This window comes from Dyadobacter ginsengisoli DSM 21015 (genome assembly GCF_059568735.1).
Window position 1 is genome coordinate 346029 of sequence record NZ_JCANTY010000004.1, and the last position, 230686, is coordinate 576714.

Annotated in this window: 179 protein-coding genes, 1 tRNA gene, 1 pseudogene and 1 riboswitch (2 of these 182 only partly in view); of the genes and pseudogenes, 102 read left to right on the plus strand and 79 right to left on the minus strand. The window is 48.4% G+C overall.

All coding sequences use genetic code 11. The features are described from left to right. Nucleotides 1-1806 carry the 5' portion of a leucine--tRNA ligase gene (gene leuS, locus BP71_RS16575; RefSeq protein ID WP_496381123.1) on the minus strand. It extends 1038 nt beyond the left edge of the window, so only the first 1806 of its 2844 coding nucleotides appear in the window; it begins with the start codon at nucleotides 1804-1806; its stop codon lies off the left edge, out of view. 344 nt (nucleotides 1807-2150) lie between these two features. Between leuS and BP71_RS16580 the strand changes: the two genes are divergently transcribed. Together BP71_RS16580 and BP71_RS16585 are read left to right on the plus strand one after the other, a co-directional pair. Continuing rightward, nucleotides 2151-3641, plus strand: coding sequence for a helix-turn-helix domain-containing protein (locus BP71_RS16580; protein ID WP_496381125.1), 1491 nt, complete (start codon nucleotides 2151-2153; stop codon nucleotides 3639-3641). A 140-nt stretch (nucleotides 3642-3781) separates the two neighbouring features. Beyond that, the gene (locus tag BP71_RS16585) at nucleotides 3782-4807 is read left to right on the plus strand and encodes a sterol desaturase family protein (protein WP_496381127.1); all 1026 of its coding nucleotides are present in this window, start codon (nucleotides 3782-3784) and stop codon (nucleotides 4805-4807) included. 7 nt (nucleotides 4808-4814) lie between these two features. Here BP71_RS16585 and BP71_RS16590 read toward each other — a convergent pair whose 3' ends face one another. Next, nucleotides 4815-5978, minus strand: coding sequence for an acyl-CoA dehydrogenase family protein (locus BP71_RS16590; RefSeq protein WP_496381129.1), 1164 nt, complete (start codon nucleotides 5976-5978; stop codon nucleotides 4815-4817). Between the two features lie 198 nt (nucleotides 5979-6176). Beyond that, complete coding sequence (locus tag BP71_RS16595) at nucleotides 6177-7100, minus strand: sugar phosphate isomerase/epimerase family protein (RefSeq protein WP_496381853.1); 924 nt, start codon at nucleotides 7098-7100, stop codon at nucleotides 6177-6179. A 124-nt stretch (nucleotides 7101-7224) separates the two neighbouring features. On the opposite strand from BP71_RS16595, the gene BP71_RS16600 reads away from it, so the two are divergent. The 5 genes from BP71_RS16600 (at nucleotide 7225) to BP71_RS16620 (ending at nucleotide 15835) form a co-directional block, all read left to right on the plus strand. Next, nucleotides 7225-8799, plus strand: coding sequence for an NAD(P)/FAD-dependent oxidoreductase (locus BP71_RS16600; protein WP_496381130.1), 1575 nt, complete (start codon nucleotides 7225-7227; stop codon nucleotides 8797-8799). Between the two features lie 149 nt (nucleotides 8800-8948). After that, nucleotides 8949-9602, plus strand: a complete 654-nt coding sequence (locus BP71_RS16605; protein WP_496381132.1) for an NUDIX hydrolase — start codon at nucleotides 8949-8951, stop codon at nucleotides 9600-9602. A gap of 166 nt (nucleotides 9603-9768) precedes the next feature. After that, complete coding sequence (locus BP71_RS16610) at nucleotides 9769-12525, plus strand: DNA gyrase/topoisomerase IV subunit A (protein ID WP_496381134.1); 2757 nt, start codon at nucleotides 9769-9771, stop codon at nucleotides 12523-12525. 188 nt (nucleotides 12526-12713) lie between these two features. Further along, entirely contained in the window at nucleotides 12714-13319 is a 606-nt protein-coding gene (locus tag BP71_RS16615) for a SanA/YdcF family protein (protein WP_496381855.1), read from the plus strand. Next, entirely contained in the window at nucleotides 13316-15835 is a 2520-nt protein-coding gene (locus BP71_RS16620; protein WP_496381136.1) for a DUF5686 and carboxypeptidase-like regulatory domain-containing protein, read from the plus strand. The genes BP71_RS16615 and BP71_RS16620 overlap by 4 nt, the downstream gene beginning before the upstream one ends. Nucleotides 15836-15841: 6 nt before the next feature. On the opposite strand, the gene BP71_RS16625 is transcribed toward BP71_RS16620, so the two are convergent. Together BP71_RS16625 and BP71_RS16630 are read right to left on the minus strand one after the other, a co-directional pair. Further along, nucleotides 15842-16819 carry an ABC transporter ATP-binding protein gene (locus BP71_RS16625; protein WP_496381138.1) on the minus strand — a complete coding sequence of 326 codons (978 nt, stop codon included), beginning with the start codon at nucleotides 16817-16819 and terminating at the stop codon, nucleotides 15842-15844. 2 nt (nucleotides 16820-16821) lie between these two features. After that, nucleotides 16822-17397 carry a nitroreductase family protein gene (locus BP71_RS16630; RefSeq protein ID WP_496381140.1) on the minus strand — a complete coding sequence of 192 codons (576 nt, stop codon included), beginning with the start codon at nucleotides 17395-17397 and terminating at the stop codon, nucleotides 16822-16824. A 218-nt stretch (nucleotides 17398-17615) separates the two neighbouring features. Here BP71_RS16630 and BP71_RS16635 point away from each other — a divergent pair, with 218 nt between their 5' ends. After that, on the plus strand, nucleotides 17616-17936 hold the full coding sequence (locus BP71_RS16635; protein ID WP_295920921.1) for a heavy metal-binding domain-containing protein: 321 nt from the start codon (nucleotides 17616-17618) through the stop codon (nucleotides 17934-17936). Nucleotides 17937-17961: 25 nt separating this feature from the next. On the opposite strand, the gene metF is transcribed toward BP71_RS16635, so the two are convergent. Further along, complete coding sequence (gene metF / locus BP71_RS16640) at nucleotides 17962-18918, minus strand: methylenetetrahydrofolate reductase [NAD(P)H] (protein ID WP_496381142.1); 957 nt, start codon at nucleotides 18916-18918, stop codon at nucleotides 17962-17964. A gap of 418 nt (nucleotides 18919-19336) precedes the next feature. Next, complete coding sequence (locus tag BP71_RS16645) at nucleotides 19337-19795, minus strand: GNAT family N-acetyltransferase (protein WP_496381144.1); 459 nt, start codon at nucleotides 19793-19795, stop codon at nucleotides 19337-19339. A gap of 117 nt (nucleotides 19796-19912) precedes the next feature. On the opposite strand from BP71_RS16645, the gene BP71_RS16650 reads away from it, so the two are divergent. Further along, a complete protein-coding gene (locus BP71_RS16650; protein WP_496381146.1) occupies nucleotides 19913-20626 on the plus strand; it encodes a YebC/PmpR family DNA-binding transcriptional regulator in 714 nt (237 codons plus the stop codon). Here the strand turns inward: BP71_RS16650 and BP71_RS16655 are convergent. Further along, entirely contained in the window at nucleotides 20623-21069 is a 447-nt protein-coding gene (locus tag BP71_RS16655) for a transcription elongation factor (protein ID WP_496381148.1), read from the minus strand. The genes BP71_RS16650 and BP71_RS16655 overlap by 4 nt on opposite strands. Nucleotides 21070-21416: 347 nt before the next feature. After that, on the minus strand, nucleotides 21417-23135 hold the full coding sequence (locus tag BP71_RS16660; RefSeq protein WP_496381150.1) for a T9SS type A sorting domain-containing protein: 1719 nt from the start codon (nucleotides 23133-23135) through the stop codon (nucleotides 21417-21419). A gap of 543 nt (nucleotides 23136-23678) precedes the next feature. On the opposite strand from BP71_RS16660, the gene BP71_RS16665 reads away from it, so the two are divergent. Continuing rightward, nucleotides 23679-24599: an aspartate carbamoyltransferase catalytic subunit gene (locus tag BP71_RS16665; protein ID WP_496381152.1), complete on the plus strand. Its 921-nt coding sequence runs from the start codon at nucleotides 23679-23681 to the stop codon at nucleotides 24597-24599. Between the two features lie 6 nt (nucleotides 24600-24605). On the opposite strand, the gene BP71_RS16670 is transcribed toward BP71_RS16665, so the two are convergent. Next, entirely contained in the window at nucleotides 24606-25316 is a 711-nt protein-coding gene (locus BP71_RS16670) for a DNA alkylation repair protein (protein WP_496381154.1), read from the minus strand. An 83-nt stretch (nucleotides 25317-25399) separates the two neighbouring features. On the opposite strand from BP71_RS16670, the gene BP71_RS16675 reads away from it, so the two are divergent. The 3 genes from BP71_RS16675 to rlmB all read left to right on the plus strand — a co-directional run bounded on the left by BP71_RS16675 (nucleotide 25400) and on the right by rlmB (nucleotide 28404). Next, the gene (locus tag BP71_RS16675; RefSeq protein WP_496381156.1) at nucleotides 25400-26290 is read left to right on the plus strand and encodes an SDR family oxidoreductase; all 891 of its coding nucleotides are present in this window, start codon (nucleotides 25400-25402) and stop codon (nucleotides 26288-26290) included. A gap of 150 nt (nucleotides 26291-26440) precedes the next feature. Beyond that, nucleotides 26441-27658 (plus strand): GWxTD domain-containing protein, encoded by a 1218-nt coding sequence (locus BP71_RS16680; protein WP_496381857.1) that lies wholly within the window; start codon nucleotides 26441-26443, stop codon nucleotides 27656-27658. Further along, nucleotides 27634-28404, plus strand: a complete 771-nt coding sequence (rlmB, locus tag BP71_RS16685) for a 23S rRNA (guanosine(2251)-2'-O)-methyltransferase RlmB (RefSeq protein WP_496381158.1) — start codon at nucleotides 27634-27636, stop codon at nucleotides 28402-28404. The genes BP71_RS16680 and rlmB overlap by 25 nt, the downstream gene beginning before the upstream one ends. 78 nt (nucleotides 28405-28482) lie before the next feature. On the opposite strand, the gene mnmA is transcribed toward rlmB, so the two are convergent. After that, entirely contained in the window at nucleotides 28483-29589 is a 1107-nt protein-coding gene (gene mnmA, locus BP71_RS16690) for a tRNA 2-thiouridine(34) synthase MnmA (RefSeq protein ID WP_496381159.1), read from the minus strand. Nucleotides 29590-29719: 130 nt separating this feature from the next. Beyond that, nucleotides 29720-30763, minus strand: coding sequence for a hypothetical protein (locus BP71_RS16695; RefSeq protein ID WP_496381161.1), 1044 nt, complete (start codon nucleotides 30761-30763; stop codon nucleotides 29720-29722). Nucleotides 30764-30846: 83 nt separating this feature from the next. Between BP71_RS16695 and BP71_RS16700 the strand changes: the two genes are divergently transcribed. The 5 genes from BP71_RS16700 (at nucleotide 30847) to BP71_RS16720 (ending at nucleotide 35846) form a co-directional block, all read left to right on the plus strand. Further along, nucleotides 30847-31437, plus strand: coding sequence for a molybdenum cofactor guanylyltransferase (locus tag BP71_RS16700; protein ID WP_496381163.1), 591 nt, complete (start codon nucleotides 30847-30849; stop codon nucleotides 31435-31437). Nucleotides 31438-31441: 4 nt separating this feature from the next. Next, nucleotides 31442-32275 carry a formate dehydrogenase accessory sulfurtransferase FdhD gene (fdhD, locus tag BP71_RS16705; protein WP_496381165.1) on the plus strand — a complete coding sequence of 278 codons (834 nt, stop codon included), beginning with the start codon at nucleotides 31442-31444 and terminating at the stop codon, nucleotides 32273-32275. Next, nucleotides 32272-32637 (plus strand): DUF7009 family protein, encoded by a 366-nt coding sequence (locus BP71_RS16710; RefSeq protein WP_496381167.1) that lies wholly within the window; start codon nucleotides 32272-32274, stop codon nucleotides 32635-32637. Before fdhD ends, BP71_RS16710 begins: the two co-directional genes overlap by 4 nt. 2 nt (nucleotides 32638-32639) lie before the next feature. Further along, nucleotides 32640-34958: an FdhF/YdeP family oxidoreductase gene (locus BP71_RS16715; protein WP_496381169.1), complete on the plus strand. Its 2319-nt coding sequence runs from the start codon at nucleotides 32640-32642 to the stop codon at nucleotides 34956-34958. Between the two features lie 117 nt (nucleotides 34959-35075). Further along, nucleotides 35076-35846, plus strand: a complete 771-nt coding sequence (locus tag BP71_RS16720) for a glycerophosphodiester phosphodiesterase (protein WP_496381171.1) — start codon at nucleotides 35076-35078, stop codon at nucleotides 35844-35846. Between the two features lie 56 nt (nucleotides 35847-35902). Here the strand turns inward: BP71_RS16720 and BP71_RS16725 are convergent, their stop codons facing one another. After that, nucleotides 35903-36952, minus strand: coding sequence for a homoserine O-acetyltransferase family protein (locus BP71_RS16725; RefSeq protein WP_496381173.1), 1050 nt, complete (start codon nucleotides 36950-36952; stop codon nucleotides 35903-35905). Between the two features lie 167 nt (nucleotides 36953-37119). Next, a riboswitch (SAM riboswitch) is annotated at nucleotides 37120-37227 on the minus strand. A 147-nt stretch (nucleotides 37228-37374) separates the two neighbouring features. Between BP71_RS16725 and BP71_RS16730 the strand changes: the two genes are divergently transcribed. The 3 genes from BP71_RS16730 (at nucleotide 37375) to BP71_RS16740 (ending at nucleotide 40825) form a co-directional block, all read left to right on the plus strand. Next, the gene (locus tag BP71_RS16730; RefSeq protein WP_496381175.1) at nucleotides 37375-38316 is read left to right on the plus strand and encodes a M20/M25/M40 family metallo-hydrolase; all 942 of its coding nucleotides are present in this window, start codon (nucleotides 37375-37377) and stop codon (nucleotides 38314-38316) included. A 41-nt stretch (nucleotides 38317-38357) separates the two neighbouring features. Beyond that, nucleotides 38358-39908 carry an alpha,alpha-trehalase TreA gene (treA, locus tag BP71_RS16735; protein ID WP_496381176.1) on the plus strand — a complete coding sequence of 517 codons (1551 nt, stop codon included), beginning with the start codon at nucleotides 38358-38360 and terminating at the stop codon, nucleotides 39906-39908. Between the two features lie 128 nt (nucleotides 39909-40036). Beyond that, nucleotides 40037-40825: a PhzF family phenazine biosynthesis protein gene (locus BP71_RS16740; protein WP_496381178.1), complete on the plus strand. Its 789-nt coding sequence runs from the start codon at nucleotides 40037-40039 to the stop codon at nucleotides 40823-40825. Here the strand turns inward: BP71_RS16740 and BP71_RS16745 are convergent. Then, nucleotides 40822-41715, minus strand: a complete 894-nt coding sequence (locus BP71_RS16745; RefSeq protein ID WP_496381180.1) for a DMT family transporter — start codon at nucleotides 41713-41715, stop codon at nucleotides 40822-40824. The genes BP71_RS16740 and BP71_RS16745 overlap by 4 nt on opposite strands. A gap of 73 nt (nucleotides 41716-41788) precedes the next feature. Here BP71_RS16745 and BP71_RS16750 point away from each other — a divergent pair, with 73 nt between their 5' ends. Beyond that, nucleotides 41789-43183, plus strand: coding sequence for an OmpA family protein (locus tag BP71_RS16750; RefSeq protein WP_496381182.1), 1395 nt, complete (start codon nucleotides 41789-41791; stop codon nucleotides 43181-43183). Between the two features lie 75 nt (nucleotides 43184-43258). Here BP71_RS16750 and BP71_RS16755 read toward each other — a convergent pair whose 3' ends face one another. Further along, nucleotides 43259-43726, minus strand: a complete 468-nt coding sequence (locus tag BP71_RS16755) for a hypothetical protein (RefSeq protein ID WP_496381184.1) — start codon at nucleotides 43724-43726, stop codon at nucleotides 43259-43261. A gap of 241 nt (nucleotides 43727-43967) precedes the next feature. Continuing rightward, entirely contained in the window at nucleotides 43968-44528 is a 561-nt protein-coding gene (pth, locus tag BP71_RS16760) for an aminoacyl-tRNA hydrolase (protein WP_496381186.1), read from the minus strand. Between the two features lie 64 nt (nucleotides 44529-44592). Between pth and pyrR the strand changes: the two genes are divergently transcribed. Next, nucleotides 44593-45135 carry a bifunctional pyr operon transcriptional regulator/uracil phosphoribosyltransferase PyrR gene (gene pyrR / locus BP71_RS16765; protein ID WP_496381188.1) on the plus strand — a complete coding sequence of 181 codons (543 nt, stop codon included), beginning with the start codon at nucleotides 44593-44595 and terminating at the stop codon, nucleotides 45133-45135. Between the two features lie 10 nt (nucleotides 45136-45145). On the opposite strand, the gene BP71_RS16770 is transcribed toward pyrR, so the two are convergent. Beyond that, nucleotides 45146-46705 carry a hypothetical protein gene (locus BP71_RS16770; protein WP_496381190.1) on the minus strand — a complete coding sequence of 520 codons (1560 nt, stop codon included), beginning with the start codon at nucleotides 46703-46705 and terminating at the stop codon, nucleotides 45146-45148. Nucleotides 46706-46868: 163 nt separating this feature from the next. Between BP71_RS16770 and argS the strand changes: the two genes are divergently transcribed. The 4 genes from argS to BP71_RS16790 all read left to right on the plus strand — a co-directional run bounded on the left by argS (nucleotide 46869) and on the right by BP71_RS16790 (nucleotide 50708). After that, complete coding sequence (argS, locus tag BP71_RS16775) at nucleotides 46869-48647, plus strand: arginine--tRNA ligase (RefSeq protein WP_496381192.1); 1779 nt, start codon at nucleotides 46869-46871, stop codon at nucleotides 48645-48647. 139 nt (nucleotides 48648-48786) lie between these two features. Continuing rightward, on the plus strand, nucleotides 48787-49344 hold the full coding sequence (locus tag BP71_RS16780) for a glutathione peroxidase (RefSeq protein WP_496381194.1): 558 nt from the start codon (nucleotides 48787-48789) through the stop codon (nucleotides 49342-49344). A gap of 70 nt (nucleotides 49345-49414) precedes the next feature. Next, nucleotides 49415-49789: a DUF5618 family protein gene (locus BP71_RS16785; RefSeq protein WP_496381196.1), complete on the plus strand. Its 375-nt coding sequence runs from the start codon at nucleotides 49415-49417 to the stop codon at nucleotides 49787-49789. Nucleotides 49790-49814: 25 nt separating this feature from the next. After that, complete coding sequence (locus BP71_RS16790; RefSeq protein ID WP_496381198.1) at nucleotides 49815-50708, plus strand: 1,4-dihydroxy-2-naphthoate polyprenyltransferase; 894 nt, start codon at nucleotides 49815-49817, stop codon at nucleotides 50706-50708. A gap of 12 nt (nucleotides 50709-50720) precedes the next feature. On the opposite strand, the gene BP71_RS16795 is transcribed toward BP71_RS16790, so the two are convergent. The 8 genes and pseudogenes from BP71_RS16795 to BP71_RS16830 form a co-directional block, all read right to left on the minus strand. Continuing rightward, nucleotides 50721-52502 (minus strand): SGNH/GDSL hydrolase family protein, encoded by a 1782-nt coding sequence (locus tag BP71_RS16795; RefSeq protein WP_496381200.1) that lies wholly within the window; start codon nucleotides 52500-52502, stop codon nucleotides 50721-50723. 72 nt (nucleotides 52503-52574) lie between these two features. Continuing rightward, complete coding sequence (locus tag BP71_RS16800) at nucleotides 52575-53018, minus strand: DUF4920 domain-containing protein (protein WP_496381202.1); 444 nt, start codon at nucleotides 53016-53018, stop codon at nucleotides 52575-52577. A 13-nt stretch (nucleotides 53019-53031) separates the two neighbouring features. After that, nucleotides 53032-53172, minus strand: a pseudogene (locus BP71_RS16805) (putative toxin-antitoxin system toxin component, PIN family); the annotation flags it as partial. A 289-nt stretch (nucleotides 53173-53461) separates the two neighbouring features. Further along, nucleotides 53462-56920, minus strand: coding sequence for a DUF7948 domain-containing protein (locus tag BP71_RS16810; protein WP_496381204.1), 3459 nt, complete (start codon nucleotides 56918-56920; stop codon nucleotides 53462-53464). 21 nt (nucleotides 56921-56941) lie between these two features. After that, nucleotides 56942-57562 carry an ABC transporter ATP-binding protein gene (locus tag BP71_RS16815; RefSeq protein ID WP_496381206.1) on the minus strand — a complete coding sequence of 207 codons (621 nt, stop codon included), beginning with the start codon at nucleotides 57560-57562 and terminating at the stop codon, nucleotides 56942-56944. Nucleotides 57563-57584: 22 nt separating this feature from the next. Next, on the minus strand, nucleotides 57585-58490 hold the full coding sequence (gene bla / locus BP71_RS16820) for a class A beta-lactamase, subclass A2 (RefSeq protein ID WP_496381208.1): 906 nt from the start codon (nucleotides 58488-58490) through the stop codon (nucleotides 57585-57587). A 13-nt stretch (nucleotides 58491-58503) separates the two neighbouring features. Then, nucleotides 58504-59718, minus strand: coding sequence for a hemolysin family protein (locus BP71_RS16825; RefSeq protein ID WP_496381210.1), 1215 nt, complete (start codon nucleotides 59716-59718; stop codon nucleotides 58504-58506). After that, nucleotides 59715-59954, minus strand: a complete 240-nt coding sequence (locus tag BP71_RS16830; protein ID WP_496381212.1) for a hypothetical protein — start codon at nucleotides 59952-59954, stop codon at nucleotides 59715-59717. Before BP71_RS16830 ends, BP71_RS16825 begins: the two co-directional genes overlap by 4 nt. Nucleotides 59955-60193: 239 nt before the next feature. Here BP71_RS16830 and fbaA point away from each other — a divergent pair, with 239 nt between their 5' ends. After that, nucleotides 60194-61273: a class II fructose-bisphosphate aldolase gene (fbaA, locus tag BP71_RS16835; protein ID WP_496381214.1), complete on the plus strand. Its 1080-nt coding sequence runs from the start codon at nucleotides 60194-60196 to the stop codon at nucleotides 61271-61273. Between the two features lie 75 nt (nucleotides 61274-61348). On the opposite strand, the gene BP71_RS16840 is transcribed toward fbaA, so the two are convergent. Further along, entirely contained in the window at nucleotides 61349-63265 is a 1917-nt protein-coding gene (locus BP71_RS16840) for a T9SS type B sorting domain-containing protein (RefSeq protein WP_496381216.1), read from the minus strand. Nucleotides 63266-63383: 118 nt separating this feature from the next. Between BP71_RS16840 and BP71_RS16845 the strand changes: the two genes are divergently transcribed. After that, entirely contained in the window at nucleotides 63384-63749 is a 366-nt protein-coding gene (locus BP71_RS16845; protein WP_496381218.1) for a hypothetical protein, read from the plus strand. Here the strand turns inward: BP71_RS16845 and BP71_RS16850 are convergent, their stop codons facing one another. Further along, nucleotides 63750-64115 carry a winged helix-turn-helix transcriptional regulator gene (locus tag BP71_RS16850; RefSeq protein WP_496381220.1) on the minus strand — a complete coding sequence of 122 codons (366 nt, stop codon included), beginning with the start codon at nucleotides 64113-64115 and terminating at the stop codon, nucleotides 63750-63752. Nucleotides 64116-64216: 101 nt separating this feature from the next. Between BP71_RS16850 and BP71_RS16855 the strand changes: the two genes are divergently transcribed. From BP71_RS16855 to BP71_RS16865, 3 genes are all read left to right on the plus strand, one after another. Continuing rightward, a complete protein-coding gene (locus BP71_RS16855) occupies nucleotides 64217-64849 on the plus strand; it encodes an NAD(P)H-dependent oxidoreductase (protein ID WP_496381222.1) in 633 nt (210 codons plus the stop codon). A gap of 79 nt (nucleotides 64850-64928) precedes the next feature. After that, the gene (locus tag BP71_RS16860) at nucleotides 64929-65636 is read left to right on the plus strand and encodes a DsbA family oxidoreductase (protein ID WP_496381224.1); all 708 of its coding nucleotides are present in this window, start codon (nucleotides 64929-64931) and stop codon (nucleotides 65634-65636) included. Nucleotides 65637-65835: 199 nt separating this feature from the next. Then, nucleotides 65836-68400 (plus strand): DUF5686 and carboxypeptidase regulatory-like domain-containing protein, encoded by a 2565-nt coding sequence (locus BP71_RS16865; RefSeq protein WP_496381226.1) that lies wholly within the window; start codon nucleotides 65836-65838, stop codon nucleotides 68398-68400. Here the strand turns inward: BP71_RS16865 and BP71_RS16870 are convergent, their stop codons facing one another. Next, nucleotides 68401-70257, minus strand: a complete 1857-nt coding sequence (locus BP71_RS16870) for a M1 family metallopeptidase (RefSeq protein ID WP_496381228.1) — start codon at nucleotides 70255-70257, stop codon at nucleotides 68401-68403. A gap of 280 nt (nucleotides 70258-70537) precedes the next feature. On the opposite strand from BP71_RS16870, the gene BP71_RS16875 reads away from it, so the two are divergent. Continuing rightward, on the plus strand, nucleotides 70538-70702 hold the full coding sequence (locus BP71_RS16875; protein ID WP_019940565.1) for a DUF1328 family protein: 165 nt from the start codon (nucleotides 70538-70540) through the stop codon (nucleotides 70700-70702). Between the two features lie 67 nt (nucleotides 70703-70769). On the opposite strand, the gene guaA is transcribed toward BP71_RS16875, so the two are convergent. Continuing rightward, nucleotides 70770-72299 (minus strand): glutamine-hydrolyzing GMP synthase, encoded by a 1530-nt coding sequence (guaA, locus tag BP71_RS16880; protein ID WP_496381230.1) that lies wholly within the window; start codon nucleotides 72297-72299, stop codon nucleotides 70770-70772. A gap of 312 nt (nucleotides 72300-72611) precedes the next feature. On the opposite strand from guaA, the gene BP71_RS16885 reads away from it, so the two are divergent. Continuing rightward, nucleotides 72612-75047 carry a TonB-dependent receptor gene (locus BP71_RS16885; RefSeq protein ID WP_496381859.1) on the plus strand — a complete coding sequence of 812 codons (2436 nt, stop codon included), beginning with the start codon at nucleotides 72612-72614 and terminating at the stop codon, nucleotides 75045-75047. A gap of 122 nt (nucleotides 75048-75169) precedes the next feature. Here the strand turns inward: BP71_RS16885 and BP71_RS16890 are convergent, their stop codons facing one another. Then, the gene (locus BP71_RS16890; RefSeq protein ID WP_496381232.1) at nucleotides 75170-76360 is read right to left on the minus strand and encodes a phosphoglycerate kinase; all 1191 of its coding nucleotides are present in this window, start codon (nucleotides 76358-76360) and stop codon (nucleotides 75170-75172) included. Between the two features lie 285 nt (nucleotides 76361-76645). Here BP71_RS16890 and BP71_RS16895 point away from each other — a divergent pair, with 285 nt between their 5' ends. Further along, nucleotides 76646-78373: a VRR-NUC domain-containing protein gene (locus BP71_RS16895; RefSeq protein WP_496381234.1), complete on the plus strand. Its 1728-nt coding sequence runs from the start codon at nucleotides 76646-76648 to the stop codon at nucleotides 78371-78373. Here BP71_RS16895 and BP71_RS16900 read toward each other — a convergent pair. Further along, entirely contained in the window at nucleotides 78360-79157 is a 798-nt protein-coding gene (locus BP71_RS16900) for an endonuclease/exonuclease/phosphatase family protein (protein ID WP_496381236.1), read from the minus strand. The two genes, BP71_RS16895 and BP71_RS16900, sit on opposite strands and share 14 nt — an antisense overlap. A 158-nt stretch (nucleotides 79158-79315) precedes the next feature. On the opposite strand from BP71_RS16900, the gene BP71_RS16905 reads away from it, so the two are divergent. The 3 genes from BP71_RS16905 to BP71_RS16915 all read left to right on the plus strand — a co-directional run bounded on the left by BP71_RS16905 (nucleotide 79316) and on the right by BP71_RS16915 (nucleotide 82973). Beyond that, nucleotides 79316-80638, plus strand: coding sequence for a M16 family metallopeptidase (locus BP71_RS16905; RefSeq protein ID WP_496381238.1), 1323 nt, complete (start codon nucleotides 79316-79318; stop codon nucleotides 80636-80638). 38 nt (nucleotides 80639-80676) lie between these two features. Continuing rightward, the gene (locus tag BP71_RS16910) at nucleotides 80677-82053 is read left to right on the plus strand and encodes a M16 family metallopeptidase (RefSeq protein ID WP_496381240.1); all 1377 of its coding nucleotides are present in this window, start codon (nucleotides 80677-80679) and stop codon (nucleotides 82051-82053) included. A 62-nt stretch (nucleotides 82054-82115) separates the two neighbouring features. Then, entirely contained in the window at nucleotides 82116-82973 is an 858-nt protein-coding gene (locus tag BP71_RS16915) for a sugar phosphate isomerase/epimerase family protein (protein WP_496381242.1), read from the plus strand. 89 nt (nucleotides 82974-83062) lie between these two features. On the opposite strand, the gene BP71_RS16920 is transcribed toward BP71_RS16915, so the two are convergent. The 4 genes from BP71_RS16920 to BP71_RS16935 all read right to left on the minus strand — a co-directional run bounded on the left by BP71_RS16920 (nucleotide 83063) and on the right by BP71_RS16935 (nucleotide 90461). After that, nucleotides 83063-84961: a RagB/SusD family nutrient uptake outer membrane protein gene (locus BP71_RS16920; RefSeq protein ID WP_496381244.1), complete on the minus strand. Its 1899-nt coding sequence runs from the start codon at nucleotides 84959-84961 to the stop codon at nucleotides 83063-83065. 17 nt (nucleotides 84962-84978) lie between these two features. After that, entirely contained in the window at nucleotides 84979-88476 is a 3498-nt protein-coding gene (locus tag BP71_RS16925; RefSeq protein WP_496381246.1) for a TonB-dependent receptor, read from the minus strand. A 165-nt stretch (nucleotides 88477-88641) separates the two neighbouring features. Further along, the gene (locus BP71_RS16930) at nucleotides 88642-89781 is read right to left on the minus strand and encodes a FecR family protein (protein WP_496381248.1); all 1140 of its coding nucleotides are present in this window, start codon (nucleotides 89779-89781) and stop codon (nucleotides 88642-88644) included. Nucleotides 89782-89873: 92 nt separating this feature from the next. Beyond that, a complete protein-coding gene (locus BP71_RS16935; protein WP_496381250.1) occupies nucleotides 89874-90461 on the minus strand; it encodes an RNA polymerase sigma factor in 588 nt (195 codons plus the stop codon). 173 nt (nucleotides 90462-90634) lie between these two features. Between BP71_RS16935 and BP71_RS16940 the strand changes: the two genes are divergently transcribed. From BP71_RS16940 to BP71_RS16965, 6 genes are all read left to right on the plus strand, one after another. Continuing rightward, the gene (locus BP71_RS16940; RefSeq protein WP_496381252.1) at nucleotides 90635-91591 is read left to right on the plus strand and encodes an isopenicillin N synthase family dioxygenase; all 957 of its coding nucleotides are present in this window, start codon (nucleotides 90635-90637) and stop codon (nucleotides 91589-91591) included. A 58-nt stretch (nucleotides 91592-91649) separates the two neighbouring features. Beyond that, nucleotides 91650-92792 carry a chromate efflux transporter gene (gene chrA / locus BP71_RS16945; RefSeq protein ID WP_496381254.1) on the plus strand — a complete coding sequence of 381 codons (1143 nt, stop codon included), beginning with the start codon at nucleotides 91650-91652 and terminating at the stop codon, nucleotides 92790-92792. A 185-nt stretch (nucleotides 92793-92977) separates the two neighbouring features. Next, nucleotides 92978-95941, plus strand: coding sequence for a serine hydrolase domain-containing protein (locus BP71_RS16950; protein ID WP_496381256.1), 2964 nt, complete (start codon nucleotides 92978-92980; stop codon nucleotides 95939-95941). Nucleotides 95942-96002: 61 nt separating this feature from the next. Next, the gene (locus BP71_RS16955; RefSeq protein WP_496381258.1) at nucleotides 96003-96329 is read left to right on the plus strand and encodes a DciA family protein; all 327 of its coding nucleotides are present in this window, start codon (nucleotides 96003-96005) and stop codon (nucleotides 96327-96329) included. 18 nt (nucleotides 96330-96347) lie between these two features. After that, the gene (locus BP71_RS16960) at nucleotides 96348-97280 is read left to right on the plus strand and encodes a S66 peptidase family protein (RefSeq protein WP_496381260.1); all 933 of its coding nucleotides are present in this window, start codon (nucleotides 96348-96350) and stop codon (nucleotides 97278-97280) included. Nucleotides 97281-97289: 9 nt separating this feature from the next. Then, a complete protein-coding gene (locus BP71_RS16965) occupies nucleotides 97290-98090 on the plus strand; it encodes an SDR family oxidoreductase (protein WP_496381262.1) in 801 nt (266 codons plus the stop codon). On the opposite strand, the gene BP71_RS16970 is transcribed toward BP71_RS16965, so the two are convergent. The 5 genes from BP71_RS16970 to BP71_RS16990 form a co-directional block, all read right to left on the minus strand. Next, nucleotides 98091-99434: an amidohydrolase gene (locus tag BP71_RS16970; protein ID WP_496381264.1), complete on the minus strand. Its 1344-nt coding sequence runs from the start codon at nucleotides 99432-99434 to the stop codon at nucleotides 98091-98093. 171 nt (nucleotides 99435-99605) lie between these two features. Continuing rightward, a complete protein-coding gene (locus BP71_RS16975) occupies nucleotides 99606-100112 on the minus strand; it encodes a lipid-binding protein (RefSeq protein ID WP_496381266.1) in 507 nt (168 codons plus the stop codon). Nucleotides 100113-100123: 11 nt separating this feature from the next. Next, on the minus strand, nucleotides 100124-100867 hold the full coding sequence (locus tag BP71_RS16980) for a BT_2262 family domain-containing protein (protein ID WP_496381268.1): 744 nt from the start codon (nucleotides 100865-100867) through the stop codon (nucleotides 100124-100126). An 18-nt stretch (nucleotides 100868-100885) separates the two neighbouring features. Beyond that, the gene (locus tag BP71_RS16985) at nucleotides 100886-102367 is read right to left on the minus strand and encodes a SusD/RagB family nutrient-binding outer membrane lipoprotein (protein ID WP_496381270.1); all 1482 of its coding nucleotides are present in this window, start codon (nucleotides 102365-102367) and stop codon (nucleotides 100886-100888) included. A gap of 11 nt (nucleotides 102368-102378) precedes the next feature. Further along, nucleotides 102379-105582, minus strand: a complete 3204-nt coding sequence (locus BP71_RS16990) for a SusC/RagA family TonB-linked outer membrane protein (RefSeq protein WP_496381272.1) — start codon at nucleotides 105580-105582, stop codon at nucleotides 102379-102381. Between the two features lie 777 nt (nucleotides 105583-106359). Between BP71_RS16990 and BP71_RS16995 the strand changes: the two genes are divergently transcribed. The 7 genes from BP71_RS16995 to BP71_RS17025 all read left to right on the plus strand — a co-directional run bounded on the left by BP71_RS16995 (nucleotide 106360) and on the right by BP71_RS17025 (nucleotide 119286). Continuing rightward, complete coding sequence (locus tag BP71_RS16995; protein WP_496381274.1) at nucleotides 106360-109650, plus strand: SusC/RagA family TonB-linked outer membrane protein; 3291 nt, start codon at nucleotides 106360-106362, stop codon at nucleotides 109648-109650. A gap of 5 nt (nucleotides 109651-109655) precedes the next feature. Further along, the gene (locus BP71_RS17000) at nucleotides 109656-111092 is read left to right on the plus strand and encodes a SusD/RagB family nutrient-binding outer membrane lipoprotein (protein WP_496381276.1); all 1437 of its coding nucleotides are present in this window, start codon (nucleotides 109656-109658) and stop codon (nucleotides 111090-111092) included. A gap of 207 nt (nucleotides 111093-111299) precedes the next feature. After that, the gene (locus BP71_RS17005; protein WP_496381278.1) at nucleotides 111300-114431 is read left to right on the plus strand and encodes a SusC/RagA family TonB-linked outer membrane protein; all 3132 of its coding nucleotides are present in this window, start codon (nucleotides 111300-111302) and stop codon (nucleotides 114429-114431) included. Between the two features lie 10 nt (nucleotides 114432-114441). Further along, nucleotides 114442-116016: a SusD/RagB family nutrient-binding outer membrane lipoprotein gene (locus tag BP71_RS17010; RefSeq protein ID WP_496381280.1), complete on the plus strand. Its 1575-nt coding sequence runs from the start codon at nucleotides 114442-114444 to the stop codon at nucleotides 116014-116016. Between the two features lie 7 nt (nucleotides 116017-116023). Further along, nucleotides 116024-116995 carry a DUF1735 domain-containing protein gene (locus BP71_RS17015; RefSeq protein WP_496381282.1) on the plus strand — a complete coding sequence of 324 codons (972 nt, stop codon included), beginning with the start codon at nucleotides 116024-116026 and terminating at the stop codon, nucleotides 116993-116995. A gap of 209 nt (nucleotides 116996-117204) precedes the next feature. Then, entirely contained in the window at nucleotides 117205-118449 is a 1245-nt protein-coding gene (locus BP71_RS17020) for a pyridoxal phosphate-dependent aminotransferase (protein WP_496381284.1), read from the plus strand. Nucleotides 118450-118497: 48 nt separating this feature from the next. Then, on the plus strand, nucleotides 118498-119286 hold the full coding sequence (locus tag BP71_RS17025; protein ID WP_496381286.1) for a queuosine precursor transporter: 789 nt from the start codon (nucleotides 118498-118500) through the stop codon (nucleotides 119284-119286). 7 nt (nucleotides 119287-119293) lie between these two features. Here BP71_RS17025 and BP71_RS17030 read toward each other — a convergent pair whose 3' ends face one another. After that, nucleotides 119294-120052, minus strand: coding sequence for a TrmH family RNA methyltransferase (locus BP71_RS17030; protein WP_496381288.1), 759 nt, complete (start codon nucleotides 120050-120052; stop codon nucleotides 119294-119296). Between BP71_RS17030 and tamL the strand changes: the two genes are divergently transcribed. The 6 genes from tamL to secG all read left to right on the plus strand — a co-directional run bounded on the left by tamL (nucleotide 120052) and on the right by secG (nucleotide 127231). Continuing rightward, on the plus strand, nucleotides 120052-122517 hold the full coding sequence (tamL, locus tag BP71_RS17035) for a translocation and assembly module lipoprotein TamL (protein ID WP_496381290.1): 2466 nt from the start codon (nucleotides 120052-120054) through the stop codon (nucleotides 122515-122517). The two genes, BP71_RS17030 and tamL, sit on opposite strands and share 1 nt — an antisense overlap. Nucleotides 122518-122663: 146 nt before the next feature. Then, nucleotides 122664-124130, plus strand: a complete 1467-nt coding sequence (gene miaB / locus BP71_RS17040; RefSeq protein ID WP_496381292.1) for a tRNA (N6-isopentenyl adenosine(37)-C2)-methylthiotransferase MiaB — start codon at nucleotides 122664-122666, stop codon at nucleotides 124128-124130. A gap of 84 nt (nucleotides 124131-124214) precedes the next feature. Further along, nucleotides 124215-125510, plus strand: coding sequence for a sigma-54 interaction domain-containing protein (locus BP71_RS17045; RefSeq protein ID WP_496381294.1), 1296 nt, complete (start codon nucleotides 124215-124217; stop codon nucleotides 125508-125510). Continuing rightward, nucleotides 125500-126060, plus strand: a complete 561-nt coding sequence (locus tag BP71_RS17050; protein WP_496381296.1) for an LptE family protein — start codon at nucleotides 125500-125502, stop codon at nucleotides 126058-126060. The genes BP71_RS17045 and BP71_RS17050 overlap by 11 nt, the downstream gene beginning before the upstream one ends. A 58-nt stretch (nucleotides 126061-126118) precedes the next feature. Next, complete coding sequence (locus BP71_RS17055; protein WP_496381298.1) at nucleotides 126119-126772, plus strand: DUF8458 domain-containing protein; 654 nt, start codon at nucleotides 126119-126121, stop codon at nucleotides 126770-126772. A gap of 66 nt (nucleotides 126773-126838) precedes the next feature. Further along, complete coding sequence (secG, locus tag BP71_RS17060; RefSeq protein WP_496381300.1) at nucleotides 126839-127231, plus strand: preprotein translocase subunit SecG; 393 nt, start codon at nucleotides 126839-126841, stop codon at nucleotides 127229-127231. A gap of 67 nt (nucleotides 127232-127298) precedes the next feature. Here secG and BP71_RS17065 read toward each other — a convergent pair whose 3' ends face one another. Further along, nucleotides 127299-128006 (minus strand): hypothetical protein, encoded by a 708-nt coding sequence (locus BP71_RS17065; protein ID WP_496381302.1) that lies wholly within the window; start codon nucleotides 128004-128006, stop codon nucleotides 127299-127301. 228 nt (nucleotides 128007-128234) lie between these two features. Here BP71_RS17065 and BP71_RS17070 point away from each other — a divergent pair, with 228 nt between their 5' ends. Both BP71_RS17070 and groL read left to right on the plus strand, forming a co-directional pair. Further along, nucleotides 128235-128531, plus strand: coding sequence for a co-chaperone GroES (locus BP71_RS17070; RefSeq protein WP_234666823.1), 297 nt, complete (start codon nucleotides 128235-128237; stop codon nucleotides 128529-128531). Nucleotides 128532-128588: 57 nt separating this feature from the next. Beyond that, complete coding sequence (groL, locus tag BP71_RS17075; RefSeq protein WP_496381304.1) at nucleotides 128589-130220, plus strand: chaperonin GroEL; 1632 nt, start codon at nucleotides 128589-128591, stop codon at nucleotides 130218-130220. Nucleotides 130221-130438: 218 nt separating this feature from the next. On the opposite strand, the gene BP71_RS17080 is transcribed toward groL, so the two are convergent. Then, nucleotides 130439-131110, minus strand: a complete 672-nt coding sequence (locus tag BP71_RS17080) for an ABC transporter ATP-binding protein (protein WP_496381306.1) — start codon at nucleotides 131108-131110, stop codon at nucleotides 130439-130441. A gap of 85 nt (nucleotides 131111-131195) precedes the next feature. Here BP71_RS17080 and sucC point away from each other — a divergent pair, with 85 nt between their 5' ends. Then, nucleotides 131196-132419 carry an ADP-forming succinate--CoA ligase subunit beta gene (gene sucC / locus BP71_RS17085; protein WP_496381308.1) on the plus strand — a complete coding sequence of 408 codons (1224 nt, stop codon included), beginning with the start codon at nucleotides 131196-131198 and terminating at the stop codon, nucleotides 132417-132419. A gap of 170 nt (nucleotides 132420-132589) precedes the next feature. Here the strand turns inward: sucC and BP71_RS17090 are convergent, their stop codons facing one another. The 3 genes from BP71_RS17090 to BP71_RS17100 all read right to left on the minus strand — a co-directional run bounded on the left by BP71_RS17090 (nucleotide 132590) and on the right by BP71_RS17100 (nucleotide 136051). After that, nucleotides 132590-133924, minus strand: a complete 1335-nt coding sequence (locus tag BP71_RS17090; protein ID WP_496381310.1) for a GntP family permease — start codon at nucleotides 133922-133924, stop codon at nucleotides 132590-132592. 8 nt (nucleotides 133925-133932) lie between these two features. Further along, nucleotides 133933-135084: an alpha/beta hydrolase family protein gene (locus BP71_RS17095; RefSeq protein ID WP_496381312.1), complete on the minus strand. Its 1152-nt coding sequence runs from the start codon at nucleotides 135082-135084 to the stop codon at nucleotides 133933-133935. A 67-nt stretch (nucleotides 135085-135151) separates the two neighbouring features. Beyond that, nucleotides 135152-136051 carry a diacylglycerol/lipid kinase family protein gene (locus BP71_RS17100; protein WP_496381314.1) on the minus strand — a complete coding sequence of 300 codons (900 nt, stop codon included), beginning with the start codon at nucleotides 136049-136051 and terminating at the stop codon, nucleotides 135152-135154. Between the two features lie 45 nt (nucleotides 136052-136096). On the opposite strand from BP71_RS17100, the gene BP71_RS17105 reads away from it, so the two are divergent. The 6 genes from BP71_RS17105 (at nucleotide 136097) to BP71_RS17130 (ending at nucleotide 144961) form a co-directional block, all read left to right on the plus strand. Then, nucleotides 136097-137134 carry an App1 family protein phosphatidate phosphatase gene (locus tag BP71_RS17105; RefSeq protein WP_496381316.1) on the plus strand — a complete coding sequence of 346 codons (1038 nt, stop codon included), beginning with the start codon at nucleotides 136097-136099 and terminating at the stop codon, nucleotides 137132-137134. Between the two features lie 94 nt (nucleotides 137135-137228). Then, a complete protein-coding gene (locus BP71_RS17110) occupies nucleotides 137229-137915 on the plus strand; it encodes a response regulator transcription factor (RefSeq protein ID WP_496381318.1) in 687 nt (228 codons plus the stop codon). Between the two features lie 6 nt (nucleotides 137916-137921). Next, nucleotides 137922-139289, plus strand: coding sequence for a sensor histidine kinase (locus BP71_RS17115; RefSeq protein ID WP_496381320.1), 1368 nt, complete (start codon nucleotides 137922-137924; stop codon nucleotides 139287-139289). Between the two features lie 93 nt (nucleotides 139290-139382). Then, complete coding sequence (locus BP71_RS17120) at nucleotides 139383-140630, plus strand: TolC family protein (RefSeq protein WP_496381322.1); 1248 nt, start codon at nucleotides 139383-139385, stop codon at nucleotides 140628-140630. 52 nt (nucleotides 140631-140682) lie between these two features. Continuing rightward, nucleotides 140683-141771 carry an efflux RND transporter periplasmic adaptor subunit gene (locus BP71_RS17125; protein ID WP_496381324.1) on the plus strand — a complete coding sequence of 363 codons (1089 nt, stop codon included), beginning with the start codon at nucleotides 140683-140685 and terminating at the stop codon, nucleotides 141769-141771. A gap of 82 nt (nucleotides 141772-141853) precedes the next feature. Further along, nucleotides 141854-144961, plus strand: a complete 3108-nt coding sequence (locus BP71_RS17130; RefSeq protein WP_496381326.1) for an efflux RND transporter permease subunit — start codon at nucleotides 141854-141856, stop codon at nucleotides 144959-144961. Nucleotides 144962-145006: 45 nt separating this feature from the next. Here BP71_RS17130 and BP71_RS17135 read toward each other — a convergent pair whose 3' ends face one another. From BP71_RS17135 to BP71_RS17160, 6 genes are all read right to left on the minus strand, one after another. Continuing rightward, nucleotides 145007-145873: a hypothetical protein gene (locus BP71_RS17135; protein WP_496381328.1), complete on the minus strand. Its 867-nt coding sequence runs from the start codon at nucleotides 145871-145873 to the stop codon at nucleotides 145007-145009. An 83-nt stretch (nucleotides 145874-145956) separates the two neighbouring features. Continuing rightward, nucleotides 145957-147387 carry a two-component system sensor histidine kinase NtrB gene (locus tag BP71_RS17140; RefSeq protein ID WP_496381330.1) on the minus strand — a complete coding sequence of 477 codons (1431 nt, stop codon included), beginning with the start codon at nucleotides 147385-147387 and terminating at the stop codon, nucleotides 145957-145959. A gap of 21 nt (nucleotides 147388-147408) precedes the next feature. Continuing rightward, nucleotides 147409-148869 (minus strand): sigma-54-dependent transcriptional regulator, encoded by a 1461-nt coding sequence (locus BP71_RS17145; protein WP_496381332.1) that lies wholly within the window; start codon nucleotides 148867-148869, stop codon nucleotides 147409-147411. A 27-nt stretch (nucleotides 148870-148896) separates the two neighbouring features. Beyond that, nucleotides 148897-150339 (minus strand): RNA polymerase factor sigma-54, encoded by a 1443-nt coding sequence (rpoN, locus tag BP71_RS17150; RefSeq protein WP_496381334.1) that lies wholly within the window; start codon nucleotides 150337-150339, stop codon nucleotides 148897-148899. A gap of 470 nt (nucleotides 150340-150809) precedes the next feature. After that, nucleotides 150810-151121 carry a hypothetical protein gene (locus tag BP71_RS17155; protein WP_496381336.1) on the minus strand — a complete coding sequence of 104 codons (312 nt, stop codon included), beginning with the start codon at nucleotides 151119-151121 and terminating at the stop codon, nucleotides 150810-150812. A 38-nt stretch (nucleotides 151122-151159) separates the two neighbouring features. Continuing rightward, nucleotides 151160-151444, minus strand: coding sequence for a YtxH domain-containing protein (locus BP71_RS17160; RefSeq protein WP_496381338.1), 285 nt, complete (start codon nucleotides 151442-151444; stop codon nucleotides 151160-151162). 374 nt (nucleotides 151445-151818) lie between these two features. Between BP71_RS17160 and BP71_RS17165 the strand changes: the two genes are divergently transcribed. After that, complete coding sequence (locus BP71_RS17165) at nucleotides 151819-152208, plus strand: response regulator (protein ID WP_496381340.1); 390 nt, start codon at nucleotides 151819-151821, stop codon at nucleotides 152206-152208. 116 nt (nucleotides 152209-152324) lie between these two features. Here the strand turns inward: BP71_RS17165 and BP71_RS17170 are convergent, their stop codons facing one another. The 3 genes from BP71_RS17170 to pgmB form a co-directional block, all read right to left on the minus strand. After that, nucleotides 152325-154601 (minus strand): tetratricopeptide repeat protein, encoded by a 2277-nt coding sequence (locus tag BP71_RS17170; RefSeq protein ID WP_496381342.1) that lies wholly within the window; start codon nucleotides 154599-154601, stop codon nucleotides 152325-152327. Nucleotides 154602-154739: 138 nt separating this feature from the next. Further along, nucleotides 154740-157055, minus strand: a complete 2316-nt coding sequence (locus BP71_RS17175) for a glycoside hydrolase family 65 protein (RefSeq protein ID WP_496381344.1) — start codon at nucleotides 157053-157055, stop codon at nucleotides 154740-154742. Between the two features lie 72 nt (nucleotides 157056-157127). Beyond that, nucleotides 157128-157790 (minus strand): beta-phosphoglucomutase, encoded by a 663-nt coding sequence (gene pgmB / locus BP71_RS17180; RefSeq protein WP_496381346.1) that lies wholly within the window; start codon nucleotides 157788-157790, stop codon nucleotides 157128-157130. Between the two features lie 131 nt (nucleotides 157791-157921). Between pgmB and BP71_RS17185 the strand changes: the two genes are divergently transcribed. The 4 genes from BP71_RS17185 to BP71_RS17200 all read left to right on the plus strand — a co-directional run bounded on the left by BP71_RS17185 (nucleotide 157922) and on the right by BP71_RS17200 (nucleotide 163857). After that, nucleotides 157922-159661, plus strand: coding sequence for an alpha-amylase family protein (locus BP71_RS17185; RefSeq protein ID WP_496381348.1), 1740 nt, complete (start codon nucleotides 157922-157924; stop codon nucleotides 159659-159661). 179 nt (nucleotides 159662-159840) lie between these two features. Beyond that, nucleotides 159841-161838 (plus strand): transporter-like protein, encoded by a 1998-nt coding sequence (locus tag BP71_RS17190; RefSeq protein WP_496381350.1) that lies wholly within the window; start codon nucleotides 159841-159843, stop codon nucleotides 161836-161838. A gap of 113 nt (nucleotides 161839-161951) precedes the next feature. Continuing rightward, entirely contained in the window at nucleotides 161952-162770 is an 819-nt protein-coding gene (locus BP71_RS17195) for an N-acetylmuramoyl-L-alanine amidase-like domain-containing protein (protein ID WP_496381352.1), read from the plus strand. A 7-nt stretch (nucleotides 162771-162777) separates the two neighbouring features. Continuing rightward, on the plus strand, nucleotides 162778-163857 hold the full coding sequence (locus BP71_RS17200) for a mechanosensitive ion channel family protein (RefSeq protein WP_496381354.1): 1080 nt from the start codon (nucleotides 162778-162780) through the stop codon (nucleotides 163855-163857). Nucleotides 163858-164133: 276 nt separating this feature from the next. On the opposite strand, the gene BP71_RS17205 is transcribed toward BP71_RS17200, so the two are convergent. The 3 genes from BP71_RS17205 to BP71_RS17215 all read right to left on the minus strand — a co-directional run bounded on the left by BP71_RS17205 (nucleotide 164134) and on the right by BP71_RS17215 (nucleotide 166949). After that, nucleotides 164134-165504: a HAMP domain-containing sensor histidine kinase gene (locus BP71_RS17205; RefSeq protein ID WP_496381356.1), complete on the minus strand. Its 1371-nt coding sequence runs from the start codon at nucleotides 165502-165504 to the stop codon at nucleotides 164134-164136. After that, nucleotides 165501-166178 carry a response regulator gene (locus tag BP71_RS17210; protein WP_496381358.1) on the minus strand — a complete coding sequence of 226 codons (678 nt, stop codon included), beginning with the start codon at nucleotides 166176-166178 and terminating at the stop codon, nucleotides 165501-165503. Before BP71_RS17210 ends, BP71_RS17205 begins: the two co-directional genes overlap by 4 nt. Nucleotides 166179-166388: 210 nt before the next feature. Beyond that, the gene (locus BP71_RS17215; protein WP_496381360.1) at nucleotides 166389-166949 is read right to left on the minus strand and encodes a DinB family protein; all 561 of its coding nucleotides are present in this window, start codon (nucleotides 166947-166949) and stop codon (nucleotides 166389-166391) included. Between the two features lie 279 nt (nucleotides 166950-167228). Between BP71_RS17215 and BP71_RS17220 the strand changes: the two genes are divergently transcribed. The 3 genes from BP71_RS17220 to BP71_RS17230 are packed head-to-tail and all read left to right on the plus strand — an operon-like array spanning nucleotide 167229 to nucleotide 170671. Further along, nucleotides 167229-167831: a DUF4136 domain-containing protein gene (locus BP71_RS17220; protein ID WP_496381362.1), complete on the plus strand. Its 603-nt coding sequence runs from the start codon at nucleotides 167229-167231 to the stop codon at nucleotides 167829-167831. A gap of 1 nt (nucleotide 167832) precedes the next feature. Further along, nucleotides 167833-168492 carry a hypothetical protein gene (locus tag BP71_RS17225; RefSeq protein WP_496381364.1) on the plus strand — a complete coding sequence of 220 codons (660 nt, stop codon included), beginning with the start codon at nucleotides 167833-167835 and terminating at the stop codon, nucleotides 168490-168492. A 31-nt stretch (nucleotides 168493-168523) separates the two neighbouring features. Continuing rightward, nucleotides 168524-170671, plus strand: coding sequence for a hypothetical protein (locus BP71_RS17230; RefSeq protein WP_496381366.1), 2148 nt, complete (start codon nucleotides 168524-168526; stop codon nucleotides 170669-170671). Between the two features lie 41 nt (nucleotides 170672-170712). On the opposite strand, the gene pheA is transcribed toward BP71_RS17230, so the two are convergent. Further along, a complete protein-coding gene (pheA, locus tag BP71_RS17235; RefSeq protein ID WP_496381368.1) occupies nucleotides 170713-171786 on the minus strand; it encodes a prephenate dehydratase in 1074 nt (357 codons plus the stop codon). A gap of 108 nt (nucleotides 171787-171894) precedes the next feature. After that, complete coding sequence (locus BP71_RS17240; RefSeq protein ID WP_496381370.1) at nucleotides 171895-173766, minus strand: DNA topoisomerase IV subunit B; 1872 nt, start codon at nucleotides 173764-173766, stop codon at nucleotides 171895-171897. Nucleotides 173767-174040: 274 nt separating this feature from the next. On the opposite strand from BP71_RS17240, the gene BP71_RS17245 reads away from it, so the two are divergent. The 18 genes from BP71_RS17245 to nagA all read left to right on the plus strand — a co-directional run bounded on the left by BP71_RS17245 (nucleotide 174041) and on the right by nagA (nucleotide 193731). After that, nucleotides 174041-176578: an SLBB domain-containing protein gene (locus BP71_RS17245; protein WP_496381372.1), complete on the plus strand. Its 2538-nt coding sequence runs from the start codon at nucleotides 174041-174043 to the stop codon at nucleotides 176576-176578. Between the two features lie 2 nt (nucleotides 176579-176580). Beyond that, the gene (locus BP71_RS17250; protein ID WP_496381374.1) at nucleotides 176581-177663 is read left to right on the plus strand and encodes a GumC domain-containing protein; all 1083 of its coding nucleotides are present in this window, start codon (nucleotides 176581-176583) and stop codon (nucleotides 177661-177663) included. A 2-nt stretch (nucleotides 177664-177665) separates the two neighbouring features. Beyond that, nucleotides 177666-178499, plus strand: coding sequence for an ABC transporter permease (locus BP71_RS17255; RefSeq protein ID WP_496381376.1), 834 nt, complete (start codon nucleotides 177666-177668; stop codon nucleotides 178497-178499). Between the two features lie 17 nt (nucleotides 178500-178516). Then, on the plus strand, nucleotides 178517-179776 hold the full coding sequence (locus BP71_RS17260; RefSeq protein WP_496381378.1) for an ABC transporter ATP-binding protein: 1260 nt from the start codon (nucleotides 178517-178519) through the stop codon (nucleotides 179774-179776). Continuing rightward, nucleotides 179769-180851: a DegT/DnrJ/EryC1/StrS family aminotransferase gene (locus tag BP71_RS17265; protein WP_496381380.1), complete on the plus strand. Its 1083-nt coding sequence runs from the start codon at nucleotides 179769-179771 to the stop codon at nucleotides 180849-180851. Before BP71_RS17260 ends, BP71_RS17265 begins: the two co-directional genes overlap by 8 nt. Before the next feature lie 4 nt (nucleotides 180852-180855). Next, complete coding sequence (locus tag BP71_RS17270; RefSeq protein WP_496381382.1) at nucleotides 180856-182904, plus strand: ArnT family glycosyltransferase; 2049 nt, start codon at nucleotides 180856-180858, stop codon at nucleotides 182902-182904. An 8-nt stretch (nucleotides 182905-182912) separates the two neighbouring features. Beyond that, a complete protein-coding gene (locus BP71_RS17275; RefSeq protein ID WP_496381384.1) occupies nucleotides 182913-183611 on the plus strand; it encodes a WbqC family protein in 699 nt (232 codons plus the stop codon). A 2-nt stretch (nucleotides 183612-183613) separates the two neighbouring features. Beyond that, nucleotides 183614-184273, plus strand: a complete 660-nt coding sequence (locus tag BP71_RS17280) for an acetyltransferase (RefSeq protein ID WP_496381386.1) — start codon at nucleotides 183614-183616, stop codon at nucleotides 184271-184273. A 42-nt stretch (nucleotides 184274-184315) separates the two neighbouring features. Then, complete coding sequence (locus tag BP71_RS17285) at nucleotides 184316-185539, plus strand: glycosyltransferase family 4 protein (RefSeq protein ID WP_496381388.1); 1224 nt, start codon at nucleotides 184316-184318, stop codon at nucleotides 185537-185539. Beyond that, nucleotides 185536-186519: a glycosyl transferase gene (locus tag BP71_RS17290; protein ID WP_496381390.1), complete on the plus strand. Its 984-nt coding sequence runs from the start codon at nucleotides 185536-185538 to the stop codon at nucleotides 186517-186519. The genes BP71_RS17285 and BP71_RS17290 overlap by 4 nt, the downstream gene beginning before the upstream one ends. Beyond that, a complete protein-coding gene (locus BP71_RS17295) occupies nucleotides 186519-187262 on the plus strand; it encodes a DUF5672 family protein (protein WP_496381392.1) in 744 nt (247 codons plus the stop codon). The genes BP71_RS17290 and BP71_RS17295 overlap by 1 nt, the downstream gene beginning before the upstream one ends. A gap of 6 nt (nucleotides 187263-187268) precedes the next feature. Further along, complete coding sequence (locus BP71_RS17300) at nucleotides 187269-188222, plus strand: hypothetical protein (protein WP_496381394.1); 954 nt, start codon at nucleotides 187269-187271, stop codon at nucleotides 188220-188222. 19 nt (nucleotides 188223-188241) lie between these two features. Then, nucleotides 188242-189129, plus strand: coding sequence for a glycosyltransferase family 2 protein (locus BP71_RS17305; protein WP_496381396.1), 888 nt, complete (start codon nucleotides 188242-188244; stop codon nucleotides 189127-189129). Then, nucleotides 189126-190469 (plus strand): hypothetical protein, encoded by a 1344-nt coding sequence (locus BP71_RS17310; RefSeq protein WP_496381398.1) that lies wholly within the window; start codon nucleotides 189126-189128, stop codon nucleotides 190467-190469. Before BP71_RS17305 ends, BP71_RS17310 begins: the two co-directional genes overlap by 4 nt. A 51-nt stretch (nucleotides 190470-190520) precedes the next feature. After that, the gene (locus tag BP71_RS17315; RefSeq protein WP_496381400.1) at nucleotides 190521-191573 is read left to right on the plus strand and encodes an acyltransferase family protein; all 1053 of its coding nucleotides are present in this window, start codon (nucleotides 190521-190523) and stop codon (nucleotides 191571-191573) included. A 93-nt stretch (nucleotides 191574-191666) separates the two neighbouring features. Next, on the plus strand, nucleotides 191667-191963 hold the full coding sequence (gene trxA / locus BP71_RS17320; RefSeq protein ID WP_496381402.1) for a thioredoxin: 297 nt from the start codon (nucleotides 191667-191669) through the stop codon (nucleotides 191961-191963). Between the two features lie 34 nt (nucleotides 191964-191997). Continuing rightward, complete coding sequence (locus BP71_RS17325) at nucleotides 191998-192561, plus strand: pentapeptide repeat-containing protein (RefSeq protein ID WP_496381404.1); 564 nt, start codon at nucleotides 191998-192000, stop codon at nucleotides 192559-192561. Between the two features lie 60 nt (nucleotides 192562-192621). Beyond that, complete coding sequence (gene nagA / locus BP71_RS17330) at nucleotides 192622-193731, plus strand: N-acetylglucosamine-6-phosphate deacetylase (protein WP_496381406.1); 1110 nt, start codon at nucleotides 192622-192624, stop codon at nucleotides 193729-193731. Here nagA and BP71_RS17335 read toward each other — a convergent pair whose 3' ends face one another. Then, complete coding sequence (locus tag BP71_RS17335; RefSeq protein ID WP_496381408.1) at nucleotides 193732-195930, minus strand: B12-binding domain-containing radical SAM protein; 2199 nt, start codon at nucleotides 195928-195930, stop codon at nucleotides 193732-193734. A 261-nt stretch (nucleotides 195931-196191) separates the two neighbouring features. On the opposite strand from BP71_RS17335, the gene BP71_RS17340 reads away from it, so the two are divergent. Continuing rightward, nucleotides 196192-196938, plus strand: coding sequence for a Fic family protein (locus BP71_RS17340; protein WP_496381410.1), 747 nt, complete (start codon nucleotides 196192-196194; stop codon nucleotides 196936-196938). On the opposite strand, the gene BP71_RS17345 is transcribed toward BP71_RS17340, so the two are convergent. Further along, a complete protein-coding gene (locus BP71_RS17345) occupies nucleotides 196898-198145 on the minus strand; it encodes a serine hydrolase domain-containing protein (protein ID WP_496381412.1) in 1248 nt (415 codons plus the stop codon). The two genes, BP71_RS17340 and BP71_RS17345, sit on opposite strands and share 41 nt — an antisense overlap. A 96-nt stretch (nucleotides 198146-198241) precedes the next feature. On the opposite strand from BP71_RS17345, the gene BP71_RS17350 reads away from it, so the two are divergent. Beyond that, nucleotides 198242-199645 carry a purple acid phosphatase family protein gene (locus tag BP71_RS17350; RefSeq protein ID WP_496381414.1) on the plus strand — a complete coding sequence of 468 codons (1404 nt, stop codon included), beginning with the start codon at nucleotides 198242-198244 and terminating at the stop codon, nucleotides 199643-199645. A gap of 50 nt (nucleotides 199646-199695) precedes the next feature. Here the strand turns inward: BP71_RS17350 and BP71_RS17355 are convergent, their stop codons facing one another. The 3 genes from BP71_RS17355 to BP71_RS17365 are packed head-to-tail and all read right to left on the minus strand — an operon-like array spanning nucleotide 199696 to nucleotide 205378. Further along, complete coding sequence (locus BP71_RS17355) at nucleotides 199696-202686, minus strand: glycosyl hydrolase family 28-related protein (RefSeq protein WP_496381416.1); 2991 nt, start codon at nucleotides 202684-202686, stop codon at nucleotides 199696-199698. A gap of 6 nt (nucleotides 202687-202692) precedes the next feature. Beyond that, nucleotides 202693-203463 (minus strand): ThuA domain-containing protein, encoded by a 771-nt coding sequence (locus BP71_RS17360; protein WP_496381418.1) that lies wholly within the window; start codon nucleotides 203461-203463, stop codon nucleotides 202693-202695. Nucleotides 203464-203512: 49 nt separating this feature from the next. Then, entirely contained in the window at nucleotides 203513-205378 is a 1866-nt protein-coding gene (locus tag BP71_RS17365; RefSeq protein ID WP_496381420.1) for a CocE/NonD family hydrolase, read from the minus strand. A 237-nt stretch (nucleotides 205379-205615) separates the two neighbouring features. On the opposite strand from BP71_RS17365, the gene BP71_RS17370 reads away from it, so the two are divergent. Then, nucleotides 205616-206719 (plus strand): MBL fold metallo-hydrolase, encoded by a 1104-nt coding sequence (locus BP71_RS17370; protein ID WP_496381422.1) that lies wholly within the window; start codon nucleotides 205616-205618, stop codon nucleotides 206717-206719. A 144-nt stretch (nucleotides 206720-206863) separates the two neighbouring features. Here BP71_RS17370 and BP71_RS17375 read toward each other — a convergent pair whose 3' ends face one another. Both BP71_RS17375 and BP71_RS17380 read right to left on the minus strand, forming a co-directional pair. Beyond that, entirely contained in the window at nucleotides 206864-209041 is a 2178-nt protein-coding gene (locus BP71_RS17375) for a T9SS type A sorting domain-containing protein (RefSeq protein ID WP_496381424.1), read from the minus strand. 367 nt (nucleotides 209042-209408) lie between these two features. Next, a tRNA-Glu gene (locus BP71_RS17380) sits at nucleotides 209409-209480 on the minus strand. Between the two features lie 256 nt (nucleotides 209481-209736). On the opposite strand from BP71_RS17380, the gene BP71_RS17385 reads away from it, so the two are divergent. Further along, nucleotides 209737-212226 carry a M14 family zinc carboxypeptidase gene (locus BP71_RS17385; protein ID WP_496381426.1) on the plus strand — a complete coding sequence of 830 codons (2490 nt, stop codon included), beginning with the start codon at nucleotides 209737-209739 and terminating at the stop codon, nucleotides 212224-212226. Nucleotides 212227-212394: 168 nt separating this feature from the next. Here BP71_RS17385 and aroQ read toward each other — a convergent pair whose 3' ends face one another. Beyond that, entirely contained in the window at nucleotides 212395-212808 is a 414-nt protein-coding gene (gene aroQ, locus BP71_RS17390) for a type II 3-dehydroquinate dehydratase (protein ID WP_496381428.1), read from the minus strand. 35 nt (nucleotides 212809-212843) lie between these two features. Between aroQ and xerD the strand changes: the two genes are divergently transcribed. Continuing rightward, nucleotides 212844-213740, plus strand: coding sequence for a site-specific tyrosine recombinase XerD (gene xerD / locus BP71_RS17395; RefSeq protein ID WP_496381431.1), 897 nt, complete (start codon nucleotides 212844-212846; stop codon nucleotides 213738-213740). A gap of 28 nt (nucleotides 213741-213768) precedes the next feature. Here the strand turns inward: xerD and BP71_RS17400 are convergent, their stop codons facing one another. Next, on the minus strand, nucleotides 213769-213975 hold the full coding sequence (locus BP71_RS17400) for a hypothetical protein (RefSeq protein ID WP_496381433.1): 207 nt from the start codon (nucleotides 213973-213975) through the stop codon (nucleotides 213769-213771). Then, on the minus strand, nucleotides 213968-214477 hold the full coding sequence (locus tag BP71_RS17405; RefSeq protein ID WP_496381435.1) for a SixA phosphatase family protein: 510 nt from the start codon (nucleotides 214475-214477) through the stop codon (nucleotides 213968-213970). The genes BP71_RS17400 and BP71_RS17405 overlap by 8 nt, the downstream gene beginning before the upstream one ends. 200 nt (nucleotides 214478-214677) lie before the next feature. On the opposite strand from BP71_RS17405, the gene sppA reads away from it, so the two are divergent. After that, the gene (gene sppA / locus BP71_RS17410; RefSeq protein ID WP_496381437.1) at nucleotides 214678-216444 is read left to right on the plus strand and encodes a signal peptide peptidase SppA; all 1767 of its coding nucleotides are present in this window, start codon (nucleotides 214678-214680) and stop codon (nucleotides 216442-216444) included. A 54-nt stretch (nucleotides 216445-216498) separates the two neighbouring features. On the opposite strand, the gene BP71_RS17415 is transcribed toward sppA, so the two are convergent. From BP71_RS17415 to metH, 4 genes are all read right to left on the minus strand, one after another. Next, nucleotides 216499-217422, minus strand: coding sequence for a YihY/virulence factor BrkB family protein (locus tag BP71_RS17415; protein WP_496381439.1), 924 nt, complete (start codon nucleotides 217420-217422; stop codon nucleotides 216499-216501). Nucleotides 217423-217569: 147 nt separating this feature from the next. Beyond that, nucleotides 217570-218808, minus strand: coding sequence for a NupC/NupG family nucleoside CNT transporter (locus BP71_RS17420; protein WP_496381441.1), 1239 nt, complete (start codon nucleotides 218806-218808; stop codon nucleotides 217570-217572). 95 nt (nucleotides 218809-218903) lie between these two features. After that, the gene (locus BP71_RS17425; protein WP_496381443.1) at nucleotides 218904-219449 is read right to left on the minus strand and encodes a YybH family protein; all 546 of its coding nucleotides are present in this window, start codon (nucleotides 219447-219449) and stop codon (nucleotides 218904-218906) included. Between the two features lie 202 nt (nucleotides 219450-219651). Next, nucleotides 219652-223476: a methionine synthase gene (metH, locus tag BP71_RS17430; RefSeq protein ID WP_496381445.1), complete on the minus strand. Its 3825-nt coding sequence runs from the start codon at nucleotides 223474-223476 to the stop codon at nucleotides 219652-219654. 187 nt (nucleotides 223477-223663) lie between these two features. Between metH and BP71_RS17435 the strand changes: the two genes are divergently transcribed. Beyond that, entirely contained in the window at nucleotides 223664-224140 is a 477-nt protein-coding gene (locus BP71_RS17435) for an Lrp/AsnC family transcriptional regulator (protein ID WP_295931123.1), read from the plus strand. A gap of 55 nt (nucleotides 224141-224195) precedes the next feature. Here BP71_RS17435 and BP71_RS17440 read toward each other — a convergent pair whose 3' ends face one another. Further along, nucleotides 224196-224804: a hypothetical protein gene (locus BP71_RS17440; protein WP_496381448.1), complete on the minus strand. Its 609-nt coding sequence runs from the start codon at nucleotides 224802-224804 to the stop codon at nucleotides 224196-224198. 220 nt (nucleotides 224805-225024) lie between these two features. Between BP71_RS17440 and BP71_RS17445 the strand changes: the two genes are divergently transcribed. From BP71_RS17445 to BP71_RS17455, 3 genes are all read left to right on the plus strand, one after another. Continuing rightward, the gene (locus BP71_RS17445) at nucleotides 225025-225639 is read left to right on the plus strand and encodes an RNA polymerase sigma factor (protein ID WP_496381450.1); all 615 of its coding nucleotides are present in this window, start codon (nucleotides 225025-225027) and stop codon (nucleotides 225637-225639) included. Continuing rightward, the gene (locus tag BP71_RS17450; protein WP_496381452.1) at nucleotides 225629-227128 is read left to right on the plus strand and encodes a hypothetical protein; all 1500 of its coding nucleotides are present in this window, start codon (nucleotides 225629-225631) and stop codon (nucleotides 227126-227128) included. The genes BP71_RS17445 and BP71_RS17450 overlap by 11 nt, the downstream gene beginning before the upstream one ends. Nucleotides 227129-227219: 91 nt before the next feature. Continuing rightward, a complete protein-coding gene (locus BP71_RS17455) occupies nucleotides 227220-228104 on the plus strand; it encodes a Ppx/GppA phosphatase family protein (RefSeq protein WP_496381454.1) in 885 nt (294 codons plus the stop codon). Nucleotides 228105-228139: 35 nt separating this feature from the next. Here the strand turns inward: BP71_RS17455 and BP71_RS17460 are convergent, their stop codons facing one another. The 4 genes from BP71_RS17460 to BP71_RS17475 form a co-directional block, all read right to left on the minus strand. After that, complete coding sequence (locus tag BP71_RS17460; protein ID WP_496381455.1) at nucleotides 228140-228508, minus strand: SxtJ family membrane protein; 369 nt, start codon at nucleotides 228506-228508, stop codon at nucleotides 228140-228142. A gap of 102 nt (nucleotides 228509-228610) precedes the next feature. Next, complete coding sequence (locus BP71_RS17465) at nucleotides 228611-228760, minus strand: DUF5989 family protein (protein ID WP_015812275.1); 150 nt, start codon at nucleotides 228758-228760, stop codon at nucleotides 228611-228613. A 74-nt stretch (nucleotides 228761-228834) separates the two neighbouring features. Then, complete coding sequence (locus BP71_RS17470; protein WP_496381456.1) at nucleotides 228835-229956, minus strand: SGNH/GDSL hydrolase family protein; 1122 nt, start codon at nucleotides 229954-229956, stop codon at nucleotides 228835-228837. A 22-nt stretch (nucleotides 229957-229978) separates the two neighbouring features. Then, on the minus strand, nucleotides 229979-230686 hold the 3' end of the coding sequence (locus BP71_RS17475) for a carbamoyltransferase family protein (RefSeq protein ID WP_496381458.1). It continues 1158 nt past the right edge of the window; only the last 708 of its 1866 coding nucleotides appear in the window; its start codon lies off the right edge, out of view; it ends in the stop codon at nucleotides 229979-229981.

Below are 230686 nucleotides of genomic sequence, written 5' to 3' on the forward strand. Positions count from 1 at the left end.
GGTTCCGCCGATGTACAAATCCACGTCTTTCCAATAGCTGATAGCCTCTTTGGACGCGAAATCACCTTCATTTTTAGGATCCATATAACGGTACCAGTACCAGCTGCTGCCCGCCCATCCCGGCATGGTGCTCAGTTCATAGCCATTGCCTGATGCATGAGCCCAGTCCTGTGCACGTCCCAGCGGGGGTTCTCCGGTTTCGGTAGGCAGGTACTTGTCTACTTCCGGTAAGTTCAGAGGCAATTCATTCAAATCCAGCAAATAAGGTACCGGCTGACCTTCACTGTCATTTTTGTAATAAACAGGAACAGGCTCGCCCCAGTAACGCTGGCGACTGAAAACCGCATCGCGCAGACGATAATTGATTTTTCCTTTCCCGATCCCCTTCTCCTCAAGCCAATTGATCAGGACGTCAGTCGCTTCCTTGTAAGTAAGCCCGTTGATGATCCCCGAATTAATATATTTTCCTTCCTTGGTCGCATCGGCTTGCGTTTCAACGTCCTTCTGCGCGTCCAGTATCGGGATAATGGGCAGGTTGAAATGCGTGGCAAAATTCCAGTCGCGCTGGTCTCCGGACGGAACGGCCATAACCGCACCTGTTCCGTAACCTGCCAATACATAGTCGGCAATGTAAACCGGGACTTTCTCCCCATTGAATGGATTGGTCACATACGCACCCGTGAATGCGCCTGACACCGTTTTCACATCCGACATCCGGTCACGCTCTGATTTTTTCTGTGTCATTGCAATGTAGGCATCGATTTCCGGGCGCTGCTCAGAAGTGGTGATCACATCCACCAGCTCATGTTCCGGTGCAATGACCATGAACGTGACACCGTAAATCGTATCGACCCTGGTTGTGAACACTTCGATATAAGAGGAAGCTGAATTCGATTCTCCCTTTCCTCCATCCTGCCCTTCTTCCCATACCTGGAATTTGACCAGCGCTCCAACGGAACGCCCAATCCAGTTGCGTTGCTGTTCCTTCAATGATTCCGTCCAGTCCACCTGATCCAGCCCATCGATCAGACGCTGTGCGTAGGCCGTAATGCGCATCATCCACTGGCGCATCAGTTTCTGGATCACCGGGAAACCGCCACGCTCCGAAACACCGTCTTTTACCTCATCATTGGATAATACCGAACCCAGGCCAGGGCACCAGTTGACGGTAGCGTCGGCCACATAGGTCAGGCGGTATTTTAAAGTCATTTTATATTGCGTCTCCTCCGACCACGCATTCCACTCCGCTGCCGTGAATGCGGGCGTTTCCTCATCGCGGGGTGCATTGACGTCCGCATTACCGTTTTCCCGGAATTTGGCAGTCAATGTCTCTATCGGCTCTGCCTGGTCTGTATCGTTGTTGTACCAGCTGTTGAACAGTTCGGAGAAAATCCATTGGGTCCATTTATAGTAACCCGGGTCCGAAGTCCTCACTTCCCGGCTCCAGTCATAGCTCAAGCCCAGGTTTTTCAGCTGTTCGATATAGCGGGCAATGTTCTGCTCGGTGGTGATAGCAGGGTGCTGGCCGGTTTGGATCGCGTACTGCTCTGCAGGTAACCCGAAGCTGTCGAAACCCATCGGATGCAGCACATTGAACCCTTTCAGTCTTTTGTAGCGGGAATAGATATCCGAGGCGATGTACCCCAGCGGATGCCCTACATGCAGCCCCGCACCCGAAGGATAGGGAAACATGTCTAACACATAATATTTAGGCAATCCCGACGCATTGGATACATGGAAGGTCCCCTTCTCCTGCCAGTAAGCCTGCCATTTTTTTTCTATTTCCCGATGACTATACTCACTCATATTTTGCTAGATGTTATGCTTTTCCCGGAGCATTTGGTGTGCGCATTCGCCCAGAGTCCTGATTATCAGAAGATAAAGCTACTGTTGGTTTTGTTGTTTCTAAATAAACCGCAAAAATAGCTTTTTTTGACCGGATTCAGGTTGTCCCCTAAAATGATTAGATCCCGATAAGGTGATGGGTATGATATTGATAGTTCTGTAACGTCGGCCCGGCGTCTGTGTGAACGGTACCGTTTTTTTGTTCACCATGAATGCCGAATCCGGGGTGATTTCTACTTTTGTGTTTCTTTAAGTAAATTGCCTGTAAGCGAAATCGCACAAAATCAGGCTTATAAATCAACAAAGTGGCTATTAATACCGATAATGTAAGACTGGTTTTCGGACTCAAACTCAAACAGCTCCGGCTCGATAAGGGAATGTCGCTCAGCGATCTTTCCCAGAAATCGGGGTTGTCGATTTCCTATATCAATGAAATTGAAAAAGGAAAAAAATATCCCAAATCCGACAAGATCCTTGCATTGGCCGGTGCCATCGACGTCGATTACGACACACTGGTTTCGTTGAAACTCAGCAAACGGCTCGAACCGATCTCAGATCTTCTCAGTTCGAACGTATTGACGGAGCTACCACTGGAACTGTTCGGGATAGACCCTGCCAACCTGCTTGAAATCCTCTCCGACGCCCCCACCAAGATCAGTGCATTCGTGGGGACACTGATCGAGATCGCGCGGAATTACAATATGTCCATCGAGAAATTCTATTTCTCGGCGCTCCGTACCTACCAGGAAATGCACGACAACTACTTCGAAGACATCGAACTCGAAGCAGAGCGGTTCCTCGGCGAACATCATGTGGAGGCTACAAGGCTCCTGGACGAAGCCTCACTCGAAAACATTCTGAAAAACCATTACCAATACAGCATCGAGCTGATCAATGAACGCAACAACCCGGAATTTGCCACGGTCAGGTCGCTGACCATCAGCAATTCGGGCGGGACGCGCCTGCTGATCAACGCTCATTTATCATCGGTGCAGCGCGCGTTCATCTATGGGCGGGAGATCGGCTATCTGTATCTGAACCTGAAAAACCGGTTGCACACCACAGCGCTGGTGGAGGCAGAATCTTTTGAGCAGCTGCTTAATAATTTCAAGGCGTCATACTTTGCCAGCGCCATTATTATCAAACGGACCCTGCTCGTACCTGCCATCGCCGATTTTTTTGCACAAAAAACCTGGCAGCCGGAAAAGCTCATCCAACTGATCCACGATTTCAATACCACACCGGAATCTTTCTGCTACCGGCTAAGCAATGTGCTGCCACGGTATTTCGGCATCAACCAGATCTTCTTTTCCCGGTTCAACAACTTCGTCGGCCAGAACCTGTTCCATATGACGAAGGAAATGCACATATCCAGAAAGCACTATCCGCATACTGTACGGGACGAGCATTATTGCCGAAGATGGGTCGCGCTCACGATCCTGAACGACCTGGGGGATATTATCCTGGCCAAACAGCAACCCGGCATTCTTTGCAAGGCGCAGAAATCGACTTACATCGACACGCAGGATCAGTATCTGGTCATCAGCTTCGCGCAACCCATGTCACCCACTCCGAACCTGAACGTGAGTGTATCCATGGGCATTTACCTCGACGAGCAGACACGCGAAAAACTTGCTTTTCTCAATGATCCCACGCTTCCTTCCAGGGAGGTAAACCAGACCTGCGAGCGATGCTCGTTGTTCGACTGCCGTGAACGTATCGCGGCACCGGTGATTCTTCAGAAACGACACAAAAATGAAGAGTTGAGAAAGGCGCTCAAGAGGATGATTAACTAACCGTTCTCAGGGATTCTGAAACGGACGCAAAGTAAATCCGGGAAATTTTGAACCTCTTATGGGGGTTTCCTGTATCAAGAATGTCAGATAAGTAACCCGCCGGCTCCCATTAAAAAATTCTTAGAAATAGGCCGGTCAAATTGTACATTTCTCTTCTCAACTATCTTTGTTCACTATTTGAAGAAACTGCTATGCCCGGCACTTATGATTTTGAGGACCTCCTTTTAAAACTGTCGACGCCGTTTTATATATGCCTGATCGGCCTGGAGATTTTTTTGACGCACATCGTACCGCATAATGAACCAGCCGGACGTCCGACTTACTCCCTCAGGGATACGGTGATGAATGCGGTGCTCATGCTCCTGAACGGTGGGATCGACCTGCTTTTCCGTGCGGCTTACGTAGGTGTGCTGATCTGGTTTTACAATTTTTCGTTTATTGAGCCGATCGCCGCTCCTTATCTGTACTGGTTTGCGCTATTCCTTGCCGAGGATCTGGCTTTTTACACTTTGCATTATGTCGACCATCATTGCCGGCTGTTCTGGGCGGTACATGTGACACACCATTCATCTCAACATTTCAACCTGACTACCGGCTTCCGGTCATCGGTTTTTCAACCACTCTACCGGTTTGTATACTTCATACCGCTCACATTGGTCGGGTTCAATCCGGCGGATATCATCGTCATGTATTCCATTACCCAGATTTACGGCATTATCGTTCATACTGAGTATGTGGGCAAACTGGGCTGGCTCGAATACATCTTCGTAACGCCGTCGCATCACCGTGTGCATCACGCGAGCAATGTGCAATATCTCGATAAAAACATGGGCATGTGCCTGATCATCTGGGACCGCATTTTCGGCACTTTCCAGGAAGAGTTATCAACCGTTCCGCCTCACTATGGCCTCACCAAGCCGACAGCGCAGAATGGACTGGCACAAACTGTATTTCATGAATGGCAGGCGATTGGCGATGATTTCAGGCAACCGGTCAATTTCACAACAAAACTCCGATACCTTTTCAAGGCACCCGGCTGGTCGCCGGACGGATCAAGAGCAACCAGTAAGGATCTGCAAAGAAAGCTGGAAGCATCAGCAGCCGGCAGTCCGGAGCCGATAATCGAAAATACCTGCCCGGAAAATTCGACGGCCGGCAGTCTGTAAGCGAAAGTCATTTAAACGCGCTGAACCCCGTGATATCTGCTCCCAAAATAAGCAGATGAATATCATGTGTCCCCTCATACGTGATGACGGATTCGAGGTTCATCATGTGCCGCATGATAGGATACTCACCGCTAATACCCATGGCTCCGAGGATCTGCCTGGCCTCCCGGGCTACGTTTAGCGCCATTTCGACATTGTTCCGCTTAGCCATTGAAATCTGGACAGTCGTAGCCTCACCCGCATCCATCAATGTACCCAGACGCCAGGCGAGCAACTGTGCCTTTGTGATTTCCGTCAGCATTTCGGCCAGTTTCTTCTGCGTCAGCTGAAATGTCGCAATCGGTTTACCGAACTGGATACGCTCCCCGGCGTATTTTACGGCAGTCTCATAGCAATCCATCGCCGCTCCGATAGCTCCCCAGGCAATGCCGTACCGCGCTTTATCCAGGCATTGCAGTGCGGCTTTCAGTCCAATCGCCCCCGGAAGCATATTGGCCTCGGGAACAAATACCTGGTCAAAAACCAGTTCACCGGTCGCGCTCGCCCGTAATGACCACTTATGATGGATTTCAGGAGTAGCGAATCCCTTCATGCCACGCTCCACGATCAGGCCCTGGACCCGGCCCTCCTCATTTTTTGCCCATACCAACGCCAGATCTGCAAACGGCGCATTGGATATCCACATTTTCGACCCGTTGAGAATATATCCGCCATCTGTCTTTACGATATGGGTTTGCATGCCGCCCGGATTCGAACCATGATCGGGCTCGGTGAGCCCGAAGCATCCCAGCCATTCACCCGTCGCCAGTTTAGGAAGGTACTTCTGCTTCTGCGCTTCCGAGCCATAGGCATCAATGGGCCACATGACCAGCGAACTTTGCACCGAAATAGTCGATCGCATGCCGGAATCTCCTTTTTCGATCTCCTGGCACATCAGGCCATAGCTGATATAATCGAGCCCACCACCACCGTACTGCGCAGAAATAGTGGGTCCAAAAACACCCAGCTCCCCGAATTTCGGGATCAAATGCAGCGGAAAATCCGCCTTCTGGGCATATTCCTCAATAACAGGTCGAATCTCCCTGTCAGTAAAGTCCCCTACTGCCTGACGAACAAGGCGTTGCTCAGGGGACAACAGTGCTGAGATACTAAAAAAATCGGTGTTAGACATTTCTGAATATCAGGCGTACATCCATTTGCATTTCGCTTAGCTTGGCTTCTATCGGGCCGGGTATTTACAATTTCTGAAATATTCTCCTCATAAAAAATTCCTTGGGTCCCGTTGCACCAGACAACAGCTTAATCGTCTATTTCTCAAACTTGCCCATCAGTTTAGGTTCAAATTTTCATCGACCATGGCTGCCCATTTCTACACTCCGAAAACCTTCTTCATGTAAACCATATCCTCCTTATGCGCTTGAATGCCGTCCATTGTTTTGGGGGAGGTTTTTTCCAGACATTGTTCGAGGACCAGGTGCGGTTTCACATCGATCGCATTCAATTCCCTGACGAGCCTTGGATAATCGATATCCCCTTCTCCGAAAGTCTCCTGCCAGATCCCGCTGATTGACTGTCTGAGATGCAGCTCGGTAATGCGTTTGCCGTACAGCCTGACGATATCAAAAAGTGCCACCTGTGAATTACCTGAACCACGATAAACCCAATGCACATCCAGGCAGAGCGAAACATGTTTAGGGTCGGTTGCCAGCAGCATGTGATGAAACTCGCGCGCGGCCGCACGCAACTCGACGTCATGCGTATGATAGGCGAGCGTCATCCCCCGTTTTTTGAGTTCCGCTCCAAGCAGATCGAGGTTTCGCGCCTGCTCCCCCAGCTCGCCATCGAATTTATTCTTATCACTTCCCCATTGAATAGGGTTTGGATTGGTAACAATGATCTTGGTCCCTGCTGGTTGCAACGCATCGGCAATGGCCAGGACCGACCCGATGGATTTCCCGGCTTCCCCGGCGGTGTGCAACGACGTGTTCACATACACAGATGGCATCGCCAGACCGTGCTTTTTCAAAACCGGTAATAACTTCGGCACTTCATCGACATGATTGAATGCAGGCTCATAGGCCTTGATCCCCGTGGAGGCAAATTCAGCCAGGCAGGCATCAGGGTCTTTCCCCCATTCCTTTCCGTCGCGCGCATAAAAAGTAATCCATGAGTACTGGTTGCAGGAAACAGGAAATGGGGCTTTGTCGCTCTGAGCCACGGAGGTTCCGGGTAAAGCAGCAGTACCGGCTGCGGCTGCCAGCGAGCTGATAAACTGACGACGGTTTAGAGACATGATCAGGTTCGATAGTGAGATGTTGGAATAAAAGGTCATAATCCCCGAATGCTACCGTTCCGGTTTGAAGGACCAGGAAAGTCTCCGTACCTTTGCGCATTGAAGGATAAATCCCTTTCCCAGCATGCAACATACGCTTCAACTGACGCTGGCGCCGGAAATCGCGCTGGACGACGAAAACTTCCGTCGCTTTGTAATTCAAAAATTACGCCTCCGCAGCGGCGACGAGCCCTTTATCCGCAAAACACGCCAATCCATCGACGCACGGAGCCGTCAGGTGAAGGTCATTGTCCAGGCAGAAGTTTATGTGGGAGAAACTCCTCCCTCATTGATAGGCACTCCTATCGCATACCCCAACGTGAATGACCGGCCACAGGCATTGATTATCGGATGCGGACCAGCGGGAATGTTCGCCGCTTTGCGGTTGATCGAGCTGGGCATTAAACCGGTACTTTTCGAACGCGGAAAAGATGTGCGTACGCGGCGGCGCGACCTGGCTGCTATCAATAAGGACCATATCGTCAACCCTGAATCCAACTATTGTTTCGGCGAAGGGGGAGCCGGAACCTATTCGGACGGGAAACTTTACACCCGATCCAATAAAAGAGGGGATATCCGGCGGGTACTCGAAATTTTCGTAGCCCATGGTGCCAGTGAACAAATCCTGATCGACACACATCCGCATATCGGGACGAACAAATTGCCGGTGGTTGTTTCAGAAATGAGAGAAAGCATACTCCAATCCGGAGGCGAAATCTATTTCGACACAAAAGTGACAGATCTGATCATCAGAGACCAACGAATTAACGGAGTGGTGACTGACGGTCAGAAAGAACACACGGGCATTGGCGTTATTCTGGCAACGGGCCATTCTGCCCGTGATATCTACGAAATGCTTCATGTCAGAAACATCCTGATAGAAAGCAAATCATTTGCAATGGGAGTGCGCATTGAACACCCTCAGAATACCATCGACAAAATACAATATCATTGTGACGTCGACCGCGGACCCTATCTGCCTGCGGCGTCTTACAGCCTGGTAACCCAAACCCACTACAAGGGGGTACAGCGCGGTGTGTTCTCATTTTGCATGTGCCCCGGAGGCTTCATTGTACCGGCTGCCACGGCTTCCGGTGAGGTTGTAGTGAATGGAATGTCGCCATCCCGCAGGGACTCACCCTATGCCAACTCCGGCATGGTTGTTGCGATCGAAGAAGCCGATCTGACCCCTTACAAAGATTACGGCCCGATGGCCGGCCTGCAATTGCAGCGCGAACTGGAACAGGCTGCTTGCCGGCTTGCAGGCAATACACAAACCGCTCCGGCCCAGCTGGCTACGGATTTTGTTAAAAACAGGATATCCGCCAGTCTACGGGATACCTCCTACCAGCCCGGCCTTCAATCTGTTGATTTATATGAGGTCCTTCCTGCCCACATCGCCTTTCCGTTGCGGGATGCTTTTTCTGATTTTGGAAAAAAAATGAGGGGATACCTTTCGGGTGACGCGCAGCTTATCGGTGTCGAAAGCCGGACCTCCTCGCCCGTCAGAATCCCACGGAACCGGGAAACCTGCGAACATCCTGAAATCAAAGGCCTGTTCCCCTGCGGAGAAGGTGCCGGCTACGCGGGAGGAATTATGTCCGCAGCCATGGATGGAGAGCGGTGTGCGGAACAGCTTGCCCGGCATGTACACAGGTAAACAGCTTTATCAAAGGAACTCTGGAATTGTTATATTTGCGTACAAGGACAATCACACTATCCATTCACACGCTGCCGGAGATATTCAGGATGTTTGGTATGAAGTTTTTTTTTGAGACCTGACTATTTTAAAACCACATTCCGCCTGACATGGCCGCTTTGGGACCGTTTTTTGAATTTACTTCCAGACTAAAACAAAAACTGCGGTTCCCGCTTCCCGGTGAAACGGCCCACCAGGCAATGATGGCCTCCAGTAGGCTCAGGCTGACTTTCAAACCCAATGCACGAACACGTAAAAGTGCTGTCCTGATCCTATTTTATCCCTATCAGAATGACATTTACTTTCCGTTAATCCTCCGTCCGGCCTACGACGGTGTGCACAGCGGGCAGGTAGCATTCCCTGGCGGACGCTATGAACTCAGCGATGAAAACCTCATCCGCACTGCTCTCCGTGAAGCACAGGAGGAAATAGGGTTACGACTCACCGACGTGGAAATTCTGGGCGCACTGACAGAACTGTTTATCCCTGCCAGTAATTTTTATGTTCTGCCGGTGATTGGAGTGATGCCTTACCGCCCCGGGTTTTACCCCGATCCCCGGGAAGTGGAAGATATATTTGAAATCCGCCTGGAAGAAATCTCCGATGTGGACATCATCGGGTCCAGCGATATCCAAGTCCGTGGCGAACAGGTACATGCTCCGCACTATATGGTGCAAGGATACAAAATATGGGGGGCTACTGCCATGATGATCAGTGAACTGCTGGCCGTCCTCAATGCGCCTGACAACTCCCCCGAAAACTGATTTATCTCGCTTTATTTGCTATATTAGCAGTTAATTCAACCTAATCTTCCGGTAAAATTCACCCTGTTTTGTTCTTTTGGAATGAACCAGTCCCCCGGTGAAGACCGGCAAGCCTAGATAGCTGACAAATTTACTGAATACTTAAAACCTGGTTCTTCCTGCATTTATGGACGAAAACGGAGCTGCGCCCGACGTAGAAGATAGCGGATTACATGAAAAACTGCCCATTTCGGGCCTCTATGAAAACTGGTTTCTCGATTATGCCTCTTACGTAATTCTGGAGCGTGCCGTTCCAGCCATTGAAGATGGCTTGAAACCGGTGCAGCGGCGCATTATGCACGCATTGAACGAAATGGACGACGGCCGTTTCAATAAGGTAGCAAATGTCGTAGGCTCGTCGATGCAATATCACCCGCACGGGGATGCTTCCATTTATGATGCGATCGTCAATATCGGGCAAAAAGAGTTGCTTTTTGACACGCAGGGTAACTGGGGAGATATCCGCACCGGCGACGGCGCCGCAGCAGCCCGTTATATCGAAGTAAGGCTTTCCCGGTTTGCCAAGGAAATCGTTTTTAATGACGACACCACCGAATGGCAGCTATCCTATGACGGCAGAAAGCGGGAACCGGTGACACTCCCCGTAAAATTCCCGATCCTGCTTTCACTCGGTGTGGAAGGTATTGCCGTGGGATTGTCCACCAAAATCCTCCCACACAACTTTTGCGAACTGATCGAGGCGTCTATCAACATCCTGCAGGGCAAGGAAGTAATCATTTATCCGGATTTCCTGACCGGCGGACACGTCGACATTTCGAACTACAACGACGGTCACCGGGGAGGAAAAGTAAGGGTTCGCGCGAAAATCGAGGAAGAGGATAAAAAGATGCTGGTAATCCGGGACATCCCGTTCGGTACCACCACTACCTCGCTGATCGATTCCATCATTAAGGCCAACGACGCGGGTAAGATCAAGATCAAAAAGGTGGTGGATAACACCGCTGCGGATGTTGAAATACAGGTTCACCTGGCCCCCGGGGTTTCGCCGGACATCACGATGGACGCACTTTACGCATTCACCGAATGCGAAGTGTCCATTTCACCCAATGCGTGTATCATTATCGGTGATAAGCCGCACTTTGTCGGGGTAACCGAAATTTTAAAATACAATACCCAACAGACCGTCCATCTGTTACAGCGCGAACTGGAAATCAAAAGGCTCGCATTGCTGGAAAAGATTCTGTACGGTTCACTCGAAAAAATATTCATCGAAAACCGCATTTACCGCGATATCGAAGAATGCGAAACATTTGAAGCGGTTATCAGGACGATCGACAAAGGTTTAGAACCTTATAAACCGCAATTTTACCGCGAGATCACCGACGAAGATATCGTAGCACTGACGGAGATCAGGATCAAACGTATTTCGAAATACGACGGTTTCAAAGCCGAGGAGCAAATGCGCAAATGGGAGGAGGATCTTGCCGAAACCGAGGATAACCTCGCACACATCACCCGCTTTGCGATCGACTATTTCAAAGATCTCCTCAAAAAGTATGGGAAAGGACGCGGCAGAAGAACTGAAATCCGCGCTTTCAACCAGATCTCAGCGAATATCGTGGCCGCCAATAACCAGAAACTGTACGTTAACCGCGCCGAAGGTTTTGTAGGTTATGGCCTGAAAAAAGATGAGTATGTGATGGACTGCTCCGATATCGACGACGTCATCGTATTCAGGGGAGACGGGCGCTGCCTGGTCACTAAGGTCCAGGACAAAGTGTTTGTAGGTAAAGACATTATCCATTGCGCCGTGTTTGTCAAAAATGACGAGCGGCAGGTGTACAATCTGGTGTATGTTGATGGTAAAACCGGTGTTTCCTATGCCAAACGCTTCCAGGTAACGGCCGTAACGCGCGACCGCGAATACGACCTGACCCAGGGGACTCCAAAATCCAAAATCACCTACTTTACGCCTAATGAAAATGGCGAAGCGGAGATCATTACGGTAAGCCTTACCGCCCAGAGTAAAGCCAAGGTAAAACAGTTCGACTATAACTTTGCCGAGCTCCTGATCAAGAATCGCAGTGCCATGGGTAATATTCTGACCAAATATCCGGTCCGGAAAATTACGTTGAAACAGGCTGGCCGTTCCACGCTCGGCGGAGTGGATATGTGGTTCGATCCGATCATCGGGCGCCTCAACCGGGATGAAAGAGGTGAATACCTTGGTAATTTTGGCCCGTCGGATAACATTGTGGTGGTTTACAAGGAAGGCTCCTATGAGCTGACCAATTTTGACATGACCAATCACTATGAGCCGCACGAGGTGCTGCTCGTTAAAAAATTCGACTCCAAGCTTCCGATTACCGCCGTTTACTTTGATGGTGGTCAAAAGCAGCATTTTATCAAACGTTTCAATATCGAGACTTCCTCACTCGACAAGAAATTCCTCTTTATCAGTGATGCCAAAAACAGCAAGCTGATCCTGGCCAGTACGGACATCCGCCCCCGATTGGAAATCGTGTATCCGAAAACTGCACAGAAAGAGCAGACCGCAGAAGAATACGTGGTGGAAGAAATGGTGGATATCCGCGGATGGCGTGCACAGGGAAATAAGATCCCCAACGACAAATTTAAGGAAATCCGCTGGCTCGAATCACTTCCGGTGCCCGTTGAAGAGCCGGCCGCAACGGAAGCGGCAGATGATTTGCCTGACGACGAAATCGGAAACGAAGAAACTCAGGACAATCCAGCGAATGCTTTGACGGAAAATACTGTTACTCCGCTTGAGGGTGAAGAAACAAAGCCGGATGAAAATGCTCAGGAAGAATTAGGCGGCAACACCGAAGATGATACCAAGCCTAAAAAAGAGAGCAAAAAAGGACCCGATTCCTCAAAGAGTCAACTCGGCTTGTTCGAATAAGACTGCAACAGCCCGGACCGGTCTGACAATCAGCAACACAAAGGCCCTTAGATTGCGTATAGTTGATCAGAACAATGATCGACATGTACGCAATCCGGCAGAATTCCCAGGAGTTGAAGATTCACATGGCAACCCGTGTACAGGTGAAAAAATTGATCAAAATCATCCTAGCCCTATTATTTGCCTGCATGGTTTTTATCTTGCTTTGTAATTTCTGGGTAGTCTACTGTACACGGCAGTACAACTATTTTTCCATCGAAAACCTGCCACCCAATGATGTTGCGCTGGTACTTGGCACCAGCAAAAAGTCTGAGAAGGGAAAGGAAAATCTTTTTTTCAAATACCGGATGGAAGCGACCGCCAGGTTGTTCAAGGAAGGCAAAATCAAGTACATTATCCTGAGTGGCAATAACGATTCGCAGTATTACAACGAGCCGCTGGACATGCAGCGCGCACTCCTGAACCTGGGGATCCCGGAAAACGTCATGACGCTCGACTATGCCGGTTTTCGTACATTCGATTCGATCGTCCGATGCAAGGAGGTCTTCAACCAGGACAATTTCACGATCATTTCCCAGAATTTCCATAATGCCCGTGCATTGTACATCGCCCACAATGAGGGAATCAATGCTATTTCGTTCGCAGCCCAGGACGTACCCGACGGCTACTCATTCCGCACCCTTATTCGCGAATACCTCGCACGCCCGAAGGCCGTGCTTGATGTTCATATCCTGCGCCCCGCAGCGGACGTAACTTCCAATATCCAGATCGGGAAAAATGAGCGGGAAGAATGAAGGCCTTCCTGAACATCACCGCCATCCTGCTTTGCGTCACCGTTATTTGTGCGAGCAGCTTTTCCCAAACCGCATTTGTGATCAAAGGCAAAGTCACCGACGCCACTACCGGCGATCCCATTCCATTTGCGAACATCGCTATTAAGTCTCAGCTTACGGGCACAACCACGAACTTCGATGGTGTTTACCAGCTTACATTCTCGCCTCCTGCCGACTCTCTGCTTGTCACTTATGTTGGCTATACGACCAAAAGCAAAGCCATTGTCCCGAATCAGCACGAGCAAATCATAGACATCCAGCTCACGCCCGGTGCCATGCAGTTGCGGGAAGTCAAGATCCTGGCAGGGGAAAATCCCGCATATGCCATTATCCGCAAGGTGGTCGCCAACAGAAAGCACAACAATCCCGATGAGCTTAGTGCTTACGAGTATCAGAGCTATAATAAGATAGAAATCGATATCGACAACCTCTCGGATAAATTCAGAAACAGGAAGCCCGTTAAGAAAATGACCCATATCGTAGAACGGTTCGACGCGGTGAAGGGCGAAAACGGCGAGACGATCATTCCGATCTTCATTTCGGAATCGGTGTCCGATGTCTTCTATCGCCAGAATCCAAAAAAGAAAAAGGAGGTCATCAACAAAACCAAAGTATCGGGTGTGGGCCTCACCGACGGAAGCGTCGTCTCGCAACTGATCGGCTCCACATTTCAGCAGTATAATTTTTATAACAACTGGCTCAATATCCTGCAAAAGGATTTTGTGTCGCCGATTTCCGATAGCTGGAAACTTTACTATGAGTACTACCTCGCCGACAGCATTTCCAATGGAGCTGGTTACGACTATCACATTGAATTCGAGCCGCGTCAGAAGCAGGATCTCGCATTCACCGGTTCGTTCTGGATAGATGGCGGTACATTTGCATTGACCCAGATCGACGTCAGCGTAGGCAAAGAGGCTAACCTGAATTACATCGAGAAAATCAAGGTGCAACAGTCCTACGAGCTTTCTGACAATGAGAAGACCTGGCTGCCCGCAAAAACCCGTGTCCTCATCGACGTGAACGAACCTACACCGCAGACAGCAGGAATGCTCTTGAAATTCTATTCTGCCAACTCAAAATATAAGATTGAGGCTCCACGGGAAGCCCGGTTTTATGACACAACGATCGAACTCAAGGAAGACTACGGCGACCACGACTCTACATTCTGGGCGCAGAGCCGTCCGGAAAATCTGAGCCCGGCCGAAAAGCTGACTTTCGAGCTCGTCGACTCACTGAAAGCATTGCCGGTCGTGAAAACGTACAGCCAGGTCCTGAATATTTTTGTAAACGGGTACCAAAAGATCGACAAATGGAACATCGACGTCGGCCCGTATCTCTTCCTGTATGCTAACAATAAGGTGGAGGGGCACCGGTTCAGGTTGGGCTTCCGGACCGATCGCGGGTTCAGCAGGAAATGGATTTTCAGCGGATACGGCGCATACGGTACCCGCGACCATGCCTTCAAATATGGTGCAGGAATGGACTACATTATCAGCCGCAAACCCTGGACCATGGCCGGCATCTCCTATTCGAAAGACCTGGAACGACTGGGTGTTTCGGCGGAAACCATTGGACCCAATACCATTTTCGGAGCTTTTTCAAGATTTGGTGCATTCCGGAGACCTTACTGGCAGGAAGACATCTCGGCGTATTTTAAAAGGGAACTGGTGAAAGGGCTTACAGGGAGTATCCAGATCCGCCACCGCAATTTCGACCCGCTTTTCCCGTTCAGTTACCGTGTTGACCCAAAAGCCGGTGATGATTCTCCCGTCAAAAGCGCCTTCGATATCACGGAAATCAATCTGGAAACCCGGCTGGCCGTCAAAGAGACATTTCTTCAGAATGAGAATGAGCGAATTAGTATGGGTAACGGCAATTCACCTGCGCTCACCTTGCGTTACACCTGGGGGATCAAACATTTATTAGGAGGAGATTTCAACTATAACAAACTCTCTTTCAATATCAAGCAGAGTTTTCGCGCAGGCGTCGCCGGCAGGACCTACTATAATGTAACATTTGGATATATTCCCTCCACGCTCCCCTATCCGCTCCTTTATACGCCACTGGGCAACGAGTCGCTTTTCTACGTCGATAATGCCTATAACCTGATGCGCTATTTCGAGTTTATCAGCGACCGGTACATTGCCTTGCGCATGGAGCACAATTTTGAAGGATTTATACTCAACCGCATCCCTGCCATCCGAAGGTTGAAACTACGGATGCTTGCAACCGGGAGGCTATTTTACGGAAGCATCAGCGATGCAAACTTGTCACTGACGACAACAACCGACGAAAGCGGACAAAAAACATTGGCTTTCAATCCGTTGAATGGAAAACCTTATCTGGAGGTGGGCTACGGAATTGATAATATTTTCAAAACAGGAAGGGTAGATTTCCTGCACCGGCTCACCTATCTCGACAACCCAAATGTAACGCCGTTCGCGGTGAAGATTTCCTTCTGGTTTAAACTGTAACAGTGTTCAGATGCTTTTGAGATCTTTGGAAGCATATGTCAAAAGTACTTCCTGCCCTATTTCCAGATCGGCCTTACTTCGGTAGAACGACAAATGTTCATTTCCTTTCACGCACCGTACCTGCCAGTGATTTCCGTGAAAGCGGATAGCCTCCACTTTTCCACGCCATTTGCCTTTCTCAGGATTTCTGGTCGGTTTTATTTTTTCCGGCCGGATATAGAACTGCTTTTTATCCTTGTCTCCCGCAAGCCAGTTGATATCGCCGGTGAGCTCTGCCACATAGCTATCGACAGGCTGGCTATACACTTCCTGTGGCGTACCGACTTGAATGATCTTTCCATCCCGCAACACTGCGATCCGGTCCGACCAGGCGAGCGCGTCAGCCGCTTCGTGCGTCACGAAAACGCAACTCATTTTTTGTTGCTTCCGCAGCCGCTCGATCGCATCCGCGAGCACGCGCCTGTTATGATTGTCCAGGTGTGCAAACGGCTCATCGAGCAACAATACATCCGGTAGTTCAGCAATGGCCTTGGCAATGGCGGTACGCTGCTTTTCGCCACCCGAAAGCAATTTAGCCTTCCGGTCCTTCACACTTTTCAATGCCGTCATTTCCAGCAGCTCCGCCACTTTTTCGAGACGGTAATCTTCCTCATAAAACCGCAGTGAATACGCGATGTTCTCGGCCACCGTCTGGTTCGGAAACAATTCGAACTCCTGGTGTATCAGCTTAATGGCTTCGTGTCCGGGGATCAGTTCACCACTTACCGGCCTAAGCATATTACCCTTAAAAAAAACTTGCCCCTGCTCCCCATCCAGGAATCGTCCCAGAATGCGTAGCAGGGTGCTTTTGCCCGACCCACTTTCGCCCAGGATACCCAACCACTCACCGGGTAACAACTCGAGGTCGATGCCGGAAAGTACAGTGTCGGAGCCAAAACGTTTGGTGATCTGATGCGCTCGCAGGGTCGGTCGGGCCTGTTTCATGATCAGGCCCAGGTCACTTTCTCTTCAATGGATGAATTACGTCGTGCGGCCACCTCGGGCGCATTGTGGTAGCCCATATAATACAGCCCCAGGCATTTACGGTCCGCCTCCAGTCCCAGGTAATCGCCCAGTTCTTTCAACACGCCGGGGCTGCTCCAGTAAGAGCCGATACCGTAGGCAGTTGCTGTTAGCCACATATTCTGAACCGCACAAGCCACCGCTGCCGTTTCTTCCCATTCAGGAAGGTCGTTCGGGTGTAGCTGCGCATTCACCACAATCACACAGGCCGATTTCAGGATCTTTTCACCGGCAGCCTCATAGCGTGCCTGCGAGAAAGATTCTGCCGGAGTGATCGAGCGGTAGCGCTCCATGAAAAAGCTGGCCAGGTGTTGCAGTTTTTCGCCTCTGAACACGATAAAACGCCATGGCTCCGTGCGCTTGTGAGTAGGTGCGTAATTCGCATTTTCCAGGATATTCTTGATTACTTCTTCCGGGATATCCTTTTCAATGTAGTTGGGCGGGAAAATACTCCGTCTGGTGCGGATAATATGGTTAACGAGTTCTACCGATTGTTCCATTACAAAAAATTTACTGCTTATGTTATTCAAGCGGCAAAACTAACGATTATTCGGCCTTTTCCCCTCAAAACTGCCCACAGGAACATCATTTTTCAGATCATAAGGGAATTTTACCCCGAACTAGTGCTACTTTGCCACTAAACATTTATTTTCAACGTCTCTTTTTTCAAAAAGCTTAATTTGCCCCGCAATTAACACCTATTCAAACCTCAAAACGCATGCTTGTTACAACTACCCCGAATATCGAAGGTAAAAAAATCGTAAAGTACATCGGACTGGTGAATGGTGAGGCTATTATAGGCGCCAACTTCGTCAAAGACTTTCTGGCTGGCATCCGCGATGTGGTAGGCGGTCGTTCGGGCTCATACGAACAAGGACTGCGCGAAGCCAAAAGTATCGCGATCCGCGAAATGATGGAGCAGGCCCAGCGATTGGGTGCCAATGCGGTAATCGGGGTGGATATCGACCTGGAAACGATCGGCAACGGCAGTTCGATGCTCATGGTGAGCGCCAATGGCACTGCGGTGTGCTACGAGTAGTGCCGAGCACCGCAGTGCCCGGTTTTCAAAACACGCCTCTTGCGATCTGCGCCACGTTGTCGGACTTGCCCATGGTGTAGAAATGCAGTACGGGTACGCCAAAGGACATCAGCTCCTTGCATTGCTGTATACCCCATTCGATCCCTACCTGCCGGACTTCCTTATCCGAAGCGCATTTTTCAACTTCTTTCACAAGGTCTGCCGGAAACTCCAGGTGAAAAATATCCGCTAACACGGTCAATTGTTTCTTCGTAGACAGTGGCTTTAAACCGGGAATAATAGGCACGGTGATACCTTCTGCACGGCAACGCTCCACAAACCGGAAATATTTCTGGTTATCGAAAAACATCTGGGTCACAATATAGTTAGCTCCAAGATCGATTTTCTTCTTCAGATGGGCAAAATCCGAATCAAAGGACGCTGCATCAAAGTGCTTTTCGGGATAGCCTGCGATGCCGATACAAAAGTTGGTAGGCGACATCTCGGTTTCCGCATTAAGCAGAATGCCCTTGTTCATATTATCCACTTGCGTCACGAGCTCCGACGCGTAGGTATGACCACCCGGTTTCGGCCGGAAGACACCTGCCGATTTCTCGGGATCACCCCGCAATACCAGCACATTATCGATACCGAGGTAATGCAAATCGATCAGCACATCCTCCGTTTCGTCCTTAGTAAATCCTCCGCAAATCACATGAGGCACCGCATCGACGTGGAAGCGCTCCATCAGGCGGGCGCAGATCCCCACAGTACCGGGCCGCTTACGGATTGGAATACGTTCGATGGTACCGTCCGGACCAACCCGGTCGATCAGCTCTTCGCGGTGATAGGTAACATCTACAAAGGGAGGGCTGAACTCCATCAATGGTTCGATGGAATTGAGCAAATCGTTGATATTCTGTCCTTTCAGTGGGGGAATTATCTCAATTGAAAATAATGTCTTGCCTTCCGCGCCGCGAATGTACTCGGTAACTTTGGTCATGTATGAAATGGTGTGGTGTGTTGCAAAAGATTACAAATGAACGCCATTTCAGTATCCAAACCAATTCAACGAGCACAAAAAAATGGCCTACCGCATTACAGTAGGCCATTCCACGTAAACCCTCCTCTATCAGTGTTCGTCAAAAATGTGAATTGGGTTTCTGACAGGGCGTCAGTCCCAAAGCAACAATTTGCTTGACTGAATACTAATAACTAAAATTCTGTGCCAAATTATTAAAGAAAGCATTAGCGAACAATTTATATCAAACTTTTTTTATTCAAATGTAGATTAGTTACTACATTTTTCTAAAAAGATCCTGTTTTTACACGTTTTTGACACATTTTTCAATTATGTCGTGTGTTTACTATTTCACCACTTTTGGGAAATCATTCCCCAAAACGTAACATTCCCGGCCGTTTCATTGGCCGGGACGGGTCATTTCGATATGTTCGATGCCGTCTTCCAGGTACACTTCCCCGGATTGCCTGAATCCGAACGATTCGTAGAATGCTTTAAGATAGCGTTGCGCACCGATCCTGATCGGCACATCGCCGTAGAGCGAAGTTAACCTGGCAATTGAAACATGCAGCAGTTCAACGCCCAGGCCACTGCCTCTGCCCAATCCCGAAACCACGATTCGCCCTATCGAAGGATATTCATACGAAAGTCCATGCTTCAAGATTCTGGAATAGGCCACGAGCCTGCCATCCAGATAGCCCGACAAGTGATGGCATTCCTGATCTTTGTTATCCATATCTGTGAAACAGCACTGCTGCTCCACTACGAACACTTCGCTTCTCAGGCGCAGAATGCTATAAAGCTCATCGTTGGTGAGCTCCCCGAAGGTTTGAAAGCGCCAGTCCAGCTGCAAATCCATAAACGTGTAGCTTGAAAGAATTTATTTTTATCTGATATTGACCGTTTTTATAAATTTGCGGCACAATTACGAATACCAAGGTACCAACATTAAAATAACCAATTATACATTATCAATATGGGAAGGGCTTTTGAATACAGAAAGGCGCGGATGTTCAAGCGGTGGGATAAGATGGCAAAGACTTTCACCCGCATCGGGAAAGATATCGTCCTTGCAGTGAAAAACGGCACCGCCGACCCTGCCACCAACTCCAAACTCCGGGTGCTACTGCAAAATGCAAAGGCAGTGAACATGCCCAAGGAGACTGTCGAAAGGGCTATCAAACGTGCGAGCTCCAAAGATCAGGACGATTACAAGGAAATGGTATATGAAGGATACGGCCCGCACGGCATCGCGATCCTCGTGGAAAGCACGACCGATAACCCTACCCGCACGGTAGCCAACGTAAGAAGTTATTTCAACAAACTCGGCGGAAGCCTCGGCACCATGGGAATGCTCGACTTTATTTTCGACCGGAAATGTATCTTCAAGATCAAAAACACGGGTAAAGATCTTGAAGAACTGGAATTCGAGCTGATCGACGTGGGTGGTGAAGAAGTATTTCTGGATGAGGAGACCAACCTCATCAATATCTACGGAGAATTTTCGACATTCGGCGCATTGCAGCATTATTTTGAAGAAAATGGCTACGAGATCGTCGAAGCAGACTTCGACCGCATTCCGAACGACACCAAAACATTGTCGGATGAGCAGGTTGCAGAAGTAGAAAAGCTGATCGAGAAGATCGAGGACGACGACGATGTCCAGCGCGTTTACCACAACATGGCTTAATGCAGCGCCAATACTTTGTGCTGCTTTTTCATAAATTCAAAATAAGCGCCAGCCTCCTTACCCAAAAGCGAAGCACCTACCGGCGACGAAGATGAGACTGCCAAAACGGTCTCATTTTCTATTTTTACGGCCCCCAGACTTACCGCGATAAAGAACCATCCTGCGGTCGTTTCCAGCAGCGTCCCCACCGCGCTTCTCAGGGGGATATCGCTTTCATTGATTTTTTCGAGGATCAGCCTTTCCTGCCTGGCCTGTTCATATTGCCGGGCGTGCATATTCCTGTCGAGCTGCCCCATGGAACGGGACGTTTCATATTTATCACCCATCGAACTCTTGCCCTGGTCATTCGCCGATGCCTGGGCAGCCTCCATAGCATCCCACGCCACTTGCATGCGCTCGCCTAAAAGTGATTTCAAATGCATGATCAATGCGGCTTTATCCATACAAAAGAGGATTGGTGATTTGTCCTGAAAAGGTGCAAAGATAAGCATGCCATACTACACACATGCCTTGGCGACAAGATTCCTGAAAACATCAAACGAATGGCATGCGGTAGCAAATACCTGGCGCTGGCTATCTGCCCTTGCACCCGGAAAAAAGTATTATCAGGTCAAACAAGTCAACCTTGATCACACCTATGCCTGCCCCCCACCTTGTTACAGTGGGTAGGGTTGTTCAGGCATTTCCCCTGATCGGGTGAATGATGCAGAAAGAAAGGGGCATTTACTTCCCTGAAGTTTATTAGGAAGTAAATACCCCGTCGGCAAACCCGCCGAACGAGATGACTTCGTTACAGCTTGGTTACTTTTTTCCTTACAAGGACACCGGTACTGGTTTTGAACTCCACAAAATAGTCGCCTGGATTCAGATCCGAAACGTCCAATTCGTTGCTTTGCTGTTTTTGAAGCAGGACTTTGCCATTCAAATCAAATAGTCTCAAACTGTTCACGATCGATCCGTTCTCGGTTGCAATTTCTATGACATGCTGGGAAGGGTTCGGAAAAACGAATTCACCAGCATTCTTCTCGCCGGTTTGAACCGCTACGATCCTCGAAAGTGTGGCCGTGCCATCGTAGTCCACCTGATTGAGGCGATAGTAGGTAATGCGCGATCCCGGCATCTCGTCCGTGAAGTGGTAACTGTTCGTCACTTTACTGTCGCCGACCCCCTTTACCGTACCGACGGGCTCAAACCGGATTGCATCACTGCTTTTCTGAACTTCGAAATAATCATTGCTGGTTTCCGAGCTCGTGACCCATTCCAGCTCATTGAACCCATTCATCGCTTTCTTCGCATTAAAGCTCACGAGCGTCACCGGCAATGGCGGCGGAGGCAACGGGGGAGGCGTGGCCATCAGCGACTTGGCATTACCCAGCACGTTGACGGAAGGATCCATGATCGCGTCCCGCCAGAGTTGTGCCGCCTGCATCTGGCCCGCTTCATTGAAATGTAAACCGTCGTATCTGCCGGAATTGTCGATAGCATTCAGGTTCGCGCCACGAAACGTGTTAGGAACGGTATTGATAAGATTATTTTGAGCATCGGTAAAATCCTGCCTGATGCCATTGTTATAGCACGACGTCGCCACCAGCCAGGCCAGATCCTGGTAATTTGCTTCGTTGCGAGACTTTTCCATAACCTTCAGGCTTCTGAAATAGAATCCGGCCGCGGTTGTATCCCCATCATTAATACCATGTGCAGAAAGAACCGCGCGCAACCCGGTTCTCGGCACATATTTGTTCATCGCATTCCGGAGGTTCACATATGGCATACGGATATTGTATTTGATAAAACCATGATCGAACGGGATATCATAGGCAGCTTTATAAAAATATCCCATGTTGCTCCCGCCGAAAGCTGCGCTGTAAAAGAGGACCGGTACATTCATGGCGCTGACCAGCAAATCCCCCAGTTTCGACCAGAACCATGGATACTCGCCCATGGGCGCAATCCCGCAGGTTTGACAGAGAGGAGTAGGTTGGAGAGCGGGCAGGTTGTCCGGGTTACCGCTCTGAAAGTATTGTAATTTCAATGCAGGATTTGCATTGAGATCGATGGTATTTACGAGATCGCTGTTGGAACCGGTCATCGCACTGTTTGCAGCGGCAGCATTGGAATGGCCTACAATCAAAAACACCTCTCCGACCCCTACTTTCTCGATGGTCGCCGAAGCCCCGAGTTGCTGCCCGCCGCTGTTGACTGCTCTGACTTCCAGATCGAAGCGCCCTCCGTTGGAACTGAGTGAGCCCGAAAATACATTATTGCTTAGGTTCGAAGCGATCGTTGTCCAGTTCGTGGAAGTACCTGGCTCCCCCGCCCGTGTTGTCAGCCGGGCTTCGATACGGGCTGTCTGAGCGGACACATAAGTTCCGGTCACAAACACATTTGCACTACCGCCCTGATTGCGCTGAAACACCATTCGAGCTGGGGGGAAATTGACGTTAACCTGCCCACAGACAGTCTGGTAAGTTGTAAGAAAAATAAAAAGCAGATAGAACTTTATGCGCATAGCAAGGTTGTTAAGAAATTAAACACTGAAACGAAAGAATATGAAAAGATTCAAAAGGGGGTGCTTTGCCATCCAAACGGACGGAACCGGTGTATTTTCGGCAAAAAACTGACAGCCACGACCATACTTTTCCCTCAAACCTTCGTCACGCCATTGCGCAGCCCGGCCACCAATCGTTTTTTGCAGATAATTGTTTATTTACTTTTAGAAACAGGAGAACTACGCTAACCGGAAGGACTCATTAAATCCAGCGGTATGAACAAAAATACTAAAGAGGTAACAAGTATAATTGTGATTTTCCAAATAAATTCTTCTTTTACTCAATAACTTATTCTACGGAAAATAAGGGCATCAATTCAAATTATTCTACCTGCGGAAAAGTAGTCACGGGCGGGCGAAAATGTTCCATACTTTGGAAATACTTATAACTCACATCCAGTTTCTTATCCACACCCGACACGATTAGATGACCGAAAAACCGCATTTGATTTTCACGTTGACGGCTTCCTTATTATCTTTGCCAAACTTTCTTGAATACCAGCAATGACACAACTTTCGGTCCGGCACTTACTTGGAATCAAAAACCTGAACGAGAACGACATTCAAACTATACTGGATACTGCGACTCAATTTAAAGAAGTTATTAACCGCCCTATCAAGAAAGTTCCATCCCTCCGGGATATTACGATTGCCAACGTTTTCTTCGAGAATTCTACCCGTACCAGGTTGTCATTCGAGTTGGCCGAAAAGCGGCTTTCGGCAGATGTAGTTAATTTTTCCGCCTCGGGAAGTTCTGTCAAAAAAGGAGAAACGCTGCTGGATACCGTCAACAACATTCTGGCCATGAAGGTGGATATGATCGTGATGCGTCACAGCAGTCCCGGCGCTCCACACTATCTTTCGACCCGTATTCCGGCCAACGTCGTCAATGCCGGTGACGGCACCCACGAGCACCCTACACAAGCATTGCTGGACGCTTTTTCAATGCGCGAAAAACTGGGAGACCTGGCCGGCAAGAAAATCGCGATCATCGGCGATATCACCCATTCCCGCGTTGCATTGTCCAACATATTCTGCTTGCAAAAGCTGGGTGCCGAAGTGATGGTTTGCGGCCCGTCCACGCTGATCCCCAAACATTTGGGCGAATTGGGCGTCAGGATTGGCCATAATGTAAAGGAAGCATTGCAATGGTGCGATGTAGCCAACGTCCTGCGTATACAACTGGAACGGCAGCAAATCAAATATTTCCCTTCACTCCGGGAATATTCACTGTATTACGGGATCAACAAAGCCATGCTGGACGAACTGAACAAGGAGATCGTACTGATGCACCCGGGTCCTATCAACCGCGGCGTGGAGCTTTCGTCCGATGCGGCCGACTCCCAGCATTCCATTATCCTCAACCAGGTCGAAAATGGCGTAGCTGTGAGAATGGCGGTACTTTATCTGCTGGCCCAGCAATAATAGGTTTCAGCACCTGACCTCTTTTCGTTTCTGTCCCAATTTTCCCATATCCCAAACCTTGCGGATATAGTCGGGGGCGAAAGGCACCTTACATTCCGTATTCCCGACGTTGACATACACCTTCCCTATCCGCAGCGCTACTTCCATGGCCTTTTGGGAAAGCGGAGCATAATAGGAACCCACCGCGATTACAAAACCATTCATGACATACCGGACCCGGTTTGGTGCCGAGTGCACCTCTCTTTCCACCCGGTCCAGCAATTGATCTATTTCTGCCTTGTCTAGATGCTCGTCCTGCGTGATTGCCATGATGCAACCCCATGTAGCCCAGCCGGCATCGGCCGTCAATTCATCGTCCGACTCGATCCATTTTCTGGCCATTTCGAATTTGTACGGACTTTCGGCAGCATTCCAGGCGACGGTAAACTCGCTAATCATATGCCACGATGCGCCACTTATCCACTCATCCAGGACTTCAGGGGTCATAAATGCAGGCCTGGACATCAGTCCCGCTAAATACATCGCGTCCGAATTCCCTGTCTTAAAAAGATCCAGCGCCAGCTGGTGATCATTCTTATGCTTTTTCAGGATCTGCTTCATATCACCGACCTTGACCCCATACAGTGGCTCCACAGCACCGTGATTCCTGAAAGTTTTCAGCGTCTGTTCAGTACCCAGTGCAGCTAACTGGTTCATAATTTCCCTCACCTGCTCCATATCCGGAAGATTTGTTTTACATTGAAAATATAACGGTTTCAGATAAAAATTAACTTTTCAACTGTGATCTAAATTCATCAACCATGACCTATGCAGAAGGAATGCTCCGGGAAGGTTCATTAGCGAACAAAACAATCATCGTTACCGGCGGCGGAACGGGGTTAGGGAAATCGATGGCCACCTATTTCCTGAGGCTCGGTGCTAATGTCGTCATTTGCAGCAGGAAACAGGATATATTAGAACAAACGGCCAACGAACTGGCCGCTGCTACGGGCGGGAACATCATCTATATCGCATGCGATGTACGGAAGACCGAACAGATTGAGCAGGTCATCGCGCAGGCGGTTGAACGCTTCGGACAAATTGATGGCCTTGTCAACAACTCGGCGGGTAACTTCATCAGTCCTACCGAACGGCTGTCGTACAAGGCTGTGGACACGATCGTGGATATCGTCCTCCGGGGAACCTATTATTTCACATTGGCCCTCGGTAAGTACTGGATCGAAAAACGTATCAGCGGAACCGTCCTGAATATCGCCACTACTTACGCGTGGACAGGTTCGGGCTGGGTGGTGCCTTCGGCAATGGCCAAGGCTGGCGTGCTGGCCATGACGAAATCACTGGCGTTTGAGTGGGCCAGATACGGCATACGTCTCAATGCCATTGCACCGGGGCCGTTTCCTACCAAAGGCGCCTGGGACAGGCTATTCCCAGAGGAACTTGCGGGTAAGTTTGCATTCGAAAACAGGATTCCCCTCGCCCGCACCGGGGACCATCAGGAACTCGCAAACCTCGCAGCATATCTCATTTCCGATTTTTCCGCGTATATGACCGGCGAGGTGGTCACGCTGGATGGGGGTGAAATACTGGCGGGAGGACAGTTCAACTTTCTGAAAGAAGTAACTGACGATCAATGGGATGACATCGAGGACCAGATCAAAAATGCGACCCGTGGCGGACAACGTTCAGAATAAAAATTTTATTCCCGTTTTATTGGGTAATTTTGCCCGTTCCTTCGTTATTTGACAAATGATGAAAACACGTACATGAGAACAGATTTTCGCTTTTGCATCTCCATAATGGCCATTTTTGCGATGGCCGGCTGCGCGTCTTCGAACAAATCGATGAAGCAGTTGCCGGAAGCCCAGGTGCGTCCGACGGAACAGCAGCAGCAGGCATATGCGCCGGTAAATGAGGAACTTTCGCTGGTTGCCATTCAAAGCAAATACCTTTTGAAAGACACTACACAAACCAAAGTATTCCTTTATGTAGATGTTTTCAAGGGCAAAAATGCAGTTACTCCTGCCGACTTCGTCAAGCTTTACAATCTCAACTACGTCATCTACTCGGATTACGGAACAAGAGAAAGGCTTGGCTATGGCAATGTAAAACTCGATTCCTCCAATGTTTCGCGGATCGGGGATAAGATCGTCATTTCCTACGACCTGAAAAGCCCTAACCGTGATTACGGCGTACTTCTGAGCGAGATCAGTCAGACCGGCACGCTCAAAAAAGTGCTCAATGACCTGACTATCCACTTCAAAAAGATGTCGGTAAACCAGATGTACGGCGTATACACCAGCAATGCAACACAACCATTGCAGCGGCACTATATCAATACAAACGAACAGTTTACACTGAAAAAGGCGGGTGACGGAAATGACCAGCTGCATGTGTACTATTACAGCCACGATTTTGAACCGGCTGGTTCGCCGATGAACATTGCGCCGAAAAACGTAAGCAAGTCGCTTGAAGTTGACAGCTCATTTACCATCAATGCCAACCAACCTTTGCAATTCAGCAAGGAAGGCCTTTACAACATCTTCGCAGACACAACCCAGTCGGAAGGGCTAGGCATCCTGGTCGTTAACGAACGGTTTCCAAAGGTGACACGCCCGCAATTCCTGCTGGGCCCGCTGCTCTACATGAGCACCAATAACGAGATCAACGAAATCAAGAAAGCCGAAGACTTTAAGAAAGCGCTGGACAAGTACTGGCTGACGCTGATGAATGGCAATGCGCCATTGGCTCAGCAATCTATCCGCTCTTTTTATGGACGTGTGGAAGAAGCCAATCAACTTTTTACAACTTACAAAGAAGGCTGGAAAACCGATAAAGGCATGATCTATATCGTCCTGGGCCCGCCTGACAAAGTACAGCGGAGCAAAGACCGGGAGGTATGGACCTACGATCACAAGGGCAATGCCCAGAATGTCAATTTTACTTTTAACAGAAGAAACAATCAATTTGTGGATGATCATTATGAACTGGTTCGCTACGCCGAATACCAGCCGATTTGGTATCCAGTAGTAGAAGCATGGAGAAACGGAAGTATACGGTAAGAAAACCAGCCCCCAAACAATCACAGGCCGACATGGTTTTTGGTACACAATCAGTACTGGAAACCCTTCGTTCAGGAAAAGAAATCGAACGGTTGTTTATCCAGAGAGAACTCGGACTCTCGGAGATCGAAAAACTCGCCAAAGAACTTGGCGTCCCCTATCAGCGTGTGCCGGTTGAAAAACTGAACCGCGTAACCCGCAAAAACCACCAGGGTGTCATCGCATTTGTGTCGCCGATTCAGTATATGCCTTTGCATAATGTGCTGACGCAGGTGTATGAAGATGGCAAAACACCTTTGCTGTTATTGCTCGACAGAATCACGGACGTCCGCAACTTCGGCGCTATCGCCCGTACAGCGGAATGTGCTGGCGTGCAGGCATTGATCGTTCCGACCAAAGGAGGAGCGCAGATCAATGCGGATGCGATGAAGACGTCCTCGGGTGCATTGAACTTCCTGCCTGTATGCCGGGAGCCTAATCTGTACGAAACGCTTACCTATCTCAGGAACAGTGGCCTGCAAATCATTGCCTGTACGGAAAAGACGGAAAAATCATTATATGATATCGATTTTTCTATTCCAACCGTAATCATTATGGGATCGGAAGAAGATGGTATTTCCAAAGAATTTATAGATCTGGCTGATAGCGGGGCAAGAATTCCCTTAAACGGACAGGTGGAGTCGCTCAACGTCTCCGTGGCGAGCTCGATTGTACTCTATGAAGCTGTAAGACAACGCATTAAATAATTAATTTTCCAACAAAAAACACCTGACAACATTGGATTGAACTCCTCTGTGTCAGGTGTTTTTTTATAAGCGGCTTAGCTACTCCTGGCGAAAACTCTTCATAATCCAGCCACCACCTACTACATCATCACCTTCGTAGAAAACTGCGGCCTGGCCGGGCGCGATGCCATTGACCCCGTCATGGAAACGGGCAATAATACGATCGGGCTCGGTTTGCTCGATCACGGCCGGCGTTCCGTCGTGTTTGTAGCGTACTTTGGTCACTGTTTCCAGGGGTTGGTCAATTGAAGCATATTTCTGCAAATTCAGCTTACTCACGAGCATTCCATCCCGGAAAAGATCGGGCATGTCGCCGAGTACCACCTCGTTGGTCTCCTTTCGGATTTCTGTCACGAAAACAGGACGTCCCAATGCTATCCCCAGGCCTTTGCGCTGACCGACGGTGTAAAATGGATAACCTTCATGCTTGCCCACGACTGTTCCGTCTTCATAAACAAAATTCCCGCCGGCTACCTCAGCTTCGAGGCCAGGAATGCGCCTTTTCAAAAACCCGCGGTAGTCATTGTCCGGTACGAAGCATATTTCATAGCTCTCCGACTTATTGACCAGATCTATAAAACCTCTTTCACGCGCCATTTCACGAATTTCCGTTTTGTGCAGGTAGCCCAGCGGCAACTTAGTCCGCGCAAGGCTTTCCTGTGATACGCCCCAAAGCACATAACTCTGGTCTTTCCATGCATCGATACCTTTTGAAACATAGTGACGACCATTATGGAATTGCATATTGGCATAATGGCCCGTAGCGATAAACTCGCAATCGAGCCTGTCGGCACGACGGAGCAACGCGTCCCATTTAATGTGCGTATTACAAAGCACACAAGGATTGGGAGTACGGCCTTCGAGGTACTCGCCTGTGAAATGATCGATCACATAATCACCGAATTCAGCGCGTATATCGAGGATATAATGGGGGAAACCCAGCTCTACTGCAATGTTCCGGGCATCGTTGATGGAATCCAGTGAACAGCAGCCGGTCTCTTTTTTGGTACCACCGCTGCTCGCGTAGTCCCAGGTCTTCATGGTCATTCCGATGACCTCATAACCTTGTTCGTGTAACATTACAGCCGCGAGAGAGCTGTCGATGCCGCCACTCATGGCGACGAGAATGCGTCCGTGTTTACTCATTGTAGTAATCTGCCGAAGGTTGAATGCCTTCCGATTTGTTTGAATTGAAAATCGTTAGCTGCGGGCAATCGCCATACAGTTCCGCAAAGGTATGGATTAATTGCCATAAAACGGCAGCATTGGAGGAAGTTCAGGATATCACCTGACGTATTACATTCTTGATATTCAGCTCAATAATCTCCGTCATCGTCTCGCATTTATAGTAATGCATGTCGGAATAATGCTTCGCTAAGCCTTCTCTGAGTTGATGGATATTATCGATGGTGGAGATTTTATCCTTGATACACACATCCCTCAGCTCCCGCAGCCGGTGCCTTTCGCTTCTGGCCTGATACATGATCGATGATTGCTCTTCCTGTTGATACTGCAGGACGGTTTTATCTGTGAGATATTCCATCGCAAGCTCTACGTAGGGCCTGTTTTCCTTAAAAAACTGCGGCATATAAACCTTCAAATTCCCTTCATAGAACTGCTGGTCGAAATCGATCGCACGCAGCCGGAACTGGAAATCGTCAAAGTCGGGGGTTATCTGCATGACGAAGTTGTAGGAGCGCATATCACCCAATAAAGTGATCATACACCGCTCATTGAACTTTACGAATTCCTTGGCAATCCGGATCGGGTTATAGTCCGTGTGTCCCAGCCTCGTCTTGGCGAATTCATCTCCGGGAATACCGGCAATGTGTTCTTCTATCAGCGTTTCACCGTCCACCAGGTAATTGACCTGGTTCGGGGAAAAGATCTCTTCCAGTTCCAGGCCATAAATGCGGGAAGAATCGGCCTTTTTTACATAGAAGTAATCATAAATATCATTGAGCCGGTTTACGATCCTGACCCGGAACGGATTAGAGTTTCCGAATTTACAGTAGTCGATGCGATCGATGTACTTGTGCTCGACGATCCGTAAATTACCGGAGGCTTTCAACATCGCATAGACTTTTTTTAGTCCGGAATGCAAGCGTTCGAGCTCATGCGGCGGATAAAGCGGGCTTTCCCAGAGCGTATCCTTCCCATTCTTGTCGGTTACAGGAAAAGATTCGTAAAAATTCAGGAGATCGTGGTAGGCAACAGGCAACCTGGCATCTCTTTGATAAAAACGCAGGTATTTCCTCAGTTCCGGGCTGACCGGATAGATGGGTTTTTTCTTTAAAATTTTAACATCGCCCTGTTCCATACGAGGAAGTTACGGATATTTGACCGATTGTTCGAGGTTCGGGAACGAATAATAACGGCTAACAGGCCTTTAATGCCTCACTTATGAGCTTGTACGGATTGGTGATATGCGGAGGGCAGAGTTCGCGGATGGGAGCCGACAAAAGCCGGTTGATTTACTATCAGAAACCCCAGCACGACCACGTTGCCGACTTACTCGCACCGCTTTGCAAAAAAGTGATTATCTGTTGCAATGTAAACCAGCTCAGCACCCTGGAAAGCGATTATGAAAAATTATCCGACCTTCCCGCATTCGTAAATTCCGGTCCGGCAGCCGCGTTGCTGACGGCCTTCGCAAAATTTCCGGGAAATGACTTTCTTGTCGCCGGATGTGATTACCCCTATCTCAGCACCTCCGAACTTGCCAATTTTCTTCGTTTTGCCGAGAAGGATTTGACTGCCGCCGCCTTTTATAATCAAGAAGGTTGGTATGAACCACTATTGGGCTGGTATTCCCGGTTAGCGGCGCCTGCATTGACAGAAATGTTTCAGAGTGGCTCTTGCTCACTGCAAAGGTTTCTGAAAGAGCAGGAGGCAGGAAAATATCAGCCCATTTCTGAAAAAACCATGATGAGTGCGGATACGCTGGAAGATTTCCATGCCGTAATGCAGGAACTCGCCAGCCAAAACAAGTAATAAAATGGAGATCAGTCCCGTAAGAACCCATCCTGTCATCCGGATGAGCCATACCGAAAGGGAGGAATTCGACGACCAGCTCGCCGTCGAAGAGCCGCTCGAAATACGCATTGCCTACCGGCCGGGTCGACAAAAATTTACCAAAAGCATATCGGTAACAATGCGTACGCCCGGCAATGATGCCGAGCTCGCCGCCGGTTTCCTGTTCACCGAAGGCATTATCCATTCAAAAGATCAGATCGCAGACATTAATACTTCGGTGCTGGGTGAAAACCGGATCGTTGTAACCTGCCCCGATGATTTCGAACCACAGCTAGGCTCACTGGAAAGAAATTTTTACACCACATCCAGTTGTGGCGTATGCGGCAAAGCCAGTATAGATGCTATTCAAACCCGGTCGATTTATGAGACAAGTACGGAGCCACTAGCATTGCAAAGGAAAGTGTTATTCCACTTGATGGAGCAGCTTACCCACCACCAGGACGTGTTCGGCAGTACCGGCGGCCTGCATGCGTCCGCATTGTTTGACTTTGAGGGCAACTTTGAGGCCCTGCGCGAAGACGTGGGAAGGCATAATGCATTGGACAAACTGATCGGCTCCAGATTACTGCTCCATGGCCTTCCGCTGAAAGACCGTATACTACTGCTCAGCGGAAGGGCCAGCTTTGAGTTGATCCAGAAGGCCGCAATGGCTGGCATCCGGGTTGTGGCAGCCATCGGCGCCCCATCCAGCCTGGCGGTGCAGCTGGCGGAGGACAGCCGGATTATTCTGATCGGGTTTCTGAAAAAAGACAGATTCAACATTTACACCGGCAGCGACCGGCTTCAATTGTTATGAAAATACGCATCCACGGAAATTCAGTCCGTTACAGATTATCCAAATCGGAGGTCCACACGCTTGAACAAGAAGGATATCTGGAAGAAACTACTTCCTTTGGAGCCTCCCGACTTGCATATGTCGTTCAGAAGTCTGAGGATAACGACCTCACCGCCCGGTTCGACGGCGGGAAAATAACACTCTTCGTACCTGGCGGTTTGCTGAAAAACTGGACGGTCAATGACCGGATCGGCTTCGAGACAAACATGCCATTGGATGACGGTCGTTCGTTATATCTTTTGATCGAAAAAGATTTCAAATGTCTGGACAATGTATCCGAGGACCAGTCCGACAACTATGAAAACCCAAACAAAACCTGCTGACCATGGCCGACCATCCGCTATCTGTTCCCGGTTCTGAAAACCCCGAAAAATTGACGGGCCTCAAGAAAGGCAATATTAAGAAGGTTGCTGCCGGCATTCCGGCCGTTGTTTCCAGCTTCGAAAAGGTTATCGGCGAGGCAGGTTTGCAGCGGGGCATGAAAGCACTGTTCAGCCTGAACCAGAAAGGCGGCTTCGACTGCCCGAGCTGTGCATGGCCGGATCCGGACGACGAACGCTCGGGTATTGCCGAGTACTGCGAGAACGGGGCCAGGGCCGTAGCCGAAGAAGCAACCACCAAAAAGCTCACCGCCGATTTCTTTTCACAAAACGCCGTGCGGGATCTGGGCAAGCTGACGGATTATGAGATCGGGGGAAAAGGCCGGATAGCACAGCCCATGTTCCTTCCGGCGGGCGGCACACATTACCAGCCTATTACCTGGCAGGCTGCTTTTGAAAAAATCGGAACGGAACTGAACCGGCTGAATTCGCCGGACGAAGCCATCTTTTACACCTCTGGACGAACCAGTAATGAAGCGGCTTTCCTGTACCAGCTTTTTGTAAGGGAATTTGGCACCAACAACCTTCCTGATTGCAGCAATATGTGCCATGAAAGCAGCGGAACGGCATTGGGCGAATCGCTCGGGATTGGCAAAGGGTCGGTAACGCTGAACGACTTCTATGAGGCCGAAGTGATCCTGATCCTGGGACAAAACCCCGGCACCAATCATCCGAGAATGCTCAGCGCGTTACAAAAGGCCAAGGCAAACGGAGCAAAGATTATCTCCATTAATCCGCTGCCCGAAACAGGTTTGATGGGTTTTGATAATCCGCAAAGTGTTGCGGGTGTACTTGGCATAAACCCCGGGCTCACCGACATTTTCCTGCAGGTAAAAATTAACGGCGACCTGGCATTGATTAAGGCCATCGAATTATTGCTGCTTGCCGAAGAGGATCAAAACCCCGGTACGGTGTTCGATCATCCGTTCATCGAGGCACATACCCAGGGCTTTGCAGAGCTGGTCGGCGACCTCAGACGATACGATGCAGAACAACTGGCCCTACAAGCAGGCATTCCATTCCCGCAGGTGCTGGAAGCGGCACGCGTCATCGCAGGTAAGGGTAAGATCATCGCCTGTTGGGCAATGGGCCTCACCCAGCACAAAAATGCCGTGGATACGATCAAGGAACTCGTGAATCTGCTGTTACTCAAAGGTAGTATCGGCAAACCGGGGGCCGGGACCTGCCCTGTCAGGGGACACAGCAATGTTCAGGGTGACCGCACGATGGGCATATTCGAAAGGCCTCCCAGGAAATTGCTCGACACGATCGAGAAAAACTTCGGCTTCACACCTCCTGCCACTCACGGCTTCGATGTCGTGGAATGCATTAAAGCCATGCATGACGGACGTGGAAAGGTATTTTTTGCAATGGGCGGGAATTTTCTTTCCGCCACACCCGATACGCGGTTTACCGCAGAAGCGCTGCAAAAATGCCGACTGACAGTCCATGTCTCGACCAAGCTAAACAGAAGCCACCTCGTACACGGCGAAGAAGCGCTCATACTCCCCTGCCTGGGCAGGAGCGACAAAGACATGCACGACGGAGAAAATCGTTTTGTGTCATGCGAAAACTCGATGGGTGTGGTACAGCTCTCCAGAGGCGTGCTCACACCCATATCGGACCAGTTGCTCAGCGAGCCGGACATTGTCTGCCGACTGGCAAAAGCGACATTAGGAACAAGAAGCTGGGTTAACTGGGATCGGTATGAAGACAATTATGACAATATCCGGTCCGATATCGAAAGGACTATTCCCGGCTTCGATGCCTACAATGAGCGTGTCAGGCAGCCGGGCGGCTTTTATCTGCCTAACTGCAACCGCGCAGGAACATTCGATACGGCTTCCGGGAAGGCGCACTTTCATGTGGCGGCCCCACAGTCCCCGAAGCTCCGCGACGATGAGCTGATGATGATGACTATTCGCAGCCACGACCAGTTCAATACCACCGTGTATGGCCTGAACGACCGCTATCGGGGTATCTACAATGAACGGCGGGTGATTCTCATGAATGGAGGCGATATCCGGAAACACAACCTAAAAAATGGCGATCTGGTGGATCTGCACAATGTCCACGACAACATCGAACGTATTGCGCGCAAGTTTGTGGTGGTGGAATACCCCATTCCCGAACAATGTACAGCCACTTATTTTCCCGAGACCAATGTACTGGTACCCATTACGAGCGTTGCGGAGAAAAGCAATACGCCTACATCCAAAATGGTGATATTGACAATTACACCCCATCTGGATTCTTTGCACTAACTTAATACTGGCCTAACACAAACCGCCCGAACTTACCGTAATTTCGCCTCTGTTTGAGCCGCCAGAGGGTATAATGGGCCAAAAAGTGTCTTTTTAAGGAAGTTTAAATTGAATAAAATGAAAAAAGTATTTTTAACGATTGCCGTAGGGCTGCTAAGCCTCATTTCCATGGATGGAATATCGCAAAATAAAAATAAGGTAATTGCACACCGAGGAGCCTGGAAAAATACCGGTGCTACCGAAAACTCGATCGGTGCGCTGGAACATGCGATCAAGCTGGGATGCTACGGCAGCGAGTTCGACGTGCATATGTCTGCCGATTCCGTTTTGTTTGTATTGCACGACCACTCCATCCAGGGGACCCATATTGAAAAAACCAATGCGCAGGAGCTTTCGCAAATCAAACTTGCCAATGGCGAAGCCCTTCCTACTCTTGAAGCATACCTGAAAGCAGGCTCGAAACAGAAAAAAACCCGCCTGATCCTGGAAATCAAAACATCGTCGATGGGTAAAGAGCGCTCACTGGCACTGGCTGCCAAATGTGTAGAGCTCGTTAAGAAAATGAAGGTCGAAAAGATCACAGATTACATTGCCTTCGATTTCGATGTATGCCTGAAAGTAAAGCAGCTGGCCCCTAAAGCGCATGTGGAATACCTGAATGGCGACAAAACGCCTGACGAAATCCAGGCAGCTGGCCTGGATGGCATCGATTACCATTTCAGCGTACTGAAAAGAAAAGAGGATTACATTCCTGCCATGCGTCAAAAGAAACTGACGACCAATGTATGGACGGTCAATGACGAGGCCTCTTTGAAATACTTCCTCGAAAAGGATGTCGACTACATTACCACCAACGAGCCGGAATTATTGCTGAGCCTTTCCAAATAATTGACCAAGGGCTGATACAAAAAATCCCTGTCCGGTAAAGACAGGGATTTTTTGTATCAGATCCGGGCCATTTGCAGTTGCCCGTTGGTCTCCTGCCAGGCCCTGATCACCTGCGTTAGTTGTTTATATTCGATCAGAAACCCGTCGTGACCGTATAGGGAGTCTATTTCCTGGAAAACTGCATCGGGAATGTGCCGGGCGAGAAACTGCTGCTCCGACAAAGGGAAGAGCAGATCGGATTTGATCCCCAGCACAAGGGTTTTTGCCTTCACCAGCCCCAGCGCATGCACGATACCGCCCCGGTTCCGTCCTACATTATGCGAATCCATAATTTTGGATAAGACCCAGTACGAAAAGGCATTGAAACGCTTCACAAATTTATCGCCCTGATACTGCTGATAGGACGACGCCCGGAAGTCATCGATCTGGTCGGGGTTATCGCGGGCCTGAGTAAAATTATAAGTATCGTAATTGCGGTAGGAAAGCAATGCGATTGAACGCGCTGCCCGCATACCCATGCTGCCGGCTTCTTCTGTTTCGTCCCCGTAGGTTGGGTCCGCTTCGATGGCCATCCGCTGTGACTCGTTAAATGCGATACCCCATGGCGAGTGTAATGCATTAGAAGCGATCAGAATAAGCTCCTCGCACAGATCCGGTCTTTCCACCGCCCATTCCAGTGCCTGCTGCCCACCCAGTGAGCCGCCAATGCAAATGCGGATTTTATTGATTGCCAACTCCTGACGCAACAGTTCCATAGCTCCTACTACATCCCGGACGGTGATCGTCGGAAAATTCCTGTAATAAGGCAGATTAGTCCGGGGATTGACCGACAACGGCCCCGTAGAACCGTAAGCTGAACCAAGGACATTGACGCAAATGATAAAGTATTTGGCCGGGTCAAAATATTTATCCTCTCCTACCAATCCGTCCCACCATTCAGCGGCGTTGGAGCTGCCTGTCAGGGCATGGCAAATCCAGACGATATTGCTGTCATTGACATTTCGCTCCCCATAGGTAGTGTATGCGAGTTCAAACCCCGGCAATTCTCCCCCCATTTCCAGCGCATAAGGATAGGGATATTTAAAGTTTTTCTGTTCCGCTTGCATAAGTGCCCCAGCACACGTTTAAATTCAATACATAATGAAATCCGCCGGCTTTTTTCAAAATAAAAAAACAGGCGACTGAACAGCCGAAACATACATTTTCGGTTGTAGCTGCGAGACTAAAGCCAATCGGCTTACGGAAATTTCTAACTGTAAGATCACACGAATTGAGTTTATATCTCCTAATAACTTAGGTGGGAATTAGCACCTTTCTCCGTCGCGGTAGTAGGTTGCCAGAGGTTCATAGAGCCCATTCTCTCGCCTCTTCTTTATAAATCAACCGCTGTTCAGGGAAGCAATTGATTGATGCTGCAATATTAAGCCCGGATGCCTGAAAATACAAATAATTGCAAAAATTCTGTCCCACGCATGGTCCTGTCGGAACACCTCCGCTTATCTTTGCCGACCAACATTGATCAGAAATAATGAGAATCTTTTTTCACAGTCTGCTGCTCACTTTTGCCGCAGTTTACGCCTCAGGACAATCACTTGCCCCTTCCCCGGACCAGATACACAAACACATCTCGTTCCTTGCCTCAGACAAAATGAAGGGCCGTGGCACCGGCAGCAAGGAAAATGAAAAAGCAGCCAGATATGTGGTGAAACAATTCAAAAAGTACCATCTTTTACCCAAAGGTACGAATGGCTTCTTTCAGCCATTTACCGCTAAAATCAGAAGAATAACAGTTCCCGACAGCATTCGCGAAGCCCGAAATGTAATCGGGTTTCTCGATAACGGCGCGCAGTATACCATCGTCATCGGTGCTCATTTCGACCACCTTGGCATGGGAAGACAGGGCAGCTCCAAAGCTGACAAACCCGAAGGACAGATCCACAACGGCGCTGATGACAACGCCTCGGGCGTAGCCGGACTGCTCGAACTGGCGCGGTATTTTTCGGGAAACAACATCAAGGAGCCTTATAATTTCCTTTTTATAGCGTTTGGGGCAGAAGAACTCGGCCTGGTAGGATCCAGGTACTTTGTCAACAACCCGACGCTGGCTTTGGATAAGATCAATTTCATGTCGAATATGGATATGATAGGCAGATATGACCCGTCCCGCGGCGTGGGCATCGGTGGTTTCGGAACCAGTGCCGAGTGGCCGGCCGTTTTTAAAGATGTAAAAAGCGAAACCCGCTTTTTCACCGACAATGCGGGAAGCGGCGGATCTGACCACGGTTCGTTTTACGCCAAACAGATACCGGTATTATTTTTCCATACCGGCGGGCATGACGACTATCACAAACCAACCGACGACGCTGAAAAGATCGATATCAACGCGGAAGCCGGCATTCTGGGAATCCAGATCCGGATCATCGAAAACGCGATGAAATTACCAAAGCTGAAATTTACGGAAGTCAAATAGGTCAGCATTTCAATCAGCTAACCCTTTAAAGTCAGTTTGTTTTGTACGGTTTTGTAGCACCTTCATTTACTTACGGCCAGTCTCACATCTCTCCCGAGGAGTTGTACGGATCTTTATTCCGTGATGTACAATGCAGCCACATTTTTTCGGATTCCAAAACGTTTGCGGACGCTATTCCCCTGGAAGACCCGGTGCTGATCATCGAAAGATACCATCAGGAGAAACAGGATGAAGCTTTTGATATGGAAACTTTCGTCCGGCGATATTTCCGGATGCCCGGTCATATCGCATCAGAATTTCATTCAGACAAAAATGCGCCCACATCCGACCATATCCGTAACCTGTGGTCGGTGCTGACACGCCAACCGGAAAACCAGGAGCGGGGCGGCTCGCTCATCCCGTTGCCATTCCCTTACGTGGTTCCGGGAGGGCGATTTCGGGAGATTTATTACTGGGACAGCTACTTCACCATGCTGGGTCTGAAAGAATCGGGAAGAGTGGAGCTGATTGAAAACATGCTCAACAATTTTGCCTACCTCATCGACACCCTGGGCTTTATCCCGACAGCGAACCGGACCTACTATCTAAGCCGCTCACAACCACCCTTCTTCTCCCTGATGGTAAGACTATACAGTGAGATGGAGGGAAAGAAAGTTTTAAAAAAATACCTCCCGCAAATGCAGCGGGAATACGACTACTGGATGGACGAAGGACATCAACCTGCCGAACCGTTTACAGCTTACCGCCGTCTGGTACATTTGCCCGGCGGGGTAGTGCTGAACCGCTATTGGGATGATAAAGCCACAGCCCGACCGGAGTCGTTCAGTGAGGACATCGAGCTGGCACGCGACGCCGCCGAAAAATACGGTACGCAGCCGGATGAACTGTTCCGTAATATCCGGGCTGCTGCGGAATCGGGTTGGGATTTCAGCAGCCGGTGGTTCGCAAATGGCGCTGATTTTGCGTCGATCCACACCACAGATATCCTGCCCATCGACCTGAACTGCCTGCTATACCATCTGGAAAAAGCTCTTGCCGAAGCCTACCTGCTTTGTGACAATAGAAGACTGCATTTGCTGTACGAGGAAAAGGCAAGGAAGCGCTGTCTGGCGATCCAGACTTATTTCTGGGATGAATCAAGGCATTATTATATGGATTATGATTTCAAAAGGAGAGATTTCACCAAATCCATTACCATTGCGGGAGCCTTTCCTCTGTTTTTTAAGCTGGCTCCGAAGTCCCAATCCCATTATGTACGGGCATACATTCGACTTAATTTTTTAAAATCGGGCGGTTTGCTGACAACAATGATCCGTACCGGTCAGCAATGGGATGCGCCTAATGGCTGGGCACCATTGCAGTGGATTGTTTATAAGGGCCTACGTAACTACAATTTTCACCGGACCGCCAACGAGCTAAGCGACGAATGGCTGGGGCTCATCGACAAGGAGTTCAGGCATTCCGGTAAAATGCTGGAAAAATATAATGTGTCGGATACAAACCTGATCGCCGGCGGTGGCGAATATGAGATACAGGAAGGATTCGGCTGGACAAACGGTGTGTATCTTCGCATGAAAAACCGGAAACGGTAGTAAATTTGCAGGTATACCTATTTGACTTTTTATCTATTTCCAATAAATTATATTAAAAATTTCCAAAGGAATCTTCTCCGCATAGCAGATATTTTTAATACATTGCCGTTACCAAGCCCATTGACTTCATGAAACTCCCCATATATCAAATCGATGCTTTTACAGACAAGCTGTTTGGTGGAAACCCGGCTGCCGTAGTTCCCTTGGAACAATGGCTTCCTGAGGAGACGATGCATGCCATCGCTGCCGAGAACAACCTTGCCGAAACCGCATTTTACGTCCCGACCGAATCTGGCTTTCACATACGGTGGTTTACTCCCACTGTGGAAGTTGATCTGTGCGGACATGCGACCCTGGCCGCCGCATATGTGATCTTCAATATACAGAACTATGAAGGCCAGTCGATCACCTTCGAATCGAGAAGCGGCATTCTTACTGTGAATTGCAAGGAAGACTGGCTCACACTGAATTTTCCGGTTGATCAGTATCATATTGCCGTACCGCCGCCAGGATTGGTTGAAAGTCTCAAAAACACCACGTTACTGGAAGTATATAAAGGCAAAACAGATTATCTGGTCGTGCTGGAATCGGAGGATGTGATTAAAAACCTTGATCTTGACATCATCATCCTGTCCACAATACCAGCCAGAGGGGTTATTGTAACAGCGACCGGCGACGATGTGGATTTTGTGTCCCGTTTTTTTGCGCCGCAATCGGGTGTCGATGAAGACCCCGTCACCGGTTCAGCCCACACCACGCTGATCCCTTATTGGGCCGAAAAACTTTCTAAAACGCATTTGACTGCCAAACAACTTTCCAAACGGGGTGGCTTTCTCAAATGCGAACTGGAAGGAGAGCGCGTGTCTATCGGAGGCCAGGCCAGGCTCTATCTGAAAGGCGAAATTCTTGTGGACTAGATCTTACCAGGTGCTGGTTTCCCCGCTAATTTGGATCGTTGCCCCGCGTACAGCCCGGCTATCACTAGGACCGTACCGGCAATGGTATAAACCGTAATCGGCTCGCCCATAAGCCACCAGGCAAAAAAGAAGCCAAAAAGCGGACAGAGGAAAAGCCACATCGATGCCTTCACCGTGTCGATCCGAAGCAGATAGAACCAGCAGATCAGGCCGACAATGGAAACAGCCAGACTGAGCCACAATACCGATCCCCAGAAAGTCTGATCCCAGGATGTGGTCGTCAAATCGCTTAATAGCCAGGTCGCGGGCATGAGGAAGATTCCACCCAGAAGCACCTGCCAGCCATTGATCAGCAAATTGGGCAGCTCCCATTCTACAGTCGCGTAATACACGCTGGCTGCCGATACTGCCACCATGCTGACCAGAAGCAAGGAGATACCTCCTACGGTTGTGTAGCTATCGGCCAGCAAAGGATAGGTAGCTACGGCCACCCCACCCATTCCCAACACAATACCCATCCATTCCTCGCCTTTCGGCTTTCTTTGGAGCCACCACGACGATAGCAGAACGATCACCAGGGGATTGGTGGACACCGCCAGGCTACCGATTCCAGCAGCTGTGTATTTCATGGCACACACATATAAACCCAGGTACAGCGTTGTATTCAGGAAACCGAAAAGGGATAGCTGCCGCCATTCCCTTTTTGTCGGCAACCGATAGGCTTTATCTTTGCCAAACAGATAGGAAAACGATAAGAGCAGTATACCGGCAATAAAGAAACGAACGTTTGCCAATATCAGAGGAGCCGAAGACTGGACACCAAACTTGGTTGCCACAGAAGCAGAAGACCAAAGAATGGAAAAGAGAAGACCGATGGCGATATTTTTCACACGCAAAAAGAATAATCACCCAAAATTACAAGTTGTACCTCGGCTTCCGCCCCCGCTTTTTATATTTTTGGGTATGATTAACAAAAAAAATGCGTGGACCTCACTCCTCGTCGCTTTGATCTATATTCCTGGGCTACACACCTACGCACAGAACCAATGGACCTATGATTTTAACAACGGTCTGACACCTATTGAAACCGGAGGGCCCGCATTGAAGGTACTGGGGCAACCCGGGCAAATCATCAAAGAGAAAATCCCCGGTTCCGATTACCTGACCCGCTCCATTTACGTATTCGAAAAAAATAGCGGACTGCAGTTTAACAATGCGGAAACAAAAGGCTTCCTGAGCAAATCTTTCACCGTTGAAATCTATTTCAAACTCAACGAGCTCGACAGCTGGAAAAGGGTACTGGATTTCAAAAACAGGAAAAGCGACTACGGTAGTTACATCTATGACGGGAAGCTCAATTTTTATGATTTCGCCATCAGCGAAAAAGCGCCTGTACGCGCCAACCAGTACGTGCATTACGTGTATTCACGGGACTTTGAAACAAAGGTGATCAAGATGTACATCAATGGCCTCTCCAAGGTTGAGTTCAAAGACCCGGGTACCGAAGGCGTGCTCGATACGGATCAGGTACTCAATTTTTTCCAGGACGACCTGATCGCCAACCATGAAGCGAGCGCAGGTACAATTGCATTGATCCGTTTGTACGACCGGGTGATGACCCCTGTATTTGTCCGGCGAAGTTATCAGACGATCAGCAAAAGTTTTAAAGAACCTGTCGCGCAAGAACTTCAACAGGAGGAGCCCAAGGCGCCTGAACCCAAACCCGGGCCAACCCGCAATAAGAATCTCGCATTGGTTACCGGAAAAGTGTACGATGGCCGTAACCTCAAACCGGTGAGCGGCGCGGAAGTACTCGTGCGAAAATCCGCCAATGACTCACTGGTAGCCCATACGAAAACGACAGATGGCGTTTATACTGTAGAGTTGCCCCCGCACGAAACCTACCGCATTTCTGCCCAGGCCGATGGGTTCCAATCCAAGAGCATTACCATACGTACTAACAACCGCTCCGAGGAAATCCAATCATTGATGAGCCTTTCAGCGGAAACGCATTCTACTCCCCTTTCCACGCTTTATTTCAGTCAGGGAACAGAAGTTCTGGAAGATGGCGCATTGGCCGATCTGGACAGCATCGTTTCCTATTTTCAAAGACGTCAGGATCTGCGTGTAGTTTTGAAGGGACATACCGACAATGCCGGTAACTTTGAGAAAAATCTGGACCTGTCGAACAAAAGAGTTGAAACCGTAAAAACCTATCTACTCGGAAAAGGCATCCCCGCAGAACGTATTGAAGGATCCGGATATGGTTCTGCCCAGCCGAAGCGCGCGAACCAGTCGGAAACGCTAAAAAAATCCAACAGAAGGGTGGATATTTGGGCGGAGCCGGTAAAAAGATAAAGCCACCTCATGGAGATGGCTTTATACTGACTATTCCTAAACCCTTAACCTTTTCTTATCTTTTATATCTCTTCGCTACAAACTGACTTCTTGACGTGGAGCCCTTAAAGGCACATTGTCCATCTGATCATCTGCAAGCGTATTCAAATCAAATCTCTTAATAAACCGGATCGCTGCAATTGTTCTTTTCAGATCCCTTTTCCACTGTAACGCTTCAGACGTTCCGATCGTTTCCAGGTTTCCTTCCAATTCTTTAGCGGCCGCATTAAACTCTTCAAACTGGCTTTCGTTCACTTTTCGGATTCCGGAAGGAGTATTGCTGTATAAAGTAAGAATACTATCAATAATACTCCAATTTTCTTTCTTTACAAAATCAGGAAGAACCTGACCTATATACGAACTGAAACGCTCCCCAGATCCTCCTGTAATCACATTTCCTTCTAAATCCCTTTCAGTATCCTTTCCGGTACCAGTCTGAGGCAGAGCGAAAAGCAGAAATCCTATTACGAATGCAAATATAATAGTATTTCTGTTTGTCTTCATGGATTTATTCAATTTATCTCTCGGCTAATCGTGATACAAATGTCAGGATTAATTTTGAAATTACAAATTGAACGAAAGCAGCATATCGGAATTTTATTTGGAATTAAATCACAATACCCTCCACATTAAAACTATTTTATACTAATTATCAACGAATAAGTTTTATAAAATTCTAATTTTAAGCACAAAAACCAAATAAACTAAATTCTTGAAATATTTATATTTTCTTTAAAAAGTACAATCATTGGTTATAATTATTCATTACAGATTGTATCCCCAAAGTACAAAACGAAACAACCATATCGCCGGCCCGGTCCAAAAATATGGGCAGCTCCGTCATTTCCTCATTGGAAAAAGGTTTTAGCACATAATCTACTTGCCTTCCTCTCGGAAAATTATTTCCGATCCCGAACCGCAATCTCGGATACTCGCTGGTCCCCAGCAGTTCTTCAATGTTTTTCAGGCCATTGTGACCTCCATGGCTCCCCTTGGGTTTAATGCGCAGCGTGCCATAAGGCAGTTGCAGCTCATCCACGATCACCAGCGTATTTTCGGCTGTTACTTTAAACTGATCCATATAATACCTTATCGCTTTCCCGCTCAGGTTCATGTAGGTAGTGGGTTTGATAAAATAAATGTGCCTGCCTTTAAACTTCCATTCTGCCACAAATGCCAGTTTTTCAAAGGAAAATTTGAAATCATGTTGCGCTGCAAGCCTGTCCAGCACCATGAATCCTGCATTGTGTCGGGTAAAAGCATACTCCGGACCAATATTTCCCAGCCCGGCAATAAGATATTTCATTGGATAAAAGTTTTTAATTTCGTCTAAGAGCACTTTAATTTAGGCTAAAATTCAGGGAAATTTCATGATAGCCCAAAAACGATTAATACTGAGCAGCCCTCTTCTGGAGATTATGATCAGCCGGCTTTGCCAGCAACTGATTGAGAATCACCAGGACTTCTCCAATTCGGTTGTCATGGGTCTGCAGCCCAGGGGAATACATTTCGCGGAGCGCATTGTAACGGAACTCCGCGAAAAAACCGGACAAAACATCATGGCGGGTTATCTCGACGCGACATTCTACCGCGATGATTTCAGGCGCAGAGAGTCGCCCCTGGTCCCTAATAAAACCAACGTCCCATTTCTGATCGAAGGTAAAAAAGTGATCCTCATTGATGACGTACTCGCGAGCGGACGGATGGTCAGGGCTGCCCTGGATGCCATGACCGCTTTCGGGCGCCCTAAAACCGTGGAACTGCTTGTTCTGATAGATCGCCGGTACAACCGCGAATTACCCATCGACCCGAATTATGTAGGCATGGAAGTAAGCACTGTCGAAAGCCAGCGCGTTCAGGTGGAATGGAAAGAGCAAGGTTTTGAATCCGATCACATCTGGCTTGTCGATTGAAACAAGAGGCCTATGGTTGCTGTCTTGGCCTCGAAGCTTCTTCTTTTGCCTCTATTTTACCGATCTCGTCTGTTTTATAAGTCAGCTTGTTGACATAGAAAACCTCACGGCCCTGACCGATCGACGAGGTGCCTAGTCGCTGCATGCCGTAAGCGAGGAAGTACTGTCCGTACCAGGGCGACAGGTAACCGTCCTCATTGTTCAGCACTTTCTCTTTTTCCGATTTCGGGTTGATTTTGAATTTCTCCGACTCCACCACGACTTTGTTCCTGCTGATTACTTCGGTGTGTATATCTCCTTCCTGAGGGTAGGCGAGCACAAAATAATCATCTACGGGAGTAACCTGAACCATTTCCTGCAGATCGAAACTTGTCAGGTCTTTGATCGTAATACAGTTATCCCAAATGAACTTGCCGCTGCGATCGAACCCACAAACAATGGCGTGTGTATAGCGGTAACCTTCCAGCGCACGGGCCACATAGGGACGCGAGATACCTCCGGAGATGATTGGACTGGTAGACCGCTGATTGGGATAATAAACTTCTGCAACCAGCACGATCTCCTTTTCGGTCTGGATCAGCTGATGGACAAGCAGCCGGTAACGGAAGCGGTTTTCCTTCCCCAGACTTTTTCTTTTTCCTATTTTCTCCAAAACCCGCTGACGACGCTTGGGCTTCATATAGTTGAAGAAATTCTGCAATTCCGAGAACTCTATAAATTGCGGATCCTCGGGTGTATCATCCGAAATGTGTGTCACGTACAAGCCCTGCGAGTACTGCGTGCAACCCACCGAGTAATTCCCGATCAGGTAAGAATCGTCAGGATTCAGCGGCACGATCTGGCCGGATATAAAACTATATCTCGGATCACTTAATGTTGTCTTTTTCAGCAACTTGCCGTCATAATTATAAGTTTTTATTTCAAAAACACAATTTTTCTTTCTGTAAGCATAAGTGATCACATTGATGTATCCGTCGATCTCATTGATATCCACGTTGTTCAATTCGGTGTTTTTTTCAAACAGACCGGGTAAAACGCGTGTGGTATGATCAAAAAATGAATGGACGATCACGATCGGCCGGGAGCGGTAATAACCTGAAACCAGTGCCTTACTGCCAATTACCTTGAAATGCTGAACGTCCACGCCCGAAAGCAAGTTGCCCTTGTAGGTATCGATAGAGCCGTCATTGAAATTGAGCTGGATAAAGAGAAATTTATCCGTATCCGGCTCGGCAAACAGCCAGTAGCCACTCTCCTCAGCCTTATAGGCCATAACCGGAATGTACCGAAAATCCAGCTTGTACGAAGTCCGCCAGACCGCTTTCAACGTCGTATCGTATTTCACAAACTGCCATTGCTCATTTCGATTCGAATATTCACTCCCCCTGACGACGGACAGTATTCCACGCTCACCCAGGCTGAACACCTCAAATTGTTCGGAAGAAGAAGAGCTTGTCGGAATTTCCAGACGGTCGGATTGTTGCAGCTGCGCCTCCGCTTCCCACAGCGGGGACATGGCCAGCAGGAGCACGAAAATCAGCCCGATAAGATTTATAGAAAGCTTATGCATAACTTCTTCATTCAGGGGTGTAACTCTCTTCAATAATTAGCCTAATTTTGCATTCAAACAGGATAACATTGCTATTAATATTAGAAATAATTTCACTTAAATAAAAACTTGCCGGGATGTATCTGCAAAATCAGGAGACCATCGACGGATTACACGATTTTTCATGACAATTGAAGCAATACTCAAGGAAGATATTCAAAAAGCGGTCCAAAAACATTTCGAACTGGATACCCTGGAAATCATCCTCCAACCTACAAAAAAAGAATTTGAAGGGTTTTACACATTCGTTACATTTCCACTGACCAAAGCGGCAAAGAAAGCACCAGCCGAGATTGGGCAGATCATCGGTCAGGAGCTTGTAGAGAGCTCACCGGTGATATCCGGTTTCAATGTCGTCCAGGGCTTTCTGAACATCAGTCTAAAAGACAGCACATGGCTAGATCTTTTCACTCAGATTTCAACTGACGAAGCATTCGGCACATTCCCCTCCAACGGGCAGTCGGTCATGGTCGAGTTTTCTTCGCCTAACACCAACAAGCCATTGCACCTGGGGCATCTTCGCAACAACTTCCTGGGCGATTCACTTTCTAAGATACTGAAAGCGAGCGGCTACGATGTCGTAAAAACATGCCTGGTCAATGACCGTGGCATCCACATATGCAAATCGATGCTGGCCTACCGCGAACTGGGCAACGGTGAAACACCCGAATCCAGCGGCATCAAGGGCGATCACCTGGCCGGCAAGTATTATGTGCTGTTCGATGTAGAATACAAGAAACAGATCAAGGTACTGACAGAAGAGGGTTTGAGCGAAGAAGAAGCTGCCAAAAAGGCCCCCTGGATCTTGGAAGCCCAGAAACTACTCCTGCTTTGGGAAAACAATGACCCTGAAACGGTAGCCTTATGGCGAAAAATGAACAAATGGGTCTACGATGGTTTTGCTCAGACTTACAGCAAAATCGGCGTCAGTTTCGACAAAACTTACTATGAGTCCGACACCTACCTGTTGGGCAAAGACATCATTGAAGAGGGGCTTCAAAAAGGCGTATTTTTCAAAAAACCGGATGGTTCAGTATGGATCGACCTCGCAGCGGAAGGACTGGATGAGAAACTGGTGCTTCGGGGGGATGGTACATCGGTATACATCACGCAGGATTTGGGGACTACCGAATTAAAAAACAGCGACTTCGGCAACGACCGTTACCTTTGGGTAGTGGGCAATGAGCAGGACTACCATTTCAAGGTGCTCTTTGCGATCCTGAAACGCCTGGGAAGAACCTATGCCGACGGTTGCTACCACATCAGCTACGGAATGGTGGATCTTCCGTCAGGCAAAATGAAATCACGTGAGGGAACTGTTGTGGACGCCGATGATCTGGTTGCTCAAATGGTGCAGACTGCTTCGGACCGCACCCAGGAACTAGGAAAAATCGACGATTTCAACAGCGAGGAAGCTCGCCAGCTTTACAATCAGCTTGCGTTGGGCGCATTGAAATATTTCCTACTGAAAGTCGATCCAAAAAAACGGATGCTCTTTAATCCGGAAGAATCCATCGATTTCCAAGGGCACACAGGTCCGTTTATCCAATACACTTATGCGCGCGTCCGGTCGATTATTCGCAAGGCTGAGCAAGCCGCTATCGCTCCCGAAATACCCGCAAACGGTTATCAAATGCATCAGGCGGAACGTGAGCTGGTGTTTGCATTATCACAATATCCAGTGAAGGTGCTGGCGGCGGCCGGTGAGTTTGCGCCATCCCTGATTTCACAATATGCATTCGACCTTGCGAAGGTATACAACCAATTTTACGCTGAGGTTTCGATCTTCTCCGATCCCGATCCGGTGGCTGTCCGCCTGAGGGTCGCATTATCGGGCGCGGTTGCTGAAACAATTCGTAAGGCTTTGGGGTTATTGGGCATAGATGTCCCCGAGCGGATGTAACAAGCAACTGTTCCCAAAACCTGTTCGTATAGGGTTTTGGATATGGTGAAAACCGATCCGTGCATGCAATTTATTTTTTAACAATATGTACTAACCATAACCAAAACCGATCATGAGTTTCCTTAAGACACTTTTCATTATGATTACTTCCTTAATTACCGGGCTGTTTGTCGACAAATCCGAAATGGCCAGCAGACCGGAGAATGCTCCTGCTGCACAACAAACGCTGTACGATTTCAAAGTAAAATCACTGGTTGGCGGCAAAACCGTAGACCTCGCGAAATACAAAGGCAAGAAAGTTGTGATCCTGAATGTCGCGTCCAAATGCGGCTATACAAAGCAGTATGCCGACTGGGAAAAGTTCTACAAAGACCATGGCGACAAGGTGGTTGTTCTGGGCTTCCCGGCTAATAATTTCGGTGGACAAGAGCCGGGTTCCAGCGAAGAGATCGCTACTTTCTGCTCTGCAACTTACGGCGTAACATTTCCGATGTTTGAAAAAGTATCGGTACTGGGCGATGACCAGGCGCCAATTTACAAGTGGCTCAGCAATAAGGACCTCAATGGCTGGAACGATAAAGTTCCTACCTGGAATTTCTGCAAGTATGTGATCAACGAAAAAGGCGAACTGACCAATTTCTTCGCTTCCAAAGTATTACCGACGGATGCCGAATTCACCAAGGCTGTTGGAATCTAAAGATAGTACGGCTGCCGGAGGCATGCTTCCGGCAGCTGCATTTTAAACCACAAACTATACGCAACTATATATGAAAGACATTCATGAAGCCCGCCGCTATCTTTCCAATGCTAAAGAAATCCTCCGTGAAAAAGCGATGAAAGAGGATGGTTTTTACAAGGACCGCAAGTATGTAAAAATGGCTGGTCACACCGCATATTCCGGTGTGTTGGTCGCTTTGGATGCAGTTTTCGGAAACAAGAAGAAAGGGAGGAAAAGTGTTGATTGGTACAAAGAAGAATTATCCGGGATCGATAAAAAAATGCTCTCGACTTTTATGGTTGCCTACGATACGTTGCATTTGGCTATGAGCTATGACGGCAATCTGAGTGCCGCTGTCTCGCGAGAGGGACTGGAACTTGCAGAACGAATAATAAACCGGGCTGAGCAAAAAGCGCAGGCCTGACACAACCTGACTAAAACATTATCGAATGAATCCCTGGATTGAGGCTGCACGCCCGCGGACATTGCCCCTCTCACTTTCCTGTATTTTAATGGGCTGCTTCCTGGCTGCTTCCAGCGGACAGTTTAGCTGGCCCGTCGCCGCACTGAGCGTCCTGACGACCATAATATTGCAGGTTCTTTCCAACTTCGCCAATGATTACGGCGACGCTGTGAATGGAAAGGATACAGAATTACGCCAGGGACCGAAGCGGGCTGTACATGCGGGTGAGATCAGTGCTGCCAAAATGCTCCGCGCGATTGTCATTTTCTCCGTTCTCGCATTGATTTCAGGTATTGCGTTGCTTACTGTGGCATTACATAACGCCCCCGCTAGTACGTTCTGGGTGTTTTTAGGAATCGGTATTGCCTGCATCATCGCAGCCATTACCTACACCGCGGGTAAGCGTCCTTACGGATATGTCGGGTTGGGGGATCTTTCGGTATTGATCTTTTTCGGTTGGGTGGGTGTGCTGGGAAGCAACTTCCTGCATACGCATGTGTGGGATTGGGGTATGCTCCTACCCGCGAGCAGCTGTGGACTTTTCGCAGTAGGCGTATTGAATATCAACAACATCCGGGACATCGAATCCGACCGTGCGACAGGTAAAAACTCGATTCCCGTGCGCCTCGGACGTGAAAAAGCGATCCTGTACCACTGGAGTATCCTATTGATCGGAATGCTTTGCGTGTCTATCTACACAATTCAGCATTTCTCAGGCTATACCAGCCTCATCTTCCTCCTGAGCTTCCCACTGTTCATTAAGAACGGATTGGCTATCTCCCGACTTACACAAGCCAGCGAACTGGATCCTTATCTAAAACAAATGGCGCTTTCGACGCTACTTTTTGTGATCCTTTTCGGGATTGGCGTGGTTCTCTGATTATCCGGCCCGTTATTTCACAAATGGCTTAATCGCTTTTCCAAGCAGCTCGTAGCCCTTTTCATTGGGATGCAATCCATCCGAGAACAACGACTCGTCGATTTTACCATCCTGTTTCAGAAAAACGTTGCCCGGATTCAAGAACATAACATTGAAGTCGCCCGTTAGTTGTAACAATTTCTCATTCAGCGAGGCCACCCGTGGCTCCTGCTGCCGACGGGGATAAATACCCATCATCACCAATTGTGCCTTTGGCTGGCGATACTGAATCGCTTCAATCAGCAATTTCCAGCCTTGCACAATCTCTTCGTCGGTGTTGATGCCCAGGTTGTTAGTTCCTATATTTACGAAGATCTGCCTGGCAGAAAAGCCATCCAATTCGCCGTGGTAAATGCGCCAGAGCACATTCTCGACACGATCCCAGCCATAACCCATGTTCACTGCGCTTTTGCCGAAAGTACCGGTCCAGGAACTTTCGCCCGTGGCCCGTGGCCCCTTCGGCATTCCCCCCCAAAAGTGCGTAATCGAGTTACCGATCACGACTGTCGACGGAGGTGCCTTCCGGTTCAATTCCATAATTTCGGAATGCCTTTTTTCCCAGTCGTAATTGTGCAACTCGCGCATTTGAGTTATCGGGCGGCTCGTTGAAACCTCACCTGAGGGCTCATGCAGGACTTTTCTCAAGTGCTTCTCATAGCCGTTCGCGTATTGCAGCATTCCAAGATCCGTCGGGTGCGTTCCGTCCACCGTTGACTCGTAGGTCTGCCCGAAATCTTCTTTTGGTATGAGATAAATATTCTGAAAACCCTTCGATTTCAATGCGGCGAAAGCTTCTTTCAAGACCTCGTTTACCTCCGCATAATAATGCTTGCTCTGCGGATTAATGTCCTCGTCGGTGTAGCCTGCATGTTCCGCGAGCACTATGGGCACATCCGGCCGTTTCTGGCGGAGGGCCGTCACCGTGCTGGTGACGCGTTTCTGAATCTCCTCGGTCGTCAATCCCAGCTTCGAGTCCGGGCGGATGATAAGGTTAGGAAGGCAATCAAGCACATACACTTTTGCATCGATCTCCCCCAACAAGTCGACCACTTCCTTTTCCAATCTGCCATTTCCCGAAAACCCGAGATTAATCAACGGTCGGTCCATTTTGCGGCTCAATATCGACGTCCACGCCATTCCAGGCCTAGATGCGCAGGCGCCTTGCGCGATGGATGTACCATAAATGACAATCGGTTTATCTGGCCGTACAGCCAGGGGAGTAAATTCGCTACCTTCCGGCGTGCCGATTTCCAGCCATTTCACACTATTATAAAGCGGCAGAAACAACCGGTACTCCCGTCCGTGCTTATGATAGTTATCGTTCGGCGCAAGATTTTTGAAATCATAGGTAATGGTATCGCCGAACGCATATTTGCCGGCGCACCAACGCCAGTCCCCATCGCTACTGATTGCATAGAGGTCTACGCCGCTTACACCCGTCGCGGGCATGTGCGGGAGAGCGTGCTTGCCGCCCACCGCATAGCGAATCTTAATTTCGGAAGAGTTGGCGCGAAACCGGATCATCAACCCGGCCGATTGGTTGGAGAGGTTCCACACCACGTCCCGCACCTGTTTTTCGGCCCGCCCCTGCAGTCTGTCGTAGGGGCTTTTCAGCTCTTTCGGCCAGGCCTGCCCTTCTACAACCGGAAAAGTGGTGGTTTGAGGGTTCCACCAAACATACTGGCTATTCTGCGCCAACACCTGAATGCTGAGCATCAAACCCAGGCACACACTTGAAATAGATCTGGAAAGCATAAAAACGAAACGGACACCGATGTATCACTACAAAAGTGCCCGTTTGGTTATTTCTTACTTTGTACCGGCAGATTATTTCACAATTACTCCATCTGCTATGAATGTCAGTTCGTCCCTCGGTTCGGTTATTTTGGCAATTTCAGCCTGACTTTTTCCCGCATCCTGTGCATAATGCTTCAAATGTTCTACGGATACCGTCTTCTTTTGCGCTTCTCCTTCAAAAACAACAGTCTTGCCGGCTATATCCTTGGGGACAAAGAACCCGTAATCCTTGAACATGACGCGCATTGTTTCCCCATTATCGAGATTCACTTTCATCCAACACCCTTTCGCCTGGCATACCGACTCCACGGTTCCGGTCACTTTGGCCTGCATTTCATTTTTCTCCCCCATTTTTGCCGGAAGGGTGCTGGCTTCTATTGCTTTTTGGTCATCGATTGTTCTGCCAAAATGGTTTTGCGCATTCACAAATGAAGCGGCCAGGACGACCAGCAGAATTGAAAGTAGATTTTTCATGTTTTGGTTGAAATTAAAAGTGTGCTAAAAAATCGTTTGAATTCAGGATCCGGGTTTTCCCGAAAGGGTTAAGAACCAACAGGTCATTGTCGCCCGTAACAATACATAAGGCGTCTGTTTCTGACGCTAGTTTAAGAAATTTATTGTCTTTCGAATCTCTGCATTGTTATCCTTTCCGTTGGTTCACGATACTCGTTGAACTGTTTGTCGGTCAGGTCCAAAATTTGAATCCTGTCTTCCAGTTCCACGTACTGGTCGAATTTCCTCCGCAAAATTACATCTGCTAACTCCCTTTTCATTGTGTGCGTTGTAATGACCTCGCCGGTTTCGAGGGCTTTACGTAAGGCCTGATAGCTGGTGCCACCACTAATTAGAAACGCGCTTATCAGTGTGTTTGTGTCAAAAACATAAAAATAGCAGCAATTCAATCATTATCCCCCTCCCTACTCCAACACCTCGACCCAACCCTTGCAATGGTTTCCCTGCGGCGTATCGACTACGTAGAAATAAGTGCCATTTGCTATACCCTTTCCCCAATCGTTTTGATAATCCGTAGCTTTGAAAACCGATTTGCCCCAACGGTTAAAAATTTCCAGTGACGACGACGGCGCCGGTACAATGAAATAGTCGTTTTTCCCATCGCCATTCGGTGTGATTACGTTACTTAATGTAAATGCCGGAACTGCGGTAATTTTTCTGGAAGCGATCAGTGAGCACCCCGCGGCATTATAGGCTGTAAGCGTAATGGTGTATTCTCCGGGTGTTTCAAAAACATAATCCTTGATATCCGGACCCGTCACCGGACTCCCGGCCCCCATGTTCCATTCGTAACGTTGTGCATTGGCAGTTTTATTGGTCAAAGAATATGAAAAGGGCTCATTACACGCTCCGCCAGATTGCACAATTTCAAAGTCGGGTGCATACGACTGATCCACTTTCACGGTGATTTCCCGAAGCGGACGGCAGCCGTCTTCGTACAACCCTTCAATGACATAGGTCGTTGTTTTCTCCGGCTTCACGGTAACCGACTTCCCTATTGTCTCCGGAAAGCCGGGCGCGGCATGCCATTTATATTGCGGAGCAGCGCCGGAAACTGTCAAGGTAACGACAGCGCCGCTGCATACTTCCACATCGGGCATAGCCGCGAAATCCGTTTTTTTCTCAACCGCTATTTTAACCTGCTCAGTCACTTTACAACCCGTTGCATTGCTGATCTCGATTGTATATTCGGTAGTTTCCCTGACGGTCGCCACGGGCGTTGCACTGGTCACGTTATCCAATCCGGCTGCCGGTGACCATTTATACTGCGTCCCTCCGCTCGCCATTAATTTTATTACTGAGTTTTCACAAACCGTCGTATCGCCTGTCACACGTGTATTGAGCGTTTCTACCACGATCTTCTTTTCCATCAAATCCATTCTCTTGCAACTCAATCGATTGTAAGCCTTCAATGTAACGATATATTCGCCCGGCGTGGTGAAGGTATATTCTGACTGGTCTTCTTCCCTCGATATGGTATTGCCGCTTACTTCCCAGATATAGTCGATACCGCCTTCGCTGGTATTCACGAATGTCAGCGCCAAAGGTGCGCAGCCTTTCAGCACATCCTTTGTCTTACCTGAATACACATCAAAATCAGCCTTTAAACGGTCAATGTCGACCTTGAATGCCGCATTATTACAGTTATCACTATTATTGGTTGTGGACCAGGCCTGCGGCGTTGCCGGGAAATTGCTACCTCCGCATGCACAGGTAGCATGGTATATGGTTCCGTTTTTGTCGAACCGGCTCGTTCCGCCATCCACGTGATCGCCCTGAAGGCGCGTATCCCTGCTAAGGCTTCCGAAGTAGGTTGCATAAAGAAGCGACTTTGCACCTTGTTCGAGGATGGCGATGTAAAAATTATTGCCATTCGTGGTATGCTGCATGGCGTCATCCGTAACCGGCAATGCCAATGTGCTGCTGGCTGCATTATTACCTGTTCCGCTGTTGACGTTTCCGCCCCAACCCGCCAGGTAAATGTTTCCACATTCACTCACCAGAAACGCTGTCGGAGAAATATCCGGCGTACCACGTCCCGAACCGATAACCGTTGAAAATATGGTTTTAGACAAAGTCGCATCCAATGCATGTACAAACTGGCCGCTTTTTGCATTCTGATACACTCCCTGACTCACAGGATAGGCTCCAGTTGTGAGCCCATACACGTATACCTGATTGGCCTGATCGATGTCCAGCAGGTAAGCGCCATCCTGTTTGTCGGTTCCCAGGTAAGTCAGTGCTGCCAACTGATCATTTACAAAACGCGCCACGAAACCATCTTCCGTGCCTTTTAACCCTTGCTGGTAAACGCCCGCCCCTGCCGGCAGCGTTCCACTTTGCGAGATTCCGGCGATATAGACATCCCCAGTGCCTGCCAGCTTCAATGAATAAGCCGCATCCCATTTATCTCCGCCCAGATAAGTGGACCATTGCAACTCATCCAAGCCCGGTGAGAGCCTCATTACAACCCCATCCTGCCCGCCCGCAAGTTTGCTTTGTGCCGGGTTTTTCAATGGGAAATTGGCCGAAATCGTGGAGGAAACAATGTAAACCCTGTCAGTGGCGTCAACCCCGATTTCGCCCCGAAAACTGTCGCCGTAATTACGGATCACCACCTCGTCGGTTGCGCTGACGCCGTCGTTCCCACTCCCGCCTGCGAAGGTCGATGCGCTCAGCTGCTTCCCATCCGCGCTCAGCTTAGAAACAAAAAGGTCACTGCCATTGACGAGCTCAAGCCCTGAAATGGGGGTTGTGCGCGTACCGCCGCCGAATTTGGTCTGGTATGCATTGGTGCGGACAGGAAAATTGGGCGACGATGTGGTCCCCAGGATCAGCAACTCCTTCTTGCTGTTGACAATGAGGCTGGTCGGTACATCGGTGTTATTACCTCCGAGAAATGTCGCATACAAAAGGTCGCTGCCATCAGGCGTAAACTTCATAACGGATACATCCACAAGGCCTTCAAATTTGACTTGAAAAGCGCCTGTCGTCACCGGAAAATTTATTCCGAATACCGTACCTCCGGAATACAGGTTACCGTCGCTGTCGTAGGTGGCGGTATGCCCCCAGTTGTCGGCCGTAGAGCCCGAATAGGTCGAAAAGATCAATTCAGGATCGATGGTCAATGGTTTTGACTTATCATAGCCGGCCGGCAATACAAAACGGGCCGTACGATCGCCGGAAAGCTCGAAAGCGGAGGCCACTTCGCTGGTACGGGCATTAGACTGCTGAAAAGAATAGGGCTGGGCTTCCCTGATATCTCCTACGGAAGTCTTGATGACAATTTGGCCAGACTCATTCAATGAAACGCGGTCTGCACCATTATAATGCAGACTGATCCGCGAGGGGTCTGCCCCGGGCCTGAGGATAAACTCGTATTTCAGTTTGAGCTGATTGAGGTAAATACGGAGGTCAGTCCCGGGATAGATATTCTCATAAATGACCTCCTCATAACCACTCACATCCGTTGCCCAGGTTTCGGAAGTGCTCCCCAAAAAGTAGCTGTACCGTGTTTTACCCTGCTTAACAGCCTTCTGCACCACCTGATCGGACGCATTTTGAAATACCACTTCTACCCCGTGTGCAGGGATGCTCGACTGACTTAAAGTTTCGCGGGCGCCCGGAGAAGGCGGGGTATTTCTTCCGTGCAGCGCCGAAACTTTCGATCCGTCATAGAGCACATACACCAGTGAATGTTTTTTAAGGAACAGGAAACCACCCGGAATGCTGGCGCGGAAAAGTACTTCCTTTCCCCATTGCCCCCGGTTTTCAATAAAATAGGAACCGGATGCCCTGGAATGGCCTGCTAGTTGGACGACGATGAGAAGTGAAACAAGGATAAGCCGTAGAGTTTTCTGCATAGTCCGGGCGGCTGGTTTTTTCTATTTGAACGCAGAAACCGATATGATATTTTCACAAAATTCGTATTCCTGCTTCACATTCGATCCTAGCAAAACAAGCTGATTCTGAGTGTTGTCTATTACGTGATCCAGATACCAATTGATGCCCTGTACATCCAGATTGGTGGTTGGTTCATCCAGAAAAACGACCGGGACATCGGAGAGAAACGCGAGCCCAAGCTTTACCCGCTGTTTCATACCCGAAGAAAAATGCCGGATGACCTTCCCGCTGGCATGCGGAAGTTGTATAAATTCCTCAAAATCCTTTGCGGAAATGCTGTTTTTGAATGGTTTGAACCTGCTGTGAAACTCGATTTGCTCACGTAATGTGAATTCCTCGATCAGTTCCAGATAGGGCGCTGCGATCACAATATGCTTATACCAATGATCTACTTCGACTTCCTTGCCATTTCGGTCGGTGTAATTGATTTTGCCCTCCGAAACCGGGATCATACCGGTCAGCAGTTGCAGGAGCGTCGATTTACCACTGCCATTCGGGCCTATAAAAACATATTTCTGCCCCGCCGCCAGTTCGAAACTTGCATTGCGGACTATCCATTCCTTTATAAACTTTTTACCGATGTTGTCGACTGTAATGCGCACTGATTCTTCTCTAAGTTCCTGATTATTTTCCTGCGTAGTGATCCACGGCCGCTTTGGCAACCCTGGCGATAACGAGCTCTCTCGTGTCCTGGTCGGCCATCGCATCCGAAACGAACACGACGATCGCGATACTCCTGCCGTCTGGCAATTTCATGATACCCACGTCATTCGTGGCAGCGGTCACGCCCTTGTCGTTGCTGCCCGAAGTGCCGGTCTTATGTGCAACGACAATATCTTTCGGCAGCAGTCCTTTAATTCTTTTTGCGCCTGTCGGTCCGGCCACCATGATTTTCCAGAGAAAGTCATGGCTTTGCTTCGAAAGCTTCGATCTTTGATGTACGATTTCCAATAATTGAAGCATGGCAGCTGGCCGGCAGTAATTTCGGTATTGAACATCCCAGCTTTTTGACATTTCCTTTTCCGTCGCTACGATGGCAATGTCCTTAACACCCAATCCATGGATGTACTCATTGACTTTTTCCGTTCCGCCCGCCAGGCCAAACAGGATATCACAGGCATTGTTATCACTTTCTGAAACAGAGTAGCTCAGCAACTCGCCCACTGTTATGTCGAAATCCTGGTTGAGATGCTTATCACGCATCGGACTATGCGTTTTCGGGTCGAGTTCTGCCTTTGTCACGTGTATTTTCTGGTCGAGCTTATATTTTCCTTTCTCTACCAGATCGAGTATCGCCATGGCAAGCGGAAATTTGAATACGCTCTGCATTGGAAATTTATGGTTTCCATTAATAAGCAACATTTCCTTCGTCTTCAGATCCACGATTCCTACCCCCACAATCCCTTTCGCCTGCGTACTGATCGTTTCTATTTCAGACCTCAACTTAGTCTGTTGTGCAAATGAAGCATTACTCAGCAAGAAGAAACAAAGGGCAATTTTGAAAAACGCAGTTTTGGAAATAATCGTCATCGTATGTGTTCTGTTAATTATGTCCGTTTTTTTCCGCCTTGCGCTCCTTATCTTCAATGGTAAGTTTCACGAGTTCAATGCGGGTATCCTGTACCGAAACGATCTGGAATGAATAAGGAGGAATGTCGACGACATCATGCTCATCGGGCAAATCCCCGTAAAAATGGATCAGCATGCCCGCAATGGTGTCGTAGTCCCCTTCCGGGAGCTCCCATCCATATTTATCATTCAGGTAGTCCAGTTCGTGGCGCGCGCTCAGCATGTAAGTATGGTCGTCCAGCTGCCGCTCGGTCCAGTCCTCAGTTGTATCGTATTCATCCTGGATCTCACCGAATATCTGCTCCACCACATCTTCAACGCTCACCAGCCCTGAGGTGCCGCCAAATTCATCAACGACTAATGCGATACTTCTGCGCTCTTCCAGAAAACGCAGCATCAGGTCTCGGGCAGGCATTGCTTCCGGAACAATCAGGATCGGTGTAATGATGCTGCTGATCTCCTTGGGTTTTTTGAATAGTGACAATGCATGACAGTACCCCAGTACTTCATCCACAGACTCTTTATGAACGATGATCTTCGAGTGACCGCTCGTCAGAAATGCCGTTCTCAGGTCTTCTATACTCGCATTGACATTCACAGCAGAGATCTCCGTCCTTGGAATCATGCAATCCCGTATCCTTAAATCTTTGAAATCCAACGCATTGATAAACATTCGTTCCTCAATGCTATGATCGTCAAAATCGGGATCATCGGCAGAGATCACATCGTCGCGCAATGACGGCGATAGGATATTCTCTTTTACAAAAGGCTCAATTACCCAATACAGGGGCGTCATCAGCCATTCTCCGAAGCGCACGGGAAACGCTTTCAAATCCAGTACTTTTGGAAAATTCCGTCCGATTTTGACCCAGCTGGAATAAGATCCCATCCATACAAAAACCAAAGTCACAAAAAGCGCCGCGATCAGCAGCCAGTTCTGAGCGCCGGTTTTTAATTCGAATAATGGAAAAACCGTGATCACGGCCATGAAGCAGCCTAATGCTACGGCCAGCAAGCGGATCATCCGCAATATCCTTCGCCAGTAGAGTGTCTGCTCGACCTGTTCGCTTTTCTCATGCCTGAGCGAATATCTGTCGATCCACACATCCAGCAGCACAGATCTTACAGCCCCGTAATAACCTGCCAGCAGGAAGAAAATAATGGTCACGCCCAGTAGCAGCAGGTTCATTTCTTGATTGTTTTACCGGGTTTCCGGTGAGGTTGAGATGCGTTTTCCTGATCCGCCTGTCTGGCCAGCGTAGCAGCTTTCAGACGGCTGAATTGAAAGAGCAAAAAGGAAACTATGCACAACAGTAAAAGCCAATAGCTTTCTAAAAGCCCCGCGCGCCGGAACTCAAGCACCCACAATACCAGGAAACCGAAGGCGAGGGCCAGGAAGATCGTCCGGATCAGTTTGGAATTCATCAATGAAGCGATTCGTGAAAATGGGCGGGAAACAGAGTCCCGTTTTATGCAATTCGTTTCAAAGATACACAGATTGTGCCAAAACGGAGATCCATGGATTAATCTTCGTTTCAATGCATAATTAACCTCACAGAACTCCTCTGTTTTACCTAAAATACCTAACTTGCAGGGATTGCCGTACAATTCAACTCTGACGTTTGAATTGTAAAATTATTTCTTGAAAAAATATCTTTATTACTATGAGCGAAACTACAAAACGCTTTGCACCCGGTGTTGTAACCGGCAATGGAGTTAGCGAAATCTTCCGCCATGCCAACGAAAATAACTACGCCCTTCCGGCGGTTAACGTGGTAGGTACCAACTCGGTAAATGCGGTCCTGGAAACAGCCAAAGCGGTCAACAGCCCTGTCATTGTTCAATTTTCGAATGGCGGCGCTATATTTTACGCAGGAAAGAGCCTTTCAAATGCCAACCAGCAGGCGGCTATCGCCGGTGGTATCTCAGGTGCGATGCACGTACATCAGATGGCGGCATTGTATGAGGTTCCTGTAATCCTTCATACCGACCACTGCGCGAAAAAACTGCTTCCCTGGATCGACGGTCTGCTGGATGCCGGTGAACGCTATTTCGATCAGTACGGCAAGCCTTTATATAGCTCGCATATGCTGGATCTCTCCGAAGAGCCTATCGAGGAAAACATCGAGATCTGCGCTAAATATTTCGAGCGTATGGCGAAGTTGGGGATGACACTTGAAATCGAACTCGGTGTGACCGGTGGCGAAGAAGACGGTGTTGATAACAGCGATGTAGACAGCTCAAAACTGTATACACAACCGGAAGAAGTGGCATTCGCTTACGAAGAGCTTTCCAAAATCTCCCCGAACTTCACCATTGCAGCTGCATTCGGTAATGTTCACGGTGTTTACAAGCCAGGTAATGTAAAATTGGAGCCGAAAATCCTTCGCAATTCACAGAATTACATCCAGGAGAAATTCGGAACCGGCGAATTGCCTGTAAACTTCGTGTTCCACGGAGGATCAGGATCATCCCGCGAAGAGATCCGTGAAGCAATCGAGTACGGTGCAATCAAAATGAACATCGATACCGATATGCAATGGTCGACCTGGGAAGGTGTTCTCAACTATTACAAATCCAAAGAAGGTTACCTGCAATCACAACTCGGCAACCCCGAAGGCGCAGATTCACCTAACAAAAAATACTACGACCCACGCGTATGGCTACGCAAAGGCGAAGAAAGCATGATCGCCCGTCTGAAAGTTGCGTTCGAAGATTTGAACTGCATCAATCAGTTGGGATAATCTGTTTTCTGACTTTATGAATGAAAAAGCAACCTTTCGGGGTTGCTTTTTTTGTGTCGCCACTTTGGAAAAACGTCAGCGAATGAGCGTTACCGACCCTGTCAGCTCGGGACTGTTTTCGGTAAGCCTGATTTTATACGCGTAGACACCGGGCATTTGCACCGCGCCGGCCGCCATTCCGTCAAACGGCACTTTATAACCAGTTGAATTGAATATCACTTCTCCCCACCGGTTGTAAATAGTCACATGGCAATTCGGATAACCTTCGATGCCTTTCAACTCCCACGTTTCATTAATTCCATCTTCGTTGGGTGTAAATGCGTCGGGAACGAGAATGTGTTCCACGATTTTTATTTTAACCTCTCGGCTTACAGTGCAGCCGTATTCATTTGCAGCAGTAACGGTGTAGGTAATATTGGCCGCCGGCGTTGATATCGGATTGGCGTAGGTTTCATCATTGAGGTAGGTGGGCGGCATCCATTTATATTCCAGATCAAGCGAATCTTTGACACCAATCGAAACGGGCTTATTGCGGGAAGCGTACAAGACATCCTTCAAGTCTAATGCCGGTACTTCACTTACAACAACCTCCCGTTTGGCAACCGAAGTGGGGCAAGCCCCTGAGCCGTCAAGGGTGTATTCAATTTCATGCGTACCTGCGCCGGCCATGTGCGGGTCAAAAGAATTGCCTGACACTCCCACGCCAGCAAATGTTCCGCCCGCTGGCGCCGCCCGTAATTGTATCGGTGTACCGGCAACATTACACAGCGGTGGAATGCTATCCATTTTCGCGCCGGATGAAATGACATTGACATGCACAATTTCCGATTTGAATGAGGTCGGGCAACCCGCTATTCCGGACGTGGACAATTGGTATTCACCTTCTTCCGCAACCACAATGCTTTGTGCATTTGCTTCCCAGATTACCTTACCATTTTTTGTCCATTGGAATTCGGGCTGTGCACCGGGGAAGGTTTGTCTGGAAGCTAATGTCACTTCCGATCCCTCGCAGATAGTGAGGGTTTGGATTGAGGTGGTGTCTTTGTATATGTCCTTATCCCAAGCTTGCCGCTCGTTGCAGTTCACGACCGTGAGCGTGTAATAAAAGCTGACTGTACCGATCTTTTTTCCGTTTCGATATTCTTCGACCGATATGCCTATAAAGTACTGGCCTTCTTCACTGGGCTTTACAGTGATTAACCCGGTGCTCTCATCGATGCCAAGTGACGGGTTTCCGTGCATTTGGTTTTGGTCGCTGTAGCCTGGTCCCCAGGTCATATCAGCAACGGATAATATGTCCTCGAAGAGTTCCTTGCTGGAATAAACTCCATAAGGCTTCGACAATCTGTATTTAAGATTGTCTCCATCGTGATCAGTTGCCGATAGTTGAATAGTTGCGAGCCCATCTTTGCATACAAAGAAGGTGTTAACGTTTCCGATTACCGGGCTCGAATTCCGGATGGCAGCGCCGTTACTTGTTTCAGGTGGGATAAACGTCGTTACCCATTCATACATAAATGACGAGTTAGAGAAATTGCTATCCTTACCATCACGTTGTCCAAGTCCATGCCATGCTACAATAAAGCCGTTGTCCGGAGACAACATTGGCAAACCAGGAAGTCCTATCGTTTTTTCATAGATGTTCACAAAGACATGCCGCTGACCTTCAAAGTCGTCCCAAGGACCTGTTCCGGCGCAGGCAAGTGTATCCTGTTCAAGTCCCCGGGAAGATACTCGTTCCAGGTAAAAGAGGCCAAAATAGAGCCATCGTCCCACTTTTTCCCAGTGCCTGTCATTATGGAAAAGGTAAATATATTGTTGTTGCTGTTCCAATTCGGCACTGGTTGCGTCAAGATAGAGCGTTAACCTTACTTTATATAATCCTTTTGAACCCGGCACGGTTTGCCATTCAAGATGGCTTCCCAAAACAGAGAGGCTGAATGCTCGGGTGCAACAACACAACAATGCAATGATTAGAAACAGCTTGCTCATTTTTACCGACAGAGATTAAAGGTTAGGTAATTAAACCCGGGGGTAAACGCCACGATCGACATTCACGCACATGCTAGCAAATCTCTGGGCATGTATTGAAAAACAATGAGCAACGGGTATGTATGAGTTATCAGGGTTGAATAAATTCAAAAAAGCAACCTGTCGCGGGTTGCTTTTTGCAATGTATGCAGGCGAAACAGCTTATTTTCCCAAGGGGAATTTTTCCATTCCATTTACAGTCACCGGCGGACGTGTCAATTATTTCGGCGACTACTTTGCTGTGACCCGAAAGGGAAAGATCTTTCTGGGGGAGCCGGGTAGCGGCAGGTTCATCGTTTCCAACCGATACCAACAGGATTACGATTTAATAAAAGAAAGGTTTCCTGCTCTGATCAATATACGTGTAATGGACGCAATGCCCGACTTTGTAAGGAACAATACGGCGTACACAGGCATGTATTTGAAGGGGATCAATACCCCCTGATCACTCCGCCACCATCATCCGTTTCCGATGCGCGACGCCCCAATCCCGTAGCGTCTTAATCACAACTTTCAGAGAATGCCCATATTCCGTGAGTGAATACTCGACTACCACGGGAATGGAGTCGTAAACCGTCCGTTTCACCAGGTCGTTGGATTCGAGTTCGCGTAGCTCCTTTGAAAGCATTTTATCCGTAATACCGGGCACCTCTTTCGCGATCTGCGAAAAGCGCTTGTTTCCAAACATCAGTGAAATGATGATGGGGAGCTTCCATTTGCCGCTTAGTACTTCCAATGCGTCCCGCACGGGTAAAATGCTCTTGGTGCATTCGTCCCAACTGTGCGGCTTTGTTTCTTTTGTTTTTTCCATAGCTTCAAGCACTATCCTTTTGTATACTACTTACAAATGTATAGTAAATTTAATTAAGTTTGCACATGAATTAGTCAATAAGAGTCCAAACTTATATAAAAATGAGTGAGTTAATAGAAAAACTGAACTGGCGATATGCCACCAAACGGATGAACGGCCAGCCCGTTCCCCAGGAGAAACTGAAAAATATTCTGGAAGCTATAAAGCTGGCCCCGTCGTCCGGAGGCCTTCAACCCTACAATGTGGTCGTGATCGAAAACAAGGATCTCAAAGAAAAAATACATCAATCAGCCGCTAAACAGCCCCAAATCCCGGATGCTTCCCATTTGCTGGTATTCGCAGCATGGGAAAAAGTAACGACGCAACACGTCGATGAATACATGAAACTCATCGCTTCAACCCGGAATGTAAGTCTGGAATCGCTCGCAGGATTTCAAAGCAACATCAATGGCGGCATCCTCAGCCGTAGCGAAGAGGTGAACTTCAACTGGTCGGCCCGCCAGGCATACATTGCGTTGGGCCACGCGCTGGTAGCCGCCGCTACGGAAGAAGTGGATGCTACTCCGATGGAAGGCTTCGACGCTGACAAACTGGATGAAGTTCTGGGATTAAGAGAAAAAGGGCTGCGCAGCGTCGTCATCCTCGCACTCGGTTACCGGGATCATCAGAAGGATCCGCTCGTGAATGCGAAAAAGGTCCGGAGAGCTCACGACGAACTTTTTATCGCAATATGACATTTTCTGATAATAGTGACAAACGGGCGAATAACCGCGAATGACGACATCGCCCTTGTGAAAATAGATAAACGAAATTATGAAAGTCGAGATATGGAGTGATGTTATGTGCCCTTTTTGCTACATCGGCAAAAGGCGTTTTGAAAGTGCATTGGCCGAATTCCCCCAACGTGACCAGATTCAGGTGGAATGGAAAAGCTTCCAGTTAAACCCCCAAATGAAAACCGAGCCAGGCAAGAGCGTTAATGAGTATCTGGCCGAAGTAAAAGGCTGGACACCCGAGTATGCACAGCAGGTCAACGACCAGGTAACACAAATGGCCGCAGACGCGGGCCTGGAATACAATATGGACAAAGCAGTTCTGGCTAACTCTTTCGATGCGCACCGTTTCCTGCAATTTGCAAAAACCAAAGGACTGGGCGACGCAGCCGAAGAGCAGCTATTTAAAGCCTATTTCACAGATGGCAAAAATACGGCCGACCATGCGACGCTGATCGAACTCGGGACTGCGATCGGCCTGGATGCCGCCGAATTAAAGGCTATTTTGGACGGTGCCCGGTTTAGCGAAGATGTTCGCAGGGACATTTACGAAGCACAACAGGTGGGCGCACGAGGCGTGCCCTTCTTTGTCCTCGACCGTAAATATGCGGTTTCGGGCGCACAACATACCGAGACATTCCTGGGAGCGCTTCAACAGTCGTTCACAGAATGGGAAAAAGCCAATCCCAAACCCCTGGTAAGTCTGGCCGATGGTGCCAATTGCACGATCGACGGGGAATGCGACTAAACCAGGTCTTCTCTCTTCCAAAGCGGTACATTGCTCGGGCGATGTACCGCTTTTTATTTGCCCCCGCATCACTGGTACGGTTCTGTAAGTAAAGTCAGGTGAGCAACCTGTAATGTCATGTATTTTGTGCTAATTGCGGCAATTGCTTGTACAAATAATAGCGTTACAACCGTTCCTGTCAGCACTTATACCCTGCTATATGCGTTTCCTGGTCATTCTGATCCTCTTCCTTGTGATGCAAAAAATCGCCCATGCGGGTGGAATCAGGGGACGTATTACCACAAAAAACGGAAACGCGCTTCCCTATGCGGGCATCTCGGTCAAAGGCACGAGCAACGGCACCATGGCCAACGAGGAAGGCGAATACGAATTCAGCCTGCCAGCCGGGAACCATGAAATTGTCTTTCAATATCTGGGATTCAAAAGCATTACCAAAGCGGTAACGATCGGCGGTGATTTCATTGAATTGAATGTAGATCTGGAAGAACAGGCGCTCAGTTTGCAGGAAGCTACGATAGGGAAAGGAAAAGAAGATCCGGCTTACACGGTCATGCGAAGGGCCATTGCAAAAGCCAGGTTCCACCAGTTGCAGTTGCGCGGCTACACGGCCAAAGTATATTCCCGGAGCACCGCATTGCCTATCAAAATCCCCTATCTGCTCGAAAGACGTTTGAAAAAAGAAGGGGTACAGGAAGGCAAATCCATCATCAACGAAAGCGTAGCGGAAATCAGGTACCGGCGACCTAATCACTATAACCAGCGCATCATTTCTACCCGCAACAGCCTGGACAACAGCATTCCTTCACCTAACGAATACATTCTGGCGAGCTTATACAGTCCCGAAATAGCGGGAACGATCTCGCCCCTCTCGCCCAAGGCATTTGCCTACTACAAGTTTGAATACGAGGGTTATTTCGAAGAAAACGGACAACTGGTCAATAAAATCAGGGTGATACCCAAGGCTTATGGCGAAGGTGTTTTCAAAGGAAGCCTATTTATCCTCGAAGACCGCTGGGCGATCCACAGCTACGATCTTCAAACCACGACGAGCGGGCTCAATATTTCCGCTAAACAGCTTTTCAGGCCCGTGCAAGGCGTATGGATACCTGTGAACCAGCATTTCAGGCTCAATGGGAGTTATCTGGGATTTGCAGGAGAATTCCGGTACGTGGTTTCGCTGACATACGAAAAGCTGGATGTCGATCCGGGACTGCGGGAGGACATCGTCATCGCCGATCATAAAAAAGAAGAGACTACCAAAATCAGCGGCAAAAAGGACCTGAAAAACCTGATCCGGGAGCAAAAGGAATTTTCTACCAAAAATTTCAGAAAGCTGACCAAAGATTACGAGAAACAGCAAAAGAAAGAACATAAAGAAAACCTTGCAGACAACAGGCTCGTCAGACAGGATTCCATCGTGATCGACTCCATGGCCAACAAGCGCGACACCACGTACTGGCAGGCGTTGCGCCCGATTCCACTGACCAGATCCGAAGTATCCAGCTACCAGCTGCAGGACAGCATCAAGGTCGTCAAAGATTCACTGCGCATCAAAAACAGACCCGACTCCCTGCATTTCAAGCCCATGCATATCCTGACCGGGAATACCTACGCACTGGGCAATCGCAACACGTTTTACTTCAGGAGCCCGCTGCTGTCCATCAGCTACAACTCTGTGGAAGGCAATGCGATCAACTTCATCACCGAATGGCAAAAGAAATGGGGCAAATCCTCCTACCTGGGTGTGCGCCCGCTGGTAAGGTACTCGTTCGGGCGTAAAAGATTATACGGAAACCTTGAAACCAACATAGGCAATAACCGTTGGAACCTGTCCCTCGCCGGTGGCGAAATGGCCTCCCAGATCAACAGCCGGGAGCCTATTCCCCCATTGCCCAACAGCGTTGCCGCACGTTTTTTCGACCGCAGCCTGATGAAGGTATATCAAAAACAATACGGTCATATTCAATACACTTTGCGGAACATCGGCGACATTCTGAGCCTGAATGCAAGCCTCGATTTCGAACGCCGCAAGGAGCTCTTCAACCAGGAAAGTGCCCGACCGATCATCTTCTGGAGTCAGTTCGGTTTCACGCCTAACCGCCCTGTTAACCGTGAACTTGAAAACACTGGTTTTGAAGAACATAATGCCTGGCTGCTCGATCTCACAGCCACATTGCGTCCGTGGAGAAGGTATCTGATCCGGAATGGTGAAAAACGATATTTGAGGAGCAGAGGTCCCTCTTTAAGTGTAAACTACAAGAGCGGTCTGGGATTTGCGGGGGACGTGGATTACTCCCTGCTGCAAGGTACGATCCGACAGAATTTGAACCTGGGACCGCGTAGCAATCTGGAATATCTGGTGAATGGAGGCGGGTTTTTAAGTACTAGAAAAATGTATTTTCCCGACTACCAACATTTTATGGGCAATGAATTCTTCTTCCAATACATATACCCGCCCGATCAGTTCCGCATGCTGCCTTACTACCGGTACAGCACCTCCAAATGGTTTTTCCAAACACATTTAACCTGGACTATGCAGCACTTCGCACTCACACGCATCCAGGCCTTGCGCGTGACCGGACTCTCCGAAACTTTGCAGCTGCATTATCTGCGCGCCCCAACGATCCGGAATTACTCCGAAGTAGTTTACGGGATCGATAACATCGTGCGGATCATCCGGTTGGAGGCCGTCGCGCAATTCCACGGAACCCATTTCCAGGGAATGGGATGGCGCGTCGGAGCCTCTTTTAGGTTCGGAAGATAATTACTTCGCTTTGGCGGCTTTGAAGCGCGGCGCGGCCTTCGGCAGCGATGGCCACACATTGTTCTCAGTGTCGATATCTGCCATCCGCTGGCTCGGATCGATGACGATCAGACGAACGTCCGACAATGCGCGGTCGATCGTAAATGCATATTCGGGAAAAGCCCAGCCCCAATCGGCCATGACAGTCGTTTTGGAATATCTCCCCTCCTCTTTCTCACCGCGCATGATTTCGAGTGGAATGTAAAAATTCTCCTGCGTGCCATCATTGTAACTCACGACGATATCCAATGGCATCGGCATTTGTCCGATCCTTTCCAGTACCACTTCCGTTTTACCGGCATTGGCTACAACTTCCCTGATACTGTAATCAATCGTTTTGGTTGTTCCTACGAAGTTTTCCCAATACCAGTCCAATTCAAGCCCCGACTCTTTTTCCATGATCCTTTTCAGGTCGGTTGGGTTAGGGTGTTTGAATTTCCATTCATTGAAATACCGCTTCATACCTTTCTCAAACTTCTCATTCCCGATAATATAGGCAAGCTGGTTCAGAAAAACGGCACCTTTGGAGTAGCTGGCGACGCTGTAAGCGCGGTTGGTGTTGTAAAAATCGGCGTGCGTGGTCAATGGCTCTTCCAGGCCGGATTTCACCAGGCTCCGGTAACTTGCGGTAGCGGTACGCTGTATATCGCCCTTTGAGGGAAACAGCTCCGCCATCACGATATTCTGCGCGTAGGTCGTAAAACCTTCATCCATCCACGGGTATTTGGACTCATTTGTCCCAAGGATCATCTGAAACCAGCTGTGAATGGACTCGTGGACGGTCACACTGGTCAATGCGTTGAGGTTTAAGCGCCCCATGATCAACGTCGCCATCGGATATTCCATACCACCATCGCCGCCCTGGATCACCGAATACTGTTTATAGGGATAGCGGCCGAATTTTTCGTTCATGATCTTGAAAGAACGCACTGCCAGCGGTTCCATTTCCTTCCAGGAATTGGCCAGCGTATCGGTTTGGTAAAAGAAATGCAAGTCAAGATTGTCATCCACTTTGACGACATCGTGCTTGTAGTCACGGTCAGCCGCCCACATGAAATCGTGCACTTCCGGCGCAACGAAATGCCAGGTAAGCCGGTCGCCCGGTTTATGAGTAATATTTTTGGGAGAATAGCCATGGCCTATTTTGTCGGGATTCTGCAAATAGCCCGTGCCTGCGATGGTATAGGCGGCATCCATCGTAATTTTCACGTCAAAATCCCCCCAGATCCCGTAGAACTCGCGACCGATGTAAGGATTGGAATGCCAGCCTTCGTAATCATACTCACACATTTTGGGATACCATTGCGCCATCGAGTAATCGATGCCTTCGCTGTTGGTGCGACCGGTTCGGCGGATTTGCAAAGGAACCTGTCCTTCAAATTCCATTTCAAAAGTATGTTGTGATTTCGGAAGGATCTTCTCATTCAAAGTCACTTCGAGGATCGTCCCCACGACTTCGTGTTTCAATGCTTTTCCATTCTGTTTGAGCGAAAGCACCTTTTCATAACCGATTTCATTCGGCGACAATTTGGAAATACGGTCTTTCACTCGACTATCCGGGTCGCTGATTGACCGCGAACGCACGTCCATCTGGCTTTCCGGCTGAAAGGCATTCAGATAGAGATGATAAAAGACCTTTTGAAGCGTATCGGGAGAATTGTTGGTGTAAATAAGTTTTTGGGAACCCTTATACTGATGTTTGACAGCGTCAAAATCCACCTCCATTTGATACTTCGCGCGCTGCTGCCAACGGTCACTTTGTGCTGAAACCCGGAACGCAAGCGTGACCAGCAACAGCACAGCAAATTTAAACTTCATTAGTAATCAGGTAATTTGGTCGGTTGAGTTATTTGATATAAGGGTACAAAATAACAAAAATGTCTGGCTCGCAGGCTAACAAATCTTGATGCTTTTACTAGAACGCACCCATTTAATGCTGCCAATAAGGCCTGAAACTGGGCATCATTCTCCACAAAAAACCTCATTTATAAGCTAAAAACCCGGTTTGGGGCGTTTTGAGCGCTTCCATGGTTCTGGCACATATTTGGTAATTATCAAATCAGAAATCAATAATCAAAAACCTAAATACTTGTCAATCATGCTTAGATGGACCGTAATATTTCTGATCATCGCTATCGTGGCCGGGATCCTAGGATTCGGAGGTATAGCAGCAGGCGCAGCCGGAATCGCAAAAATTCTATTCTTCGTATTCCTCGTTCTTTTCGTATTAAGCCTATTAAGCCGTGGCGTCGGACGATCCTGACGCCATTCAGAAAGATACTAAATGAAAAAAGCGGACCTAGGTCCGCTTTTTTCGTAAAGAGTTCTTGCTATTCCCATTCAATGGTAGCCGGTGGTTTCGAAGAAATGTCGTAAACAACCCTGTTCACCCCTTTTACCCGGTTGATGATGTCGTTTGAAACTTCTGCAAGGAAGTCGTATGGCAAGTGTGCCCAGTCGGCGGTCATGCCGTCGACGGACGTTACTGCGCGTAACGCAACCACACGCTCATAGGTGCGCTCGTCGCCCATTACCCCCACGCTCTGTACAGGCAGCAGCATCGCGCCTGCCTGCCATACATCTTTATAAAGATTCCATTTGCGGAGCCCGCCGATGAAAATGGCGTCTACCTCCTGCAATATTGCCACTTTCTCAGGTGTAACGTCACCGAGAATACGAATTGCCAGACCAGGCCCCGGGAATGGGTGACGCCCCAGGATTTTCTCATCGATCTCTAGTGTACGTCCTACCGCGCGCACCTCGTCCTTAAACAATGTGTTCAGCGGCTCCACGACTTTCAATTTCATAAAATCAGGCAAACCGCCCACATTATGGTGCGATTTGATCGTTGCCGAAGGGCCTTTGATCGAAACGGATTCGATCACGTCAGGGTAAATGGTACCCTGCCCCAGCCATTTCACTTCCTCGATCAGATGTGCTTCCTGATCAAAAACGTCGATAAATGCCTTCCCGATCGCCTTTCTTTTTGCTTCGGGTTCACTCAATCCTTCCAATGCCTGATAAAAGTGTGATTTCGAATCGACACCTTTGATATTCAGGCCCATATCCTGATAAGAATGCAGCACCTGCTCGTACTCATCTTTCCGTAACAGGCCATTATCTACAAAAATGCAATAGAGGTTCTTTCCGATCGCATGGTGGACCAGCGTGGCGGCCACTGTGGAATCCACTCCTCCCGACAATGCCATTACAACCCGGTCGTCGCCCAGCTTTTTGCGTAGCTGCTCGATGGTTTGCTCCACAAAAGATTCAGAAGTCCAGTCCTGCCTGCATCCGCAAATATTGGCTACAAAATTGTGCAGCAACTGCTTGCCTTCGGTAGTATGGGTAACCTCGGGGTGGAACTGGATACCATAAGTCAGCTCATCCTCTACCTTGAATGCTGCTACTTTGACCGATTCGGTGGATGCAATGAGATGAAAATTATCCGGCACGCGCACGATCGTATCACCATGTGACATCCAAACCTGAGACGATTCCGAAAGGCCAGCCAATAGCGATGAGTCGCTATCGTCTATTTCCAGGCGGGCACGGCCGTATTCCCGATGTTGCGAAGGTTTTACATCCCCTCCGAGCTCTTGCGCGAGCAATTGCGCGCCGTAACATACACCCAGCACGGGTATCACCTTACGAAACTTATCGAGATCAATCCGGGGAGAATCCGCATCGCGAACCGAGCACGGGCTTCCTGAGAGAATTACGCCTTTGACGTTGGGAGTGAGATCGGGGAAATTGTTGTATGGGTGGATTTCACAATAAACATTCAGTTCACGGACTCTTCGTGCGATCAATTGGGTGTACTGTGAGCCAAAATCTAAAATAAGAATTTGTTCAGTCATATATATATGCTATCTAAAACGCAAAGGTAGGGAGATTGGGCGAAAAGCAAAAAACGAAGTTGAAACTTAGGGTTGTTTGACGTTCATATTGGTATTTCACCATTCAAACTTTTTTTCGGCCAACATGCAACTTTGTTTTGTCACTTTGTATCTATAAGCCGAAAGATAGACACACACCACTTATGTAACATACAAGCCTTTTGTGTAATCAAAGGTTCTATGTTATACCAAGTACCTATCTTTGCAGTGTACCTAATGGAACAATTCGCCCCGGGTGCGCTGAACTTATAACTATTAGCCATGAAATTCTTGATGAACCTAACTGTAGCATTGCTACTGGGAAGCGGTATTGTCCGTGCACAATCCACCCAGCCACTTACCGGAAAAGGAAAGATAACAGGAGCGATCCTGGATGAAAAGTCGCAACCTTTCCCGTTTGTGAATGTCTTGCTGTTGCATGCTAAAGACTCCGTACTGGTGAAAGGACTCGCCGCGGATGAAAGCGGTAAATTTGCTTTCGACCAGATAGCCGCAGGCAAATACCTGACGCTCGTGTCTATGGTAGGCTATCAGAAAAGTTATAGTCAGCCCTTCGACGTTAAAGACAATGTCGTAAACCTTCCCACTATTACGCTCCAAACCGACACCAAGTCGTTGAACGAAGTGACCGTTGTAGCAAAGAAGCCATTCATCGAACAGGAAATCGATCGTACGGTCATCAATGTCGAAAACAGCATTGTTTCAGCGGGTGCTACTGCTCTTGAAGTGCTTGAACGTGCTCCGGGCGTAACAGTAGATCAGCAGAACGAACAGCTCAAACTCCGCGGAAAAGAAGGGGTAATCGTTCAGATCGATGGCAAACAAACATTTTTATCCCAGCAGGAGCTCATTACCTTACTTCGCAACACACCCAGCGACAACATCGAGAAGATCGAGCTGATCACCAATCCGTCGGCCAAATATGACGCTGCCGGCAACTCGGGTATCATCAACATCAAGATGAAACGCAATAAGAACTACGGCACAAATGGCAACATCAACCTGGGCGCAGCCTGGGCCAAGTACGGAAGAGGAAGCGCGACCGCTACCATCAACCACCGCGCCGGAAAACTCAGCACGTTTATCAACGGCGGTGCATTCTACAACAAAGGCTTCAACAACAACGATATCTACCGCCGCATTCCATTCGAGGATAAGGTAACGGTCTTCGATCAGCATACAGAGCGGATCAATAAATCGGAATACTATAATGTCCGGGCCGGGGTCGACTATTTTGCAACAGATAAAACCACGGTGGGCGTACTGGTGTCCGGTTTTTACAACGACTGGAGTAACCCGTTCGGGCAAACCAACACCCGGATTCTCGATGGCGACCTGAACCTCCAAAGAACATTCCGGACCAATGTCTTCAACGGCGGCAAGATGAACAATATCAGCTCAAACGTAAACTTCAAGCATCAGTTTACAGACAAAAAGGAGTTGACCTTCGATGTGGATTATGTGCATTATGGTGGTAAGAAGAAGAGCAACCTCGATACACGTTATTCCAAACCGGATGGCTCGCCTGACGGCAACCCCGAGACCGTTAGGAACGACATGCCTTCCGACATCAGTATCGGCGTCGCCAAGCTTGACTATACGCAGCCATTATGGAAGGGAAAACTCGAAACCGGTTTGAAAACCAGCTACGTAACCTCAGACAATGACATGGTCTTCGAAACAAAGATCGACGACTGGCAGATCGATCCAACCCGCTCAAACCGCTTCAAATACACCGAGAATGTGAATGCGGCCTATGTGAATTACAGCGGCAGCATTAGTAAGAAGATCAAATACCAGGTGGGTTTCCGCGGCGAACACACGCATTCTATTGGCAATTCGGTTACGTTGAACCAGAAACGCGACAGAAATTATATCAACCTGTTCCCGAGCATATTCCTGTCCAATCAGCTGGATACCAACAATGTCCTGAATCTGTCGTACAGCCGCCGGATCGACCGCCCGAATTACCAGTCGCTAAACCCGTTTGAGTTCTATCTCGACCCATATACATTCCAGAGAGGCAATCCAAACCTTAAACCACAGTATACCAATTCATTCCAACTCGTACACGTTTACAAAAATACAATAAATACGACCCTGGCTTACAGCCGGATCAAGGACATGATCGCGGACGAACTGCCTCAGCAGATCGCATCGGAAAACAAGACATTCGTTACCTCCGATAACCTCGACAATCAGGACAATATTAGTCTGACGGTTTCATTTCCAATCCCGGTCACCAAATGGTGGCAAGTGCAGGCGAACTTTACAGGAGTTTACAATCATTACAAGTCATACTACCTGGAACAACAACTCGAAATCAAGCAGGCAACCTGGAATATGTACGCCAGCAACCAATTTACGATCGGCAAAGGATGGTCCGCGGAGCTTTCAGGATGGTATAATAGCAGGGCGTTCTACGGATTGTACGCCGCGAAGCCGATGGGAATGATCAATGCAGGGTTACAAAAGAACATCCTCAACAAAAAAGGCACGATCCGTCTCAATGTCAATGACATATTCTGGACCAACCGTTTCAACGGAACGGCCATTTACAAAGACATTGATTTCAAAGTACGGTCCGAATGGCCGAGCCGCCAGTTCAGACTGACCTTCACCTACAACTTCGGTAACCAGAATGTGAAGGGAGCCCGCCAGCGCAACACCGGTTCCGACGATTTGCAGAAACGCGCAGGTGGCAATTAAAAGTGGAATTCCGGTCGAACGAGACCAGTGTTCATAAATTAGTTAGGTTTGTTATGCAGAAAATCCATCCCGCGATGTGTGGGATGGATTTCTTTTTGATATAAACCTAAAATGTGAAATGCTCAGCTCTGCAAGGCAGCTACACCCGGAAGTACTTTTCCTTCCATATATTCGAGCAATGCACCGCCACCGGTAGAAACATAACTCACGCGGTCGCCGAAGCCTGCATTATTGATCGCAGAAGCGGAATCACCGCCGCCAATCAGCGAGAACGCGTCGTTTTCTTCGGTCACTGCTACCACTGCCTCAGCGATTGCGTTGGTCCCGATCGCAAAATTCGGGAACTCAAATACGCCCATTGGCCCATTCCATAGTACGGTTTTTGACTTCCTGACGATGTCCGAGAAAATCTCGATGGTTTTCGGACCAATATCAAGCCCTTCCCATTCATCAGGAATGCTACCTGCCTCAACTACCTTACGCTCTGCATCGTTTGAGAATTTATCAGCGATCACGGTATCCAACGGCAAAATCAGGTTTACGCCTTTCGCTTTGGCTTTTTCCACCAATTCAAGCGTAAGCTCCTGCTTGTCAGCTTCCAGCAATGACTTACCTATGCTCCCGCCCTGCGCTTTAGAGAATGTATAGGACATACCGCCACCGATGATGAGGTTATCCACCTTATCCAGCAGGCGTTCGATAATCAGAATTTTGTCGGAAATTTTAGCACCGCCCATGATCGCCGTGAAAGGTCTTTCCGAATGTTCCAGAAGTCTTTCCGCGTTGTCGAGCTCCGCCTGCATCACATAACCGCAAACTTTATCAGTAAAGAACTTACCGATCACAGCGGTTGAAGCGTGCGCGCGGTGAGCAGTTCCGAATGCGTCCATTACCCAAACGTCTCCGAGTTTCGAGAGTTTCTCTGCAAACTCTTCATTTCCTTTTTCCTCCTCTTTATAAAAACGCAGGTTTTCAAGCAAAAGCACTTCTCCGGGTTTCAATGCCGCGGCAAGTTCCGTCGTGGTCTCTCCGATACAGTCGTCCGCAAATTTTACCGATTTGCCCAGGATAAGCGATAGTGGGTTTACCAGGTGTTTGAGGGAATATTTTTCAGTAGGACCGTCCTTCGGGCGACCCAGATGGGACATTAAAATGACGGAACCGCCGTCATTAAGAATCTTGCTGATTGTAGGAATGGTCGCACGGATACGAGTGTCGTCCGTGATCTCAAATTTATCATTAAGCGGGACGTTGAAATCCACGCGGACCAGGGCTTTTTTCCCTGAAAAATCATAAGAATCTAATGTTGTCATGGGCAGGTAAAATTGTTTTCCATAGAGAGCAAATGTAAACCAATTTCTTAATTATATACTACGCTTTTCAGAAAAGGCCGCGTCCATAATAGGTATAGTGCAATTTATGCTTTCAATTTTTCTATAAAACACGGATTTAACCAAATTTTAATATATCTCATCCTGCCCCGACTGCCTGAGGCTTTGCCGCCGTCTCTGCTCGGGGAAAACTGCCTCCCTTTTTGGCGTCCGGAAAGGAATATTTTTGGTAACTTTATTTCTTCAACCAACTAAAAATTCCCTGTTTTGACTTCCGAGTTGCCCGATCCGTTTGCCAAGGAACAAGTATTCCCCACGGATCTTCCACCCAAGTATTATCTTGACTATTTCAATTACGTGGTGGCCTTCGTAAAGCGGCGTTATGCGCATATCCTGCACGAAAATGAGCTCGCTTTTCTGAATGATTATGAAAGTCTTTCCGAAGACGCGCAATGCCTTTTCATCCGGTTCAGCAACCGGCGAAAATCGTTTTTCCGGACTAACAGCCTTTCCTATTCCGAAATAGCGGACATGACCGCCGTACTCACGGAACTGCTCGACCGTTCATTTATCGAAACGCTTTGCCAGGCACATGAAACCCGCTTTGCGGAAGTGATCGAACTTTTTACCAAACCCGAGTTGCTCGATGTCACGCGGCTACTGGAACCGGATGTGATGCCATCTAAAAGCATCAAAAAACCGGATCTCGTCCGCTGGCTGCTGTATGAATATGATTTTGCAGTGCTATGCGAGGTAATCGGTGAGATCGGCCCGGTGGTGAAGGTGTCCTTCGAAGCGGAAGTGATGCTGATGAAGTTCTTGTTCTTCGGCAATCGCTATGCCGACATGACCGAGTTTGTCGTCCGCGACCTGGGCCACGTCCGTTTCCAGTCGTTCGATGAACAATTTCTGTCCATTCAGTTCGATACCCGAAAAGACGCCGACGATACGCTGATGGTTTCGCTCATGAAAGAGACCTTCGATGTGATTAAACACGATCTGCCGCCGGAAGAGATTTTCGACTGGTTTATGAACTGGCACGCTGTCAGCGGTACCGGCCTGAGCCATAAGGCAATACCCTCATTCAATTCATTTATCCTTAAAGTCAGCGCCTGGCTGGAACGCAAGAAGATGTTGTCGCAGGCCCTTACCATTTACCAGCTCACCAGCGACGCCCCCGCACGCGAGCGGCGCGTACGCTTACTCTACAACCTGGGCGAGATCGATGAGGCCCTGGCGTTGTGCGAGGAAATTGCCGAAAGCCCGCAAAATGCCGACGAGCGCTTTTTCAGCCTCGATTTTTACGAAAAAATTAAAAACAAAAAAGCCCGGACCGTCAAAAGGACGACCCAGGCTTTAAAAGCTGCAGAAGCTATCGAAGTACCGATTTCCTACCGCTTTCAAGTGGAATTCGGTGCGCAGACCTACTATCAGCAACAAGGTTATAATGCCTTTTTCAGTGAAAACGAGCCGTGGCGTGCATTGTTCGGGCTGCTGTTCTGGGATATTATTTACGATACCAATGTCCAGACGATCCATAACCCACTGCAACGCATTCCATCCGACTTCTTTCTGCCCGATTTCTATTTCAAACGATCGGAGCAACTGAAAGAACGGCTTGCCTCAGCACATTCCCGCGAGATCATCGACGAGCTCGTCAGCCAGACATTTGCCGACAAATACGGCATTACCAACGTGCTGGTGCCCTGGTACGAAGGCGCGCTCGACAAAGTACTCACGCTCACTTCGCTTCTCAGCCCCGACAAAATCCACAGGATCATGCTCGAAATGGCATTGAACTTACGCGAAAACACCCGCGGCTTTCCCGATCTGCTGGTTTGGAATGATAAAGAGTATGCATTTATCGAGATCAAGTCCCCTACCGACCATTTGTCGTCCCGGCAACTGCATTGGCAGCATTTCTTTGCAGAGCACGGAGTGCAGAGCCGCATTGTACGCGTGAACTGGCTCCGGGACGAGGTCAGTTCAATGTAAATTCTGCTACTACCGGCAAGTGGTCGGAAGCATATTGCTCATCGATCACCCGGGTGTTGGCGCTTTTCAGCTTGGCTCCCTGCTTGTGCATAATGAAGTCGATCGTCTTTTTCGCCTCTTCTACCGGAATGGTCGGTTTGCATTCGGAGCAGGTACGGGTAAAATACTTGTCGAAATAGGCGATTACCGGGCTTTCGGGCGTTGCGTTGAAATCGCCGGCAAGGATCATTGGCAGCTCTGTGGCGCCGAAATGTTTGAGGATCGTTTCGGCTTGCAGCAGACGGTTCGGTTCTTTCAGGCCCAGGTGCGTACTCGCAAAAATCAGTTTGCGGTTATCCGGCAGTTTTACGGTGACAGCAGCAATCGTGCGGTTCTCCTCCTGCATATCCGGGCGGATAGGCAACGCATGTTTAGCTGAATCCGCGATGGGGAAACGCGTCAGGACAGCTACGCCATAGTCGCCGCCCTGGTGGTCGATCGCTTTGGAAAAATAGAACTTCATTCCGGTGAGCTCGGCCAGTTGCTGCGCCTGGTTTTTACCCTTACCCGAGCGCTCGGTATTGACATCCACTTCCTGCAATGCCACGAAATCGGGCTTTTCGGCATTGATCACCTTTGCAATCGCTTCCACATCGATTTTCTCTCCTGCCGACGGCGGATTGCAATGGTGGATATTGTAGGTCATGACTTTGAAACGCTGCTTTTTGGCAGGCTGATCGGGCAACGTACCGGCTAGCACGTTGATTGACAATGGGATAAACAAAGGAAAGAAATACTTTTTCATCGGTGGTACGAAGATTAAGGTTAGTAAAGCGTCAAAAATAGCGCTTGAAACCAGAATTAGTGCCCCCTGATAACCCATTTAAGTTAATGGCCCAATCAAATTTCAACGGGTCGGGCATTTTTCACTATCATTACAAATTCATTAACAATCCCTGCTTCATGAAGCTCCGAAAAATTCTATTCGCCGCGGCCGCGCTGACGGGTCTCGGCGTCGCGCACGCGCAAACCAAGCCGGAGGATGTGAAAGGTTTCACCCTCGCCAACGGCATGAAATTCCTCGTCCTGGAAGACCATTCGATCCCGACCGCCAATATGTACCTTTTCTGGAAGGTCGGCTCGCGAAACGAGGTCCACGGCATTACTGGCCTCTCCCATTTCTTTGAACACATGATGTTCAACGGTTCCAAAAACTACGGCCCGAAGCAGTTCGACCGGGTGATGGAAGCTAACGGCGGCTCCAACAATGCCTATACCTCCGAAAACGTGACCGTCTACACCGACTGGTTTCAAAAAGATGCGTTAGAAACTATTTTCAAACTGGAATCCGACCGGATAGGCCATCTTTCCATCGACCCGAAAATGGTGGAAAGCGAACGCGGCGTGGTACTTTCCGAGCGTAGTACCGGGCTGGAAAACAGCAATTACAGGTTGCTCGGCGAACTTGTGCAGTCTGTTGCTTTCCAGGAGCACCCTTATATGTTCCCCGTAATCGGCTTCGAATCGGATATCAAGAGCTGGACTCAGGCCGATCTGGAAAATTATTTCAAAACCTATTATTCACCGAACAATGCCACTGTTGTAGTGGTAGGCGACATTCAATATGAAGAAGTAAAAAAACTGGCGGACCAATACATGGCACCACTTCCCACACGAGCCCTGCCGCCCAAGATCCGCACCGTCGAACCGCCCCAGAATGGCGAACGTCGCGTTACTACTTACAAGGACATTACCACACCTAACGTAATGCTCGTGTATCACGTCCCTGAGACGGCACATGCTGATTACTACGCGCTCGACCTTTTCAGCAGCCTGCTGAGCTCGGGTAACTCTTCGCGGCTGGTCAAATCCCTGGTGATGGACACTACTATCGCCTCCCGTGTTTCCACAGGTCTCGACAATGGCTTTGATCCCACCCTCTTCGCCGTTTTCGGCGTGGCAGGCGACAATATTTCCGCATCCGATCTTGAAAAGGCGATTGAAAAACAGATCGATATGATCATTCAGAATGGTGTTACCGAGACGGAATTGCAAAAGGTTAAGAATCAGAAATTGATGGAATTTTACCATTCGCTGGAAACGATCAATGGCAAGGCGAACAGTATCGGGACTTACGATGTATTTTTTGGCGACTATAAAAAGATGTTCGAAGCGCCGGAAAACTATAAAAAGGTTACAGTAGCCGACATTAAGCGCGTGGCAACCCAGTACTTCACCGAACGCAACCGGACAGTGGGTTATCTCCTTCCCGAAAAATCGAAATGACGCAGTGTGTTGTCTCAATCAAAAATTTACATCCCAGAATGAAAAATATCATGCTTTTGGTACTGGCTCTTTGCTCGCTTACGGCAATGGCCCAGAATAATTTCAAAGTACCAGCCTACGAAAAGTTCAAGCTCAAAAACGGGCTCACCGTGTACCTTATGGAACAACACGAAGTGCCGCTCATCAATGTATCGGCGGTATTCGATGCGGGTTCTATCAATGACGGCGAGCGCTACGGACTGGCAAGCCTGACAGCCGATGCTTTGGTATTTGGTACACAGAAATATACCAAGGCCCAAATCGAGGAAATGACCGATTACGTCGGCGCCAGCCTTTCTACCTACGCCACCAAAGACAATGCGGGCCTCGCCGCATCATTTGCGGTTAAGGACCAGGAAAAGCTTTTTGAATTGATCCAGCAGGTGCTGATGTACCCTGTTTTTGATGCAACCGAATTCGACAAACACAAACAGCGCACCCTGCTCGAACTCGCCCAGGCCAAGGAAAGCCCGCGCTCGGTGATTGGCAATTATTATAATACATTCCTGTTCGAAAATTTCCCGTACGCAACGCCTACGACCGGCAGCAAATCAACCGTCGAAAAAATCGATGTGGCTGCTGTGAAAGCGTTTTACCAAAACAACTACACAACCGGAAAAGGCGCAATTTCCATTGTGGGCGATTTCAAGGCGACAGATATGAAGAAAAAGGTGACCGCATTGTTTGAGGGATGGAAAACCGCTCCTGCAAGAATGGTAAAACGCGTGGCGCCCAATCTGGAATTCCAGAAAAGCCGGGTACTGCTCGTCAATAAGGACGACGCCCGTGAAACTACTTTCATGATCGGCGGCAAAGGTATCGATTACAATTCGCCGGAATATGTACCGGTTCTGGTGGTCAACACCATTCTCGGGGGACGCTTTACCTCCTGGCTAAACGATGCGTTGCGTGTCAACTCCGGACTGACCTACGGTGCCGGGAGCCGGTTTACGCGTTATAAATATGCAGGCACATTCGGGATCAGCACATTTACCAAGAACTCCACGACGGTTCCGGCGATCGATATGGCACTAAGCGTGCTGGATAGCCTGCATAAACAGGGTATTAACGACGAAATCCTCGCATCCGCAAAAGCCTACGTAAAAGGGGATTTTCCACCGGATTATGAATCGGCAGGCGCATTGGCGCGGCTACTGACAGATATGTTTATCTACAACTTTGACGAAAGCTTTATCAATACTTTCCAGTCGAAAGTCGATGGACTAACCACTGCGCAGGCGAAAGAGATCATCGCTACTTATTTTCCCAAAGACAAACTGCAATTCGTACTCGTAGGCAAGGCTTCGGAAATCCGTGATCAGGTGAAGAAATACGGCGAGCTGAGCGAAAAGCAAATCAAGGCGGACGGTTTTTAGTATATCAAATACCACCCCGACTTTAAATAGCAATACGGTCCTAAACAACAATCAACATAGCTATGAAGAAATTTTTGGGTCTGGGCTGCCTGGCGGTCACACTGCTGACCGGCCAGGACGTGCTGGCGCAGGGCAAACCCGTTTATACCGCGCCCATCGGCTTGCAGGCCTACACTTTCCGCGGCAGCTGGGGTAATGGCATCGAAGCTACCCTGGATACGATCAAATCGCTGGGCGTTACGGAAATGGAAGGCGGCCCTATCGCCGGTATGACCACCGAGGAGCTCCGCAAGCAACTCGATAAGCGCGGCATAAAAATGCGCTCCATCGGTGCGGATTACAAGAAACTAAGCGAGAGTACTGCACAAACCATCAAGGATGCAAAAATTCTCGGCGCCACCTATGTGATGGTAGCCTGGATTCCTCACGAAAAAGGCAATTTTAACCTCGAAACTGCCAAAAAAGCAGTCGCTGATTTCAACAAAGCCGGAAAAGAACTCAAAGAAGCGGGCATTTCGCTGACCTACCACAACCACGGTTATGAATTCGTTCCCTACGAAGGCGGTACCCTGTTCGACTACATTGTCAAGCATACCAATCCCGAATACGTGAACTTTGAAATGGATGTGCTCTGGACCGCATTCCCCGGACAAGACCCTGCTAAATTGCTTCTGAAATATCCGACCCGCTGGAAACTAATGCACCTCAAAGACCTCAAAAAAGGTGTGAAGGGAGATTTGTCGGGAGGTACACCTACTACCAACGACGTAGCACTCGGCACCGGCCAGATCGACATTCCGGCTACATTGAAAGCCGCAAAAAAAGTAGGTATCAAGCATTATTTTATCGAGGATGAAAGCCCATCGTACCTGAAACAGATACCTGTGACGATTGCTTACATCAAGAGTATTAAGGAATAAGAAACCACACCTGACTACAAATGACATCCGAGTCAGGTATAGTCATTTGTAGTCAGGTGTGGTCAATGGTTGTTAGACATCCGCGGCGGTTACCAGCCCGGGTTCTGCTTCAAAGTTGGGGTGCGCTGTAACTCGTCCTGCATGATCGGGAAGAGATAGTGCCTTGGAGCTACGAATACTCGGCTTTCAATGAAATAACGCTGCATGCGGTACTTTTTACCATCCACTTCGATTTTCCCGTTAGCATCTTCCACCGGCTTCATGCCATTAATCATCCGCTGCGCCTTGGGGTAAGGCCAGTAGGCCTGGGAACGCTGGTCATTGGTACCGCCCGCTCCCTGCCACGCTTGCTCCCGCGCAAGCTCCTTCGGCGAACTCGCTTCCAGGTAAAGTCTTGCTGTCCAGATCCGGTTGTTTTCATAAAACAACTCTACCCTCCTCTCGCGTTTGATGTACTCGTCCATTAATGCTTTGTTAGTTTTTGCTTCCGGCGCAATGGGCGCCATGAATGATCGCTTCCGGACTTCGTTGAGCATATCGTAAATCTCCGCATTCGGACCAGCCGACTCGTTGACGGCCTCTGCATAAATATAAATGAACTCCGGAAGACGCCATACCGGCGGCCCGCTGATCGCAAAGCTCTTGTCACGGTTCCAGGATTCGCGCAGGATTTTGCGCAGGAAGTATCCCGTGGTGGTAGAATTCGACGCGCCGATCTTGTCCGCACCGGCTGCGGTGTTAATCACCTTGCCTTTGAAGGTAGCACCATGGTACACAATGTCGCGATAGAAGCGGGGGTCCCTTTTTACACTTTCATAGGGGTTGCCGTCGTCGTAGCCGTCAGACTTCGCACGTGAACCATATATGGGATAACCGTATCCGTTGGCGGCAATGTACTCGTACTCATCTATCTGCTCCTGTACAGGCATCTGACGAGAACTCCCACCCCAGCTAGGCGGGTAAATGTCACCCTGCCAGTTATTGTCTTTGTCACGGGTGACCAGAAAAACCGCCTCGTTCTGAAATGCCTGCATATCGTGGTATAAATCCCAGAGTCGTGCCGGCACTTTGGAATTATTATTGTTCACACCGGCATCATCCCGGAAATCGGCTGCATCATGGCCCTGATAAAGGCTGTATCGCTGACGGCCGTCGACCTTGAAATCAATGACGGCTTTGGCTGCGTCTTTTGCCTTTATCCAGCGATCTGCCTGGTAAGCATATTCCGAAGCAAACTGACGGGTATCATTCGGGAACGTGCCCCCATTCCATATAGGCGTTGCAGCCATCCAGGCAACGATCGCTTTCAGGCCCAGACAAGCTCCTTTGTCAACCCTTCCGAAATCGGCCCCACCCCAGGTACCGGGTACCCTTGCCATCGCCGAGTCGCAATCCTGGCTGATTTTGGCCGCAATAGAGTGAAACGACTCCTGCTTGAAATCCATCGGATCCTTGGGTTGGATGGTGTGGTTAATATAAACCACTTCCCCATACATGCGTGCGGCCAGGTAATGCAGGTAGGCGCGCATGAAGTAAGTTTCGCCGATCCGTTTTTCGAGATCGCCACCCTGCAATGGATTATCGGGCGTGTTGTATTTCCGGATCCCTTCCAGAATCACATTCGCTTTGCGTATTCGGGCATACAAATCCCACCAATACTGTCCCCGGCTGCTTCTATCAGGCATCGAATTGGGATTCCAGTCGCCGGTATTGAATTTGTTGGTAAGGCTTCCCTCCGCGGTGGAACCTTCCGCTTCGTCCGTCACCGGTGCGGAAGAGAAATGGGAGAAAAATACCAGCGGACTATTGGCCCCCTTAATGTTGTCATACAAATCGGTTACCAGCTGATTCATTTTGTTGTAGCGGGTAAAAACCTGCTCGGCGTCGATCTGATCGTCGGGCTTGCGATCGAGAAAATCCTCTTTGCAGGCGGAGAAAAAAGCTGCAATGCTCATCACAGCGGCGATATAATATTTCTTACTATTCATAAAAGGTCAGGTTTTTATCAGAATGAAATGTCGACGCCAAAATTCACCACCTTCTGGATCGGATACCAGTCACCGTTCCCCTCTTTCGTTTCGGGGTCCATATCTACCTTACTCAGCCTATCCCAGGTAAGCAGGTTCATTCCCTGCAAATAGATCCGGAACTGGTCGATCCCGATTTTCCTGATTGTGTTCTTGGGCAGGTTGTATCCGATCTCAACCGTTTTCAAACGGACATATCTGGAGTTATACAAAAACAGACTACTGTTGTTATTCTTGTTGTTGCTGTGATCACCAAAATGCAACGCGGGGTAAGTCGCGGTGGCTGCCGTTTCAGGTGTCCAGCGGTTGAGATGCATCGGTTTCACCTTGCCGTATTTATCCTGGTTGAACAACGGGAAATCGTAAACGGCTGCTCCGGAGAGCTGCACTGATGCCCTCGCTGCTCCCTGAAACAATGCACTGAAATCAAATCCTTTGAATCGTCCGCCGATGGGAAGCCCGAACATGATCTCCGGATTACGCGGATTACCCACTGCGGTACGGTCGCCGAGGTCATCGATCTTGCCGTCTCCATTCAGGTCTTTATAGATCACATCGCCCGGCCGCAGGGTACCGAATGACTGAAAACCACTGCCGTTGTTCATTGCGTTGAGCTGATTGGCTTCTTCCTGATTGGCGACAAACCGGTCAAAAATGTAATCGAAATGCTCGTCGATGCGCTTGCCGGTATTGGCCCGTCCCGGTGAAGCATAGGGAATCTCGTTCATGAAAACGATTTTGTTCCTGGCGAAAGTGAAATTGGGGCGCAGGAAATAGGTAAAGTTCTTACCTATGGCACCCGTCCAGCCGATTTCAAAATCAAATCCCTTATTGTTCACAATCCCCGAATTGATATACGGCGCATCTTTCCCGACGATATCCGGGAAACCCAGCTTATTGCCTCCGCTCATGTCCGTGATGATGTCATAGCGGTGCTCGTGGAACAAGTCGAGTGTAAAGGTCAGGTGTTTGAGCAGCGTAGCATCGATCCCGATGTTGGTTTTCCTGGCCTTCTCCCAGGTGAGGTCAGGATTGGCCAGATCGCCCTCCTGCAAATAGCCGCCGGCACCTGAACCAAAATTATCGGTCCCGAAATTATAATCGTGATCTCTCCGGGTGAAGTACTGCAGGTAGATAAATCGCTTGTCGTTGGGTACTTTATCACTTCCGACCAGGCCATAGGACCCACGGATTTTCAGGTTATTCAGCCAGCGCTGGGTACCGGTCATGAATTTTTCTTTGGTAAGCACCCATCCTGCCGCTACCGACGGGAAGAAGCCATACCTTTTACCCTTTGCAAAGTTCTCCGAACCATTGTATGCGGCATTAAACTCAAACAGGTAACGGTCGTCGTAACCATATGTGGCACGCGCGGTCACTCCCTGGTAGCTGAATGGCACCTGGTTGTTGATAACGCGTTTCGAACGATTGAACAATACCATCCCCGCCACGTCATGCAACCCGAAGTTGCGCATGTAGTCCAGTTTGGCTTGTACGTAGGACCGGCTGTCGCTATCCTTCTTTTCAAATTCATTCCGGATCGTCTGGTCAATATCATACTTGTTCCCCGATTTGTAAGCGCCTGTATAATGCCCGGGCGTGCGGTAAATATCGCTGCCGGCCGAGGGAACGAAGGTCGCATAACCGGGATATTCCCGATAGCCTTCCGAATATGTCGTTACATCTCTTTTGATCCAGCCGCCGTCCGAGGCGTCATAGGAAAACATGCCCTCTACCGACAAGCCCCTGGTGATGAAATTCAGCTTATGCCCCAGCGCGAACGAACCGTTCAGGTAGGTGTTTTTGTCGTTAATGAAGCCGGTCCTACTCAGCTCACCCAGGATATTGAACCGGTAGATCTGGTCGCCGTACAACATTCCAAGCGGGTTATTGATCTGATAAACCCGGTTGGCGGCGTCATCGTTGGGTTCCACGGTGATAGGCAGATACGAAGGCTGCGTGTTGGCCAGCTCTACAATGCGGCTGGCAGGCGTTCCGGGAGCATTTCGGTCGGTAATGCGGGCACCGATATCGAGTTTTGCATAGAAGTTATCGGTAATGTCGATATCGATGTTCGATCTGAAATTGTAACGCTTAAAAATGGCTTGCGTATTATTTGCCCCCAGGTCCGTATGCCGGTAGTTGCCATCCTGCTGAAAATAGTTGGCCAGGACAAAGTACCTGGCCTTCAACGACCCACCGTTAATAGATAAACTGTAATCGTGCTGAACGCCCGGCTTGAACGCATAATCAAAGTAGTTCCAGTTGTAACCGAGGCCGTCCGAATTATCGCCTTTGGCCCGCCGGAAATCGGCAATAGCCTGGTCCGAGAACAAGTTCAGCGTGGAAGGATCGGCGTCAGGATTGTCATTTCTCCTGGCCTCATTGTACAGCATGGCATAATCTGCCGAACCCAGGTAAGTAGGGAATTTGACCGGCCTGTTGACGCCCACTGATGCTTTGAAATTCACCGTAGCCTTGTCTTGCACCTTTCCCCGGCGGGTCGTAATGAGAATGACCCCATTTGCACCGCGTACGCCGTAAGGTGCCGTCGCCGACGCATCTTTGAGAATTGTAAAAGATTCGATCTCCGAGGGTGCCAGGTAATCCATACTCCTTTCCAGCCCGTCGATGATCACGATCGGCGCCTTATTGCCATAGGTGGCCGCCCCACGAATGAAAATATCGCTGCGGTCTACACCTGGTTCGCCTCCGCCGAATTGATTGGCAAACAATCCCGGCAAACGTCCCGCTAATGCATTGGTAATACTCGCCGTGGGGCTTTGTTTCAGGTCTTCGGTCGTAATCGTGGCAATGGACCCGGTGATGGTAGCCTTACGTTGAGAACCGTATCCTACGATGACGATCTCTTCCAGTCCGTTCAGATCCTCTTCCAGCTGAATGCTTAGCGACGTCTGCGCCCCGACGGACTGCTCTTTTTTCAGATAACCGATGAAAGAAATCACCAACACATCGCCTTGTTCCGCTTCGACGGTGAATTTCCCGCTCACATCTGCCGACGTGCCTTTATCTGTCCCCTTGACAATCACCGTGGCACCTGGCAACGGATTGCCCTTCGTATCCAGTACCGTACCCGTGATCTCCCGGATGACGACCTCCGGCATGACGGGAATAACGTTGTTTTGAACAGGGCCAGCCCCGTTGTTTGCTTCCTTTTTGTAGATCGCGATCTGCTTACCTATTACCCTATACGTCAGATCAGTCCCTTTCAGTGCGGCGTTCAGAATAGCCGGCACAGTTTCGTTTTTCAGGTTCAGATTAATACTGATTTCCTGTTTTTCCTTCAAAAGGTCTTCCCTGTAAAATATACGATAACTTGTTTGCTCCTGAATTTGCCTGAACAGCGTGCCCAGATTCCCGTTCCGGATTTTGACATCCATCCTGCTTTTCTGGGAGTAGCCCGTTGCATGCACGCTCATCATCCCGACCCATAACAGCAGAACTGTCAGTTTCATAATCCTCAGCAGTTTCGGTGGGCATAATTCTCCAAAAGGGTAATACCCTTTCTGGTCAAATTTTTTCATAAATTTGATTCGACTTTTGTTGATACATTAGTTTAAGGATCACTTGCTTGCCGGCAAGTGTGAAGGAACGGAAGACGTTGCCGCGTCTTCCGTTTTTTATGGTTTAATAGTGCTTTCTTCTAATACGTACCTCCTTTCGTTTGCGTGTTGTTTATAAGTGAGCGATGTTGCTGCCGAAACACCGTCCAGTACCCCGCGAATATCGTCCTGAAGATCCAGTCTGCCGCCAAAAGTGACGTTGGCCAGCCGGCGGTCTTTCAATTCGATTTCGACCCGATAGTACCTCGACAGCTTTTTTAGGATCTCGGCCAACGGGGCGTTCGCGAGCACCAGGTAGCCGTCCTTCCAGGAAACAAATTCCCCCACATCCACCTGCCCGGTTTTCAGTGCTGCTTCCTTCGGGTGAAATACCGCACGGGTGCCCGGAGTGATCCGGGTAGTTTTCGAACCGAACAGCGACTGCCGCTGAATGGTGAGCTCCACACTGCCGGTTGCCAGCACGGTTGCGGTATACCCGTCGTCGTCGTAGGCGCTCACATCGAACTCAGTACCCAGCACTTTCACCCGCATATCCCGGGTGTGTACATAAAAGGGTTGTTTCTCGGCATGCGTGACCGAGAAAAACGCCTGTCCTTCTAGATAAACCTCGCGTTGCGAATCGTCGAAATGAGATGGATATACCAGCTTGGAGCCGGAATTCAGCCAAATACGCGTACCATCCGAAAGCGTCAGTACGGAACGCTTTCCAAAAGGCACGATCAAGGTATTAAATTGCTGATTCCCGGCCACCTGCTGGTCGATTGTCGATGAAGAGTCAACCTGAATAAGCGCACCATTTTCTTTGTAAACCAAGCTGGAATTGTCTTTCTGCAAACTCACCGACCGGTCGTCGGAAAGAATGAGCCTGGTTTCTTCCGCTGCGCCTGATGCCCGTGAAGCGACCTGCTGCATTGTTTGCGCCGTATCCTTATAAAACACAATGTAACCAACTCCAGCAAGCAACAGCAAGGTCACAGAAGCTGCCATAGCTATCCAGAAGGTGTTGAACGACTTATGCTTTTTCAACTCGAGGGACTCTTCTACCTGGTTCCAGAGTTGCTCTTTTTCCGAAGTGTGAAGGGTTTCCTGATGGAGGGTCTTGAACAGAAGCCTCGCCCGCTCGCCTGCCAATCTTTCGTCTTCGGTCAGATGGTCATGATCGGAGATGGGTCGCTGCTTGTCTTTCTTTCTTTTCATGGAAGCGCTTGTTTGAAATACAAGAGAAAAGAATGCAGCAGATATAGACTCCTGAAATGATTTTTTTTAACAAAAAAGTGAAGAAAAATCAACTAGCTACTCAAAATCAACAAAATAGCCCCGAATTCCAGTTTCCCACGAAGCTGTTTGAGCGCGCGGTAGATGAACGTCCGGCAGGTAGGAACGGAAATCTGCATGATGGCTGCAATTTCATCGTAGCCGAGGTTCTGGTGAAAGCGCAGATAAAGGATCTCCCGCTGGCGATCGGGAAGCTGGTTTATTTCCACGGCCAGATTTTGCAGGATTTCACGCTCCCGTTCGTCACCGATCAGCTCTTGCTCGATACTGAAAGAAAATGCATTGATCGCAAAAGAATCGTCGCCGCTCCATCGGTCGAAGCTCAGCAGGGACGATTTGCGATGTGCAGCATGAAGTTTCCTGCGAAATGATTTAAGGAGATAGAACTTCACATTGACCTCCCCGGCCAGGTTCCGGCGATATCCGTGCAGGTCGATAAAAAGATCGTGGATGCAGTCCTTTACCAGATCGTGATCGGAACTGTAACGACGCCCAAATGCATACAGTACGTCGGAATAGCGGTCGTAAAGCAAGCTGAACGCATCGGAATCACCGGAGATGAAGCGTATCCAGGTATCATGATCCGGTTCTGTATGTGTCATAACGTAGAGTTCAATGCATGTTTCCCCAAAACGGGTTTAAATGTAATGAGTATCCATTAAAGTTATAAATTATCTCCCCTTTGTTCTATCTATTTTTAGTTTGACCCGGCGTGCAACGAAAGGCTTGGCAAGTCTCCGGATAGTTTTTACTTTGCATCAAAAATGGAATCAACATGGAACCAGCACTATTGAATCAAGTCCCATCGCTCGATTTGGCAGATTTTATATCGGGAGACCCGCTACGAAAGCAGAAATTTGTGGATGAACTTGGAGCCGCATTCACCAACATCGGTTTTGTAGCCATCAAAAATCACGGATTGAGCGACGAACTCCGGAATAGCCTGTATGGTTCGGTGAAGGAGTTCTTTTCGCAGCCGGACGAGATCAAGAAAAAGTATGAGTTCCCTGAGTTGTTTGGGCAGCGCGGCTATATCGGTAAAGGCAAGGAAACCGCCAAGGGATTCAAGGTGGCGGACCTGAAAGAGTTCTACCATGTCGGCCAACCAGCCCCGGTCGGGCAAATGCCATCCAATGTTTTTCCCGACGAATTCCCTGATTTCAGAAAGTATACGCTCGAAGTGTACCATACTTTCGAAAACACGGGCAAGACATTGCTCCGCGCGATCGCCATTTACCTGGACCTTCCGGAGGACTATTTCGAAGACAAGGTCAAAAACGGCGACAGTCTCCTCCGCGCATTGCATTATTTCCCCATCCCAAACCCCGAACTCGTAGCGGAAGGGGCAGTGAGGGCAGCTGCGCATGGAGATATCAACCTGATCACCTTGCTGATGGGCGCAAGCGCTGAGGGCCTGGAAGTGCTGCGGCGCGATGGCGAATGGATCGCCATTACCGCATTGCCCGATCAGATCGTCGTCAACGTTGGCGATATGCTCGACCGGCTGACGAACCACAAACTCAAATCGACCATTCACCGTGTCGTAAACCCCCCGAGAGAGAAAATGAGCACGTCGCGCTATTCCATTCCATTCTTCATGCACCCACGTGCAGAGATGGATCTGGCCAGCCTCGAAAGCTGCATTACCCCGGAGTATCCCAAGCTTTATACCGACATGACTGCCGGCGAATTTCTGGATGAACGGTTGCGGGAGCTCGGTTTGAAAAAATAAAAGTACCAACAGCTTGTCTCATCCACCCATCCGCCGCTTTCGTTACATCATTTACCTGATGGATATACTCCTGTTGTCGCTCACGGCATTCGGAGGCCCGCAGGTACATCTGATGATGATGATCGAGCGGCTGGTGCACAAGCGGCGGTACATCACCGAAGAAGAGCTACTCGAATTACAGGCATTATGCTCGGTGTTACCGGGGCCCAGCTCAACCCAGACGGTCACGGCGATCGGCCTGAAAATAGGCGGACAGCCGCTTGCTTATTTAACCTTGCTCGTGTGGTCGCTCCCGGCAATGGGACTCATGATCCTGGCTGCCATTGGCATTCACTACCTGGAAAGAAATGCGATATCACTGGACTTCACCCGGTTTGTAGGCCCGATGGCTGTCGCTTTCCTGATGTACGGAGCATCATCCATAGCCCGAAAGGTAATTCACAACACCCAGGGCTGGACTTTCCTGCTCATCTCCACGATACTCGCCTATCTGTACCCGTCGCCGTATATGACTCCCGTGCTCATTGTCTGCGGTGGGATCGCATCTTCTCTTAATTTCAAGAAACATGAGAAGATGGAGAAGGCCGAAATCCGGATTAAGTGGCGGCCCATTATCTTCTGGATCTCCGTACTGATCGTAGCTGCGATCATCGGGAAGATAACCAACTCCTTACCTGTCAGGCTTTTTGAAAACTTTTACCGCAACGGCAGCCTCGTTTTCGGAGGTGGTCAGGTACTTATACCCATTCTTTACAACGAGTTTGTGGAGTTCAAACATTACCTGACCGAACAGGAGTTTCTCGCGGGCATGGCGCTCACGCAGGTAGTACCAGGGCCTGTCTTTTCCATTGCCACATTCGTCGGAAGTGTTTCGCTTCAATCCCACGGCTGGCTGGGACAGATCGTTGGAGGCGTTGTGGCAACAGCGGGCATTTTCCTTCCGGGCACCTTTTTTATCTTTTTCGCCTACCCTTTCTGGGACCAGCTCAAACGTTACCGGGGAATCCGTGCGTCACTCGAAGGCATTCACGCCGCCAGCTGCGGCCTTACCATCTCCGCCGCGATCTCGCTTTTCCAACCCATGATGACCAGCATGCAACCCCTTGTCACTGTCATCGGAACACTCGTTGTCCTCTCTTTCGGGAAAGTCCCCTCATATGTCATCATCATTGCCGGATTACTGCTAGGGCTGGTGTTTTGACCGTTTTTTACGGGAGAACGAAATTACATTGCTATATTTGATTAGGATTACTAAGTAATCCTAACATAATCAGCGAAGATATGCTTTTGGAACTAGATGACGATTGGATGCAGATCTCGAACTCATCGAAAAAGTTTTAAGCGCAGCTAATGAGTATTGATTCCCAGAATAGTTTCCTAAACCCAATGACCAGACACTACCTGACCTTGCTGACAATCTTTTTCTTAAAAGTATTCACTTCCCAAGCCCAGATCAGCACCTCTCCCAGCTTCCTGCACAAAAACCGGCAATGGGTAGACTCTGTTTTCGCCACCCTAACCCCGGATGAACGCATTGCGCAGCTCATCATGGTGGCGGCCGTATCAGATACTAAACGAGCGTTGATCGACCCTAAAACGAGCAATCCTGCCGCAGTGGAGAAACTGATCCGTGAAAACAAGGTGGGAGGGATCGTATTTTTTCAGGGCGGCCCGGTTCCCCAAGCCAGACTTACTAACTTCTACCAGTCCATTTCGAAAGTACCTCTCCTGGTGGCGATGGACGCTGAGTTCGGTCTCGCTATGCGGATCGACAGCACCGTTCGTTATCCGTATCAAATGACCCTCGGGGCCATCCAGGGCGATAACCACCTCATTTACGAAATGGGCGCACAACTGGCAAAGCAGGCACGCCGGTTAGGTATGCACATCAATTTTGCGCCGGTTGCCGACGTCAACAACAATCCTGACAATCCCGTCATCAGTTTCCGGTCGTTTGGGGAAAATAAATACAAAGTCGCTGAAAAAGCAGTTGCCTACATGAAGGGCATGCAGGACAATGGGTTGCTTACCAGCGCGAAACACTTCCCGGGACACGGCGACACCGGCACCGACTCGCATTACGATCTCCCCCTTATTTCACACACCACCCAAAGGATCGACTCGCTGGAATTGTACCCGTTTCGCGCATTGATCAATAATGGACTGAGCGGCATGATGATCGCGCATCTGAGCATCCCCGCTCTGGATAAAACACCCAACCTGCCGTCCACGCTCTCCAAACCGATCGTCAGCAATCTGCTGCGTAGCCAGCTCGGATTCGAAGGACTGATCTATTCCGACGCCATGAACATGAAAGGCGTAACGAAATATTTCCCCGATGGTAAAGCCGATGCAATGGGCCTGGAAGCGGGAATGGACCTGCTGGAGTTCACCGAAGACGTTTCAAAATCCATTGCTGAAATCAAAAAGAGTATAGCCGAAGGTAGAATCACCCAGGCCGAAATCGATTACCGCTGCCGCAAGGTACTGGAAGCAAAAGCTTGGGCCGGATTAAACCACTACAAGCCCGTCGATCTCAATAACTTATATGAAGATCTGAACCCGAAAACAGCGGAATTGACCAATCGCTTGCTCACCGAAAAAGCGTTGACGATTCTCAAAAACGACAATAATCTGCTGCCGCTACGGGAGCTCGACACACTGAAAATCGCGTCCGTGTCGATCGGTGCCGATACCGTTACTACTTTCCAGAACACGCTGGGGTTGTACACAACGGTAGATCATTTCCAGATACCCGCCAAAGCTACGCCGGAACAGATTGAAGCCGTACGAACCAAACTGAATGGGTACAACCTCCTGCTGGTCGGTGTGCATCTCGGCAGCATATCCCCGAGAACCAATTACGGTCTTACCGAACCAATGAGTACCGTTTTACAGGAACTGATTGCCACGAAAAAAGCCGTGGTATCTGTTTTCGGAAATCCGTATGCATTGAATAAAATGCCTAAAACCGACGACGCGAAAGCATTGGTAATGGCCTATCAGCTCACACCTTACACCCAGGATTTGTCGGCCCAGCTTATTTTTGGGGCGATCCCGGCAAAGGGGAAACTTCCCGTAACCGTCAATACACAGTTCCCCTATAATGCAGGAATCGAAACGCCGGCGCTTGGACGTTTGAAATACACCATTCCGGAAGAACTGGGGCTGGACTCGAAAATCATTACATTTAAAATCGACTCGATAGCTAATGCGGCGGTCACCCAAAAAGCGACTCCCGGCTGTGTAGTGCAGTTAGCCAGGGATGGGAAAGTATTTTTCCGCAAAGCATATGGAAAGCATACTTACGAAAGCAGCCGGCCTGTAAAACTCACGGATCTGTACGACCTCGCTTCCGTTACCAAGATCACTGCATCGACTCTGGCATTAATGAGCCTCTGGGATCAGAAAAAGTTTGATCTGGACGCTACCATGAAGGATTACCTGCCCGATTTCAAGAATTCCAATAAGGCGGACCTGCCATGGAGACGCGTATTGACGCACAGCGCTCGCCTGAAAGCTTTCATCGTGCTCTGGAAAGAAGCCCAGAATGCAGATGGCAGCTGGAAAAAGAAGACTTTCAGCACAAAACGATCCAGGAGATACCCGACGTCGGTGGTTGGCGACAGCCTTTTTATTTTCAAGAATTATGACAAAACCATATTCAAATCGATCCGCGACTCCCCGCTGAACGAGAAAGAGGGTTATGTGTACAGCGACCTCTCATTCATTCTGTACCCGCAAATTGTGAAGTATCTGAGTGGTGAAAATTTTGAGGACTATATCAAAAACCACTACTACCACAAGCTGGGCGCCAACACATTGACGTTCAACCCCAAGCGGTTCTATAAACTGGAAGACATCGTGCCTACCGAACGCGACACCTTTTTCCGGATGACGCAGCTCCACGGCCAGGTACACGACGAAGCCGCGGCCATGCTGGGGGGATTAAGCGGTCATGCAGGCCTTTTCGGGACCTCCAACGACGTGATGAAAGTGTGGCAAATGTATCTTCAGGATGGTTACTACGGGGGACAGCAATTGCTGAGCAAGGATGCATTGATCGAATTTACACGCTACCAGTACCCGGAAGAGGGAAGCCGTCGCGGCATCGGTTTCGACAAACCTACATTCAAATATTCGGGCAATGCGCCCCGCTACGCCAGTCCGTCCAGTTTCGGGCATACGGGTTACACGGGAATCATGACCTGGGCTGATCCGGCGTGGGGATTGAATTATGTATTCCTGTCTAACCGCGTGTACCCGACACGGGAAAATAACAAGATATCGACGATGAACATCCGGACGTCGATTATGGATGTGATCTACGAGCAGCTATTAAAAAAGTAACGGCGTTTACTGGCGACGAACCCTGATCTTGCTACCTTTGTAATACTCACGAAACACGGTTATGGCACAATTCTATCGGTTTGACAAGGAAAAAGCGTCCCGGCGGCCCGGTGTTACGCCATTGAAGGACGCGATCGACCAGATGCTCGAGAGATATAAGCTGCGTAATCGTTTCGACCAATCCTATGTCGTTGCACATTGGGACAAGATCATGGGTTCGGCTATTGCCACCCGCACCAAAAAGGTTTACATTAAAGACGGCACCCTTTTCCTGCAAATCGAATCCGCACCGCTGAGAAACGAACTGTTCCGCGCGAAAAGCAAAATCATAGAGCTGATCAACCGCGAAATGGGTAGTGCGCTGGTGCAGGATGTGATATTTGTTTAAAGAGCCACACCAGCCTGCATGAATCCCATTCAATTTCCTCCTTTTCTCCAACCTGGTGACCGCATCGGGATTGTTGCTCCCGCCAGCATTGTAAAGTACGAAGACCTTGTCCCGGGAATTAACCTTTTCCGAGATCAATGGGGCCTGGATGTAGTAGAGGGGAAGACTTTGAGAACTTCTTTCAATCAATTTTCTGCCTCAGATGAGGAACGGCTTGCTGATGTACAGCAAATGCTGGATGACCCCTCCCTGAAAGCCATTATCGCGGCGCGGGGCGGCTATGGTTGCTCCAGAATTGTCGACAGACTTGATTTTGCGCGTTTTTCAGAGAATCCGAAATGGATAGTTGGTTTCAGCGATCTGACCGCCTTTCTTTCGCGGGCTTATCAGCTGGGTTATGCGAGCATCCACGCACCCATGGCGAAATCGATCACGACCGATGGGGCCGATCTGGCAGCCGAATCACTCCGGCAGATGCTGTTCGGCAAATTACCTGAATACACTGTGGCTGGCCATCCGTTGAACCGCCCCGGCGAAGTCTCCGCACCGGTTGTAGGTGGTAACCTCTGCCTGCTCACGCATCTGATCGGCTCGAAAACGGAGGTGGATACCGATGGCAAGATCCTCTTCATCGAAGACATCAACGAATATCTTTACAACCTGGACCGGATGATGATCCAACTGAAACGGTCGGGCAAGCTAGCGAAGCTCGCCGGACTGATCGCGGGGCAGTTTACGGACATGAAAGACAACAGCAGCCCTGCATTTGGCAAGAATTCTTTCGAAATCATCCATGAACATATCGCCGGATTCGACTATCCCGTCTGCTTTGATTTCCCCGTCGGCCACGTGAGCGACAACCGGGCGATGGGTGTCGGGATGATAGCTTCCCTGAAAGTAACCACTGACGCGGCACAACTCCGCTTTGTACAACATTCCCCGGTTGCGTAGTTTACTGTTATGACAAATTTCAAGAATAAAGTCGTTTGGATAACCGGCGCGTCGTCCGGCATTGGGGAAGCACTGGCCATGGCCTTCGCAAAAGAGGGAGCACGACTGGTACTGACCGCGCGGCGTGAAGAAGAGCTCGACAGGGTAAAAAAACAAACCTCCCTGCCCGATTCCGACGTATTGGTGCTTCCGATGGACGTCACCCAGCTCGATCAGGCCAAACCAGCAGCAGAAAAGGTGATCGCTCATTTCGAACGCATCGACATCATGGTCCACAATGCGGGTGTGAGCCAGCGCTCCTACATCAACGACACAGAATTAGAGGTTTATCAAAACCTCATGAATGTCAATTTTTTCAGCACCGTCGCGATAACCAAGGCCGTACTGCCCTACATGATCGCGCAGCAATCCGGGCATTTCATTGTCATGAGCAGTGTCGCAGGGAAGATCGGCACCATTATGCGCTCAGGCTACAATGCCGCCAAACATGCATTGCAGGGGTTCTATGACTCGCTTCGTGCCGAGGGCTATCAGCACAACATCAAGGTAACCACGATTTGCCCCGGCTACATCCGAACCAATATTTCGCTCAATGCGCTCAGTGCATCCGGTGCCAAATTTGGAAAAATGGACACCAACCAGGAGAAGGGTATTCCTGCCGATGTTTGCGCGGATAAAATCCTGGAAGCTGTCAGGAAAGACAAAAAGGAGATCTATATAGGTGGCCTGAAAGAAGTAGCGGCTATTTATCTCAAAAGGTTCTTCCCGAGCCTGTTGTTCGATCAGGTCAGGAAGAACATTCCGGAATAGCTATTTGGCTTTGTTTTTTTCAAGATAATCGGTAGCCAGGCGGGCAATGGACCTAACTCCGAGTACCAGGCTGCCTTCATCTACGTAGAAGTCTGGCGTGTGATGCGGTGCGGCATCCGCCACGTTTTTCCCTTTAGGCATACCACCCAGGAAGAAGAAGAAGCCCGGGACTTTTTGCTGGTAGTATGAAAAGTCTTCCGCACCTGTTTTCGCCGGTATCAAATTCACGTTCGCCTTGCCGGCGACATTCTCAAGTGTTCCGATCATTTTCTCCGTCAGCGGTACGTCATTATAGGTCACCGGGTACATCACATCAATATCGACGGATGCTGTGGCTCCCGCACTCTCGGCAATATGGCTCGAAATCTCGTTGAGACGCTTATGCACATACGAATGCATGCCTTCGTCGAATGTCCGGATGGTCCCAATCATTTTGACAGACTCCGGAATGATATTTTGCCTTACTCCGCCATGAATAGCTCCTATCGTGACCACTGCCGGAGCCTGTGTCAGATTCAGGTTGCGGCTCACGATCGTTTGTAATGCATTCACAATTTGTGAGGAAGTCACGATCGGATCCACCCCCGACCAGGGATAAGCGCCATGGGTTTGCTTCCCTTTCACGTCGATACTAAAAAAGTCGACCGCCGCCATGGTCGCCCCGGGGCGGTAGGCGATCTTACCCACTTCGATTTGAGAATCGATATGGAGGCCGAATATGGCATCCACTTTGGGGTTTTCCAGAACTCCCTCTTTCACCATCAGCTCGGCACCGCCTTCTTCCCCTTTCGGAGCACCTTCTTCGGCAGGCTGAAAGATAAACTTGATTGTCCCGGGCAGATCGTTTTTCACCGAAGCCAGCACTTCTGCCACTCCCATCAGGATCGCGATGTGTGTGTCATGCCCGCACGCATGCATAACACCCGTGTTCTGGCCATTATAGTCGGTTGTAACGGCTGATTTGAAAGGAATATCAACGCGTTCTGTTACCGGCAAGCCGTCCATATCGGCACGAAGCGCCACCACGGGACCCGGTTTCCCGCCCTTTAAGATACCCACGACGCCTGTGTGTGCTATCCCTGTCTGCACTTCAATACCTAATTGCCTGAGGTGATTGGCGACCTTTTCGGCAGTCTTGAACTCTCTGTTGCCCAGCTCCGGGTTCCGGTGAAAATCCCGGCGCCATTCAACAAGCTTTCTTTCCAGCGCCGGTGCTTTCTGGTCAATCGACTTCGACAATGGCGACTGCCCGAATACCAGCTGTCCGGAACCACTTAGCAACAGGGCCACGAACGAAGCATTCAGTACTTTCTTTGAAACAGGTTTCGTAAAGGGAATTCTCATATTGAAAGAAAAATGTAAAATCAGAACCCTTCAAGATCGGAAACATAATCCTGGGTTCCAAAATGATTTCCCGATCGTACCACCCAATAAGAGCGCTATCCTTCACATCTTAGCAAAAAAAGGCCCTACCCGCAGTGGGTAGAGCCTTCAAAATAACCAATCGAATGCGTATTAATGCTCGTCCTCGCGGAAACCGGTACGCCGGTAGCCTGCATATTCGTATTGCTCTCCCGGAACGGCCTTGAACTCAAATTTCACGTAAATTGAATCCGCCTTGTTGCCTCCGGTAGTAGTGGTCGCATTTTTGATGATCTTACCCTCGATAATTGTCACTGCGCTCTTACCAGCATTCAGGTTTGCCAGATCTGGTGCATTGTTGAAGGCAAGACCTGCGAGGCTCACTTTTGACACCACTCTGAGCGGGGGATAGTCGTAATCCGTAAGCATGCCGTGATCGTCCAAAATGAGATCCGTCTCATTATTTTCGGCAGTGTTAGAGGTAGTGATCAAATGATACCCAAGCTCCTGGTCTTCGCCCCCGGAGTATACCTGTACCCACCACTCGCCGCACATAGCTTGCAACTTAGTGCCTTCCAACGCCGGCTCGCTACCCAGGTCACAGGCCGACAGAGAAACACCGATCGTAAAAATTGCTAAATATCCTAATATCTTATTCATCTGATTCTGGTTTAAAATGATACTTGCTTCAGAGTGGCCACGAAATTGTAGACGTCCCAATCAGTGGTCAAAACCAATGTTTTGGTATCAGGATTTACAGTGAGAGATTTCGGAGTAACCGCACCGCCGAAAGTCAGGACCTGAGGTGCACCTCCGAATTTGAAGTCATTCTTAGGAATGCTATTCACCGTAATTTCAAGCCCAGGCGCCAAATAAGCGTCCCCCAATGCCCTTCCCAGCTGGTACCATCCACCTATCGCATCAGATACCTGGTATGTATTTTCAGTACCGGGCTTTTTCCGGATCAGTACATACTGCATATTGGTGTATTGTGCCCCAGACGTTCCGTTTCTGAAAACTGTTGAGGTATACAACCCTTCGATGGAAGTCTTAAGGTCTCCTGTACACACCTGCCAGACAGTCCGTGTCGCAGTGGCATCATAACCATCCTTGTTGACCGCCGTGTACGTAATCGTGTACCGATCGGCTGTTCCGGGAACGGCCGTCAGCGATCCTCCGCTGATCAATGAAGAGACACTGGTCGTGACGGGAATAGACGTTCCCTGCTCCGTGGCTGTTACGCCAGGGTCCGCAAAGGGGGCGCCGCATTTTGAGAAAATTGTACTTTCTCCTTTATAGTCAAAGTCAGGGAAAAAGGTTATCTCCGAAATACCTTCCGTAACCTTGTCTTCCTCACACGATAAACCCACCGCTCCGATGAATGCTACCGCTATATATTGAATTAATCTCTTCATTGTTGCTGTTGATTTGAATTATTTCATCCACCAAATCTTCTGTGTAACCGGTACGGCGGCCGGGGTATTTGCGTTCACATCCCGGGACGCAGCCGTATAGGGAATACGCTTAGGTAACACTTTCCCTTCTGTCACAGCTGTCGCAGACGAAGTCCATTGCCCCGGAACGTATTTATTATCCGTCACTGCCACCGGCGATTTTTCAGGATATCCCGTACGTGCCTGATCCCAGAATGACTCATGTCCCTGGCGGAACATCGCCACCCATTTCTGATAGATGATCGCTTTTAGTTTAGCTTCCATATTACCCGCTGCCGGATATACATAAACGCCACCGGGTGCAATCATTTTGGGGTCAAAAGTGATTTTGAATTTGGCGTAAGCTGCCTGAACCGCTTTGTCATAGAATTCCTTAGCCTTGGCATCGTTGCCAATACGCAGGTAAGATTCCGACAGCATGAAATAGACCTCATCGATACTGAAGAAATAGAAGGGATCAGTAGCAGTCATTTTTGCCACGCTTGATGCAGTAGGTGCGATCGCGGTGTTATTAAAATCACCCTGGATTAATCCGGCCTGACCACTTGCTCCCGGTGTGAAATAGGCATTCAGCCGGGCATCGTCATTATTAGCCTGAAGATATGACAGCAACGTACGGCTCAAACGAAGGTTGGTTCCTGTATTCAGCTGACGCACGTTATTTTCATACAATGGATTGCTGCGGTTAGGCTCGTCCACGAACTTGGTAACGGCAGCGTCATCTTCCAGCAACGGTGTATTCGCATCCAGCATCGCTTTAATTGCCGCAATAGCCTGTGCCGAATTTGCGCTGGCGGTTTGCCGAAGGTACAGTTTCAGCTTCAGCGTATTTGCAAATCGTTTCCATTGATCGATCTGATCCGCAGCACTCAGTCCTCCATACACCAGGTCGGAAGCCACTGCAGTCGATTTACCATTGTTGAAATCAAGCGCCACTGCATCATCCAGCCTTTTGATCAGCTCGGCATAAACGGCCGGGCCTTCGTCATACTTCGGTGCCTTATTGGTTTCCACCTGAAGTGCTTCGCTCAATGGAATCTTATCGAACCAGTCTGCCAGCATCTGATAACCATAGCTCTGAACGGCTACCGCCTGCAATACCATATTATTGTTACCGGTCGCAGTAGCTTTGATCTTCACATCTTCGAAATCATTCAAACCACCTGCATATAACTCGGTCCAGGCGACATTGTAGTCGGACGGATTGAGGTCATAGGAATCGATATTCCTGTATTGCGAACTTGCATTCGACTGCGTCCAGTGCTGGGACCAAAGGCCGCCGATGATCGCGAAATCACCACCTACTACCGCCAGGACTGATGCCTGCGCAGCGGGGAGAACAAACTCCGGCGCTACGTTCGTCGGGTTATTGGGATCTTCGTTAACATCTAGCCAGTCGTTGCAGGATCCCAGTGAAAGTGCTGCAAGCAGCAACACACTATTTTTTATAAAACTTTTCATTTGAAGCCTAATTAGAATGATAAATTTAACTGAACACCGTACGTCGCAGTGGAAGGACCAGCAGCAAACTCACCATACAGGTTTTTGAGGCTGGTTCCGAACGTATTGGCTTCCGGATCTACATAATGGTTGCTTTTCGGAGTCCACAACACGAGGTTACGACCGAAAATACCTACAGATGCTCCGCGGACAGGCAATTTTGCCAGCGCGCTCTTTGGCACAGTGTAGTTCAGCGATACATTTCTAAGTTTGAAGAATGTTTTCGATACAACGTGGTTATACTCGTTTGCCGAAGTGGATCCCCCATAGTATGTAAACACATCTGCACGGGAAACCGGCGTCGTGTTGGTCACATAGCTTTCCCCTTGTTTCACCACTGAACCTGGCACCACAAATGGCTCTCTGTCATTGTACTGCGAGTTATAGGCATTTCCATTGAAGTAGTTCAGACGGGCTGTGTAGGAGTAGAATACACCGCCATTACGATAATCACCGTTCGCGCTGAATTTGAATCCTTTATAACTCACGTAAGTAGACAAGCCCAATGTATAATTCGGGTTGATAGAGCCACGGTAGGTCTCCTCCGAGCTCACCAATGGCACTCCGTTTTCAGGGTTCACTATGATGTTCCCGTTGGGATCACGCTGTGCATCCGGAGAGTAGATTGCACCCAGCGGCTTGCCTACGACGGCGCGCAGTTTCACATTGTAGCTGCTGTTTAGCAGAATGTTACCCGAGCCACCCTCCAGACCAAGCGATTCAACTTCGTTCCATATCTTGTTATAGTTGAATGTCAACCCCCACTCTACCTTCTCGGTGCGAACCGGTATGAGGTTCAAAGCAAGTTCAACCCCTTTGTTTCTTACGCTACCCAGGTTGACTGTCTGTGCGGTTGCCCCTGTTGCCGGTTCCAGGTTGAGGCTGATGATCTGGTTTTTGGTCAGCTTGTTATAGTAGCTCAAATCCAGACCTACCCTTCTTCCAAAGAAGCCCAGTTCAAGACCTCCTTCATATTCCTGCGAAATTTCAGGTTTCAATGCCAGGTTTCCTGGATTGTTGGAAACTTCGTAGGCATTCACGTTTCCGAATGGAAAGTTGATGTTCCCGAAACCTCCTGCACGGACCGTACCCGGAACATATACCGAATAGATCTGATATGGGTCCGCATCGTTACCTGCAGATGCTGCTGCGAAGCGCACTTTCACGAATGGGATCTGAGCCGGCAGTTTGAAAACTTCTGACAATACTGCACTGATGCTGGCGCTTGGATAGAAGTAAGAATTTCTGCCTTTGGGTAACGTGCTACTCCAGTCATTCCGTGCGCCGACAGTCAGGTACAACCAGCTGTCGAAACCGAATGTAGCCGAACCGAACACACCTACCAGACGACGTTTGCTGGTTGTTGCAAATGTTTGTGGCGTTACAGAACTGTTCGACAGACTATAGAATCCCGGCAAATCGAGGTTTGTAACTTTCGCAAAGTTGGTCTGTGCAGTCCTTTCGTTGATGTTATGGCCCAGAAAAGCCTGTATATCGAAACGTGATCCGAAGTTGTGCTTAAAGTCGAAGATGAGGTCGCTGTTGAACTGCCTGTTTCCTCTCGCCAGTTGTGACACGCTACCAAACACGTCGTTCGCTGTACTGTTCGGCGTTCCGTCGGTAATTCTTCCGACATTACCCCAGTCTTTCTGAAATGCATCGGAATAGTCTCCGCCTACACGCCATTTAACACCCAGGCTTGGAAACACCTGATAGCCGAATTCGATATTTCCGAATATCCGGTCTTCGTCGTAGTTATTACCCTGGTTGTACAGTGTCCAGTATGGGTTCTGAGCGTATGGTGTAAAATAATTATCCAGCGTCATGAACTTATAGAAAGGACTGTTGGGATCCAGCAAAGCCTTCGAATCCACAATAGAATGGTCTCTCGGGATCTGGATCATTTCCTGCCATAAGACTTTACCGCCGCCCGCGTCGTCGCCCTGACCGGTCGCAACGGCTTTCTGGTTCTTGTGCACGTAATTGATATTCGAGTTCACAGAAAACTTGTCCAGCTTCAGACCTCCGTTTAAACTCAATGTGTTACGCTTGTACGAGTCGGCATTGGTTGGCACAACACCGTCGGCGGTTGCATTGGAATAAGCCACGCGGTAGTTGGCAGTTTCGGTACCCCCTGACACTGCGATGCTGTTGTTCCATTCATATCCTTTGTCGAAGAAATCTTTGATGTTATCTTCCTGCGCCGAGAACGGCTTCAGCATTTGCGAATTGTCCACTACATTACCCCAAAGTCTTGGCTGTCCGTCCAGTTTAGGTCCCCATGAGCCGTTTTCGATACGGTCAAACAACCCGCTCCATCCCTGTCCGTAAGTGTTTTGCAGGTGCGGGACACGCAAAATGGTCGATTGGGCAAAGGAAGACGATACATCGACCTGAGTTTTGCCCGATTTCCCTCTTTTGGTTGTAATCAGGATAGCGCCATTGGCAGCACGGCTACCGTATAAGGCGGAAGCCGAAATGCCTTTCAGCACCGTAATGCTTTCGATTTCGTTCGGATTGACATCGTTCATCTGGTTACCAAAGTCCATCGAACGGTTGAAGTCGTCGTTGCTGTTTTGCGCATTGGTAGAGGATGTATTACCGCGGTTGTTCATCGGCACCCCGTCGATCACGAAAAGGGGTTGGTTGTTACCGGTCACCGAGTTGAAACCACGGATGTTCAGTACCGTGGAAGCGCCGGGCGCACCGGATGCCGTGTTCACAGAAAGACCGGGCACGCGCGCGTTAAGTGCATCCAGAGGGCTGGTATTACGGGCCTCTGTGATGGAAGTACTGGCGATCGTGGCGGTGCTGTAACCCAGCGACTTCCGCTCGCGGGAAATACCAAGGGCGGTCACGACCACTTCACCCAGCTGTTGGGTATCCGAAACGAGCGTGACGTTGATGGTTGTCTTGGAACCGATAGCGACGCTCTGGGTGATGTATCCCACAAAGGAAAAAACCAGCGTTCCGGAGGAAGGGACGGAGATTGAATACTTACCGTCGACGTCCGAAGTAATACCCCTGGTAGTCCCTTTAAGTGAGACGTTTACACCAGGGAGGACACTTCCGTCGTCAGCAGTAATAACTCCCGATACTTGTTTATCCTGGGCATAGGCCTGCCAGCCAGGAATCAATAAGCACCCTAAGATTAGATACAGTAGAAACTTTCTCATACAAAGGATTTAAAGTTTGTTTAAATAGAGAATAATTGTGTCAAGGTTACAAAACTAAATGTTGTTTCAAACAATTACAACGGCGGTCAATTCAATACCCAGAATATAATTTGGCACAAATCAACTTTCATTGTCAATTTGTTAGCGATTATGACAAAAATACCCCCATAAACGTATTTGTTAGAAGTTCACGCTTTTCGCCCCGATCATGATCAAATTTGCAACCACACGCACTATTTCTTACATATTTTTCAAACAATTCAAACAATTACTACAAATAAACCTACACGAAAAATCCCCATTTTGCTCGCTCAAACAGCTTCTTTTCTTGTCATAAAATTTATTTTAATATATACACAATATTGAAATAATCCAAATATTTATTAGAAATTCTGCCCACCGGAATATTCCAAAAGCTACACTCGGTTCAATAATCATTTATTTAGATTCATTCTCGACAGTATCTGCGTATACGATACCCGTTACAGAGCAGGCTCTTTTGATCATACGCCGTGCATTTTTATCTATCTGCTGCGAAAAACTCAATGAAAGGCGCCCATCTTTAACATTTGCACAACATGAGCGCCGATTTTAGAAAATTCCCGCATTTATAAAAATTGCAAAAAACCAGCCATTACGCATACAAAATTCTTCAATTAGTGGCCTGCAACCAAAGTAAATTTTGAAATTTAGCAATGTCGGAGTTGTAATGGTTAAACTAATAGTTATTTTTGCAACATTATGTTTACATAACAAACCTAACTTTATAATTGATTTATGAGGAAGACTCTATTCTCCTTCATGGGGTGTTTACTGCTATTAATCACGCAGCTGCATGCCCAGGATGTCGCTGTGACCGGCAAGGTCACTGCCGATGACGGCTCGATACTACCGGGCGTTAACATTTCTTTGAAAGGTACTACTCGCGGTACCACCACAGACAGCCAGGGACAGTACACAATTACCTCATCAACGGGTTCTACACTGGTATTCAGTTTTATCGGTTTTCAAACACAGGAGGTTGTGGTAGGAAGCCAGTCTGTCATCAACGTCTCGCTAAAAAACGATGTCAGCCAGCTTCAGGAAGTTGTTGTAACAGCTCTTGGGCAGGAAAGAAAAAGAAATGAGCTTGTATACGCCGCGCAACAGGTAAGCAGCGAGCAGATCGTACAGGCACGCAACCCCAACGTGATGAATGCGCTGGCAGGTAAAATTGCCGGTCTGGATATCAAAACCAACAATAACCTTGGTGGATCCACAAGCGCGATAATCCGTGGTTACAAATCCATCACCGGTAACAACCAGGCTTTGTGGGTAATTGACGGGGTTCCTGTAACAAACGCGAACACCAACACAAGCGACCAGCAGACAGGCCGTGCGGGAACCGACTATGGTAATGCTGCTTCCGACATTAATCCAGACAACATTGCGTCGATCAACGTATTGAAAGGTGCAGCTGCTACCGCGCTTTACGGATCACGTGCATCCAATGGTGTGATCCTGATCACCACCAAGCAAGGACGCAAAAACAGTTTTGATGTAACCGTCAACAGCGGTGTGACCTGGGGCAAAATTGACAAAAGCACGTATGCAAAATACCAGAATGAGTACGGCGCGGGATACGGTGGTGACGGTGCAGCCGATCAGTTCTACCGCGGCAATCTCGGTTCAGGGGAAGGTGATATCGCTGTTTTCGACGCGGATGCCTCTTTCGGAGCCAAATTTGACCCATCCCGTATGGTATACCAGTGGGATGCATTGGATCCGACCTCCCCTACTTTCGGAAAAATGACACCCTGGGTTGCTGCAAAAAACGGCCCGGCTGCATTCTTTGAGACCGGCGTGACATCCAATCAAAGTGTAAACATCATGGGTGGCGGCGAAAACTCGACCTTTAAAGTAGGTTACACCCGCAACGATGAAAAAGGTGTGCTTCCAAACAGTAAACTGGGCAAAAACCTTTTCAATTTCTCGGCTTCATTTGACCTGACCAAGAAACTGACCATTTCTGCCAATGCAAATTACTCCCAGATAAAAGGGATTGGCCGTTACGGAACCGGTTACGACGGGAAAAACCCTAACCAGCAGCTCCGGCAGTGGTTCCAGACCAACGTAGATCTTCTGGAGCAAAAAGCCGCTTATTTCAGAAACAGACAGGACGTTACATGGAACTGGGGAAGCCCCACCGATCCTTATTCGGAAAATGGCCCGATCTATTCGGAAAACCCATATTTCTCTCGGTATGAGAACTTCTCGAATGATTCACGCGACAACTTCTTCGGTTATGCAGCAGCAGTTTATAAAATTGCTCCGTGGGTTGACCTCACCACGCGGTTTGCATACAACGGCACACAGGATATGCAGGAAGAGCGCATCGCTTTCGGAAGCTCCGACCCCGCCCAGTACAAGCGATTTAACAGAGGATTCAACGAGACCAACCTCGACGTGATCTTCAATTTCCGCAAGGCCATTACCAAGACCATCAACTTCTCAGGTTTGGCGGGTGGAAGCATGCGCCGCTCTACGGAAAATGTGATCCGTGCGCAAACGAACGGTGGGATGGTTGTACCGGGCCTTTTCTCGCTCTCCAACTCTGCCAACCCTATTGAAGCGCCCACTGAAGCTTACAGAAGAATCGGTGTCGACGGTCTTTACGCACAGGCTTCGTTTGGCTACAAGGACCTCGTAAACCTCGACCTGACCGCAAGACAAGACAAATCGACGACACTGAGCAAAAACAACAATACCTATTTCTATCCTGCGATCGGTGCCAACTTCAATATCTCGAACCTGGAAGCAATGAAGTTTAGCTGGTTGACAATGGCCAAAATAAGTGCCAACTACGCAGAAGTAGGTAACGATGCGCCATGGGGAACTACCGCAGATGTGTATGACAAGCCAACCGGCCTTGGAGCGATTCCTTATTTCACTCTGAGAAACACCAAAAACAATCCGGATCTGAAACCGGAAAGAACCAAAAACTATGAATTTGGACTTGAAACAGCATTCCTGAACGACCGAGTAGGCTTGAATGTAACTTACTACCGTTCACAGACCCTGGATCAGATCCTACCGGTGTCAATTACCGCGGCAACAGGTTATGCATTCCGTTATGTCAACTCCGGAGAAGTACAGAACAAGGGTATCGAGATTTCTGCTTACGTAACACCGATCAAGGTACAGGATTTCTCATGGACGGTGAATGTCAACTTTGCAAGAAACCGCAACAAGGTTATCAGCCTATATGGTGATGGTGATAACAAAGTAACCAACGTTCAGATCGCCGCACCTGCGGGAGGTGTTACATTGAACGCCGCGGAAGGGCAACCCTTCGGCGTGATCAGAGGTACCAACTTCCAGTATCACAAGGATAACGGTCAGAAGATCGTGAAGGCCAACGGTATTTACGCAGCCACTCCCGGCTCTGCCGAAATCATCGGCAATCCCAATCCGGACTGGATCGGAGGCGTAAGCAATACATTGAAATACAAAACATTGTCTTTGAGCTTCCTGCTTGATATCCGCAAAGGCGGTGACGTATGGTCACTCGACCAGTGGTATGGTGAAGGTACCGGTTTGTACCCGATCACAGCCGGCTTGAACGAATTGGGCAATCCTAAGAGAAACCCCGCATATCTGTACGACGAGAAAGGCAATAAAATAGGCAATGCACCCAACCAGGGGGGAGTTCTGTTCCCGGGCGTACAAGCAGATGGATCACCCAACACCATTCGCGCTGAAAACATTGACGGAAACGGTGCTACCGCATACGGTTACCCGGGCAACCCACCGAGAGCCATGTACGTCTACGACGGAAGCTATATCAAGCTGAGAGAAGTTGCCCTTACTTACGGCCTCCCACAGGCTATCGTAAGCAAATTGCGCGCATTCAAAGAGATCGACATCTCGGTGATCGGACGTAACCTTTGGATCATTCACAAAAACATGCCTTACCAGGATCCTGAAGAAGGACTGGGCTCAGGATTGCTGAATGGTGCCGGTGGATACCAGAGTGGCGCATACCCGGCAGTAAGAAGCTATGGTTTCAATGTTAAATTCCGTTTCTAATCGATATGAAAAAATTAATCATTCTTTTCCTCCCCGTTCTCCTGTTGACGGCCTGCGTCGATAGCCTGGACGACTACAATGTGGATACCAAGCGCCCGTCGGTGGTTCCGCCTGTAACATTGTTCTCCAATGCATTGAAAGGTCTGGCGGACACGCTCACCAGCCCCAACGTAAACGTAAACAACTACCGCCTGTATGTACAGCAGTGGGCAACCACTACTTACCTGGACGAGCCGCGCTACAATGTAACGGCCCGCACCATTCCGCAGGCATTCTGGCAGGGAATGTACAAAGGTGTGATCTCCGACTTGAATGAAGCAAGAAGGCTGATCAACGCCGATGCCTTCCTCACACCGGAAACAAAAGACGTACAACTGGCACAGATTGAGGTAGTGGAAGTGATGGCCTGGGCTGCATTGGTCAACACATTCGGGAACCTCCCTTATAGCGAGGCAATGAACCCGGAAAACCCGCTTCCGAAATACGATGACGCCAAAACCGTCTATGACGCGATCCTGGTACGCCTGGACGCTGCCCTTCCTAAATTGGAGGCAAAAGGAACACCATTCGGAGCAGGTGATCTGCTTTACAAAGGCAAAATTCCTAAATGGGTGAAATTCGGAAACTCGCTGAAACTGAAACTGGCGATGATCATTGCTGACAGCGACCCGGAAAAAGCGAAGAAACTCGTAGCGGAAGCAGCACCGAAAGTATTTACGGAGAATGGCGACAAAGCAGCTTTCCCATATATTTCAACGCCGCCGAACTACAATGTAATCGCGCAAAACCTGAACCCGCTTTATTCGAGCCGTCAGGATTTTGTGGCTGCCGAAACGATCATCAACCCGATGAACGAGTTGAACGATCCGAGGAGAGAGTTCTTCTTCACAACGGTTAGTGGAAAGTTCGTCGGTGGTAAATATGGTTTTCTGAATACCTACGGTAGCTTCTCGCATGTAAGCGACAAGATTATCGACCCCACATTGGAAGGGTTGCTACTCGATTATTCCGAGGTTGAATTCCTGCTTGCAGAAGCTGTGGAAAGAGGATTCATCACAGGATCGGCCGCTGAACACTATAACAAAGGTGTAACGGCATCCATCGTTTACTGGGGTGGGACACCTGCTGCGGCAACAGCCTACCTGGCTCAACCCAATGTGGCCTACACAACTGCAAAAGGTACCTGGAAAGAGAAAATCGGCTTCCAGAAATGGCTTGCGCTTTATAATAGAGGGTGGGAATCATGGGTGGAATGGAGAAGACTCGACTCTCCCAAACTATCGCCTCCAACAGGTGGTAACGCACCTGCCGGCCTCGCCATCCCGGTCCGGATGATCTATCCGATCAACGAACAAACTTTGAATGGCGCCAACCGCGAAGCAGCGGCGGGTGCAATCGGAGGTGACCTGGCGACCACGAAACTGTGGTGGGATAAATTCTAGTCACATTCATTGATCATAACGAAGAACGGCGGGCCTAGGTCCGCCGTTCTTCGTTATGATCAATTCTAACAATTCAGACGGAGTGATATACCGCTTAAAAATTCATCAAAACCACTGGCTGGATAAGTTTCCGTAGTCCGCTCTTCCTAATTGTAAATTCATAGCTATGAGGTTTTAAAAGCCCTCCTCACCACAAACCTAGCTTTGATGAAACAACTCTTACTCTCCCTTGCGGTTGGATTACTGCTATGTCAAACCTCCGCCTTTGCCCAAAACCAGGAAATAACCGGAAGGGTATGGTCATCCTCCGACAGTTCTGCTCTTCCCGGCGTTAGCGTTAGAGTGTCCGGCAGCACGTCAGGCACACTCACTAACGAAAATGGCGAATACAAGGTCCAGGCCCGGCCGGGGCAGACGCTGGTGTTCTCATTCGTAGGTTTTCTTAGCCAGAGCATTAAAATTCCAAACTCACGCCGGTTGGACGTAGGTCTAGAGCTGGATGAACTTTCGCTGAATGAAATCGTCATCACCGCAGGCGGTCTTACCGCACAACGCCGGGAGTTGGGAAGCCAGTCAACCACCCTCAAATCACAGGAACTTACCCAAGGGAAGCCGACCAGCGTAGCGTCCAGTCTGGCTGGCAGAGTACCGGGGTTGCTTGTAATGGGTGTGAGCAGCGGAGTAAACCCGGCATTCAGGCTGGTCCTGAGAGGTAACCGGTCGCTGACTGGAAATAATCAGGCACTGGTGATCATCGATAATATGATATCGACCAGCGATATCCTCGCCAACATCAATCCCGAAGACATCGACGACATCCAGGTCCTGAATGGTGCTGGAGCAGCGGCATTGTACGGGTCCGACGCTTCGAACGGAGCGCTGATCGTCACTACCAAAAAAGGAAAATCAGGAAAAACCGAGATACGGCTTTCCCATACCGCGACGATGGAGAAAGTCAGTTTTTTGCCCAAACTTCAATCCGGCTTTGGCTCCGGAACTACTCCTGATGATGTTCCTACCTACACCCCTTATGAAAACCAGCAATTCGGGCCGGCCTTTGACGGTTCGACGGTAAAAATCGGCAAGCCCTTGCAGGATGGATCGATACAGACCGTCCCGTACACGGCAAAGAATTCCCGCGAAGATTTCTGGAAGACGGGTCTCACGAATCAAACGGATCTGAGCATTTCATCAGGCGACGAAAAAAGCACTTATTATCTTTCGGCTCAATATACAAATCAACATTCCACTGTCCCTTATGAGGCTTTTAAACGATACAGTGTCCGCGCAAACAGCAGTAGGCATATTTATAAAAATCTGACAGCATCATTCAATACGAATTTCGTAGCCACACGAAGTGACGTAAGTAATGCGACGGCAGCGGCATATCAGAACCTGCTGATGTCGCCTTCGCAAGTCGATGTAACGCAGTACAAGGATTGGCAAAACAACCCGTTTGGAAATCCTAATGGATATTTCAATGAATACGCGCCCAATCCTTACTTTTCACTGGCTAACAACCGGGCACTTTCAAGATACGATTATTTCCAGGGGAACATGGAGCTGAAATGGAACCCGATAAAACCATTGACCTTCACATATCGCATAGGCGTAACCACGAAAAATTATTCGGGGAAAAGCCGGATCGGTAAATTCACCTACTCCGACTATACCAAGAGCATCTCTGGCAGTTCCAAAACCGACATTCCAGGAAATGTGTCAGATTTCAGTGGTTTTATCACACAACTTGTCAATGACTTTATCGCTGAATTCAAAACGAACCTGACACAGGATATCAGTTTTAGCTCTGCATTAGGCACCACATTTAGAGAAAATGGGAACAAGATCGTATTCATCTCAGCAAACGGACTGGTAATCAATGATCTTTATAATATCGGGAACAGTCTTAGCAACCCGGCGGCGTCCGAGGAAAACTACAAAACACGCCAAATAGGTGTTTATGGAGAAACAAGGCTCGGGTTTAAGGATTTCCTTTACCTCCATATCACGGGTCGAAACGATTGGCGCTCGGTTCTTTCCAAAAGTAACCGGTCATTTTTTTACCCGTCGGCAGACCTATCATTCATTGCAACCGATGCGATACCCGCATTGAGTCAGTCCGGTTTTTTGAGAACGCTCAAAATACGAGGCGGGTACTCCAAGGTCGGGCAGGTTAATCTCGGGAATGTATTTAATCTCGGCGCATATTCCCTCAGCAGTACATTTTCCCAGGCATTCGGTTATCCTTATTCCAGCGGAGCCGGCTTCACACTGGACAACAGGCTCGTAGCTGCCGATATTAAACCGGAAATGACGATCGGTTCAGAAGCAGGGCTGGATTTCGAACTTAGTCCTTTTTCCATTGCAGGTGGCGTCACTTTTTACAAAACCAACACTTTCAACCAAACCATTTCCGTCCTGGTCTCCGCAGCGACGGGGTATCAAAGTCTTACCACCAATGTGGGAGAAGTACAGAACAACGGTGTGGAAAGCTATCTAAGCCTGACGCCAGTGAAACTGTCCAACGGGTTAGAAATTTCGCTTGCGGCCAATTATACATTCAATCGCAACAAGGTTATTTCACTTTCCGGACAATCCGACCAAATAACACTGGCTAACGACGGGACTACGGCACGCATTCTTGCCAAAGTCGGTTCGCCGTTTCCACTCCTGCAGACTACCCGTTACAACCGGGATCCCGAAGGCCGGATCATTGTTGATCCCATTACAGGCTATCCGGCTACAAACGGGACTTTTCAGGATGTAGGTATCACTAATCCACCGCACATTCTGGGGTTAAACGGAACTATCAAATTCAAAAAACTGAGATTCAATGCTTTATTTGAATACCGCAACGGGCATTACATCTACAATTCTATTTCAACAGGATACGATTTTTCAGGCGCCGGATTCCGCACCGCCTGGTATAACCGGGATCGATTTGTAATTCCAAATTCTTCCTATAAAAACGCAGACGGTCAGTATGTGCCGAATACCAACATCGCAGTCAGAAGTGGTGGGGCCGATTTCTGGACTGACGGCACCCGGAACCGAAACATCGGCGAGAACTATGCCAATTCGGCCGGCTTCTGGAAACTCCGGGAAGCTTCCCTCCGATACGACCTACCTGCTGAAGTCCTTTCAAAAACTAAATTTATTCAGGGTGTCACTGTGAGTATCCAGGGCAGGAACCTATTCATATGGGTTCCCAAGTCAAACCTCTATACCGACCCTGAATACAGTCAGAATGGTGTCGACAATAACGCGGTCGGCTTCACCAACCTGGCACAAACACCGCCAGCCAGGTATTTCGGCGCCAGCTTATCATTTACCTTCTAAATCGACACGCATGAATCCAATATTTAAACACGGCCTCTTCATGGCCATGCTGCTCGCAAGTGTTTCGTGCGACAGCTATCTCGATATCAATGAAAATCCGAACTCAGCCACCAGTGCTTCGGCGTTACTTGTACTCCCTCAGGCCATTACGGGATCGGCGGCTATTTCCAGCGCGTACAATTCGTATGGTGCACATTTTGGCGGATACATTGCCAATGCCGGAGGTTTTTCCGGTTTTGGCAATCTCTTTAATTACCAGATTGTACCGGGAGATTATAATACGCTATGGATAAGCACCTATGATAATTTACAGGATTATCAATATGTAATAGAGCAAACCAACGGCAGCGACGAACTTGCGTATGCCAATGCCACGGCTAAAATCATGACCGCGCTCAACTACCAGCGGCTTGTGGATGCATTCAACAATGTTCCCTACTCGGAAGCATTGCAGAACAATGCCAACCTGACTCCAAAGTATGACGACGCGGCTACTATCTATCAGGATCTGATCACCAAACTGGATGATGCCATTGGCGTCATCAGCAGTGCCAAGTTTCCAAAGAATCTGAACGCATCATCCGATCCGCTATTCAGTGGAAACATGACTAAATGGAAACAGTTTGCCAATACACTTAAGCTCCGCATGCTGATCAGGATCTCCGGAGTAGCGTCACTCGCAGATTTTGCACAAAAGGGCTTTAAAGGGATCGATACAAGTATAGGCTTTTTGACAGACGACGCGGTAGTCAACCCCGGATACGTGAAAGATAAACCCAACCCCCTCTGGAATGCCTGGGCCTATTCCACCACAGGCACCCTTTCCAACTCCTCGCGCACGGCAACCAAATTCGCGTTTGGTTTCTACAAAGGCCAGAAGCTGACTGACAACGGGCGGGGAAGCGTGATTTATAAAAATTTCGAAACCAATACTCCCGTTAATCAACTGGGCAATGAAGTGGATGCACCGACAGTAATTACCAACTATTCGACCTGGTATTCGGGTACATTCAGCAGCGCATCCAGTATAGCCAATTCACTGGGCATTATGAAGGGACCTTCTCAGGGACAACCGTTGATGCTGGCTGCGGAATCTCATTTTTTACAAGCCGAAGCAAAGTTGAAAGGATACCTGACCGGAGAACCTGTTGAAAGTTTTGATAATGGGATAACCGCGTCGTTCCGATACCTTTATAAAGAGACCACCAACATAGTATCGGCGACGAAAGATGTCAATGCGGACGTGGCCACCTACAAGAAAGACAATCCCGCCAGCTATTTCGTTGACATTAAGCTTGCCAAAACACCGGCCGAAAAACTGGAAGCCATCATCACACAAAAGTACATTGCCCTTAACATGATCCATTCCGATGAAGCCTGGAATGAGTTCAGACGAACTGGCTACCCCGTTACTGATCCCAAAGGGGATGGCTACCACAATATCGCGTCGCTGTTATCCACGTCGACCCGCCCTGACAAACTTCCCTCCCGCATTCTGTATCCCTCATCGGAGCAATCCTACAATGCTGCGAACTATAAGGCCATTAATCAATTCACCGACCTCATTTTCTGGGACCCAAACTAATCCGACCATGAAAAAAATATATCAATGGATAATGCTGATCACGCTGATCAGCCTGCTCGTGTCCTGTTTAAGAGACGAGATGACGCTCGACCCCGAAAATTCAGTTAACGTACTGGAGTTCAAGAACCCTTCCAGTTTTGTCTCTCCGAATGGCAGTAAGTATGCATTGTATACCAAAGCTTTCGACCTGGCCGATGAAAACGAATATGCGATTACGGTGAGCTATTCCGGGGCGCATGTTGCACCGGAAGACATTACTGTAAAATTCGGCATCGATACCGCGGCATTGAGCCAATACAACGCGGAGCAACACAAGGCGTACGATCTTATTGATGAAAGTCTGTACACATTAGTGACGTCGGTGGTAATACCCAAAGGGCAGCGAACAGCCGCAGTAAAACTCAAATTCAAAAGTTCATCCTTCGATTTCACCAAAAAATATGTTCTGCCGATCCAGATCCAGTCGGCTTCGGCAGGAATTATCAGCGGCAACTTTGGAACCATTCTATTGAATGTTAATGCGAAGAACAAATACGACGGCGTTTACACTGTCACCGGCAAAATGTCCGACGCAACCAATGCTGCATTTACGGGCCTATACACCACAGGTAAAAAAGTGGAGTACACACTCGAAACCATATCGGCGACAGAATGCGTCGTTACCGATCACATCAATTGGAGCGGCGCGGCCTATGTACCCTTCTGGACCGGGACTGGCGTCAGTGGGTACGCTACTTTCTCACCTGTAGTCGAATTCGACCCCGCCACGAACAAGATCGTCAGTGTCAAAAATTTTTACGGCCAACCAGCTTCCAATAGCCGTTCCGGCAAACTGAACCCACAAGGCATCAACACCTACGACCCAACCGGTAAAGTCATCAAAATCAGCTATTGGATGTTACAACCCAGTGTGGTCACTGCGCCTCCGCATATCCGCACCACCTGGGAGGAAGAATGGAAGTTCTCCAGACCCAGATAATTACAAGTTTCCCAGTATTTTATCTTCCGCCGGTCAGCTTGACCGGCGGAACTTTTTTGATTTGCATTTGTCCTGCATAATTCAGCTTCTTCCGGAGAATCTCCTCTTTTTTACTGGCGCCACAATAGCCGAAATCTTTGCAAAAGATGGGTTTCCGATAAATCCATTCATTTTATTTAACTTTGAGGGTTATCCAACTCTTGAAAATAATGGAATTCTTAAAAAGCGACCGCCTGAATCATCTGAAATACGAGATCCGCGGAGCTACCTATCAGAAAGCGTTAGAGCTTGAAAGTCAGGGGTACAAAATCCATAACCTGAACATTGGCAATCCCGCACCGTTCGGTTTTGATTCGCCCGACGAGATCGTCCACGACATCATCATGAATATCCGCAATGCGCAAGGCTATTCGGATTCACGTGGTTTGTTCGCGGCGCGCAAGGCGATCATGCACTACACACAAACGATTGGTATTCAAGATGTTGAAATTAACGACATTTTTATCGGGAATGGTGTCAGTGAATTGATCCTGCTCTCGATGCAGGCACTGCTCAATCCCGGCGACGAAGTACTGGTCCCGTCTCCCGACTACCCGCTGTGGACTGCGGCAATCTCACTGAGCGGCGGCACGCCGGTACATTATATATGTGATGAGGAATCTGACTGGAATCCTGACCTGGATGATCTGGAAAAGAAAATTACGTCGCGCACCAAAGGCATTGTCATTATCAACCCAAACAACCCCACCGGCGCAGTTTACGACAAGGAGGCATTGAGCCGTATCGCACGGATTGCTGAAGAACACGGGCTGATCATTTTCGCGGACGAGATCTACGATAAAATCCTTTACAATGGTGCCGTACACCATCCAATGGGTTCATTTGTGACGGATACCCTCTGCGTGTCCTATGGAGGCCTTTCCAAAAACTACCGCTCAGCCGGCTTCCGCGGGGGCTGGATGATCCTCAGCGGTGCCAAACAAAAGGCCAAGTCGTATGCCGAAGGACTACTTCTGCTCGCGAGTATGCGCCTGTGTGCGAATGTACCCACGCAATACGCGATCCAGACGGCATTAGGTGGTTATCAGAGTATAAAAGAACATATTGTACCAACAGGCAGATTGTATAAGCAAATGAATCTGGTTTACGACAGGCTCACGGCAATCCCAGGCATTACGTGTGTGAAACCGAAAGGCTCCCTGTATGTTTTTCCGAAAATAGATCTGAAAAAGTTCGGTTTTAAAGCAGACGATCAGTTTGTATACGAGTTACTGGCGGATCAAAAGGTGCTTGTCGTGGCTGGTACCGGTTTCAACTATCATCTCGAACCCCATTTCCGGATCGTGTTCCTTCCCACACTGGATGAGCTGAACCAGGCCATGGACAAGCTGGAATTCTTCCTGACGAACCGCCGAATCATGTCGACGCGTACTGTTGAAGATCTCATTGCCTGATCAGAAATTTAAAACACATATCCCTCCACTGACAGTAAAGTACTGCCAATGCCTACACCCGATACAACTACGCAGGAAGCCAAACGCCAACGCCTTTTCCTGTTGCTTTGTGGCATCTTTCTGACCAACGCGCTGATCGCGGAAATCATTGGCGGGAAAATATTTTCAGTGGAGACCCTTCTGGGTATCGCCCCGGCACAATTACCGATAGGAGGCCAAAAACTGGATTTCAATATGACGGCCGGTGTAATCAGCTGGCCGATCGTTTTCATCACTTCGGATATTATCAATGAGTATTTTGGCCGGAAAGGTGTCAAAAGGATTTCCTATCTGACGTCCAGCCTGATCGTCTACACTTTCCTCATTATTTACATTGCCACCCAATTACCCCCCGCGCAGTTTTGGCTGGATCTGAACAACACCGACAAACAGGGTAACACATTCAATATCAACGACGCTTTTGCAAAAATCTTCAACCAGGGGCTTGGTATCATGATCGGTTCGATCACTGCTTTTTTGCTGGGGCAGTTGCTGGACATTCTCGTTTTTTCATGGCTTCGCCGAAAGACCGGCAGCCGTTTCATCTGGCTCAGAGCGACGGGCTCCACCATGTTTTCCCAATTGATCGACAGCTTTGTCGTAATTGGGATCGCATTTTATGTATTTGGGAACTGGGACCTTAAACTGGTTTTCTCCGTTGGCACCATCAATTACCTGTATAAGGGAATGGTCGCGATTTTATTGACGCCCCTTCTGTACGTCGCCCATTATTTCATCGATAACTATCTGGGTAAAGAGTACGCGGAAGAGCTATCACATAAAGCTGCGCACGAGTAAAAGGTATTCAGCGCACCTGGCGCCGCATATTATCGAGCATGACGGCCGTAGCGATTCCTACGTTCAGAGATTCGGCTTCGCCAAATCTGGGGATCATAACCTTATCCGTAACAAAAGCAGCTACGACATCACTGATCCCGTTCGACTCATTTCCCATCAGGATTATACCGCCTTCAGCGGGAAATCCAAAATCGTACAATGACTGGCCTCCCAGAAAAGCGCCGATCACGCTGTGGGCACCGCCCTGCACTTTTTCAAAATACTCGGGCAATGCCGTGTAGAAAAGTCTGACCCGGGTAAATGACCCTTTACTCGCAGCAATCACTTTGGGGTTATAAACGTCGGTCGTGTCACGGGAGCAGACAATTTTATTAATGCCATACCAATCGGCTATCCGGATGATAGTACCCAGGTTTCCCGGGTCCCGCACATCATCGAGCATAATCACATATTCCGACGCCTGGGGAGACAAAAACTCATTCTCCTTCGTTTTAGCCACAGCCAGACACGAATCATTCGTCTGGAACGAACCCAGCCCTTCAAGTTCCTGGATTGTCGCAGTTTCAACGGCCACGTTATGCCGGGTTAAAATACTTGAGTATTTTTGCTGAAATTCCTGTGTTACCAGTACAAACTCGATATTAAAATCCGAATCCAGCAATTCAAGCACACTTTTGCCTCCTTCTACAATAAATGACTGGTGAAGCTGCCGGTACTTCTTGATTTTAAGCGAGTTGATATACTTGATGCGATTTTTTGACAACATTGAATATTAATTGTAAGACTATATTCGGCTGGTTTATCCTCCTCGTCCTGACGGGACTGTTTTCCTGCGCCCCCAAACCTACGTCGAAAGGCTATTTCCTTGGTAACTCTTCCATCAAAGGCAACAAAGTCATCAGCGACTCCGAGCTCGACGCGTTGATCCCGCAAAAACCCAACCGTCGCATGCTGGGATTTCCCATCTTCCCTTACGTGGGCCTTTACCGGTTTGGCGAGTTGTTTTACAACCGGGAGGAAAAACAACGCAAGGTGATCGAGGTGACACAAAATTACCAGAAAGAATCCCAGGAACACGCAAATTCACCGCGAAAGCTCGAAAAGATCCAGCGACGCTATGCCAAAAAGCTTGAAAAGGCACAGGCCAGGGCTCAGCAGGGGAACTTTTGGATGCGTGTGCTCGGCGAAGCCCCGGTTTACTACATCCGGTCGGAGGTAGTCCAGAATGCTGAAAAAATGGAGAAGTACCTCTACAATAACGGCTTTTTCAATGCTAAGGTAACATTCAAACCTGACACCATTTTCAGGCGTATCCGGGTCAACTACATCGTAACCGAAAACCGGCCCACGATGATCAGGAACCTAAATTACCAGATTGGAAACCAGCTGGCAGACAGCCTGATCAAGGGTGATGCGAAGAATGCGGCCCTCCTTCCCCGCAAACGGTACGATGGAGATGCATTTGAAGAAGAGCGGATCCGGATCGAAACACTGCTGCGAAATGAGGGCTACATGGGTTTTTCCAGGCAGAATGTTTCCTATCTCGTGAACGACACGATCTCAAACCCTTCCACCGACAGCCTTTTCAAATCTGTTGACGTACAGGTGCGCGTGGATATGCCCACGCAGGGAAACAAGCCTCTTCGATATTTCATTAATTCGGTCAATTTTGAAGTGTTGCCACCGTTGGGGACTCCGGACTCGCTATTCAGAAAAGACACCAGCGTTTTTGCCGGGATCAGGTATGTTTTTGCAGACAAAAAGTTCTCCCGAAAAATCCTTGACAGTAAAATGCAAGTGCGTCCGGGCGCTTATTATAGCCAGAAAAAAGAGCGTGATACCCAGCAGCAACTTTCGCTTACCGATCAGTTCCGGTTTGTGAATTATAACTACACACTGGATTCCACAGGAAAAGGAATTAACAGCTATTTCAAAGTAATCCCGATGGAGAAGTATCAGATCTCGACGGATGTGGGCCTCAATGTAATCCAGCTTCAGGGAACACCAGGACCGTTTGCGAACCTATCCTACAAAATCCGCAACGTTTTCAACGGACTGGAAAATTTCGAAGCGAATATCAGAGGCGGTATCGAGTTGGTACCCGGATTTGTCGGCGATCAGCGGGTTTATCGCAGTGAAGAAATCGGCATCAATACATCCCTTATTTTTCCACGTTTGCTCACCCCCCAGAACCTGTTCAAAAGACAGACAGCGAATTATAATCCGAGGACACAACTAAGTTTAGGATACAACTACGTGAACCGACCGGAATATACCCGTACCAACTTGAAAGTGAATACCACCTATTCGTGGCAGCCGACTCCAACCACGTTGTTCAACGTATCGCTGGTCGATCTCAATATCCTGAATACGACGTACATACGCCCCGATTTCGACTCACTGCTTATTGCATTGCGCGACCAGCAAGGAAATAACCTGATCAACAGTTTTAATAAATCTTTTGTATCGGACATCAATGTGAATTTTGTGTATAATACCAATTCGCTGATTGGCCCTCAAAAGAATGCACGCTACTTCCGGATTGTTCTGGAATCGGGAGGGACTACCCTGAATATCCTTCCCAAACAGGAAGAGCTGATCAAGAATATAGTAGGCGATGACGGTCTTCAGTTTTACAAATACCTGCGCCTGAATGTTGATTACCGGCGGTACTGGCCAATGGGCCGAAAATCTGCATTCGTAGCCCGCGTCAATTCAGGAGCGATCTATAGTTATGGAGATAGTAAGGTACCTCCGTATGAAAAATATTTCTTTGCGGGCGGCTCCAACAGTTTAAGGGCCTGGCTCCCCCGGCGACTTGGTCCCGGCTCGTCTCCGCCTAAGTTGCTGTCCAATAAGTTCTCTTTCGAATCGCCAGGTGAATTTTTGCTGGAAGGTAACCTGGAATGGCGAGGGTATCTGACTAAATTCTTCGGGGATATCAACTACGCACTATTCCTTGATGTAGGTAATGTCTGGAACCTGAACAGTACTGCTACCGATCAGCAGAAGTTCAAGGCTGACAAATTCCTTCGCGAAATGGCCGTTGGGACCGGATTCGGGATCAGATACGATCTTTCATTCTTCATTCTCCGGTTTGATTTTGGCATCAAAGTGTATGATCCGGCATTACAAAGGTTTGTTCTGGATGAATTGCAGTTCAAGAAGCTTTTCAACCGGACACAATCCAACTTTCTGAATATCAACCTCGGTGTCGGATACCCTTTCTGATGGTTGGCGGGGGCCCGGGGGTATATGACAGTTTGTCAGTTTTTGTCTCTTTTTTCCTATATTTGCAATCCTTCGGTATGATCCGGCCTGTACCGACGCGCCCGGGTTACCGCAGTAATTGTTTAAGCGTTTAAGATTTCCTTTTCATGGAGCACCGTATTGCAGATACATTAAAAATTTTGACAGAGGCGGACAAGGAAGCTTGTGAAACTGTACGCATTTCGGAAAACGAACCGCTTTCAGGAAAAAAAAGGTTGTTTATCGAAAGTTATGGTTGCCAGATGAACTTCTCTGACAGCGAGATCGTGGCATCTGTGATGCGCGAAGCTGGTTACGCTACTACTTCGGACGTCAACAATGCCGATCTGATATTCCTTAATACATGTGCGATCCGAGACAATGCGGAGCAAAAGGTAAGAAACCGGTTAAAGCACCTGAACTTCATTAAGACGAAGAAACCGGGTACATTGATCGGTATTCTGGGCTGCATGGCCGAACGCCTCAAAGCGCAGCTTCTGGACGAAGAAAAAATGGTGGACATCGTAACCGGGCCCGACGCATACCGCGACCTTCCGAGACTGGTCGAAGAAGCTGAAACCGGTCAGAAAGGCGTTAATGTGTTCCTGTCACGCGAAGAAACCTATGCCGATATTTCCCCGATCCGGCTGAATTCCAACGGCGTCACCGCGCTCGTATCCATTATGCGGGGATGCGACAACATGTGCAGTTTCTGTGTTGTGCCCTTCACGCGCGGCCGCGAGCGCAGCCGCGATCCCCATTCTATTATCCGGGAAGCCGAACAACTTTTCAGAGATGGATACCGGGAAGTAACCCTGCTCGGCCAGAACGTCGATAGTTACAAATGGCAACCCGTTTCCGGTGGCGATACCAAGGACCGTTCAGAAGAATCTGTCAATTTTGCGCATCTGCTGGAACTGGTTGCGCAGATAAGTCCGGAATTGAGAGTCCGGTTCAGCACATCCCATCCCAAAGATATTACAGACCAGGTGTTATATACTATAAAAAAGTACGACAACATCTGTAAGTACATCCATTTACCGGCACAAAGCGGCAATACCCGTGTGCTGGAAATCATGAACCGTACCTACACCCGGGAATGGTATATGGAGAGGATCGACAGCATCCGCCGAATTTTGGGGGATGAATGCGGCATTTCCCATGATATGATCGCCGGGTTCTGCTCAGAAACAGAAGAAGAACACCAGGATTCCCTTTCTCTGCTCAAATATGCCAATTTTGACTTCGGTTATATGTTTGCCTATTCGGAGCGGCCTGGGACACTTGCTGCCAAGAAATTTAAAGATGATATTCCCGAGGATGTCAAACAAAGACGGCTTGCGGAGATCATCGAAGTTCAGCAAGGCCTTTCACTCGCACGTAACCAACGCATGTTAGGGACGGTGCAGCGGGTATTGATCGAAGGAACTTCCAAACGCTCCGAGGACGATTTCACCGGCAGATGTGACCAGAATAAAAGGGTCGTTTTTCCCCGCGGCGATTTCAAAATAGGAGAATATGTAGATGTGCTGATTACCGATTGCTCCGCCGCCACGTTGAAAGGGAAAGCAGTAAGCGAAGTCGTGGTGCGGTAATGCAACCCATTTCGCACCGGCACACACCAACCTGTTAATTTACAAAAGCTGACAGCCAGCAGCTGATAGCCAATCGTTATTTGAATGAATTCATCGGAAATACAAGCCATAAAAAACCGCTTCGGCATCATAGGCACCTCATCCGGCCTGAATCACGCCATTAATGTGGCCATACAGGTAGCGGCGACCGATCTGACGGTCTTGATCACCGGTGAAAGCGGTAGTGGAAAAGAATCCTTCTCAAAAATCATACATAGCATCAGTTCGCGGAAGCATGGCCCATTCATCGCCATCAACTGTGGTGCGATACCGGAAGGGACTATTGATTCTGAATTGTTTGGGCATGAAAAAGGCGCCTTTACCGGTGCACTGGATGCACGCAAAGGCTATTTTGAAACTACGAACAGCGGAACGATCTTTCTGGATGAAGTGGGTGAAATGCCTTTGGGGACGCAGGCAAGGTTGCTGCGCGTACTCGAAAACGGAGAATATATCCGCGTGGGCTCGTCCAAAGTGTTAAAGACAAACGTACGGGTCGTAGCTGCCACCAATGTCAATTTACTCGACGCCGTTAACAACGGAAAGTTCCGGGAAGACCTTTACTATCGCTTGAACACGGTGCCTATTTATGTTCCGCCTCTCCGTGACCGTGGAGAGGATATTCTGCTGCTTTTCAGGAAATTCACCAATGATTTTTCCGAACGTTACCGTACCAAACCGGTCAGGCTCGATAGCGAAGCGCGGGATTTGCTTTTGGAATACTCTTTCCCCGGCAATATCCGTCAACTGAAAAACATCGCGGAGCAAATTACTATTCTGGAAACCGATAAGGAACTCCCGATTAGTATCGATACGCTCAATCATTACTTGAACCCCGTGCAGCCAACGAGCCGGAAAGCGCTGGTCCCCTTACGTTCGGGCGGCGACGACTCCACTTCCTTTTCTGAACGGGAGCTGCTCTATAAGGTGTTGTTCGATATGCGCCGGGATATGACCGAACTGAAAAAACTCGTCAGAAATGTCCTGGAAAACGAGAAATATGGTGGCGACATTCTGAAAGACCACCAGGAGCTGTTCAGTTCCTTGAATAATACAGAGGCAGTCATTACCACCCCGACGATCGAACCCGCACGGCTCCTCAGCCCGCCACCGTCCAGAACGGTAGACCTCGACCGCTACTCCGACGAACGTGATGAGATTGAGGATGTTACACACGTTACTGCCGAAGAAGAGTCGCTTTCCCTGGAAGATAAAGAGAAAGAGATGATCATCAAGGCATTGCGCAAAAACAACAATAAACGAAAATATGCAGCCAATGCATTGGGCATATCGGAGCGCACGTTATACAGGAAGATCAAACAATACGACATTGAAGAATAGCAATAAGGCAGCCGGTAGCCGTAGCCTGGCACGCAGGATGAACCCGAAGACATGGATCGTAGTGTTGCTGATCCTGCAATGCCCTTTTTTTATGTCCGGTTGCGGCGTGTATTCATTTACAGGTACCAACTTGTCACCCGATATCAAAACATTCACCATTCTGAACTTCACGATGGGAACCGCCGGAGGGCCCAGTGACCTACCCCAGCGGTTTACAGAAGATTTGAAAGAATATTTCCAGCGAAATACCAGCCTGGTAAGCCAGACAGGAGGTGGCGACCTGCTGTTGGAGGGCTCCATCACCGGCTATGACGTAGTACCGGCCGCCCCCACTGCAAATGACCAGGCGGGCCTCAACAGGCTTAATGTAACGATACAGGTACGCTACACCAATGCGAAGGACGAGACCAAAAACTTTGATCAGTCATTCACGTACTATGCAGACTTCCCTCAGGATCAAACGCTTAACCAAAACGAAGCGAGATTACTCCCTACGATCAGGGAAAACCTCGTGCAGCAGGTTTTTAATAAATCCGCTGCCGACTGGTAGGAACTATCTGCCTTTATCTTTACATTCAATATCCTGATTTTTTATTAACACCCGGAATATGCCGATCATCGATAAGGAACAATTTGATCAGCTGGTTAAGGACCCCAGTCTAATCACTGCCGACGTCATCCCCAACCTGGAAGCGACGATCAAGGCATTTCCTTACTGCCAGATCCCCTATTCGATACTGGCCAAAGCATCCAGCATCGCAGGCAGTGAAAAGCTGGATGAAACTCGCCCGCGTGCCGCCGCCTACGCGTTAAGCCGCGTGGCATTGCAACAACTTGTAGAAAGTGATAACGAGCGCTACGACGCCACCGTGGATGTTGACGAGATCCTGGAACCACAGGTATCGCCCGAGCCTCAGAACGGTGAAGATCTGCTGATCAACACCGTCGAACTGCAGACTGCCGCTCAATTGCAAAGGACCGAAGAACAGCGCCGACAGCAGCAGATCATTGAAGGGTTTATGAAAAAAAATCCGCGCATTGCTCGTCAGGACAACAACCTGGAACCCATCAGCGTCGATCTAAGCGGCAGGCTCGGAGGCTCCGGTGAGGGCGGAATTGAAACTGAAGCATTCGCGAATATCCTGATCCGGCAAGGTAAAATAGAGAAAGCAATCGACGTCTATCAAAAATTGATTTTGAAAAAACCGGAAAAAAGAAATTACTTTGCGAAAAAATTAAGTGAACTGTATAACAGGGCTTAACTATTCACACATTCCCGCTTCATGGCGGATTAATTCACTCATTCTATCATCATTATCCTTTAAGACATGTATTTGGGTTTGATTATTCTGGTTGCGATTGTTGCAGTATTGTTGATTCTGGTCGTTTTGGTCCAAAACTCAAAAGGAGGAGGGCTTTCAAGCGAATTTAGCGGGGCAGGAACCACCCAGATGTTTGGCGTTAAGAAAACTACCGACCTGCTCGAGCAGATCACTTGGGGATTAGCAAGTGGCATTATCCTGATTTCCCTTGCCTCTTATATTATGGTGGGCGGAAGCAACACCGGAGCCGGTATCAATAGCGTGAATGTGGAGAGAGCTCAGAATGCAGTAGTCCCTGGTGGTAAAATTGCTCCTGCACCAGCGCAGCAGGAAGGAGCAGCGCCCGCTGGCACTACAACGACCCCTGCTGCAACTCCGGCCGACACGGCAAAGAAATAATCTGGCATTATTTGCCTGTAAAAAATCCCACGGAATTCCGCGGGATTTTTTATGTCTTTACTACATACTAAGCCACATTAATCTCCCGCAGCACCAGCCTTTCCGCAACGGGCAAAAGCGCCTCATGCAACGGGTACTCATATTTCGATTCCACAACATAAGTGGCCGGATTCGGAAGCGCCCGGTTTCTTCTCGTAAGATCTACCTTAATCCCGGAGATCGTATTCCCGATGCCAATCCGGACTGTTTCCACAAAACGCGTTTTGAGATAGCGCTCCTTCAACTCGTTATACAATGCCAGCTGGTATTCAAAAATACTAACCATTGGTTGGAAAGTATGCATAAACAAAAGATATCCCTCCTGAAGGTGTAGCGGGACTATGCCTACCGGTGAAATTCTGACATTCCCTTCGACCTCCGAAAACCGCTCGGTCCCCTCTTCGATCGATTTTGAAAACCGCGGTATTGCAAAATCGAGAATGTAGTTAAGGTCGGACATGAAAGAATCATCTTCCTGAATTTCCTCGTAACGGAGTTCCCATGTCCTGACATCTATACCTGTCAGGTTTTTCGGCAAACCGGTCCGAATCCTGCTTTTCGTGGATTGAATGCTGACACATGCATCAAAATGCAGCTTCAGCTCTGGCAAATAGGGATGAAGACGGTTGCTTGTAAACTCGTTTTGTACATGCTGAAAATAAGCCATCAGCACATATTTTTTGTATTCAAAATCAAAAATTCCTTCCGTAAGCCAATTTTTACCGAGCTCTGACATAGGGTTTTCAATTTGGTGCCGATAAAATTTAACAAATTCTGTTACTGAAAACAAGATTTCAGTATTCCCTGACACGCAAATGACATTATAGTCATATAACGACACGTTTGAATACAAATTTGTCACACTTGCCGGAAAAAATGTCAGAGCGGAAACGCTGGCACAGATTGTGCTAACGGGATGTCAGTCTAATCATTACTGACAATCAAAAATAAACGTTTAATATTTATGTCAACTTTAGCAGAAATACAAGTGAATGTACAACCGCTAGCTGACCGTGTTCTAATCGAACCAGCCCCAGCCGAAGAAAAAACAGCATTTGGTATCATCATCCCTGATACTGCAAAGGAAAAGCCTCAACGCGGAACTGTACTTGCTGTCGGTCCCGGTAAAAAAGACGAGCCGCTTACAGTAAAAGTTGGAGATACCGTATTGTACGGTAAGTATTCAGGCACTGAATTGGCATATGAAGGAAAAGACGTCCTGATTATGCGCGAGTCGGATATCTACGCCGTTATCGGTTAATAGTCCGATCATCAAATTCATAGTTTCTCTTAAAGTTTCTTCAAATTATTAATTGTTATGTCTAAGAAAATATTTTTTGACACAGAAGCACGCGACAAGATCAAGAAAGGCGTGGACACATTGGCTGACGCCGTTAAAGTTACATTGGGACCTCGCGGTCGTAATGTTGTAATCGACAAGAAATTCGGTTCTCCAAGCATCACAAAAGATGGTGTTACTGTTGCCAAAGAAATTGACCTGAAAGATCCTATCGAAAACATGGGAGCTCAGCTGGTGAAAGAAGTAGCATCTAAAACGGCTGATTCAGCGGGTGATGGTACTACTACTGCTACTGTTCTTGCACAGGCGATCTACTCGATCGGTGTGAAAAACGTAGCTGCCGGTGCTAATCCGATGGATTTGAAACGCGGTATCGACAAAGCGGTTTCAATCATCGTAAAAGATCTGGAAAAGCAGAAAAAAAATATCTCTACTTCCAAAGAGATCGCTCAGGTTGCCACTATTTCTGCAAACCATGACGAAGAGATCGGTAACATGATCGCTGAGGCAATGGAGAAAGTAGGTAAAGAAGGTGTTATCACTGTGGAAGAAGCTCGTGGTACCGAAACAGAAGTTAAAACTGTGGAAGGTATGCAGTTCGACCGTGGTTACCTGTCTCCATACTTCGTAACCAACACGGAGAAAATGGAAGCTGAACTGGAACGTCCGTTCATCCTGATCTCTGAGAAGAAAGTTTCTTCTATGAAAGAACTTCTTCCTGTGTTGGAAGCAGTAGCTCAAACCGGTCGTCCTTTGTTGATCCTTGCAGAAGATGTTGACGGAGAAGCATTGGCTACTTTGGTAGTAAACAAAATCCGTGGCGCTTTGAAAGTAGCTGCTGTTAAAGCTCCTGGTTTCGGTGACCGTCGCAAAGCAATGCTGGAAGATATCGCTATCATCACTGGCGGTACTGTTATCAGCGAAGAGCGTGGCTTCAAACTGGAAAATGCTACTTTGGAATACCTTGGTACTTGCGAAAAAGCGATTATCGACAAAGACAATACCACTTTGGTTAACGGAGCCGGAAATTCAGAAGATATCCAGGGCCGTGTTAACCAGATCAAAGCGCAGATCGAAAATACTACATCTGACTACGATCGCGAAAAACTTCAGGAGCGTCTGGCTAAATTGTCAGGTGGTGTAGCTATCCTTTACATCGGAGCTGCAACTGAGGTTGAAATGAAAGAGAAAAAAGACCGCGTTGACGATGCATTGCACGCAACACGTGCTGCCGTTGAAGAAGGAATCGTTGCTGGTGGTGGTGTAGCTTACATCCGTGCTACTGCTGCACTGGAAGGCGTTGAAGGTTCTAACGAAGACGAAAAAACCGGTATCAACATCATCCGTGTTGCTTTGGAAGCTCCTTTGAGAACCATCGTTTCTAACTCAGGTCAGGAACCATCTGTGGTTGTTCAGAAAGTGAAAGAAGGAACCGGCGCTTACGGATACAACGCGAAGGACAATGTTTACACAGACCTTTTGGAGGCTGGTATCATCGATCCTAAGAAAGTATCCCGTCTTGCTTTGGAAAACGCAGCATCTATCGCTGGTCTGTTGCTTACAACAGAGTGCGTGATCGCTGACGAACCGGAAGAAGCTCCTGCTGCTGGTGGCCATGGCCACGGAGGCGGAATGGGCGGCATGATGTAATCAAGCCGTTTCTTCGGGAAATATAAAACCCGGCTGTCAGCAATGGCGGCCGGGTTTTTGATTGGCCACAGCGTGGCCACCTGCTTGTAGAATCGATAACATCACAATCTACTGCCGTCTCCGGAGGAGACTCCTAGCAGAGTCGGGGTTGGATCGACACAAAGCCACAAACAGGGTGCTCCTTGCGGAGCGACGCTAAACCGTAATGAAACATGATTTTATACGGAATGCTGCACCATTAATCCGTCCTGCATGACTAACCTCCGGTCGGCCATTTCAGCCAGCTCTTCGTTATGCGTCACAATAACGAAAGTCTGCCCCGTTTCATCCCGCAGTTTGAAAAACAGCTGATGCAGATCCAGTGCATTATGTGAATCAAGGTTCCCGCTGGGTTCATCGGCCAAAACGATAGCGGGACGGTTCAATAATGCGCGGGCCACGGCTACACGCTGCTGCTCGCCGCCGGAAAGCTGTGAGGGCAGATGGTCCATTCTGGCACCAAGCCCCAGCAGGTCCAGCAGTTCCTTGGCTCGTTTCTGAATATCGTTTTCGCTGACATTACCATTGATATAGCCCGGCATGCAGACGTTCTCCAATGCAGTAAACTCCGCCAGCAGGTTATGGAATTGAAAAATGAAGCCGATCTTCTCATTACGGAACCGGGCCAGCTCCTTGTCCTTCTGCGTGAAGACATTAATCCCTTCAATAAACACGCTGCCCTCCTCCGGTCGGTCAAGCGTTCCGAGTATATGGAGAAATGTACTTTTACCTGCTCCGGACGGCCCGACAATCGCAACTATCTCCCCTCTTTTTACTTGCAGATCAATGCCTTTCAAAACCTGTAAAGAACCGTAAGTCCGCCTGATCCCACTTGCCTGAAGTAGCTCCATAATGAAAAGATAATTGCGCCAAAAACACGCCCGTTTTGATTAATTCCTTAATTTGCCGTGAAAATACCAATTTACTTTTATACTCATGAATATTCACGAATATCAAGGCAAAAGCGTTCTTAAAAAATACGGTGTGCGTATTCAGGAAGGCCTCGTAGCCGACACTCCCGATAAGGCGGTGGAAGTTGCACGTGAGCTTAGCCAGCAGACAGGCACCAAATGGTATGTTGTAAAATCCCAGATTCACGCAGGTGGCCGTGGCAAAGGCCGTATCGTCGGCAGCGAGCAACGTGGTGTCGCATTGGCCAAGTCTGTTGAAGATGTAAGGACTATCTCGAATAACATATTGGGTAAAGTATTGGTAACGCATCAGACCGGCCCCGATGGAAAGCGGGTGAACAAAGTCCTGATCGCAGAAGACGTATACTATCCGGGGCCAAGCGAGCCCAAAGAATATTACTTGTCGATCCTTTTGGATCGTGCCAAAAACTGCAACGTGATCATGGCCAGCACCGAAGGCGGTATGGACATCGAAGAAGTGGCAGAACATACTCCTGAAAAAATCATGAAGGAATGGATCGATCCCAAAGTTGGATTGCAGCCATTCCAGGCACGTAAAGTGGCTTTTGCACTTGGTCTTGAAGGCGACGCCTTCAAGGAAATGGTGAAATTCATCACCGCACTTTACAAAGCTTACGTTGAAAGCGACTCATCGATGTTCGAAATCAACCCGGTTTTGAAAACATCTGACAATAAAATCCTTGCAGTAGATGCTAAAGTTGACCTGGACGACAATGCGTTGTACCGTCATCCTGAACTGGCTGAAATGCGTGATACCAACGAAGAGGATCCATTGGAAGTAGAAGCAGGCGCCAATAACCTGAACTACGTAAAACTGGATGGAAACGTAGGTTGTATGGTAAACGGAGCCGGACTTGCGATGGCAACGATGGACCTTATCAAGCTTTCAGGTGGTGAGCCTGCCAACTTCCTCGACGTAGGCGGTGGCGCGAACGCACGCACCGTAGAAGCTGGTTTCCGTATCATCCTCAAAGATCCAAACGTAAAAGCGATCCTGATCAACATCTTTGGTGGTATCGTTCGTTGCGACCGTGTTGCTGCCGGTGTGGTTGAAGCATACAAAGCCATCGGCGAAATCCCGGTGCCTATCATTGTTCGTCTGCAGGGAACGAATGCAGAAGAAGGTGCACGCATTATCAACGAATCCGGTCTGAAAGTTTCTTCTGCTATTGAATTCAAAGAGGCCGCTACAAAGGTTTCTGAGGTTCTGGCTGAGCTGGGCGTTTAAGTATAAAGCCTCAGGGCTGATATAGCATACCGTTATGTCACCCTGAGCGAAGTCGAAGGGCATGTGCGATGTCGCACATTTACCGTTCGACTCCGCTCAGGGTGACATTCGTTTTAAATACCCTATCAAACCATTACCGACACCTACTGTTCAATGGTGCCCACCTTTCTCTAGCCTAGTATCAAATACAACACCATCGTCGCCGCAAAACTCGCAACTCCCTGCAACCCGGTTAAAATGGTATGCGTGCGGTAGGTATCCTTCGCTGAAATGCCGGTAAACTGCGATACTACCCAGAACCAGGCGTCATTAGTATGCGAAACGATCATCGCGCCACTGCCGACAGCCATTACCACCAATGTGATTTGAACGGGCGTTACAAAACCGAGCGACGCCAGTAGCGGCGCCAGAATGCTCGTGGTGAGTACCATCGCCGATGTTGTGGATCCCTGGGCTGTCTTGAAAAAAATAGCAATGAAAAAGGCTATCACCAGCAGGTAACCTCCCGACATTTCATTATGCAGCAGCCATTCACTCACCATTTCTTTCAAAGACGTTTCTTTTAAAATAGCGCCAAAAGCACCTCCCGCACCAACCAGCACCAGCGTGGTACCGCAATGCTCGATACCGCTTTTAAAACAGGCCATCATGCGCTGCGGGGCATTTTCAGGAAAAAGGGAATAGCTGAAAAATATCGCCAGCAGAAACGATACCAGCGGGCTGCCGAGGAAACTGAGCCAACGCGTCAGTTCTTCCGGAAAATGTAGAATTTTGGCAAAAGAGGCCAGGGTAATGAGCAAAATAGGAAGCACAATCGGCGTGAATGCTTTCCAGGCTGGGGGTAACAGCTGCTCCTCTATCATCTTCGGCTCTTCAATTGCCGCATCCTCAATCAGTTTCACATTTCTAGCATATCTCCTTGCAAACCAGGTCGATAGAAAAAGACTGGGAATGGAAACTACCAAACCGATCAGGATTACCAGACCAATGGAATCGGGAATGCCAAGATTACCGGCGGCGGATAAGGGACCGGGCGTGGGCGGTACAAGTGTGTGCGTCGCGAACAACCCGCCCGATAATGACAATGCAATTGTTGCCAGTGGCTTTCCGGTTCTTTTGGCAACGATCTGATTGAGTTTATGTAAAATGATAAACCCCGAATCACAAAAGACTGGAATGCCGACGATGCCGCCAATGACCGACATCGCAAACGCAGGGCGCTTTTCGCCGAATAGCTTCAATATCACATCCGCCACTTTGATCGCAGCCCCCGATTTGTCCAGAATGGCGCCAATCACACAACCCAGGATCACCATCAGCCCGATTTTGGACATCAGTTCCCCAAAACCTTTGCCAATTGTTTCAGCCAGCTTATCGATCGGCAGGCCAGCGAAAACGCCGACACCGATTGCCGCCAGCAACAAACCTACCAGCGGATGCATTTTCAAAACTGTGGAACTGAGTACAATAAACGCGATGGCGGCTAGTACAATGACAAAGATCATGTGCTTTTCTATAAAAGTTTAAGCACAGCCTCATCACCCACTACAATATTAGCCGGACGCGGATGACTGGCATCGAAAACGGCCAGATCCTTTTGTTCCAGCACCTTGGCAGGTTCTTCATCAATATTCCCATTGCCGGTTGTTACGGCCTTCAGATCCAGTTTCAAATGCTTCGCCATGAATACATACATGGCTTTTCTTTTCGAAGGGCCGTAATCATGCTTCTCGTCTGCCAAATGCACTGCTTCCAGGTTTTCCTTTTTGCCATATAACCCGTAAATCTTTTGCATAAACGGATATTCTACTTCCGGCGTGTTTTTGGTCCAGTCGCCGCCGTCGGAAATCATGATCATCGGGCGCGGGGCAGTCAACGCTGCGATTTCCACATTGTTGGTCTGATAATCACCTTTTTTGTGGATAGGCAGGCCACTTTCGCAGACACATCCACCAAAAAAATACGCGGAGACCATCACTACCGGAACGGAAACCTTCACGCGATTATCCAGTGCGGCCAGCAGGAATGTCTGAGTGCCGCCGCCGGATTCACCGGTGCAAGCGATCCGCTCAGGATCCACTCCCGGGATTGAGAGTAAAAAATCCAACGAGCGAATGCTGTTAATCGTCTGCAATTTCAATGCTTTTGCCATTTTGTGCTCACATTGCTTCGAATCTCCCTGCCCCACCATGTCCCACACGAACACGATCGCGCCCATCCGTGCGAGCGTGGCGCAGCGTTTCTGCGTTTGCTCGCGGAAGCGCCCGTGCGGGTTCTCGCCGTGCCCGTGCGGAGCGAGAATGCCTGCGTAGGATTTCTGCTTTTTCAATGGCTTGTACAGATTACCCGTGACGTAAATTCCGGGCATACTTTCGAAAGCCACATTCTCGACCGAATAGCCATCCAGTTCACGCTTTGAGTGAATAATCGGTTTTGAAGCCGGCTTTTCAGGTAATGACTGCAAATTCATGCCGTCGCGGATCTGCTGGCGGATTTGCGCGGCGCGGGCCTCCCATTCCGCTTTGGAAGCAGGGAGGTGTTTTTCAAGGAAAGCCTTCCCTTGCTCTTCGGTAAAGTAAGCGCCCTGGCAGAGTTCGGCCTGCTGCGCGAAAGCTGTTGATGCGAGGCCCAGGATGCCGAAAAAGATGGTATATGCGATTTTCATGCGGAGATCGATTTGGTCACAAAAGCGTGGTTTGATGAAGGAATACTGTTGCCGGACAGTATTTCGGCTATTCCTCAATGCTTCTTAAACCTACCGGAATCGCTACACGGACGTATTCTTTCAAAATCACCGCTTCCAGTTTCTTCACGAGTCCCTTGTATTCACCATCAATCTGGAAATGAGCGGCCTTTTCCACGCATTCGATCTGCGCTTTTTCGACGGAGATCACTTTCATGATCTCGGGATTGAAATCGGTGCTGCCGGCGAGGATTTTGGCCGTTTCGATAAAATCCAGCTTTTTGGCTATGACTAGTTCGAAAAAGCCATCGCACATATCACCTATCGGATTGATACTCACCCCCGTGCCATATTTTTGCGCATTGGCGATGATGACGATCAGGGCTTCGGTTTCGAACACTTCATTCTCCGTCGTAATCTTCACGTCGAAGTTTTCATGCTCGCTGAGCGTCCGGAGCATCTCCCGCGCATAACCTAGTTTGCCGCGGGTATCGCTATCCTCGTAGTTTTTGACCAGCAATGCATTTAACCCAATATCAGCCAAATGCAGGCTGATCTCCCCATTGATCGACACAGCGTCGATCGCTGAAACTTCGCCTTCGAATGCCACTTCCAATGCCTGATCAATAGAGCCGGTCAACCCGAAATCTACCGAAAGGCCATTGGCAGATCCGGCAGGTATAATACACAAAATGGAGTCGGTACCGTGCAATGCCTGCGCTACCATCGAAATCGTCCCGTCCCCACCCGCTACCAGTACCCGCTCAGGCCTGATATTTTCAACCATTTCCTTGATCGTCTGCTGATCGTCGTCGCCGGTGGTGGAATAAATACGCAGGTCGCAACCGGCCGCTTCTGATTTTTCTATTACTCTTTCAAAAATGACATCTTTGTTCACGTCCCCGGAAATGGGATTTACTATCAGCAAAACTTTCGGTTGTGAAGACATATTCAATAAATTAGGGAAATGAAGTCGATGAGGTTAAAGATAGGTATGAAACGTTGTGACTTAAAATTATACCGGGGCTACGCCAACAAAAAGGAACTCGTTGTTTTTGGTCATGTTGTCAAAAAATATCCGTCGGGAGATCGCAAGTACACCCGCAGCGGTTTCCGCTACGCCCGGACGATCATTGAGCTATTCTCCATTAAAACCATTCCGTTTGTCACGGTAACGTTACACCTGGGCGAGGTAACGCATGAAACGAAAGCCGAAGCCGATGGCTATTTCAGGTTTCAGGTTCCATTTGCGCAGGATATCCCCAGCGGCTGGCATACCTATCGGGTGACAGTCGATGATGAGATGAACGGTAAAAAATACCATGCGGAAAGTACGGAGGAGTTCTTCTTACCCTATAAAAGCAGCTATGGACTGATTTCCGATATCGACGACACGTTCCTGATCTCGCACAGCCGCCGGTCGTTCCGGAAACTTTTTGTGCTGCTTTCCAGGAATGTGCAGGCGCGCAAGCCTTTCGATGATGTGGTAAAGCATTACCAGTTACTGTCGTTTGCAAGCCGCACACATCCGCATAAAGACAGCAACATATTTTTCTATGTATCGAGCAGCGAATGGAACCTCTACGACATGATCGTGCGGTTCGCCGAATTGAACGGCCTTCCCAAAGCCGTCCTGAAACTGAAAAAGATCAAGTCGGGTCTGGACGACTTTGTGATGACCGGTAGCGGATCACATGAGCACAAACTCCGCAAAATCCACAACATCATCCATTTTTATCCAGAACTGCAATTCATTCTCCTGGGCGACGATTCACAAAAAGACCCGATAATTTATGAAGAAATCTGCCGGACTTTCCCCGGCAACATCCGAGCTGTATACATACGCCAAACCCGCAAGCGCAGCAAGCCGCATACTACACTGCTAATCAAACAAATACAGGAAATGGGTATCGATACATGCTACTTCGCGCACAGCAACAAAGCCATCATCCATTCGCTGGATCATGGTATTGTATTCCAGGGTCCTTCCACGGCGGAAGTTCAGGACATTGCTTCCAAAGCTATTTCCTGACTTACTTTGTTCCCAGGGAGTAAATTATCCGCAGGCCGGTTTTAGCATATATAACCGCCGTTTTGTAAATTGATTCGACCCATTTGGAACACTGATGAAAAAAATCCTGATTGTTGAGGATGACCGAAGAATTGCCCAGAACATATTTCGCGGGCTGGCCGCCGAGAATTTTGAAGCCGAGATAGCCTACGACGGCATTACCGGCAAGCAAATGGCATTGGATAAGAAATTCGACCTGATATTACTGGATGTCAACCTTCCGGGCATGAAAGGCTACGATGTTTGCCAGCAGGTCAGAATCTATAAGCCTTCGCTGCCGATCATCATGCTGACTGCTTTCGGGGAAATAGAGGACAAAGTGGAGGGGCTTCACAGCGGCGCAGACGACTACATAGTCAAACCATTCGATTTCAGGGAATTGCTTGCCCGGATCCATGCCGCATTACGCGTTTCGGATCTGATCAACCCCGAGACATCCGACAAAATACTCCGCATCGCCGACCTTGAAATGAACCTCGGGACCAAGCAGGTCAAACGGGCCGGCAACGCGATCGATCTCACGGCGAAGGAGTTCGCTCTGCTGGAGTACTTCATGCTGCACCGCGGCCGGGTCGTCTCTAAAATGGACCTCGCCGAGCACGTATGGCACCTTAATTTCGACCCGGGGACCAATGTAGTTGAGGTATATATCAATTATTTACGAAAAAAAGTCGATCGCGACTTTTCTACCAAGCTGATCCACACCCGGCCGGGCATGGGATACATTATGAAAGAAGAATAACACTTTATGAAAATCAAAGATCGTATCGCCCTCCAATTCACGCTCCTTGTAGCGGCGGTACTGACCGTATTTTCTATCGCCATTTACAGTGTCTCCGAACATTACCGCCAGGAAGAGTTTTATGACCGGTTGAAAAGCCGGGCACGCACAACCTGTCGCTTGTTAGTCAAAGTGAAAGGGATCGACAAAGATCTGCTGAAAGCCATTGACCAAAACACTTTATCGGAAATGCTCGATGAAAAAGTGCTCATTTTCGATGCCAGCAACGAGCTGATCTATTCGAGTGTCGACGACAAGCTCCTCACCTATCACGCGTCCCTGCTCAACGAGGTACGCCAAAAAGGGTACATGGAATTCCATCAGCGGGAAAATGAGGTGATAGGACTGCTGTATCAGGAAGGTGACGACCCGCTGGTGGTACTGGCCTCAGCATACGACACATTCGGGCATAGCAAGTTGCAAAACCTGAAAAGTACCCTCGGCTGGGGCCTGCTGGCGGGAATCGCTCTTACCGTCGGTTTGGGTATATACTTTGCGGGTAATGCATTGAAGCCCATCAGCCGGATCAATGCGCAGGTTTCGCTTATTACCGCCCAAAACTTGTCGCAGCAGCTTGACGAAGGCAACCGGAAAGACGAGATCGCGCAACTGGCCATCAACTTTAATACCGTATTATACCGTCTCAACAAAGCTTTTGAACAACAAAAGAGTTTTGTCTCCCACGCGTCGCACGAGCTCCGAACGCCGTTAGCCGCATTGAAATCGGAAATTCAGCTCGGGCAGCGCTTCAACAAAGACAACCCCGAGATCGAAGAGGTTTTTGCCAACCTCTTTTCGGACACCGAGCGACTGATCAGCATTACCAACAACCTGCTTTTTTTGGCGCGCTCCTACGAAAACATCGGCAGCATGAAAATGGCACCGGTGCATATCGAGGACCTCGCATTTCTGGCCAAGGAAGAACTGCTCTCCTCGCATCCGGATTACACGGTAGCGATCGACTACGAGACGATCCCCGAGAACGAAAATGAAACCGTGATCCAGGGAAATGAAGAGCTTTTGAAAAGAGTGTTTTCCAATCTGCTGGACAATGCCTGCAAATACTCTTCCGACCGAAGTGCCCAGATACTTATTTCGTCAGATGAAAAGTCCTGCGTGGTGAAAGTACGTGACCGCGGGATCGGGATCAGCGAGGAAGATCTTCCGCACATTTTCAATCCATTTTTCAGATCCTCCAATGCGACCGAACTGCCCGGGTTCGGCATTGGCCTTTCTATTTGTCAGCGGATCATCGAACTGCATCACGGGACTATCTCGGTAACCAGTAAAATCGGTCAGGGAAGCGAGTTTCAGGTGCATTTAACCCACGTTTAAGCTCTGCCGGGACATTCTAATTTTTTTCTAAGGCTATTTTAAGCCTGGTGTAATACCGGTGTCGGAATATCGCATCATTCTAACACGGAAATTATGCGAATATACCTCACCGGGCTTTTCATTTGTCTCACAGCAGCCGCACACGCACAGGACACGCTCCGGCTATCGATCCGGCAGGCCGATAGCCTGTTTCTACAAAACAACCTTGAGATTCTGGCTGAAAAATACCAGATCGACATTGCCAAATCCATCGAGGTCCAGGACAAGCTATGGAACAACCCGACTTTTGGCGTCGAGATCAGCGCTTACAACCCCTCGCGCGGTGCACTGGATGTTGGGAAAAATGGCCAGAAGGCATTCACCATCCAGCAACTTATTACCCGTGCCGGTAAACGGAACAAGCAGGTGGCATTGGACGTGGAATCGACACGCAAGACAGAGTTCCAGTTCTATAACCTGATCCGTACCCTGAAATTCGAGCTGCGCCAGATCTTCTTCGAATCTTACTACCTGGAACAAACCATCGCATTGTACGACAATCAGATTGGGACGCTCACCACGACTGTTACCGCGTTTGACAAAGAATACAACCGCAAGAACATATCACTGAAAGAAGTAGTCCGCCTGAAAGCACTCCTCTTCGAACTCACCAACGAACGGGCTAACATTCTCTTCGAATTGCAGGAAAACCAGCGCGACCTGCGCACCCTGCTCAACACGGAACGTCCTGTGAAGTCGGTCGTCAACAGTTCGGACATCCGGCGTTATCAGCTCAATCGTTACGATGTTACCGCATTGAAAGAAAAGGCTTTACAAAGCCGCGCCGATCTGAAAGTGGCACAATCGGAAACTAAACAGGCAGAACTTAACTACAGGCTGCAAAAAGCACTCGCTGTGCCGGACATTCAGGTCGGGGCGGTATACGACCAGGCGAGCAATTATGTGAGCAATTATTTTGGCGTGAATGCTTCCATAGCGTTACCCTTCTTCAACAGGAACCAGGGCAATATCCGGGCGGCGAAAAGCGGCATCAGCTACTATAAAACAGCTGAAAACGCGAAGCAAAACATGGTAACCAATGAAGTGGACGCGGCCGTCCAAAAAGTAGGCATTGCCGACAAGGCTTTCCAGAGTGTAGAAAGCCAGTTTACCGACCAATTCCAGCTCCTGAGCAACGGCATTTACGACAATTTCCAGAAACGGAACATCTCCCTTCTCGAATTCATCGATTTCATTGAAACCTACAATGAAAGTATCAAGGAGTATAACCGCCTGCAGGCCGACCGGATCAAAGTATATGAAGAGCTGAATTACGTCGTCGGCGAAGAGCTTTTCAATTAACCCACCCAAACTGAACACAACTTATCACGGCATTGCCATTAAATAGTTTCCAATGAAAAATTCACTGTATGTTGTCATGCTGGCCACCCTCGGAATGTGGCTGACATCCTGCAATAAAAAGAAAGAAGATTCCGAGGAGTCGAAGGCATTCATGCTCTCTGACACCATGATGAGCCGTATTAAACTCGATACCGTCAGAACCGAACCGGTTCGCAATGAGCTCACGCTGGTCGGGAAAGTAGTGCCGGACGAAAACCAGGTTATCAAGGTGTACCCGCTTGTGGGAGGAAACGTGGAGGAGGTGGATGTAGAGCTGGGCGATAATGTACGCAAAGGACAAAAGCTGGCTACAATCCGTTCGGGTGAGGTGGCCGACTTCGAACGCCAGATGATCCAGGCCCAATCGGATCTTTTGATCGCGCAAAAAAACCTGTCGTCCACTGAAGATCTTTTCGAAAGTAAGCTGGTTCCTGAACGGGATGTCATCTCAGCCCGTCAGATTGTGGATAAGGCACAGGCCGAGCTGAACCGCGTCAAGGAAGTATTCTCCATTTATGGCTTGGGTAAATCCACCAACTACACCGTCAAGTCGCCGATCAACGGCTTTATCATCGACAAGAATGTAAACCGGGGCATGCAGCTGCGCTCCGATAATTCCGAGAGTCTTTTCACAGTAGGACAGATCGCCGACGTATGGGTCATGGCAAATGTCAACGAGAGCGACATTCCTCGCGTAAAGTTCGGTATGCCCGCGGAAGTACGCACGATCAGCTTTTCTGATGAAGTGTTCAAAGGCAAAGTCGATAAAATCTACAATGTCCTCGACCCTGATACCAAAGCAATGAAGATACGCATTCAGTTGCAGAATGTCGGTTTCAAACTCAAACCCGAAATGCATGCGACGGTAACGCTCCATTTTGAAGAAGGCATGCAGATGCAGGCAATCCCTTCACAGGCCATTATTTTCGACCGAAGCAAAAACTGGGTAATGGTATACCACAGCCGTTCCAAAATTGAAACCCGCCCCGTGGAAGTATACCGCTCACTCGCCGACCGCACCTACATCAAAGGCGGCCTGAAACCCGGCGAAGCCATCATTTCGAAGAACCAGCTACTGGTGTACGATGCGCTTAATGACTAATTGTGAATGAGTCAATGAGTGAATATTTCGCCCATTCACCCAATTGAACATTCACCCATTCACTAATTCACTCATTATTTCGATGAACAAATTCATCCGGGGGATCGTCGGGTTTTCTTTGAAAAACCGGTTCTTCATATTCTTTATGACAGGCCTGCTGATTATCTCAGGGATTGTCAGTTACCAAAACACTCCGCTGGAAGCATTTCCGGACGTGACCAATACGCAGATCATCATCGTCACGCAGTGGAACGGCCGGAGCGCGGAGGAAATCGAGCGGTTTGTTACAGTACCGATCGAGGTGGCCATGAACTCCGTGCAGCAAAAAACCAACGTGCGCAGTACTACGATGTTCGGGCTCAGCATTGTCAAAATTATTTTTGATGATGGGGTTGAAGATTTCTTTGCCCGGCAGCAGGTCAATAACCAGCTGCGCACCGTTTCGCTGCCCGACGGGGTCGAACCGGATGTGCAACCGCCATATGGTCCTACCGGTGAAATTTTCCGCTTCACCCTTCAAAGCAAGGACCGCGACAGCCGCGAATTGCTCACTTTGCACAAATGGATCATTGACAGACAGCTTCGCAGCGTACCCGGCGTAGCCGACGTAGTCGCATTCGGTGGCCGCGACAAGATCTACGAGGTTCAGGTGAACCCCACCAAACTGGTAAAGTACAACATTACCCCACTGGAAGTGTACCAGGCTGTTACCAAGAGTAACATCAACGTCGGCGGCGATGTGATCGAGAAAAATGGGCAAGCCTATGTGGTCCGTGGGATCGGTCTGCTGAATTCAATTCCCGACATTCAGAATATCATTGTTGAATATGTCAAAGACAACCCCGTGCTTGTGAAAGACGTTGCTGATGTGCGGGAGTCGGATATGCCGCGCGTGGGTCAGGTCGGGTTGGATGGTAATGACGATGTCGTCGAAGGGATCGTCGTACAACGAAAAGGGGAAAACCCGAGCGAAGTACTGGCCCGCGTCAAGGACAAGATCGAAGAGCTGAACACAAAAATCCTCCCGCCGGATGTCAAGATGGTCACATTCTATGACCGTGACAATCTCATCGATTTCTGCGCGCATACGGTGAAACACAACCTTATCGAAGGGATTGTGCTGGTGACTGTGATCGTGTTCATTTTCATGGCCGACTGGCGCACGACTGTGATCGTTTCGATCATCATCCCGCTCGCATTGCTCTTCGCATTCATGTGCCTGCGGCTGAAAGGCATGTCGGCCAACCTGCTATCCATGGGCGCCATCGACTTCGGGATTATTATCGACGGCGCGGTGGTGATGGTGGAAGGAATATTCGTGGCGCTGGACCACCTTTCCCATAGAAATGGAATGGAGCGTTTCAACAAGCTCTCCAAGCTGGGACTGATCAAGCGCACCGGCGGTGAACTCGGCAAGGCGATATTCTTCTCCAAACTCATTATCATCACCGCATTGATCCCCATTTTCAGTTTTCAGAAAGTGGAAGGAAAAATGTTTACGCCGCTCGCCTACACACTCGGTTTTGCATTGCTGGGTGCATTGCTTTACACGCTGACGCTGGTACCGGTTCTCTGCTCTATTTTGTTGAAGAAGAATGTGCGTGAAAAAAGTAATCCTATTGTCCGGTTCTTCGACAATGCGGTGACCAGGGGCTTCGAATGGTGTTATGCACACAAAAAGCTGAGCGTCGTTTTTGCAACCGCATTCCTCGGCCTCAGTCTCTTTTCTGCTAAATTCCTGGGAACCGAGTTCCTGCCTACTCTCAATGAAGGTGCATTGTGGGTGGAAGCCAAAATGCCAATGAGCAGCTCGCTGGCTGAAACCGTCAAGATGGTAACCGTCCTCCGGGCGAAACTGAATGAATTCCCGGAGGTAAACGGCGTTCTGTCGCAAACCGGCCGTTCCAACGATGGTACCGATCCATCGGGCTTTTACTACGTCCAGATGCAGGTTAACCTCAAACCGAAAGATGAATGGAAACGGAAAATCAGCCAGGATGATCTGATCGAGGAGATGGACACAAAGTTAAAACAGTTTCAGGGCATCAATTATAACTATTCGCAGCCTATCATCGACAATGTAGCCGAAGCAGTGGCCGGGATGAATGCCAGCAACGCCGTCAAGATCTATGGCGATGACCTGGAAACATTGAACAACAAAGCCAATCAGGTGCTCGAAGCCATCAAGGATGTACCTGGGATCAAGGATGTGGGTATACTGAGAAACATAGGCCAACCGGAGGTGAGTGTGATCCTGCACGACCATAAAATGGCACAATATGGTGTTAGCATCGCCGATGCACAGGCAGTGATCGAAATGGCGATCGGTGGTAAAACGGCCTCGATCCTGTACGAAGGCGAGCGCAAGTTCGACATCCGCCTGCGGTACGAGGAACAGTACCGCCGCACGGTGGACGACATCCAGCAACTGATGGTCCCTACCCTGACAGGCGGCAAGATCCCCCTGAAGGAGATCTCGACGATCCGCACTGTCACCGGTCCTGCATTTGTATACCGTGATAATAACAAACGTTTCATCGGCGTAAAATTCTCGGTCCGTGAACGGGATCTGGGAAGTACCATCGCGGAAGCGCAATCGAAGGTAAAACCATTGCTTTCCTCATTGCCCAAAGGATATTCGGTAAACTGGTCGGGTGAGTTTGAGAACCAGGTGCGTGCTACCGCCCGCCTGGGCCAGGTGGTTCCGATCAGCCTGATCGGTATCTTCATTCTCCTGTTCATTATGTTCAGCAATGCGAAAGATGCCGGCCTGGTCCTCATCAATGTGCCGTTTGCGCTTATTGGAGGAATCCTCGCGCTGCACGTGACGCACATGAACTTCGGGATTTCAGCGGGGGTCGGTTTTATCGCACTCTTCGGGTTATGTGTGCAGAATGGGGTGATTTTGATCTCGGTATTCAACAAAAACCTGGCTGCGCGAATGTCGCTCGACGAGGCGATCCGGGAAGGCGTCAAATCGCGTATTCGCCCGGTTATTATGACTGCATTGATGGCCGCTATCGGTTTGCTGCCGGCCGCAGTTTCCACCGGTATCGGTTCAGAAACCCAGAAACCACTCGCAATCGTGGTCATTGGCGGGCTCATCACGGCCACGGTCCTAACGCTGCTGATCTTCCCGATCATCTATGGTTTCTTTAACCGGAAAATCAAAACATCGAAATACGCCTAGAAGAAGTAATTCAATATAAAGGCCATCTGCGAAACCGGATGGCCTTTATATTTTTCCCGCATTGTGGCCAAGCGGAGAAAAATCGTAGCCGATATGGAAAACGTAGCGCAGCGATATGCCAAAGCTCCAGCCCGATCCGTCACCCGTGATCCTGGCCCGCTCCGTTTCGACACCATTGATCTTGTAAATCAGGTCGGTAGAAATGGAATTGCCTAAGCCCCATTGCTTTCTGGCAAAAAGCGACATATCAATGGACTTGGCGACTTTGATCACATATTCCGCAGAGGCTTCCATCAAACCCGTGACAGAAGAAGCAATACGGGTGTCACTGGACATGAACAAGGTATCTACGCCCTGCCTCCGACCTTTTTCCCTGTACCCGGAAAACTCCATGTATTCCTTTTCTTTACCTGAATTGGGGATCAGCCCCGTACCAGCGCTGATCCAGAATGCGGATTTGCGAACATAATTTTTGCCGAAAAGCAAGCGCATTTTACCCCGCACAATCAGACTGTTCTTGTCATTTTCCATCTGGTAGCTCAGCGGATTGTCACCATAAATCATCAGGACATTGTGAATAGCGGAACGGTCGTATGCTGCCTCCACAACCCATTGTTCCCTGAATACCCATCCCGCCGAGACGCCCCATGCCGACACTGCCGGCGACTGTGTACCGATCAGTCCGTCAAAATCATTGTTGATGGTGTTTTTATCTGTCCTGACAAACCCGTTTACGCCCATATACCAGCGGTCCCGGATGCGAACATCTCCGAATTTTTTCAGAAGTGATTCGGTATTGTATGGTTTTTCTCCGATTGGCCGCTTGTAGACTTTTCGAAAATAGTCGGAATCATCCTGCGCCCTGACCTGGAAGAATACAACTGCGAACAGAACTGTAAAGATAGGTTTCATAAACTGCGCCGGTTTTTTCTCTCTTTACGCGACTGCGTATACAACCGTTGCATGAAAATAGCCCTGATACAGCCTGTAAACAATTATTTATTGACCTGAAAATTGATGGTGAATGTAGTTCCCGCTCCCAGTGCAGACTGTACTTCTATACGCCCGTGATGTGCGTGTATAATGCTCATAGTTGTGGACAAACCAATCCCCATTCCGTTATTCTTTCCGGTAAAATAGGGCTCAAAGATTTTATCCATATGCTCCTCGCTGATTCCCGAACCATTATCTGCAAAAATTACCTGGATCAAATCACCCTGGCTACGGGTGGTGATACGCAAAATGCCCCGGTCCTCTTCCATTGCTTCGATCGCGTTGGTAATGAGGTTTAGAAATGCCATCTGTAATGAGATCCTGTCCAAGGGTAGTGCCAGTTCCTCTTGCGCAAATTCATTGACAATCTGGATACGCTTGAGCTGCACCCGGTCCAATGCCGCGTTGATTGCCTGACTCAATACCGAATGCACCGAGTTTTCGATCAATTCGATATCTTCTGACGAGGATGGCTCCAGCAGTTGGGTAATCAGATCGTTGATGCGGTTACAATTACGCTTAATGATCTGTGTATAGAACTTGTGATCTTCGTCGATGAGCTCCATTTCCAGTTGCTCCGCCGAAAGATTGACATTCGTGAGCGGGTTACGTACCTCATGGGCAAGCATACGCACAAGCCGTCCGGTAACCGCCATTTTCTCAGAAAACAACCTTTCATTTTCCGATTGCTTGCGGGCTGTCATATCGTGTATGCGCCCCTGTACATATGGGTGATCATCGTCTACCTCGACCGACGCCGATAACAGGCAGTAACGTTTGTCATTATCCTTTGTCAGCAGTTTTACTTCTTGATCGTGAATAGGATGATCGGCAATATCCGTCCAAAGTGTTGTAAACAAAGGACCTTCAATCAGTTCCGTGATTTTTCTTTCTTTCAGTTCCTCCACCGAACAGCCGGTAAGCATACTGGCCGCTTCATTGAAATCAATGATATTGCCTTCCAGGTCGCTGATAAACAAAAAATCACTGGATTCTTCGAAAATCCGGCGATAGCGCCTTTCACTGTGCCGCAGTGCCTTAAGAACTGACGTTCTTTCCAGGGCATACCGGATGCTTCTTTCAAGCTTTTCCGCGTCGAGTTCGCTTTTGATCAGGTAATCGGCAGCTCCGAGGCGTAATGCCTCTACGGCGATTTTAGTATCGCCCTTGCCTGTCAGCAATATTATAGGCTCCTCACATTCGAAACCACAGGCCAGTTCTATGAGGTCTATCCCTGTACTTTCCCCAAGAAGGTAGTCAAACAGGTACAGATCGTATTTATTGTCGCGGATATGTTTTTCCGCGTCCCTGAAGGTGGCGCACCAGGTAATGTCGAATTTCCAGTTGACAAGATCCTGAAAATATTCCCGGGTAAGGAAATAGTCATCCTCATCGTCGTCCACCAATAAAACCCTGATCAATTTGTTAGTCATCCCGCACTGGTCCTTCCGCTATCAGATGTCGAATTGCTTCATTTTGTTATAAAGTGTCTTCCGGTCGATGTTCAACAAACGTGCAGCCTTGCTTTTATTGAAGTTTACATCACGCAACACCTGCATGATCATATCATACTCCGCCTCATTGGCCACGGTTTTCAGGCTTGGCTTGTTGTCCTCTCCGTCTGCGCCATCAAATGACGTCGCCGATGAAGCCGACAGACTTGCCGGTGCCGGTTCGTCGTCCAGGTCTTTCAGACGCTTATAATTGACAATTTCAAAAGGCAATGCTTTTTCCTCGATCAGTTCACCGTCCGAAAGCAGGGTCGATCGTTTGATCACATTTTTCAGCTCCCGGAGATTACCCGGCCAGGAGTAGTTCAAAAAGTCGTTCTTCACTTCTTCGGAGAACCCCTTGACATTTTTGTTGAGCTCGGCATTGGTGGTTTCCAAAAATGACCCGGCGAACAGCATCAAATCTTCCCTCCGATTACGTAGCGCCGGCACTTCAATGGTAAATTCATTGAACCGGTAGTAAAGGTCTTCCCGGAATTTACCGCTCTTGGCAGATTCCAGCAACCGCTCGTTACTCGCAACAATGATTCTGACGTCGAGGTCGATCTCCTTGGATCCGCCGATCCGCCGCATCTTTCGTTCCTGCACGACGCGCAGCAATGCTACCTGGATTTCATAAGACAGGTTCGAAACCTCATCCAGAAACAACGTACCGCCATTAGCCAGTTCGAAATGGCCGATTTTGGTTTGCAATGCACCCGTAAAGGAGCCTTTTTCGTGGCCGAACAACTCGCTCCCTGCCAGCTCTTTTGAAATTGCACCGCAATCCATCGCTACAAACGGCATATCCCTGCGCCTCGAACGATTATGTATTTCCTGGGCGATTGCTTCTTTGCCGGAACCACTTTCTCCATAAATAATGACGCTGAAATTGGTAGGTGCCACGAGATCCACCTGCTTAAACAGGTTATCCGAAACATCACTATTCCCCATGACATACCCGGCTTTGGTCCGCAGCTGGCTTTTCCGGGAGGATTTCGTTGGTTCTGAACTACCATCGGATACGGGAGGCGCATATTCGTGCTCCTCATTTTGCGAAGCCTCGGCATCCGCTATTGCTTTTTTCACCGTCACCAGGATCTCGTCGGGAAATAATGGCTTGGTGATATAGTCATAAGCGCCTAATTTCATCACATTGACAGCCACTTTAATATCCGAATATCCGGTGATGATCAGGACCGGTACGTTTGGTCTTTTGGATTTGATGGTCGTCAGAAGTTCGGTGCCTGTAATATCACCGAGCCTAAAATCCGTCATAACCAGGTCGGGAGAAATGGACTCTATCAATGCGAGGCCGTCCTTACCATTCTGGGCTGTTTCAACTATAAAATCATTCTTTGATAAAAACCGCTTCAACAAGAAGCAAATATCCGCTTCGTCATCAACAACTACTATTTTTTTCATTCCGGCTCTCTGGGCTTAACTTGTTGCTTAAATAGTAACTCTCAACCTTGCAGTGGGTATGTTCAGTTGCTCGCGATACTTGGCTACAGTCCTTCTGGCAACCGAATAGCCTTTTTCTGCAAGCATGTCTGTAATCTGCTGGTCATTGTACGGGTGTCGCTTGTCTTCCTCGCTCACGATCTCCCTGATCGCCTCCTGGATTTCGCGGTTTGAAACTTCGGTCCCGTCTTCATTGGTAACGCCTTCGGTAAACAGGTCTTTGAGGAGTACTATGCCGAAAGGTGTCTGTACATATTTGTTGGTCGTTACCCGGGATACAGTCGAAATATCCATGTCGATGATCTCCGCCACGTCTTTCAGGATCATAGGGCGCAGTTTCTTGATATCGCCGGTCTGGAAATAATCGTATTGCAGCCTCACGATGGCCTTCAGAGTGTTCAGCATCGTGTTCTCCCTCTGCTTAATGGCGTCGATAAACCACTTGGCAGAGTTCATCTTATTTTTGAGAAACTGATTGGTGGCTTTGTCGTTCTTCTGTTCAGCCATTTGGGTAAAAACCTTATTCAGTTTCAATGCGGGGCTGTTTCCCCAGGTTAACTGCACTTCGATTTCCCCGTCTTCGGTATACCAGAGCATGAAGTCAGGTTTGATACTCTCGTTCACGATCGAGTCGTTGCGCAATCCGGAAGCTGGCTTGGGGTTCAGCGTTGTAATGAGCTGTATCGCTTTCTTAAGCGACTCTTCGTCCAACCCGGTGATACGCATGATCTTGTCATAGTTCCGTGAACCCAGCTCATCGAAGGCGTCGGAAACGATCTTGAATGCCCATTTCCAGACCTCATTCTGATTCTCCATCCGGTGGAGCTGAATGAGCAGGCATTCTTTCAGGTCACTGGCGGCAATACCGGGGGGGTCCAGCTGCTGGATGACTCTCAGCATGGTGTTCACTTCATCGGTATCGATAAACATGCTGTTGGCGAATGAGATATCATCTGCGATCACATCGCTTTCCCTTCTGAGGAACCCGTCTTCGTCCAGCGAGTCGAGGATGAAGTCTGCAATGAGTTGCTGGCGCTCATCCAGCCGCAGAAAGTGTACCTGCTGTTTCAGGTCATCACGGAACGACATGGTTTCGACCATCGGCCGGGTATATAGTTCGTTATCAGCCGACTGATTATTAGCGTAAGTTTTATAATCAGGAATATCGTCATCACGGAATTCATCCCAGTCATAATAGTCCTGTACCGAATTGTCCTCACCACCGGATGTCACATCCCCTTCCTCAAATTCGTCGGTGCTCTCCTCCGCCGTATTCTCATCCTTCCCTTCTTCCAGTATGGGATTTTCTTCGAGTTCCTCTTTAATCCTCTGTTCAAGCTCCATTGTAGTCAGGTGCAGTAAATTCAGCATCTGAATTTGCAAGGGAGAATATTTTAAAGTCTGTCTTTGCGTCTGCGTCTGTCTTTGCATATAGCAACTAAGGGTAAAATTTTAATTCTCTTGATGCTTTAAATTTACGACTCTTTATCTAATCTAGCCTCAATCGCGGGGTGCGTTACCGAAGATTGCGTAGTTATTTCCACAGACTGAGTATTATTATTCAGAATGTAGAAGGAATCCTCAGCTCAAAACTGCTTTTTCTGCTATCCGGGGCGTGCTAACAGCTACCAGAGTCCGGGTCGTTTTGCATTTCCCCCCGTCACGCTACCGACTATACTTTGCAGAGAAACCCTTCGCATATGACTGATAATCAAAAGGAATCGACATAATTGAATCTTTAAACTCTCGGGCTGCCGGCACTTCCATCATCGATCGCCTCCTGTTTGTCGCGATTTCCCATATTGAAAACGTTCTTAAAGAAATGCAAAACTCTTGCCGACGTATATCAATGCAAAAACCCTCCTGCAGGGGAGGGTTTGCATTGATATTGTTCAGAAGGATCAAATTGGTTGCAGAGGTTTATCGTCAGTCGCCTTCTTGACCCAGTACAACCCTTTCAGTAACAACTCCCTGCCTTCATCTACACCGTGCTTCATGATTATTTTCTCAATCACCAAAGGTGCCACCAAATTGAAGGGAGCCGGGAGGCGTCTTAATGCAGTGCGGGCTAGCGCAGCGCTCAGCCCCATTTCGAGTCCTCGCCCTGCGACACCGGTCGGGCCGGCAGCTGCCAGATCTTTGAAATAGTCCAGCGTGCCTGAGATCGAGTCTTTGAATTGGTCCGTCTTCGAGCGACTCTCTGATGGTTTCATAAAGTTGTCGGTTACGTTTAAATATAAACCCACCGGGGTCAATGCTTCCCTGCTTCCCCGCGGGCGGCTTCCGCATACGCCTCTGCTTTGTCGGCAGCTTCATTCGCGAAGGCACGTCCCTCATTTTTCAAATCGTCCGCCGCTTCTCCTGCTTTTGCTTTGCTCTTCTCCAAAGCGGCAATGAGATCACCTGCGAGGCTATTGGTTTTCTTTCTGAGTTTCTTGATCGTTTTTTTTCCGTCATCCGGCGCGATGAGCAAACCGATCGCGACACCCGCTATCGCCGCGGTTACAATACCTAAAATGATGTTTTTGCCTGACATAGCATATTCGTTTTAATGTGAATCACTTCAATTTACCGAATACGTCGAAAATCCTGTACCAAACAGAGCACAGTTTCCCAATTGGATCATATATCACTGTAAAACAATCAATTAATAAAAATAGCAAATCTGACTATCAGGCACTCGAACAGCCTGACTGTAAAAAAACTGCCCTAAACGGAGTAAAAAAGGAACACATGCAGATTAAAAACTCCGGGTGGCGAGAGGCTTAAGGGATATTGTGTCAATTTGATACATGGCAGGATTATTGCCTCAGTTAATACCAAAGGTTATTTCAGAATTCGGATGCTGTTCATAGCTTCGGAAAATACCTCCACTACCGATGACTAAAAATTTACTTGTCACACAGCGCTATGAAAATTGTTATTATTGAAGATGAACGGGATCTGGGAGTGTTGATGCGCAATTTTCTAATAAAGCAACTGGATATTCAAACACCTGACGCCGCAATCAGGGTGGTGGCGTCATTGAACGAAGGCTTAGATTGCGTCAGGGCCATGAGCCCTGACTGGATATTCATAGACAACAATTTGCCCGACGGAAAGGGCGTACAGGCTATCCGGACTATCAAGGATGTGAATCCAGGTAAAACTGCCAAGGTGGTGATGATGAGCGCAATGACTAATCTGAGGGAAGAGGCATTTCGAAATGGTGCGGATTTCTTTCTGGACAAACCTATCAGCTTCGTCGAAGTCAAGAATATCTTCACAATACCAAATCCCGATCAAAGGGAATACCGGTAGTTGACAAGCGCTTGAAAATAGTGGAAAAAATTACATCAAATGCGGATTCTCACCTTTGATGCGTGGAAATTATTGCTCAGAATGTTGCTTTGGAGTGGTTAAGCACCATTTAACTTCTAGAAAAGTATAGGACACCTCGTTCCCGACCTGCCTCTTCCTCCCGGCATCTTTACTTTCTGCGTGTGATAACGAACGCGTTTCTTCTTGCTGCCATCCCCCTTCTTCTTTTCGTAGGCAACCAGTTTGAAATCGTACTCCGGAATAAAGTAGTCCTCTTTGTACTCCGCCACGGGCAGCGGCATATAGTGCCGGCCAGGAAAACTCAGGACATCGTATTCGTAGTCGTAGAGATAGATGGTTACAAACCCGTCCCGGCTGTACTTGATCCCGATGTCCGAAAAAGGGCTGTTTTCGTCGGCCGAGGCAACGAGACGCATCATTTCCTTCTGTTTCCCTTTCACCAGCACCGACATGTTGTACTGAAACACTCTATGTAATGAGTCTATCTGAATGGCGATGCCCAAGTAGTATTTGGCATCCTTCATACGCTCCTGCCCGGCATACATCACGGCCGTGTTGTTCAAAGCACTCTTATCCTGATAGGTCTGATAACTAACCTTGGCTTCATCAAAACGCTCCATATAACGAAACACATTCCCCTGGTTCACATTATAGAATTTTCGTGTCGGAGCCGCTGCCATCGCCAGCCTGAAATCCTCAAATGCACCGTCATAACGGGCATTGGCTTCATTGACCTGATGCTTCTGGGAATGCCTGTTGCCGATGTAGGCCTGCACAATTCCATGGTTATTATGCACAAACGGCAATTCGGGTTTTTCACGCACCAGGCTATCGAACAGGGCCATCGACTTGTCGAGCTGGTCATTTTCGAGCAGTACGATACCCCAGCCATTCTGTGCATTCACGTTAGCGGGATTCAGGGCGACGGCCCGCTTAAAAACCTGATAGCCTTTTTTAAACATGTCAAAATGCATTAGCAGGTTCCCATAGTTACTCCACATGAGGTCATAGCCTTGCTCATACTGAAGTGCTTTGGCCAGGTACTGCCCTGCTTCGGAATACCGTTTCTGATCGATCATGATACCGCTTAGCCCGGCAAGCGCCTCGTATCGGGCCGGATCCAACCTGATCGCTTTTTGAAAATCCTCCTGCGCTTCGGCACTTTTCTTGAGATAATACTCCGAAAAGGCCTTGGTAACAAAAAGATCGGCAAAGAACTTATTATCTGCATTGAGGGCCTTTTCGCCTTTCTTAAAATCTTTGAGCGCCAGATCATACTTTTTCTGTCCATAATAAGCGACCGCGCGTCCAAGGTATGCCGGCAAATAGCTGGAGTCCTTTTTGATCACCCGGTCAAACAGCGTGAAAGCCATCTGATATTCGTGCTTGGTAAGATGCGTGTTGGCGATACCTGATTGCAATGCCGGGGTTTCACGCTTCAATGTCGATGCCAGTTTGTAATAGCGCTGCGCTTCGCCGGTCTGTCGAAGGCCATAACAGGAATGAGCCATTCCGAGGTAAGCATCTCCGCGGAATGTGCGGTCATCCGACTCAAGGTATTTTTCAAAAACGGCCTTGGCCATTCCAAACTGATTCAGCGATAACAGTGCATTCGCATAGCGGATTTGTGCTTTCGGATGCGTTCGCGCCACCTTTTCAAAGTCTTTCACAGCCCGCTTGTCATTACCGGTCCTCATCAGGATGTCGCCGCGCTGCAACCGGTATGCCATTTCATCCTTCTGCCGGATTGCACTCGTGATCTCGTCAACGGCCTGTTCCATATTGCCGTTGTATTTGTACACCATTCCGACGTTGAAGTTCCACTTCCCTCCGGTGTTTTTCGCTGAATTGCTATTTGCAAAGCTTTCCGCTTCCTGGTATTTTTTCTGTTTGCCTAACGACACCAGTGTATTCACGATCGCTTCTGACCCTCCCGGAGCATCGGCGAAATCGGTACGGGCCGCGGCATATTTGCCGGACAGCAATGCAAACAAACCACGATTATAGTGCAAATGGGGATCCAGCGTTGCCAGATCCAGTTCTTCCATAATGTGCAGTGCTTTCTGATAATTGCCGGAAAGAGCCAATATCACGGCCTCGTTGTTCATGCGCTGCACTGAATCGGAAGGCTGGAACGCGCCCTTATGATAGGCTGCGTAAGCAGCCTGAAGGTTGCGTACACCTCGCTGATATTCCTCGCTGCGAAGTAACGCAGGATTATTCTCCTCGAATGATTGATTGAAAACAGGTAGAAGTTCTTTGACAAGCCGTTGGCACTCACTAAAATCCTGCGCCGATACTTGCTTTGGAGTTAAAACCATCAGCATCAGCAACATACCTGTCATCACAAGTAGGCAGAATTTCTGTACCATAATCAGTAGAATGGCTCAAAAGCTGCTAACCTACAAGGAATCAGGGAAAATTACAATTAATGAGTTAACCGTTTGCTAAATTTCAGGTAAAATATAATTTTTTAAATAAATAAGATCATTTTAAGTAACTGATAGTAATTAAATTTGTACAGAAGCGAGAGCGTCAATAAAGACCTTCTGATCATTAACCCAAACTGTAAGAGGACTTTCCGAGGCGTTTTCAATCGTTACAGCCTGTTTCGACACCGTGATTTTCAACAAAGCCCCCCGGAACCCGATCCGGAAAGAATATCCGTCCCATTGTTGCGGAATGTAGGGTTTGAACGAAAGTAACCCATCCCTGATCCGCTGACCTGCGAAGCCCTTCACAACGCTCATCCAGGTCCCGGCCATCGAAGTAATATGCAGGCCATCTTCGGTATCATTGTTGTAATCATCCAGATCCAGGCGAGCGGTACGGAGATACATTTCGTAAGCCTTTTCCCGCATACCCAGTCCGGCCGCGAGGATAGCGTGTACGCAGGGGGAAAGCGAGGATTCATGAACCGTCATGGGCTCGTAGAATTCAAAATTCCGGCGGATGACCGCCGCGTCGAATTCATCTTCAAAGAAGTAGAGGCCCTGCAGCACGTCCGCCTGTTTAATAAAGCAGGACCGCAGGATCCTGTCCCAAGACCAGCGCTGATTGATAGGCCGCTGGCTCGCAATGTCGGTGACGGTCAGTAGTTGTTTATCAAGAAAGCCTTGCTGCTGCAAAAATACCTGCCTGCCCTCATCATACGGGTAATGCATATTATCGACAATGTGTTTCCAGTCGGCCAGCTCCGAATTTAGTTCGAGATTGGTTTTGAAAATGATCTCATTGAGTTTTCTCGAGTCCTCTTTCCATAATTTATCGATCACCTCCAGGGTATAGCGTAAGGTCCAGCAGGCGATATAGTTGGTGTACCAGTTGTTATTGACGTTATTTTCGTATTCGTTTGGCCCTGTAACGCCCAACATCACATATTGCTCTTTATCCTCCGACCAATTCACCCGTTGTTTCCAAAAACGGCTGATACCGATCAGCACTTCGAGCCCCCCTTCGGTCACGTAGCTTTCGTCTCCGGTGTAGCGAGTGTAATCATAAATGGCGTAGGCAATGGCTCCGTTCCGGTGGATCTCTTCAAATGTAATCTCCCATTCGTTATGGCATTCCTCACCGTTCATCGTCACCATGGGATAAAGTGCGGCGCCCCCGCTAAAACCCAGCTTCGCAGCATTTTCAATGGCCTTAACCAGGTGTTTATACCTGTAAATCAGTAAATTACAAGACACCTTCTGATCGGCAGTCGAGAGGTAGAAAGGAATGCAATACGCCTCGGTATCCCAATAAGTGCTTCCTCCGTATTTCTCTCCAGTAAATCCCTTGGGACCGATGTTGAGACGCTCGTCTTCACCCGTATAGGTCTGTCCCAGGTGAAAGATATTGAAGCGGATACCTTGCTGCGCAGCTACATCGCCGGCAATTGCTATGTCGTTCCTTTCCCATTTCGCAGCCCATGCCTGAACCTGCTCGGCATACATTCTATCAAAGGCCTTTTCCCCAATGCGTTGCAAGTAGGCCTTCGCCTGCGTGACGAGCTCGCCCCTCTCATAGTTCGCAGACGACAGATTCACGGCATATTTATAAACAATCAGCTCCGCCCCTTCTTTGACCTCCACCTGCATTGTCCCCGAAACGTACTTATCCGCGGAGTGCTCTTCAACGGGCAAATTGACCGTCTGACCATCCAACTTAATTTCAAACCTCATCCCCGTCGCCACCTGGAATTGCTCTACCTGGTAGGGATTGCTTTTGGTTTCGAGCACCAAATAGCCTTCATGGCCTTTCACTTCACGGGAAATTTCATTCCAGAACGACTCGTCATAGTTGGAATCGCGGTTGCGAATATTGCCATCCAGATAGGGAATGATGGTAAAATGGTCCGTAAAATTCAAGGGGACCATGCTGTAACGGATTGCACCGGATTCATCATCCGTCATACTGCAAAAGCGTTTGGAATGGATACGCAGCTTCCGCCCTCCCGATAACACGACCGTTGCGATGCGTTCGAGCACGCCCTCTTTCATGTTCAGCACCCGCTTAAATTCTTCGATCTTGCAGGTCCTCAGATCCAGCTTTTCTGTACCTATCCGGATATCGATGCCCGTCCAGTTACAGGCGTTCAATACTTTGGCGAAATAATCGGGATAGCCGTTCTTCCACCAGCCCACACGTGTTTTATCCGGAAAATAGACTCCGGCCACATAGTTCCCAAGCAGTGTTTTACCCGAATATCCTTCCTCAAAGTTTCCCCGTTGGCCCATCCGGCCATTACCCAGGCTCATCAGGCTTTCGGTAATCTCATTATGTTCGGGGTGGAAACCGTTTTCGACGATACACCATTCGTCGTGCGTGATGTAGTTTTTCATTGTTGAATATCTTTTATACATCCCGGCAATCGGGACGCATTCATGTGATCAAAATGTCAATTGATTTACTGGTCAAAGCCCGGATGCAGCCGCTTCCAGTTCGCGCAGGCCAAAGTCGCTAAAACCGGGAACGACGATGTCTGCCTCGGTAAGCACCGATTTTTCGCCTATTCCCACAGCCAGCATTCCTGCCGCTTTGGCGGATTGCACGCCGGCGACGGCATCTTCGAAAACAGCGCAATGCCCGGGGTCTGTCATTAAATCAGAGGCCCCCATCAGAAAAACCTGCGGATCGGGTTTGCCCTTGGTAATGCGGTTGCCATCGACGATCGTATCGAAATAGTGGAGCATATCAATCCTTTCCAGAATTACCGTCGCATTCTTGCTGGCAGAACCCAGTCCTGTCCGGATCGAATGCGCTTTCAACTCGTTTAGGAAGTTGCGCACGCCAGGCAACGCGTCCTCGGGGGTCATCTGCATACACAATTCCAGATAACGCGCATTCTTGACCGTCGCCCTTTTTATCTTTTCCTCCTCCGACAAATGTACCCCGCCGATCGAAAGCACAATTTCCAGGGATTCCATTCTGCTGATCCCTTTTAGTCTTTCATTTTCTTCCCTCGACAGATCGAAACCCAAGTCCTGGGCCATCTCGCGCCAGGCGATGTAATGGAATTGGGCAGTATCGACAATTACGCCGTCGAGATCAAAAAGGCAGGCTTGTATTGAGGGCATATCATTTCAAATTTAATATCTTGCAAAATAGTAAAAAATAGCAATTTGCTGCGTAAAGGGCTAAATCCCGGCCTTGCTGTCTGGCATTTCACAGCAGCACATTCGAGAAAAACATTCAAAACCTCAGAACAATGTCCGTCGCCAACCAGGATAAATTCGTTATCTACCAAATATTTACACGCCTGTTTAGCAATCAGAATGCAACCAACAAACTATATGGCACTCTTGCCGAAAACGGTTGCGGCAAATTCAATGACATCGACGATACAGCACTCGGTGCATTGAAGGATTTCGGCGTTACGCACCTTTGGTATACCGGCGTGCTGGAACATGCCACGCTAACGGATTATTCGCAATTTGGCATTCAAGCAGACCATCCGCTCATTGTAAAAGGCATTGCAGGATCTCCCTATGCCGTAAAAGATTACTATGATGTGGATCCCGACCTCGCTGTGGATGTACCTCACCGAATGCAGGAATTTGAGAGCCTCGTACAACGTACGCATGCGCATGAGCTGAAAGTAATCATCGATTTTATACCCAATCACGTAGCAAGGCAGTACCATTCCGATACCTGCCCGGCAGGAGTCAGGGATTTTGGAGAAGATGACGACAACAATGTCGCTTTCAGCCCTTCCAACAACTTTTACTATATCCCTAATCACGATTTCGTAGTTCCTGAGGGCCATACACCACCCCTTCCCGTCACTTCGCCCTACCACGAACGTCCGGCAAAAGCAACCGGCAACGATGTGTTCCAGGCCCAGCCCAGCCAGTACGACTGGTATGAGACCATCAAGCTCAACTACGGTGTCGATTACCTGAACGGCCGCGCAAGCCACTTCGATCCAATCCCGTCGACCTGGCTCAAAATGCGTGATATTCTGGTATATTGGACTAACAAGGGTGTCGATGGCTTCCGCTGCGACATGGCCGAAATGGTGCCTGTCGAATTCTGGGGCTGGGTGATCCCGGAGGTCAAAAAAGTAAAGCCGGAGCTCATTTTCATTGCTGAGATCTATAATCCGTCCGAATACCGGAATTACATCTACAAGGGCAAATTTGACTACCTCTACGATAAAGTAGGGCTGTATAATTCCTTGCGAAAGCTGATAGAAGGCCACGGAACCGTCGAAGAGATTACTCGGATCTGGCAACAGGAATCGGGTGATTTCAGCGAGCACATGCTGCGTTTCCTGGAAAACCACGACGAGCAACGCATTGCATCCCGTTACTTTGCGGGCAACCCCTGGACCGCATTGCCCGCTATGGTTTTGAGTGCTACCCTCCACACCGGGCCGGTGATGCTCTATTTCGGACAAGAGCTGGGCGTCGACCCTAATCAGCAAGAGGGTTTCCAGGGAGAAGACGGGCGCACGACAATTTTCGATTACTGGAGTGTTCCCGAATTCCGGCAATGGGTCCACGGCGGAAAATTCGATGATACATCGCTCAGTACCGAACAGCGGGAACTCCGTGCGTACTACAGGCATCTCAATCAGTTTGTAATGCAGCAGGAGGCCGTTTATGCGGGTGCTTTTTATGACTTGCAATATGTGAATATCGACGGGCAGTCCTACAATTACGATAAGACAGTCATTTATAGTTACCTGCGTTATACCGATAGCCAGAAACTGCTCTTTGTTTACAATTTCCATCTTTCCCGGACCGTAGAAACGACCGTCAAGATCCCGCAGGATACCTGGACGGGCCCGCTGAAACTGGGTAATACCGGATTGTATAAACTAAAACCAATTTTCCCGACAGAGGTACCTAAGGTGCAACTGCGTGCTGCCGATATCACCTCCACGGGTGTTAATGTGCAATTGCCGCCTGCCAGCGTACTGGTATTCGAGATTGTATCGAAATAACTGCCGAAACATCCGCGGCCGGTTTGAATTTTCCAAGATAGTGCATGACATAATGCAAGATCAGTAACATACCTTACCGATAATATTTAAATTTACTATCTGTGAGTTTGAAAAAAGACGGTCGGGAAAAATCACAGGGAAGTATATATTTCTTTGAATACCGACCTTAAATGGAGGATATGGATAGCACTTTACCCCCTGAAAGAATCAATTACGCGGAATTATTCGTAGAGATCGTCCGCGCAAGATGGAAAGCCCGCAGGGATAAAAGTGAACCGTTCCGGAATGCATTATCGGGGCTGATCCCCGACGAGCGGGAGAAAGGCTTGCTTTCCGAGCAGATTCTCACCACGCTCTCTTCGACCAAGTTTGTCTCCCTGCTAACGGAATCTGAGATCGGAGCCAACAAAGGTTTTTTCTCGGATGCATCTGCGCGGCTCAGTTTCAAATTCCTTCCACCGATCGAAGAGCCCAACGAACTCCGCACGCATTTCGACAGGTTATTTTCCGACAAAAAGGATTACCAGTGGGTGCAGGCAGTGCCGGATGAAGAATGGGTAGCCTTTCTTCAGCACCTTTTTGAAGAAACCGATCCGAATGTTGAAAATCATATTAAGAAGGAGGTTTTAAATTCTATCATGATTCTTGCGCAACGCGCAGCCACACTGGGCGTAGACCCGGAAGTAGTATCCAAAATACCGAGGGTCGACGACCTGGATTCCCCATTTTTAGGACTGAACCGGGAAGTCATGCTCTTTGTTGAAAAGACCCTGAACTACGGGAATTACACCTTTACGGATCAGGAAAGCGACTACAAGCATATCCTGGTGATGATCAGCCAATGTAAAAGCCAGATCAGCTACATTTACAAGCACAAAGACCTCTTTGGGATCAGTCTGCAACTAACCTACCTGGTCAGACAGATCGAACAGTACCTGAAACGACTTGAGCAACTGCTGGAATTGCTTCAAACCGGCGAAAATGACAGGCGATGGTTGATTATCGTGCAAATGCTTAAGGCGTTTGTTTATGCGGAAAATACGCGATACAGCTTGCGGAAGCATTTTTCGGTGAACCTTCAGTTGCTTACATTTAAAGTAATTGAAAACACGTCGAAAACGGGCGAACATTACATTGCCTCGGATCGCCCGGCCTATTGGAAGCTCTTCGGGAAGGCGCTGGGAGGAGGGGTTATCGTTGCATTTTTGTGTGCCAATAAAACCCGGCTGTATTTTCAGCACTTACCCATTTTCTGGGAAGCCTTCTTTTACAGCCTGAACTACGCATTCGGATTCATGCTGATCCACGTCCTTGGCTTTATTATTGCCACCAAGCAACCCGCCATGACGGCCTCAACGATAGCGGCAAATCTGAGCAACAACGGGGAAAACCCCAACTGGCTGGAATCGACAACACATCTTCTGATCAGGCTCATCCGAAGTCAGTTCATCTCGCTGATCGGCAATGCGAGTATTGCATTTCCCGTCGCGTACGGTATCGACCGGGTGTATTATCGCATGCATGAATACCACATCGCGGATCCCGCCAAAGCGATCAAGATGATTGCCGAGCTCAATGCATGGCAAAGCCTCGCATTGCCGCACGCGGCGCTGGCCGGCTGCTATCTGATGATTTCAGGGCTCGTATCGGGGTATTATGAAAACAAATGGATCTACAACAAATACTCGCTGCGCATTCAGAGGCATCCCCGGCTGATCCGCCTCTTCGGCCAGAAACGACTCAATCGGATCGCCGGGTATTTTGAGCGAAATTTTGGTGGCCTGGCGGGCAATTTCGCCTTGGGTGTATTCCTCGGGTCTACCAGTGCGATAGGTTTCACATTGGGCCTTCCGCTGGACATCCGGCACATCACATTCGCTTCCGGAAATTTCGGGCTGGCCGTTTCCAGCCTGGAAAACCACGTCTCCGCCGAACTTTGGCTGAATTCCCTCATCGGGATCACCTGCATCGGGATCATGAACGTACTCGTCAGTTTCGGGCTTTCCATCGCATTCGCGTTGAAATCTCGCAATGCGCCTATGAGCGAGGTCCGAAGTCTGATCGGTAACCTGTCCTGGCAGTTCTTTCATCACGCTACCGCATTCTTTTTCCCGGTACGGCATCTGGCTGAAAAGCCGGCAGAAGCGGAGGAGCCCATGGCCGAACGGCAAGCTTGAAATTGCAAAAAGGGCTTTTGATCATTATTTTTACATTATCGCGAATTTGTCACATATTTAGCGTGGCAATTATTTGCATGAAACGTACCCTGTTTAAAAAGACTATTTTCAGTATGATCAGAATTGTAGTGCTATCCATTTTGTTGCTGGTATCCATCGCATCCTTTGCGCAGTCCGGCCTGCAAAAAACGTTCGTGCAGAAAATGGAATTGCCAGCCAGTCCGGACATTGGTACACAGGTTTTGAGGATCAGCGAGTCTTTCCTCGGGACACCCTACATAGCGGGCACTCTGGAAGGTAACCCTACCGAACGCCTAGTATGCAAATTCGACGGGCTTGACTGCACTACGCTCGTTGAAAGTGTGATCGCGCTGGCAGTCGCCAAAACCGAGGGTGCGACTTTTGATGAATACAAAACAGAATTGACCAGACTCCGGTATCGCGACGGCATTATCGACGGCTATCCTTCCCGCCTGCATTACATCCTGGATTGGATGTATGAAAACCAGAAACGGGGACGGCTGGAAGATATTACGGCCAAAGTAGGCGGAGTACCTTTTACGAAGGAAATTAACTTCATGACGACACACGCCAATCTTTACACCGCTCTGGCAGAAAGCGAAGTGTATGAAAAGCTGAAACAACAGGAAGCGATAATCAACTCGAGGGAGCACAGCTATATTCCCAAGGCTAGTATCCAGAAAGCTGAACCCATGCTGCACGACGGGGACATTGTGGCATTCACGTCTTCGGTGGATGGCCTCGATGTGAACCATATGGGCATTATCTCCAAGGTAGGCAGTCGCGCTTACCTGATTCATGCATCCCTGACAGGAAAAAAAGTCATTATGTCCAATGTACCGCTGGCTGAGTATGTGGCTTCTGTACCGAAACACACGGGCATGATTGTGGCCCGGCTCAACGATATCTGAATAATGAATGGAATTAACCGAACTGATTAATTACAGGAATTCCCCCTGGTTGCTGCTGTTGCTGATGGGCGTCATAGGCCTGGTCATCAGCATTGTGATCGTAAGCCTCATTAAAGTTACGGCATCGCGAAAGGAATGGCGGGCCGTGCGTGCCATTCGCGAGAACCTTACCAGTGTCCTGTATTTTTTTGTTCCGATCGTCCTCATTACGGCCGCTTCCAAAACATACTCTTACTCCAATCCCCAATATGACTGGGTCTTTGCCCTGAGCAAGACCGTTCTGATAGGAATTACCACCTGGCTGATGGCCAGGATCGTGATCATCGTCGAGAAAATCCTGATCGACAAACTCGATTTCAATACCCCCGACAACAACCAGGCACGTCGGTTATTTACAAAGATCAAGTTTGTAAAACGCATTGTCGTGATCATGGTGGTCCTGATCGGAGTTTCCATCCTGCTCCTGAGCTTCGACAGCGTCCGGCAGTACGGCGTGGGTATCCTTACTTCCGCCGGGATTGCCAGTGTGATCATCGGATTTGCCGCACAGAAATCCCTGGCCAACCTGATGGCCGGTATTCAGATCGCATTTACACAACCCATCAAAATCGACGATGTCGTAATCGTAGAAGGCGAATGGGGACGGATCGAAGAGATTAACCTTACCTATGTTGTGGTCAATATCTGGGATCTCCGAAGGATCGTGTTGCCCATTACCTACTTCATCGAAACGCCCTTCCAGAACTGGACAAGGAATGAAAGTGCATTAACCGGCGCGGCATTCTTCTACCTCAACTATCACACGCCCGTTCCCAGGCTTCGCGAAAAATTAAAGGAGATATTGGAAGAAACGCCGCTTTGGGATGGCCGGTCGTGGGCTTTACAGGTTACTGACACCCAGGGCCAGCTGATGGTCGTCCGCGCCCTGATGTCCGCGCGTAATTCAAGCGAAACTTTTGATCTGCGTTGCCTGGTTCGTGAAAAACTGATCGAGTACATTGTCAGCGAACACCCTGAAGCGCTCCCCTCCACGCGTGTTGAGGAAAAGGAAGAACACAAGTTCAGATTACCTGGTGAGGGTATATAAAAATTGGCCTCCGGAAAGTCCGAAGGCCAGTCTTTTCTTACTACTCACCTAACTCAATTTAACTCAATACAGTTTATTTTTGATTTCATGAACGGCGGGCAGGGAGATTAATCGATGCTCGGAACCAACCCCGTTACAGGTTGGTTTATTTGCTCGCAGTCGTTGTCGATAGCAATGGAAAATGCCTCTCGGCATGTGTAAATCAGGATGTTCGATTTACAATACAAAGGAGATTTAGCGTTGTTAAAGTGGCATTAACGCTATATTAAAAACGAATTAAAAAGGGGGAAATTTCAGGATGAACGTTGTTCCGGCTCCCAATGCGGACTCCACTTCGATGCTGGCCCCCTGCATGTTGATGATCCGTTTGGTCAATGCCAGACCGATTCCATAACCAGCCTTGCTGATCGTCGAAGCACTCCTGTAGAAGGTATCGAAAATGTAGGGTAACTCTTCGCGCGCGATGCCGATTCCCATGTCGCGGAAGTAAATAATGATCATTTTGTTCTTGATTTCCAGGAAGACATTGCAGGCCTTGTCGGGCGAATACTTGCACGCATTGTCCATCAGGTTCAGAAATGCAGTCCGGAGCAGACTTTCGTCACCGAAGCGTTTCAATTGCTCCTCGTTATCCGGAATCTTATCGTAATGGATCCGCACTTCATAACCGGGATTTTTCTGCTGAATCGAGGCCTTTGCCTGCCAGAGCACCTCGTCGACCCTGATCTTGGAAAATGTGACCTTGAATGCCTTTTCCTCCGTCCGGGCCAGTTCCAGCAACCGGTTCACCAGCTCGTTCATCTCTCTGGCTTCCGACCAGATGCCTTTCAATGCATCCTGGTATTCCTGCGATGTCCGTTCTTTCATTAACCCCAGTTCCGCCTCGCTCATGATCAGCGCCAGCGGTGTACGTAGCTCATGCGATGCATGCGACACGAAGTTTTTCTGGGCCACAAATGCAATCTGAAGGCGTGTCAGCATTTGATTGAACGTTTCGGCCAGTAATGCGAGCTCGTCCTTCTCCCTGCCCACCCGCACCTTTTCGTGCAGGTTATTCGCCGAAATGTTATTGACCTGGTCGATAATATCCGATACAGGTTTAATGGCATCATTTGAAAACTGCCACCCCGCTACCCCGACCAGGATCAGCGATAAAAGCCAGCCAATGAGCAGGATTTCCCGCAACCGGTTCAACTGGTTCATCCCGAGGTAATCATTGGCCACCACCGCCACGACCCACGGTTTCCGGTGATCCTGCAAAATGTGCCGGATGATGATGACCTCTTTTTTGTTGTATTTCGTATGGATCTCTTTTCCGCCGCGGGCCTCAGTCAAAAGCGACCTGGATAATTGAAAATCTTCTTTTCCACTGATGAATATGATAGAATCGGAACCGTCGTAAATGGTGATTTCTTCGTCCAGCAGGATGGTTTTGTTCTCCTTCTCGATCTTTTCGATGTCAGCCTTGCTGATGCCGTTGCTGGCTTCTACCAGCTGGGCAACCGTTTGCCCGCGCTCATTCAGGAAGGAATAGAATTGTTTCTCCCGGTATTGGTCGTAAAAAAAGTAAATGGAAAGACAGAACAGCGCCATAATGGACCCTACCAACATGGTAAAGAGCAGCGTCAGACGCGATTTAATATTCATTCTTCTTTAAAAATATAACCCATACCCACCACGGTATGAATGAGTTTGGTCGGGTAGTCCTTATCCACTTTTTTGCGAAGAAAATTGATATAGACGTCGATCACGTTGGTCCCCGTATCGAAACGGATATCCCAGACCTGTTCTGCAATGTCTACGCGGGAAACCACGCGTCCACGGTTGCGCATCAGGTATTCGAGCAAAGCAAACTCCTTGGCCGTGAGATCAATGCGATTACCTCCCCTGCGTGCGACTTTCTCGTCAAGATTCAGTTCAAGGTCGGCCAGGGCGAGTACCTGACTCGACTGTTCCCGGGCACTGTTCCGCTGCGAGAGGACCTTAATCCTCGCGATAAGCTCGCGAAATTCGAAGGGTTTTACCAGATAATCGTCTCCACCGGCCTCAAAACCATCCAATTTGTCATCGATGGTCCCCAGCGCGGTCAGGAAAAGGATCGGGGTAGTTAATCCATCGCCCCGTAATTGTTTGGCCAGGTCATAGCCATTTAACAACGGCAGGTTCACATCGAGGATAATTACATCAAAACGGTAGTTCGACGCCATTTTCTTACCGACCTGTCCGTCATAAGCCAGTTCTACTTCCCACGATTGTTCTTCGAGGCCCCGTTTCAGGAAGCCCGCCAGTTTCGGTTCGTCTTCTACGACAAGTATTTTCATCGGATGTCAAGCGGTTTGAGGTGCCAAATGTTGCACAGATTTTTGCTTAAAAAAAGGCTGACCGAAATAACGGACAGCCTTTTTGTCTATATCCACACCATTAGAACGTTGGCATTTCTCAACATACTACGTTCTATTATTATGCAAAATATAAAATTTATATTATAAACAATATGTAACTGATCAATTTTACAGAATTTCATGTAAGCATCAGTAGTAATCCGCCGAATTGTCGTAATCCGACCGATCGCCGAACGTGCCGTAATCGTCGTCGTCTTCGAGGCGCATTCCCTTCACTGCTTTTTTAATGAGTCCGATCTGACCCGCGTGATAAACGTCGTGCTGGACGACACCGTGGATTAAAGTATAGTAGGAGTAATCACGTCCCGGCACAAATTCTTCCAGGAAACTATCATCGGCGATTTTTTCCAGCTCGGAGATCAGTTCTTCCTGAGACAGGCTCAGCTCCATCTGGATGGCCTCCCACTCGAATTCATCGACCACCGGAAATTTCTTCCAGTCCTTGTCTTCCGTTTTGATGTCAAACTCCGCATCGCCCTGCAACTTGCGAACTGCAAAAATCCGCCACGTCGTCATGTGATACACGATTTCCGCAATGGAATGGGTATTATTGCTCAATCTGGCCTCGGCCATTTTAGGGGTTACATCCCGCAGAGCCTCCACAACCGACGGACCATACCATGCTTCTTCACTTTCGTAGGTGTCGTTGAGTACATCTATGATTCTTAAAATCTCTTCTTTTGTTTCCATGTTATTAGATTAAACAGCTGCAAATTTATGTTGATTCGCGCGAAGATTACCTAAACGTGCTTCCATTATTAAAGAGACATTTTCCCTGCTTCCATACTCTCCGCGCCTGAGATAGGGATATGCGCTTTCGCGCGCGGCACATCTTGCAACCAATTACCGGTTAGCACAGTCCCCATTGCAGGACCTGTTTCAGGCCTAAAAGTTGAAAGGGAAACATGAGAAAATAAAATGTTCAATTTCAATTTTCGTTTATTTAACAAATTTTAAAATACAACTCAAATGTTCAAGAAAGCTTCTTTGTTCCTACTGATAGCCGGCCTGGGTTTGATGTCTTGTTCCAAAGATCCGATTAGCGACCTTTCTAACGAAGAATCGCTGGTATACATCACTAACCACGACAAATCGGCCAATTTCAGTCAGTTCAAAACATTCAGCATTGTGGACTCCGTACTGATTGTCGAGAACAACCGCACGGGGACGTCCCTCGACGACATCGACCGCGCCATATTGCAACGTATCGTCACCAATATGCAGAACCTTGGCTATAAGTATGTCGGTCCCAAAGAGAAACCGGACGTAGGCATCAACGTAACCTGGATCACCAATACCTATCTGAATGTGGTTTCGCAATATTATGGCGGTTATTGGGGTGGCGGTTATGGCTACGGATATCCGAGTTATTACAACTATTACGAGACCAGTGAAAGCTCATGGCTGATTTCGATGCTGGATTTTAAGAACCCCCAAACAACTCCTACGGGTAAAACTTTCAATGTGATCTGGGATGCCCAGATCCGCGGCGCGGCGATCGGCGACCAAAACCTCATCGAAAAAATGGCGGATTCCATTTTCGGGCAATCCGCCTATCTAAAAATCAAGTAAAATGAAAAGAATCATCATCATTACCCTTTTTCTTGCTGGTGTTCTGCCTGCTTTTGCGCAGGAAAAACCCAAGTTATATACCATTGCATCACCTTTCGAACGTTACACCCACTATCTTGCAACCGCCCGTTTCATGGGTGCTGTTCCAATGGGCTCGTTCAAGGACAACTACATCGATAAGTCGTCATTCCAGAATTTTTCATTGTCCATCGAATGGATCCTGAGAAATTCTCCGCTTTCCGTTGGAGGTGAAATCGGGTCTACCTACTTTGAAAAACGTGTTCCCAGGGATTTATACGAAGGCCAGGAGGGTACTATTTCCGCAGTACAGACACGGACGATCTCGCAATATCCGGTTGAGCTTTTTGCCAACTACCATTTTTTACCTAAAACATCCCGGGTACAGCCTTATGTACAGATCAGCGGAGGTGCCAGCATATTGGATTACACCGTTTACTATGGCAGCCTTAGCTCTCAGAATCAGAAAATAAGACCAAAATATGGTATAGGGGCAGGCTCTAAGTTCTTTTTCAAGAAAGACGGGTCATTTGGGGTCGACGTACGTGTAAAATACGATGGCACGGCGTACAAGTATGATTACATCGACAAAGGCATATCATCAGTAAACGGATCGATCGGCGTATTTTATCGTTGGTGGTAACAATCTCATAGTGGCACATAAAAGGAAGATTTTGTCTAAAACATCGCTTATCTGGATTGGTGGCATTTTTGCATTTCTGATCGGTTCCGGCCTCTGGGCCTGGAACCGTTTCGGATCTACGAGCCACAAAACATATTCCGAGATTACAGAAGGCTTCCCGGTAGCACGGACCCTTGACTCTGCATCCAATGCATGCGACCTGGTTATCAGGCGTTATCGGCAGATCGGCCGCGAAATGCAGTTTGAGCTGGCAGCCAATGCCGGCGGCCTATCCCCTTATGACGTAAGCATTACGCAAAATGGCAAGACACAAACCTTTCAGGCAGTGCCACATCGTTATGGAGCCTGGCTTACGCTCCCCGGCGTAACTGTATCCGACGGAGAAACCCAGATTAAAGTGACGAGCCTTGGCCAGTCGGGGTGCGAGACTACCGCTGCATTCAATTTCAAGGCCGCTCTGAGTAACGAAATCCCGGATGCCAGGGAATGGATCCGCCAGGGAAGCAAAGACAACTGGCTCGATGTCAGGCCATTCAGAAAGGATAACAAGCTTTACTTGAAGGATTTCGCTAATTACAACGACAGCCGTACAAAAGTGGTAATGATCGACGGTATCGTTGTGAACGGCCTGGAAAATGGTATCGAAGTAAAACCCGGATATCTCTATTCGGTTACGGCCAGATGGATCGACGCTCCTTACAACGACTGGTGGAATACGGCGAGAAACCGTTCAGTACGCCAGCAGAATATCTGGTTATCGGGCCGCGCGGATGTCCCGAAAGGTACCGGACTTACCCGGATCGACATTCCCGATTGGTTTTCCCCATCGCGCGGTATCAACGTCGATTTTGACACCAGTTTTCCGGAGTTTCAGCCCATTAAAGGGAAATTGGTTGCACAGTACCGGCTCAACAACTACGTACCTTCGACCAATTACTATAACCGCGGCATCGGGTATCTGGCTGGCACCGAAAAGGAGTTTCCTTCCGAAAAATTACATTACACGGCAACACCCAACTATTTTGGCGATAAGGACGAAAAATGGTTTGCGCAGCTTTCAAAGGAACAAGTCGAAGCATTAGCGGGTGTCCCCGGTTTCGGTATATATGCCTACGATTTTGAATTCTGGAATCAGCGGTATCCGAAGGAGGTCATTCAACGGCTGATCTGGTTCTCTAATGTAGTAAGAAAGAACCATCCTAATATGCACCTGATGGATTACTGGGGCGGCGGTGCATACACCAACCCCCATATCAACACGGTGGGAGGTGCCAACCCGAAGGATTTTTTCAAGGATTACAGCGAACCTAAGGCCAATAATCCCAATTTTGATCCGCTACCCAACGGAGAAAGCTTCCGCAACATATTCAATACCACACCGATCGACGTTTATCCGAAGCCGATGTTCGCTACCGACGCCGCGGGTAATTCACCTAACAATTTCGTGTTGCTTTCAGCGATCCATTCGCTCAGGATCAATCAGCTTATATCTTACCAGAAGAACAACAAGTTTATCTTTTATGGGTGGAACCGGTATATGCCACTATACAAAGATCCTATTGTCCCCTGGAACTACCAGCTGACAGATCCCAAGGGAGAATTGATCATGAACCAGCTTGAAATGATGCCCGCCAGCCAGGCGCTCAGCTTTTCGCTCTTCTCACTCATCATGTTCGACGGCTATTATCTCTGGCATGATGGCGGCCCCAGTGCTAAAAACCCCAACGCTTACAAATTATCCAAAGATATGTGGGGCTGGGGCTATGAGTGGTACCCTGCTGATGGCAAAACACCTGAAGGAGAGGTTGGCAGGAATACCAGCGGCGGAACAGCCGCACCATATTGGGACTTCCCTACAGAATATTATGCATTGGGGAACTGGATGGCCAAACAGGTCGAAGATGTTCTTACCGGCGGCAGGAATCAGGACCTGGCATTGCAGCTTGATGGCCGGTGGATCGAGCCTAAAAAAGAGCAAGCCCTGCTGGCTATTGAAGGGAAACAGCCGTTTGTCACGTCCATCGTGAAAGGTAACCAAATCGTAGTTCTTGCCGTGGACTCGTTCCAGCAACCGCAGGCAAGCCGTTCGATCAAAATCCGATTGCCTGACGGAAGCACCTCCGATATCGAGTTATACGGAAATTGGCCGGCATTGTATCGGGGAACACTGAAAAAGTAAAAAAATCCTAAAAGCTCACTTACCGGTGAGCTTTTAGGATTTTAGGCGACTCTTACGTAACTCCCAAGCCATTTGAGATGCGTCCCGTACTTGTGCATGATCTCCTGCACCTTCGGATCGTCCATATGCCCCAGAAATTCGACCAGGAACCATGCCCTGAAAGAAGCTTCTCCCCGCAATGGGCGGCTTTCTATTTTAGTGAGGTTGATACCCCTGTCATTGAAATCTTTTAAAAACTCGTACAGCACACCAGGCCTGTTGGTATTAGGCAGATTGGCAATGATCGTCGTTTTGTCATCGCTGCTTTTCACGTTCGTAAATTCCTTGGCCAGGATCAGGAAGCGCGTCTGGTTCTGGTCGCTGTCTTCAATGTTGTCAAAGAGGATCGGCACTCCGAATAACCGCGCAGAAATAGACGAGCAGATCGCCGCTGCATCCGGTTCATCCGCTGCCAGCTTGGCCGCTTTGGACGTAGAATCAACCGGCACGAGTTCGATTCCCATTCCTGCCAGATATTCGGTGATAAACTTGCCGCATTGCCTGAATGCAATGTCCTTCGAGTAAATCCTCCGGATCGCTTTGAGACTGTCAGACTGGGATGCGAAGGTAAAATGTACTTTCAGCAGCATTTCGGCTACTATCGAAAGATTCTTTTCACGTAAAAAGTCAACCGTTTCGATCACGATGCCCTCCTGATTGTTTTCGATCGGGACTACTCCAAATTTTGCGCGGCCCGTTTCCACACTTTCGAAGACAGAATGGATCGTCGGCAACACCAGATATTCACTCATGGCCCCGAACCGGCCTTCTGCCGCCTGGTGTGTGAAGCTTCCTTCCGGCCCCAGATAAGAGACCCTTTCCGGCAGTTCGAGATTACGCGAAACCGCAAAAATCTCAAAGAAAATGGCGTCGATCGCCTGACGTGTCAGCAACCCGGTGTTATGCCTGGCCAGCCTGTCAAGGATCTGCTTTTCCCGCTCCGGTCGGTAAATAATGGATTGGGACGACCGTTTTAGTTCGCCCACGGTTTTGACGAGCTCCATGCGCTCGTTCAAAATGCTCAACAACTGATCGTCAATGTCGTCGATCCTATTTCTTAATTCCTGTAATTCCACAAAGACATATTAATATGATGATCAACGGAGCGGCAAGTTTAACTTTTAAAGTAAAGCCCCCCCCCCGCTGATATTACTTGACCCTTCCAAAGATAATGAAAGGCAACACTATCCTGCGAGTGCCAACTCTTCCACATTCTTCTCTACTTTGAGATTATCAATAATAAAGCGCTGTCTTTCAGGCGTGTTCTTACCCATAAAATAGCTTAACAGTTTCTGGATGGAAGTCTCCTTCTGAAGAATAACCGGCTCAACCTTCATGTCCTCTCCAATGAACTTTCCAAACTCCTCGGGAGAAATCTCTCCTAGCCCCTTGAAGCGGGTAATCTCGGGCTTGCTTCCTAATTTTCCAATCGCAGCCTGCTTTTCCTCGTCACTGTAGCAATAAATTGTTTCTTTCTTGTTACGCACCCGGAACAGCGGGGTTTCCAGTACAAAAAGGTGCCCGTTCCGTACCAGGTCCGGAAAAAATTGCAGGAAAAAGGTCAATAACAACAAACGGATGTGCATTCCGTCAACATCGGCATCGGTAGCGATGATAATGCGGTTGAAACGAAGGTTTTCCACACCGTTCTCCACATCCAGTGCGTGTTGCAACAGATTGAATTCCTCGTTCTCATAAACGATCTTTTTGGTCAGACCGAAACAATTCAGCGGCTTTCCACGCAAGCTGAACACAGCCTGTGTTTGAATATCGCGCGACTTGGTAATGGAACCGCTTGCCGAGTCTCCTTCTGTGATAAAGAGTGTCGTCTCGTACCGCTGGTCACTCTTGGCATCCGTCAGGTGCAACCGGCAGTCACGCAGTTTTTTGTTATGCAAATTGGCTTTCTTTGCCCGATCATTGGCCAGCTTCTTGATCCCCGCCAACTCTTTACGCTCCCGTTCCGACTGTTCGATCCGCTTTTTCAACGCATCTCGCGATTCGGGATTCATGTGCAGATAATTATCGAGCCTTTCTTTGACAAAATCATTGACAAAAGTCCGCACGGTGGTACTGTTGGGGTCCGGCGTAATGGTGTTCGAGCCTAGCTTGGTTTTTGTTTGCGATTCGAAAACCGGTTCTTGTACCCGGATCGCGACAGCTCCGATAATCGAGGACCGAATGTCTTCAGGAGCATAGTCTTTCCCAAAATGTTCTCGCACCGCACGAACTATCGCTTCCCTGAATGCAGCTAAATGGGTACCACCCTGTGTCGTATACTGACCATTCACAAATGAGTAGTATTCCTCACCATACTGATTACCATGCGTCATCGCCAACTCAATATCTTCGCCCTTCAGATGAATGATCGGATAGCGCAGCGTTTCCGCGTCGGACTTACTTCGGAGCAGGTCGAGCAATCCATTCTGGGAGAAATATTTCTGCCCGTTAAAATTGATAGTCAACCCGGCATTCAGATAGCAGTAATTCCAGATCATATTATCGAGATACTGCGGGATGTACCGGAAGTTCTTAAAAATTGTTCCGTCCGGCTCAAATGCGATGTGCGTACCATTCCGCTGGCTACTCGTACCTTCGTCCGACTCGCTCAGGAGCCCTCCCTGGTGAAATTCCGCACTCTTGGTTTTGCCATCACGGAACGACTGCACCCGAAAATGACTGGAAAGGGCATTAACCGCCTTGGTACCTACTCCGTTCAATCCCACAGATTTCTGAAAAGCGCCGGAATCGTACTTCCCTCCCGTGTTGATTTTGGAAACACAATCCACTACTTTTCCAAGCGGAATACCACGGCCATAATCGCGCACCTCAACCCGGTGCTCGGTTATCTTGATCTCGATCGTTTTACCGTTGCCCATCATATGTTCATCGATAGAATTATCGACGATCTCCTTGACAAGCACGTAGATTCCGTCGTCAACAGACGAGCCATCCCCGAGCTTCCCGATATACATCCCGGGTCTCAGGCGGATATGTTCCTTCCAGTCGAGTGACCGGATGCTGCTCTCGTCGTATTGAACATTTGTACTTTCCATATTTATAACTATTCTTTTAGGAGTATTCCCGTTTTTGAAGTGGTATTTTAATAATTTTACTCTTTTGTCGTTAGCCTGTTATAACTTTGCCCGGCTTTGTGATAACCGGCCCCGATTAATAGAAATTCTTTAAAAATAGGAAAAATCTAATTTACTTTGCCATGATATACACATTCACAACATTGCGTGTACTCGAATCCCAAATTCAAAAATACTAGTCTTACACATAGTTTTAATGAATTTTCAGACTTTCAATAGTACAATAATTCTTCTTATGAACAGATCCAGGTTGGCTAAAAGTTATAAATCTCTACTCCCCTATTTCCTCAGTTTAATCATTTCCTTACCCACTTTTGCACAGGTTACCGCTCCTGCCCCCTCATCTGGAACGCAGGCGCCGAGTTCAACCGCGCCACAGGGTAATTCACAATCCGGGGCACCCAGAGGCAATTCAACGGGTAATTCTACCGGCAATACGCCATCGGGAACAGGGAACCAGCAAGGCGGAAACCAGGGAGGGACTCAGCAAGGCGGAAATCAACAATCCGGAAACCAGCAGGGCGATGGCCAGGGTGGCGAAAAAGGAAAAGCTAACCAGAACGCCCAAAATAGCGAGGGCGGCGGAGAGCAAAGCAAAATCAACACCAGTACAAGCACCACGCTGACTCCTGAGCAGCAGCAAAAAGAAGCGCTTCGCCAGAAAATATACGGTTATTCAATTTTTGCCGATAAAAATCTTGCTCCGATCCCTGATTTGCAGGTTGTTACACCTACCAACTATGTAGTAGGCCCGGATGATGAACTGAAAATCTACTTGTATAACTACGCTGAAAGCACCTACGAGGTGGTCGTGAATAAAGATGGCTTCATTAGCATCCCGCGGGTCGGAAATGTGATGGTAGCCGGACGTACAATCGAGGAAATCAAAAAGATTCTCATCGACAAATTTGCCAAATTTGTGCCTGGCATGATCGGTACGGGTGGCGAAACAGCCAGAACGAAATTGATGGTCACCCTGGGCGACGTACGCTCTGTGAAGGTTTTCGTGACCGGAGAGGTAATCAATCCCGGGACTTACACCGTGTCCTCCCTTTCCTCCGCATTTAACGCATTGTATCAGGCAGGAGGCCCGAACGAAATTGGATCTTTCCGTGAAGTACGCGTTGTACGCCAGGGCAAAGTGGTTTCGCGCATGGACATCTATGATTACCTTGTCAATGGAAAAATCGATGGCGATATCCGCGTTCAGGAAAACGACAATGTCGTGGTAGGATACTATCTGAAACGCACTGAAATAGCAGGGATGGTAAAACGCCCGGGTATTTATGAATTGAAACCGGAAGAGAAACTTGGCGACGTATTGCGTTATGCAGGCGGTTTCAGCGACAAAGCATATCGTGCCAGGTTGAAGATCCAGCGGATCACCTCCAAAGAACGCAAGATTCTGGATGTATCGGAAAGCGACTATGATACCTTCGAAATGTCCACCGGAGACTCCATCAACGTGGAAACCGTACTTGACCGCTATGAAAACATTGTGACGATCGAAGGCGCTGTAATGCGTCCTGGAGAGTATTCTCTCGACAATAGCCCGTCACTCAAAAAACTGATCGAAAATGCCCAGGGGATGCGTGAAGACGCATTTGTAGGACGTATTAATGTCCTGAGAACGCGCGAGGATTTAACCATCCAAACCATTCCCATCAACTATACCGACATTCTGAACAATGTTACACCGGACCTGATCCTGACGCGTCTGGATCAGATAGTTGTTCCATCCAGATTTGAAATGGCAGAAACTGCCTATATCAGCGTCGAAGGCGAAGTTAACAATACTAAGATCGGCGAGAATGAAGGCAAATTTCCATACACCACGGACATCACGCTTGAAGATGTGCTCGTGCAGGCAGGAGGTCTGAAAGAATCGGCTTACACTTCTGAAATTGAAGTGGTTCGGAGAAAAAGAAACTCCGTGGCGGGTGCAGCGAATGCGCAGATTTCGGAGGTCTATAAGTTTAATGTAAACAGGGACCTTTCCCTGAATGCTAAAGCAACCAATTTTGTGCTGTTCCCTTTTGATCAGGTCATCGTAAGAAAATCTCCTAACTACGTGGAGCAGCAAACTGTTTTTGTAGAAGGCGAAGTATTGGTAACTGGCCCATATACGATCATCAACAAGAACGACAAGATCAGCGATATCATCAAAAGAGCGGGTGGTTTGACCGAATTGGCCTATCCTGAGGGTGCTACGTTACTACGCAGAACGATTGTCAAAAGTCTGGACGAGCCGGTTGACTACGAACAGGTTCAGGCAACAGAAAAAAGCATCAAGGCAGGGACTGTCACAGGCGATCTCCCGAATGTTAAGGAAGAAAAGATCGGTATCGTACTGAAAAACATCCTCAAAAACCCGGGCTCTTTCGAAGATCTCGTAGTACAGGAAGGCGACATTATCCGTATCCCGAAACGTCTGGAAACAGTGCAGGTAGCCGGTTCCGTTCTTTATCCTACGACCGTCAAATATGGCAAAGGCATGTCATTCTCCGACTACATTTCGCAATCCGGCGGCTTCACGGTTCAATCTCTGAGAAAGAGCTCTTATATCAAATATCCTAACGGGAACATCGATAGAACCAGAAGATTCCTGTTCTTCAATGTATATCCCAAAGTACAGCCGGGTTCTGAGATTTTCGTGCCAACCAGAGCTGCTCCTTCTCTGAACCCTCAACAAACTATCTCGACTGCCACAACGCTCCTGAGCTCTGTGATGGGATTAATCGTAACAGTATTGGCATTCCGCTCAATCAAATAACCATGTCGACAGCGACCACACAACAAATTCCCGAAGACGAACTATCCCCGAAAGAGGTCGTCGAGAAAATCCTGGTAGTCAAAACGGCTATTTTCCGTAACTGGAAGATGCTCCTGCTATTGCCTGCATTAGGTTTCGGCATAGGCTACGCCATGGACACCTATCAGAAAAAACCGCCTATCTACGAGGCCAACGTGGTTTTCAACCTGGGTGGCGGCAGCCAGGGTTCTGGTTTTGGTGACGTGGCAGGGCTGCTGGGACTGGGATCTGCTCCTGACGCCAACATTTTTACCGGAGAGAACTTTTTCTATTTCATAAAGTCAAGGCCGGTATTGGAAAGAAACCTGCTGAAGGAAATCGACATCCATGGCAAAAAAGAGATTTTTGCTAATTTCTATATCGATTCCAGCGGTATCAAGACCTCCGATTGGGAAGAGAGACCAGATCTTCAGGCTTTCCGTTTTAAGACAAATGATATTACTAAACTGGATCTGAATTCGCGGATGATCTTGAATGCGATCGTAAAGCGTACAGCGGAAGCCACCGAGATCGCCTCCCTGGATCGGAAGTCGTCGTTTACATCGATATCCACGAAAATGGAGAATGAGTACCTGGCAGGCCTTTGGGTAACCACCCTTCTCAAAACCGTGGAGGAAATGTACACCGAGAACCAGACCCAGAAAACCCGTAAAACATTACGTCTTCTTCAGCATCGTGCCGACTCCCTGGCAGCAGTACTCGGAATAGCAGAACACAAGCTGGCGAAACAGCTCGATTACAGTGCACAGATCATGATGCCTGAGGCGAAGGTTTCCGCCAACAGCATGGAACGGAAGTCATCCTTCCTGCAACAGCTGTACTATGAGGCAATGGCAAATGCAGAGAAAATGCGCGTATCTCTCGTCAGGGAGGCACCGCTGTTTACCGAAATCGAAGGTGTCAAAGTACCACTGGATGTTAAATACGAAGACAAGCGCAATGCTAAAATAGGTGCACTGATAGGTCTGATGATCGCTCTCATCTTCATCTATTTCAGAACGGTGTTCTCCACTACAACTGTGAGCAAGGAGGTAGTAACGGCATAATCATGGCAACTCAGCACTCTATTACGATTAAAGCGGGAGGATCCGAGAAAGACTATTGGAAGGATCTCTGGCTGAACCGACAACTTCTCTGGATCCTTTCAAAAAGGGATATTTCGGTACGTTACAAACAAACGCTTCTTGGTGTGGCGTGGAGCGTACTACGCCCGCTCATGACAATGACCGTCATGGTGTTTGTATACAGCTATGTCGCAAAATTAAAAGCCGATCCCGGGGTTCCCTACCCGCTGATGGTACTGGTGGGCCTGACAATCTGGACATTTTTTGCCAATACATTTACCCAGATCAGCAACAGTATCCTGATTAACTCCAATCTTGTTTCCAAAGTTTACTTTCCGCGATTGCTAATGCCGTTGAGCTCCATTGCGGTGGGGTTTGTCGATTTTTTGATCACATTCGGCATCTATTTGCTCGTTACGACGTTCTTTCAATATCCCATAAGCTGGCAGATCGTGTTTCTTCCTTGCTTTGTTTTACTTACATTTATTACATCGATGGGCTTCGGCCTGTTTTTTGCGGTGTTGAATGTACGGTTCCGGGATATCGGTCAGCTCATTCCATTTCTGGTCCAGGTTGGCATGTATGTATGCCCTGTTGCATATTCGAGCAAACTCGTAGAAGGGACCTGGTATGAGAAATATTACAACCTGAACCCGCTGGTAGGCATTATCGATGGTTTCCGTTGGTGCCTGCTGGGAAGCAAATCATACTTTAACCCGCAAAGTCTTTATTCGACCGTGATAACGTCGACCGTGATCCTAGCCGTCGCTGTCGTTTATTTCCGCAGAAAAGAAAATACTTTCGTGGACCATATCTGAAAAATTTACTTCCGGGCATGTCAGTAATCGTAGCTGAAAACATCAGCAAAAAATATATCATCGACCACCAGCGCAAAAACGGCTCTTCCGGTTTACGCGACATCGTGTCCGACACGATGAAAAAGTGGTTTTCTTCGGAAAAGGATAAATCCGGCTTCGCAGAAAAAGAAGAGTTCTGGGCACTGCAGGATGTCAATTTCAGTATTGACAAAGGTGATCGCATCGGAATCGTGGGGCATAACGGCGCGGGCAAATCCACGCTTTTGAAAATCCTAAGCCGCATTACCGAACCTACCACCGGCCAGATCAAGATCGACGGTAGGATCGCCAGCTTGCTCGAAGTCGGAACAGGCTTTCACCCGGAGCTAACAGGCAGAGAGAATATTTTCCTGAATGGTGCTATCCTGGGGATGTCCAAATCCGAGATCAGGCAGTCGTTTGACGCCATTGTAGATTTTGCGGGTGTTGAAAAATTTCTGGATACACCCGTAAAAAGGTATTCATCAGGCATGTATGTAAGACTAGGGTTTGCGATCGCTGCTCACCTGAACCCTGAGATCCTGATCGTCGATGAAGTACTGGCCGTAGGCGACACCGAGTTCCAGAAAAAATGTCTCGGCAAAATGCGTGACGTTTCTGAAAGCGGCCGTACACTGTTGTTCGTCAGCCACAACCTTACTGCTATTCAGGCACTTTGTAACAAATCTTTCTATTTTGAAAAGGGCCGTCTGATCGACCAGGGCGAAACAACGCACATCGTTACCAACTACCTCAGCAAAGTATCGCACAAATCCCTGGAAAAGCACTGGGATAATGTAGACGGCGCGCCGGGTAACGATCAGGTAAGAGTAAAAAGCTTCAAGCTTTTCCCTGAATACCAGGACGATCTGAACCATATCGATGTACGGACGCCTATTAACTTCCAGTTCGAATTCTGGAATATGGTAGAGGGCGCAACATTGAACCTGAGCATGCACCTCTACACTTTTACCGGCGAATGTATCTTCAATGTAGGCACACCCGCTGAAAGCTTCTCAAAGGGGATAGTCAGTGGCACTTGCGAGCTTCCCGGCAACTTCCTCAATGATGGCTCATATGTGGTGTCTATGATGATCGTAAAAGATACCAGCACAGTGCTTTACACCATGGAGGAAGCATTGGTATTTGATATCGAAGACTATCGTGAAAATGTGACCTGGTATGGCAAATGGCCCGGCTACATTCGCCCTCAACTCAATTTTTCCATTCGCCAAACTGAACACGTAGTGAATGATTAACGTCACTAAAACTTTTCTACCAGATCAGGAAGAATATCTGCAATATGTCCGGGAGATTTGGGACCGGGGATACCTCACCAATAACGGACCGGTTTTACAGAAACTCGAAGCGCAGCTAAAGGAATACCTGAACGTCGACTACCTGTATTTTTGCGGTAACGGCACGATCGTCCTTCAGATAGCAATCAAAGCGCTTGAACTCCAAGGAGAGATCATTACCACTCCCTTCTCCTATGTGGCCACATCCAATGCGATCCTTTGGGAGAATTGTACGCCTGTGTTTGTCGACATTGATCGTGAAACGTTCAATATTAATCCAGAGCTTATCGAGGCGGCTATCACACCGTCGACTTCGGCGATCCTGGCAACCCATGTATACGGCAATCCATGTGATGTCGACGCCATTGCAGACATTGCGGAAAGGCATAACCTGAAAGTCATTTACGACGCTGCGCATGCGTTCGGGGTAAACTATAAGGGAAAATCCCTGCTCTCGTATGGCGATCTGAGCACCTGCAGTTTTCATGCAACAAAAGTTTTTCACACCATCGAAGGAGGAGCATTGATTTCAAACCATCCGGAACTGGATCGAAAACTTCATTTGCTACGCGCATTCGGGCACCAGGGTGACGAATACTACGAGTTTGCGGGGATCAATGGAAAAAACTCCGAATTCCATGCCGCAATGGGCCTGGTAAATCTCCCGCACGTGCAGTCGATCATCGAAGCACGCCGTGAAGTTTTTGCTGCATATGACAGCCTTCTCAACTGGGATATTCTTTTCAAACCGACGTTGAGCGAGGACATTGACTATAACTACGCGTACTACCCTGTGGTGTTCCCTTCCGAAGCAGTCATGTTCCGGGTTATGGACGCATTACGGGAAGAGGAGATCATTCCACGAAGATATTTCTATCCTTCTCTGAACACACTTTCCTTTATGCCGAGGCAAATTGCTTGTCCGGTTTCAGAGGATATCGCGGCAAGAGTGTTAAGTTTGCCCCTTTATGTCGGTCTTCCGTACGCAGATATAGAACGGATATCCCGCATTATTAACGGTCATCTATCACCATAGACGCATGGTCATTCTTTATTGGCTAAGTTTTTTCCTGTTTTTATACGGTGTCAGCTTTGTTGCAAAGAAAATTGCTCAACCCTCTCTCACAGAGCTGATCATCACATCCTTTATCCTTTTTGTCGGTAGCATTATTCCTACCGGCTTTGTGCTGTCGGCGCTGGACCTCACGGCAAACGTTTTTGCTTGGATCGGCGGCAATTTCATTACCCTTGCATTACAATATCTGCTCTGGACGAGGCTCGTACCCCGGCAGGGGAGCTATACAATTCGCGCGCTGATCGCCAACAGGGCTGTAACTTTCAAGCTCTGGACCAAGGAGTTATCCCCCTATCTGAAAGTAATTTTCGGCGCCATGTTCCTGACATTCGCTGTCATTGGGATAACCAACCTCATACTCGTGTTATTCACGGCTCCAAATGAATGGGACAGCATGACCGGTCACCTGAATCGTGCCATCCGTTACATTCAGCGTGGTACCATGGAGCATTTCGGAGGTGCCAACTGGAACATGGACACCTATCCGAAAAGCCTCACCACGATCCACGTCTATTCCTACCTGATCAGCGGGGGCATCGAGAATACATTCAAGCTTATCCACCATTTGTCGTATTACGTGACGCTGGTGTCTGTCTTTGGAATTGCACAGAGAATCGGAAGAAACCTGTCGGCAAGCTTTTTCTGCGCTTTGGCATACAGCATGTTCCTCGATTTTCTTATGCAGGCTGTTACCACTGAAACAGATATCGTGCTGACTGCCTACCTGAGCTGCCTCCTGTATTTCCTGTTCACTTATTATACTAACCGCGACAACCGCTATCTCTATTTTGCGGGGATCACTTTCGCGATTGTGACGGGTCATAAAGCGACGTTCGCTTTGCTCATGCCATCTGTGTTCGTCATCATGATCTACACCGTTTTCCTTGCGCCCAATTTCAAAGTATTTTTTGAAAGGACTTTAAGGCTAGGAACTGCGATTGCGTTTTTTGTATTGATCTATACATTACCGACCGGCTATATCCGTAACATTCAAGTCTTCGGACATCCCATTGGCCCCCCTACGGCACGATACCATCAGTCGTTCGAACGGGCCGGGAGCATGGCTAACCTATTTGAGCAGGGTAGCCGGAACGTTATCCGCTACACCTACGATTTTTGCAACCTCGACGGGATCAGGAATGCCCAATGGGGTTATGACCTGAACGCCGTTATCCGGAAGCCATTGGTAGCGCTGGAAGACAAACTACGCATGCGCCTCGACGACGAGACCGACTTTACCATTGTTCCATTCTCATTGCAGCGGGGGTTCTATTATTACAATGCCAATCCTTACTGGGGCGTATTCGGGTTTGCACTGGCGCTGCCTATTATGCTTCTTGTATTGATCCGGGTATTCAGATCGCGCGTGCATTTCTTTCTGGCCATCGCGTTCTGCCTTCACCTGGCCGCTATCTCATATTCCGCGGCCTACGATCCGTTCAAAGGCCGTTACTTTATGGAATCGGGCATATTTGGTGCTCTTTTCCTGCTTTTGCTCTTTTCACATCACCGCCTTTCGATCATCAAGCCGCGCAGGAATGTGTGGAAAGGCTATGTTATGCTGATTGTTGGTGTTGCCTGTGTTTCCGCTGTAATGGCCGTTTATCTAAATATCCGCTGCCTCCCGTTTGCATCTTACGGTATGGAATCGGCATTGACGATGGATCGCATTCCTTACCAGACATTTGCGCGGCCTGACATTACGAAAGCATATGTCCGTTTCGATTCACTCGTGCCTCAGAATGCAACCGTAGCACTGGCAACTGTCAACAGTGACTTTGAATACCCTCTCTATGGCGAAAAACTGACCCGAAAACTGATTTCCATCAATCCTTTCGAAGAAGGTCTCCGCCCAATCCCCAAAGAAGCAGATTACCTTTTTTACGCCCGAAAGGTTATCAATGACACCAGCAAGATCCGCGCATTGCCAACGGATATCCGGCTTGGATCGGACACGACGATGCATCATCTGATGGAGAAAGGCGAAGATTATTATCTGAGAAAACTCAAATAGCCCTAACCATGACTATTGCCATCATGCAGCCCTATATTTTTCCATATATAGGTTATTTCCAGCTGATCAATGCCGTAGACAGGTTTATCATCTATGATGACGTCAGTTTCATCAACAAAGGCTGGATCAACCGGAACAACATTCTTGTCGGCGGGAAAGCGCATCTGTTCACGATCCCGCTGAAGGACGCCAGCCAGAACAAGTTGATTTTCGAAGTTGGGCTGGCCAGACATGAACCCTGGCAAAAAAAGCTTCTGAAAACCTTACAGCAATCCTATCAGAAAGCCCCATGTTATCAAAAGGTTTTTGATCTGATCGAAGAAATTGTAAATTTAGAAATTGAATCAATCAACGAGCTGAACCTGTGTGCATTACAAAAAACGTGTAAATACATGGAGATCAGCACCGAGATTGTCCCCTCGTCAACGGTGTACCAAAATGGACATTTAAAAGGACAGGACCGGATTCTGGATATCTGTAAACAAGAGCAGGCCGACCATTACATCAATCCAATTGGCGGAATGGAATTGTACGACAAAGGGAAATTTGAAAAAGAAGGAATCAGGCTGGACTTCATAAAAAGTATATTGAGCCCGTATCCCCAATTTAAAAATGCTTTCGTACCTTGGTTGTCTGTTATAGACGTTCTGATGTTTAACCACCCGGACGATATCAGGAAACAGTTAGAGGCTTACGAACTAATTTAGGAATGGCTAAGATTATTGTTTTTGGAATACTCGACACAGCAGAATTAGCGCACTATTACCTGACTCATGATTCTGAACATGAGGTTGTTGCATTCACAGTCAACCGCCAATACATCGAACAGGAATCCTTCCATGGCTTGCCGGTAGTGGCATTCGAAGACATAGAGAATATTTTCTCCCCGTCCGAATATCATTTTTTTGCTCCCATGACCGGTCGTAATATGAACCGCAACCGGGAAGCAATATACAACCACGCCAAAGCCAAGGGATATCAATTTATATCCTACATCAGCTCCCGCGCTACGATTTTTGATAAAAGCGTGATAGGAGAAAACTGCTTTATTCTGGAAGATAATACGATTCAGCCATTCACTACGGTTGGTAACAACGTCGTCATGTGGAGCGGCAACCACATCGGACATCACGGGCAGATCAAAGACCATGTTTTTTTTACATCGCACGTGGTGCTCTCAGGGCACTGTGTCGTGGAACCCTACTGTTTCTTTGGCGTGAACAGTACCATACGTGATTACACATCCATTGCACAGGGAACCCTGGTAGGAATGGCTTCGGCCATCACGAAGGAAACCGAGGAATGGGGTATTTATGTCGGAAATCCTGCAAAAAAGGTGCCCGGAAAAATGAGTTTCGAGGCTTATTGATAAGGTCCGCCGATTCGAAGTTTGAGCTAGCAATTATTGGTAATGGAGCAGAAGAGAATACTTTTTGTGAGTCATGACGCTAACAGGGCAGGAAGTCAGTTGCTGCTGCTGCAGTTGTTGAGGCTATTGAAAGAACGAGGCGTCCCGATGCACCTGCTGCTTTGCAATGGCGGAGAACTGGAACAGGAGTTTGAGGAGGTTGTCGGCATTACCCGGCTTTACAGAAGCCAGAAGGTATCGACGCCGCCTTTCACGGGCAAACTCCTCCGCAAAACAAACCTGCTTAAACTCTATGAGGAGCGTTCGCTCCAGCGGGGTAACGAAAAAGTCATTGCGGAGCTCGAACAGCAGAATATCGGCCTGGTTTTTATCAACTCTATCGCCAACGCCGAGGTCTATTATGATTTTCTGAAATTCCTGCACCACCTGCCGCTGGTGCTATTCGTACATGAGCTGGCGATGTCCGTCAGGATATACACGCATGAAAAACATCTGAATTTCCTTCTCAAAAAAACAGATCATCTGATCGCTGTCTCGAATGCGGTAGCCGACTACTATGTCAGGAAATATGATTTTCCTGAAAAACATGTGAGCACTTTCACGCTGATCGATCATGAGCATATCGACCATACATTACAGTCGGTACAGAATGATATTCTTGAAAAAACCTATAAAGTCCCCGAGGACGCCATCGTGATAGGAGGATGCGGAAATGCAGAATGGCGTAAGGGGAATGATATATTCAACTGGATCGCCAAGCGGGTGATCCACAAAACACATCCTTTGCCGGTCTACTTTGTATGGGTAGGCGCCGGCCCCCAACATGAGATCTATGAGCTGATCGAAAGCGACATCAGGCTGATGGGATTGAGCGACCGTATTATCCTGGTCCCTCCCACCCCGAAAGCACTCGACTATATCAATCGCTTCGACGTGTTGTTGCTCAGCTCCCGGGAAGACCCCTATCCGCTTGTGGTGATGGAAGCCGCGCTCCAGGAAATCCCCGTTGTCTGTTTTGAAGACGCTGGCGGAGCACCCGAACTCATTGAATCAGACGCAGGATTTGTTGTCCCATATATGGACATATCTGCCGCTTCGGATGCAATCATCCAGTTGATCCTGGATCCGTCGTTGCGAAATACGATGGGGCAGAACGCCCGCAGAAAAGTACTGGAGAGACATAATACCGACAAGAGTGTAGCCAGGATCGAAGCCATTATTCAAAAGTATTTACCTTTGCAGGTTTCGGAACAGCATAATCAATGACCATTGCCTTTACCATTTGCTCCATTAACTATCTGGCCCAGGCCAGAACATTAGGAGACTCCCTAAAAGCTACCAACCCGGACGTCCGGTTTTTCATAGGTCTGGTTGATAACCTGGAAGGAGTCGCATTTGAAGAATCCTATGCCCCGTCGTATCCGATGGTCGAAATCGACAAGATAGATATCCGGGATTTTCAGGAAATGTGTGACCGTTATAATATCACAGAGCTCAACACAGCGGTAAAGCCATTTTATTTCACCTACTTTTTCAAACATTACCCGGAAGCCCGGAATGTCATTTACTTTGACCCGGATATCATTGTATACCAGCCATTGACGGGCCTGCTCGAGTCGCTCGCCAAATACAATGCGGTACTGACTCCCCATATTAATACACCCATTGACGACCGGCTTACACCCAACGAGCTGCATCACCTCAACACCGGCGTGTATAATCTTGGCTTTGTGGCATTCAGCCGGTCGGAAGAAAACGACCGTTTTATATCGTGGTGGGAAGAGAAACTCAGGTATGAATGCCTGATAGACCTTTGCAACGGGTTGTTCGTCGATCAGAACTGGATGAATTTCCTGCCGGTTTTTGTACCCAACACCCATATTGAAAGAAACCCGGGGTACAATGCAGCCTACTGGAACCTTCATGAGCGGACTTTCTCGTTCAGAGACGGCACATATTTTGTTAACGAAGCAGATCCGCTTATTTTCTTTCATTATAGCGGCTATGATCCTGCGAAGCCCGAAGTGCTTTCCAAATATCAGGACCGCTTCGAGCTCGGCAACCGTACCGACCTCAAGGCCGTTTTTGATTTATATAAAAACAGCCTTATCAGCAATGGGAATGCCTACTATCGTAAATTCCCTTGCTCATACATCAAACCAACGCCCGTCCGGCGCTATCAGCGTGTGAGGAAGTTCCTGAAAATGCCTGTCAACTACCTGATAGGCAGGTTACAAACAATCTGATGAAAGAGCTGGTAACTGTTATCATTCCTATTCTCGAGACTCAGATCAATCCAACAGAGGAAAAACTGTTGCACCATGCGTTGAACATGCTTTCGAAGTATCCGATCATATTTGTGGCGGGGGAAAATACTGATTTGTCGGTTGTCCGCGAGCATGCCGCAAATATCGACGTCATAAACTTTCCCCAACGGTATTTCAAATCACGGCAGCATCTGAGTCAATTATTTCTCATGCCCGATTTTTACGACCGGTTTAACTGGTGTGAGTTTCTGCTGATCCACGAGCTCAACAGCTGGGTCATACAAGACGAACTTTTTTACTGGTGCAAGCAAGGCTACGATTACCTGAAATGCGTGCCCCCACTTCCCGATCCTGGCATCCTAAAACGGCTTATCGGCTTGGCAGACGACGAAAAACGAGTGTACGGGGAGGGTTATACCGACAATGGGCTTTACCTTTGCCGGATCGACCGGATGAGCGGCACGTTGAAAAGCAAGAAAAAAACAGCTCATCAGTATCGCCATAACGCGAATCTGCCTTACGCAGATTCGGTATTCTGGGATCTGGAAGCAAACCGTTTCTGGCCCCATTTACGAAAGCCAACCGGAATGGTACTGAAACATTTTGCAAAAAATGGTGTCTATTCCAGTACAGATAAAAATGTGCCTTTCGCATTGACTGGCATTTCAGGAAATAACATCCATGAGGTGCCTTACTTTAAAATTTTGCCGGAAAAGGAATAAGCGTTCATGAATATTATCTACACAGTTTGCAATCGAACTAACCTGGCACACGCACTGGCTCTGGCCGATTCTGTGTTACAATACCAGTCCGATCATATTTTCTACCTGGCTATGGTAGATTCCGTACCAGCTGAGAGACTTCCCCTGCATGTCCGGCCGCTGCTGGTTTCGGAATTGGCAATCCCGGGTTGGGAGCGCATGGCAGCAGAATACTTTGACTTTGAACTTCTGCCGGCATGCCGCCCCTGGTTTGCATTGGAACTGCTGAGAAGACATCCCGAATGCAGGCAATTGACTTTCCTGGCACCCACCGTGGTACTCAAGAAGTCCATCAACAATGTTTTCTCTTCTGATCATGAAGTCTATCTGACACCCAATATATCTGCTCCGCTCAAACGTTCCGGGATTCTGGATGATAAACGGATTCTGAATGCCGGGATGTTCCACTCGGGGAGCTGGGCGGTCAGGCCATCTGAAAAAATCACTCAAATGCTCGAATGGTGGGCAGCTCGCACCGTAGATCGTGCAAAGTTCGATCTATGCAATGGCATGAACACCGATCAGCTTTGGCTCAATTATGTCCCGGTCTGGATTCCCTCGCACCAAACCGTTTACCACGCCGGATGGCATTATGGATTGAATGCGGTTTTAAACCGTACGCTTTCTGCCGGAAAAGAGGGTTATCGGGTCGATGGGCAGCCGCTTATCTCCCTGGATTTCGCCGGTCTTTGTTTCTTTGATCCGATATGGTCCGACCATGCCGCGTTATTGAAGCAAAACCAGACTTTTGAAGCGTTATTCAACGATTATAAATTGGCAGTGAGGGATAATCAAAAGCAGTTCCCAATGAGTGGACAACCCGCTTTTGGCAAAGTAGTTCCGATCAGCAAAAACAGGGTTATGAGAAACGGAATTGCATCAAAATTGAAAGCGCTGTCCACATTCATCGATCAGTTTTAATTTAGCGAAACAGGATTCTATGCATTTTTTAGAACAAACCACGCAAGACCTGCGGAACTTTCTTTCAGGGCCCAAAGCAGTTTCCGCCGGCGGCGGAAACGCGCAACGGTACCCGAAGCTCACGATCATTACACCATCCTATAACCAGGCGGTTTTTCTGGAACGGACGATCCTCAGCGTATTGAATCAGAATTATCCGAACCTGGAATATATCATTGTCGACGGCGGCTCCACAGACCACAGCGTTGAGGTGATCAAAAAGTATGAAAAATATCTTTCCTGGTGGGTCTCAGAAAAAGATCGCGGACAGGTACACGCTATCAACAAGGCCTTGGAGCGGGCAACCGGAGACTACATAAGCTTCCAAAATTCAGATGATGTATATTTCCCGGGGACTTTCTCTCGTTTTGGAGAGGCAGCGTTGAAATACCAGGCAGATATCCTCTACGGGGACCTGTATATGATCACCACCGACGACGAAGTGACAGAACTACTGAAAACAACATCTTACAATTTTGATTGCCAGATCCTGGAAGGAATGCAGATCCACAACCAGTCTCTGTTTTTCAAAAGGTCGCTGGTTGAGCAGTACGGCATGTTCGACGAATCTTTCCGTTTTGCATTTGACTATGATTTTATCACACGTTACACGTCTCACAAAACAACGACCACGAAAAAGATCGATGGGCTCGGGGGTGCGTTGCGTGTACATGCAGAAGCGAAGTCGTCAACCATTGCCACCACGATAGGACGGGAGGAACATGCCCGGGTACAAAAATTGTACATTTCAACGAATGCGTCCGCGGTAGTCAACAAAATCAAGTATCTTTGGTGTCGTATCCGTAAAATCGCCTATTTCATTCTGCGATTTGATTTTCAATACATCAGATTCAGGATTTCCAGATGAATTGGAGCTTATTTAACGTAGCCAATAATTTTAATTATCTCCGGTATTCGATGGGCATCGCAATGATGTTCAACGGGTTTCCACTGATATTTTTCATACGTGACACCTTAGGCGTAGGGCCTGCGAGCAGCATTTTTACCGCGATCTTCTTCTCGCTCGCGCTGTTGCTGATGGTGCCTGCTACGCTTTTCAAACGTCTGTACAAGCCGAATGTCATTCTGCTTAACCTCGGGCTCGGCTTCATGCTGCTCACGCTCTACTATTTCATTTTCATGAATTCAGTGGGTAAATCACTGGCAGATACCGGCAACTTTGTTTTCACATTCGGCTTTCTGATCCTGCTGATACATGTTCCCAATGATGTCAAAGATACATTGATACAGGTACTTTTCCTTTTCTCCTTTTTTACCAATATTACCCTCGTTTACTCGCTGATTACCGACCCCAACTGGACACCTGGGATGCGTGCGGCTGTAAGCTTTGCCAATGAAGGCGCCCAACCCGGCGGAAATCCGCACATTACAGCCCGTAACGGGGCGATCTGCATGCTTTCTGCCATAGTGCTGCTGGGGAATACGAAACATTTGTTCACACGGCTGTTTCTGTTCTTCTCGGTATTATTCGGATTGGGTGTGGTTGTCCTCTCTCTTGCCAAATCCAGCTACCTGGGTCTGGGCATTGCGTTCGCGGCCTATTTTCTCTTTCATTTCAAGGTTTCGGACATTACCAGCGCCATTGGAAATGCATTCAAATTCAGGAATGTGATTTTCATTGTGCTGATTCTGCTTAGTATCAACTACTTTCTCAGCAGATATGGTGATATCCTTAACCTCTTGCTAGGCTACTGGGATATTTTTGAGGACCGGATCATGAACGTGATTTTTACCTCTACCGGTGTAAGACTTTCGGAAGAGGCCGATGTCGACTACTCCGCGATGGGACGCGTGAGCGGTTTTGGTGAGTTTCTGGAAACGTTGTTTTCCTGGGACATTTTCCTGGGCAGAGGATATAAGAATGATTACCTGGATGTGCCTATTTTAGAATCCTGGGTCAATCACGGTTTTTTCGGATTTGTATTTTTCGCAGGATTTAATATTTTCCTTTTCATTTTCGTGATACGGGAAGTTCGCCGTCACACCAATCCATTAACCACATTCCTGGCATACTTCTTCCTGTCAATGATGGTGTTGCTGGCAACAGGGGGCCGTCCATATGACATTGCATTCTGGTTCCCGTATTCCGTGATGATTCGCTTCCTCGGTATCAAATACCTGGATTATATTCCAAGAAGAAAGCGAGCGCAACCCAAAACACTACCTTTGAGTCCCGTAACCACCTGACACGCTCCCCCGGAGCCCGGGAACCTGCCGAAGGTTCCCTGTTATTTACGCATGAAGAACAGAGTCGAACAACTGGATGGACTAAGGGGCATTTTTTCTGTCCTCGTCATCGCCCATCACCACAATGCATTCAAGGACTCCGCTTTTTACAATAACTTTTTCGTCATCAATGCGAGTCTGTTTGTAGACTTTTTCTTTGTCCTCAGCGGCTTCGTCATCGCACTCAATTATGTGGATCGCATCCGCAATTCAGGCGATTTTCTTGCATTTCTGAAAAAACGCTTCATCCGCCTTTACCCGCTGCTGTTCTATACCGAAGCGGTATTCGTGGTGGCCAGCCTGCTGGGAGAAAACAGCCCGATGAAAAACGTAGGTGGTCTCGGTATGGGTTATTATCTGTATACGTCGTTCGATACGTTAACATTCATGGGTTCCAGCACGGTATTCGGTGCGTGGATCAGCAACAACTACCCCTCCTGGTCCATTTCCGCAGAAATGATCTCCTATATCGTCTTCGGACTGATTGTCTGGCTTCTGCCGAAAATCAAATACCCCGCGTTTGCTGTTGTCGCGCTCCTGTCCGGGCTGTTCATCTTTTTGAGAGGGGAATACCTGCTGGCTTACGATTATGGCTTTGTCCGCGCGCTTCTATGCTTTTCACTGGGCATTTTTACGCACCGCTTCCTGAGTACCAGAAGAAGTTACGGACTATCCGGATTCGAAATTCCATTCCTCATTTTGCTGGTTTTTTCCATGTACACCGTACACCACTGGGAGCTGAATCTTTGGAAGCTCGTTTTTCCATTCATATTCTCGGGCGGTATCATCATTTTTGCCAATTCCACAGGCATCGTTACTCAGCTGTTAAGTAGCCGGCCTTTTCAATATCTGGGAAAAATCTCCTACTCCATTTACCTGAACCACGCTATTGTATTGATATTTGTCAACATCATACTTTTTCGGGTCCTGAAAACGCCGGAAACAGAGCTGATGATCGGCATTTCATTGCTGACGTCGATCGCACTGACTATTTTCTATTCCCATTTCACTTATGAATACGTGGAAAAAAGAGTAGGCAAATTCCTGAAAGACAACTGGAAATAATGGTACGATTTTTACCGGTCCGGTTTGATCCGGCTTGAAGTAAACCTTTCGGCTTCCGGATTGGTTATCTTTTCAGCATAAACAATTTCAACCATGGCAACATTTTCAGAGCTTATCAATAGCAATAAACCGGTGCTGGTCGATTTTTCTGCCGAATGGTGTGGACCTTGCAAAATGATGAAGCCGATCCTTGATAAGGTGAAGGCTGAACTCGGCGATTCGGCGACAATCATCAAAGTGGATGTCGATAAGAATCAGTCTGCCGCCCAGGCATATCGCATTCAGGGTGTACCGACACTGATCGTTTTCAAGAACGGGAAACCGCTCTGGCGTCAATCCGGCGTAGTGCAGGCAGATCAGCTGAAATCGGTTATCCAGCAATATATCTAAACATTAATCCTGTCCCCCTGATCCGTAGTTCGCGATGCTGAAAAGTAATCATTTCGAAATAGTTAAAGACATAGATTTTAGCATCGAACCCTTCACGGGAGACAGTTTTGAGCAAGTTAAATTCATTCAATGCATCTTTTCGGATCTTTCAGGCATTGACTTTATCGATTGCGTATTTCAGGATTGCAATCTCAGCAATGCATCCGTGAAAAACTGTAAGCTATCGGATATCGATTTCATTAATTGTAAACTGACCGGCATTCACTTCTCCGAGGCCAAGGATTTTGCATTTGCGGCCACTTTCGAAAACTGTATCCTCGATTATGCGGTTTTTGAAAGGAAGAAAATGGGTAAGACCACTTTCAGTAACTCCAAGATCCACGGCGCCGACTTCACCCATGCCGATCTTTCCAAATGCAGAATTCACAACAGCGATTTCTGGGATGCTGTTTTTGATAATACCAATCTTTCCGGCGTAGATTTCTCAACCAGTAAAAACTTCACCATCGACCCCACCAGCAATAACATACGTAAGGCCAAATTCCTTTCCTCTGACCTTGCGGGACTCCTGACGAAATTTGACATAATTATCAAATAGTACTTTGAACGCCTGGCCATTTTTTGTTTCTTGGCGCATCAAATTTTCACCCGTCAGGTTATGTCCACCCAGTTTTTCGCAGAAAAAGTTTATACAGGCCAGGAAGTCCTTTTCAATCAGATAATCATCACCGAAAACGGTAAAATTAAAGGCATAGAAGGCGGAACGGCACGCACTGGCATGCCACATTTCACCAACGTCGCTGCCGGCCTTTTCGACAGTCATATCAACGGCGGCGAGCAATACTATTTCACCGAGCGGGCCGATGAAGAAACCATCGACGATATTTATCAGGCGAGTGTAAGAACAGGTACCGCCTATGTGCTTCCCACCCTCATTACGTCACCTCACGACAACATTCTGAAAGGTATTGAGGCGACGCGGCGTTATATGGAAAAAAATCCGGATTCAGGTGTACTGGGTATGCATCTGGAAGGGCCGTTCCTGAACCCCGTCAAACGCGGCGCACATCTAACTGCCTTTGTGAGGAAACCTGAGAACGCAGAACTGGAAGAAATTATCCGTTATGGAAAAAACGTGATCCGTCTCATCACCATCGCGCCTGAAATGTTTACCGCGGACCAAATCCAAATGCTGTTGGACTCCGGCATCACCGTTTCTGCCGGCCATTCCAATGCGACATATGCCGAAGCAATGGATGCATTCGACCAGGGCATACAGCTGGTGACCCACTTGTATAATGCTATGTCGGCATTCGGGCACCGCGCTCCCGGGCTCGTAGGTGCTACTTTCGATACCGAATCGGTGTACGCGCCAGTGATAGTGGATGGTACCCATTGTGATTTTGGCGCCGCGAGCGTGGCCTACAAGATCAAAAAAGACAAGCTTTTCCTGATCTCCGATGCCTTGTTCCTGGGGCAAAAAGTGACACAGTTCAAATGGGGAGAATTTGACGCCTATCTGAAAGATGGTAAGTACATGAATTCCGACGGGAATCTTGCGGGTGCGACCATTTCCCTGGGTGACGCAGTGCGGAACGCGGTGGCAATGCTTGGTGTACCTGTGCAGGAGGCGATCGAAATGGCGACTATCAGGCCGGCAAAGGCGTTGGGTATCGACACCCGGATCGGCAGCATCGCAGCAGGTTACCCGGCTGTTTTTACCACGTTCGATGACGCCCTCGAAACTTTCGAAGTCAAAAGGTTTTAGTTATACAACGAGCAATCCACCGTCCTTCAACTCCTGCCAGGTGCGGGAGTTGGCAAAGGATTCAAAACTGCCGAGCCCAGCTGTCTCGAAATCGTTTTTGAATTGCTCCAATGCGTAAGGCTCCGGATTGGCGATCAGTAGATTAGGCAGCATTTCAGCCAGCCATTCCCCCACAGCCACATCCGCCTCGACCGCCCACTCTTTCTTCTTGTTATAAAAAACCAGCTCGGCGACCTCAAAAACTTTTTTGCCTTTCCGCTCTTCAAAAACCGACATTTCGGGCAGGCTACCTGTCCAGACAACGATCGCATTCGGCCTCGCAGCGTTATCCGGCAATTCGCGGACGCTTCTTTCAATGTAATTGGGTGGAATGGAAGTCGGCGGCGTTTTGAAACCGAACCATTCTGACAATGGGAAATCGAGACAAACACCGTGCATGAAATTGAATAACGACTTGCGCAACCCCTCCGCATACCGGTCATGATCGGTCCCCAGCGGGTCTTCATGTTCGAGGTCGTTATTTGCAAATGTGCCGGTATCGGGTCCGAGCCGCATTACGTCAAACTCTTCGGGATATAAGCCGACGGGGCTGTGCGCCGTCATTGCAAACCGGTGCCAGAAGCCCGATTGCACAATACCCAGCTGAAACAGCTGCCGCACCATTTCCAGCGCGTCGATCGTCTCCTGGGCAGTCTGCGTCGGGAAACCATACATCAGGTACGCATGCACCATAATCCCCGCCTGCGTGAACGCATCCGCCACGCGCGCTACCTGTGCAACGGTGACGCCTTTCTTCATTCTTTCCAGCAACCGGTCGGAAGCTACTTCCAACCCGCCTGAAATGGCAATACAGCCAGATGCTTTCAGCAGCAGACAAAGGTCGTGTGTGAAGTTCTTTTCAAAACGAATATTGGTCCACCAGACGACCGTAAGTTTCCGGCGGACGATTTCCAATGCAAGATCGCGCAGCAATGCGGGCGGGGCAGCTTCATCCACGAAATGGAAGCCATTCTGCTGCGTTTGCTCGATGATCTCCTCAATGCGGTCGCAGAGCAACGCGGCCGTCATGGGCTCATAGCGACGAATATAATCCAGCGAAATGTCGCAAAAGGAACATTTTCCCCAATAGCACCCATGTGCAAGCGTCAGTTTGTTCCACCGTCCGTCACTCCACAAGCGGTGCATCGGATTGACGATCTCGATTACCGAGAGATAGTCGTTCAGCGGAAGATCGCTGTAATCCGGTGTACCGGTATCGCGCTGCGGAACATCCTTTTCCCGGGCACCATTGTGATACACCACCTGGCCATCGACCAATGTATATACCCTTTTCAGTTGCGAAAGCGCTCGTTCGCCTTCGAGATATTCCAGCAGCGATTGCAACGGGGCTTCGCCATCATCCAGGCACACAAAATCAATGTATTTAAAAACACGCGGCTCTTTCAGCGAACGCAGTTCCGTATTCGCAAACCCGCCGCCCATCACGATTTGAATGTGGGGATAGTGTTGTTTCAAATACTGCCCGCATTTAAATCCCCCGTACAAGTTCCCGGGAAACGGGACCGAAATGCAGACGATATCCGGACAATAACGTTGTATTTTCTGTTCCAAAACATCTTTCAAAGTCTGGGAAAGTAAAGTATCCGGCATTTCCAGCGCATTCTCCATTTCATCAAAGCTCGTCGCCGAACGCCCGAGCCGCTCCGCATACCGGCTGAACCCGAAATGCGGATCGATGGCTTCCTGGATCAGGTCGCCGAGGTCTTCCAGATAAAGCGTAGCCAGGTGCCTGGCTTTGTCATGAATACCCATTGTGCCAAATGCCCAATCGAGGTCTTCCAATTGCTGAAACCGGCTTGCCTCAGGCAAATAACTGCGGTCACAAATGCTATGGGCCAGGGTGGGGTTTCGGTTTTTGAGAAAGCGGATCACCGGATCAATGGTACTGACATACTCGTCGCGAAGCGCGTACACCCGGAAGCTATTGTCCGTCAGCTCGATATCCGAAGCTTCAAGCAATGCAAACAGTTTTTTCAGCCCTTTGGAAGAAAACAGTTCCAATATAACGTCAATGCCCAGATCAGCCTGATACGACTCCCGGCCCAGCGTGTTCAAAAAGCCTTTGAGATAGGCGGTAGCGGGGTATGGCGTATTGAGTTGGGTAAATGGCGGGGTAATGAGCAGCGTTTTCTTTTTCACAGGGGCACGTTTTCTTCACTGCAAAGGTAGGGGAAATGTATCAGAGGACATTAATTTGTAGCTTTACAACCGGCTATTTTGGTGACACACAACATGATGAAAATTCTTCGGACTGACTTCTTTACTTCCTACCCGGCGCAGCTTTCAACGAACCTGCTTCAGAACTTGGGCAATCTCCCGTAGCAGCGCTTCCAGTCCGGGGAGTTCAATTTTTACACGTCTGTCGCCGTCATTTCTTCGTGCAGGATAGAAGGTGAAACAATGGAACTGGATTCTTATCTCAAACATAAGATCCAACACATCGAGTACCTGCCCGAACTCACCCAAAAGCCCAATGATCTTTTCCGGGCGTATGTTTTCGCAAAGGAAAACAGGCTTGGCAAAGACAGATTCCTGCAAGCGCACAGCTTCATTTCGGAACATTTGCCTCAAAACCAGCGTGGCGTATATCGCCGTAATGCGATGGTCGTCATGGAGCATAATACTGGGCGGATTCAGTTCGAAGCGGCGCCTGCCAGCATGGTTAAAGAGGAGATGGAAAAACTTTGGGAAGATGTCGATACGCTGCTTCGTCAGGATTTGTCTGTGGAAGAAGTGTTTTCTACGCTTCCCTGCTCCATTTGGTCTTTGTCAGCATCCCATCCATTCAACGACGGCAATGGCAGGGCGGGAAGATTGCTGGAAAAGTGGTTTTTGGCCGATAAACTGGGATCCGTTGCATGGTATATTCAGTCCGAGAAGCATTATTACCAGCATGTCAATGAATATTACCTCAATCTGAATCGACTCGGGTTATTCTATGAAGAGCTGGATTTCAGCAAAGCTGATAGATTTTTGATGCTGCTACCGGGGGGCGTTAAAAGAGTAGAGCCGGTAGTGAATAAATTGCCTTATACACATAACAATCGAAATCAAACGACACAGATCGTCGAACTTCCAATGCCGACACTTATTGCAGAGATACACCTCAATGCGGCTCCGGGTGTTCCAGATAGTCATGGAAATTAACCGGCGCGGTCCTCTTGCCGCGTCCCGGGTCCTTATACTGCGAAAACGCCCAGAGCACATACGACGTAATGTCCTGATAAAAATCCGAGCGGATCGGAAAAAGGCCGTCGCCATTTCGCAACGCATTGGTAAAAAGTACAACGGTAATATCATCAGGACAATGCATCCATATACTTCGGAAACCTTTGGGGTTAGGAATTCCGTAAGCCGAATACCACCATCCATCGTGATAACTGAACTTTCCTTCCGGCATCACCGCGCTGTAATTGGCCAATCCATTGCTCAGCATCTCCTCCCTGATTTCCTGCGTGATTACGGTCGAATTACCGGGAGAGAACAATGCGGAGTACACACTAATCGCCTCATTTGCAGACAGATAAAAGCCATACCCTCCGGTAGTAGAGGAAAAGTCGCCAGGGTCGAAGCCAAACTCTCCGGAGTATGGAAAATCATAACTATAGGTGGGAGTTGGAGCGCCATTGAGCAGGAATTTGTCGGTAACTACTCCTGCCTTTTCAAGAATGTTCTTTCTGATGTAATCCTCGTAGCTTTTGCTGGCAGATAACGCGTCATTGTCATCATCACCGGTCATTTGCAGTCCGGAAATGACCGGGATCAGTACCCGAAAAAGGCCAAAATTGGCGTTTTGGTAGCAGCTCGATCCATGGTTTTCCTTTCTGACCCCTTTCTCGATCAACGCTTTCAGGCCATACCAGATGTTTTCGGTATATGCTCCGTTCTGGCAATTTTCGCCCAGTCCAATAATCCCGCTTGTGTGCGTGAGGAGGTCTTTAAATGTAATGAGCTCCACGTTAGGACCGATGAGCCAGCTTTTCGGCAGGAATCCGATAATTTTGTCGCTGGTTTTGACACCCTTCTCTTTGGCCAGTTTCAGAAACGCCGCCGCGGTCAGCGTCTTGGTCATGCTGGCGATCTGCATTTTGGTATCCAGCGTGATGTCCTTATCCTGTCCCGCTTCCGATTTCCTTGCCTGCAACCCGCCCGTACCGGACCCAAGCAGCTCGTTTTGCCTGAAAACAGCAAAACTATATCCAAAGCCCCGGTCTTTCAGCGAGTCATTCAGGATAGTCACAAAGCGTTTGGCCGGATCCTCCATCACCGGGCCGGGATCATTGTTTTTTTTACAGGTAGCAAAAAATGCTATCATAAAAATCAGGAGGAAAATCCGGTAAAAATGTGGCTTCATGGCATGCAATGTTATGAATATGTAAAATGAAGATAGCAGCTAGTCCGATTGCATTCCAAACGGGTAATATTGTGACCACAATACATTACCGGCCCTATGCAGTCCTTCAATCATTTCTATTTCAAATCCATCTGTGCAGCCGTTCTACTGGCGGTCGGTCCTTTCTTCGCTTTTGCCCAGCAAAATAAAAGTTATCCGGCTTCCGCTTTTCCGGACCGCGTGATCCTCGGCTATAAGGGCAATCCGGCGACTTCACAGGCCGTTAACTGGCGCACCGATTCCACCGTGACCGACGCTATCGCCGCCATTCACGAGGCCGATCCCTCGCCCGATTTCCCTTCCAAGGCCCGAACCATTAAAGCCGCGACGCACCGAATCGTCCTCGACGGCAAAACAGTGCATTATCACGAGGCCAATTTCGGCGATTTAAAGCCATCCACCCAATACGCCTATCGCGTAGGCGATGGCAAGCACTGGAGTGAATGGTTTCATTTCAAAACCGCTTCCGACAAACCCGAGCCGGTTTCATTCCTGTACTTTGGCGACGCCCAGAACGACATCCGTTCACTGTGGTCACGGGCTGTACGCGGCGCATTCGCTACCATGCCTAAGGCTAACCTGATGATCCATGCGGGTGACCTGATCAATAATTCCAATGTGGATTACCAATGGGGCGAATGGTTCGAAGCCGGTGGCTGGATCAACGGGATGGTTCCTAACCTGGCCACACCCGGCAACCACGAATATTTCCGTGACGAAAATAAAAAACTGATGGTTTCGATGCACTGGAAACCGCAGTTTGCATTGCCTGAAAACGGACCGGAGGGCCTTTCGGAAACAGCCTACTACATCGATTACCAGGGTGTCAGGTTCATATCAATGGATTCACAAGCGGCCATCCTCGATCCGTCAACAATGGAAAAGCAGGCGGCCTGGTTTGAACAAATTACAACCAGCAACCCGAACCGCTGGACAGTCGTGGTGCATCACCACCCGATCTATTCAACCAAAAACGGTCGGGACAATGATGAATGGCGCGCCAAAATGGAGCCTCTGTATAAAAAACACAAGATCGACATCGTGTTGCAAGGTCACGATCATACTTACGGGCGGGGTCTCAACATCCCGGTGGGTCAGAGTCGCAAGAAGCCCGGCGGTCCTATTTACGTGGTATCTGTGAGCGGTCCGAAAATGTACGATATCGGCCTGCAAAACTGGATGGACCGTGCCGCCTCCAACACCCAGCTGTATCAGGCCATTACCATCGACCAAAACAAGCTATCATTCAAAGCATTCACTGTCAATGGTGATTTGTACGATGCATTTGATCTGAATAAGGACAAAAACGGCGCGAATACGCTTGTCGAGCTTTCAAATACGCTGAAAATGAAGGAGAGGCTGGATCTTCCAGAGCATTATATGAAGACTTTCAAAGACGAGGAGCTGAAAGAATATAATCAGCGTTATCAGGAATATAAAAAGCGCAAAGGCCTGAATTAATGTCAAAAACTTTGCCGGAACGTCACAATTCCGGCAAAGCTTCCATTGCCCTACTTCACTTTCACCGCATACAATGCACCGCGACCTGTGATAAACAGGGTATCGCTATTCTTCCCAGCCAATACAATCGTTGCGGGTCGTTCCGGTGTTTCAATCATATTGATCTCCTTACCCGACGGGTCAAATACATAAACTTGCCCGTCCGCGATATACACATTACCCTGATCGTCCACTGTCGAGCTGAATTCCCCCTTTTCTATAAATAGCCGCGGCTCCGACAAGTGCCCCTGAGGCCCGACATTAAACCGGACAGTCCTTTTCAGATACTCATCCGCACCGTAGAGCACCTTGCCGGGATACCCTTCCACCAACGCATTCGAGCGGGCGAGGTCGTACACCGCAGGCACGACCGTAACCCCGTCCGGTGCCAGCCAGCACTCCTTGAACTGATTGGTACTTACTTTCAGGAAATCGCCGGAATCCCGTCTTCTGTTCGAAGGGTTCAGGGTTTTGACAATGCCCGCAACCTTCTCCACAGGCACTTTTTGCAGCAAATGCATCGTCTCCTCCGGCTGTTCCGGGTTCATGGCGTACACCAGTGTCCCGAAACCGCTGTTACCCCAGCCACTGAATGACGTTCCTGCCGCGTCGGGAGGGTTCGGGAAAGTTTCAGGCTGACCATTGATCAGGTAGCCTGGCTTAGGGATGTACTTGAATACGACCAGCAGGTTATCCTTCGTATCACACCCCAAGGAAAGCGGTTCCCAGGGAAAATCGGCCACAAGGCTCAGTACATTAGTTTCGACCGACCATTTGTAAATCCTTCTGGCCTTCGATTCACTGAAATAGACATTTCCTTTGCTATCGCGACAAATCCCGTCGGCAAACTCGAAGCCTTTCGCGAGTTGGATCACTTTGCCCACTGTCATTTCTTCCGGCTTAGTTTCCGGAGTTTCGATTATCAGCCTGTTGAACTCCCACGGACGGACTTCCTTGTCTGAGTGGATGTCGAACAACGGAACCGTCGACGGGTATTTCGTCTGACTGTAATTGTGAACATTTAAAAATTCCAGCTTGCGGTTGTTCCACGAACGGATCGAGTAAGGGTAGGGCGTACTGACCCGGATCACGCGAAACATATAAAGGTTTGCAAAAACCATATCACTGCATTCCTCTATTTCCAAAGGCTGGCATTCCGAGCTCTCCCTGCTTTCTTCTTCTAATTGCAATGCAAATACCTTCCAGTTCGAAACATTCTTGAAACGCACCTCATTACGCACATGGTGCTCGACCGACATTGCATACACGCGCCCGGGCGTGGATGTGTACGACACATACGCGCCCGAAGTGGCGAAGGTATTGGCGGTCCAGATGTTCTTGAAAGTACCGCCTCCCCCGTCCGTCACCCATAAACTCCAGTACTGTGTGTCCCAGAACTGCTCATTGCCGGTATGCGAGGAGTTGTTCAACGCGTTCTGTCCGGGGCGCTTTCGGGGAATATTTCCGTGCCCTCCCAGAAATTTGACATCGTTCACATAGGAATTTGCCCCTGCCACCCATTTCAAGCCAACCGCCCGGGTGTTGCTGGCCGCTGTCGAAATACCGATGCCCGTGAGGATATTATTACCGCCCTTCGAAGATTCCACCATCGGTTTCGGCGGGCCGAAGCTCCCGAACGATTCTGTATTATCCTGCAAAATGAATTGCGTCGCAACAGGGCTCAGGCCGATCAACGCTGTTTTATTTTTCAATTTCAAAGTGGCTGTAATGCGGTACCAGCCTTGCGGCACGTAAATCACATCATGCTGGTCAATGGCGGCCTGAATAGCCTTCGTATCATCGGTGACGCCGTCACCTTTGGCACCTAATGCTTTGAGGTTTGCCCAGGTTTTAATGTCTGGAAAATCGGGAATATCTTTTTGAAAGGGCGCAGGTTCTGTTTTCAATGCTTCAGTATCCTGCATTGTCCCATGAACCGGCTTAGCCCCGAGACCTTCCATTTGCAACCCGTGGTGAAACGTTTTGACCCTATACAGTTCCCCGGCACCGGCAATTTGTTTGCCACTGGCACGGTAATTGGCCAGAACAGGCACCTTCTTGCAGATAATATTCTTCAAACTGATCTGGGTATACGCATTGTTTTCATTGCTGATCACAAACGCGGGACCTGTCACATTTTCCAGCCGGCTGTCTTCCATAAACAGCTTTTCATAGAAATTCGGGTTGATTTCCAAGACAGTCGGTACATTCTTTACTGTCATCCGCACGATCGTCAACCCGGATTCCTGCGAGCGGATGGCCGCTTTCCGCTGGCCTTCAAAATAGGTATCCACCATCATAAACTGCCAGCCCGGCGATGGTTTAAAAGTATAAATACCATAGTCGCCGCCGAAGAACCGGACATCTTCCATTTCATTCCCCACATCAAAAATCCCTGCCTTACCATTACCGGCATGGATATCGACATGAGAAATAAAACTGTGCTGTGCAAAATGTGTCCGCAATGCTACCGCCGAAGGATTACCGGCTCCGATCCGCAAATCCACATTGGACATTGCACTGTAAAAAGTACTCGCGCCGGCGTCAGGGACAGGCTGTCCCTCTTTGGGAAGAGATGAAGTAAACCAGAACATATATTTCGCATTACCCTTATCCTGCGGGTATTCTTCCTGAAAACCAGGAGCATTGTCCGCCAGCACAATCACCGGCCGCATGTTACCGTAACCGATCACACGCACGGCGGTAGGAATGTAGATCGTCTTACTGATCTTGTAAGTACCTGCGGGAATGAATACAATACCAAAGTTGTAGTTGGTTTTCACTTCGTTGATAGCACGTTGCAACTCATCCGATACATCAGTTTTGCCGTCGTTGGTAATTTTGAAGTTTTCGGGCGTAAAATAAGCTGCATCCTCATCCTGCAAACGTGTTTGGTAAAACGACTTGCTTTCCGGTAACTGGCTTATTGCCCTTTTCTTTTGCCCAAAGCAAAATTGCTGCGCTGAAATGATCAGCGCGAGTATTAAAATTCTTGTCAGCATATCCGGTTATTTTTTTGCGGCCCAGAAGATCGCGTTTTTGAAGATGGTTTTATAAACATCGCTTTCGAACAGCACCGGCGAATGCCCCATAAAAATGTAAACATTCTTCGCCTTCTTTTTGGGATTCGACCATATGACCGGATGGTCCCCCATTTTGATCTTCGAGTCCGGCGCGTACGTCGATTCATCCACGCTCGCGATCACGTCCACATTCGGCCGCGGGCTTTTGTCATAGATGTACCATTCCTCCTTTTGAACCGGAAAAGATGCCGGCACGCCTTTCATGATCGGATGTTTTTGGTTTTCAACCTTCACCGTCGCTGCGGCGAAATCGCCGATGTAATTTTTATAACGAATGCCGCCCATGAAGTCCTGAAACCAGGGCCATATTTTATAACCGTCAAATTCCCCCAGCAAGGTGGCATGATGAAAGCCGATCCATCCGCCTTTTCCTTCATCGATATATTTTTCAAAAGCTGCTGCTGCTTCCGGTTTCCAGGCATAAGGCACGTAGTCGAGTTGGATAACAAGCTGATATTTGGAGAGATAAGCCTCATTGACCATATCTGTTTTATCGATATAATCAATGCTGAAATGCGCTTTGTCGGCTAGCGAATCGAGCCACGGGCGGGCGGCTTTGGAATAGGCAATGTGATGGCCGCCGGGTTCGGCCATCGCCAATACATGAAATTTGGGCTTCGTCTGCGCCGAGACGTTCCCTGTGCCGACAGCAAGCCACAGCACGAGGAAACAAACCGGGAGGAATGCATTTTTCATTGGATTCAGGATTAAAGGATTTAGGATTTAAAAGGGTATTGTCTTATTGTCAGCGCATTACCGGTAAGGTAATGCTACTGGCGTTTCCTTCATAATGGTAAATGGTGATCCGCGATTTCTGAAAATCGGATTCCGATGCTTCAAAAATGTTCATGAATTTCTGCGGATTACGATCCACCAGCGGGAACCAGCTGCTCTGCACTTGCACCATGATCCGGTGGCCTTTCTTGAAAGTATGCGCCACCTCATTCAGCTTCACGGTCACTTTCTCGATCTTGTCTTTTACAAATGGCTCCGGTTTCGAAAAACTGTTCCGGAACTTGCCTCGCAGCACTTCCGCGCGGACCATTTGCTGGTAACCATCCATGACAACCGGCTTCTCGCCTTCCTTGGCAGCCGGAACTGTCGATCCGGCGGGCCATACATCGATCACTTTCACAATGAAATCTGCATCCGAGCCGGTCATGGAAACCATCAGATTGGCCACGATTTCGCCCGTTAATGTTACATCCTCCGTCAGTGAATCCGTTTGAAAACTTACTACATCGGGGCGACCGGATGCAAAACGCTGGTCTTCTGCCATGTATTCGTTGTTTCGGTGACCGCTGATAACGCTCGTATAAGGCACCGGATTTGCCGGATCGCTTTCGTAACTGGTTGCGCTTTTTTCCGCCAATAGCCTGGCAACAGCCAATCCGCCGTTCCTGGCAAAATAGTAAGTGGTTGGATGGCTGTTGACGGGCGGCCATACATCATAATTGCGCCATTGATTGGTTCCGGTTTCAAAAATCGTCACTTCGGGTACGTCGAATGCGCCTTTGCCTTTAAGGTGGTAATTGAAAAACTTTGTTTCAATTTCTTCCTGATAAAACCGGTTCACATCCGTGCCAAACTGGTATTGTGCGAACCCTTTCCATGAGGGTGCGGCCCAGCCTCCGTGCGTCCATGGACCCATTAACAGCCGGTTGTTGTTTTTTGGGCTTTGCTTTTCGATCGCCGCGTAAGTTTTCAATGCCCCATACAAATCCTCAGCATCAAACCAGCCTCCCACAACGAGCACGGCAGGTTTTATATTTTTCAAATGCTTTTTAATGTTTCTCGACTGCCAGAATTCATCATACACCGGATGTCCGGTGGTCTGCCGCCAAATGCAGTTCGGATCTGCGAAATAAGGCGCCGCGTTGCTCTTTTTCAACGGACCAAAATCGAGGAAGTATTTATACGCATCTTTGAATTCTGCATTGAAATGGCTTTGATAATTGGTACCATCCTTGCTTTTCGGGCCGTCGAATCCGCTGTAAAATCCAAAATTATCCATCAGGAAGAATGCACCGTTGTGGTAACAGTCGTCGCCAATAAACTCATCGGACATGGGCGCCTGAGGCGAAACAGCCACCATAGCCGGATGGGCGTTGGGGAGTCCCGCCGAAGAGTAATATCCGGGAAAGGAAATGCCCCATTGGCCTACTTTGCCATTGTTACGGGTGTTTTTCAAAAGCCATTCCACCGTGTCATAGGTGTCGCTGGACTCATCGACGTCCTTATTGCTTTTTTTATGCTCGATCGCCGGCGTCATTTCGCGGAAATTGCCTTCGCTTTTGTAACGGCCGCGCGCATCCTGATAAACAAATATGTACTTCTCGCGCATCAGATATGCATTAGGTCCCAGCGAACGGCGGTAATTACCCTCGCCATAGGGCCGCACCGAATACGGCGTGCGTTGCATGATGATCGGGTAGGTTTGAGAATCGTCTTTGGGTGTGTAGATGGCGGTGAACAGTTTCACTCCGTCCCGCATCGTAATATATTGTTCTGTTTTGGTATAATTGGCTTTGACCCAGGTCGTATCGGCGGTCTGTGCCCAGCAGGAAACGGAAAAGATCAGAAAGTAACAAACCAATAAAGATTTTCTCATGACTAGTTGCATTGTGATAGTAAGTACGTTCAAAAATACAGAAGAAAGCCACTTCACCAGCTTACAGGGCTACCGATCATGTAAATAATTCCCCTTCATCGGGGAAATGCACGCAAATTTAATCCCGTCTTAATCAAGGTGTTTTTGAAAACCAATACAGAACCTTACATTAGTCCCCCGATTAATCACCTGTCCCCTCCACATACTATGAAAAAACCGGTCATTAAATATTCCCTCATGATATTTCTGATAGTACTGGCATTGCTCGTCATTGCCGCCCTTGTGTTCATGCAACAACCGCAGTTTGGCCAACACCCTTCCGGAGCGCGCCTCGAAAGAATCCAACAATCGCCGCATTACCGCGATGGCCAGTTTCAAAATGAAAGCTTCACTCCTGACCTCGCTGAGGGCAACAGCTACCTCAAAGTACTCACTAAATTTTTCTTTGGTAAAGCAAAATACAACGTCCCCGGGGCTCTCATTCCGTCGCAGAAGACGGATCTGCTGCATTTAAAACCCGAAGAAAATGTGCTGGTCTGGTTTGGGCATTCGTCGTATTTCATGCAGATCGATGGTAAAACTTTCCTTGTCGATCCGGTTTTCAGCGGAGCCGCCTCCCCGATCAAATTCACGACACCCAGTTTCAAGGGAACCGATGTGTACAAGGCAGAGGATTTCCCTGCCATCGATTACCTGCTCATTTCGCATGATCACTGGGACCATCTCGATTACGAAACCATATTGAAACTCAAAACCAAGGTCAAAAAAGTAGTTACCGGCCTCGGTACCGGGGAACACCTGGAATACTGGGGATATAACGCCTCCGATATCATCGAAAAGGACTGGAATGAAGGGGCTGACCTTGGCGATGGATTCAAAATCAATGTCACACCAGGCCGCCATTTTTCGGGCCGCGGATTCAGCCGGAACAAAGCATTGTGGGTGTCATTCGTATTACAGACGCCAACCATCAAGATTTTCGTCGGCGGCGACTCGGGATACGATCATCACTTCAAAAAAATCGGCGAACAGTTTGGCCCATTCGACCTCGCATTACTGGAATGCGGCCAGTATAACGAAGCCTGGAAATACATTCATATGATGCCAGAAGAAACCGTTATTGCGGCCAAAGAACTCGGCGCGAAAAAGCTGATGCCGGTGCATTGGGCGAAATTTGCATTGTCGATTCATAATTGGAACGAGCCTATCGACCGGGCCACATTGGAAGCTCAAAAGCAAAACATGCCCCTTGTCACCCCGCTTATCGGCCAAAAAGTAGATTTAAAAAGCGACCAGATTTTCACTCAATGGTGGAAAGAGGCAAGGTTACAGCCCGAATAGGGAGTGCAAGGAATAATGCGGCATCGAGCGGAAACAGCTTGATGCCCTTCCGGAATTAAGGCGGAGCCTAATAAATATATCAAAAAAAGCGGCTGAATGGATTTCCGCCCATTCAGCCGCTTTCAGATAAACAATACAGGCTGATCAGTTCGCTTTAAGAAAACGCAGCCTGGTGGCCTCGCCATTGTGATTAATCTTCATGAAATAATGTCCTGCCCCGAGTTTTTTCACATTGATACGGTGGCTATTCTTTCCTTCATTGATGCGGATTGGGGATTCGCTCACCGCTACACCAGAAAGGTTGTATATCGTTACCTCCGAAGCACCAGCCGTTCTTGACGAGAACTGAACATCCACATAGTCCTGCGCCGGGTTCGGTGCTATTACTGTTCCCACCAGCACATTTGGATTAACCGCCACGATTTTGCTCTTCGTGTAAGTCCCGTCAATGTCGATCTGCTTCAATTGATAGTAGTTGATACCCGCCAGCGGCTTCTCATCCAGGAAATGATAGGTGCCTACGCGCTGATCCGTGAGTGACACTTTGCCCAGCACTTCTTCATTCCCCATCTGGCTATCGCGGCGCAGGATCTCGAATTCCTTTCCGTCCTGTTCAGCAACGACCTGCCAGGTCAGTTCCACGCCTTTTTCTACGGCTTTACCTTCGAAATTGGAGACATAAATCGGCAACGGCACATTAACACCGAAATTAGTTGCACTCACCGTCGATTTGCAGGTCCCTCCCTGAATTTCCAGCGTATAAACACCGGTAGCGAGCGTCGAATAGTTGATCACCGGCGTGTTGCTGGTTGGCGCTACCCTGTTTTGGCGCAGCACGGTACCGTTCTGCTTGATTTTCCAGTCAATGCCAAAGACATTCGCACCATCAAAAAGGAATGAAAGGTTCGTTTCACCGGAAGAAACAATGGACAAAAGAGTCGGTCCTTTGGTACAGGTAGTGCGCGTGTCGGTAGCCGATACACTGAAGCCCTTCGTCGCCACAGAAGCCGCCTTGCAATCCTCCGCTTTCAACTCGAATGTATACGTCCCGTTTTGCAGGTAGTTGAATGTCAGGTCGGTAGTGTTACCGCTAAGAGTGCCGGTTTTTCCACTGGCTACCGCCGAGCTGTTTTGCAGGATACGCCATGAAAAAACATGTAGGTTAGTGCCTCCAAAATCAATGGTCGCGCTGCTCGGCGTAATATTGCGGATAGTGGTTACCGACGGACCGTTCTGGCAATCCGGTACCACTACTACCGGTTCGTTAATGGTAAATGAGCGGCTGCTCACTGCCGAAGTACAGTTGTTACCTTCGATTTCTAGAGTGTAACCGCCTGGGGCAAGTGACGCATAAGTCACATTCACATTGGTACTGCCGCCAAGATCTCCCGTCGTTCCGGACCGGACTTCCGAACCGTTAGATTTTATCCTCCATTTGACGCTTGACACGCCCGAACCCGTGAAGGTGAACGTAAGCGCTGTTTGTGTAATGTTGGTAACATTGGTTGCGGTAGGCCCCGACGCGCAGTTGGCATCTGGTAGTGGCGTAGCAGTTTTTGGGACAATCGGCCAATAACATCCGTCGACCATCTGGGTTGTCAGCACATTTTTCCATTTTGTACTCATGTAGCTTCCATTCGCACCCTGGATGGTAAAATTGAGCAAACTCATGTTGTAATTTGTCGTACGATCATCATTAGGTCCCTGCTTGATCATGACCCTCAACATACCGTCTACATATTTGGTATACTGGTAGGTTTCTCCGTCGCTCCCAACATAGGTACCCAATAAATCTCCATTCGTCATCACAATGCCTGCGCAGGTAATTTCACCGCTGGGCGTCCTCCCCAGCAGGTTGCTGGGTGCAGTGCTCGGGTCAACCGGGTTAACGCATCCTGAAATAGTGGCTCCATCGGTCGGGTTGTCCTGAAATGTCCCTTCCTTCAAGTGGTTTAGAATCCAGATATTGTCCGCGATCTTACCGTTCCAGTTCAGATAGATCCGGTCGTCCTGTAATCTTACATATACCGGTTGGTCATCCTGAGTGTGCCCCAGAAGTTGGCCTTGCGCCCATATCCTGCCGCCGCAGGAAACGCGGGTGGCCATTGGTGCCGCAGTTTTGGCTGCAATAGTGAAAGGTTTTTCCGCAGACTCGGCGTAAGGGTTCCTGATTTCGTAGGAACCATTCAGATCACGTTCCATACTGCTTTCCACATTTACGCGATCGGCACGCATTCCCGTGCTCCCTGCGTCTTCGTACGGAGCAGCCGCCACTGAGCTAACTACTCCTCCCGCAAAAACAAGTTTCAGTAAAAAATTCATAGATCGTAAAAAATTTGTGGGCGATATGAACGATGTAACCGATCCTAACACATTTGGAATCAGTACAATCCTTCGTTTCAAATATACTACAAACCAATAGAAAGATTTTTATTGTAAGTAGAATAATATTGCTTAGCCAATTAGCTTATCAGGCTAATATGTGTCAAATAACCCATCCAGTGAAGAAGGAAGGCGTATTATATAAAATGGACTAAGAATTGAAATTGAAGAAACATGAATGAAAAACGGGAGCGAAAGCAAGATACCGCCCCCGCATCGCTAATTTTCGATGGGCGCAAAATAAAAAAAACCGCCCAAAAATGAGCGGTTTTTGTAATGATTGAAAGTGCAGTTTCGCACGGTTTTGTGACCCATAGGGGAATCGAACCCCTGTTTCAACCGTGAAAGGGTCGTGTCCTAACCGCTAGACGAATGGGCCGACTGGTCTCCTACTTCGTGCGTTTTACTACCACTTTCTTTCACTTTTCGTTTCCCTATTCCGAAAACGTGGTGCAAAGATGCAGGGTTGGAATTTAAAAAGCAACCCCGGATAGAAAATAAAAATCAATTAATTTTTAGTTAACTCATTTTCAGAACTTTCAAATTGAAAGTTTTTTTTATCGCTTTTCCCGTGACGGTAAATTCGGGTAACTTTCTAAATTTGGGTTGAACCGATCTACTCCTTTTCACTTCCCATGACCAAGCTGCTCCGATACTTCGTTTTGCTGCTATCCTTTTCATCCGCATTTGCCCAAAACCAGTCCCCCGACCAGTTCCTGGGGTATCCGTTAGGAACCCGGTTTGCTTACCACCATTTGATCGTCGACTATTTCAAATCTATCCAGACACAGAACACAGACCGGATGAAACTGGTCCAATATGGCAGTACCAACGAAGGACGTCCGCTCATACTCGCTTTTGTTGCGTCGCCGGAAAATATGGCTCGCCTGGAAGTGATCCGTACGAATCATTTGAAAAGTATCGGATTGCTGCCCGGAAAGGCGGACTCGAGCGTTCCTCCGATCGTCTGGCTGAGCTATAATGTGCACGGAAATGAATCGGTATCGGCAAACACCAGCATGAAAGTGATTTACGAGCTTCTGAATAAAGAGAATGCGCTGACTCAAGACTTTCTGAAAAACATGGTGATCATGATCGATCCCTGCGTTAATCCTGATGGCTATGAGCGCTATACGCAATGGTACAATCGAGTCCGGAATGCTACACCGAACGTCACCGCGTTTGCGCTCGAACACGACGAACCCTGGCCCGGTGGGCGCTTCAATCATTACCTCTTCGACCTAAACCGTGACTGGGCCTGGCAAACGCAAAAGGAAACCAGGGAGCGCATTGCATTGTATAACCAATGGATGCCGCATTTCCATGCCGACTTCCACGAAATGGGGCCGGCGCGCAGTTATTATTTCCCGCCGGCGGCTAAGCCTTATAACAAGGATGTAACGAGCTGGCAGCGCCAGTTCAATGAGCTCATCGGCGAGTATTGCCGCAAATACTTCGACAAAAACAACTGGGCATATTTCACGCGTAACGACTATGACCTGTTCTATCCCAGTTATGGTGACACCTGGCCAACGGCAAATGGGGCCATCGGCGTCACATATGAGCAAGGCGGGGGCGGACGCGCGGGCATCGCATTCGAACGTCCGGATGAGCATGATACGCTGACGCTTCAAAGTCGCATTGCGCATCATTATGCCACTAGCCTGGCTACTTTGGAGGCTGTCATGTCCCAAAGGGAAAAGGTTGTTACCGAATTTATCAGGTTTCACCAGGACGCTGCGACCGCACCTGCGGGAGCCTTCAAAACTTATGTAATCAAAACAAAGGGCAATGAAGAGCGGATCCGGCCTTTTGCCAGCTGGATGGACAAGCAGGGTTTTAGTTATGGTATTGCCGGGAAATCATTTTCTAGCAAAGGAACCGAGCTGACTACCAGTACAGAGCAATCCTTAAAAATAGATCAGGACGACCTGCTCATCAGCGCATATCAGCCCAAATCCAATCTGTTACGGATTCTCTTCGACCCTAAACCGGCATTGGAAGATTCCGTAACGTACGACGTGACCAGTTGGGGACTTGGTTATATTTTTGGATTGAAAGCCTATGGATTGAAGGAAAAACTGGAACCCGCCTCTTATCGGGTCGCCCCAATCACCAACCCCATTCCGGCTTCGTCGCCCTATGCCTACCTGGCAACGTGGTCGGAGATTGGGCACGCTTCCTTTTTATCAGACTTGTTGAAAAACGGCGTATTGGTCAAAACCTCGAACACGCCATTCGAAATGGACAAAGTAACCTACGCCGCCGGAACACTGATCATTACAAAAAAGGGAAATGAGCACCTGAAATTCGACCAACTGATAACATCCCTGGCCAATCGGCATGAAGTGCGGCTCACTCCTGTTAACACGGGCTTTGTAAGCTCTGGTCCCGATTTCGGAAACGACAATGTCGTCGCGATTAAGGCTCCCAAGGTAGTGACGATAGCAGGCGATGGTATTTCACCGACGGCGTTCGGAGCAGTCTGGCATTACTTTGAACAACAGATCAACTATCCCCTCACGATTGTCAATGTTGCCAGGTTAGCGAACCTGCCTTGGAACGAAATCGATGTCCTGATTTTACCGGATGGAAAATATGGCGATATTATTGCCGAAAAACACCTGGAAGCGATTCAAAACTGGGTCAGGAATGGCGGGAAGCTAATTGCCATGGAAAAGGCGACAGACGCATTTCTGAACAAACCGGGGTTTGCATTGACCAAAAAATACGCGGAGAAAAAGAAAGAAAGCGACGTATTCAGAAAATATGGTGAGCAACAGCGTCAAGACGCCAGTGATTCATCGCCCGGGAGCATGTTCCAGATCACGATGGACCCCACCCACCCGCTTGCATTCGGTTGCAGTAACGAATATTTCACGATCGTGCGTGACGCCTACGAACGTGACTACCTGAAAGAGGGCTGGAATGTGGGCTACCTCACCGAAGACAATTACAAAGCAGGATTTGTAGGCAAAAAAATGTCGGGTAAGCTCAAAAACACCCTGATCATGGGCGTGCAGGATCTAGGACGCGGGCAAGTCATTTACCTCATGGACGACCCGGTTTTCCGGGCGATGCTATACAGCGGCAAGGTGCTGTTCAGCAATGCGGTTTTTAGATAATAATTTTGAATAACTGGATGATTGAATGTCGAATTTTGAATGCGTGAATGGGCCGCGTGGATAGCGGAGATCTGTGAATGAATAGCAACTGAATAAGTTAATATTTGAAAATGTCCCTCTATTTTATCAACTATTCAATCATTCGGTCATTCAAAATTCATTCACTCATTAAAAATACCGCACGGCCAGCTCGTAGCCCCTCAGTCCCAGCCCGCATATCATGCCTTTGCATCGGGCAGTAAGATAACTGTGATGCCGGAAAGTTTCGCGGGCATGGATGTTTGAAATGTGGACTTCAACAGCAGGCGTAGTCACGGCGGACAATGCGTCGGCCAACGCGATGGATGTGTGCGTGTATCCGCCTGCATTGATTACAATCCCGTCGAACGAGAAGCCTACTTCATGGATTTTGTCGATCATCGCCCCCTCGTGATTAGACTGAAAGTAGTGCAGTTCTATTTCCGGAAATGTGTTTTTCAGCGTTTCGAAATAATTCTCAAACGACTGGTTACCGTATACGCCGGGTTCACGCTTGCCTAAAAGATTTAGATTCGGGCCATTCAGGATCAATATCTTTTTCATTGATTTGTGTCGCTTTAATAAATTTTTCCTTGGATATGTGGCAAAGCTACATCAAACATTTCAAAAATTACCTTCGTCTCGAACGCTCGCTTTCCGGCAATTCCGTAGAGGCTTATGTACGGGATGTTGAAAAGCTGGAAGAGTTTCTTGAACTAAGCCAGTCGGACGTTTCTCCCTCGCGTGTCACGGAGGAGCATTTGAGCGCATTTTTGAAGTATCTATCAGAACTGGGCCTGGCTGCGCATTCACAGGCACGGATGCTTTCGGGTATCAAGGCCTTTTTCAGATACCTTTTGCTGGAAAACGAGATTACCGAGGATCCTACGGAGCTGCTCGAATCCCCGCGCCTCCCCCGTAAGCTACCCGATGTACTTTCCTACGAAGAAATCGAATCGATGCTTAGTTCCATTGACCATTCTACGCCGGAAGGAACGCGAAACCGCGCCATTATCGAGGTATTGTACAGCTCAGGCCTGCGTGTTTCGGAACTGACGGGTTTACAACTCACCAATTGCCATTTTGACATCGGCTTTCTCCGCATTATTGGGAAAGGGGATAAAATGCGGCTGGTACCGATCGGGAAAGAAGCCATCAAATACACCCAGATCTACCTCGATCATGTCAGAGGTGAAATTGCCCCGCAAAAAGGCAGCGAGGACATTGTATTTCTCAACCGGCGGGGCGGCCAGCTTTCGCGCGTTATGATCTTCCTCGTGATCAAGGACATCGCCGAAACGGCTGGCATTCACAAAAATGTCAGCCCGCATACTTTCCGGCATTCATTCGCTACGCACCTGATCGAAGGTGGTGCCAGCTTGAGGGCCGTACAGGAAATGCTGGGACATGAGTCCATTACTACAACTGAAATTTACACCCACCTCGACCGTGACTATTTGAGGCAAGTAATTACCGAGTTCCATCCTCGAAGCTGAGCGGCCGGGACACAATGCGCTACCGATACTATTCCACTTCCTTTAAGAGCGAATCGAGCTTGAGTGAGTCCGCATCGGGAGTTGCGCCCGGTAATGCGCGTTTCAATTGTTTCGGTTTGTTCCAGGGGGCTGTGGTGCGGCTGGACATGTCGTAGGAGATGTAGGCAAACAACGCTACAAATGCGATCAATACGACGATAAATATCTTTCTGTTCCGGTTGGGCTGATCACTCATCTTCTTCTCTTACCTGCTTGGGGGTTTTATAAAGCACAAGATCTCCTGTTTTTGCGGATATCTCCTCCCATTTCTGATCCTTAAATTCAATAAAGACGGCACTACCTTTCTTCATCGAACCGATACTGGCTCCCGAAAGATACTCCGCAAAATAGGTGATGTCCGGGTTGTGCCCGAAGAGCATCACTGTCTCACAACGCTCCGGCACGGTCGTGACGGCCTGAAGATAGGCCTTCGGCCCTCCGTCATAGATACCAGCTTGTGTCTGAATGGAATCTATCGACATCTTATATTGTCCGGCTATAATCTCCGCAGTTTTAAATGCCCGGGACGCCGGGCTAGACACAAAAACATCCGGTTTTATGTTCTCCCGAACCAGCCATTTCCCCATCGCCAGCGCCTCCGATAAACCTTTGCTGTTGAGATTCCTGTCAAAATCCTTGATTCTGAAACTCTGGTCCTCGGCGGTTGCATGCCGGACTAAAATGAGGGTCTTTTTCATGTGCTGGTTTTTTCCTCAAAAGTAAATAATCTGATCCTGTAAAACCGTCGGGTGAGGTTGAAAAATTGGAATGGATATTCAGCCACTTAATGTCCTGAAACTACCTTTTGACATTAATTCTTCCACAAAGCGCGACAATTAATACGTAATTTTGTTCCTTGATCAACTTATGAGAAAGAATCCATTAGCAAATACATTATATGTTACAGTTCCTCAAATATGTCCTGGCGACGTTCGTCGGCATCATCCTCTTCTTATTCCTATCCATTTTTATTCTGGCAGGCATTGGCTCCATGTTCTCCTCGGAAGAGAAAGTTACGCTGGATGACAAATCGATCCTGAGGCTCGACCTCAATCAGCCGATCCAGGAAGTAGGGGTCGAAAATCCGTTTGCGGATATCGGCGGCCCATTCAGCGGCGGTGAAAACGTCGTAGGCTTGAAAGACATTCTGGATGCATTGAAAAATGCACAGGTAGATGATAAGATCAAGGGAATTTACCTCAAAACAGAAGGACCTGGAGCCGGATGGGCCACACTGGAAGAAATCCGAAACCAGCTTCTCGAATTCAAGAAATCCAAAAAATTCATCGTCACTTATGGCGAAAGCTACTCCGAAAAAGGCTACTACATTGCTTCTGTTGCCGATAAAATTTACCTGAACCCCGCCGGCGGGATCGAATGGAACGGGCTATCCGCCGAATACAGCTTCTTTAAAGGCACATTCGATAAACTGGAAGTTAAGCCACTTGTGTTTCGCGTCGGAGAATTCAAAAGTGCGATCGAGATGTTTTCCCGCCAGGACATGAGCGAGGCTAGCAAAAAGCAGTCTATCGAACTCATCGGAGCCATTAATGACAACTTCCTCAAAAACATTTCCACTTCCCGCAAAATACCCGTTGACGAACTTAAAAAGCTGGCAGACTCGCTGGCCATTGAGAACCCCAAATCCGCTTTGAAATACAAATTCGTAACCCACCTGGGCTACCAGGACGAATTGGAAACGGCGTTAAAAAAAGAGCTCAAAGTGGAAGAGAAGAAAGCCATCTCCTACATTGGTGTCAACCGGTATCTGCAGGGAGAAAGCTCCATCGAGAAAGGTGATTTTAATAACCGCGTAGGTGTACTGGTGGCAGAAGGAGAAATTACGAGCGGAGACGGCGGCGACCAGAATATCGGCTCAGATAAATTTGTAAAAGAACTGAAAGAAATCCGTGAAAACGACAAGATCAAAGCGGTTGTGATCCGGATCAACTCACCGGGTGGCAGCGCTCTCGCTTCTGATGTGATGTGGCGCGAAATTCAGATTACAGCTAAAAAGAAACCGGTAATCGCTTCCATGTCCGATGTAGCGGCATCCGGAGGCTATTATATGGCAATGGGATGTGACACCATCGTAGCACAGCCTAATACCATTACCGGGTCAATAGGTATTTTTGGCCTGATCTTCAATGTGACCGACTTCATGAACAACAAGCTGGGAATCACCTTCGACGGTGTTGGCACCAGCCCCCACGCCGATTGGCCGACTGCTACCCGCGAAATGACCGAATTCGAGAAAGGCATGATTCAGAAAAGCGTCAATGAAGGCTACGAAACATTCACCAAAAAAGCTGCGGAAGGCCGTAAAATGTCTGTTGAGAAACTGAAAAGCCTTGCACAGGGCCGTGTGTGGTCAGGGGTGGAAGCCAAACAGAATGGGCTTGTGGATGTTCTGGGTGGCGTCGACGATGCAATCAAAATAGCCGCAAAGGCTGCCAAGCTGAAAGAAGGCGATTACCGCGTCCGGTACTATCCCGAGAAAAAGAAACCAATCGATGAAATGATCGGTAAACTGCTCGGTGACAGCGAGGAAAAAATGACTAATAAAACGCTTGGTGAGCTGGCTCCCTACGTGAAGATGTACAAAAAGCTCATGAATATGGGGGGCATGCAAACCAGAATGCCCTTCGAATTGGTGATCCGCTAACTACAAAAATTACTCAAGATATTTAAAGGTCTGCACTCCAAATGCAGGCCTTTTTTATTCGGTTATTTCAACCCCAGTTTTCTTGTCCAGCTCCTGCCTCACGATCAGAACCGCATGCTTGTTTGGCGCAATGGCAATACCATCCAGACGGGCATATACTTTCGTAAACTCCGCTCCGAAATAGAGGATGATAGAAGAATAATAAATCCACGTCAGCAAGATCACGATCGAAGCGGAAGTCCCGTATGCAGCGCCCAGATCCGACTGACCTAAATAGAAGCTGATAATAAATTTCCCAACCAGGAACAACACGGCTGTAAATGCGGCCCCGACAATGCACTCCTTCCATCTTAAATCCCCATCAGGAAGGACTTTGAAAATCACAGTGAACAGCGCCGTGATAATGGTCAGGACAAGCGCCAGGTTCACAATGTAAAATACGACCACGGAAGCCTCTGAAAACAAAGCCTCCAGCCGACTGCTCAGCAAATCGACCAATGCGCTGGCTCCGAGCGATACCACCAGCAGAAAACCCAGTGTCAGGATCAAAGAAAATGATATCAATCTGTTTTTCAGATATTGCAGCCAGCCCTTCTTAGGTTTCGCCTTGATCGCCCATATAAAATTGATCGAATCCTGCATCTCGGCGAATACACCGGTTGCCCCGATTAACAAAGTACCAATCCCAATGGCGGCAGCTATCCCGGATTTATTTGATAACTCAGCATTTTTAAGAATTTCCTGCAATTGTGAAGCTGCTGTACTTCCCACCAATCCGCTGATCTGTCCAAACAATTCCCCTTGAATAGCGTCCTTTCCAAAAAAGACGCTGAACACGGAAATAATCACGAGCAGCATAGGGGCTAGTGAGAATATGGTATAATAGGAAAGCGCCGCGCTCAATTTCATCCCATTGTCGTTGAGGAACTCGTTGAAGCTGTCTTTTAACAGAGAAAAAAAGAGTTTGATACGTTTCATCGGATATGTTGACGCAGATTTGTGTGTTGTTGGAAGAATCGTTGCAAATATTTATGCCAAAAAATCAGTATTGGCCTCAAACAATAAAAAGAGCCACCATTGTGCTCTTTTTAGTAATTAACAACTGATATTCTGTGGAACAGCCGGTTATAACAGCAACCCCGCAAGCGTTGCAGACATATAGGAAGCTAACGTTCCGGATATCAATGCCTTAAAACCCAACCGTGCAAGATCCGCACGTCTCGACGGAGCGAGCTCACCTATCCCTCCTACCTGTATCGCAATGGAACTAAAGTTGGCAAACCCGCATAGGGCAAAACTGGTGATCACCACAGTTTTATGATCGAGTGTATCCCTTAATTTCACCATATCAAGATAGGCAACGAATTCATTAATAACCATTTTGGTACCCATCAGGGAACCCGCCGCTTCGATGTCCTTCCCCGGCACACCCATTGCCCAGGCAAAAACGGAGAATACCTTCCCCAGAACAAAATTGAAGCTCAGCTGAGGAAACGAGAAAAGCCCCCCTATGTATCCCAACAGGTAATCCAGCAGTGCGACGAGTGCAATAAAGCCGATCAGCATTGCAATCACATTGAAACCCACCTTCAGACCTTCTCCTGCCCCGGCCGCGATCGCATCCAACAAATTGGCGTGAGTCTTCTGGATTTCCAGTTTCACCATTCCTTTCGTGTCTGACTTATCGGTTTCCGGAAACACGATTTTAGAAATAACCAATGCACCCGGCGCTGCCATGAGACTTGCCGCAATCAGGTAAGGAGCCGGAACTCCCAATGAGATATAAACCGCCATGACGCCGCCGGCAATGCAGGCAAAACTTCCGGTCATTGAAGCCATCAGTTCCGAATTGGTCATATTTTTCAGGTAAGGCTTGATCATGATTTGAGCTTCCACCTGCCCTACAAAAGTACTGGCGACGTTGGAAAGTGCCTCTGCACCGCTGACGCCCATCAGCCAATATACGCCCCGGGCAATGACAGACACGACCCGCTGCATGATGCCCAGGTGATAGAGCATATTAACCAAAACAGCTACAAATATGATCGTCGGTATTACTTTGAAAAAGAAGACGAAATCGTTGCCGGGACCAAATGCACGCTGCATCAGATCGGGTCTCACGAGTGTACCGAATACGAAATCGGCACCTTTGTCTGAAAATGAAAGAAGCTTTTGAACTTTCTCGCCGAGCCATTGAAAAATAGCCTGGCCGATATCTGTGCGGAGAATGAAGACTGCGAGCCCGAACTGGAGGCTCAAACCAACGACAACCGTGCGGTAATTGATAGCTTTTCTGTTGTTCGACATTGCGAACGCAATGCCCAGGATCAAAATAATACCCAGCAATCCTGTAAATCTCTCCATGCGCAGTTTGTTGTCATTTTTTTAACCAAAGGTGCAAAATAACAACAAATTAGTTGCAAGTCGCAACTAGCTCAGAATATCAGGAAGAGAGGCAATTATTTAGAAGTTTTGTCTGATTTTTCCTGCGCAGCGATCGGTTCTGCATGCCGGTGGGTAATTTTCCAAACATTGTTTTCTTTGCGGAACAGGACCGTAACATGCAAATCGGCCTTGCGACCATCTGAAAAACGATAGTGTTCTTTTTGTATCAGATAGCCCTGGTCCGAACTTTCCTGCTTTGCCAGATTTTCAAACGTGTAAACCACGTCTTTCGCAACCACCGTACTGGCATTCAGACTTGCCTCTACTGCTTTCCACCCTTTTGAATCGCTGTTGTCTTTCTCTCCGAACGCGGTGACGTCGTCCTGATGCGACCACAGTGATTTAAATAGCGCAGTATTGCCTTTTGCCATTTCACGGTTGGCCTTCTGCAGGTCGGCGATGGCCGCATCCAACGAGGAAACCGATTTGTCATTAGTGGAATGCTGGCTGTCATAACCGGCAGTAATGACAGGCTGGGCTGTTTCTCTTGTTTTCGTCCTGTATTTGAACGACGACGCCAGGAGAATAAGCAAAATAAAAACAGAGATATTTCTTTTCATGGCTAATAAACTATTAAGTTCTCACTTAAATCGATTGCAAATATCAGATGTATACGATTGAGAAAATAGCGTATAAATACCTGTTTAAAACGCGGTATTCCACCTAATTACGCCATTTTGTAAAAAAAAGTATGTTTTGGGCACAAAAAAAGGAGAATGAAATGATTTCATTCTCCTTTTGTACTTTTCTAACAAGTGAAAATTAGTAACCCAACACCGGCGATAACCATTTTTCAGTGTCCTCCACGGTCATGTCCTTCCGTCTCGCATAGTCCTCAACCTGGTCTTTAAATATTTTGCCAACAGGGAAGTACCGGCTATCCGGGTGTGAAAAATACCAGCCGCTTACACTGCTGGCGGGATACATCGCATAGCTTTCCGTAAGGGTGATCCCCAGTTTCTCCGCACCGAGCAAATCGAATAACATTCTCTTTTCGGTATGATCAGGGCAGGCCGGATAACCGGGTGCTGGCCGGATACCTGTATACTCTTCCTTAATCAATTGATCGTTCGTAAAGCTTTCCGATCGTGCATAACCCCAGATTTCCTTACGGACTTTCTCGTGCATCAACTCCGCCAGGGCTTCAACCAGACGGTCTGCCAAGGCTTTCACCATGATACTATTATAATCATCATGCTCCTTTTCATATTTTTCAAGTAATGCTTCGATCCCTACACCCGCAGTCACCGCGAAGCCGCCCACGTAATCCACATGACCGGACTCTAAAGGAGCCACAAAGTCGGACAGGCAGTAATTAGGCAAATTAGCTGCCTTCTGGCTTTGCTGACGCAGGTGGTGCAGCACGGCCGCCGTATCCGCTACCAATTCACCTGCATTCAAATTTTCGGCTCCCTGCTGACTGATCTTATATTCGATATGCTGATGAGATCCGTGGCGCTCACAGGGAACTTCACGCGTTTCCTCTTCAAAGTGATGCAGGACGATATCATCCTGAATTGAATTCGCTGGCCAGAAACCAACTACTGCGCTGGCTTTTAAAGATTTATCACGAATGATCTGTCCTAAAAGTACTGCCGCATCTTCAAATAATCTCGTTGCTTCCGGCCCCACCACCTTGTCTTCAAATATCTTGGGATATTTCCCGTGCAATTGCCAGGTCTGAAAAAACGGCGTCCAGTCTATAAACCTGGCGATGTCTGCGAGATCATAGTCGTCATATACTCTGGTTCCAAGGAATTGGGGCTTCACGGCCTGAAAATTAGTCCAATCGATCTTTGGCTTATTTGCTCTGGCATCGGTGATCTTCAGGTGCGCCTTTTCTCCACCTCTTTTGGAATGATCGTCGCGCAGCTTCGCATATTCCGCTTTGATATCTGCCAACATATCTGCCTGGCTTTGTACGCTCTGAATGAGTTTACCAGCCACAGGCACCGAGCGTGACGCGTCGAGCACGTGAATAACCGCGCCCGAATAGTTAGGGTCGATTTTGACAGCGGTATGTATCCTGGATGTAGTCGCGCCGCCAATTAGCAACGGAATTTTAAACTTACGCCGTTCCATTTCTTTTGCAACACCCACCATTTCATCCAGAGAAGGCGTGATCAGTCCCGATAACCCGATGATATCCACATTATGCTCTTCCGCCGCCGCAAGGATTTTATCCGTAGGCACCATTACACCCAGGTCGATGATCTCGTAGTTGTTGCAACCCAATACTACCCCCACGATATTTTTACCAATATCGTGCACGTCCCCTTTGACAGTCGCCATGAGTATTTTGCCTGCCGAACTGCCTCCACCCTGCTTTTCAGCTTCAATGAAGGGTTGCAGATAGGCCACTGCTTTCTTCATGACCCGCGCCGACTTCACGACTTGCGGCAGGAACATTTTGCCTTCACCGAACAAGTCCCCTACAATGCTCATTCCATCCATCAATGGTCCCTCAATCACTTCCAGCGGACGGCTGAACAGGTGTCGGCATTCCTCAATATCTTCATCGATGTAGTCAGAAATACCCTTTACCAGTGAGTGCGAAATACGCTCTTTGATGGGCAGTTGCCGCCATGAAAGATCGGGCCCGCTTTGCGATTTGCTCTTGTCCTTCACAGTTTCGGCGTAACTCACCAAACGTTCAGTAGCATCGGGGCGACGGTTCAGCAGAACATCCTCCACCAATTCCAGTACGTCTTTCGGGATCTCATCATAGATACCGATCTGACCTGCATTCACAATACCCATATCCATTCCCGCTTTGATCGCGTGATAGAGGAATGCCGTGTGAATAGCCTCCCGGACAGGTTCATTACCCCTGAAACTGAATGAGACGTTGGATACCCCACCCGAAACCTTCGCATGCGGTAAATTCTCTTTAATCCAGCGAACGCTGTTAATGAAATCTACGGCGTAATTGTTGTGCTCCTCCATTCCCGTCGCGACGGTCAGGATATTGGGGTCAAAAATAATGTCCTCCGGTGGGAAGCCCACTTCGTCCACCAGGATACGGTAGGCACGTCCACAAATCTCGATCCGGCGCTCCAAGTTATCGGCCTGGCCCTGTTCGTCAAACGCCATCACCACCGTGGCAGCGCCATAGCGCAATACCGTCCTGGCCGATTCCTTAAACTTCTCCTCGCCTTCCTTGAGTGAGATGGAGTTGACGATGGATTTACCTTGCACACATTTCAAGCCCGACTCGATAACCTCCCATTTGGATGAATCGATCATCAGCGGCACTTTGGAAATATCAGGTTCGGAGGCGATCAGGTTTACAAAAGTCTTCATCGCTGCCACCCCATCGATCATCCCTTCATCCAGGTTGACATCGATCACCTGCGCCCCGCTTTCTACCTGCTCGCGGGCAATACTGAGTGCTTCATCATATTTTTCTTCGCGTATCAACCTCGCAAACTTCTTGGAACCGGTCACGTTACAGCGCTCCCCGATATTGACAAAATTGGTCAGCGCATTGATTTTTACAGGTTCAAGACCCGATAGCTTCATTACCGTCTCCGCCGAAGGCAATTGCCTCGGCTCGTATTTTCTGGCAGTTTCCGCAATGACACGGATATGGTCCGGTGTGGTGCCACAGCAGCCACCGATGATGTTGACAAGATTATCCTTCAAAAACCCGTCGATGACTTCTCCCATTTGCTCGGGCGTTTCATCGTACTCCCCCATTTCATTAGGCAAACCCGCATTCGGGTGGGCCGACGTGAAAAAAGGAGCTTCTTTGGCCAGGATCTGAACATAGGGACGCATTAAGTCCGCACCCAAAGCACAGTTCAGCCCGACCGACAGCAATGGCAAATGTGACACAGAAGTCAGGAAAGCCTCAGTAGTTTGCCCCGAAAGCGTTCGTCCGGAAGCATCGGTGATAGTACCCGAAATCATGACGGGCAATGCCTGCCCCGGCTCTATTTCCCAGGAAGACAAATGTTTCACTTTGCCATTTTTGGCATCGGTAAAGAACTGATCGATCGCAAATAACGCCGCTTTCGCATTCAAAGTATCAAAAATCGTTTCTACCAGCAGCAGATCACAACCTCCATCGGTGAGCCCTTTTATTTGTTCGTAGTAAGCTTCTACCAACTGGTCGAAACTGATTGCACGGTAGCCTGGATTGTTTACATCCGGAGACAGGGACGCGGTACGGTTGGTAGGCCCGATTGAACCTGCTACAAATCTAGGTTTTTCCGGTTCGCGCTCCGTAAATGCATCGGCTACCTCTCTTGCAAGTCGTGCCGACTCAAAATTAAGCTCATACACCAATTCCTCCATTCCGTAATCGGCCATGGCAATGGTAGTTCCCGAAAACGTGTTCGTTTCAGCTATATCTGCGCCTGCTTCAAAATAAGCGGCATGAATTTCCTTGATAATATCCGGGCGGGTTAACGAAAGCAAGTCGTTATTCCCTTTGACATCGTGAGCCCAGTCCTTAAACCGTTCTCCCCGGTAATCATGATCCTCCAATTTGTATCGCTGGATCATCGTACCCATAGCGCCATCCAGCACCAGAATACGGTGTTTGAGAATTTCGCGGATATCTGCTTTTTGGGTTGCTATCATAAGTGTTTCAATATCTGTTTAGAATTTCGCCGGAAAAGTGTATGCTATGCAGTTTACAAATTTAACGCAATAGATGTTTTGTTCAATAAAATCAAAAAATTCAGATTAAAAGTCTAGCCACTTAATTCTTCATGAATTATTTATCTATATTCGACCCCACCACAGAGTGAATAAAGATATTCTATCTATGCATAATCTGGACGAGATCGACGCCAAAATCCTGCATTTGCTGCAACAGGATGCTACACTGAAAACACGTGAGTTATCCGAAAAGTTGAACCTTTCCTACACACCCGTTTACGAACGCGTGCGAAGGCTCGAGAAGGAAGGAATTATCAAGAAATATGTCGCATTGGTCGACCGCGAGAAAGTAGGCAAAAAGTTGATGGCCTTTTGCAATATAGCGCTCAAAGAGCACTCGAAAGTAATGGGCGAAAAATTTGTCAAGGCTGTTTCAGCCATGTCGGAGGTAATGGAATGCTTCAATATTTCAGGGGATTATGATTTCCTGCTTAAAGTGGTGGTCGATGACATGTCTCAATATCAGCAATTCCTGATGCAGAAATTAGGGTCGTTGGAAAACATAGGAAGCACACACAGCCTTTTCGTAATGGGGGAAATCAAAAATTCCTCTGTACTTGAAATGCTTCCTGCCAAAAAATAAATACGGTGCCGGAAAATCCAGCACCGTATTCCAACTCACCCCTAACAAAATATTTTCAGTGTCTCCGCGGACGCTTCATCGGCTTTTCAAGCTCTTTCTTGAAGGTTCCATCCGCATTGAACAGTAATAGCTTAACCGAATCATTTATGATAATGCCCACAAAGTATTCCCCCGCCTCGTTGGTGGCTGCAATTTTGATCTCTCCATCAGCATAATTACTTGTCACATAGGAAGTAATCGAGGCAGGCAGTGCGCTGACCTCTACTTTGGTCAGTTTTGCCTTATGCTGATGCTGCTTCAATTCCTCCTTAAAGGTCCCGTCAGCATTGAATAAAAGCCCCTTCGCCGATCCGTCCGCCAGTGTCAGTGCCACCACGATTTTGTCAGACTGGTCTTTGGCCGCATACTTAATTTCCGCACCCGGATAGGTTGTATTAATATAATCCGTAACTGTTGCCGGCAAATCCGCCGTTGCAACCTCTGCGAGCTTCCCTTTACATTTACCGATCGTCACCGAGTCCGTCAACACGCCATACCTAGCTGCCGATTCCACCACACTTTCAAAATCACTCGATTCCTGAGGATCCAACGTTTCGTTATTCTTTTGGCAGGCGGCAAACCAGACACCTGTCAACACAATCAGTAGAAGTGAAATCTTTTTCATGATATACCCACGGGTTTTTGTGAAAGTATCAAACTGTATTCCTGCCTTTACGCCCCCCGGAATGCGCGTGTTGCATGTCCCGACAATTTTTTATCTTTTTTTCTGCATTACCGGCATTTCTGATCCCCAAAAACTTTTCGTAAATTTTTGCAACATAAAAGTGTACGGGGGCGTAATTCAATGTGAGAAATTCTATCCCTGACAACTTGATACCCTGACTTTGCTTTTTAGAAGAAAAATATCTTTTAACGAAAACGACTTTGGGTCGGTCGTGACGGCATGCATTGCCGGAGATAGCCAGGCGCAGAGGCATTTATACAAGCAATTTTTCGGGTATTCCAAAAGCATCTGCCTGCGCTATACATCATCGACGGAAGAGGCGGAGGAAGTTTTAAATGAAGGGTTTTTAAAAGTGTTTAACAACCTGGGGAAATATGACGCCAATCACCCGTTTAAGGCGTGGCTGAGGACGATCATGGTCAATACGGCAATCAGCTATTACCGCAAGCACAAAAAGCACAGCGAAGATGTGATCGCCCTGGAAGACGCCCCTTATCCCAAATTTGATGAAGATGTAATAAGTCAGATTACTGCTGAGGAAATACTGGGACTGGTCCAACAGATCAAGCCGGTTTATAAGAATGTATTTTTATTATACGTGGTAGATGGCTACAATCATCGTGAAATAGCAGACCTGCTGCAAATCAATGAGGCGACAGTTCGTTCGCATTATGTCCGTGCCCGTGCACGGTTGCAGCATTTGATCAAACAATATTACCCACATCTCTTCCCAAGTGATTGGGCTGTTAAGTCATTCAGAGGCAATGAAAACTAATAAATTTGAGAATACTATACGCCGAAAACTAGAGAGTATTGAACCCGACTTTCAAGAGCAGGACTGGGCCCGTATGCAAAATTATATGCAGACGCACACACCGCCCTCCTTCCTGCAACAATACGGTTCCTGGATCGGGTACGCCGCCGCCGCGTCTGTGACTTCGGTGATGGCTTACATGTATGTCAACCAGCTCTCACAAAACGATCATCTGGTGAAGGATGTGAAAAACCTGCAGAGCCAGATCGAAGTAATCAGGAATCAGCCTGCGCCAGCCATCAAAACTGATACGGTCTACGTTTTGCAAAAGACACCGGACAGTGAGCAATTTAGCGCACGCCCGCTGGCGGAATCACAGTTTGGTGATGATAATGCTTCACAGCAGACGGAAGGGATCACTCCTATAGGCCAATCCGGCCTCCATCCAGGCGTTGACCAACCGCGACAAAATGTTGCAACGGAGGCAAATGAGTCTGCCGCCATTGCAGCCGGAAAAAAAATTGCCAGCGACTCTCAGGGATCCTTAACCCCGGAAAGTAAAGAGTTAGCTTCGCAATCTCCTCATAGTAATCAGGCTGGCTTGACTTCCGGCGGGGCAGCGGTACAAAACAATACGCCGCAAAATCCGGCCGCAGGTAGTAACGTCCCCGGCGTTGGTGTAAAAACTTTTGACGGTAATTTCCTCATAGCCGCAATCGACAATCCGGTAGAGATGAATACCGAGCATTCATTAGGCAGGCAAATGAACTACGAACTGGCTAACAGGCTTTCTGGCAGGCAAGTACAAAAAGCGCTGCTTGCTACTGGCATTCAACAATCCAGAACATCCGTTTCCGGCAAAAAGACAGAGCAGGTCGCTCAGGCAGAGAACGTCGTTCCGAAACTGCCCCTGAAAGTTCCTTATCGCTTTGGTGCCGGATACCAAATCGAAGGAAATGGTCAGGGTAAAACCGTGATGGGAGAAGTGATCGTCAATAAAAAGTTCTCGATTGCCGCTGGCATCACCTGGTTAAAAGCGAAACCTGCGGAGTTTTTCAGCGAAAAGATATTCAGAGAAAAAAATCGTCGGGATTTCAAAACAACACATCCCGGAGAAGTTCCGCTCATATTTGAGCTGTACAATATTAAGATCGATCAGACCGTCGTTCAGATGCCGCTCACGCTGGCGTTCCGCAATACACTTAAAAACGACTGGGTTTACTATGCCAGCATGGGAACCAACATCAAGATTTCGTCCAAAGAAACAGTTTCTTACGATTGCAGAGGCCCCAAGAATGAGTTCTTCAACCAGAAATTTTCGAAGAAGGGAGACGTCTCCCCGATCACCTCGATGAACTTCTCACTGGGGATTGAAAAGACATGGTACCCGATCGTGGTACAGGCAGAAGGTTACTGGGTGAATTACTTTAAACCCCTCACCCCGCTTAGCCGCAGCGCCGGCCCTGGCCTGAAGGTGAAGCTTATGTATCAGATTGGCCGCCAAATGTAGGTCCTGCTCATGAACTTTCGCGGACAAGATATTGAAACTTGTCCGCGAAAGTCTATTTTTGGCCTTTATTTACCCCCTATTCAACGCGCTTTTGAAATTCGCAGCCATAGATATCGGATCCAATGGTGCCCGTATGCAAATATCCTCGGTGTTGCATGACGAAGGCATTTCCCGCTTCAAAAAAGTCGAATATGTCCGTTTCCCACTTCGCTTAGGCCATGATGTATTTACACAGGGTCGCATTACCCCGCAAAGTGAGGACAGAATGATGAAACTCATGCTGGCTTATCAGTTGTTGATGGAGCTCCATGAAGTAGACGATTTTATGGCATGCTCTACCTCCGCTATGCGCGAGGCGGCCAACGGGCAGGAAGTGCGTGACCATATCGAACGGCGAACCGGCATTCATATACAGATCATCGACGGGCAAAAAGAGGCTGAGCTGGTAAACAATGTAGTAGTTCAATCGCTCGGTGAAGGCCAATACATCCACATCGATGTGGGCGGTGGCAGTACGGAACTTAACCTTTACCAGGACAGGCAGAAAATCGTAGCCAAATCGTTCAAACTAGGCTCTGTTCGGCTCCTGGAAGGAAAGGAATCCAAGAATGCCTGGCTGAAAATCAAGGAGTGGATTAACCTGAATGTCGATTACACCCAGCCCATCCAGGCAGTAGGAACGGGGGGAAATATCAATAAGCTCTTTGACCTGTCGTCCAAACTCACAGAAAGTTCTACCAGCCTGGAAGAAATCCAGAAAATGCGGGATTACATCGACCAATTCTCTCTCGCAGACCGGATCAATAAGTTACAGCTTAATCCCGACCGCGCAGACGTGATCGTACCTGCAGGCGATATTTATACGTCGGCCATGCGCTGGGCTGGTGCAGAAGTAATACATGTCCCGGATGTTGGACTCAAAGACGGCATGCTGCAATTGCTCTACGACCGGGCATGCCGCAAAAAAAAGGCCTGAACCAGGCCTTTTTGACTTCTTCTACGTTTATAATATTACCAGACCTGTTCCAGGTCTTTCGCAGCATATTTGTGATTTCGTTCCGTGAAAACGGAATCGGTGTCCTCTTTCTTCAGATTCAACGGATTCTTTTTTGTCAACTTCGCAATTACTGCGACTGGAAAAAGTACGACAAAGAATACAAGCGACAATAAAATCCGGCCGTTGATCGCTCCCAGGATTTCGGCGATCTTGTACCAACCTTTGACGATCAGATCGCCAAAGACCGGAATAGCCAGACTTCCCACGCCCACAACCGCAGCCCCGATCAGAAAATAGGGATATTGCGATTTGAAAATAAAATAGAGGACAACAAGCCCGGTAACGATCACCAACTGCGCTTTGACTTTTTCTGATTCACTCATTTGAATAACATAATAATGATTCCGGTAGCATTACCTTGCTGGCAATGCTACCGGAACAGGTTTCAAATATATATAGGATCGATCTGCGTTGACCTGGAATGATCAGAACAAGGTATATATGAAAGGCGCCACAGCCGAACCTCCGCCAATCACGATCAGCACACCGATAAGGAGCAGAACGATGATCACAGGAGCGAGCCACCATTTTTTACGCTCCTTCATAAATGCAAATAAATCTGTCAAAAAATCCATTTTGATCTAGTGTTTAAAAAATCAAATGTAAAACTTAAGTATCGTTTATTAACGCTTATCGTATTAATTCTGAGTTACCGTTTACCCATCACGTCATAGAGCCTATCCGCAATCAGCTGATTCAGCGCGGCGCTGCCATGACCATCGTTCTTGCCTACCACGCGTTCTTTTTCGGGTATTTTGACAACACCGTCATTAATCCCAACCACTGTTACATTATTTGCGCGAAGATACTCCTCCACCGGCTTGGTATACCCCGCACTTTTATCGACCTGGAACAGGAACGGAATGAATACAGCATACATCTGAGCCTTCGTGCTGTCGCGATACGCAAGCATACCCGAAAGATCTTTCAAGTGCGCATGGAGTATTGTTGTGTCGGTATAAGCCGTTTGAACAAACTTTTCAAACGTACTGAAACCCGTATGCGGTAATTGCCAGTAGATGAAGTTGGGGAGATAGAAACGCTTCACAATCGTCGCCATTGGACCTTTGAGATCCGCATACGGTTCGGCACCCGTCAATGTAAGCCCTTTCTCGCGACCTACCTTCTCTATGTCATTGGGAAAATATTCAAGGATAATGATGTCTGGTTTTACCGGAAACTCCTGCAACCGTTTTACTTCGTCACGGGTGTCGGCCCCCGACATTCCCAGGTTATAAATGGTATATTGATCCCTTCCGAGCTTTGCTTCGAGCATGTCTGAGAACCGTTCATTTACATCTTTCAACCCATGACCGGCAGCGAAGGAATCACCGATTACCAGTACATTTTTCTTACCGGGTTCGCTCTTGATTTCTTTGTCGTGATAGCCCAGCGAGTTTACCGGATTCCAGTACTTTTCCCACCAAATCTGCGAGGCTTTTGACAACACACCTTCGTGGCTCTGCGGAACGTACATGAATATGATTTCGAGGAAAATCAACGTCACAATCAGCGGAACGGAGATCGTGACAACATTAGCCAGCAGTCCTTTCGCTTTGCTCTTTACAACGCCATAGTAGAATATGCGGAGAATCTCGATGACCAGCAGAAGCCAGAAAGCGAATTTCGCCAATCTTATATGCCAGCTATCACTTTGCGGATAGCCGGGATAATCGAATTTGATATGAAATTTGTCCGGATAGAACAGAAACACGAACAATATCCCCAGAAATAAAATCCGGATTATGCTGGTAACAATTTTAGACGCCATTACTTTGGATGATCAATGGGGATTAATCCAGAACGAATTCTTCCTTCCAGTTATCTTTTTCCAGCCACTCCGGCTGCTGTTTCTTATCAAAAATAAAGTTCCCTACGACCAGGTAGTCCATTTCAGTCCGCATGAAGCAACGGTAGGCGTCGTTAGGAGTACAAACGATTGGCTCTCCCCGTACATTGAAACTGGTATTGACGACTACGGCGTACCCTGTCAATGCTTTGAAAGAATCGATCAGTTCGTAATAACGCGGGTTAGTTTCTTTATGCACGGTCTGGATACGTGCAGAATAGTCGATATGGGTAATGGAAGGCAGGTCCGAACGTTCGAAATAAAGCTTTTCACGCAGGTCCAGCGAACTATAATCGGCAGGCACCGGCTTTCTCCGGTTTTGTGCAACCGGATGCACCAGCAGCATATAGGGTGAAATACCGTCGTAGTCGAAATAATCGGAGCAATTTTCCGCCAATACCGACGGGGCAAAAGGCCGGAAAGACTCACGGTATTTGATTTTCAGATTGAGCTTTTTCTGCATTTCGGCATTTCTTGGATCGCCCAGAATACTCCTGCCACCCAGCGCACGTGGGCCAAATTCCATCCTTCCCTGTACCCAGCCTACTACATTTCCTTCTGATAACAACTGTGCAGCCTCCTGTGTAAGGTCTTTGAAATTTTCGAAGTGCGTATAAACTGCTTTGTATTTTTTGGCAGTCAACGCAACGTC

Bases quoted from the DNA above. Each gene is read 5' to 3' on its own strand.
- BP71_RS17355 (WP_496381416.1), bottom strand. From the start codon at position 202,686: ATGCTGACAAGAATTTTAATACTCGCGCTGATCATTTCAGCGCAGCAA.
- pgmB (WP_496381346.1), bottom strand. From the start codon at position 157,790: ATGCCCTCAATACAAGCCTGCCTTTTTGATCTCGACGGCGTAATTGTC.
- sucC (WP_496381308.1), top strand. From the start codon at position 131,196: ATGAATATTCACGAATATCAAGGCAAAAGCGTTCTTAAAAAATACGGT.
- BP71_RS17470 (WP_496381456.1), bottom strand. From the start codon at position 229,956: ATGGCGTCTAAAATTGTTACCAGCATAATCCGGATTTTATTTCTGGGG.
- aroQ (WP_496381428.1), bottom strand. From the start codon at position 212,808: ATGAAAAAGATATTGATCCTGAATGGCCCGAATCTAAATCTTTTAGGC.
- BP71_RS17360 (WP_496381418.1), bottom strand. From the start codon at position 203,463: ATGAAAAATGCATTCCTCCCGGTTTGTTTCCTCGTGCTGTGGCTTGCT.
- BP71_RS17435 (WP_295931123.1), top strand. From the start codon at position 223,664: ATGCATAATCTGGACGAGATCGACGCCAAAATCCTGCATTTGCTGCAA.
- BP71_RS17310 (WP_496381398.1), top strand. From the start codon at position 189,126: ATGAATTGGAGCTTATTTAACGTAGCCAATAATTTTAATTATCTCCGG.
- BP71_RS16920 (WP_496381244.1), bottom strand. From the start codon at position 84,961: ATGAATAGTAAGAAATATTATATCGCCGCTGTGATGAGCATTGCAGCT.
- nagA (WP_496381406.1), top strand. From the start codon at position 192,622: ATGTCCACCCAGTTTTTCGCAGAAAAAGTTTATACAGGCCAGGAAGTC.
- BP71_RS17465 (WP_015812275.1), bottom strand. From the start codon at position 228,760: ATGGATTTTTTGACAGATTTATTTGCATTTATGAAGGAGCGTAAAAAA.
- BP71_RS17225 (WP_496381364.1), top strand. From the start codon at position 167,833: ATGAAAAGAATCATCATCATTACCCTTTTTCTTGCTGGTGTTCTGCCT.
- BP71_RS16770 (WP_496381190.1), bottom strand. From the start codon at position 46,705: ATGCATAAGCTTTCTATAAATCTTATCGGGCTGATTTTCGTGCTCCTG.
- BP71_RS16595 (WP_496381853.1), bottom strand. From the start codon at position 7,100: ATGTCTCTAAACCGTCGTCAGTTTATCAGCTCGCTGGCAGCCGCAGCC.
- BP71_RS17115 (WP_496381320.1), top strand. From the start codon at position 137,922: ATGAAAATCAAAGATCGTATCGCCCTCCAATTCACGCTCCTTGTAGCG.
- BP71_RS16720 (WP_496381171.1), top strand. From the start codon at position 35,076: ATGAAAAAAGTATTTTTAACGATTGCCGTAGGGCTGCTAAGCCTCATT.
- BP71_RS17260 (WP_496381378.1), top strand. From the start codon at position 178,517: ATGTCAGTAATCGTAGCTGAAAACATCAGCAAAAAATATATCATCGAC.
- BP71_RS17375 (WP_496381424.1), bottom strand. From the start codon at position 209,041: ATGAATTTTTTACTGAAACTTGTTTTTGCGGGAGGAGTAGTTAGCTCA.
- BP71_RS17080 (WP_496381306.1), bottom strand. From the start codon at position 131,110: ATGGAGCTACTTCAGGCAAGTGGGATCAGGCGGACTTACGGTTCTTTA.
- BP71_RS17290 (WP_496381390.1), top strand. From the start codon at position 185,536: ATGACCATTGCCTTTACCATTTGCTCCATTAACTATCTGGCCCAGGCC.
- BP71_RS16600 (WP_496381130.1), top strand. From the start codon at position 7,225: ATGCAACATACGCTTCAACTGACGCTGGCGCCGGAAATCGCGCTGGAC.
- pth (WP_496381186.1), bottom strand. From the start codon at position 44,528: ATGAAATATCTTATTGCCGGGCTGGGAAATATTGGTCCGGAGTATGCT.
- BP71_RS17255 (WP_496381376.1), top strand. From the start codon at position 177,666: ATGGCAACTCAGCACTCTATTACGATTAAAGCGGGAGGATCCGAGAAA.
- BP71_RS17415 (WP_496381439.1), bottom strand. From the start codon at position 217,422: ATGAAACGTATCAAACTCTTTTTTTCTCTGTTAAAAGACAGCTTCAAC.
- miaB (WP_496381292.1), top strand. From the start codon at position 122,664: ATGGAGCACCGTATTGCAGATACATTAAAAATTTTGACAGAGGCGGAC.
- BP71_RS16665 (WP_496381152.1), top strand. From the start codon at position 23,679: ATGACACAACTTTCGGTCCGGCACTTACTTGGAATCAAAAACCTGAAC.
- BP71_RS16615 (WP_496381855.1), top strand. From the start codon at position 12,714: ATGGTTTTTATCTTGCTTTGTAATTTCTGGGTAGTCTACTGTACACGG.
- BP71_RS17145 (WP_496381332.1), bottom strand. From the start codon at position 148,869: ATGAAAAAAATAGTAGTTGTTGATGACGAAGCGGATATTTGCTTCTTG.
- BP71_RS16825 (WP_496381210.1), bottom strand. From the start codon at position 59,718: ATGAACCTGCTGCTACTGGGCGTGACCATTATTTTCTTCCTGCTGGCA.
- BP71_RS17045 (WP_496381294.1), top strand. From the start codon at position 124,215: ATGAATTCATCGGAAATACAAGCCATAAAAAACCGCTTCGGCATCATA.
- BP71_RS16605 (WP_496381132.1), top strand. From the start codon at position 8,949: ATGGCCGCTTTGGGACCGTTTTTTGAATTTACTTCCAGACTAAAACAA.
- BP71_RS17120 (WP_496381322.1), top strand. From the start codon at position 139,383: ATGCGAATATACCTCACCGGGCTTTTCATTTGTCTCACAGCAGCCGCA.
- BP71_RS16695 (WP_496381161.1), bottom strand. From the start codon at position 30,763: ATGGAACAGGGCGATGTTAAAATTTTAAAGAAAAAACCCATCTATCCG.
- BP71_RS16650 (WP_496381146.1), top strand. From the start codon at position 19,913: ATGGGAAGGGCTTTTGAATACAGAAAGGCGCGGATGTTCAAGCGGTGG.
- BP71_RS17070 (WP_234666823.1), top strand. From the start codon at position 128,235: ATGTCAACTTTAGCAGAAATACAAGTGAATGTACAACCGCTAGCTGAC.
- BP71_RS17020 (WP_496381284.1), top strand. From the start codon at position 117,205: ATGGAATTCTTAAAAAGCGACCGCCTGAATCATCTGAAATACGAGATC.
- BP71_RS17305 (WP_496381396.1), top strand. From the start codon at position 188,242: ATGCATTTTTTAGAACAAACCACGCAAGACCTGCGGAACTTTCTTTCA.
- BP71_RS16790 (WP_496381198.1), top strand. From the start codon at position 49,815: ATGAATCCCTGGATTGAGGCTGCACGCCCGCGGACATTGCCCCTCTCA.
- BP71_RS17130 (WP_496381326.1), top strand. From the start codon at position 141,854: ATGAACAAATTCATCCGGGGGATCGTCGGGTTTTCTTTGAAAAACCGG.
- BP71_RS17140 (WP_496381330.1), bottom strand. From the start codon at position 147,387: ATGACTAACAAATTGATCAGGGTTTTATTGGTGGACGACGATGAGGAT.
- BP71_RS16700 (WP_496381163.1), top strand. From the start codon at position 30,847: ATGAGCTTGTACGGATTGGTGATATGCGGAGGGCAGAGTTCGCGGATG.
- BP71_RS16655 (WP_496381148.1), bottom strand. From the start codon at position 21,069: ATGGATAAAGCCGCATTGATCATGCATTTGAAATCACTTTTAGGCGAG.
- BP71_RS17275 (WP_496381384.1), top strand. From the start codon at position 182,913: ATGACTATTGCCATCATGCAGCCCTATATTTTTCCATATATAGGTTAT.
- BP71_RS16950 (WP_496381256.1), top strand. From the start codon at position 92,978: ATGACCAGACACTACCTGACCTTGCTGACAATCTTTTTCTTAAAAGTA.
- BP71_RS17240 (WP_496381370.1), bottom strand. From the start codon at position 173,766: ATGGAAAGTACAAATGTTCAATACGACGAGAGCAGCATCCGGTCACTC.
- BP71_RS16625 (WP_496381138.1), bottom strand. From the start codon at position 16,819: ATGAAACAGGCCCGACCGACCCTGCGAGCGCATCAGATCACCAAACGT.
- BP71_RS17095 (WP_496381312.1), bottom strand. From the start codon at position 135,084: ATGAAAATCGCATATACCATCTTTTTCGGCATCCTGGGCCTCGCATCA.
- BP71_RS16620 (WP_496381136.1), top strand. From the start codon at position 13,316: ATGAAGGCCTTCCTGAACATCACCGCCATCCTGCTTTGCGTCACCGTT.
- BP71_RS17370 (WP_496381422.1), top strand. From the start codon at position 205,616: ATGATATTTCTGATAGTACTGGCATTGCTCGTCATTGCCGCCCTTGTG.
- BP71_RS17220 (WP_496381362.1), top strand. From the start codon at position 167,229: ATGTTCAAGAAAGCTTCTTTGTTCCTACTGATAGCCGGCCTGGGTTTG.
- BP71_RS17010 (WP_496381280.1), top strand. From the start codon at position 114,442: ATGAATCCAATATTTAAACACGGCCTCTTCATGGCCATGCTGCTCGCA.
- BP71_RS16910 (WP_496381240.1), top strand. From the start codon at position 80,677: ATGAAAAATATCATGCTTTTGGTACTGGCTCTTTGCTCGCTTACGGCA.
- BP71_RS16610 (WP_496381134.1), top strand. From the start codon at position 9,769: ATGGACGAAAACGGAGCTGCGCCCGACGTAGAAGATAGCGGATTACAT.
- BP71_RS16890 (WP_496381232.1), bottom strand. From the start codon at position 76,360: ATGACAACATTAGATTCTTATGATTTTTCAGGGAAAAAAGCCCTGGTC.
- BP71_RS16710 (WP_496381167.1), top strand. From the start codon at position 32,272: ATGAAAATACGCATCCACGGAAATTCAGTCCGTTACAGATTATCCAAA.
- BP71_RS16755 (WP_496381184.1), bottom strand. From the start codon at position 43,726: ATGAAGACAAACAGAAATACTATTATATTTGCATTCGTAATAGGATTT.
- BP71_RS17190 (WP_496381350.1), top strand. From the start codon at position 159,841: ATGGATAGCACTTTACCCCCTGAAAGAATCAATTACGCGGAATTATTC.
- BP71_RS17005 (WP_496381278.1), top strand. From the start codon at position 111,300: ATGAAACAACTCTTACTCTCCCTTGCGGTTGGATTACTGCTATGTCAA.
- BP71_RS16590 (WP_496381129.1), bottom strand. From the start codon at position 5,978: ATGTCTAACACCGATTTTTTTAGTATCTCAGCACTGTTGTCCCCTGAG.
- BP71_RS17195 (WP_496381352.1), top strand. From the start codon at position 161,952: ATGATCAGAATTGTAGTGCTATCCATTTTGTTGCTGGTATCCATCGCA.
- BP71_RS17420 (WP_496381441.1), bottom strand. From the start codon at position 218,808: ATGGAGAGATTTACAGGATTGCTGGGTATTATTTTGATCCTGGGCATT.
- BP71_RS17170 (WP_496381342.1), bottom strand. From the start codon at position 154,601: ATGGTACAGAAATTCTGCCTACTTGTGATGACAGGTATGTTGCTGATG.
- groL (WP_496381304.1), top strand. From the start codon at position 128,589: ATGTCTAAGAAAATATTTTTTGACACAGAAGCACGCGACAAGATCAAG.
- BP71_RS16630 (WP_496381140.1), bottom strand. From the start codon at position 17,397: ATGGAACAATCGGTAGAACTCGTTAACCATATTATCCGCACCAGACGG.
- BP71_RS16930 (WP_496381248.1), bottom strand. From the start codon at position 89,781: ATGAAAAGAAAGAAAGACAAGCAGCGACCCATCTCCGATCATGACCAT.
- BP71_RS16730 (WP_496381175.1), top strand. From the start codon at position 37,375: ATGAGAATCTTTTTTCACAGTCTGCTGCTCACTTTTGCCGCAGTTTAC.
- BP71_RS16635 (WP_295920921.1), top strand. From the start codon at position 17,616: ATGCTTGTTACAACTACCCCGAATATCGAAGGTAAAAAAATCGTAAAG.
- fbaA (WP_496381214.1), top strand. From the start codon at position 60,194: ATGAGCGAAACTACAAAACGCTTTGCACCCGGTGTTGTAACCGGCAAT.
- guaA (WP_496381230.1), bottom strand. From the start codon at position 72,299: ATGACTGAACAAATTCTTATTTTAGATTTTGGCTCACAGTACACCCAA.
- BP71_RS17015 (WP_496381282.1), top strand. From the start codon at position 116,024: ATGAAAAAAATATATCAATGGATAATGCTGATCACGCTGATCAGCCTG.
- BP71_RS17300 (WP_496381394.1), top strand. From the start codon at position 187,269: ATGAATATTATCTACACAGTTTGCAATCGAACTAACCTGGCACACGCA.
- BP71_RS16885 (WP_496381859.1), top strand. From the start codon at position 72,612: ATGAACCTAACTGTAGCATTGCTACTGGGAAGCGGTATTGTCCGTGCA.
- BP71_RS17125 (WP_496381324.1), top strand. From the start codon at position 140,683: ATGAAAAATTCACTGTATGTTGTCATGCTGGCCACCCTCGGAATGTGG.
- BP71_RS17185 (WP_496381348.1), top strand. From the start codon at position 157,922: ATGTCCGTCGCCAACCAGGATAAATTCGTTATCTACCAAATATTTACA.
- BP71_RS16980 (WP_496381268.1), bottom strand. From the start codon at position 100,867: ATGAAGAGATTAATTCAATATATAGCGGTAGCATTCATCGGAGCGGTG.
- bla (WP_496381208.1), bottom strand. From the start codon at position 58,490: ATGACGATTATTTCCAAAACTGCGTTTTTCAAAATTGCCCTTTGTTTC.
- BP71_RS17425 (WP_496381443.1), bottom strand. From the start codon at position 219,449: ATGAAAAGAAATATCTCTGTTTTTATTTTGCTTATTCTCCTGGCGTCG.
- rlmB (WP_496381158.1), top strand. From the start codon at position 27,634: ATGGAGAAACGGAAGTATACGGTAAGAAAACCAGCCCCCAAACAATCA.
- BP71_RS17315 (WP_496381400.1), top strand. From the start codon at position 190,521: ATGAAGAACAGAGTCGAACAACTGGATGGACTAAGGGGCATTTTTTCT.
- BP71_RS17090 (WP_496381310.1), bottom strand. From the start codon at position 133,924: ATGATCTTTGTCATTGTACTAGCCGCCATCGCGTTTATTGTACTCAGT.
- BP71_RS16660 (WP_496381150.1), bottom strand. From the start codon at position 23,135: ATGCGCATAAAGTTCTATCTGCTTTTTATTTTTCTTACAACTTACCAG.
- BP71_RS17400 (WP_496381433.1), bottom strand. From the start codon at position 213,975: ATGAGTGATCAGCCCAACCGGAACAGAAAGATATTTATCGTCGTATTG.
- BP71_RS16955 (WP_496381258.1), top strand. From the start codon at position 96,003: ATGGCACAATTCTATCGGTTTGACAAGGAAAAAGCGTCCCGGCGGCCC.
- xerD (WP_496381431.1), top strand. From the start codon at position 212,844: ATGTGGCAAAGCTACATCAAACATTTCAAAAATTACCTTCGTCTCGAA.
- BP71_RS17055 (WP_496381298.1), top strand. From the start codon at position 126,119: ATGCCGATCATCGATAAGGAACAATTTGATCAGCTGGTTAAGGACCCC.
- BP71_RS17350 (WP_496381414.1), top strand. From the start codon at position 198,242: ATGCAGTCCTTCAATCATTTCTATTTCAAATCCATCTGTGCAGCCGTT.
- BP71_RS17155 (WP_496381336.1), bottom strand. From the start codon at position 151,121: ATGAAACCATCAGAGAGTCGCTCGAAGACGGACCAATTCAAAGACTCG.
- BP71_RS16725 (WP_496381173.1), bottom strand. From the start codon at position 36,952: ATGCAAGCGGAACAGAAAAACTTTAAATATCCCTATCCTTATGCGCTG.
- BP71_RS17215 (WP_496381360.1), bottom strand. From the start codon at position 166,949: ATGGAAACAAAAGAAGAGATTTTAAGAATCATAGATGTACTCAACGAC.
- BP71_RS16830 (WP_496381212.1), bottom strand. From the start codon at position 59,954: ATGAATTCCAAACTGATCCGGACGATCTTCCTGGCCCTCGCCTTCGGT.
- metH (WP_496381445.1), bottom strand. From the start codon at position 223,476: ATGATAGCAACCCAAAAAGCAGATATCCGCGAAATTCTCAAACACCGT.
- trxA (WP_496381402.1), top strand. From the start codon at position 191,667: ATGGCAACATTTTCAGAGCTTATCAATAGCAATAAACCGGTGCTGGTC.
- chrA (WP_496381254.1), top strand. From the start codon at position 91,650: ATGGATATACTCCTGTTGTCGCTCACGGCATTCGGAGGCCCGCAGGTA.
- mnmA (WP_496381159.1), bottom strand. From the start codon at position 29,589: ATGAGTAAACACGGACGCATTCTCGTCGCCATGAGTGGCGGCATCGAC.
- BP71_RS16715 (WP_496381169.1), top strand. From the start codon at position 32,640: ATGGCCGACCATCCGCTATCTGTTCCCGGTTCTGAAAACCCCGAAAAA.
- BP71_RS16905 (WP_496381238.1), top strand. From the start codon at position 79,316: ATGAAGCTCCGAAAAATTCTATTCGCCGCGGCCGCGCTGACGGGTCTC.
- BP71_RS17250 (WP_496381374.1), top strand. From the start codon at position 176,581: ATGTCGACAGCGACCACACAACAAATTCCCGAAGACGAACTATCCCCG.
- BP71_RS17135 (WP_496381328.1), bottom strand. From the start codon at position 145,873: ATGAAACCTATCTTTACAGTTCTGTTCGCAGTTGTATTCTTCCAGGTC.
- BP71_RS17440 (WP_496381448.1), bottom strand. From the start codon at position 224,804: ATGAAAAAGATTTCACTTCTACTGATTGTGTTGACAGGTGTCTGGTTT.
- BP71_RS16960 (WP_496381260.1), top strand. From the start codon at position 96,348: ATGAATCCCATTCAATTTCCTCCTTTTCTCCAACCTGGTGACCGCATC.
- BP71_RS17025 (WP_496381286.1), top strand. From the start codon at position 118,498: ATGCCTACACCCGATACAACTACGCAGGAAGCCAAACGCCAACGCCTT.
- BP71_RS16795 (WP_496381200.1), bottom strand. From the start codon at position 52,502: ATGCTTTCCAGATCTATTTCAAGTGTGTGCCTGGGTTTGATGCTCAGC.
- BP71_RS17210 (WP_496381358.1), bottom strand. From the start codon at position 166,178: ATGAAAATACTTGTCGTAGAAGACGAACCGAAACTGGCGGGCTTCCTG.
- BP71_RS17265 (WP_496381380.1), top strand. From the start codon at position 179,769: ATGATTAACGTCACTAAAACTTTTCTACCAGATCAGGAAGAATATCTG.
- BP71_RS16860 (WP_496381224.1), top strand. From the start codon at position 64,929: ATGAAAGTCGAGATATGGAGTGATGTTATGTGCCCTTTTTGCTACATC.
- rpoN (WP_496381334.1), bottom strand. From the start codon at position 150,339: ATGCAAAGACAGACGCAGACGCAAAGACAGACTTTAAAATATTCTCCC.
- metF (WP_496381142.1), bottom strand. From the start codon at position 18,918: ATGACCAAAGTTACCGAGTACATTCGCGGCGCGGAAGGCAAGACATTA.
- BP71_RS16750 (WP_496381182.1), top strand. From the start codon at position 41,789: ATGATTAACAAAAAAAATGCGTGGACCTCACTCCTCGTCGCTTTGATC.
- BP71_RS17105 (WP_496381316.1), top strand. From the start codon at position 136,097: ATGAAACGTTGTGACTTAAAATTATACCGGGGCTACGCCAACAAAAAG.
- BP71_RS17385 (WP_496381426.1), top strand. From the start codon at position 209,737: ATGACCAAGCTGCTCCGATACTTCGTTTTGCTGCTATCCTTTTCATCC.
- BP71_RS17245 (WP_496381372.1), top strand. From the start codon at position 174,041: ATGAACAGATCCAGGTTGGCTAAAAGTTATAAATCTCTACTCCCCTAT.
- BP71_RS16800 (WP_496381202.1), bottom strand. From the start codon at position 53,018: ATGAAAAATCTACTTTCAATTCTGCTGGTCGTCCTGGCCGCTTCATTT.
- BP71_RS17295 (WP_496381392.1), top strand. From the start codon at position 186,519: ATGAAAGAGCTGGTAACTGTTATCATTCCTATTCTCGAGACTCAGATC.
- BP71_RS17325 (WP_496381404.1), top strand. From the start codon at position 191,998: ATGCTGAAAAGTAATCATTTCGAAATAGTTAAAGACATAGATTTTAGC.
- BP71_RS17340 (WP_496381410.1), top strand. From the start codon at position 196,192: ATGGAACTGGATTCTTATCTCAAACATAAGATCCAACACATCGAGTAC.
- BP71_RS17405 (WP_496381435.1), bottom strand. From the start codon at position 214,477: ATGAAAAAGACCCTCATTTTAGTCCGGCATGCAACCGCCGAGGACCAG.
- BP71_RS16925 (WP_496381246.1), bottom strand. From the start codon at position 88,476: ATGAAACTGACAGTTCTGCTGTTATGGGTCGGGATGATGAGCGTGCAT.
- BP71_RS17175 (WP_496381344.1), bottom strand. From the start codon at position 157,055: ATGAAAAACTACATCACGCACGACGAATGGTGTATCGTCGAAAACGGT.
- BP71_RS16870 (WP_496381228.1), bottom strand. From the start codon at position 70,257: ATGAAGTTTAAATTTGCTGTGCTGTTGCTGGTCACGCTTGCGTTCCGG.
- BP71_RS17160 (WP_496381338.1), bottom strand. From the start codon at position 151,444: ATGTCAGGCAAAAACATCATTTTAGGTATTGTAACCGCGGCGATAGCG.
- BP71_RS16985 (WP_496381270.1), bottom strand. From the start codon at position 102,367: ATGAAAAGTTTTATAAAAAATAGTGTGTTGCTGCTTGCAGCACTTTCA.
- BP71_RS17460 (WP_496381455.1), bottom strand. From the start codon at position 228,508: ATGAGTGAATCAGAAAAAGTCAAAGCGCAGTTGGTGATCGTTACCGGG.
- BP71_RS16975 (WP_496381266.1), bottom strand. From the start codon at position 100,112: ATGAATAAGATATTAGGATATTTAGCAATTTTTACGATCGGTGTTTCT.
- BP71_RS17100 (WP_496381314.1), bottom strand. From the start codon at position 136,051: ATGTCTTCACAACCGAAAGTTTTGCTGATAGTAAATCCCATTTCCGGG.
- BP71_RS16865 (WP_496381226.1), top strand. From the start codon at position 65,836: ATGCGTTTCCTGGTCATTCTGATCCTCTTCCTTGTGATGCAAAAAATC.
- BP71_RS16780 (WP_496381194.1), top strand. From the start codon at position 48,787: ATGATTACTTCCTTAATTACCGGGCTGTTTGTCGACAAATCCGAAATG.
- BP71_RS17270 (WP_496381382.1), top strand. From the start codon at position 180,856: ATGGTCATTCTTTATTGGCTAAGTTTTTTCCTGTTTTTATACGGTGTC.
- secG (WP_496381300.1), top strand. From the start codon at position 126,839: ATGTATTTGGGTTTGATTATTCTGGTTGCGATTGTTGCAGTATTGTTG.
- BP71_RS17280 (WP_496381386.1), top strand. From the start codon at position 183,614: ATGGCTAAGATTATTGTTTTTGGAATACTCGACACAGCAGAATTAGCG.
- BP71_RS17110 (WP_496381318.1), top strand. From the start codon at position 137,229: ATGAAAAAAATCCTGATTGTTGAGGATGACCGAAGAATTGCCCAGAAC.
- BP71_RS16785 (WP_496381196.1), top strand. From the start codon at position 49,415: ATGAAAGACATTCATGAAGCCCGCCGCTATCTTTCCAATGCTAAAGAA.
- BP71_RS17205 (WP_496381356.1), bottom strand. From the start codon at position 165,504: ATGAATATTAAATCGCGTCTGACGCTGCTCTTTACCATGTTGGTAGGG.
- fdhD (WP_496381165.1), top strand. From the start codon at position 31,442: ATGGAGATCAGTCCCGTAAGAACCCATCCTGTCATCCGGATGAGCCAT.
- BP71_RS17365 (WP_496381420.1), bottom strand. From the start codon at position 205,378: ATGAGAAAATCTTTATTGGTTTGTTACTTTCTGATCTTTTCCGTTTCC.
- BP71_RS16850 (WP_496381220.1), bottom strand. From the start codon at position 64,115: ATGGAAAAAACAAAAGAAACAAAGCCGCACAGTTGGGACGAATGCACC.
- argS (WP_496381192.1), top strand. From the start codon at position 46,869: ATGACAATTGAAGCAATACTCAAGGAAGATATTCAAAAAGCGGTCCAA.
- BP71_RS17065 (WP_496381302.1), bottom strand. From the start codon at position 128,006: ATGTCAGAGCTCGGTAAAAATTGGCTTACGGAAGGAATTTTTGATTTT.
- BP71_RS16990 (WP_496381272.1), bottom strand. From the start codon at position 105,582: ATGAGAAAGTTTCTACTGTATCTAATCTTAGGGTGCTTATTGATTCCT.
- BP71_RS16645 (WP_496381144.1), bottom strand. From the start codon at position 19,795: ATGGATTTGCAGCTGGACTGGCGCTTTCAAACCTTCGGGGAGCTCACC.
- BP71_RS17200 (WP_496381354.1), top strand. From the start codon at position 162,778: ATGGAATTAACCGAACTGATTAATTACAGGAATTCCCCCTGGTTGCTG.
- BP71_RS16855 (WP_496381222.1), top strand. From the start codon at position 64,217: ATGAGTGAGTTAATAGAAAAACTGAACTGGCGATATGCCACCAAACGG.
- BP71_RS17165 (WP_496381340.1), top strand. From the start codon at position 151,819: ATGAAAATTGTTATTATTGAAGATGAACGGGATCTGGGAGTGTTGATG.
- BP71_RS17030 (WP_496381288.1), bottom strand. From the start codon at position 120,052: ATGTTGTCAAAAAATCGCATCAAGTATATCAACTCGCTTAAAATCAAG.
- BP71_RS16810 (WP_496381204.1), bottom strand. From the start codon at position 56,920: ATGCAGAAAACTCTACGGCTTATCCTTGTTTCACTTCTCATCGTCGTC.
- BP71_RS16845 (WP_496381218.1), top strand. From the start codon at position 63,384: ATGTATGAGTTATCAGGGTTGAATAAATTCAAAAAAGCAACCTGTCGC.
- BP71_RS16940 (WP_496381252.1), top strand. From the start codon at position 90,635: ATGGAACCAGCACTATTGAATCAAGTCCCATCGCTCGATTTGGCAGAT.
- BP71_RS16675 (WP_496381156.1), top strand. From the start codon at position 25,400: ATGACCTATGCAGAAGGAATGCTCCGGGAAGGTTCATTAGCGAACAAA.
- BP71_RS17345 (WP_496381412.1), bottom strand. From the start codon at position 198,145: ATGAAGCCACATTTTTACCGGATTTTCCTCCTGATTTTTATGATAGCA.
- BP71_RS17285 (WP_496381388.1), top strand. From the start codon at position 184,316: ATGGAGCAGAAGAGAATACTTTTTGTGAGTCATGACGCTAACAGGGCA.
- BP71_RS16970 (WP_496381264.1), bottom strand. From the start codon at position 99,434: ATGAGAATTCCCTTTACGAAACCTGTTTCAAAGAAAGTACTGAATGCT.
- BP71_RS17450 (WP_496381452.1), top strand. From the start codon at position 225,629: ATGAAAACTAATAAATTTGAGAATACTATACGCCGAAAACTAGAGAGT.
- BP71_RS17000 (WP_496381276.1), top strand. From the start codon at position 109,656: ATGAAAAAATTAATCATTCTTTTCCTCCCCGTTCTCCTGTTGACGGCC.
- BP71_RS16900 (WP_496381236.1), bottom strand. From the start codon at position 79,157: ATGAAAAAGTATTTCTTTCCTTTGTTTATCCCATTGTCAATCAACGTG.
- BP71_RS16740 (WP_496381178.1), top strand. From the start codon at position 40,037: ATGAAACTCCCCATATATCAAATCGATGCTTTTACAGACAAGCTGTTT.
- BP71_RS16875 (WP_019940565.1), top strand. From the start codon at position 70,538: ATGCTTAGATGGACCGTAATATTTCTGATCATCGCTATCGTGGCCGGG.
- BP71_RS16915 (WP_496381242.1), top strand. From the start codon at position 82,116: ATGAAGAAATTTTTGGGTCTGGGCTGCCTGGCGGTCACACTGCTGACC.
- BP71_RS16680 (WP_496381857.1), top strand. From the start codon at position 26,441: ATGAAGCAGTTGCCGGAAGCCCAGGTGCGTCCGACGGAACAGCAGCAG.
- BP71_RS16670 (WP_496381154.1), bottom strand. From the start codon at position 25,316: ATGGAGCAGGTGAGGGAAATTATGAACCAGTTAGCTGCACTGGGTACT.
- sppA (WP_496381437.1), top strand. From the start codon at position 214,678: ATGTTACAGTTCCTCAAATATGTCCTGGCGACGTTCGTCGGCATCATC.
- BP71_RS16965 (WP_496381262.1), top strand. From the start codon at position 97,290: ATGACAAATTTCAAGAATAAAGTCGTTTGGATAACCGGCGCGTCGTCC.
- BP71_RS16840 (WP_496381216.1), bottom strand. From the start codon at position 63,265: ATGAGCAAGCTGTTTCTAATCATTGCATTGTTGTGTTGTTGCACCCGA.
- pyrR (WP_496381188.1), top strand. From the start codon at position 44,593: ATGATAGCCCAAAAACGATTAATACTGAGCAGCCCTCTTCTGGAGATT.
- BP71_RS16995 (WP_496381274.1), top strand. From the start codon at position 106,360: ATGAGGAAGACTCTATTCTCCTTCATGGGGTGTTTACTGCTATTAATC.
- BP71_RS16935 (WP_496381250.1), bottom strand. From the start codon at position 90,461: ATGACACATACAGAACCGGATCATGATACCTGGATACGCTTCATCTCC.